Here is a 230,686-nt window from a genome sequence, read left to right on the forward strand (position 1 = left end):
GAAAAGCCCCAAGTTGCCACGAAAACAAGGGGACTTGTTGCTTTTTTGCTTTCAGCGCAAACATCCCAGGGAGTGAAAAACCCCAAGTTGCCACGAAAACAGGGGGACTTGTTGCTTTTGAGGAATTCGGAAAATAATAGGCTGCAAGAAGTCATGACTGTTACGTCGTTGACTCAAAAGGGAGGAACCATCATGATGAAGTCATGATTTGGAATGGTTCCGACCGATAGGGCAGGCTTGCGGAGCAATCGTGCCAATACATAATATACGAGGAAAAAAATGGAAGAAAAAAAGCACAAGAGAAGAGTTCATTACTCCGGGAAATACCCGAAAAAATTTGAAGAAAAATATAAGGAACATAACCCTGAAAAATATGCGGAAACAATACAACACGTAATAAGTAAGGGCTCAACACCTGCCGGAATGCATATATCGATCATGGTGCAGGAGATACTTGATTTTTTGCAGATAAAACCGGGGCAGCAGGGGCTTGACTGCACACTTGGATATGGCGGTCACACAGGCAAGATGCTGGAAAAACTGGATGGAAAAGGCACAATATACGGCCTTGATGTTGACCCGATAGAATCTGAAAAAACCGTTGAGAGATTAAGAAAAGCCGGTTATGGTGAAGATATTTTCAAATTCAGATTGATAAATTTTGCAAATATAGATAAGGTATGTGAAGAAGCCGGTAAGTTTGACTTCGTATTGGCTGACCTTGGCGTATCATCCATGCAGATAGATAATCCGGAGAGAGGTTTTTCCTATAAAATAGACGGGCCTTTAGACCTAAGGCTCGATCCTGCACACGGACAGAGTGCTGCGGAGAGGCTTAAAAGCATAACTGAGGAAGAATTCATTGGGATGATGGTTGAGAATTCCGATGAACCCTATGCAGAGGAGATAGCCTCCAAGGTATTTTCACTTATGGCCAAGGGAAAAACTATGGATACGACTACAGCTCTGCGCGAGGCTATACAGGAAGCGCTGTGGAAGGTTCCGAAGGAAGAAAAAGAACAGGCTGTAAAGAAGTCCTGCGCCAGAGTTTTTCAGGCACTGCGCATAGATGTTAACAGCGAGTTTGAAGTGCTCTATTCATTTTTGGAGAAGCTTCCGGGAATCCTTAAGCCGGGAGGAAGAGCAGCGATACTGACTTTTCATTCAGGTGAGGACAGACTTGTTAAGAAGTCCTTCAAGGAACTTGCAAAGGAAGGAGTTTACCTGGAAGTATCCAGGGATGTAATAAGACCATCCGCTGAAGAATGCAGGATCAATCCAAGGAGTAAGTCAACCAAAATGAGATGGGCTATAAAAGCCTGAACTCTGAGCAACAGATGAAGATATTACTAAAAACGTGTACTGAAATTGGAGACAAAAGATGACAGATTACAAATTACTTGCAAAGCAGCTTAAAGCACTTGCACAGGATGAGCCCAAATACATGCCTGTTTTATCGAATGCGTCAGCACTGATAAATGAAAACCTTGAAGACCTTAACTGGGCAGGTTTTTATCTGATGGACGAAGGATCACTTCTTCTTGGACCCTTTCAGGGAAAGGTTGCCTGCATAAGGATTGCCCTTGGAAAAGGCGTTTGCGGAACTGCAGCCAAGGAAGATAAGACTTATCTTGTACCCAATGTCCATGAATTTTCAGGACATATCGCCTGTGACAGCGCATCAAACTCTGAGATCGTTGTTCCAATCCATAAGGACGGAAAAGTTATCGGAGTACTAGATATAGACAGCCCAAGTCTTAACAGATTTACAGAAGAAGATAAAGCAGGACTTGAGAACTTTGTTAAGGTACTTGAAGAAGTTACAAGATTTTAGAACCTTTTCCATCAAGATACTCTTGCGATACCATCGCCCTAAATTCAGCAGACAATTTTGATTTAGACATAAAAAATCCCCCTTAAGTAGATTTGGTTATTTACCTTGTCTACTTAAGGGGGATCATATCACATTGACAAATCCTTCTTTTTAATATAATATCTCAAATAAATTTAACTATAATTACTTTAAGTAAAATACCGTATATCAAAACACGACAGTAATTGTAAAACTAAATCACAAGGGGAGAGGATGTTAATGGATATAAGCGGAAAAGAACTAAAGCATGGCATAATTCAGGGAGGAATGGGCGTTGGAGTATCGCTCTCAAATCTTGCCGGAAGCGTAGCAAAAGAGGGGTGCATGGGAGTTATCAGCTCAGTAAATATTGGCTTTAATGAGCCTGATTTTTTGACTGATCCATTCGAAGCAAACATAAGGGCATTAAAGGAACATATTAAGAGGGCAAAAGAGATTTCAGAGGGAAACGGGCTTATCGGTGTAAATATCATGGTCGCAGTAAGTCACTATGAGGAAACAGTTAAGGCGGCTATTGCAGCAGGCGCTGATGCTATTATTTCAGGCGCAGGCCTTCCTCTTAATCTTGCGGAGCTTGTAAAGGGATCAAAAACCCTCTTTGCGCCTATTGTTTCCAGTGGCAGAGCTGCTATGCTTCTTTGCAGGACATTTATCAAAAAAGCAGGAATACTCCCTGACTTTATCGTAATAGAAGGACATCAGGCCGGAGGACATCTTGGTTTTTCTGCAGATGACCTTGAGGGGGATACCTGCCAGCCTAATCTTCAGATATTACAAGACGTTAAGGAAGTGATAAGACCCTTTGAGGAACAGTTTAAAAAGAAAATCCGCATCTTTTTAGGCGGTGGCATTTTCTCTAAACAAGACATAGAACTGGCTGTAGAAGCAGGAGCAGACGGAGTTCAGATAGGTACAAGATTTATTGCTACCAACGAATGTGATGCAGATGATGTATTTAAGCAGGTGATCGTGGAAGCAAAAGAGAAGGACATACGCATCATAAAAAGTCCTGTGGGAATGCCCGCAAGAGCGATATACACGCCACTGCTCCAAAGACTCGAAGCGGGAGAAAAATTTTTTGCAAAGACCTGTAACAGCTGCTTAAAGGCATGCCCCAAAGGAGATAAGATTCCGTATTGCATAAGCAGGGCTCTCATTTCAGCGGTTAAGGGAAATAAAGAAGAGGGACTGTTTTTCTGTGGCGAAAACGCATCAAGAATAGACAGAATAGTTCCTGTCAAGGAGCTGATAGAAGAGCTCGTATTATAGAATTTTTCTGACAGTTTCTCCAAAAGCATGTTTACTATTCATGCTCTATGAAGTAATCTTATGAAGAATAATATGAAATCATAGAGGGAATATGTCATGAAAAAAGTTAACAAATCAGTAGTTTTTGCAATCTTTTTTATTTTAGTATTTGCTGCAGCAGTTTTTCTTATAGCATCAATGCTCTACCTGTCAAACCAGCTTAGGAAATTTAAAGTAGACACCTTCGTTTTGTGTAACGAGGCGGACATCTGCGTTGCAGAAAGCAGCGAAGGGCGCTACAGGGTAGACCCTGATAATCTTATGGCTATAAATGCGCTTTTATCCTCGACAACAGGATCGTTTACTGTAAAAGATCCCAAAGAAGAGGACAGGATAGATCTTTCGTTTACACATGACAAAGAAGAATGGCACATGACGATAATAAAAGCTGAAGGCAACAAGCTTGGAATACAGCTCGACGGCGCAAGAAACTACAAATTTTATCTAAAGGAAAACAAAAAGTTCGCAGAACTTAAAAAGGCTGTATCAAAAGATGGATACAACACGTCTAACAAACCCTTCTGACTCCGGAGATATGATGGCAATTTGAGCAATATTCAATGAAAAGATGGCAAAATAATTGCAGACATTTCCCGGGAAATATGTGAGCATAATTAGGTGCTTAATGAAGGTAGTGTAAAGCAAGTTATGAAAACATTAGACCGTCCTAAGGAATCCACCGCAAGCGGTACCCCCTTAGGACCACGGAGGGAATGTTATGGCAAAAAATCCTATAATTCCGGCAGATTTTCCGGACCCGGACGTAATAAGAGTCGGGGATACATATTATATGGCGAGCACCACCATGTTTCTTATGCCCGGTGGTGACATTCTTAAATCAAAAGATCTGGTGCACTGGGAGATAGCATCTCATGTCTTTGACAGTCTTGGAGATGATGATCAGTACACATTAAAAAACGGCAAGCATGCCTACGCAAGAGGCATGTGGGCGCCTACATTCAGATATCACGAAGGTACATTCTACCTTTCTTTTTCCTGCAATGAGAGGAAAAAATCTCTTCTGTTTACGGCAGATAAAATAGAAGGCCCATGGAAAATGCAGGAGATGGGGGATTTCTTTTATGACTCATCTCTGTTTTTTGATGATGATGGAAGAGTATATATCGTTCACGGAAATACAATTGTAAAGATAACAGAGCTCGATACTAAGACCTGGGGAGCAAAAGAAGGCGGCCTTTCAAGGATCCTTATTCAGGATGAACCCGGTCAGCCCCTTGGCTTTGAGGGATCGCACCTGTATAAATATCAGAGCAGATATTACCTTTTTACCTGCCACATGCCCAAAGAAACTCAGGGCAGAAAGACAGAGTGCTGCTTTATTTCAGATACTTTAGAAGGCGAATTCAAAGGGAAAACCGTATTAAACGATGCAATGGGATACAGACCTGCACTTCAGGTTGCGCAGGGCGGAATGGTTGATGATCCTGAGGGTAATCTTTATATGTTCATGTTTCAGGACAGAGGGGCAATAGGCAGAGCGCCTGTGATCTTCCCTATGACCTTTGATGATGAAGGCTATCCCATGCCGAAAACTGATGACGGCAAGGTTCCAATTTTGTTTGGAGGAACAGGCAATGCAATCGGCATCGTAAAAGGTAATGAAGCAGAAGACGAATATGTCTGCGGACGCGATAAGTTTTTTGGAGATGAAGATTTTAGTCAGGCTTCGGTAAAAGAGCTGCTTGATAAAAAGCTCTGGTGGCAGATATCCCACAACCCTGACTGGGACAATATCAGCATTGAAGACGGCAATAAACTTAGGATAACTGTGGGAAAAACTGCCGATAATCTCCTGCAGGCCAGAAATACACTTACACAGAGGTGCCCGGGGGATATCTGCACAGGCGAAATAACACTTGATGCATCAGGACTTAAAAATGGCGACTTTGCAGGAATATGTGCTTATAGCGCTCACTATGGCGGGATATGCCTTGGAAGAGAAGATGACAAGATATTTATTGCCAAAATAGAAGCCGATGCAGAGACTGAAAGCGTTATGGGAGATAAGGACTTTTTTGAAAGAAAACCTGTTATCACCAAAATCTGTGACCTTGGGGAGACCGACTATAAGAGCGCGGATGGAAAAGAAATCTTCAGACTCCGCGTGACAACAGATTTTAGAAATGATCCCGACAAGTGCTCATATGAATACAGAAACGGCGATAGCTGGGTGAAGGTCAGCGGCGAGCACCTTATGTATTTTAAACTTGATCTTTTCATAGGATGCAGATTCGGATTGTTTGCGTATGGCACAAAAAATACAGGCGGCTACGCGGATTTCTCAGATTTTAAGATAGTAGTGAAGTAACAAATGATTTACCGGAGGAAACATGCAAAATACCAGTACTGAGCATCCGGACAGGATCCCGGATATAGATTACAGATATGATTCATTTGACAATGGCAAGGTCCTTCATGACAAAAAGAAGGGACACCTCCCTGCTATGGGATGGAACAGCTGGAATGCTTTTGGAAGCGGCAATACAGAGCTTCTTACCAAGGCTATGGCAGATAAGATCATAGAGCTTGGACTTGATAAGCTTGGATATAAATACCTTGTTCTGGACGATGGCTGTTATAAGGAAGAAAGAGTTGGTGGCAGGTTATTAAACGAAGAAGGAAAGTTCCCCTCAGGCTTCAAGGCACTTGCCGATTACATTCATGATAGAGGTCTTAAATTTGGTATGTACAATGACATCGGTACAAACCTCTGCGCAGGAGCCTATGTGGGAACCTGCGGACATGAGAAGGAGGATGCGGCTTCTTATGCAGATTGGGATGTCGATTTTCTGAAGGTGGATAACTGCTATTATCTCTGGGATAACGCTACATTTTCGGATGCGGCAAATGCAAAGTATGTTTTTGCTCCGGCTATCGGCCAGGTGAAGATATGCTTTGAAGGAGATAAAGAAACAACTGCGGATAAAAGCAAACAAGATATAACTTTCGCTGATGAACAGATTTTTACTCCCGGAGTAAATATGACAACGGAGGGTGATGGCTTTAAAACTAAGACAATAGAAGATAAGGTGTTCTTTACAGATATAGGAACCTTTGACGGAACCGGTCCTGCAAGGACTCCCTACGGATGTCAGAGCGGCGAGGTGAGCATTAGATTTAATGCTAAGGAAAGCGGCAACTACAGATTTACAATAGAGAATATCAAGGGAAAAGAAGAGGGGCTTGGAAGCTGGCTTCAGATCGCTGCTAATAATACAGATAAGGGCGGCGAAACGATCTACCTTTTTGACGGACTTCTTGAAGGATCTGAAGATGGTGCAATATCAGAGGATGAGTTTGTATTATTCCTTGAAGAAGGCAGTTATACAATAAGGCTCATGAACCACAGAAGACAGGAAAATACACTGTTTTCATATGCTAAGCTGCTTGAAGGTCTTAAAGAAGCCAAAAAGGATCACGACATAATCTTTTCTCTGTGTGAATGGGGCAAAACACAGCCACAGAACTGGGGTAAAAAGGTCGGTGACTCATGGAGGATACTCAATGATATTACTTTCTCCGTGGGAGCTGATGGAGATCCCGGAAATGCAGCATGGATCAATGATTATACATGCTCTGTCACAAGCCAGTACAACAAAGCGGTTATAATGGATAGCTTTGCAGGACTTGATAAGGGCTGGAACGACCCTGATATGATGGTTGTAGGCATGAATGGCCTTAGCCTGACACAGCAGAGAACCCACATGACTATGTGGTGCATGATGAATTCACCTCTTATGCTGGGGCTCGACCTTAGAAGAGTAAGTAAGGGCGATGACCTCTATGAGATAATTGCAAATAAAAAGGCTATAGATCTTAACCAGGACAGCCTTGGAATTCAGGCAAAGAGAGTTTTTTGCAGCCTCCTCGATAAGGATTTTGATACAGAATATGTGACAAGTAATGACAGAGTTGACATCCTTGCAAAGCCCTTGTCAGACGGAAGTATCGCGCTTAGCTTCATAAACTTAAGCGCAGATAAGATGGATGAGGAATACAGCGTATCAGTAAAAAAGGTCGCTTCTTTGTTTGAAGGAAGAGCTGAGCTTACAGCAATTAAAAATGCATCAGCATACAGACTGGAAAATATCTGGACTGGGGAGGAAAGCCGGGTATCCGGAGATGAAGTTGGAATTTCAGAACTTGAGCCTTACGATCAGGTTACACTTAAGATTTCCCCGCTGTAAAAAGTCACGTTATAATATAGACATGATCTGCACAATGATCATAATGATATAAGCAAAAATGGATAAGTTAAGAATTTTTTCAAAGACAGAAATGACTAAAAAAGAGGCCTCGAAAGAGGCCTACGAATATGTAAAAAACAGCTTGATGGAAGAGGATGAACAAAATTATATAAGGGCATCCGTCCTAAAAGATCTGTTTGACTGCGGAGCCTGCGTAATGAATGTTGCGCAGGTTTTTCTTAAAGGGATTATTTTGCCCAAAACAGATAGAGAATTTGGAATGAATGAAGAGCTGACACTGGCAGACCTTCTTGAAATAGAAGACAGGATATTTCATAGAGAAAAGCGGATTGTTCCTGAAAATGCAAAGGAAAACAGTGAGGCTGCATGCAGGATAGCTGCAGATGAATATAAGGGGAATCTCATAGTAGATGTGCGTGATGAAGAGAGCTTTTTGCAGGGGCATCTGCAAGGGGCCATAAACATCCCTCTTGAAAAAATAAGGATAAATCCGCATATCATAGGAAATGATAAATATGAACCTGTTTTATTTGTATGTGCAAGAGGCATAAAGAGCAGTATTGCTGCAGAATATGCCATCAGCGCCGGATATATGAATGTTTTCTATGGATCAATCTGATGTGCTAAAATATTAGAATGTGGAAAAAGATTTTTATCTGATAAATACTAATAATATCGATAAACAAGGGGAATCAGACCATGAATATATGCTTACTGAATGACTCATTTCCGCCGATAATCGACGGCGTTGCAAATGTAGTAATGAATTATGCCAGAATAATGACAGAGGATATCGGAGCGAAAGTAATAGTGGGAACGCCCAGATATCCGGGTGCAGATTACGATAATTATCCCTACAAGGTGGTTGCTTATCCAAGCCTTGATACTACTGAGCTTGTTGCGGGTTATCGCACAGGCAATCCCCTTTCTATAAGGGGAATCGGACAGATGGCTGCTTTTAAGCCTGACATTATCCATACCCATTGTCCTGCATCTTCAACCGTCATGGCAAGGATACTTGAAAATCAGGTTGACTGCCCCATCGTTTTTACCTATCACACCAAGTTCGATGTTGATATAGCAAGAGCTGTCGGTGAAGGCTTCCTGAAAAAAGAAACCATCAAAGCTATGGTGAAAAACATCTCAGCCTGCGATGAAGTATGGGTGGTTTCGGAAGGTGCGGGAGAAAACCTTAAGTCCCTTGGATTTGAAGGAAATTACAGAGTGGTTTCAAACGGGGTAGACTTCCCCAAGGGAAAAGCTTCGCCGGAAACGGTAAAGGAAGTTACCAGCCGTTTTGACCTTCCGGAGAATCTCCCGACCTATCTTTTCGTAGGAAGGATCATGAAATATAAAGGACTTCCGCTTATCATCGACGCGTTGAATATCCTTTCACAAAAAGGAATAGACTACAGAATGATATTTGTCGGCGGAGGAGCTGACAGGGAAGAGCTTGAAAATAAGGTAAAAGAGTACAAAATAGCGCTCGACAGCGTAAATGAAAAAGGGGAAATAGAGCATACAGAAGCAGCAAACGGCAAAAGCGGGAAGATCATTTTTGCAGGTCCCGAGCATTCAAGAGAAAGGCTAAGAGCTTATAATACGAGGGCGGATCTGTTCCTTTTCCCGTCAGTGTATGACACTAATGGAATCGTTGTAAGAGAGGCAGCAGCCTGCGGACTTGGAAGCGTTCTTATAAAAGGCTCCTGTGCTGCGGAAGGGATAACCGATGGAAGAAACGGCTATCTGATAGATGAGACAGCAGAGGCAATGGCAGAGCTTCTTGAAGAGACTGCGGATAAAAAGGACGAAATGCACCGCGTGGGAAACTGCGCTATGGATGAAATCTATATCTCATGGGAAGATAGTGTAAGAGATGCCTATAACAGATATGGAGAACTAAAGGCCATGTTTGACGACGGGGCTTTGCAGAGAAGAAGAAAACACAGCTCCGACTATGTTCTTGAAACAGCCTCGATAATCATCAAGGGAACGAACCATGTATTTGACCTGCCAAGGAATTTCTATGACGGCATGAAAGAAAACTTTGATGAATTCAAAGAAAACTGGGATGAGCTGAAAACCAACATAAATGATTTCACAGATGATATCAAAGGAAATATCACAGATTTTACAGATGATATCAAAGAAAATATCACTGACCTGACAGATGATATCAAGGAGCAGATTTTCCATGGAGATAAAAAAGCAGGGAAGTAACGATTGGTACAAAAAAATGAGCTTTTACCAGATATGGGTAAGAAGCTTTGCAGATGGAAATGGCGATGGAATAGGCGATCTGTATGGCGTGTATGACAAGCTGGAGTACGTAAGGGACCTGGGAGTTGACGGTATATGGTTTTCACCGCTCTACCCTTCACCCAATGCTGATTACGGATATGATATCTCTGACTACATGGATATTCATCCCGATTACGGCACGCTTGATCAGTTTAAGAAGGTTCTTGATAAAGCCCATGACCTTGGACTTAAGATAGTAATGGACCTTGTTGTAAACCATACCTCGGATGAGCACCGCTGGTTTATTGAGAGTAAAAAAAGCAGGGACAACCCATACAGCGATTACTATATCTGGAGAGATAAGCCAAATAACTGGGACAGTATTTTCGAAGGGAAAGCCTGGGAATATTGTGAGGAAAGGGATCAGTACTATCTTCACATTTTTGCAAAAAAGCAGCCAGACCTAAACATGGATAACCCCAAGGTCAGGGAAGAGGTTAAAAAGATTATGCGCTTCTGGCTAGATATGGGAGTTGATGGATTTAGGGAGGATGTCATCAATTTTATCTCCAAAAAAGAAGGACTTCCTGACGGACTACCCTTTATTCCTGCGGTAAATGGCTTGCCTTATTACAAGGACGGACCACATATTCATGAATATATGGCTGAGTTCAGACAGGTATGCAGTGAGTACGATTGCTTCCAGATAGGTGAGGGACCGATGACCACTTTGAATTCGGCCATGAAGTATCTGACAGGTGATACCAAATCGCTGGATATGATGATTTCCTTCGACCATATGATGGCGGACTGTATCTACACAGAATATGTGCACAGGCCTTTTTCACTTGTAAAGTTAAAAAAGGCATTTTCGAAGTGGCAGTACGGACTTGCAGGAAAAGCGTGGAATCTGCTTTATCTGGAAAACCACGATCATCCAAGAATTATCAGCAGGTATGGGAATGAGCATTACTGGAGAGAGAGCGGAACCATGCTCGCCGCAAGCTACCTGTTCCAGAGGGGTACACCCTTTATCTATCAGGGGCAGGAAATCGGCATGATGAACATAAAGCTCTCAAGGATAGAGGACTACATCGATGTTTCCAGTAAGAATAACTACAATACCTATCATTTAAAGGACTCTGTTGAAAAGAGGCTAAAGAGGATCCACATCTCAAGCAGAGACTCTTCCCGCACACCCATGCAGTGGAGCAGCGGAAAGTATGCAGGTTTTTCTACGCATGAGCCGTGGTTTTTCATAAATTCAAATTATGTCACGGTTAATGCAGAGTCTGAGATGGAGGATGAGAACAGCATTTTGAATTTTTATAAGAAGTGCCTTAGGCTGAGAAAACAGTCAAAAGCACTTCTGTATGGAGAGTACAAGGAATATTTTCCAAGCGATCCCAATCTCTATGTATACGAAAGAAAGTATGAAGATGTGCGATATCTTATTATATGCTCATTTACAAAATTCCCTTTGAAGGTCAGATTTCCCAAGGAATATGAGAACCTGAAAGGGCAGCTTGTTTTGTGCAATTATGTGAATAGCGATAGTAAGGGCGAAGGATATAAGGATTCTTTGGATGAAGGCCTTAGGGATAAGATGCACAGTACAGTTAGCAAAATAGCAGCTGAGCATGGATTTTTCAGACCTTATGAAGCAAGAGTCTACAGATTCAGAGATAAAAGGTAGTGTAAAGCAAGTTATGAAAACATTAGACCGTCCTAAGGAATCCACCGCAAGCGGTACCCCCTTAGGACCATAAATAAAGGAACAGATATGAAAATATGGATTACAAGGCACGGTCAGACAGACCTTAATGCCCAAAAACTAATGCAGGGAAGAACAGATATGCCCCTAAACGAAGTCGGCATTGCCCAGGCAAAGGCAGCCAGGGAAAAGATCGGAGACGTGAAATTCGATGCGGTATACGCAAGCCCTTTGGACAGAGCGATAACAACAGCATCCATTATAGCAGGTGTCGACAAGAGTCAGATAATAACCGATGAGAGAATTATCGAAACCGATTTTGGAAAATACGAAAAAAGACCTTATGGAAAAATGGGATTATCGATGTCCCTTTATTGGGCGCTCCCCGAGGTCTTTAAGGCTCCAAAAACTGTTGAGACCACCGACATGATGATTGAAAGAAGCCACAGCTTTTTAAGGGAACTTGAACAAAAGGATTATGAGAATGTACTTGTAGCTTGCCACGGCGGAATAATCCGTGTGATAAGAGGCTATCTTGAGGATGCAAAAAAAGGTTATATCTGGAGACCCAGACCTGAAAACTGCGAGATAAGAGTATATGAGTCTGTAAATGGTGCTCACAGACTTATAAAAGACATTCTTTAACAGGAATCTGATTAAAATCCGTTAATGTTTTTTTCACAAAAATATAGTAGAATATTGCCGTTATGGATTTATTTGATTATGCAAGACAAAACAGCATGAAGAGAGAGTCACCGCTTGCTGCCAGAATGAGACCTACGACACTTGATGAGGTTGTGGGACAACAGCACATTATTGGCAAGGACAAGCTTCTTTATCGTGCAATAAAAGCAGACAAGATAAGTTCTATCATCCTCTACGGACCACCCGGAACGGGAAAGACAACACTTGCCAAGGTTATCGCTAACACGACCAAGGCCGAGTTCATGCAGCTGAATGCTACCGTTGCAGGTAAAAAGGATATGGAAGAGGTCGTTGCAAAAGCTAAAGAGAACCTTGGAGGCTTTGGCAGAAAGACTATCCTTTTTATTGACGAGATACATAGGTTTAATAAGGGGCAGCAGGACTATCTTCTTCCGTTTGTCGAGGATGGTACTGTTATCCTTATAGGAGCAACCACAGAGAACCCTTACTTTGAGGTAAATGGAGCGCTTATTTCCAGATCTGTGATCTTTGAGTTAAAACCTCTTGAACCGGAAGATATCAAGGTTTTACTTAGACGAGCAGTTACGGATACAGAGAAGGGAATGGGCGGATATGATGCCGTTCTTGAGCCGGACGCAGAGGAATTCTTATCAGAGATCGCAGACGGCGATGCAAGACATGCGTTAAATGCCATAGAGCTGGGCATCCTTACAACTGACAGGAGCAGCGACGGCAAGATACATATAACTGCCGAAGTTGCAAGGGAATGTATCCAGAAGAGAGTTGCAAGATATGACAAAGATGGTGACAACCATTACGATACCATTTCTGCTTTTATTAAGAGCATGAGAGGCTCGGACCCTGATGCTGCCGTTTACTACCTTGCAAGAATGTTAAATGCGGGAGAGGATCCCAAGTTTATTGCAAGAAGAATAGTGATCTGCGCGTCAGAGGATGTGGGCAATGCTGATCCCATGGCGCTTCAGGTTGCGGTAGCAGCTTTTCTTGCAACAGAGAGGATCGGAATGCCCGAATGTCAGATAAATCTTTCACAGGCAGCAAGTTATGTTGCAACTGCACCTAAGAGTAACGCAGCTGTTAATGCGATTTTTGAGGCTACGGAAACAGTGAAAAAAACAGGAAATCTGCCGATTCCCACTCACCTTCAGGATGCACATTACAAGTCAGCATCCAAGCTCGGCCACGGGATCGGATATAAATATGCACACGATTATCCAAATAACTATGTTAAGCAGCAGTATTTGCCCTACGAGTTAAACGGCAAGGAATTTTACAGACCTTCCGGAAACGGATATGAGGTTAAGATCAAGGAACACATGAAGTTTTTGAAAGATAATGCCCAAGGAGACAGTAATTGAAAAATCCCCTTATTAAGATAAAGAAAGCAATAGATGGTTTTGCAGGGAAAGTCGGAAAGGTACCTGCAAAGAAATTAAAGATAATTGCAGTATCAGCAATAGCTGTAGCAATCGTAGCTATAGGATTTATGGCGCTATACACAAGCGGGGTCATATTTAAAAGCGATGACAACAGCGGCATAGAAGTTCAGGAAATAACTTACGAAGTACAAGAGAATGAAGCTGAAAAGAGTTATTTAAGTAAGGACCTCTTGCAGGCTATAACTGATTCCGGAGAAAGAGTTAAAAATGCAATCGATGCCAGACCTGCGACAGTGGAGGTTCCGGAGGAAGAGCTTTCATCTTATGTAAAGATCGACAACTGCCTTATAGCAGACGGAGGAAAGGTAGAAGTATCTGCCAGTGCCCAGGCGCTTCCCAAGTCTGATGATAAGTACTATTATCTCTTCGATATTGCAACCTACGAGGATGAGCTTCCGGAGGGTGCTGAGCCTATTGACAAGACCTATAAGGATACAGCATTTACTTTGGATGGCCTTTTAAACAAAGGACAGGCAGACTCAAGGCTCTACAGGAAATTCCTGGTAGCTGTAAAAAGCGGAGATACATACAAAACCGTAAGTCACCCTTCTTATGTAACAAATCCTGAATATATCGCTTCATATAATTATTCGGGAATGAGTCACAACTCAAAAAAAGGACTTTTGGTAGATCCATCAAGACTTTCAGAGCTTGACGATCTTGGAGTAAACTATGCTACCTACAACATACCGCTCAACAATTTCCTTACGACCAGTTCGGCAGGATCTGTTGGATATACTTATAATGGTGTGACCTATTATTTTAATGCGGCCATACTTCAGCAGTATGATTATCTTTTTACAACGCTTAATGCCAAGGGAATCGATGTTGCTGCTATTTTATTAAATAACGTATCACCATCCAATTTTCCCGAGATAACACATCCAAGTGCCAGAGGAGGCTCAACAGCACCTTATTATATGTACAACGCAACGGATGAGAGTGGAGTTAATGCACTTGCTGCGGTGGCAACCTTTTTATCATCGAGGTATTCAGGTTCTGGACACGGCAATGTTTCGATGTGGATAATAGGCAATGAGGTCAATGCCAAGAAGGAATGGAACTATATGGCTACCTCGGACATCAGCGCTTATACCGCTGCTTACACAAGAGCATTCAGAGTTTTCTATAATGCTATAAAGAGTGTGAATGCAGGTGCTGGTGTTTATATTTCCCTGGATCAGCAGTGGAACAGGAACAGAAGTAACAATCCCGATTTTGATGCAAGAGACATGCTTGATATTTTTGCGGCATCTCTAAGGGAGTATGGAGATATAGACTGGGGAGTTGCACACCACCCCTATTCATATCCTAATGAAAACACCCCTTTTTGGAATTCTTCAAGCCTTGTTACCAATTCCGCAGATACTTCTATAATTACCATGAATAACATAGAAGTTTTGACTAATTACATGCAGCAGGAATCGATGCTTTCTCCTTCTGGAAATGTCAGATCGATCATATTAAGTGAGATGGGATATTCGTCCACCTCTGGCGAAGCTCTGCAGGCAGCAGCTTTTGCCTATGCTTACACTAAGATAGCAAGTAACAGCTGTATAGATGCCATGATGCTCTCAAGACAGACGGATGCAGCTGATGAAATTGCCCAGTTCGGTCTTGCGCTTGGACTGTGTACAACATCCGGGGCTCACAAGTATATCTATGATGTGTATAAATACATAGATACTCCACGCAGGAACGAAGTTATAGCCTTTGCCAAGCCAATAGTCGGGAAGGACTTTTGACCATAGAAATTACTAATTTATCAAGCAAAACAGGAGGGTTATGAAAAGATGACAAACGCAGAAAAAGCATTGAAGCTTCACGAAGAGTGGAACGGAAAACTGGAGATCACATCGAAAGCCAAAGTTAGATCAAGAGAAGACCTTGCGCTGGCTTATACTCCCGGAGTAGCAGAGCCCTGCAAACTGATTGCAGAGGATAAGGAACTTGCTTATAAATACACTACCAAAGCTAACACAATAGCTGTAGTATCAGACGGAAGTGCAGTGCTTGGACTTGGTAATATCGGTCCGCATGCTGCAATGCCTGTTATGGAAGGGAAAGCAGTTTTGTTCAAGGAATTTGCAGGGGTAAACGCAGTTCCAATATGTCTTGACACACAGGATACCGAAGAGATCATTAAGACTGTAAAGTATCTTGCACCTACATACGGCGGCATCAATCTGGAGGATATATCGGCACCCAGATGTTTTGAAATAGAGGAAAGACTTAAGGCAGAACTCGATATACCTGTTTTCCATGATGACCAGCACGGAACAGCCATCGTTGTTCTTGCAGGTGTTATAAATGGATTAAAGGTAGTCGGCAAAAAGAAGGAAGACTGCAAGGTAGTAGTTAACGGAGCAGGAAGTGCCGGAATTGCAATAACAAAGCTCATGCTCAGATATGGCTTTAAGGACGTTACAATGTGTGACAGAAACGGCATTATCTGCAGCAGTTACGAGAACCTCAACTGGATGCAGAAAAAGATGCTCGATGAGACAAACCTTTCTGATAAGAGCGGAAGCCTTGCAGATGCTCTTGTAGGAGCAGATATATTCGTAGGTGTTTCGGCGCCCGGAATTGTTTCGGAAGATATGGTCAGGAGCATGAACAAGGATGCAATCCTTTTTGCTATGGCCAATCCCACACCTGAGATCATGCCTGACCTTGCCAAAAAAGCAGGAGCCAGAGTCATTGGAACCGGAAGATCGGATTTCCCCAATCAGGTTAATAACGTCCTGGTATTCCCCGGTATCTTCAGGGGAGCACTTGAGGCGAGAGTATCACAGATAACAGAGGATATGAAGCTTGCAGCGGCAAATGCACTCGCTGATCTTATCAGCGATGATGAGCTTTCAGAGGAGAATATCCTTCCTGAGGCATTTGATCCCAGATGTGCAGATGCAGTATCTTCAGCAGTTAAGAAGTTCGCAAAGTAAAAGCATTTTTTTGAGAGGCAATTAATGAGTTCACAGTATCTGACTTTATATAAAATGATAGTTTTGTATATGCTTAAGCGTTCATCAGACAGGCTTAGTAAAGCGCAGATATACGATTTTATTCTTGATAATGAATATACTAACTTTCTGACTCTCCAAGAGGTCTTCGGAGAACTTGCGGAATCTGAGCTTATTACGGAAACAAGCGAGGGTAACCGCACCTATCTTATGATGACACCTGCCGGCGAGGAGGCGCTTGGATTTTTCGGAAACAGGATCAATCCGGCAATAAAGGAACAGATAGATCTGTACTTCAAGGAAAACGGCATGAAGATGATAGATGATACATCCATAAATGCCTATTATAAAAAGACAGCAGAAAACGAATATACAGCCTATCTGTCTGCAAGAGAGGGTGGAAGTTCAATAATCGATATCTCCATTCCTCTTTTCACCGAGCCTATGGCTGAATCCGTATGCGACAACTGGAGAAAAAAGAACCAGGACATCTACCAGTACATTATGAAGGAACTTATGTAAGTAAGACCTGCGCATTTAATACCGTCGTCATGGCGCCTTGAAGCGGGTGCATGGCCTCCCGGTATGCGGGGGAACTTCGTTAAATAAAAAACCTTTGCTAACCTTAATAAATATTAAGGTTATGCAAAGGTTTTTTTTATATGCGTATAGTAATCTCTCTTTTGGACTTTTAGTTGAAAGGGGTAATTACTGATGAAGATAAAGGAACTGCTTGGAAAAAAGAAGACAAGAATAATAGCGATAGCTGTGACGGTAGTTGTTATCACTGCTTCTGTCTCGACATTTGGCGTGGTAAGAGCAAATAAGAAGGATGCCAATGAAATGGTGCCGGTTACTGAAACCTGTGAGGTTACAAGACAGGACCTTAAGAAGACGATCAGCCTAAATGGCACTATCGCCGCTCTTGATAAACAAAGTGTTGCCAGTGAACTTACCGGTGTAAAGATCAATTCGCTCAAGGTCAGAGTTGGTGACAGGGTTAAAAAAGGCGATGTGATCGCAGAGCTTGATACGACTAACACGCAGAAATATCTTGATAAAGCAAAGGATGCTCTTAATATAGCAAAACAGAAGGACTCTCTTGAACTTGCAGCAGCTCAGAGAAATTATGATGCGGCAGTAGAAACTGCAAGGATCCAGATCGAGAGAGCAGAAAAGGAAGCCGAAAAAGCTGACAAAGCCTTCAACGACGCAGTCACAGCATCAGATACGGCAAATGCAGAAAACAGCAGCGCTGCAAGTGATGTAAATGATAAAGTAAGTTCTGAAAACAGCGCAAAGGATGACCTTGGAAGCGCCGTGTCTGATGCTTCAAAAAGCGAAAAGAAATTATCCAAAGCGCAGTCTGCTTATGACGATGCCAATAAGAATGTATCAGACCTTGAAGGAACAATATCGAAATTAAAAACTGATTACGAAGCATATACAAAGGGCGATTTCACTACAGCTTCCGGAAGATTTAACAGAGCAAGTGATGAACTAAGTTCAGCAAAGAATGCCCTTAAAACCGCAGAGGATAAAAAGACAGCGCTTGATGGTAATACCGAGGCAACAGACGAGGAACTGTCAAAAGCGCAGGATGATCTTGATAAGGCAAAAGAGGCTCTTGCAACAGCTCAGGGCGCTTATGACGAAGCAAAAGGATCATACGACAGCGCAAAACAAAAGCTTGATGATATATCAGCTCAGATATCATCTGCAGAGAGTGAATACAAAACCGCAGTAGATGAAAGAGATAAAAAAGAGAAAAAAGTAAACAAAGCCCAAAAAGAAAATGATAAAGATAAAAAAGAAATAGAAAGTAAGCAAAAGGCTCTTGATGATGCCCAGGAAAAGCTATCCGAAGCAAAATCAAAACAGGCAGAGGCAGAGAGCGAAGCAAAGAGTGCCAAGGAAGAAATAAAGGGTGCAAAAGACAGCGCAGAAAAGGCACAGGAGGCCAAGGAAGATCAGCAGAGAGAAAATGATAAAACTGTTGCCGATTCCAAAGACAGCTACTCAGAAGCTAAGTTAACAGAGGGCACAAACACCTTGGAAGCACAGCAGGAAGTCGATAAATATGAGCAGGAACTTGAAAAAGCAACTGTTGTTGCTCCCTGCGACGGACTGGTAACTTCTGTTGGTGTCAAGGAAGGCGGAATCTACGATAACGGAAACGAGATAGCTCTTATACAGAATGACAGCGGCTATAAAGTAACCGCAACTGTAGACCAGTACGACATCTGCGATATAAAGGAAGGGATGAAGGTTAAGATAAAAACTGATTCTGTAGATGAGGAGATGGATGGAACGCTTACCTTTGTTTCACCGATCCCGCAGGGAACTTCAGCTCAAAGCGATAGTGAGCAGAGCGCAACAGGAACTTCCGCAGACTATCCGATAGAGGTATCTATAGAAGGCGGAATGGAAGACAGACTAAGGATCGGAATGACAGCTAAGATAACAATACTCGAGGAAGAATCCGATAACTGCCTTACTGTACCTGACAACTGCGTACAGACAGCAGAAGACGGAAGTCTTTTCGTTGAGAAGGCAGTACCTGATGAAAATGGCAATCTCATGCCTTCAGGAGAACATATTACTGTGACCTACGGTGTAAAAACCGACTATTACGTAGAAGTTAAGGGCGAAGGCTTAGATGAAGGAATGAGCGTAGTTGTACCGCCTGCAGACGATTTTTCTTTCACGGATGAGGGAAATACAGATAATTCTGGCAGCATAGAGGAGTGGTGATGAGTAAAATAATAATTCCGGAAACAATGATCGAAGCAAAAGGAATAGTAAAACGATTCAACGTAGGTTGTGAAAATGAGCTTGAGATACTGCATGGTATTGACCTTAATGTGAAAAAAGGTGAATTCGTTTCTATAGTCGGCACTTCAGGCTCAGGTAAATCTACCCTTATGAATATAATAGGACTCCTCGATAAGCCTACAGAAGGCTCATATCTTCTGGACGGAGTCGACGTGTGCAAAGCCGGGGATAAAGAACTGTCGCATATAAGAAATAAAAAGATAGGCTTTGTTTTTCAGACCTATAACCTGATAGCAAGGACAAGTGCCTTAAAAAATGTGGAGCTTCCAATGCTCTATGCCAAAGTAAGTGCAAAAGAGAGAAAAGAGAGAGCTCTGGAACTACTTGAACTTGTTGAAATGAAAGAAAGAGTCGGGCATACACCTGATGAATTATCCGGAGGACAAAAGCAGAGAGTAGCGATTGCAAGAGCTCTTGTTAATCACCCTTCCATAATACTTGCAGATGAACCGACCGGAGCACTTGACTCTTCTACCGGCAGAAAAATAATGGACCTTTTTCATAAGCTCCATGAGGAACAGGGAATCACTATTGTTTTCATAACGCACTCTCCGGAACTTGCTAAGGAGACAGAGAGGATACTTACGCTAAAAGACGGCTCTTTCATAGATGAGAGGATGGGAATAAAATATGCTTCTTGAAAATGTAATGCTGGCACTTACCGGTCTTCTGGCAAATAAGATGAGAACTTTTCTTACAATGCTCGGAATAATAATCGGTATCGCATCTGTTATAGGAATAATGACTGTTGGAGATGCCATGAACAAATCGGTAATGGGCTCCATGGGAGATATGGGAGTTAATAATATCACGGTCTTCGTCACTCAGAAAATGGATGATGATTACAATTTTGAGAGTGAAGAATATGTCCGTGATATGAAGGATAAGGACTATTTTTCCGAGGAGATGATACAGGATATCTCCGGTCATTTTGCAGGCAGAATAGAAGGTGTGGCTCTTAAAAAATCCGCAGGAGAAGTCAAGATTGAGGACGGAAAAAAATATGCCAATATAAATCTTGAAGGTGATAATAGTGTTGCTTTTTCACAGGCAGGACTAAAGATCATCGCAGGCAGAGGAATAACGAAAAGCGAACAGCATGATGCGCGAAAAGTAATCGTAGTTTCAGACAGATATGTAGACAATATGCTGGGAGGGGATACGCAAGGCGCTCTTGGAAAAAATGTTGAAGCCGTAATAGGTAATAAGTACTACGAATATACAATAGTAGGGGTATATGAATACTCTGAGAGCAGCGGCCAGAGCCAGGGTGCAGGAAAATCCAGAAAGGATGTGCGGACAAATGCATATATTCCTTTAAGGACAGCGCTGATACAGCTTCGAGAAAAAAATCAGTATGACGAGATGGAGGTCATAGCCAAAAGCGGAGAGGACCAGGGGATTCTTTCAAATGAAATACAAAATTATCTTAATCAGAAATACTATAAGGATAATGATGCCTATGAGTCTTATGCCTATAGCATGAAGGAAGAGATAAAGTCCATGGAATCTATGCTGAACACACAGACCTATGCATTTGCGGCAATAGGTGCCATATCACTTCTTGTTGGCGGAATCGGAGTAATGAATATCATGATAGTATCCATAACCGAGAGAACAAGAGAGATAGGTACAAGAAAAGCTCTTGGAGCGACAAACGGATGCATAAGACTCCAGTTCATTACTGAGGCTGTAGTAGTATGTCTTATAGGTGGTATTCTCGGAGTAATAGTTGGTGAAGTTTTTGGAATGATTGCTTCCAAAATGATGGGATATAGCGGAACAGCATCACCTGGCGGTATAATATTCTGTGTAATGTTTTCGATGGCATTTGGAGTATTTTTTGGATACTACCCTGCAAACAAAGCTGCAAAGCTCAACCCTATAGAGGCGCTTAGATATGAATGATGGAAAATACAAGGTACTCATAGCTGAAGATGATGTAGATATAATAGCACTGCTTAGACTTTATCTTGAAAATGCAAGCTATGAAGTTGTTTCTGTAGAGAATGGAAACGAGGCACTCACTGCAATTGATAGGGAGCTTCCCGACCTTTTTGTATGCGATATCATGATGCCCGGAATGAACGGATTTGAAGTTATAAAAGCTGTGCGCGATAGCGGCAATAATATTCCTATCATGGTTTTATCTGCCAAAAATCAGGACAGCGACAGGATTCTTGGTCTTGATATCGGCGCAGATGATTACATGGTAAAACCCTTTAATCCACTTGAAATAGTGGCAAAGGCAAATTCTCTGATGCGTAGGTTTTACAAGCTTGGAAGCAGTGAGTTTTCACAGAATACTGTTTATACAATTGGAGAGCTTACTCTTGACGTGGAAAAAGCAAGGCTTATGAAGAATGGCGAAGAGGTCCTTCTTACTCCGACTGAATTCAAGATACTCCTGCTCCTTATGAAAAATCCGGGCCGCGTATTTACCAAGGTTCAAATTTATGAGCATGTTAACGGAGAATATTATGAAAACGATGATAATTCTCTTATGGTACACATGAGTAAGCTCAGGGATAAGATTGAAGAGGACAGCAAGAACCCCAGATATATAAAAACAGTCAGAGGCCTTGGCTATAAAATGGAGCGGAATGTCTAAATGAAAAAAGTATTTTCTTCCATGAAACGGGAAAAAGGCACATTATATTCGCTGGTTACCAGGTATTACATATTTTTTGCGGCAGCAGTCCTTTTGCTTTCTTTTATTATAGTAAACCTTACAGGCAGAGTCATCACGCAGATGGAGCTTGCTCCGGGAGTCAGTAGATTTATAAGTAATGACAGCCTTATACGGGCTGAAAAATATGACAAACTCAATATCAGAAAGTATCTTGGTGAAAAAAGCTATTTTGAAGTTCTTGATGAGAATGCGAATATTATTTATACAAGTGACGATTCAAAAAATAATGTCTATACTTTGGAGGAACTGGAGTTTATACCGCAGGAGTCGGGAGACACTTATTATTACCTGGAAAATGTCTTCGATGATAAGGGCAATATAACAGGATATCTTCTTAACAAGTATTCCCTTATAAAACAGGAGGACGGAGATTATTACGGACTTACAGGAACTGTGTCACTAGATGCGGACAGGAATGTTGTTTTTGCTGATTACGGAATAGGATTTGATCGCATTTCGAAAAAAGAATTTGACATCATCTATGGCAATGAAGAAGAAACATATCTTCAGAAATATGAATATACCACCAATTCCGGAAAACATAGGACTATGCTGCTCCATCAGAATTTCAATAATTCATCCTTAAACAGTGAGTACAGAAGGGTATATATGACGGCAATCCTGTCATTCCTTCTTATCTTTGCTATTTTTGTGATCCTGTTTGTTTTTCATACTTCACTTGCTGTGCGAAAGCCTATTACTATGCTGCAGGATGCTATGAAGGAGCTCGGAAGCGGCAACAAAGACATAGCGATTACCTACTCAGGTCCCAAGGAATTTGTAAGGATCGTCGACTCCTTCAATGACATGACAGGCAAGCTCTATGAAGCAGAACAGGAAAAAGGCAAGTTGGAAAAAGAAAGACAGAAGATGCTTGCAGACATATCACATGACTTAAAGACCCCTATAACTGTGATACAGGGCTATTCCAGAGCGGTAGCCGATGGAATGGTCCCGGATAATGAAAAAGAAAAGTATCTAAATACCATAAGCTGCAAGGCTGACAATCTGGCGGAACTGATTGATACATTTTCCGAATACTCAAAACTTGAGCATCCCGAATTCAAGCTGTATAAAAAAGATTGTGATATATGCGAATATCTAAGAGAATATCTTGCCGATAAGTACAGTGAACTCGACATAGCCGGGTACAGCATGGAGATAGATATTCCAGAAGAAAAGATAGTAAAGTGCATCGACACCTCCCAGCTAAAGAGGGTGTTTGAAAACATAATATCCAACTCTGTAAAATCCAATCCCGCAGGAACCCTTATATATGCAGGAATGAAGCGGGATGGGGATAAAGTCATAATAAGACTTGGGGATGATGGCAACGGAATCCCGGGGGCCATCAAGGATGACATCTTCAAGCCCTTCGTCGTAGGCGATGAAGCCCGCACAAGCGGAAGAGGCACAGGCCTTGGCCTGTCTATCGCCAAACTTATAGTTGAAGCTCACGGCGGCACAATCCGCCTCCTTGAAAAAGACGAAACAACTTACAGCACCGTGTTTGAAATAGTTCTGTAAATAGTAACTATAAATTGAAAAACAGTCATTGACAATTAGTATGACTGCTTGGTATTATATCATTTGTGACTAACACAGGTCACGGATTGCTGGCATAGCACAGTCGGTAGTGCGTCGCATTGGTAGTGCGGAGGTCACGGGTCCGATTCCCGTTGCCAGCTCGAAAATTAAAACTTGTTGGATCGCAGTATCCGCAAGGAGTTGCTCCCGATAAGGCTTTCGGATAAGCTTATCGGGAGCTTGTTATTTGTAAAATAAGTGCCCTAGAAGTGCCCAAAACAGTCTTTGAGTACAAAAATAAGTTTGTTAAAAATATTGAGCAGGAGATGACCTCTCCTGCTCAAATAAGGTTATTGTGCTTTTTGTGATGTAAAGATCAGATTTTCTAGCTTGTCAGCATAACTTAGCTTCTTTTCAAAATAACTGCTTGCATAGGTATCAAGAGTGATAGTTGCTGAGCTATGCCCTAGAATTTCTTGAACGGTTTTTATATCAGTACCATTTGCAATAGCTATAGAAGCATAGCTGTGCCTTCCAGCGCTATGGAGTGACAGATAGCGTAGCTTTTCTGAATGCGATTTCACAAATCGCGTAAATGTCTTTGAAAGCGAATCTGTGGATAGGGGTATGCCATATTCGTCAGAAAACAAGAATCTGCTATCATTGAATTCATTGCCGTGCTTAAGTTTGTTTTGGTTATAAATGCGTATCATTTTTTTTATTTCGGCACATAGAGATTCACTTAATGGAATATCTCTTATACCGCTTTCGGTTTTGGGTTCTTTTAGTATGTCATTTGATCCAGCAATGCTAATTTTAGATTGGGTTATATGCCATACTCTGTTATACAGATCCACATCTTCAATTCGTATTGCAGCCATCTCAGATCTACGTGCACCTGTACCTACAGAAAGATAAATTAGAAAATGGGTTATTTCATCTGCGAAGGTATCAGCTAAGTACAACAAAATCTGCACTTCGTCAGGATTGTATGATTGAATCCTTTTATGTCTGACTTTGGGAGTTTCTACTTCAGAAACAGGATTTGCACCTCTTTGTATATACCGACATTTGATTGCTCTATCCATGACTGAATGGAGAACGGACATGTAGTTTTTTATTGTTTTTGGAGATAAACCATCATCAGTAAGATAGTTTACATATTTCTGTATTTTTGTCGTGCTAAGTTTTGATAATTCAATGTGCCCTAAATGCCGTAGGATACCATGTGGATCAGCATTAGCTATTTGTACATAACTCTGAACAGTTGATTTTGACAAATCATGCGTATAGACATCAATGTATTCGTTAAAGAAAGACCTTAGGGTTCTGCAATCATAGCTGATTGCATTATCCTTATTGTGCTCAAGTTCCACTGCATTTACAAACTCCTTTACTTTTGCTAATGGAGTATGAGGTTGAAATGTTTTAGACTTCCTCTTTCGCTTACCTGAAATATCATCTACCTCATATATTACTTTATACCTTTTTTTTGATGGATTATCCTGATCCAGAATAGTAATGTGTGCCATACATAATTGACCTCCTATAGTGTTGCTTTATGTTACGTAATAATAATATATAGACGAACAATGCATAAAAACGAATATTAGTCTAAAATTAAAAGTTCCATGTCACGAGCAATTTCATCGATGGTGGGATGGTTTTTTCTTCTATAAACTTCATAATCATCCCATGAAAAGTTAATCTCAGGTAACAGGTTTTTTAGTTCCTCCGTGATTATCTTGTACATTTGTTCGTAAAATTGAGGAACCAGTTTGAAAGCATAGGGTAATTTAAAGATTACTCGATCAGTGTGGCATTGAATAATAATACCTGACATGTTATGCAACTCATGAAGCCTATGTCTTATCCTGTAAAAGAATTTCACCTGTGGATATGACTGTAGTATTCCATGTTCGGATAACTGCATTACCGACACCATAATTCATTCTTCCCTTTTCTTTACCCTCAGCAATTCTATAAATAAGTGAAGAAAATTCATGGCTTTTGGACATGCCAGCCTCATCTATTCCAATAGGGATACCAAAATTATTAGTCAGGAATTCTTGAATGGCATTCTCGGTGGCATTCCAGGTTGTGAATAAGCTTCTTGTTTCTGAAGTTGATGAAATCGTATTACCAAATAATGATAAGGCTAATTCAAGAGCAGTGCTTTTGCCTGAGGAAGATTCCCCAGAGATATGTATAAAGAGGTTATTTATGCCAATGCTTGCTCCTATATACCCAATAAGTAGTGAAGATGCGCCTAATGCAAGTGCTGTAGACATTTCAACTGACGAAAGAACATCATCGTTCAGCATCGATTTGTAGTCAGCCCAAGAACCTGATGAAGACAGATTTAGATCACCGTTATATCTGTATTTCAGTCGCATGATTCTCTTTTTTGTCGAGTCATAGTAAAAACAATTTCTGCCAAGGTAGCACCATCTGTTGTTTAACATTTTTATACCAGCAAACTCAGTAACCTTTGTTGTTGGAATTTTCCGCATTTCGTTATTTAGGTGTAGAATCACATTCGAGGCGTTTGATGTATTAACGTCAACACCAAACTTTGATAAAGCGACAACTTTATTTTTGTCTGATATTATTTCGGCAGCAACGGTAATTTTTTCTATATTGCCTTGGTGATTGAGGAAGGTCAGTACATATGTCTTAGAGTGAGACTCGATATCATTAAAGGCATCTGTGATTTCTATTCTGTTGCATATAAAATGCTTTGTGATTATTTGTTGATCATCGATTGACTCGTCTTTTAGTAAGTATACTCCATCGTCAAGAACAGCGATGTATGGGTAGTGGTATCCTTTGAGTTTATTATCTTTGATAATCGATAACAGCTTTTCCTGATTATAAGTTGTATTTTTATTTAGCATTTCTCCTCCACTTGTTTTTGATAAGAAGGGGTGAAGCAAATGCACAAATAGATCGAGCAGATGTCAAAAATATCGATCATAAAAATAAGTAAATCTGCGAGATATATTTGTGCAGAGGCTACCACCCTTTCTTATCAAAAAGATTAGTTTGTTTTTCCGTTTTGCCGTTTTTTTCTTAAGGTGTATAAATTTAATTTGAAAATTCACTGCGATAGATGTTAAGCATATACGATAAAAAAACGGTAAAACGAATGGTTGTAAAATGATTAGCCAGCAAATAAGGTAATGCTGGCTAAAAATTTTAGTATATTAAGGATTCCATGTAGCAGCAACAAAACAGTTTTTAAATATGCTGAAAGGTATCTTGTAGCGAAAGACTCCGTTGTAATCCTGGAAATTGTCATCTAGGTAGTCCTCTCTAGTCTTGTTAAACTGTTCTTTAGCAAGCATAATTCTAAATTTTTGGAGAATTAGCGACTTTTCGATAATTGCTTTGTGGGCGGCAAAATCATTTATTGAAAAGTAGCGTTCGATAGCTTTGTCAGGTACTATAATGTCAAATTGATCGGACCATGTATCCGAGTCAACGTATCTAAACGTTGCTACAAAAGAGCTGTCATCCTCGAAATCATTTTTGAATGAGTCATCGATTTTGCTAAGACCAATTATTTCTAGGACTAACAAATCTGATTCAGCAAGAAATGGTTGGGTGTTACACTCTGTAAAGCAGGTATTTTTCTTGATTTCCTTCAAAATTCTTTTTTTCAATTTTTTATGCATTTTAAAAAACCTCCGTTATTTCTCTTGGCCTTTTGCTTCATCATATAGATGGTAAAGTAAAATTGTCTTCTCCTTTCATTAAAACAGTCTGGGCATAAAAAAGGCCGATGCAATTGCCCAAACTGGCATCCGTTTTTGGATGCTGAATGGGTTCTGCATCGACCTACCATGGAACCTATATCAGGTTTGTGTCCAGCTTACAAGGATGGTTGATTAAGAACCAAAAGAGAGAAAATATCATATAAAAATAGACGCAATAACACCCGGGTAGCAATCCGTTTTTGAAGCAGAATATAATAATAAAATATCAGGGAAACTGTAAAATGTGTTAGGTTTTTCTCTCAGTCTTCATGCTCTGAAGCTAAAAAGATCATACTATTTTTGAGGGTGTACAACAATTGGCGGATTTACCAAAGTGCAGTTTTGCTTTGCTGCAGACTGATTTTTGAAAAAATAAAATTTCTTGATCTTTACAAATGTATTTGCGGCAGGTCATCCTGCCGCAAATAAGAAAGGTGAATACATAGACTATATTACGCCAACAAGATATCACAATTCAGTTATTGTGCATTATTACATATTGAATAGCTGCTTTGTTGCTTTATGCCAAGGAATGGATTCGATTTTTGTTAGACTTGTCTGATTTTGGATTTTGTTTTGCTCATGATGAAACAGTTGAGTCATGGTGAGAGTGTTGGAGAAACAGCGTTCTGTTATTACTTAGTAGTCTGATGAGTACTCCACTGATAGTGAAGATTGCAATCCATTGTGAGGTTGACAATCCTAAAGCCCATATTCCACGAATTATATCATCTCTTAAAAATTCATCAAAGAATCTTAATATTGAATATAATAGCAGATAGATGATCATTAGATTAAACTTTTTCAAATGATCAAGTTTTATCAGAATGAAGAATATAATAAGCTCTGCAAATGCTTCCAGAAGCTGAACAGGAAATCTTTTAATATTTGGCATAGCGGCCATTGCAATTCCTGCATGCCATGCTATTCCGTAGCAGCAACCACCTAGAAAACATCCGATACGACCAAATGCATGGAATATTGCAAACGACGGAGCCAAGAATGATAATAATGCTTTAGAATCAATAGCCAGTAGTCTTGCACACAAAATAGCGGAGAGTATTGCACCAAACAATCCTCCATAAAATACGAAACCACTTGTGATGATAATTTTTAAGGTTTTTGAGATTGAAAAATCAGTAATAACCTCAGGCAATTGTGTGAAAAAAAATAATGTTTTACTACCAATAAAAGCTCCTATTGTTATGAATAGTAAGACGACCAGTAGAATTCTCTCATTATAACAATTTTTCTTCATACGAAAAAAGCTTATCACAAGAGCTGTGCATAAACCTAAATCAGACATCAAACTGTATGAAGGTATATCTACTATAAAATGAATGTACGGTAACACGAGTTTTCACCAATGAAGATTTAGTATGTACTATTGCAAATGCCACATGTTAAGCAACCAGCGCATTTTGAGAACATACCACATGTGACGCAATCAGCACAACTTTGAAAGAATAACAGACCAACAAAAAGGGCTGTAATTAGTCCTCCTAATGTGAAAAAAACTCTAACTTCGCCGCGATTACTTTTTAACTTGTTAAGGCAAGAATTGTTTACTGTTCCACACCAAATTCTTAGAAGCTGAATAAGATTGTCCATGATACCTCCTTAAAAAGTGCCATTTCAAGAGTTTTAGATACAATGAATTCAGATATATGAGTAGATATCTACTCATATAATAATACCATATAAATGTATATCTATTATTAAATTTTCAGTAATTTATCATAAATATATGCGAGGAGAATAAAATGATAGATATAGATTATGGTTTTGTGCGAATTAGACTAAAAGAAGTGATGCAAAAACAAAATGTAAGTATCAACAAGCTTGCATTTCGTTCTGAAATGCAACGAACACAATTAAAGGCTTATATAGCTGGTGATATACAGAGAATTGATTTGAATGTTATAGCTCGCTTATGCCATGCGCTAGAGTGTGATATATGTGATCTTTTAGAATATATGCCGCCATCTAAGTAGATTTCATGGCTGTAGGATTTGAATTGCTCCTACAGCCATGATAATTTTTATCGTTTTTTATGTCTTTTTAGTTTTTCAGCTTCCCTTTTAATTTCTCTTCCCTTTGTGCTTTTTGAGTTTTTTACTATTTCAAAAATACTTACAACGCCACTAAAACCTATCATAAACATCATTACTTCTTCCATTAGAATCCTCCGTAATCATATAAAAGTGATTATTTAACAGAACATTTTTTACCTTACAAATATATACATGGCTTATTTGTCTGGTCTTGTTAAACGTGATTTTATATCCATTAAAAGCTTATACAAATGCCTGCTATAGTTATTGGAACTCTTTCCGCAGTAAATAGAAGCAGTTTGACCTGCATCTACGGATATTAGAAGATACTCTGAATCTTCAATAAGCAGACTATCAATCTCATCGTAATCAATGATGTATTGAAGACTATTGTTTTCCCAGAAATACATTTTTGCATCAGTAAATAATATTCCTATTTCCGGATTATCAGTAGAAATATCGTTATGAGCTATTAATAACATCTCCTGAATCGAACATTTTTTTTCAATGATATTTCTTACATTAAAGGCTAATTTTTCTCCTATCTTCCATGTACAACCATAACTATCAAAGGCGTATTCGTATGGATTTTCAAATTCATCTTTAGCTATCCATACCGTGTTTCCATTCCGAATATACCGTATAAAAGTATTATTTGAAGTATTCAGGTACTGATAGGCGTTTTTGATTATTAATCCTCGTATGCTGCCATCATCAGTATCTATGCGTTCAGATTCTTCCTTTAGAGCTATTTTCTTTTCAAGTATTAAATTTGCCTTTTTAATTATGTCAGCCCAGTTTATATTATTTTTATGCATGCCTACATGAAAAATGCAGGAATGCTTTTTTATGAAATTCTGTAATTCATCAATAGAAAGATCGGCTATTGCTTGTATTCTTTCATCATCAAATGTTGTTCCTACTTCAGAATTACAATAAATGATAAGCCGTTGGGAGAAGCCTAACCCATCAATAGCTGCTAGAACTTTTTTCTCTCGTTCGGTTAGTCTTTCTTCAGGCTGTACTCTTGTAAAATCTTCCATATTCTAATCTCCTTATTCAAAAGCATATTCAAATGCAAATATACAGACTATGCCTACAACCATGCCAGCTAACATATAATTCATTTCTGTGATTCCATCCTTTCTTGTGGGTATATCAGAACTAACCCTTCATCTGAGTTTATTAAGTATAGCTTTTCTATCCACTGTGTATGTTCTGTTTCTGTACCAACTATATAGTCAGCGTATTCATATAGTTCTGGACTAATCTTATAATGATCCCATATTTCGACAATTCCAGCTTCATAGCTTTCTTCATCTGGAAAAAACAAGACGTATCCGCCAAAGTCATTACGGTTACGTCCACCACGTTTATCATGCCTGTTATAATTGGAATCGAGAATAGTTGCCTGTTCTAGTATTTCATATCCGACATTTTTATTGATTCCACTATTTGCCATCTCTTTCAGTAGAAGCTTTGCTTCAAATGCGTGCATTATTCTATAGTACATTTGACCCCTTTCTTTTCTTATTGGTTCTTCCCGTTTTGCTAATAGGAATAGTTTTCGATTCTGTTTTCCTTTTATTAACTGAAGTACGCTTAGTTACAATGATACCGATGCGTTTGAACTCACTATCTAATGGGAATTTTTCGAGTTGCCAGCAGTTATCAGAGTATCTTAGACCAAGGAACAGAATATGACAGCCATCTGGAAGCATAGGGCTATCTGAACTTATTATTTGGTATGCATCTAAATTGTTTGCCATAATTAGTTCTAAGACTTTTAGTTTTGATCTGTTCACTATGAGATTTGTAATATGACTATTTCCCCATGCAATGATGACCTTCACATTGTTATTTATACTTTTGAGAGCTCTGCTGATATAATTCAAGTTCTCCTCATCAATTGTTGGTAAATCGCTAGAAAGAGGTTTTTGTGTTATGACTTTTGAAAACAGATTAAGAACATGAGCTTTTGAAATATTTAGTTCAGGCATTTTATTGATGAGATGCATTGTTGTAGTATCCAACACATATGGATTATCTACGCTGATCGTAGGATATAGTTGGATTATAATTGCTTCAGAACCATCGTTTACATGGCTTTCTCTAATGACTTCGTAGGTGTTGTTTGCTGTACCTATCACAGTTGTTTTGAATATAATTTCAGTGCTTTTTACATCCATAATTCCTCCAATTAAAAAAGAAGATAGAGCAGAAGCTGCTATCTTCGGTTACCTGTTAAAGCATAAATCATAATTCCGTTTTAAATTACAATTATTATCTTTTTATACTTGATGATATTTTGTACTATTGATTTTCAGATGATGATACTAAAAACTAAATCATTAGATTTGAAGTGCCCAAAAGTGCCCGAAGCCAAACGTAAAATCGGCAGGTCTAGCTGCCGTGTTTTACATTCTGCATTTTGAGGGGATTTTGTAAATACTTAAAAAACTGGATATACGGCTGTTGGAGCTGCCGTATATTGAAGTGATAGTTAATGTTATTTCGTTCATGATTCAGTTCCGATTCCCGTTGCCAGCTCGATAAAAAAGAGTCCCTCAAAGCTTAGGCTTTGGGGGATTTTTTTACACAACAAAATGGTATAATATAGTTATGCCTAAAAAAGATCATTGTTAAGAAGTATAAGGAGACTATATATGTGCGATGTTAAGAAATATAGTGATATATATAAAGAAATAGCAAAATTAAATCCGAAAGATACTTTGCAACTTGTTTTAGAGAGTGAGACTGAAGAGGAAAAAGACTTTTATGAGATGGTTGGAGATTTTTTGCTTCAAAAAAAGCAAAAAGAAGTAATCGAAGGAAGTGATTAACAGATTTGATTTTTCATCCTGGCTTATAGGAAAAATTGAATTTAATAGACATAATAGACTGAAGGATGTTCTTAATCTTGATGGTGTGGATTCTGGTATGGGCGGAATAGATATGGTAAGAGATTTTCTTATCAATGACAATTCATCACTTAGGAAATAATAGGTACATTTAAAACGTATCTAAAGCAACCATTGACCCTTTTATTAAGCCGAAAGTGGTCTTTTATATAAAATTGGGCGTGTGATTATTGCATGCTCTAATTTTATTTGTGTCTATTGGAGAATTATGAGGGAGACATTATGGTATAATTATTATAAATAGAAATATGAAAGAGTTAGAACATGGAAATAAAAATAAATGAAATAATTATTCCAGATGACATTGATTCGTTACCAGACTTTGATTGCTTTGACTCAGATGAGTGCAATGAATTAGTAAAAGGACTATGCGGTTATGTCTTATCTGAGTCTTCAAAAGAGATAAATAAGTATAGATATGGTGAAGTGGCCATTTCCTATAATACTGATAATGGAACACAAGCTACAATAAATGGTACATACCATCATATAGAACTTAATGAATTGTTGAATCCTTCGGCTAGATATTTTAACGACATCATAAGAAATTCTTCGTTCAACAGTGTGATTATTGTACATAATCATCCTAATAACCAGATTTTTTCATTTCAGGATGTAAGACTTTTTTATGGAAATGATTCGATTAGTGCCATTTTGGCCGTTGGGAACACTTCAGATATCTTCATCCTTGTAAATAATAATGTGGATGTGATGTCAAGGCGCAGGCTATACGCTCATATGGTTCGTATGAGGGCGGAAATTATTAAGAATAATTCAGGGATAAAAAGCTATCAGGTTGAGGATGCATTAAACCAGGAGGTTATGAGACTTCTTAGTAATCCAAAAGAATTATCTGATGAATATGGATTTAAACTGATTCATAAAAATAGAAAGAGGTGATTTTATGTCATCAGAAAAGGAAAGATGGGAAATACTAGATAAATTGGATATGGGATATAGTTTGGATGAAGATAATTCAGGACAAGTGATAGAAGATATTATTGTTGATGACAAGACTTTCCTTGAAGCATCAAATGGTCTTTATAGTAGATCAGAATATATGCAGGCGAAAACAGATGTTGAATTGTCATATGCACTTATGCAGGATCCACCTGAAGGGTTGGTAGAAAAACTGCTTAAGGCAAAAAGGAATGTTGAGGATTATATTAATTCCAAGCGAATTTTTATTCCAGCTAAGTAATGAAGGCGAATTAAAAGTGGTCTTTAAAGTGGTCTTTTTTATAAAAGAGAGCACCGAAAACCTCCTTTCCATACGGGTTTTTGTAACTGGCTATTATCCGATTTCCGTTGCCAGCTCGAATATAAAAGAACCCTCAAAGCTAGTAAATAACATGGCTTTGAGGGTTCTTTTTTAAGGCATTGCAATTTGACAGGAACGCATAGTTTCAAGTGCTGCAAGATGCTTCTTGGGAGTGACACCTGCACAGCAGGCAGGGTCTACAGATATCTTAACTTCCGGCATATAAGCCTTTAATATAAGCGCATTCGATACAACACATATGTCCGTGCAAAGACCGATAAGCTCTATTTCTATTTCTTCTTTATCGGCAATTTCCTTTATTTTTGATGCAAGCTCTGTTGAGCCAAAGGTGGGTTTATCAATTATAACTGCGTCCTTCAAAAGAGAAGCTATGCTGCTTTCAATCTCCCAGCCTTTGGTTCCGATGATGCAGTGTTCAACAGGAAGATTTGCACCTTCCTGAGTCTGCATATATTCGGGCTGATGGGTATCTCTTGTGACAAAAATGTCTTTTGTATTGTAGCTTTTGATCTTTTCTACAACACTAGGAACTATTGCAACTGCTTCCTTTGTCCCTAGAGAACCATCAATAAAATCATTCTGCATATCAATTACTACCAACAACTTTCTCATTTTCATCCTCCTGCGTTGCTTTATTTTATTTTTCCTTCTTGTAATAGTTTTAAGAAAATGTCTGCGATCTTTGGATCGAACTGTTTTCCTTTATTGATTTCGATTTCTTCTCTGATCTTTTCCGGAGACAACTTTTTTCGGTATACTCTGTTGGAATTCATAGCGTCAAATGAATCAGCAACGCATATCATTCTTGCTATGAGAGGAATATCTTCGCCGGATCTTCCTTCGGGATATCCGCGGCCGTCATAACGCTCATGGTGATATAGAGCACCCTCGCCAACATTTTCGAGGCTCTTAAAATTGCTGAGAATTTCGCCACCGCGAACAGTGTGCGACTTTATGATCTCAAACTCTTCATCGGTTAATTTGTCAGGCTTTTTAAGAATACTATCCGGCACGCCTATCTTTCCGCAGTCATGAAGCTGTGCGATATGATATATTCGGTCAAGCTCTTCACCGGAAAATCCCATCTCTTTGGCGATAGCCCGTGTATACTCCGCAACTCTTGCGGAATGACCGTTAGTGTAGGGATCCTTTGCATCAATAAAGCCGGTAAATGTCTCTATTGATTGCTGGATTATCTCGTTATCCCTCTGATGCCTCAGATTGTATTTCCTTATCTGAAAAGCGCTGATCACGTAACTGGCAAGCGATACCAGCCAGAAGAGCAGGCTGACGGTAGCTATCCAAAAAAAGATATCACTTTGTATAAGTCTGTGATACTTATAGTTAAGATCTATAGTCCATCCGTCTATCTCTTCACCTATAGGCGCATATAATATCATGCCCGGAACTGTACCTTCATAGGGCTTAATCGGAACCTCCATGGCATTTTCATCGGAGCTGGGAATATATACAAGATAATCTCCGGGATTCATACGAATTAAAGTCTCCCCATCAAAGGTGACCGTATCAAAAGAATACTCATCGGAATTAAAGACTCTAAGATCAGGTACCACGGCAACGTACTCATTTTCGTTGACATTCTGATGCAATTCGACTTTTCCGTTCCAACCTTGAGTTATGAATAATTCCTTATCAAAGGTCAGCTTAAATGAAAAATCGGAAACCTCGTCATCTGTGTTGTTTCTCACAGTAAAATCATAGGTGTATGCCTGATAATTGTGCTCAGTAAGACCTTCATTATTAAAATCGAATACTTTTGTCCATGTACTTTCTCTGGGAATAGCAGTGATCGTACAGCCTTTTGCTTTGGCAGATTCCTCCGAAAAAAGACGCTGCCCGGTGAATGTGTCCTTGTGAAGGGTATTGTTGTAATTAAATACCCTCAAAGCACTGATGGCATAAATAACTGAAATGAATATTATCGAAATAAGGAATACTACAGGGGCTTTGTTTTTTTTCATAAGGCCGTTCTCCTTATCATTTAGAGCGTTACAATTTGTGCCTTATTCCTATTTTACCATTTAATGGTGGAACGTGTGATATTTGATGACTCTTTTAATGATTTATTATCTCTATTAATGATATTATAACAATGGTGCCCAAAATATCTGTTGGCATCTACATAATATGAATCGAAAGTGAAAACGCGCTAAGCTTGATCTGTATTACCACAATGTTTTTGGTATAATAGACACAGAAAAGTGATCACTTAATTTTGTAGAAAAATACGTGTTTTTTAGTAATTGCAAGAAGGCAATCATCAAATGGGGAAAACAGCTATGAACTACAAATATCTATATGTCGGCTCCTATTCAGAAAAGGGGGAGCCGGGAATATATCTTTTTGATTTTGATCCTGAAAATGGAAAAGCAGATCTTAAAAGCACCTTTAGTGAGTGTGATAATCCATCATTTTTATTAATTGAAGAAGAAGCTGTTTATGCGGTAAATGAACTGGAAGAAAAAAGCCGCATAACAGCATTTAAGAGAGATACCTTAAGCGGAGAACTTGCCAAAACAGGGGAGCTTGAAACTGATGGAACCTATGCCTGCCACATTGGGAGAGTAAAAGGTACAAGATTTTTATCAGTGGCCAATTACGGTGATGGCAGATTTGAAGCAGGGAGTCTTGTCACAATAGATGCTTCCGGAGACGGGAGTGACATGAAGATCTGCTCAAATATTCGCTTATCCGGTGAGGGCTTTTTGAATTCAACCAGGCAGGAGTGCTCGCATATCCATTCTACTAAGAATGACCCGCAGACAGGCATGCTTTATGTCGCAGATCTTGGCTTTGATAAAGTTTATGCCTATGAAGTAGATGAAAAAGGGCAGGCTATTTTATCCGGAAGTGCCATGCAGATCGATCTTCCAAAAGGTGAGGGCCCCCGGCATTTTGTTTTCAGTGATGATGCAAGATACGTATATATAGTTGCTGAGATGGGCAGCAGGGTATATATATATGCCAAAAATGAAGCGGATAGTACCTGGGAATTAAAGCAGCAGATAAGCACCATATCGGATGACTACCGCAAGATGATGGGAGAGACAGGAAATAAAGAGGTTGTGGAGAACACGGCTTCTGAGATTGCCTTTTCCCATGATGGAAGGTATCTGTATGTTGCAAACAGGGGAGAAAATACCATAGTTTGCTTTGAGGTTAATAAAGCAAGTGGAGAACTTGAATTCATTAAGCGCTTTGACTGCGGAGGAGACTTCCCGAGGCATTTTTGCATAACGCCTGATGATAAATATATGGTAGTAGCAGATCAAAACAGCGGAAACATTGCTGTATTTAAGAGAAATACAAAGACCGGAGCATTGGAAGATAAAACATGTGACTACGAAATAATAGGCGCATCTTTTGTAGGTATTATATAAAAAACTTTTTATTTGGGGGACATTATGAACGCACATATCGAGGATATGGAAAAAGAATCAAAAAAATCTTTTATCCTGCGGGCAGGAGCCTTTGAGCAGGAAGGCAGCAGCATTGATGAGTATGCTGTAATAATAGAAGGGCTTCGTGCTCATTATGACAACTATGAGCTCTACTTTATGCTGGGGTTGTATTACAGATACAGAAATGCCAATTTATCCTATCTGTGCTTTGAGAATGCGCTTCATTACTGCGATGAAGAAGAGGATGAAAATTTAATAAAAAACGCGATGGAAGGGCTTGCGGACAGGGCAAAGGTTCGCAATACTTCCATAGTTATCGTATCCTACAATGATTTTGAACTTATGCGTGAGTGCATTCGGGCGGTAAGAAGATATCAGCTCGAAGAGATAACGGAGATAATTGTTGTGGACAATGCTTCTTCTGATGAGGATCTGCTTGATTATTTAAGGCAGCAGGCTGATGCCGACGAGCATTTTATACTTATCGAAAATGAGAAAAATGTAGGCTTTCCTGCCGGCTGCAATATTGGTCTTGCTGCGGCAAGCCCGGAAAATGATGTGTTTTTCCTAAATAATGATGCTGTGCTGATGCCCAATTCCCTTTTCTGGCTCAAAATGGGGCTCTATTCAGATAAGAGAAACGGTGTTGCAGGAGCTGTTTCAAACAGTGCTTCAGCGCAGGAGGTATCTGAAAAGTCAATCGAACCCTACATTGCCAAGGCACCTATGACAAGCACCAGAATGCTCGGCGCAGAAGACAAGGAAAACGATGATCCTCGCTGGTGGAGATCCATATCTTTGGACAGCGCCCTTGAAATATCCAAAAGCTACGCAAAGGATCACAATGTTCCTATGTGGAATCCTGTGGAAGTCAGGTGCAGACTGACCGGTTTTGCTCTGCTAATAAAACGCGAGGTCATAGGGGAGCTGCTTATTTGTTCTGAAGATAAAAAGGAAAAGAGAATGCTCTTTGATGAGCGCTTTACACCGGGATATTTTGAAGATGATGACCTTGGTATGAGAATGGGATTTCTCGGGTATAGGCAGGTGCTTTGCCACAATAGCTTTATTTTCCACTACGGCGGAAGCGGTTTTTCTTCGAATGCAGAAGAAATCGAGGACAGAAGATCGATATTTTCGCAAAAGTGGGGATTTGATATCTGGAATTACACATTGCCGGAAGAGGATAAGATAAATGCTCTTCTTGTTGCGGAAAAAGAGCGAAAGATCAAGAAGCTTGAAGATCCTGAAGCCCAAAAGCTTTTGAAAAATGATTCCGCAGAACTCAAAATCTATAACAGGGATTTCAGGATTCTGGATCTGAGTGCAGGACTTGGTGCTACGCTTTCTTTCATAAAATATATGGCTCCCGATTGCTATACAGCCGGGATAACACCTGCTGATGCGTTTGCTGCTCTTTCCTGTTTCATGGCTGATGACATCATATCAGGAAACCCTGAACTGGTTACTTTTCCATGGCCCATGAACAGCTTTGACTATATACTCGCGGGAGACGTCATAACTCAGGCATCGGACCCTGAGAAGCTCATAAGGAAACTGGAGAGTTATTTAAGGGAAGATGGCCGAATAATCTAAGCGAAAAAACGAAATAATTTTTCGCAAAAGTAGTCTTGAATTTGTATGTAATTTCGTTAAATATTTTGAAAAATATCAATTTTTCTAAAAATATTTTTCATTTATTGTCGAAAGGGTGGAAGAAGACGGACGAAAAAAAGTAAATATACGTCATTTTATGCTAATAAAATGAGTGCAAGAGCGAATTTCGTTAATATGTCCAAAAATCGCGCACAAATTTATTTAATTTTATTATAAAATTTAAGAAAAAAATAAGTGACGAAAAATCGTTTATACGTTATACTTTAACATGCTACGAAATAACGCAATAACATAGACTGGCAGAAAAGGAGGTAACGTGTAATGACTAAGGCTGAGATTTTAAAAAGGGAAATTTTGGCGCAGTATAAGAGTGTTAGACAGTTCGCGATAGATATGTCGATTCCATATAGTACACTTGTAACAGCATTGGATAGAGGAATAGAGGGTATGGCTTACGGCACGGTTATTCGTATGTGCGACAAGCTTAACCTTAATCCTGTTGATTTTTCAACTTTGGAAAAGGGAACCGATCTTGGAAATAAGATCGTTGAAAATCGCGTTATGCAGCAGTACATCAAGCTTAACAAGGTTGGACGTAAGAAAGTGCTCGATTATATGAGTGATATGACTGCACTTGAGAAATACCAGGCATAATAAAAAGACTACTGTTTCCCGGAGAAGACAATTCTCCGGGAATTTTTTATATCATTATGATAGAATAAAAGGTAGTGTAAAGCAAGTTATGAAAACATTAGACCGTCCTAAGGAATCCACCGCAAGCGGTACCCCCTTAGGACCAGATATGAGGGAATATGCATGAAATGGAGTGGACTTTTTAAGCAATGATTTTTTTAAAAGGCATTATTTACTTGATCCTGGGTATTATATCTTTCTTTTCTATATTATCAGATCATGATAAATCTTCTGAAACTGATCAATATGAAGAGATTATAAATGACTACTTAGGAATAGATGATGGATCATCAACAGATGACTATACAGAAGCTGATGCCGGTTCATCTGAATATGGCTACACAGAAGCTGATTCCGGATCATCTGATTATGAATACACAGATTATGATGATGATTTCGATGACAAATATTATTTTTACAATGCTCACCATGGAAGTGCTGATACCCCGGACGGAACAACTGTTGTCGTAACAATTTTTGCTGACGATAAGGACTATGCATGGGATCCGGACTCAGACCTCGACAATGCTACTAAGTCAGATGTCAATCAGTATCTTATAGTTGCAGCAGATTACCTTGAAAGCGTTGTTGCAAACTATGGAAAAACCGCCAACTTTATAACGGATTTTGAAACATATCCTGATCTTAAATACACTGCTTCCTTTGATCAGCAGATGACAAAAACTGATGATGTAGACTATCCTGCATGGGAATATATTGATGATAATATTGATATGGAAGCAATAAAGACTAAATATAATGCCGATAATGTTATCTTTTTCATGGTGTTTAATACTGATGAAAAAAATTCGGCAGTTACCTGTACCAGAAACTGGTATGAGGGTATGGAATATCCCTATGAGATTGTTTATCTATACAATTTTGATTATGATTGTATAAACGGACCTGCGGTATATGCTCATGAGATGCTTCATGCATTCGGCGCACCGGATCTGTATACGGAAGATGAATTCTACAGAATCGATTCAACGGTTATTAGTTATGTGGACAGATATCTTCCTAATGAAATAATGTATACATGTACTGATCTTGATTCTTATGAATATACCTATGACCGTGTGACCAATGAGGTCACTGATCTAACGGCATACTACGTAGGCCTTACCGATCATAGCGAAGTATATGACGAATTTTGCCTTTCCGGAAATGAGCACTTCGACGAGTAATGATTTTTCAATGAAAAAATAAAGCGGTATGAGCCGCGCGAGGGGGATTTGATTATGAAATATGCGATCACAACATTTGCACTGATCATAACTCTTGTAGGAGGGTTTATTTTCGGTGCTTATTATATGTATAACAAATACAATCCCAGCGCTGAAACAGTGAGCGCTCCTGAAACGGCAAGTACTGAGCAGACAGAAGAACTTGATAATTCCGGATATTATGATGAGAACGGAAACTGGATTTTTAAATACAGTGAAGATGAGAGCGGATATAAAGGAAATGGCAACACAATTTCCTCAGGTGGCAAGGCAGTTGAAAACATCGATTTCCGCATCACAGGAACGAATTTTGTATATGAGGACGATGGCGCATATTCAGGATTCCATGCGGTTGTGACTGTTGAAAATATAGGCGGAAGCAATCTGTATCTTGGAAGAGATTCTGTTTTTGATATAGAGGACAGAAATCTTGAAATTGTAGATTCATATAATTATGTCCGCGCAGTTCCTGATGTTATCGCACCCGGCGAAAAAGGCTACTTCTATGTTCCCTATGGTCAGATCAAAACAAATGAAGACAGCGTGACTATAGAAGAAGGCGATTTGTCAGGAGACACACTTGATCCGATGGACGAAAATACTTTGGAGGGCAATTTTAACTCTGAGGAAGAAAATAAAGCAATTGATATAGAAGAACTTGAAGATGCTCTTAGCGGTGAGGAAGAAACCTCTGCTTCAATAAAAAATGTAAAAGTTGTGGATTTTCCCACTCTTTTAGCACAGGCAAATGAAGCTGACACGGATTCTTCTGAGAACAGCGAAAACAAAGAAGACGAAAATAAAGAAAATGAGAGCGCTCAGGATTCATCTTCAGAAGCATCCACAGAAGTATCTTCTGAAGGAGGCTCATCTGAAAACGGCGCATCGGATGCAGAAAGTACGGATGCAGAAAGTACGGATGCTGAAAAGGAAGATGCAGAGGCCTTGGGCGCAGAAAAAACTGATGCTGATGATACAGAATCCGAGACAGAAGAAGCTGCTGAAGCAGAAGATCCCGCAGCTACAGCGGGGGAAAGTGCCAGTGCTTCCGAAGAAGAAAAGACAGAATATAAGGGACTTTCTCTTTATAAGGTTCATGAGTACTTTATACTTCCCAATCTTGATGTGCAAAAATGTTCTAATGAACCTCACTCGGATTTTAGTATTACCAATATAATATATGGTAGTAATGATGCCGGATATTTCACACTTACCGGTGATGTATCCAATACAACAGAGGCAAATATAGATTACGTTCCTGTTACGGTTGTGGCGCTTGACAGAAGGGGAAATGCCATAGCTGTGGGCAAGGATTCCATAAATGATTTTTATTCGGGGGCAACTAAGAATTTTGGTGTAAGCTACATCCTGACAAGAGAAGAACGTTCTAATATTGTTCAGTGCGTGGTTTATGCAAGGGAAGCAGTAAATAATTAATGATGATAACAGGTTTTTTGGAGGGCTTTGCGAAGACAGTAGGTAGAGTGATCTCTGATGTAGGAGGAACAGTCAGTTATCTGAATGTTGGTATAGTCGTTGCAATTATTTATGTTGCGCTTTATGTGTCTTATGTTTTTGTATGTCTTATTATCGGCAGGGACAGAAGATACAGGAAGGGACATGCCACATCCGTATTTCTTCTTCTGATATATGTTACAACGCTTCTTTACCTAGTATTTATGAGTAGAGAAGTCGATCAATATGAAGGTGTAAATCTGATCCTGTTTTCCACCTGGGGAAGAACCTATGTAACCAGGGCTCTGTTTATTGAAAATATAATAATGTTTATTCCTATGGGAATGCTTCTTCCAAGCGCTTTTAAAAAGGTGAGAGCTTTTTCAAGGTGCATTCTTATATGTTTTCTTCTAAGTTTTTTCATTGAAACAACGCAGTTTGTTTTTGGAATAGGTATCTTTGAACTGGATGACATCCTGACAAATACAACAGGAGGAATTGTAGGATGGCTGCTATGGCGGTCTTTCTACGGCTTTGCGCATTTCTTTTCCAAGGATACGGAGAATATGAGGCTTAAGTGATTTGTTACAAAAACTTGACGAAAACGTAAAAATGGGTTAATATTTTTCTCCGTGGGGAGCAGTTTAGCTCCCTTATTTCTTAATGTGCCGGTTGTAATTGTTTTTTTGGAGATTACCGAGTTCAATATGAGTAAAATGATAAAGAAAATACTGCACGGAACAATAAATCCATTACTTATAACTATTTTTTCGCTTTCAGCGCTTGTACTCACAGTAGTATTATGCGTTTACGTGTATTCAGATACTATGCTGGGAAGAGATATGTCTGAAGGTGCGGGAATAGAGTCGATTGCAATACAGGCAGAAGCAGCTACCGATTCTTTGGTCGTTAAGACGAGTACTGAGGAGAATCTTTCTGCGGCAGATGACGCCGAAGCTATTTCACTTGAATATAATGATGAGAATAAAGCAGAGTCTGATTATACAGTAAATGTGTTTGACGGTAATGAAACCTATTATGCTAACACACTTGTTAATGTCAGGAGCGGTGCAGGCACCGGATATGATAAACTGGGGACTATAGGAAGAGGAACTGATATCACTGTTACCGGCCTTACGGATAATGGCTGGTATCAGGTTCTCTACGATGGCGTAGCAGGATATATAAGTGCTGAATATCTTCAGACAAGTGCCCCCGGAACAGCTTATATTTTTGCAGGCGATTCCAGAACAGTTCAGATGAATATGGCTGTTGGAACAAATGGCAATAAATGGATCGCACAGGTAGGAGAAGGCTACAAGTACTTTGCAGGAACCGCGGTTCCTCAGATTGATGCGGGCATCGGTGAAGGAACTGTTGTTATCATCAATTTCGGTGTAAACGATCTGTACAATGTTGATAAGTATGTAAGCCTTGTTAATTCCAAGATAGATTCCTGGATCTCTGCCGGAGCTACTGTTTATTATGCAGCAGTTGTTCCTGTAAGCAATTACCCGACAATAACCAATGCCGATATCGAAAGCTTCAATGCCAAATTAAAGAGCGGCCTTGACAGCAGGGTTGGATGGCTTGACGGATATACTTATCTTACTACCTGCGGATTCAACACAAACGATGGTCTGCATTATGATGCAGCAACTTACAAAAACTTATATTCATTCTATATGAGTAATCTTACAGTATAGGATTGTATATAGTATAATAATGATGTATAGGGCAAAATTTACTTTTGACCTGTACATCATTTTTCAATTATGTGAAAAAAAGAGGGTTCGTGATGGTCTCCATAAAAGATGTCGCCAAAGAAGCCGGCGTAGCAATATCAACTGTATCAAAGGTCTTAAATAATTATCCTAACGTAAGTGAAGAAACAAAAGAAAAAGTTATGGAGGCTGTAAACAGGCTTAATTTTGTACCCAATCAGGTTGCAGCTGCACTTTCTTCCAAGAAATCAGGCAGGATTGCCCTTCTTATAAAGCTCAATATGAAGACGCAGGCAATCGACGAGATCGACATGCAGTATATTTCGGGCGCTATAAGCATGGCAAGGGAAAAACAGCTGGATGTAATTACTGTCTTTTATTCCATGATAGAGAAGATGAGCCTTGATGAGATGAGGAGGTATTTTGCATCTCAGAGCATCAGCGGGATCATCATCTTTGGAATGAACAATGAAGATAAGGTACTGCTTAAGCTGATAGAGAGCCAGACCTTCAAGATAGTAGTTGTCGATTCTCCGCTTGTAAATGAGAGCACTTCATGTGTAGGTATCAATCACTATCAGGCGCAGATCGATGTTGCGGAAAAGACAATAAAAGAAAACATGTGCAGAAGCATTCTATACATAGCAGGGATGAAGAACAGTTATGTAACTGAAGAAAAGATAAGAGCCATGAAGGATCTTGCTGCAAAAAGAAAGCTAAAGCTCTTTATAAGAAACGGTGATTTCTCGGAGCTGAAGGCAAGGCAGTTAACCTTCAGATATGCTAAAAACAAGGACATAGTTGTATGTGCCTCTGATCTTATGGCTATCGGAGCCATGAAGGCACTGATCGAAATGGATATATTCAGACCGGTTTGCGGATTTGATGGCATCATCCTTATGGGATATGTCGGAAAACAGATGAATACGGTAAAGCAGGACTTCGCCAATGTATCAGCTGAGGCAGTTCGTGAACTTAACAGACTTCTTAATGGATCTAAGGGCAGAAACGTGCGCCTTCCCCACAAACTTGTAAGAATGAAATATGAAGATATCATCTGCTGAATTGAGGCAGATGATATCATTGTAAAAAAATCATAAAAAATTAATATTTCAACTATTGCAGAAAACGTTTTCCTATGATAGAGTATATGTAAATTGAGAGAAAACGTTTTCTGCCAAAAAAAGGCAGATTTGATTGAAGGGAGAAAATTATGAGTCAGCATACTAACCTGCAGAGAGATGTTCTTGTTACCAATATGGAAGAACAGCTTGAGACAATTGCACAGGAGAAATTTGGCAAGAGCTTAAAGGATTGCTCAAATCAGGAAGCATACGTTGTACTTCTTGAGGTTACAAGCCGCCTTATGAAGGTAGCAGAGATTGAGGGTGGCGAGAAGAAGATTTACTACATCTCAATGGAATTCCTCATCGGTAAGCTTTTATCAAACAACCTTATCAACTTAAGAGTATATGATAAGGTAAGCGAAATCCTTGAGAAGAACGGCAAGAGTCTTGCAGAGATAGAGGAGTGCGAGCCCGAGCCTTCACTTGGTAACGGTGGTCTTGGCAGACTTGCAGCTTGTTTCCTTGATTCTATCGCAACTCTTGGCCTCTCCGGAGAGGGTATCGGACTTAACTATCATTTCGGTCTTTTCCGTCAGGTATTTAAGGATAACCTTCAGACAGCAGAGAAGGATTCCTGGATCGAGAAGGAGTCATGGCTTGAGAAGACAGACACTACTTTCGAAGTAAACTTTGGTGACAAGAAAGTGGTTTCAAGACTTTACAATATGAGTGTTGTAGGTTATGACACCGGTGTTAATAAGCTCAGACTTTTCGATGTTGAGACAGTTGATGAGAGCCTTGTTAAGAAGGGAATCAGCTTCGATAAGGAAGAAATCGAGAAGAACCTTACACTTTTCCTTTATCCCGATGATTCTGATGAAGCAGGTAACCTCCTTAGAATCTATCAGGAGTATTTCCTTGTAAGCAATGCAGCTCAGCTTATTTTAAGAGAGCAGAAGGAGCATCAGTATGATCTCCATGAGCTCAACAAGCATGCTGTAATACAGATAAATGATACACATCCTACAATGATCATTCCCGAGCTTATCAGAATTCTTGTTGAGGATAAGGCATTTTCTATGGATGATGCTATCGACGTAGTATCTAAGACATGCGCTTATACAAACCATACAATCCTTGCAGAAGCGCTTGAGACATGGCCTCTTAAGTACCTTGAGAAGGTTGTTCCTCAGCTTGTTCCTTACATCAAGGAGCTTGATAAGAGAATCCGCGCAAAGGTTAAGAATCCTGCAGTTCAGATCATAGACAAGGATAAGAGAGTGCACATGGCATTTATCGACATCCACTATGGCTTCTCTGTAAACGGTGTTGCTGCTATCCACACAGACATCCTCAAGAATTCAGAGCTTAATGATTTTTACAAGCTCTATCCTGAGAAGTTCAACAATAAGACAAACGGTGTAACATTCCGCAGATGGCTTCTTTCATGTAATCACCCGCTTGCTGATTTCATCTCAGAGAAGATTGGCGACGGATTTAAGAAGGATGCTAATAAGCTTGAAGATCTTCTTAAGTTTAAGGATGATCAGGAAGTTCTTGATAAGATTGCAGACATCAAGTTCAAGAAGAAGGAAGAGCTTGCTGCTTATCTTAAGAAAAAAGAAAATGTTGAGGTTGATCCTAACTCAATCTTTGATATTCAGGTCAAGAGACTTCATGAGTACAAGCGTCAGCAGATGAATGCTCTTTATATCATTCATAAGTACCTTGAGATCAAGGGCGGCAAGAAGCCTGTAAGACCGATCACATTTATTTTCGGAGCAAAAGCAGCTCCTGCATACGTGATCGCACAGGATATAATTCACCTTATTCTCTGCCTCCAGCAGATCGTTAATAACGATCCCGATGTAGCTCCTTACATGAAGGTTGTTATGGTAGAGAACTACAACGTAAGCTATGCTGAGCGTCTTATCCCTGCATGTGATGTATCCGAGCAGATCTCACTTGCGTCAAAAGAGGCATCAGGTACAAGTAACATGAAGTTTATGCTCAACGGAGCTGTAACTCTTGGTACAGATGACGGCGCAAATGTAGAGATCCATAACCTTGTAGGTGATGACAATATCTTTATCTTCGGTATCAGCGCTGATGAGGTAATTGAGCACTACAAGAAGGCTGACTATGTATCAAAGGATTACTACAAGAAGAGCAAGGTTATAAAAGAGGCAGTAGACTTTATCACTTCCAAGCAGTGCCTTGCAGTAGGTCACAAGGAAAACTTAAAGCGCCTTCAGGATGAGCTCCTTAATAAGGACTGGTTCATGACTCTTATAGACCTTGAGGACTACATCAGAGAGAAAGATCTTGCTTTCGCAGAGTACGAGAACCGTGATAAGTGGAAGAAGATGATGCTTACCAACATTGCAAAGGCCGGCTTCTTCTCATCTGACAGAACTATCGAAGAGTACAACAGAGATATCTGGAAATTATAATAAGTATTTTGGCTGAATTCAGCCTGTATGCATGGATTCAATGCATGGATTCCGCAGATTTTAAGGATCTGCGGAATCTTTTTACGTTAAATAATATAAAAGGGCTTTGAAAAAATGAGAGATCATCTTTTCAAAGCCCTGTATTATTATGATGATATTGCCTTATGATTTGAAGAACTGCATTTCCTCATTAAGCTGTTCTGCAATATCCTTTAGACCATTTGCAGAAGCTGCCAGAGTTGTAACTGTAGCGGAAAGTTCCTGCATGGAAGCTCCGGTTTCTTCTGATGAAGCAGCGTTTTCTTCTGAAATAGCTGAAAGTGCGCTCATTGTGTCAACAACTGCATTCTTTGATGTATCGCAAGTGTCAGCGCCTTCTGAAATGAGTTGAACACCGCCTACTGTACTACCGATATCTTCAAGCATTCCATTAACAGCATCAAGTGTTTCGCCCAGAGCAATCTGCTGTTCGTTGTTTCCTTGTCTTACGTCTTCAGCAGCAGCAACAGCTGCATCTGACTGTTCAAGAAGCATCGCCATTTCTGTCCTGATCTCATCGGCCATCTGCTTGGAATCTTCAGCAAGTTTGCCGATTTCTTCTGCAACTACCGAGAAACCTCTTCCTGCTTCGCCAGCTCTTGCGGCCTCTATAGAAGCATTTAGTGACAAAAGGTTAGTCTGAGTTGCTATAGAGGTGATTCCTTCTACTTTTTCACTGATTGAATTAACTGCGTCCTTAGTAGCCTTTATGGTCTGTGAAATATCATCAATTTTGGCTGTCATCTCATTGGAGGATTCCTGCAACGAGTGAAGCGAATTGCTGGAAACCTGTGATGCTTCCTTCATCTTCTGAGCAATACCGGATAGATCATCAGTGGAAGTCTGAACGCCGGCTACAGCATCACCAATCCTGCCAACATTCTCAGATGCAGATTGAATTTCGTCTGCCTGCTGCGTAGCTCCTGATGCAATTTCCTGAACGGCATTAGATACATCCTCTGCTGTCTGGGAAATCTGAGATGCCATATCTGATAGCTCACTGGAAGATCTTCCTACATTAGAAGCAGACTCTTTTATGTTGTTAACGATATGATCGAGCTTTTCAATAACTGAATTGGTGGCTTTGGAAATAGTTCCAAATTCATCTCTCCTCTTGTCATACTTATCGACTTTAACAAAACGTCCGTCGGAAAGAGCCTCAAGAGATTCATTAACTGCTTTGATCGGGTCTGTAAAGCTTTTAGCCATCATAAAGGATATAACAACAGCAATGATCAGCAATATGGCACCGACAACAATTACGATAATAGCGGATTGTCTTGCAGCACTCATGATAACACTGGCTTCTTTTCCTGTAACAACTATAAAACCTGAGTTTGGCTCTTTTACATAAGCCATATAATTGGTGCCAAAAGCTGACTTTGATTTATAAAAGCCCTGATCTTGTCCTGATGTATAGAACTCTGAAGAAGATACATCAACTTCATCATGCTTGCCGTCGCCGATTTCATATTCTGCATGTGCGGCAACCATGCCGTCTCTGTCGACAACAAATGCTGTCTTCGCATCAGCCGCAAGAGTCTCATGGAGGTTATCGAGATCATAATTTCTGTGAGCAATACCGATAACTTTATCACCATTTTTGATAGGTGCAGAGAAAGTTATCATTCTTTTTCCAGTTGTTTTGCTGACAGTAACATTTGAAATGTAGACATTGCCGGCCATAGCCTCTTTAAAGTACTCACGGTCAGATACATCTATGCATTCACCGGTGCCTCTTGCAATCTGCATACCCTGGTCATTGGTGATCGCGGTATTCTGTCCATCGTTCATAACCTGATCGTATTCATAAAGAGTAGCTGTAACAGCATCAAGCGGAATTCCTGCTTGACCAACAACAAACTGCACAACAGTAGGATTGCTTGCTATGCTCTTTACCATATTCTGATTAACTTCTATGGTTTTTTCAAAATTACTGTGCACATACCAGGCCTGCCACTCAAGTGATTCCTGAGCATCAGCCAAAGCTTTATTGGTAGATGTTACATAGCTAACAACTATTGCGACAACAAGAGGGATGACTATAACTGCCATCATAATTGCTATCAGCTTGGTTTTTACACTGTCAAAAAAGCCCATCTTATTATTGTTCATGTTAAATCCTCCAAATATAAGGCAAACACTATAATTAATGCATCTAATATAGATTATAGCCTACAAATGTTGGGAAAATGGTGGATTTAACGTTTATTTAATATAAATTTAATGTTTAATCGTATTTTTATAGATATTTAAGGAGTTGCATCAGATGGATATAGTAAAATTATAAGAAGAGTATTGTCCTTACAGAGTATGGACAAGAAGACCTATAGGTCAGTAGTGGAGAAACTAAAGAGAGCTGGTGCTAAAACTCAGACCTATATTTATAAAAAGAAATGATCATTAAGATTTTCTTTAGTGCAAATAAAACTTTATTGGTTGTAACCTGGCTAAAGAATATATAATGACCGGCAATTGTGTTGAGGGAGTAATGAGAATATGGCAAAGTATGATTTTGATTCATACACATTGTATGAGATAAAAAAGCGTAATGTTTACTCTGTCAGGATCAGAGTTGTGCTTAAAAACGCTATAGACGGAGAGGCGCTGAAAACTTCTGCTGTTAAGGCTTATAAAAGGTTCCCATACTACAGCAGGACGGTATCTTTAAATGAGGATGAAGCATACATTCTTGAGCCCTGTGATAAGCCCTTGGTTGTAAGTATGGGCAACAAAGTGATCAAACTTGGAACTGATGAGACAAATGGGCTTCTTTTTGCCATCACTTATGATAATAATAATATTTATTTTAATTTCGCTCACAACTTCTGCGGCGGTTGTGGAGCAATGCTGTGGATAAAAGCAACACTGTGGCAGTATTTAACGGATCTTGGGTATGATGTTGACAAGACGGGGATACTGACAATTGACACACCGATAACACTTAAGGAGCAGGCTGAACCAGACGTAGAACATATGCCTGTTGGTAATCCGGTTGGTAATTTTGACTTTCCAAAGGATTCATTTACTCCTTTAAACGACTATTTTGAAAGTATGAGGGATCCAAATGGCATTGATGGCTATTATCCCATAAAAATACCAAAGAAAAACCTTATGAAATATGCCCGTGATAATGATGGAAGTCCTAATTCTATTTTGTCAGCTCTCTTGTTCAAGATGCATATAAAAGTTCGCCCTGACGAGAATAGATTTATCGGTGGGATAGCCAATAACTATCGGGAGGATGTGGGGTGCCCGGAAACTTACAGAGATATGGTCAGACAGATGTATGTACAATATGATAAAAGGATGAAGGACTGGCCTGTTGAAAAGCTCTCTACCATCACAAGAAGCAGGATGTATGTTCAGATGCAGCCTGAGCTTAGCTGGGAAAAAATCAGAGAGGTTGAAGCATTTCGCAGGCAGATCGATAAACAAAATGGTATCGATAATAAAGTCACCTACGCGGTAGATAACAGTCCAACAACCCATGGCATACCGTCAGCTTTTCATATAAGCTACGTGGGTAAGATTGCATGGGGCGGTCTGGCACCTTTTCTTGATGGCGTTTACTCTCTGACAATGGGGCATCTTATGGTAGAAGTGAATGCTACAGAAGAAGATTTTTGCTTCAGTTTTCAAACTGTTCGACGTGATGGGATGTACATAAAGGAGTTCCTCGAGGCACTTGAAGAAGAAGGAATTGCATATTCTGCAGGAAGTCTTGAAGAGAAAAAACTGCCTGAAATAATATTGCCGCCCTTTAATGATTAGAATATGCGAAGAGAGGATTGATAAATTCACTAAAACCCATAAGGATTGAAAAAAACGAGGAGGATAAGAGAATATGACGACCAATCAAGATAAAAAGGCAAGCCTGTTGATAATGATTCATGTGGTTTTAATGGCATTGATGGTGGTAGGCACTACCGGCGCCATGATACATTTTATTGTCGACAGTATTAACACTGATGTCACAGGTTTTTCAAATCAGGCCAATGCTTTTATGATGCTGGTGATCCTTGCTATGTTGATCGTCGGCATTTTATACCTGGTAAAGGGATATACGAAGCGGGCGGCGGTTTACTATAAACTGTTTTTGATCCTTAATGTTGCGGTATGTATACTGACTATCTTTATTGATCTATGTTTCTATCGAGTAACTATATGGATGATCACTATCAGCGTCCTTAATGTCTGTAAGATTATCCTTCTTCTCCTTATGGCTTTTGGACAAGATCTTGGAGAGAAAAGAACCTGGCAGATATTCTACATGCTTTTGGCAGCGGATGGGTTAAAGCTGATATTAGCAATCATAAATATGGTAGGTATCGGGTTTGATTTCAGCTTTCTGGGATATGTTACCGCTTTGATTTCTGATGGAACGATCGGACTAGCCATCAGGGGTAAGTATGAGAACAAAAAAATGCGCGGAAGGACATGATTTGTGTTGTAGCGAAAATTGGGGCGTATCCATTTTTTGCTTTTGCTGTTTTGTTTGGCAGATTCGATGTAATCATATTGTAAACTGTTCCTATTTATTATGCTATAATTTTATTAGTTGTTCCTCATTTTAATGAGGAAATAATAATAATGTGACAATTAACAATAAAAGGAGGATGTGTCATGGCACGTAAGGTAGTTTTAGCAGGTGCATGCAGAACAGCAATCGGTGTTATGGGAGGAGCATTAAAGGATATTTCAGCTCCCGATCTAGGAACAATTGTTATTAAGGAAGCTTTAAAGCGTTCAGGTGTTAAGCCTGAGCAGGTTGATGAAGTATATATGGGCTGCGTAATTCAGGCAGGAACAGGTCAGAACGTAGCACGTCAGGCAGCAGTTAATGCAGGAATCCCTGTAGAAGTTCCTGCTACAACAATTAACGTACTTTGCGGTTCAGGTCTTCACTGCGTAAACCTTGCTGCAAAGCTTATCTCCATGGGCGATGCTGATATCATCGTAGCAGGCGGTACTGAGAATATGTCTCGTGCTCCTTATGCTCTTCAGAACGCAAGATTTGGTTATCGTATGAACAATGGTGAGCTCATTGATACTATGATCAAAGATGCTCTTACCGATGCATTCGGCGGATTCCACATGGGTATCACTGCTGAAAATATCTGTGAGCAGTGGGGACTTACAAGAGATGAGCTTGATGAGTTTGCTGCTAACAGTCAGCAGAAGTGTGAGAGAGCTCAGGCTGAGGGCAAATTTGATGAGGAAATAGTTCCTGTTGAAGTTAAGGTTAAGAAGGACACAGTTCTTTTTGCAAAGGATGAAGGCCCCAGAGCCGGAGTAACAAAGGAGAGTATCTCCAAGCTCCGCCCTGCATTTAAGAAGGACGGTATGGTAACAGCTGCCAACTCTTCAGGTATTAACGATGGCGCTGCGGCTATCGTTGTTATGAGTGAAGAGAAGGCTAAAGAGCTCGGAATCAAGCCTATGGCTACATGGATCGCCGGTGAGCTTGCAGGTGTTGAGCCCCGTATCATGGGTATTGGTCCTGTTGCTGCTACCAAGAAGACAATGGCTAAGGCCGGATATCAGATTTCTGATTTTGACCTCATTGAAGCTAACGAAGCTTTCGCAGCTCAGTCAGTAGCAGTAGGAAAAGAACTTGGATTCGATTTAAATAAGCTCAACGTAAATGGTGGAGCTATCGCCCTTGGACATCCTGTAGGATGCTCAGGATGCCGTATCCTTGTAACGCTTCTTTACGAGATGCAAAGACGCGATGCCAAGAAGGGCCTTGCAACACTGTGCGTAGGCGGCGGTATGGGTGCAGCCTGCATAGTTGAAAGACAGTAATTATTTAAAATAGTAGAATTTGTCCTCCCTGTGGAAAACATGGGGAGGACATTTGCTCAAAACACAATTTTGAGGAGATTTTTTATGAAGGTTAACTTAAAAAACGGCTTTGGTCCTTTGGATTTTGATGAGAATGGAAAAATGTTTTCTATTTTTCCTGAAAATATGCCCTATGTAAATGAGGAAGAACTTCCTGAAGACATGGATTACTGCGTCTATGTGGATGCTGAGCTTGTCGAAGCTGTATGTAACGCAGGTCTTGATTTTGAGGAGTTTTTGCGCGCAGATTACGAGGGCAGAAAAGAGATGCTTGAGGAAGCCGGAGTAGATCCTTCTCAATATGATCTTGAATTTGACAGTCAGCTTCGTGAAAAGCTTGAGGAAGAAGGTCTTCTTGAAGAGTATTATCTTGACCCTGATGATTTTGATGAGGACTATGAAGATGATGAAGATTACGAAGACGACGAAGACTATTATGATGAAGATGACGAGGATGGCGAGGACGACGAAGACGAGGATGATGAAGACGAATATGGCGATGACGAAGATGATGATGACGATTATAACGAGCCTGAAGGAGACGAATTCTTTGGAGATTTGTGATGGAAATATCGCATTTTTCAATTTTTTGAAAGAAAAATTAAAAAAAGCTTGCACAATCTGTTAGCCTATGCTAATATTTCGTTGTTAGCAAAGACTAACACAAATGACATACATAGTCATAAGAAATCTCCTACCTGAAAAAGCCGCGTCTTGCCAACGCGGCTTTTCTATATGCATGTATTAAAAAAATGAAAATGGGAAATTATTCTTCGTAGGTTTTCATAATGCTTCTGACTGCTGTTTCAAGTTCAGGCATTAGTTCATCAAGAGGCATTGGCTGATTGTATACGATAGAGCTGTAGCCTGCGGAGCTGACCATTTCTACTATGAGGAACATCATTACCTCATGGTTTTTGTATTTTACATCTGAATGGTCAAACATGCTCTCGATTATTGATAAGAAGTTCTCATCGTCTTCGTCGCTGTAATTTGTTACGGCCTCTTTAAAGAGAGCCCAGCTAAGATCCTTATATATCAAAGCTATGAGCTTGGGATCTCTGCTTAGCTCAGAGAGGATATGTTTTACCATAAACACAACCTTGTCTTCAACGCTGGAAACATGTTCATGCATCAGGGCAGCGTATGCTTTTCCGAAAAGCTGGCTGGATTTCCTGGCTATCAGTCTGTTCCTTATATCATATTTGTCCTTGAAATATAAATAGAATGTTCCCTTGGCAACACCGGCCTTTTTAACTATGTCCGAAATGGAAGTCTGGTTGATCCCCTGGGAAGTAAACAATTCGAAGGAGGTGTTTAACAGAGAGTCTCTTTTTAGTTTTTTGTTGATATCCAATTTGCCCATAATATTTCCTCACTTTGGCAATTACATATTTATATTATTTTGGAAAAAATATCCTGAATGCAAGTATTTATCTCATTATTTCTATGTCCTGATATTTTTTCAAAAAAAAAGATTGACCATCGGTCACTTTTGGAGTATAACATAAAGTGTAAAAAATGACTAGTGGTCATTTTAAAAAATATTAAGTGAGGAAAGTGTTATGAAAACTTTATCGAGGGCAATAGTAAAACTTAGATTCATTATACTGATTGCCAGCCTTGCGCTGATGGTTCCGTGCTTTGCGGGATTTGCAGAGACAAAAGTTAATTATGATATTCTTTCGTACCTGCCCGGTGAGATTGAAACAATGAAGGGACAGGACATCCTCATGGATCAGTTCGGAACAGGTGCTTATTCACTGTTCGTTGTAGAGGGAATGGCTGATAAGGATATCGCGAAGCTTAAGGCTGACATATCAGAAGTTGAACATGTAAAAAAAGTCATCTGGTATGACACGTTTATGGATTACACAATCCCGAAGGAGATGCTTCCGGATGAAGTAGTCGAAGCTTTGGGAAAAGGCGACACACAGCTGATGTTTATCATTTTTGATGATACGACATCCGGTGACGGAACAATGGAAGCGATCACCAATATCCGTAAGATTGCAGATGAGAAATGCTTCCTTTCAGGTATGGCTGCAATAGTTCTTGATACCAAGAACCTTACAGAAAAAGAAACACCTATATATGTAGGAATGGCAGTACTGCTTGCAGTAATTGTTCTTTCACTTTCAATGGATTCCTACCTTATTCCTTTCTTCTTCCTTGCAAGTATAGGAATAGCGATAATGTTTAATATGGGAACCAATATTTTCCTTGGCGAGATATCGTTCCTTACAAAATCTTTAAGTGCGGTACTTCAGCTCGGAGTAACGCTGGATTACTCGATCTTCCTCTGGCACAGCTATCAGGAACAGCTTGAAAAGAGCGGAAGAGATGATAAAAAAGAGGCAATGGCAGAAGCGATTTCAGCTACTTTCCAATCGGTTCTCGGAAGTTCTATAACAACAATTGCCGGCTTCGTTGCTCTTTGCTTCATGAGCTTTAGAATAGGTCTTGATCTTGGAATAGTAATGGCAAAAGGTGTTATCTTCGGCGTAGTAAGCTGTGTAACCGTATTGCCTTCAATGATCCTTATCTGTGACAATGTGATTGAAAAAACAAAGCATAAACCGCTTATGCCTGAGTTTGTAAAGATTCCAAGATGGATATCAAAGCATGCTGTTGTATTTGGAATGGTCTTCCTGTGCCTGCTTCCAATTGCTATATGGGGTTACAATCACACAGCAGTTTATTATGACCTCTCAGAGACGCTTCCGGATCACCTCCCCAGCAGACAGGCGATGAAAGAACTTGAGAAAAACTTTGAGACAAATACAACCTACATGATCCTTACAGATGCAGACATGGAAAAAGCAACAATGCAGGCTATGGTAAAGGATCTGAAAGATGTAAAGGGAATAGATGCAGTCCTCGGTCTTGAATCACTTATCGGACCGTCACTTCCAAGTGAACTTATTCCCGAGGATCTTAAGAATGAACTTTCAAGTGACCAGTATCAGATGATGATGCTGACGAGTGAGTATAAGACAGCATCTGATGAAGTTAATGCTCAGATTGATGAAGTAAATTCAATAGTAAAGAGTTATGATGAAAATGCAATGGTTGTTGGTGAAGCGCCTTGTACAAAGGATCTTATAACTATAACCGATAAGGATTTTAAGACAGTAAGTGTTGTTTCCATAGGATGCGTATTCCTTATAATTGCTTTTGTAATGAAGTCAATATCACTTCCTTTTATATTAGTTGCAGTTATTGAGTTTGCTATTTTCATCAACATGGGTATCCCCGGATACACAGGAACTGTAATACCGTTTATTTCATCTGTAGTAATAGGAACTATACAGCTTGGTGCGACAGTTGACTATGCTATCCTTATGACAACACGTTATTGCCTTGAGAGGAAAAACGGTGAAAGCAAAAAACAGGCAACAAGGATTGCCCTTTCAACAAGTATGAAGTCTGTAATCGTAAGTGCGCTCAGCTTCTTTGCTGCGACCTTCGGTGTAGGACTTGTATCAAGTGTTGATATGATCGGTTCACTTTGCTTTTTGATGGCCAGAGGAGCAATTATAAGTATGATAGTTGTTATTCTGGTGCTTCCTTCGATGTACATGATTTTTGATGGCCTTATTATCCGCACAACCTGGGGAATGAGACAGTGCATAGAGATGGACAAGGAAAGAAAAAAGCAGAAGGTTGTAATGGCAAAAGCCATTTAATGCTAATGAGAAGCTAAACTTATTTAGATATAGAAAAGGGGAATGATTGTATGTATAAGAAGAATTTATTAAAAGCTACATCCGTATTCACTGCATTTGCGCTTGCATGCACATCCATGACAGGTTGTGGTCTGTGGGGCAATAAGGAAGAAACAACAGATACAGAAAAAACTCAAGAAGAGACAAAAGAAGATGAAACAGCAGAGGAACTTGTAGATACAATGACCAAAGCTGCTTACACAGGCTCAAAACAGGAATCAGACAGTGGAAAAGAAGAAACTGTTTATGTAATGACAGATGCCAAGGGCGATGTAAATGATGTTGTTGTTAGTAACTGGCTTAAAAATTCAGATGGTAGCGACACTATCACAGATACAACAAGCCTTAAGGATATCGTAAATGTTAAGGGTGATGAGTCATATACAGATAACGGTGACGGAACAGTAACATGGAATGCAGAAGGCTCTGATATTTACTATCAGGGAACTCCTACAAATGAACTTCCGATCGGAGTAAAGGTTACCTATACACTTGATGGTAAAGAGATGACACCTGAGGAGATCGCCGGAAAGAGCGGTAATGTTTCTATTCGCTTCGATTATACCAATACTCTTAAAGAGACAGTAAAGATCGACGGAGAGGACACAGAAGTAGATGTTCCTTTTACAATGATTTCAGGAACAATGCTTGATAACACAAAGTTTTCAAATGTTAAGGTTTCCAAAGGTAAGATTATTTCAGACGCTAACAACTATGTGATCGTAGGTGTTGCAATGCCCGGACTTAAGAAATCTCTTAAGATTGATGATGAAAAGCTTGAGGAAAACGACATAGATCCGGACGAAGTTGATATTCCCGATTATGTGGAAATAACTGCAAATGTGGAAAATTTCGAGCTTCCCATGACTGTTTCAATGGCAAGTGCAAACGTAGTATCAGACCTTGGTCTTGATAAGATCTACAATTCAGACAAGGTTGATACATTAAATGATGATATGGATGAGCTCTCAGATGCTTCAACTCAGCTTGTTGACGGCTCAGGAAAACTCTCAGACGGTACAGGAAAGCTTAAGGATGGCACCAAGGAATTAACAGACGGCGTATCAGATCTTAAGGATGGTACAGGAAAGCTTCGTGACGGAGCAGGCGAGCTTGCAAACGGCAGTGGTCAGCTCTCAGACGGTGCAAGTACTCTTAGCAATGGTATTGTTACTTATACAGATGGTGTTGCTCAGCTTGCATCAGGCACAACAACTCTTGATGATGGCGTAGGCAAGCTATCAAGCGGATCAAAGACTCTTACAACAGGAATCAAATCCGCAAAGGATGGTGCTAAAAAACTATCAGATGGCGCAGATCAGTTAAATGACGGTATTGGTACACTTTCAAACGGCATATCAACAAATCTGTCAGCTGCTACACTTGCAAAGAACACATTCGGCACAGCTTATGGAGATATAATCAAAGCAGTTGAAGCTATGCAGAGTGGAACAACAGTAACAAAAAATAGCAGTGGCGCAGACCAGGATGCTGAAATGGCAGCGCTTATAGCAGAAGTTTCACAAAAGCTTACTGAACTTAGTTCACAGATTCCTACAGAAGGTGAAGATGAGAGTGAAGAAAAAGATAGTAAGAAGAAAGCAGAAGCTGAGGAAGAGCCTGAAGTAGAAGAAAATAATGAGGAACAGATCCCGGAGAACGCAGAGGATCCTGCAAACGGAAGTGAAGAAGCAAATGATCCTTCTTCAGAACCTGGCAGCGATCAGAATGCTGATAATTCAGGTGAGCAGAGCTCTGACCAGAACACAGATAATTCAGGTGAGCAGAGTTCTGACCAGAACACAGATGAAACACCTGTAGAAAATACAGATGAGAGTTCTTCAGATAATGCTGATAGCAGCAGTGATTCTTCTGAGGAAAGCACAGAGCAGGCAGACAGCTCTTCTGAGGAGAGCACAGATGCTGCAGCTGATACATCTGCAGAAGATGGCTCAAATGAAGAAGCAGTTACAGATGCTCCCGCAGAAGGAGATGCAGCAACACTTGGTTCATCAGCCGAGAGCGTAAGCGGAGTTGATGAGTATGCACAAGATGCAGGATGGCAGGCAATTTACGGCCTTACAAACTATGACAAGACCTATTGGGATGGCGTATATGCCAAGGCTTCCAAGGTTCTGACCATGCAGACTGATATAGAAAATGCGCTGTCTAAGGATCAGAATGCAACCAATGCAGTATGCTATACGATTGTAGCAGATTGCTTTATGGCAAAAAGAAGTTTTGCACAGAAGGAACAGTATGTTTTCGCAAATTATGCTGATGCTGGTGATCCAGCACCCGATGGAAATCTGAATATTGCTCTTGCAGCAAAATATTATGGAAGAGCTCTTGAAAATGCATCAAAAGCTATATATTCAACAAACCCTGTCAGCGCACAGATGGCCGGCGAAGCATATTCAGCAGCTACACAGATTTACATGACATATCTTACTCTTGGAAGTGCAGAGAAGATATTTGATACGATCTATAACGGAACAGGCCAGGGCGGACTTAAGGATATTGCACAAGGAGCAGGTCAGATTGCAAAAGGAGCAGACGATCTTGAAACAGGTCTTGGAAAGCTCTATAAGGGCGGCAAACAGCTCAATTCAGGCATCGGCACTTTGGCAGATGGCACTTCAAAGCTTAAGGATGGAGCAAACGTTCTTGATAGCAACAGCGGAGCACTTAAAGATGGCGCAAGCAAGCTTGCAGATGGTGCACATGAGCTTTCAGAAGGCGCTACAAAGCTTAGCGACGGTACTGTTGAGCTCGATGATGGTGCAGGAAAACTCTACGATGGAACAAATGAACTTTCAGATGGTGTTACAGAGCTTGATGATGGAGCAAGAAAACTTGCAGACGGTATGATCGAGTTCGATGAAGATGGTATCCAGAAGCTTACATCTACTGTCGATGATGACCTCCTTTCAGTAACAGACAGACTTAAGGCTGTTGATGAAGCATCTCAGAGCTTCAAGACATTCTCAGGTGCTAACGACGATGAGCCCAGCTCAGTTCAGTTCATCATTCGCACAGAAGGCATTTCAACTGATGAGGATTAATACCTTGCACTAAGTAGGGAAAAATAATTAAATTAGAAAACCGGGTTTCGAAAAATCGAAATCCGGTTTTTTATTGTGCGTCTTGCGACGCACATTTGTATCACGCATTTTATGCTTATATTATTTTTCTGCGTAAGCATCAATTGCAAGCTTTAAGGCACCGAGGATACCCTGATCGTCATTGAGACTTGCAGGAACGATATAATCCTCGAGATGATCCATCTCTTCTGTTACAACATAGCCGTTCAAGGCTTCCTTAAACTTCTCTCTGATAAGAGGGAAGAGCTGCTCCTGGTGCATAACACCGCCGCCAAGAATGATCTTCTGAGGGCTTAAGGTAAGCACATAAGAAGCAAGAGCTGTTCCGATATATGTTGCCTCGATTTCCCATACTTCCTTGTTATCTACAAGAAGATCAGCTGTTTTGCCCCAACGTGCTGCAAGTGAAGGACCGCTTGTCAGACCTTCAAGGCAGTTGTCGTGGAAAGGACAGATGCTCTTGCCGGGATCGTTCTTAAGAAGGGGCATTCTGATATGTCCAAGTTCCGGATGAAGCATTCCGTGAAGGAGCTTGCCGTTAGACATAACACCGCCGCCAACGCCTGTTCCGATTGTAAGATAAATTGCATCTGTAAGACCCTTGGCACATCCATAAGTGATCTCTCCAAGAAGTGAGCCGTTAACATCAGTATCGAAACCGATAGGAACATTAAGAGCTTCCTTGGCAGCTTTTACTATGTTATAGCCTGACCAACCCTTCTTGGGTGTTGATGTGATGCTGCCGTAGTCTTTGGAATCTTTTCTTAAATCGATAGGACCAAAGCATGCAATACCGAGTGCCTGTACATTTTTGCTTTTGAAATAATCAAAAATCTGAGGCATTGTTTCCTCAGGTGTAAGAGTGGGAAACTTTACCTGTTCAAAGATTTTTCCGTTTTCGTCACCGATCGCGCAGACCATTTTGGTTCCGCCGGCTTCTAGTGAGCCATAAATCATAACTACCTCCCAAAAATAAATAAAGAATTTAGAAACTTACTACCATTTTTACCATGTATAATATATCATAAATTTATAACTTCTTGAACGCAAAAAAATGGAAAAAACGTTCAGGAATTCTATTATGAAAAAATGAAAAAGGAGAAAAGTGACTATGATGATTGAAATGATTGGATACATAGGTTCGGCATTGGTGCTGGTTTCATTTCTCATGGCATCTGTATTCAAGCTCAGAATTGTCAATACTATAGGAAGTACGATATTTACTGTTTATGCATTTATCATCCATTCCTATCCGACTGCGATCATGAATATATGCCTTGTGCTTATTAACCTGTATTATCTTATCAAAATGTCCAATACTGAAAAAAACTATGATTTTGTAGAGGTTGACAGCAAGGACAAACTCTTACGATATGTTATTGATACATATACTGATGATATTAAGAAATGCTTTCCGAACATATCTACAGAATTTAGCGATGCAGATCGGGGATATGTTGTATGTCAAAACGGCAAACCTGTTGGAATTATGCTTGGCAAATTAAACGGAAACGATCTTGATATAGAGCTTGACTATTCAATTCCTGAATACAGAGATTTTTCAATAGGGACCTTCCTTATGTCAAAGCTTGCAGCTGCAGGCATTGATAAATTGATTTTTACCGGTTCCGATGAACATCACAAAGAGTATCTTAACAAGATGGGATTTGTGAAAAAGGATGACTATTACGAGAAGGTTCTTTAATGATCCTTAGGATTTTTATATAAGACGACATAAATGATAAACGAGGATTTTGCATTTGTATTTGCAGAATCCTCGTTTTCGACTTGCGGTGCAAGTACTAATTTAGATCATAAGTGATGATTGTTCTAGCAGAATAGTTGCGGTAAACGTACTGCCCATTCCTTCTTCACTCTCAGCTGTAATATCGCCTTTCATGAGGCAGGCGAGGCGTTTTGCTACAGCAAGACCTAGTCCTGTACCTGTTCCGTATTTGCTGGGGTTGCGCTTTTCCTGGGCAAATGGCCGAAACAGGCTTGGCATAAATGAAGTGCTCATGCCGCAGCCTTCATCTTCTACGATGAATGTGATCTTATAGGAGTGATTTTTCTTTATGGACTGAACGGTTATGCTTATCTGTGAATCTCGTTCGCTGAATTTCACAGCGTTAGTCGTGAGATTTATGAGCATCTGCTGCGTTCTGCCAAGGTCACATATGATTTGCGGGTTTCCGCGATATGCACGATCTATGTTGACTGTAATATTTTTTTCCGAGGCAAGAGCTTTGGTTATGGTTTCAACCCCGTCAACTACCTCATCAAGAGACGTATCCATGGGAGAAAGATTTAAGTTGCCTCCGTCTATCTTGTCGATATCGAGAAGATCTGACATCAGACGAGCCAGATAATTACTGGAGGTGTAGATTTTTCTCATTTCTGATCTGAGCATTTCGGGGTTATCCTGGTTCATGCCAAGATAAGAAAGAGAAGCGATAGCATTCATGGGATTTTTGATTTCATTACTCATTCGGGACAAAAATTCGCTCATTCTGCGGTTTGCCATCTTCTCGTTTTCAAGAAGCCTGTCATTTAGACGGATTAGACGTTCGATTTTTTCCATTCTTTTGGCTTCATCAGTCACGTCCATAAAGGAGCCGACAAAACCTATTATTTCCCCTTTGTCATATATAGGGGTCTTGGAAGCTACGATCTCGCGCACTTCACCTTTTACAATACACTGACCGTGGACGTTATGAGTGCTTTCACCCTGCAAAACACGAAGCTCATCCTCCATGAAAGGAACAGGGTCGGGATGCCAGTTCATTTCTTCGTCGGTTTTTCCAAGAACTGCATTCACTGAGTCAAAACCATAAAAATCCAGAAATGCCTGATTTACACCGACAAAACGCCTTTCGGTATCTTTCCAGAAAAGGCAGTCCTGCGTGGTGTTTACAATCTTGTCAAATAAAAGGTCGAGACGCCCCTCAAGAGAAAAGCTTTTTAGCTTGTTTTCTTTTTTGGCTTGTACTACTTCGTTTTCATCTGTGTTGTTTGCCATTGTCCGATCCTCTCAATAAGAAAATTGAATAAATGAGGGTTAACTACGTGTGAATATTATCATTATAGCATAGATTTATGTTTGTCGAGCCATTTAATTTAATTAGGAAGAAAAGTATTATCGTTTTCAAATTCCGCTTTTATCAGATCGTACTCATCCCGGTTAAGGGAGAATAAAGAAGCACATAGTTGGTCAAGTTCTTCATACATTTTGGCAATGGCTTCTTTGTCGTCTGTGCTTTTTTTATTCTTATCTGCTATGGCAATAATATCATCGACTATGCTTATTATTTTATTTTGCATCTCTTCATCAGCATAAGGTATCGGAAGGCTCTCAAGATGAGATCTTAATACCTTTACTGAGCGGAACTTTTTTCGGTAATAAAATTCTGTGGCTCTGCAGTTTAATATGGCAAGGATATATTTTGTGCTGAGTCCCTCAATCTGAGGTATCAGTATGTTACAACTGTTTAGCGACAGAGTCTGCTTGTCATCGTAAGAAAATACAAGTCTGTTCCCGATAAATCTGTAAAGGAGCTTTTCCTTTGCTCTGTAGTATTCGGTGGGAGCACATTGCTGGCATTTGTTTCTGTCGAAAGCTATGTAGCATTTTGGGACGCTAAATGCATATTTGTAAATATCTGCGCCCTTAAGTATCACCTCGTTGAGGGGACTTTTCCTTTTTTTCAGCATGTCTTTGTTGGAGCCTGTGACTATTCCCAATGCAAAAATACCGTTACCAAGAAGCGTCTTTTTTTCGGGGACCATATCCATTTTGCTAAGAAGCTTATATTCTTCATCAGGCATCAGGAAATCGAAGATTTCGGCATTTATCTTCCTTTTTTCTCTGATGGTATAGGTGCGACCATCCTCAAAAACCTTAGGACTCTTTAGGACAAATTCATCTATGTCATTTCCATCCGAACCTGACCTTTTTTTTAGCTGCAGGATAATGGATGGGCATTGTACATGGTCAAACACTTCACCGAGGTATTCAAGGTGAGAGAGGGTGGTGTTTTTCAAAACATAATTTCTTATGGCTGTATGTGACCTGACATTTAGTATTGACTCTGGCAGCACATAAGATAACAGACCGTCTTCAGTAAGGCTTTCCACAGCCTTTTCAGTAAAGACGTCAAAGGATTCTATATTATTTGCCCCTCCGGACTCAAAGTTTTGAGACAAAAATAACTGCTGTGAATCTGAAAAACGTCCTCCCCATGGCGGATTTCCGAGAATGATATCATATTTTCTGCTTATATTTTCACACAGAAAATCCTGAATTTTTATATGCTCCTTGAAAAATTCGTAGTCGGGGCTGCCATATTTCATTGCGAGATTTATTCTGGTAATGTAAACGCTGATCTCGTCTATGTCTATTCCATATATATTTTCACGTGGGATCCCGGGAGGAAGCTGCAACAAGAAGTTTCCTGTTCCACAGCATGGATCCAGTATTGTTTTTTCAAGACCGCATGATAGAAGGGATGCCTCGAATAAATGACCAAGCAGCCGTTTGATGACTTTATTAGGAGTATAGTAAGCGCCTGTTCTTTTTCTTTGATCAACCATTTTTAGCGAGATATATAACAGCCCTAAAATATCCTCTCCCGGCTCGTAGATAAAGCGAATGGATGGAAGCGGGTATTTGCCAAAAAGGTCACTGAATAAGCTCTTATCGCCCAAAATATCGTCAATAAAAGGCGAGTATTCATCTATATCCAGATCGCCCTTTAAATATCTTATCAAGGCAGGCTCATCAGATTTGGGATTTTCATTATCAGGCCCTAGAAGTAAAGTGATCGCGGAGCTGGCAAGCAGAGCTCTGAGCAAAGTCTCCTCAGCATTATTAAACTGATCACTGCAGTTTTCATTTTCGATATTTTTTAGTATTTCCGAATAAGCTGACAGCAATTCTTCTGCCGCTTTTATATTGACTGATTTATCTGAAACATACGAACGGTACAGGAAATTACCGGATGCAAAACTCTTGTTGCGTCTGCTTTTTAAAAGCGTGCTGTCTTTTTGCAGACTTTTCTTTAAGTTTTCTACATATTCATCTGAGAAATTGTAGGCAGCTCCTCTTTTTCCCTGAGGAATCAGCTTTTTTAGTTTTACCCAGTTCCTGCCTGTAGCGGTAGATATGGATAGTTCCTTACATAATTCTGTCAGAGTATACATATAACTCCTTCCATGAGAATACTTAAAGGTAAATCAATATTTATTGTATCACAATTAAGATATGGTATATTTGTAAATTTCTGTTACTATAGTCTACATAGATATTTTTTAGAAGAGAACTATAAAAGAGGGGCTTTTTAAAACTATTATGAAAAAAGATGTGAGCAAAAAATCCGGAACAATGATTCCTTTGCTGGTTGTATTGTCGCTTGCGCTTGTCATATATCTTGCGGTGGCGCTGTATTTTACCGGACACTTTCTGTTTAATACTTATGTAAATGAGATAGATGCGTTCAATATGACTGCCTCGGAAATAGAAAAAGAAGTTTCGTCTGGTCTTGATGATTACAGACTGAGCATTTCTGCAAGAGGCGGGATAACAGAAGAAATAACTGCTAAAGAGATAGGACTGAGGCTTTTGTCGGGAGACCAGTTCGTAGTTGCACTAAGAGAACAAAATCCTTTTCTGTGGCCTTCTTATCTTTTTAAAGACACATATATTACTACAGAAACTATAGTTTCGTATCCCGAGGATGTGGTCAAAAAAAGAGTAGAAGAGATGCCGGTTTTTGATAAGGATATGATAAAGGAACCGGTAGATGCCTACATCTCCGATGAAGTTGGGGAGAATGGATTTTATATCGTACCGGAAGACCCCGGAACTGCCCCAAAAGAAGAGAAAGTACTTTCTTCAATATGTGATGCTCTTGATGTACTGGATACAGATCTCATTCTTCCGGATGAGTGCTATGAGGAGGCTGAAATAAAAGAGGGCGATCCTCAGCTTATAGAGTTATGCAATAATCTCAACAAGTTCTGCACCGCAAGGATAACTTATGAGTTTGGCGATGACACCATTGTTGTTGACGGCACACAAATTAAGAACATGTGCAATATATCAGGCACGGAGGTTAACCTTGATCAGACGCTTGTAAGGGAATTCGTCAATTCCATTGCAAGAAAATATGATTCTTTTGGTAAAAACAGGACTTTGACCACGCATAGTGGTGAAACAATTGAGATAACAGGCGGAGATTACGGATGGTGGATGGATAGAAGCACAGAGACAAAAGAACTGTGTGATGCCATCATAAACGGTGATAAAGTGACGAGAACGCCGGTATACTTCGGAAAAGCAGCAGTGTACGGAGATAACGACTGGGGTGAGAATTACGTTGAGATAAATCTCACAGAGCAGCATCTGTGGGTATATGTGGACGGAATGGTTGCAGAGGAATCTGATTTTGTTTCAGGATGCGTAAATAAAAGAACTCCCACACCAACAGGAACCTACGGGATAACCTATAAGGAAAGAGATGCAACCCTTGTTGGAGAAAATTATTCATCACCTGTTAAATACTGGATGCCTTTTAATGGCAATGTGGGAATGCATGATGCAAGCTGGCGTTCGGAGTTTGGCGGTGAGCTCTACATTACAAGCGGTTCGCATGGATGTATAAATCTTCCTGTAGATAAGGCGGCTTCAATTTTTGATATTATTTCAAAGGGCGAGGCGGTACTTGTATACGGCGGAGAAACAGTTCCAAGAATTCCCGAACAGGTGCCTGGAGAAAATATAGATGAGACTCCTGAGGGAGGTCTTGAAGGCACGCAGCAGATAGTTCCGCAGGATGATGGCCTGGTTGCTCCTGAGGCAATTGAGACTTTGCCGGGGAGTGCCGAAGAGGTTCCTTTAGAAGAAGGACAGGAGGCTGCTGCGCAGAACGGGAGTGAAACAAATCCCGAGATAAATCCGGAAACAGGAACGGGTGAATAAATAGTAAAAAAGAGGAAATCACATAAAAGTGATTTCCTCTTTTTCTTTTTACGGTTTACATTTAGTCACCGTTTACTATGCTTTCGAGTTCTTCCTGTGCCTGACTTATCTGTTCTGCGGCATTTTCAGCGCCTTCCTGTATTGCCTGCTGAGCTGTTTCTGCGGCTGAACTTTCAGGTGCCGGAGTTTCTTCAGCAGGTGTCTCGGCAGGAGTTTCTGCTGCAGGAGCGCTTTGGATGACAACACCGTTTGCAGCCATCTGTGCCTGTTCCTGCGCGATTATTTCAGCTATATTTGGCTGAGCCATGAAGTCTGCTGTGTGGTGACAGGTAGCAGTAGGAGTCATCACAGTATTACCGTTTTCATCAACAGAAGTAGTGTAGTTTGACTCTGTAGGAGCTACTCCGGATTGTGCCTGCAAAGCTGCCGGTTCTACAGGAGTGAGCTCAAATATTCCGGTTGTCTTAAACGGACATTGATCGGTTGCAGGAAGGTTATCGCACTGACAAAGTGTTCCTGCATAATGTACATCACAACTGTCTGTAGGAATAGTACCTTCTGCAAAGTATTCGGTCATGAGGGCACCGTCACATAGACCGGATATTCCCTGTTTTCCTGATCTCGAGCATACAGTTCCTGTTACTACTGAATCGGGCTTGGTGAACTGCGTAGCGGGAAGATCTTCATGTATCTTCTCCATTACCGCACGCCAGAGAGTCTTTGCAAGTCTTTGCTCTGCGGTAGAAGACAGGTCTACGTTGTTGTCATATCCTGCCCAGGTTGTTGCAGTATAGTATGTTGAATATCCTGCAAACCATACATCGTTTTCATCGGAAGTAGTACCGGTTTTTCCGGCAATTGCTGTGCCACCGAAGTTAACAGCTGTACCTGTTCCGCTTGTTACAACGTCCTGCATGGCGCTTGTGAGAAGGTAAGCTGTTGAATCCTTAAGGATTCTTGTTGACTCGGCAGAAGTATTGTCCAGGATTGTATTTCCATCATGGTCAACAACCTTTGTATAAAGCTTGGGCTTTATGTATACACCGCCGTTTGCGATTGCGGCATAAGCGGCATTTAGCTCTACGTTCTTTACACCGTGGGTAAGACCACCGAGAGCTGTTGGAAGCTGGATATCTGAATAAACTTTGCCGTTAATTTCTTCGCTCTCAACTATTGTTGTAAATCCGAAATTCTTCAGATAGTCAAAAGCAAGCTGAGGAGTGATGAGCGTCATTGTCTTTACGGCGATGATGTTCATTGAATCCTTAATAGCTGTTCTGATCGTTGTCAGTCCTCTGTAGGATTCGCCGTACCAGTTGTTGACAGGTCTTCCGTCCGGATAGTTGAAAGGAGCATCATTAAATACTGTTGCAAGTGTGAGTCCTGCGCTGTCAAGGGCGGGTGCATAGGTTGAAAGCACCTTGAAGGTTGATCCGGGCTGTCTCACAGTATCTGTAGCTCTGTTGAGCGTTCTGGATGCCTTCTTTTCACCTCTGCCTCCGACCATTGCAACGATGTAGCCTGTTGAGTGGTCTTCGACTGTTAGAGAAACCTGAGGCTGAGGAGTTAAGTTTATAGACTCACCCTCTACAGTATCTCCTTCGGACATAACTGCGGCTTTGTACTCATCGATAGCTGCCTGAGCTTCTTCTTCAGAAGAAAAGAGAAGATTGAAGCTGCTTTTTTGCTCCTGAAAATATGACTTCATCATTTCTGAGCTGTAGTTTGTTTTGTTTCCTTCTGAATCTACAGTAGTAAGAGCATATTCGAGAAGGTACTTGGTTCCTTCAGGATAGTTTGCTTCGTCAGAGAATACTTCATCGCATTTTCTCTGGATCTCAGGATCCTGAGTGGAATAAATCTTAAGTCCACCGCTGTACAGAAGTGTGTAAGCCTGTGTCTCGTTGTATCCTGCCTCGATCAGATCGTCGATCAGCTGATTTGTGAGAGCATCTACAAAGTAGGAGTTGATGCTGTCATCTGTTGTCTCTTCATCGACTACCTGGATTCTTGCATATACGTCGTCGGCCATAGCTTCATCATATTCTACCTGAGTGATATAGCCGTGCTTAAGCATGTGATCAAGAACTTTGTCACGTCTTACGACGTTGTTCTCAGGATGTGTGATCGGGTTATATCTGCTGGGGTTCTGAGTGATTCCGGCTATAACCGCACATTCTGAAAGTGTAAGGTTTGATACTGACTTATTAAAATATCTAAGTGAAGCAGCCTGTACACCAAGGGTATTACTTCCAAGGTTGATTGTGTTCATGTAGTTGAGCAGAATCTCGTCCTTGCTCATGGTTTTTTCAAGCTGTATTGCAAGATATTGTTCCTGGATCTTTCTCTTTACCTTGGCAATATCGGAACTTTCACTTGTCCAGCCTGTAAAAACATTGTTCTTAAGGAGCTGCTGGGTAATAGTACTGGCACCCTGAGACAACTCTCTGCTGGTGATACCGACAACAGCTGCACGGATGATACCCTGAATATCAATACCGTTGTGCTCGTAGAAACGCTCATCCTCTATTGCAACGAATGCATGGGCGAGGTTTTCCGGGATCATATCCCAGGTTACGGGTATACGGTTTGAATCGGTAGATACCAGTTTGGCTGTCTGATTTCCTTCGGTGTCGTAGACGAAGGTTGAATAACCGGTAGGTGTAACACTTATGTTTCCGATATCAGGAGCGGTATCTATAATCCCCCTGAAAACACCAATTCCTGCAGAGGTCAGGATAACGCAAAGACCGATAATAGCTACAAGAATCAGCTCGAAAGATATAAGGGATATTTTCTTCCCCCATTTTTTGGTACCTGAGAGGATCTCCTGTTGCTGATCTCTGATACCTTTTCTTCCAAAATTCATATATTCCTCCATTAATAATTTTCATAGATTCTTGCGGGCGATTTCCACTTTTGCCCGCAAGAAGTGATATATTTTTCTAATGAAAATTTGTATAATATTATAGCAAATAGTCAGATTAAAGAATAGGGTTAACTATGGAAAATAAAGGAAGTTATAGAGTGATCCTCACTGAAGGCTCAGGTGAAGTGGTCGAAAAAAAGTCCAGATTTATCGCAAATGTGTTTTCGGTAAAGGATGTGGAAGAAGCAGAAACAAGGATAGCAGCGATGCAGAAAAAGTACTGGGATGCAAGGCATAACTGCTATGCTTTTGTTATAGGCTCTGATTTTGGAATAAGCAGATGCAGCGATAACGGAGAGCCGTCAGGAACGGCCGGAAAGCCAATTTTTGAAGTTATAAAAGGCTCAGGTGTTACGAATGTTTTGATCGTTGTCACCAGATATTTTGGCGGAACACTCCTTGGTACAGGTGGTCTTGTAAGAGCATATACACAGGCTGCGCAGGCAGGACTTTCTGCCTCTGTAATAGGAGAGATGGTATATGGCGCTAAACTGCATCTTAACGCTGATTACAATCTTGTCGGAAACATACAGTATTATCTTAGAAATGAAGGTATACCTATTGAAAATGAGGTATATACCGACAGAGTTGAGTATGATATAACGGTAAAGATGGAAGACGTTGACAGAATAACAAAAGGGCTCACCGAAAAAACTGACGGTAAGCTCATAATAGAACAAAAAGAGGAGGGATACTATCCATTTTAGTATCCCTCCTTTTGAGTTGTTTTTATTTTTTATTTTTATCGATAAACTGCATCTTGTTATCGCCGGATGCATTATTCTGGTTAATAGCAACACCAAGCGTTTCTGATTTTTTCTTCATCTTCATACATGCAGGACATACCGTTCCGAAATTAAGCGGAGATCCGCATATCTGGCAATAATTTCCCATGATTACCTTCTGAATGGTGGGGTCATCCTTGTACTGGATACGTCCCTGTTTTATCCATTCATTGACTTTGGACAAAGAGATGCCGAAATGCTCTGCAACCTCATAATCCTTTACATCATTAGCACGAATGTAATCTCTTACATCAGCAAATAACTGAAGCTCTTTACACATAGGGCACAAATCGGCCTTGGGATCAGGATTGTACAGAATTTTCCTTCCGCAGTTTTTGCAAACACGGTCATGCTTGTGCTTGTTATTTAATTCATCCGGAACGCCAATAAATTTATTATCCATGTATTTATTGTATCACATGATGGAAGATTATTTACCAGCTTTTTGTTTTGCAGCAAAACCTGCTCTCTTTCTGAGTGTAGGATCAAGGATCTTCTTACGGATACGAAGAGAAGTGGGAGTAACCTCCAAAAGCTCGTCAGTATCAATGAAGTCGATGCTCTGCTCAAGTGACATGATCTTCGGGGGAACAAGTCTTAATGCTTCGTCGGAAGAAGATGTTCTTGTGTTTGTAAGGTGCTTTGTTTTACATACATTTACTTCGATATCTTCGCTCTTTCCGCTTGAACCGATGACCATTCCTGAGTAAACCTTGTCGCCGGGGCTGATGAAGAGCTGTCCACGCTCCTGAGCATTGAAAAGGCCGTATGTTACAGCTTCACCTGACTCAAATGCTATAAGTGATCCCTGCTTACGATAAGAGATATCTCCTTTGTAAGGAGCATAGCCATCAAAGATTGTGTTCATGATACCGTTACCCTTGGTATCTGTCATGAACTCACCTCTGTATCCGATAAGTCCTCTTGAAGGAATGAGGAACTCAAGTCTTGTATAGCCACCGTTGGCAATACCCATGTTGATCATCTCGCCCTTTCTTTCACCGAGCTTCTGGATGACACTACCTGAGAATTCTTCGGGAACATCGATATAACATTTTTCCATAGGCTCGAGCTTCTTGCCGTTTTCATCTTCTTTGTAGATAACTTCGGCCTTACTTACTGCGAATTCATAACCTTCGCGACGCATTGTCTCGATAAGAACGGAAAGATGAAGTTCTCCACGTCCTGAAACCTTGAAGGTCTCTGTGGTTTCTGTATCTTCAACTCTGAGAGATACGTCCGTGTTGAGCTCTTTATAAAGTCTGTCTCTTAAGTGACGTGATGTAACAAATTTACCTTCCTGGCCTGCAAGAGGTGAATCGTTAACAATAAAGTTCATAGAGATAGTGGGTTCTGAGATCTTCTGGAAAGGTATAGCAACAGGTGCGTCAACTGCGCAGAGTGTGTCACCGATCTTAAGATCATCGATACCTGAAATAGCAACGATAGAACCGATGCCTGCTTCCTGTACCTCGGTTTTTCCAAGTCCTTCAAACTCATAGAGCTTACTTACTTTTGTCTTAAAGCTTCTGTCGGGCTCGTGGTGGTTTACGATCATTACTTCCTGGTTAACTTTAAGTGTTCCGTTGTCGATCTTACCAACACCGATACGTCCTACATATTCGTTGTAGTCAATTGTACTGATGAGCATCTGTGTACCTGCATCAGGATCACCTACAGGAGCGGGTATGTAGTTGATGATTGTGTCAAGAAGAGGCTTTAAGTCGCTTCCGGGCTCATCAAGTGAAAGTGATGATGTACCTGCCTTTGCTGATGCAAATACGAAAGGACAGTCAAGCTGCTTGTCATCGGCACCAAGGTCGAGAAGAAGCTCAAGAACTTCGTCGATAACTTCCTCGGGACGTGCCTCGGGTCTGTCAATCTTGTTGATGCAGACGATTACGGGAAGCTTAAGCTCCATTGCCTTACCAAGAACGAACTTGGTCTGGGGCATTGCGCCTTCAAATGCGTCAACTACAAGGATAACACCGTTAACCATCTTAAGAACACGCTCAACCTCTCCTCCGAAGTCAGCGTGACCGGGAGTATCGATGATGTTGATCTTGATATCTTTATATGTGATGGCAGTATTCTTGGACATGATGGTGATTCCGCGCTCACGCTCGATATCGCCTGAGTCCATGACTCTATCTACGACATCCTGATTGTCGCGGAAAACACCGCTCTGTCTTAAAAGACCATCTACAAGTGTAGTTTTACCGTGGTCAACGTGAGCGATAATAGCAACGTTTCTGACATCGTTTCTTGTCTGTTTCATGGTATTCCTCCGTAAAATTAGTGAAAAGTTAAAATGATTTCCTTACATATAATAAGGAAAGAAAAATGCAAATTAAATTTGAAACTTTGATAGTATAGCATGACGCTTTTACAGTTTCAATATGTAATGTTCATAATAAAACTTCTTAATTAATTGCTTTCTATGTGCATAAAAAGTGTGACAACTTTATGTTCCTTATTCAATTTTCAGCATATTTTTGGTATAATAGACTAAAACAAAATAGTAAAAATATTATCTATATGAAGATGGATAAGAAAAAATATATTTTTGAGGAGGAACTTAACATGACGATTATAGATAAGATTTTTGGAGAACAGGACGGTATTCATACCACTACCTCCGAGGACGAACTTCAGCTTGAGCAGACCGGAACAAAAGAAAAGAAGCCAAAAGCAGAGATATCCGAGGAAAATACTGTCAGATTTACAGAACATGACAGATTTTGGGAGGGTATGAAATAATAAAAGAAAGTAAAGATTAATTTCGCTACATAAGTTATTACGGGTTTACTGTGTGATTTTAATTAGTTTAATTCGCCGTGTTGACGTGTTAAAGTGCTGGTGCTATGATTTTATGAGGCCGACTCACCATGTGATGGGTCGGCTTCATTTTTTAGATTATGAAGATTTCTTGAATCAGAGATTTAAGATGCTATTCTTTTGAAATATGAAAAAAGGAGAAGAAAACATGGCTGTATTCAAAGGGGCCGGAGTTGCTATCGCAACACCGTTTTATGAGGATGGGAGTGTCAACTTCGATGAGTTTAAGAGACTTATTGATTTCCAGATAGATAATGGAACAGATGCTATTATAGTCTGTGGCACAACCGGAGAAAGTGCCACAATGACAGAAGAAGAGCATATGGAGGTCACCAGATTCTGTATTGACTATGTTAACAAGAGAGTACCTGTTATTGCCGGTGCCGGTTCCAATTGCACCAAAACAGCTGTTGATCTGTCTGTAGATGCTGCAAGAGCAGGAGCAGACGCTATTCTTTCAGTTACTCCATACTATAATAAAGCTACTCAGGGTGGACTTTTTTGCCACTTTTCAGAAATAGCAAAAGCTGTAGATATTCCTGTGATCCTTTACAATGTTCCCAGCAGAACAGGCACCAACATTTTGCCGGAGACTGCAGCAAAACTCTGCAAAGAGGTTGATAATGTCGTAGGAATCAAAGATGCTACAGGTAATCTTGCCCAGACATCCAAGATGATGCAGCTTTGCGAAGGCAAAATGGATCTGTACTCAGGTGAGGACGGACTTGTAGTTCCGATCATGGCACTTGGTGGACTTGGCGTTATATCCGTTCTTTCAAACATTGCGCCCAGACAGACACATGATATGTGTGCTAAAGCTCTTGCCGGAGATTTTGGCGGCGCAAGAGAGATACAGCTTAAGGCTCTGCCTCTTATCGATGCTCTCTTTTCTGAGGTTAATCCTATCCCGGTTAAGTCAGCACTTGAAATGATCGGATTCAAGGCAGGCCCGCTTCGTTTGCCTCTTACAACAATGACTGATGAGCACAAGGCAGTTCTTGAAAAAGAGATGAGAAATTTTGGCCTTATAGATTAATTTTGGGGAGTGTATCGGTATGACAAGAGTGATCATGCATGGATGCAATGGCAGAATGGGACATGCTATTGCAGGACTTATTGAAGAAGATCAGGATATAGAAATAGTTGCAGGTGTAGATGCTTTCGGCGAGAGCAACTATTCATTTCCTGTTTTTAAGAGTATGGAAGAGTGTGACGTTTTGGCAGATGCGGTAATTGATTTTTCAAATGCATCAGCTGTGGACGGACTTCTTGCTGCATGTGAAAAGAAGAATCTTCCTGTTGTATTATGTACAACAGGTCTTTCCGAAGAACAGCTTGATAATGTTAAGAGAACATCTGAAAAGATTGCTATTTTGAAATCAGCAAATATGTCTGTCGGAGTAAATATGCTCATGAAGGTGCTTTCAGAGATATCACCCGTTCTTGCTGCTGCAGGATTCGATATTGATATTGTTGAGAAGCATCACAACCAGAAGCTTGACGCACCAAGCGGAACAGCTATCGCGCTTGCAGACAGCATTAATGCATCACTTCCTGAAAAATACGATTATGTATATGACAGAAGCACCAGAAGAGAAAAGAGACCCAAAAACGAAATCGGCATTTCGGCAGTTCGTGGCGGCACGATAGTTGGTGACCATGATGTTATTTTTGCAGGCATGGACGAAGTTGTTACTATTTCACACAGAGCATATTCCAGAAGCGTATTTGCCAAGGGAGCTATTGAAGCAGCTAAATTCCTTGCAGGTAAGAGTGCGGGAATGTATGACATGAGCGATGTGATAAAGTGATTTTTTCGGAGAGTATATGAAATTTCGCCCTTGTATAGATATTCATAACGGAAAAGTAAAGCAGATAGTAGGTGGCAGCCTTAAGGATAGCGGAGACTATGCTAAAGAGAACTTCGTATCCGAGCAGGATGCTGCCTTTTTTGCGCATTTATATGATGAAAAAGGCCTGACCGGCGGACATATAATTTTGCTAAATGCCGCAGGAAGCCCATATTATGAGGCAACTTTAAACCAGGCATTGTCTGCTCTTGGAATAGCGCCCGGAAAGCTTCAGGTGGGAGGCGGCATAAATGCAGAAAATGCAGAAATGTTTCTTGATGCCGGAGCTTCGCATGTGATAGTTACAAGCTATGTATTTTCAAATGGCAGAGTTAATTATGATAACCTCAAAAGGCTTGTCAGTGTTACCGGAAAAGAGAAACTTGTCCTTGACTTAAGCTGCAGAAAAAAGGATGGAAAATACTTCATAGTAACCGACAGATGGCAGAACATGACAGATGTTGAGGTAAATGAAGCGACTCTGGATGAACTATCAGGTTACTGTTCGGAAATGCTGATCCATGCAGTTGACGTAGAGGGAAAGCAGTCCGGGATAGAGAGCGAACTTGCAAAGGAACTTGGAAACTGGGGAAAAATGCCCATGACTTACGCGGGCGGAGTTCACAGTATTGAAGACATCCATGCACTAAAAAAGTTAAGCATTGGAAAGCTCGATGTAACTGTTGGAAGTGCTCTGGATATTTTTGGCGGAAGTCTTTCATTTGATGATGTAATAGAAGCATGTAAAGGGTAATGATTATTACTTAATGAGATATCTTTATAAAGATTCTGATGCATAAAAAGGGAGTTGCCAAAACGGGCAGCTCCCTGAATTTATGTATATCTGTTGTGGCAAGGATATTACTGATCCTTGTCTTTTAATTTGCTGAAAACAAGCGCGTAACCATCATCGCCATAGTTGAGAGATCTGTTTACTCTACTGATGGTTGCAGTTGAAGCACCTGTCTTTTCTGCAATTTCCAGATATGTCTTATGCTCTCTAAGCATAGCAGCAACTTCGAATCTCTGTGATAACGAGATGAGCTCGTTGACTGTACACAAATCTTCGAAGAAACTATAGCATTCTTCTTTATCATCCAAAGCCAGAATTGCATCAAATAAATGATCAACTGCTTCAGTTCTGATTTTTTTATTCATAAAAACGCCTCCATACCAATAAGCAGTTACTCGAATTTACAATATTTCGTCAATTCTATCTACTGCCTGCATATTTTAACACATTAAACAAGTAAAGTAAAGCAGTATGGTCCAAGGTCTGATAAATTGTGATTTTTTTCGCGAATATTTCAATAATTCCTTTACTTTTTATGATGCTTATGCTATCCTAATTATGTTGTTTTAATACAACAAATCGTCAATAGATAAATAATTGACGATAGAACTATTTTTCATTTTTAGTGGAGGTAAGATATGAACAAGGGTACAGTTAAGTGGTTCAACAACCAGAAGGGTTACGGCTTCATTTCTGATGAGGCAGGCAATGATGTATTCGTACATTATTCTGGACTCAACATGGAGGGCTTCAAGTCTCTTGACGAGGGCGCTGCAGTTGATTACGACGTAATCCAGGGTGAAAAAGGACCTCAGGCCGTTAACGTAAACAAGCTTTAATTTACGGTCAACATTTAATCAAGAATACAATGTGCCTTATTCTTATATAGATGTATATTTAGAATCAGCAGATGTACAAATGATTAATCATAAAACCCATCCGGTAATCGGATGGGTTTTATTGAGCTTATGGATTAAATAATACTGATTTAAATAGTTCTTTGTTTTCCTTAGAAAAACAAAAGTCATATATGGCAGCGGAAATCAGTTATCAGATGAGTTTCCGGCAGCTCTTTCTTTTGCAGTTTCTGCAGATGTTTTCTCAGTAGTCATAGTGCACTGTCCCTGGAAAACAGCATTTTCATCAATTACAAGACTTTTTGCAGTAAGGTCACCGATTAGTTTGCCGGTGTCGCTTATCTCAACTTTGCCGTTGCCACAGCTGACGTTACCGTTTATCTCTCCTGCGAGGAAGAGGTTTGTTGCGGTTACAGCGCCATTTATCTTGGCATCCTGACCAAGAATGAGAGAACCGTTTACAGTTACATTGCCGTTAACTGTTCCGTCAACCCTTGTGCTTTCTTTGGTTGTGAGCGGACCGTCAACGATTGCACCGGGTGCGATAAATGTGCTTATCTGATCTGATGCTGTATCAACTGTTTCATTTGGTTTCCCCGAGTTAAAAAGTGCCATTTTTCGTTTCTCCTTTATCCATTTATTTCTATTAAAGTTTCCGGATCTATAAACTCGCCATTATAAGTTATCTGATAACCAAGAGTTGTATTGGAGTCTCCAACTACGAAAAGAGTAGTACCTCTGCTGACTACGTCGCCTTCGTGTACGAGACAGTCTCCTGAATTTCTGTAAATTGAAACATAGCCGTTTCCGTGGTCTATGGAAATGCTGTTTCCATATTTTACATCTGCAGTAACGGAAGTAACGGTTCCTGCTCCGGAGGAAACGATTGTTGATCCTTCGGCTGTTTTAAATATAAGGATTGGATTGCCCGTAAGTTCAGCGGCTGCTTCACCTTCGCCGTCTTCATTATCTTCACCATCTTCACCCTCAGCATTTTCGCCATCTGTATTTTCATCAGGAAGAGTGATCTCTGCTGAATTAGGATCATCAAGTGTGTTGGTCATAGAAGCGGTTCCATCAAGGATAGGAAGCTGTGATGGCTGGCTTTGCTCTTCAGCCTCAGCTGCTGTCTGCTCTTCAACTTCAACCTTCTGATTGAGTGCCTGGCTTAGCTGTGATACTTCACTTTGCAGCTCTGAATTGGTCGCAGCAAGATTGGCATTGGTCTCCTCCAGATCGTGTATCTGTGCAACCTGCATGGCAGATGTGTTTTTTAGGTTTTTGATATTGATGGATGTACCAACTATGAAACATATGATGGCAACAAGGATCGCAAATAATGAAAAAGCAAGTACCTGCGTGGCAACATGGCCGAGGTGGAGACTTCCGCTGCTTGCGTCAGAATCGCCGGAGATGATCATGATAGTATAGTGTCTTTTATGTCTGTGCTTTTTGGGCTTGTTATTTTCAGTCATAAAAAAAACCCCCTTTATTTCTATGATATAATAGCACATCACTGTATATTATGGCAATTATGTGTGATCTGGCTCAATGTTTGGCTCATAATATCCACACTTTGATTTACAATACAGTGAAAAGATAATATAATAAGTAGGATTATGACATTAATTGTCGGATTATCAGTATTTAAAAAATTGGAAGTGAGGTTACAATATGGCTTTATTAAAACAGTGGCGTGATATGGCTTATTCAGAGAAGGCTGATAAGGCACAGCTGCAGAAACTTTGGACAGATTATTTTCAGAAGGAGCGTGATATCTACGCAATCCTTCTTAAGAACCCTGATGAGACAGTAAAGGGTACAGTCAAGGAATTGGCTGATAAATATGGCGTTGATATCATGACTATGACAGGATTCCTTGATGGTATCAATGATTCACTTAAAGAGCAGAACCCTATCGATGATATGGAAGAAGATACAGAGGTTCAGCTCGGATTTGATAAGGAACTGCTTTACAAGAACATGGTAGCTGCAGGTGCAGATTGGCTCTATGGTCTTGAAGAGTGGAATGAGATCTTTTCTGAGGAGAAGCAGAAGGAGCTTTACAAAGAGCAGAAGGCTTCTCAGACAGTAAGAAAAGAAAACAAGATCTATCCCAACGATCCCTGTCCGTGCGGAAGCGGAAAGAAATATAAGAAGTGCCACGGTAAGGGCAAATTCTAAAATGACTGTACCCGGTAGGTACGGTAGAAAGAGGAAAAAATGAACAAAGAAGAATTTCAGGAAGTTTACAGACATTCATTGGCACACATCCTGGCAAAAGCCGTAATCGAGCTTTACGGAAAAGAAACCCAGTATGCAATTGGTCCGCAGGTAGCTGACGGTTGCTATTATGATTTCGTTTTGCCAAAGGCTGTGACAGAAGATGATTTCAAGACCATCGAAGATAAGATGAGAGAGATCATCAAGAGAAGAGAGGACTGGACAAGAAAGGAAGTTTCTAAAGCGGAAGCTCTGGAGATATTTAAGGATCAGAAGTTTAAGACTGAGCTTATAAATGATCTTCCGGAAGGTGAGACTATCACTACATACAATACAGGTGATGACTTCATCGACCTCTGCAGAGGACCTCATGTGGATAACTCTCAGGAACTTATGAATGTATCATATAAGATCAAAGCTGTTTCAGGTGCTTACTGGAGAGGCGATGAGAAGAGAGATTCCATGACTAGAATCTATCTGTATGCATTCCCTTCAAAGGATGAGCTTAAGGCGCACCTTAAGATGATCCAGGAGGCTCTTGAGCGCGATCACAAGAAGATTGGAGCACAGCTCGATCTTTTCATGTTCGACGAGACAGCACCCGGTATGCCTTATTGGCTTCCCAGAGGCTGGAGAATGTATCAGACTCTGCTTAAATTCTCAAGAGACATTCAGGATAGACATGGCTACACAGAAATAGCAGCTCCGCTTATCGACAACAAAAAGCTTTGGCTTATCAGCGGACACTGGGCTCATTATATCAACAACATGTTTATTGTTCCCGGTGTTGCAGGTAATGTTCATGCCGATACAGAGATTGCTGATGTATATGAGAGCATGGAAGAGGATGCAGCAAAAGCTCCTGTAAAGATTGAGAGAGGTTCTGTGATCTATAATCGTGAGCAGATCGACACAATGGGAGCTAAGCCCATGAACTGTCCCAATGCCATGATGACTTATAAGAGAACTGTTCATTCATACAAAGAACTTCCTATCCGCTACAGTGAATATGATGTTCTTCACAGAAAAGAAAAATCCGGACAGATGAACGGACTTTTCAGAGTACAGGAATTCCGTCAGGATGATGACCATACATTTGTAATGGAGTCACAGATTGAATCAGAGATCGAGGATATCATCTCAATTGCAGATGAGATCTATTCTACATTTGGTGTAACCTACAGAGCAGAGCTTTCAACACGCCCTGATGATTTCATGGGTGACATCGAAGTATGGAACAGAGCAGAGGCTTCACTTAAGAAGATTCTTGATGATAAATACGGTGAAGGCGGCTACGAGATCAACGAGGGTGATGGCGCTTTCTATGGTCCTAAGATCGATCTTCAGATCAAGGATGCTCTTGGAAGAGAGTGGCAGTGCGGAACTATCCAGCTTGACTTCCAGCTTCCTCATAACTTCGGACTTACATATCAGGCACAGGACGGAAGCCTTGAAATGCCTGTTGTAATACACAGAGCTATTTACGGTTCACTTGAGAGATTTATCGGTATCATCATTGAGAACTACAAGGGTGCATTCCCGTTCTGGCTCAGCCCTTATCAGGTAGGTATTGTTCCTATCCGTGTTGAGCACAATGAGTATGCTAAGAAGATCGCTGACCTTCTTATGGACAACGGTATCAGAGCAGAAGCTGATTATTCCGACAACAACATGAAGGAAAAGATCAAGAAGTTCAAGAACTACAAAGATCCTTATATCATCGTACTTGGTGATAAGGAAGCAACTGAGAACACAGTATCTATCAACCTTCGCGGTTCAAACAAACAGCTTCAGAATGTACCGCTCGATAAATTTATTGAGATGTGCAAGACTATGAATGAAAAGCATCTCCTTGATCTTATCGATACTGTAGAATAATACTTTATAGTGAATGAGAGATTAATGGATACCATTAACGATTTAACAGGTTATAAAAAGAAGATATTATCGGCAGCAGGTATATTTGCATACTTCGTATCTGCAGCGATGCTTGTATATTCGGTATTTCTTTCTATAAGTACTGATATATGGTACGACGAACTCTTTAGTATGGAGTTCGCCTGCCGTGATATTTCGGAAATGATCCAATTAACAGCGGCGGATGTTCACCCGCCGCTGTATTACATTGTCATACATTTTTTCGTTTTTATATTTGAAAAAATAAATATTGATGCTGTAGTAGCTGCTAAGCTGGCAAGCGTAGTGCCATTTATTATTTTGTATATATACGCCATTACTTCAGTAAGGAAAAGATTCGGTACTTTTACAGGTGGGATTTTCTCACTGGCAGTTATAGGCATGCCAAATATTTCAGAATACCTGGTTGAAATCAGAATGTATAGCATTGCTATATTCTTTATTACAGCGCTTTGCATCCATTCTCTGCCGTTTCTTGAAGAGGATAAGGATAAGCAGATAAGAGGGCTTAAGTGGGGAAAAGCAGCGCCTCTGTTTATATACGGACTTCTTGCATGCTATACCCAGTATTATGCTGCTGTAGCTGTTTTTGCAGTGTATTTGTTCCTTGTTGTATGGTCGGTCAGAAAAAACATAATGCAGCTTGGTATTTTGCTTATAAGCGGAAATCTGACGGTTATATGCTACTATCCCTGGATAGGAAAAGTGTTATCACAGGTAGGAACGGTATCAGAGAATTACTGGATTCAGGAGCTGACTATAAGAAGCCTTGGCGGTGTTGTGAAGTATCTGATGAAGCCATCTTTTTTTAATGATAAGCTGTCGATTGTTCTTGCAGTTTTGATGACACTCCTTGTTTTGGCTGTAGTGATCCTGAATATAAGGAATGCAAAGGTATGGCTGATGTTCATGCCCATAACAGGTATTGTAGCATTCGGTTTTGCTGCATCTATGCTTATCAGACCGATTTTTATATACAGATATATGCTTCCCGGAATGGGCGCATTCTGGCTGGGCATTATAATCGGATGCAGAAATATTCTGGATAATGACATAAAAAGATCCGGTATTTTATGGCGCATTATGAGGGCAATCCCTTATGCTGCAGCGCTTTTTATGATCGTATTTAGTATCAGAGATTACTGGGCTTTCAGGGGAAATGAGTTGTACAGAAAAGTAAACATGGTAGAGACGAAAAAGCTTTTTGCTGAGATTTCAGATAAGGAAGATGCTCCGGTAATTATCTGCAATTTTGATCATGTCTGTGGTCTTATGGCCTATTATCTTGATGAGAAAGAGAGCAGAGACGATATGCCGGTTCTTTTATACGGAATGGAGCCTGAAAAGCTGATCATGGATATGCTTCCTGAGACAGGTCATATTGAAAATGCTCAAGACATAAAGAATATTTTATCATCAGGGAAAAAAGTTCTCTTTATGGGAAGCTTTAATTCCAGAGAAGACCTCCTGAAAGAATGGGAGAACGAAGCCGGAATTAAGAGTGAAAACAAAGGCAGTTATCTGCTTGAAAGATACTGGTTTGATGTATTTGAACTCTCGCTTTGAATAAACAGGCGACATATATAGATTGAACATATAAGGAGAAGTTTGTGAAAAAGGGACTATTTAGCGGAAAGAAAATAATTGCTATATTTATGACGGCAGGCATAGCTGCAGGTTTCTTGGAGAGCGCGGAGGTAAGCTATAGAATAAAAGCCGAGGCAAAAGTTGAGGATCTGAGCGAAGCTTCGGGATGCAGCTTTATTGTGCCCGCAGGCTTTGTTATGACAGCTGACGAGGGCGTTTTTGTCAATGAACACTATCCGCTTGAATCCGCTAATATTACTTATAAAGTCAGCTATCTTCCAAAGGAAAAGGTTCTCACCAACAAAGAAAAGGCTGATGGAGTTTCAGCTACCGAAAGCGATGAAGAACTACTTTATGATAATCTTACAAAAGATATCTATGAGGAAATACAAAAGGAAAACTATGTAAATCTCTATGGTGAGGATGTGGATTTTGGAGTAGATTCGTTTAATGAAAACACTATCGATGGATATCCCGGATATATGATCGAAACGCATCTAACTCCCACAGGTTCTCAGACAGTTTACCAGAAGATTTTCATCATCCTGTCCAGATACAAGGCTTTCAGCATAATTTATTCCCGGGCAGATGATGATGATTTTGAAGAAAGCTTTGCAGAGAGCATAGATAGTATTCACGTAAGATAAAGGCAATCCTCCTGCTTATGAGGAATGGTATAAAAAAGCTGGAAAAATGAGATAAATCATTTTTTCCAGCTATTCTTATCTTATCGTTTTGACCAGGTATCCGGTGAGAAGAGTATGAGCATTGGCAACAGCTCAAGTCTTCCTGCAAGCATGTCAAACATCAGGACAAATTTGGATAATACAGAGAAATGTGCAAAGTTTCCTGTGGGTCCTACCATGCCAAGACCGGGCCCTATGTTATTAAGAGTAGCAGCTACAGAAGTAAAATTCGTCTCATAATCAAATCCGTCTGCTGAAACAATCAAAGTAGAAACTATGAATATGATAACGTACATACTAAGGTAGGCAGATACGGACTTTACAACTGTGGTTTCAACAGGCTGTCCGTCCATATATACTCTTTTTACAGATTTGGGATGAACAATGTAAATAAGTTCATTCTTGATGGCCTTCAGTAATATAAGCACTCTGGATAGCTTAAAACCGCCTCCTGTTGAACCTGCACAGGCTCCGAATAACATAAGCAGAGCAAGGAGTGTTCTTGCAAATTGCGGCCATGTGTTAAAGTCGAGTGTGGCAAAGCCGGTTGTAGTCATGACTGAAACAACTGAGAACAGAGAGTGGTGGAACGATTCAAATGGTGTAGCGGTGATATTGGCTCTGTAAATGAGTATTGCGATTATGGTGGCAGATCCAAACATAAGGGCAAGGTAGAGCTTTACTTCATCATTTTTTAAGGCTTCCTTTGGACGCATGGTTATCAGGTAATAATATACACTGAAGTTTATTCCGCAGAGAATCATAAATACGGTTATTACTATCTGCGAAGGAGTATTGAATGCTCCGATACCTGCGTTTGTTATTCCGAAGCCACCGGTACCAACCGTAGCAAATGTTGTAACAAGTGCTTCATACAGGTTAAGCCCTGTGAAAAGCAGTAAGATCACCTGCGTAAGAGTTATGCCAAAATATATAAGGTATAGAATTTTGGCTGTTTCTCTGACCTTCGGAACGAATTTGCCAACTGAAGGTCCGGGTGACTCGGCTCTCATAAGATGCATGCTGTATCCACCGGACATAGGCATGATTGCAAGAATAAAGACTAAAACACCCATGCCGCCAATCCAGTGCGTGAAGCATCTCCAGAACTGAACACTCATATACATTTCAACATTGGACAAAATGGTGGAACCTGTTGTTGTGAGTCCGGAAATGGTTTCAAATAAAGCATCCACATAGCTTTTAGTAACTCCTGTCAAAGTAAAGGGAAGAGCACCGATCATACTGATTATGATCCAGGTAAGAGCGGTGACAACAAAGCCTTCCCTCGCATATAGTGCCACATTTGCCGGCTTAAAGGAAACACCTATGGCGCCGGCTACGAGACAGGAAACGGAAATAGCCATAAATACAATAATGCAAAGAGTCTCATGATATATGAGAGCTGTCACAAGTGGCAGCAACATAAGAAGTCCCGTTATCTGCACTACTCTAAAGAGCAGAAAACGAATCATTCCGTAATTCATAAAAATATATCTCCCAACTTTATTATTTATGCAAGGATGTCGGAAATATCCTGAAGTCCCATACAGCTTGTAATGATGATCACAGTATCTCCGGCTTGAATTGTGCTCTGGCCGGTAGGAGAGATGATTTCTCCATGTCTGTTGATAAGTGATACGATAACACCTTTTTTCAGGTTCATTTCTGCAAGAGGAACTCCGATAACTTTTGAGTTTTCGGTGACAAGAAATTCAAGAGCCTCTACCTTGCCGTCGTTCATCTTGTAGAGAGCTTCGATACTGTTGTTCCCCAGGGAATTGCTCATTCCGCGCACGTACTTAAGTATCCTCTGAGCTGTGATATGTTTAGGATAAACAATACTTCCAATCTGCAAAGTATCGATGATATCACCATAATTTACGCGGTGAACCTTGGTTATGAGCTTTGCTTTTGGATTGACGCTCTTTACATACATAGAGAGCATTATATTTTCTTCATCAACGTTGGTGGTTGCAACGAAGGATTCTGTTCCCATAAGTCCTTCTTCCATCAGTGTATCCTTGTCTGTTCCGTCTGCATTGATTATAAGTGCTGAAGGCAGAAGCTCCGACAAAGCTTTGCAACGCTCAATATCTCTGTCAAAAAGTTTAACATCTATTCCAAATGTAATAAGCTGCTGTGCAAGATAATAACCGGTTGAACCACCGCCTACGATTATGGCAGAGCGCACTCTTGTGGTGGGTAGACCGATCTTCCTGAAAAAGTCAGCAATGTTTCTTGATGCTCCAACAATAGTAAGTTCATCTCCGGGACAAATAATAAAGTCACCGCGGGGAATAAAGACTTCGTCATTTCTTTCTACAACTGCGATAAGGACCTTACTTTTTATCTCAGACTGCAGATCCTTCAGGGATTTGCTTGCAATCCTGCTGTCCTCAGCAACAGTCATGTGCACTATCTCAGCACGACCTCTTGCGAAGGTTTCAATCTTAGTTGCAGCAGGGAATTTTAATAGTCTTGCTGCTTCGTTAGCGCATAATTCCTCAGGATTAACAATAAGTGATAATCCGAGTTCTTCCTTTATGAAATCAACTTCTTTTTTGTAGATGGGATTTTTAACACGCGCAATGGTGTTACAATGACCGGCCTTTCTTGCGATAAGGCAACAAAGAAGGTTAAATTCATCATTTCCTGTTACAGCGATCATAAGATCGGCATACTCTATGCCTGCATCCTTCATTACAGAATAGCTGGCACCATTTCCTACTATGCCCATAACGTCAAAATTATTAACCAGAGTCTGTATGACGTCACGTCTCTGCTCAATAACAGTAACATCGTGACCTTCTCCGCTAAGCTGTTCTGTAAGCGCCACACCGACGTTACCGCAGCCAACGATAATAATCTGCATTTTTATGCCTCCAATTTTTTAAACATACTGAGTATATTCTACCACAACTAAGCATATTAAGTATTAATATTTGAAACTTTCCGCATCTGGGCAGTTTCTGTTAATATATAGAAAGTGCGCATAGATTAGGGATTTTTTATAAATTAATCGTTAAAAACCCAGCATTTATCCTTTTTTTAGATTAATTTATATGCCATTCATTGTTTTTTCAACGGATGATACTTATACTTTTTGTTAGTGAGGGGATGAATGTTATAAGGAGATTACTTTAATATGAGAGATTTTCTTTATCGTTTTTTTCAGGGACGATATGGAGCCTATGGAACTGACAAGCTGACCAAGTTTATGCTTGCGATAGCTGTCATTCTGTTAGTGCTATCTTTCGCAACTCCCCTGGGATTTCTATATTATTTGGCCTTTGTGCTGCTGTTTTATTGTTACTTCAGGATGTTTTCTAAGAATATACCGGCAAGGTATAAGGAAAATGAGGCATTTGTCAAAGTCATTGATCGTATGGTCAACTTTTTTAGAGGTATTGGCTGCAACTTTTCTCAGCGAAAAAAATACCATATTTATAAATGCCCCAATTGCAAGCAGAAAATACGTATACCAAGGGGAAAGGGGAAAATCGTAGTGAAATGTCCAAAGTGCCAAAATGAATTTATCAGGCACTCGTAAACTTGTGATTTTCACTAGTGTACTACCGGATACCTGAGGGTTTGCGTATATCGAGGAAAGAATGCTTAAGTATTTAGTAGTGTATGCAAGTGAATCCGGAAATACCAAGAAAATTGCCGATGAGATATTTTATGCCCTTCCGTCTGATTCCAAAGAGGAGATAAATGTACGCAGCTGGAACGGCAGGCATGATGCAGAAACTTATTTTATCGGCTTTTGGGCTAACCGCGGAACCTGCTCCCTTGAGATAATAGATCTGATATCTTCACTTCATAAAAAGAACGTGGCATTTTTTGGAACGTGCGGACTTGGAAACGACGCAGAGTACTACAAGCTATTGGAAAAAAGCGCCGTTTTGTGGCTCGCCGATGACAACTTTTTTATCGGGTCATACTTTTGCCAGGGATCTATGCCTGCACTTATCAGAGAAAAGTATGAGACTTACAGGGACAGGCTGCCGGATTCGGATTTTAACAGAATGATGACAATAATAGATGAGGGACAAAAACATCCTGACAAGCAGGATCTTCTAAAGGCAAATGTGTTCACAGATACCGCGATCCACAAAATTCAGAATAACGACGAGTATTCACGACTTAAAAATATAATTTAAGAGGCAAAGCTTAAAAATGAAAGCTTTGCCTCTTTTTCAGTTCATTATGAAGCATCTCAAAATATAGATCAAAAGCAGATGCAATGGGTAAAAGGCGTAGAAGAAGTATTTTGTTTTTGAGGTGATAAAGCCGCGCTTTCCGCTGTAAAGAAGCATAAGAATAAATGCGGGTAGCGAAAATAATTCGCCATACATGGTTAATAAGGAAAAATATCCTGCACATGATGCAAGTAAGGGCATATTTCTGAAAAGGTACAAAACGGTTATAAGAAGTATGCCGTTATAATCATAGTCGCTTGATATGTATTCGCATAACAGCCCTCCTGCAACTGGCGGTATCAGATACAGAACTAAGTGCAGGGGATTTTTTAGTGCATATATGAGTGGGAAGTATGTGTACTTAGGAAAAAGCTCCGGGTTAATATTGCTTCCTTCAAAAAACAGATTTCGCTCAACATAATTCATAACAGCAATGACTATGAGTCCTACAAGAAGTGTGAAATAAACGTTGCATGCAGAAAAAATCTTTTCAGTGTTACCTGCAAGAAGTTTAAATATATCGGGATTAGCTACATCTTCCCGCACTCTTAGTGCTGCGTCGAAAAAAATTTCGGAGATAAGTCCAAATAGAGCCATGTTAAACACATATTTTTTGATGTTTTTGGTGTGAAGGAGTCCCTGGACCAGCAAAAAGCAATAAAGCGGAAAGGCAATTCTTCCTATATGGCGTATATTCTGGTAGAGAACTACGCTGCTTTCCCTGCTAAGACCAAAAGGGTATATTTCCCCAAGTACCATGAAATATAAGAGCCCGGCACCTATGTGATCAATAAACATGGTGATAAGAGCAATAAGTTTCAGGAAGCTTGAATTTATGAATGAATAATTTTTTTCTGAAATGATTTTTTTTATGTTAGACATAGGGTTATTATACCGCGCAAATGTGATATAATCCATTCTGATGATTCAGGAAAACGTTTTTTTAGGAGGAAAAAGTATGCCGGCATGGTTAAAAGATGCAGTATTTTACGAGATTTATCCACAATCTTTTAAGGACACAAACAGTGATGGAATTGGTGATCTTGAGGGAATAATTGAAAAACTTGATTATGTAAAGAGCCTGGGATGTAATGCACTCTGGCTCAATCCTGTATATGATTCACCATTTAAGGATGCAGGGTATGACGTACGCGACTACAAGAAGGTTGCTCCAAGATACGGAACAAATGAGGATCTTGTGAGACTTTTTGAGGAGGCTCATAAGAAGGGAATAAAGGTACTTCTTGATCTTGTTCCCGGTCATACATCAGAGGAGCATGAGTGGTTCAAAAAGAGCTGCGAAGCAGACAGAAACGAGTTTTCAGACAGATATATCTGGACAAACGGAGCATTCTGCGGAATAGGTGGACATCCTTATATCGGCGGCGAAGCGGAAAGAGATGGCTGCTATATGCTTAACTTTTTTAAATGTCAGCCGGCTCTTAATTATGGTGTTCTTAATAAGACTGAGGAATGGCAGACTCCCTGCGATTCTGAGGCGGCTATAGACACGCGTGAAGCTATGAAGGATGTTATGAGATTCTGGCTTGATAAGGGATGTGACGGCTTCAGAGTTGATATGGCGGATTCTCTTGTAAAAGAGGATGATGATAAAAAGAGCGCAACAGGAAGGATCTGGACCAATATCAGAGAGATGCTTGATAAGGATTATCCGGAGGCAGCCCTTGTTTCAGAGTGGTGCAATCCCGAATGTGCACTAAAGTACGGATTCCATGCTGATTTTTATCTTGATCATCACGGAAACGGATACAATGTTCTTTTCAGGGACAATGAGACAGAAGGACCTGATAACAGCTACTTTAATAAGAACTGTGACGAGGATCCCATGAGATTTTTGGATGATTATCTTGGCCGCTACAATAACTCCAAAGAGTATGGTTACATAAGTTTTATTACCTGTAACCATGATACGCCAAGATGCACCAAGACAATGACACCTGATGAGCTTAAGATAGCATATTCATTTATCTTTACAATGCCCGGCGTTCCGTTTTTATATTACGGGGATGAGATCGGGATGAAATACCTTGACTATGTAAGGACCAAGGAGGGCGGCTTCCAGAGAACCGGTTCAAGAAGCCCTATGCAGTGGGATAAGAGCCTTGATAACTTTGGATTCTCGGATGCACCTTTTGATAAGCTTTACATACCGGTAGATAAGGATGAGAATGCTCCATCGGTTAAGACCTGTGAGGAGGATGAAAACTCTCTTATCCACACTGTAAGGGATATTATTGCACTTCGTCATAAATACGAGGATCTTCAGGCAGATGCCGAGTTTAAGGTAGTATATGCCAAAAAAGGCGAAAGAATCTTTGTTTATAAAAGAGGAGATCTTCTTATAGCTGTAAATCCGGGACTTAAGGAAGTATCTGCAGAAATTCCTGCACAGGATTTGAAGACTAATCTTATTTTTAAGCTTGGAAGTGCCGATATATCTAGCGGAAATATTTGCCTTGGAGCACAGTCTTTTGCTATCTGGCAATAATATTGTGGTAAAATATTTCTAAATAAAACTTATGAGGGGAAACTGATGTTATGTCACAAAATATGGTACTGATGATCATGGCGGCAGCGGTGGAGAGCAAATTCATATTGAATATTGTTTTTGATGCATGCATTGCGGTAGCACTGCTTTTGTTTTTCCTGATAGTTGTCAGGGCAGTAATGTTTAACGGCGAATGGAAGGGCTATTCCAAGTTCGGTAAGATTCTGACTATCGTTTTTCTCGTTTTTATTTTACTGGTAATGGTTGCTTTGTTTTTCATAATGATGAGAACAGGAAATGAATGATATTACTAAGATAACAATAGATGTTTCCAAGGTTAGTGAGGCAGATGTAAGGCTCTCATACAGCTTGATAACGAAAACACTTATTAAGGAAAAATTGTATATAACTACTATGGAGAGCTGTACTTCCGGACAGATCGCATCACTTATAACAGACACGGAAGGATCGTCTGCAATAATCAAGGGAGCAGCCATAACTTACAGTAATGAAGCCAAGATAAAAGAAGGTGTTTCCTCAGATATTATAGAAAAATATGGCGTTTATTCTATCGAAACGGCAGGTGCCATGGCTGAAACCATATTACAAAAATATGGAGCAGACATAGGGATAGGTGTAACCGGAACATTTGGAAATACAGATCCCGCAAACAGCGACAGCATTCCCGGAAAGGTATACTGCGCAGTTGCGAGTAATACCGGAAAAAACAGTATTAAGCTTTTGGATATAACATTAAAAGGCGGCGGCAGCAGGTATCAGTATAAGCTTGCAGTAGCCGATGCTATTTCGAAGTATATAGTTTGAATTATTAATTCAAACCCGCAGAATCATCTGTTCTGCGGGTTTTCCTAATGTTTATAGATCAGGGAGCAATATTATCATGCAGCCTTTTCATCTTTTTTAGTGTTCTTGTTTACATGCTGAGCATAGAGGGTTTTGCCTGCTATTGCTGCAAGTACAAGTGAAAGTGCTACAAGAAGTACAGCGATTGTAGCCTGGATAAGTGCCCAGATGTCTGCTGCACCTGAAGTATAAGCAGTAAGCTTAGCTGTGATAGTCTGAACAAGTGAGCAGATAGTTACAGCAAGCATAAATACCATAGGGATGTAGAACATCTTGTTGTTTTTGCCTACGCTGCCAAGCCATGTGCATACAGCAAGGAGTCCTACTGCAGCAAGAAGCTGGTTAGCGGCGCCAAAGAGAGGCCATATCTTAGTGTATCCGGTCATACCAAGGCTTACACCCAGTACAACGGTTATAGCTGTTGCTACGTAAGGATTGGCAAGTACTTTCTTATAACCTGTCAGATCTTTTGCTGTCTGACCCTGCTCGATAAAGAATTCCTGGAACATATATCTTGCAAGACGAGTAGCTGTATCAAGTGATGTCAGGCAGAAGACTGAAACTGCAAGGATAAGCATCTGATACATTATGTTCTGAGCTCCGGGAGCAAATGATGCGATCATAGCTGAGAGACCGCCTGCAAATACCTGAGTGGGACTTGCGTATGTTCCGTCTGCTGCAGATGCCCATACAAAACCGATAGCACAGAGTGAGATAACAGCGACCATACATTCGATGAGCATTGAACCGTAAGCAACAGGCTTTGCATTTTTCTCGTTATCAAGCTGCTTGGATGATGTGCCTGATGATACGAGTGAGTGGAAACCGGAAATAGCACCGCAAGCTATTGTTACGAACAATGCAGGGAAAGCTGTTCCTGTTGTAAATACACCTGTTCCCTTAAGTGATGCATCACCCATTGCAGGGATACTGAACTGGCCATGACCTGTAAATACTGCACCGAGGACAGCAACAATACCTGCTGCGATCATGAAGTACAGAAGAAATGAGCTAAGATAATCTCTTGGCTGAAGCAGGATCCATACAGGTGTAACGGATGCTACAAGGATATATGCTCCAACTACCCACATCCATGTGTTGTATGAAAGTGAAATAGGATGGAAGTTAAGACCAATGGCTACAATAGCGATGATGCCGATGCATCCTGCTACGGAAGCTACACCAATATTTGCGTTCTTTCTATATACAAAGAAACCGAACAACATGGCAAGTCCAATGAACAGAATAGAAATCATAGCTGTAGACTCATTTGCTGCAAGAGCAGCACCTTCTACTGCTGCTCCGGCTGATGTTGTTGAGCCAAACGTGCTGGCAACGATTGAGCTGAAAGCTGCTACTACAAGTAGAAGTGTGAGATAACCAAATGTAAGGAAAAGCTTCTTTGCGGTTTTTCCCATGGAGTCATCAATGATTTCGCCGATGGACTGCCCCTTGTGACGAAGTGATGCGAAAAGTGCGCCAAAATCATGGACACCTCCAAAGAAAATACCTCCGATAAGAACCCAAAGTAAAACCGGAACCCAACCAAAAACAGCTGCCTGAATAGGACCGTTTATAGGACCTGCACCTGCGATCGATGAAAAGTGGTGCCCCATAACTACGGGTGTTTTTGCGGGAACATAATCCATTCCGTCCTCAAGCTCGTGAGCCGGAGTCTTGCGACTTGGATCAATCCCCCATTGTTTTGCAAGCCATCCGCCGTAAAATACATATCCGGCAACCAGTATCAATGTACTTGCAATAAGTAATACTGCTGCATTCATAACTTTCTCCTCCTTGTCATGCTGACATTTTTTTGTTTATAAAAGCATCTTCGAACATTTTTCGAAGCTCTTTCCCGGTTCTGCTTGTGTAAACAGAGTTAGTATCAAGGCCGGCAACAAGTACCCGTGCTTCGCTGTGACCTCTGAAATTAAAGAGGTAGCCTTTATCGAAACTAAATTTCCTGATAGCTTTTTGCGTCTCTTTATCCGGTGTTTTATCGGAAATGATCACAAAGGTGAGATAGCTGCACATGTGATCTTTTTCGGGATATTTTTGATTTTTCCTGACAAGATGGGGCTCTATTTTTTCTTCTGTAAGAGCCAATATTTTATCGAGGCTATCTTTAGTTACCTCATGCTCCTTTATGAAGAATACGTGCTCATAAGCTCTTATTGCCCAAAGCTGTGCTTCTTTTTTCAGTACGTATCTTTCACCAAATGAACTGAAATATGCGTAGGCAGGAAAAGTCTCATCGCCAAGCTTGTAATTTTTTGTGATATCAAAATTGGATCTGTATCTAAGAAGCAGTTCATCAAGATATGTCTCTGAGGTCATCCCGTGCCTCCTTTCTTGTTCGGAAATAATTTAGGGTTTACTTTATCACTTTGACGCGTTATTGCAAAGATGACAAAATTAATCAAAATTTTAGAATTAGATTAATTTTGTAATGGTTTTTCCTGAAAAACGTTAAAAAATTAATGCGATTGACCCGTCAAGGCGCTTATGTGCGTGTGCAAGTGCGGGGGCAAGGTCATGCAGCATGTGAGATGCGTGAATGATTAAATGTATGGGTGCAATTGGATTGGAGATAAAGTAAAATATAACGAAAGGCTTCTGTTTTTATAAAGAAAAACAGGAATTTATAGGTATTTTTATTCTTTTAAGGAGAAGGCAATGGGAGAGTTTAAGACAATGAAAAATGAGGGAGGACCTACACTTGGGTATACGACGGTTCCACTCATTGAAAAGGACGGGTTATTTTTTAAGGATATGGAAAGAAGCGGGGAACTTCTTCCGTATGAAGACTGGAGATTATCACCCGAAGAAAGGGCAGAAGATCTTGCAAAGCGCCTCACAACAGAGGAGATTGCAGGACTCATGATGTATTCTTCGCATCAGGTAGTCCCGGCAGATTCACCGGGGCCATTTGGAGGAACTTATGATGGAAAGAGCTTTGCAGACAGCGGAGCTGAGCCATCTGACCTGACCGATCAGCAAAGGAAGTTCCTTACAAAAGACCACGTAAGATATGTTCTTGCCGTGACATTAAGAGATGGTGAAACAGCTGCAAAATGGAACAATAAGATGCAGGCATTATGCGAGGACATGCCTCACTGCATACCGGTCAACACAAGTACAGATCCCAGGCACGGCGCAGGCGCTTCTTTTGTTGAATTTAAATCGGAGGCGCAGGGAACGAGCAAATGGCCTTTAGGACTTGGACTTGCTGCTACTTTTTCACCGGATCTGGTAAAGGAATTTGCCAGGGTAGCTGCCAGGGAGTACAGAGCTCTTGGCATAACAACAGAACTTGGACCTCAGATAGACCTTGGATGCGAGCCCAGATGGTTAAGAGTTCCGGATACTTTTGGACCTTGTACAAAACTGGTTACCGATTATGCCAAAGCTTACTGCGAAGGGCTTCAGACAGATCCTGAGAGCGCTTCAGGCGATGGATGGGGACAAAGAAGCGTTGCGGCGATGGTAAAACACTGGCCTGGCGGAGGAAGCTGCGAGTCCGGAAGAGATGCGCATTACGGATTTGGTAAGTTTTCTGTTTACCCCGGAAATAATGCCAAGGAACACTTAAAGCCTTTTATTGATGGTGCATTTAAGCTGGATGGAGGAACAAAGAAGGCTTCAGCTGTAATGCCTTATTACACAATAAGTTACGGACTTGATCCTTCGGGAAATCAGGTCGGAAACAGCTACAGTAAATATGTGATAAAGGATCTTCTTCGCGACAAATACTCCTTTGATGGAGTTATATGCACAGACTGGGGGATCACGGGTGACCCCGATCCCGAACTTGATTCATTTGGCTCAAGATGCTACGGGGTTGAGGATCTGTCTGTTGCGGAGAGACATCTTAGAATAATCGAAAACGGAGTTGATCAGTTTGGCGGTAACAATGATATCGAACCAATTCTTGAGGCATATCGCATGGGCTGCGAGAAAAAAGGCCAGGAAGCCATGAGAAAACGATTCGAGGAGAGCGCAAAGAGACTTCTGCTTAACAGCTTTAGATGCGGACTTTTTGAAAATCCTTATCTTGATCCTGATGAGAGCAGAAGAATCCTTGGCTGCAAAGAATTCGTGGATGAGGGATTTGAAGCTCAGCTAAAGAGCATAGTCATGATCAAAAACAAGGGCGTTCTTCCTGCAAGCGGCAAAAAGAAAGTGTACATACCGGGCAGGCACATAGATGCGCATAAGGGCTTTATACGAAACATGATACCTGCTATGGATATTCCTGGTGCTGATGTAAGCGTGGTAGAAAAGTTTTACGAGCCTGTTGATAAACCGGAAGATGCCGATTTTGCAATCTGCTTCATAGAAAGTCCGATGAGCGACGGATACACGAAGGAAACGGGCTACAGACCGATCACTCTTAAATACAGACCATATACTGCAACAGCATCAAGAAAAGAAAGCATAGGACAGGGAGATTTCAGGGAAAAGGATAACCCGAACAGATCTTACCTTGGAAAAACAAATACTCCTGCAAATGAGAGCGACCTCGATGCTGTAATAAATACAAAAGAGAAGATGGGTGATAAGCCCGTGATCGTAGTCATCAGAATGAACAATCCCTGCGTAGTATCTGAGTTTGAAAAATATGCGGATGCTATACTGGTTGATTTTGGAGTTGAAACAAGGGCTATACTTACTGTTATAAGCGGAGGAGCTAATCCTTCGGGACTTCTTCCTGTGCAGCTTCCTAAGGATATGGAAACAGTGGAAAAGCACTGCGAAGATGTGCCTCTTGATTATGAACCCTATACCGATTCCGAAGGGAATGTTTATGACTTTGGATTCGGCCTAGACCATAGCGGAATTATCCGGGATGAGAGATGGCAGAAGTACGTAAAAAATAATAGACTTATGGAGAACAAAGACTTATGAATGAGACAAAATTAAAACAACTTTTGGATGAGATGTCACTTGAAGAAAAGATCATGCAGCTGGTACAGCTTCCCGGATGGGCATACGAGGAAGGTGCTGCAGTTACAGGTCTTGCAGATGATGCCAAAAATGAAAATATGAAAAGGCTAGCCGGGAGTACCCTTGGAATTTACGGTGCTGACAAGGTAAAGAAAATCCAGGATGAATATATGAAAAATCATCCACATCATATTCCGCTTCTTTTCATGCTTGATGTAATACATGGACATAAGACAGTTTTTCCTTGCCCGCTTGGGCAGGGTGCAACTTTTGATACAGAGGTTGTAAGAAAAGGTGCTTCTATTCAGGCAAAAGAGGCAGCTGCTGACGGTGTTCAGGTTACATTTTCACCTATGGGCGATCTTGTAAGAGATGCAAGATGGGGACGCGTTGTGGAATCAACCGGTGAGGATCCGTACTTAAATGGACTGATGGTTTCAGCTATGGTCAAGGGATATCAGGGAGAAGATGTTTCTGATCCGGATCATCTGGCATCATGTGTAAAGCATTTTGCTGCTTATGGCGGAGCAGTTGCAGGACGCGACTACAACAATGTGGAAGTTTCTGAGCACACATTAAGAGAGCAGTACCTTCCTGCTTATGCAGAGGGCATCAAGGCCGGAGCTAAGCTTGTGATGACAAGCTTTAATACATTAAACGGAATTCCATCATCCGGAAATACATATCTTATGAGAGATATCCTCAGAAAAGAGATGCAATTTGACGGAGTTCTGATATCTGACTGGGGTGCGATCGCCGAAATGGAGAGTTGGGGATTTGCAGAGGATCTGAAAGACGCTGCAGACCTGGCAATGAAGGCCGGAGTAGACATAGATATGTGTACAGAAGCTTACAGCGGAAACCTTGGGAAGCTGATCGAGGAGGGCAAATTATCAGTTGATGGCCTTAACGAAGCTGTTTTACGAGTTCTCAAACTAAAAAATGATCTGGGACTTTTTGAAGATCCATACCATGGCGCATCGGATGAGAAATTTAAAAAAGTTGTTCTTAGCAATGAGAGCAGAGAAATTGCAAGAGATGCAGTAAGAAAATCTCTTGTCCTTCTTGAGAATAAGAAAAATGCTCTGCCTCTTAGCGGAAAGAGAATCGCCTTTATAGGACCTTATGCAAACGAAAAGAATCTGCACAGTACCTGGGCAATCTCATGTGATCCCGAGGATGCGGTTACAATAGTTGATGCTGCAAAGGAATGCTACGGTGATTCAGATGTTGTGTTCAGGACAGCTCAGGGCTGCAACATGCTTAAAAACGGCACAGACCTCGGAATGGGTGTATACGAAGTCAAAAAGGAGAAGAAAGAGAACGAGAAACTTCTGGATGAGGCTATCGACCTTGCAGAATGGGCTGATGAGATTGTATTGTGCCTTGGCGAACATATAGGACAGTCAGGTGAATCAACGAGCCGTGCTATGATAGACCTTCCCAAGCCTCAGATGAAACTTTTCAAAGAGATGGCTGACATGGGAAAGAAGATAATAACCCTTGTATTCTGCGGAAGACCTCTTGACCTTAAGAAGATTCCCGAAAAATCGGATGCGCTCCTTATATGCTTCAGACCCGGAACAGAGGGCGGACACGGTATTATGGATGTCCTGTCCGGAAAATATTCACCTCAGGGCAAGCTTCCTATGAGTTTCCCCTGGTGCGTTGGCCAGGAGCCTTTAAACTACAATGCTTACAATACCGGTAGACCTAAACCGCAGCAAAGACCTACGATCTTTACGACCAGATACCTTGATTGCCCTAATGAAGCAAGATATCCTTTCGGCTACGGACTTACATATTCTGATTTTGAAGTATCAAAGGTTGAGCTTGATAAGAAGGTACTTGGAAAAGATGATAAGATAACAGCTTCCGTAACTGTTAAGAACACCGGGGATAGCGCTGCAACAGAGACTATTCAGCTGTATATAAGAGATATGGCTGGCAGCAGGGTACGTCCTGTAAAAGAACTTAGGGGCTTTAAAAAGGTTTCGCTAAGCGCCGGAGAAACTGAGAAAGTATCCTTTGATATTACAGAAGATATGCTTCGCTTCTATACGATCAATAACTGCTGGGACAGCGAAGATGGCAAATTTACAGTTTACATCGGAACTGACTCCGCTACATTAAATGGCACAGAATTCGAACTTAAAAAACAGTAAATTAAACCAATAAAAGATTTCCATATGAAAATAAGCCGGCAAGGGATGTCGGCTTATTTTTATATCTTCATTTATTCTACTTCCAGTTTAAATACGACGGGAGCTTTAGTTGTTGTTTTGTAATTTATTGTGAGCTCTTCTTTGTTGTGATCAAATGACAGGTCGCTTCCGTTTTCAAGTGCGACTATCCTGTTTATTTTTCCGTTGTAGAAGCCCTGCTTTTTGGCAAAATTTTTAACGTGATATTTTCCGTCCTCAGATGAAGTCATTGCGATGATATAGAGCTTTCCGTCGCCTGCGGTAAATCTGAAATCGGATGAAGTAAACTGCTTTACGTTGCCATCCTGGAAACCGCCCTCTGCAACGGCTGTAGGGCCTTCTCCGAAGATTCTGTATGTATGTGCGTTTATCACGGCTTCACGGTTTTTATCCATCCAATCACCGATATCGTTTAGGATTTTCGTCTCTTCATCTGAAAATGTACCATCAGCCTTGGGACCGATGTTTAAGAGCATTGTTCCGTTCTTGGATACAATGTCCACGAGGTCGCAGAGAATATCCTTGGATTCCTTGAATTTATTCTGCTTGGTGTAGCACCATGAGTTAAAGCACATCGATGTATCGCTCTGCCATTTATAGGGCTTTTGAGAAGCAAGCTGACCGCGTTCTATGTCGGGAACGGCAAGGCCAAAGGGAATAGCATCGTGCTTGTAGTTTATAACAACTTCTTTTCCCCATTCGTTTGCGCGGTTATAGTAGAATGCCATCATTTTTCTAAGATAGGGCTTAAGCTCAACTCTCTGGATCCACCAGTCAAAATAGAGCATGTTCGGCTGATATTTATCGATGAGCTCGCAGGTTCTTACGAGCCAGTCCTGCATGAATTCTTCTGTGGGAGAGCAGTCGCCGTCACAAGCGTCAAAATCTGAAGGTGCCTTTTCTGAAGGCCAGTACATATCACCTCGTTTAAACTCACCTTTTATATCGCTGTCAAAATCTCTTCCTCCGCCCAGGAAAAAGAAGTGCTCGATTCTATGAGATGAAGTTCCGAAAACAAGCTTATGATCCTCGCAGCTTTTTTTCATAAGTCCCAGATAGTCCTTGCAAGGCCCCATGTCGACTGCATTGTAGGATGAAAGCTCGGAATCATACATCTGAAAACCGTCGTGATGCTCTGCAACAGGAATAACGTACTGTGCTCCTGCTTTTTCAAAAACAGAAACCCATCTGTCTGCATCGAATTTATCTGCCTTGAACATAGGAATAAAGTCTTTGTATCCAAATTCTGTATGTTTTCCGTATGTTTCTATGTGGTGCTTGTATGCGTCGGAGTCTTTGATGTACATATTTCTGGAGTACCATTCGTTGTCATTTTCCGGAACAGTGAATACGCCGTAGTGAATGAAAATACCGAACTTCATTCCATCGTACCAGGTGGGCACATGGTAATTTGACAGTGACTCCCATGTGTCGGTATAAGGACCTTGATTTATTACCTTGTCAATTTCAGCAAGTTTTTCTTCCATGTTGTAATTTTTCAATGTTTCCATAAGATAATATCCCCTTTAAATAGTGATAAAAGCATTTTTTGTAACCATAAGTGAAACATAACTAATTATATGAATTTTCATCTTTAAAAATACAGTGATTTTCGTACACAAAAACAGGAAATAATTGATGCAAAAATGTAATTGCATTTTTGGTGAAGATAGGGTAAATTAAATGTGTTATATGACTGGCGGATATGTGGGTAACCACAAGGGAGTATAACTGGTAATTTGAATTGTCGACCGCCTGGGCAGCCGCTGTTGTGGTATGCTCAGGCGGTTTTTCTATATCTAATAATTATTGGAGGAAACATGATCAATCTTGAACAGGAACTTAAATCAAACGAATATCCGGGACGCGGAATCGTTATCGGCAGAAGTGCTGATGGAAAGTATGCTGTAACTGCTTACTTTATCATGGGAAGAAGTGAAAACAGCAGAAACAGAATTTTTGTAACGGAGGGTGAGGGAATAAGAACCGAAGCTTTTGATCCCGCAAAGCTCGAAGATCCCAGCCTTATAATCTATGCTCCTGTCAGAGTAAGAGGTGACTACACTATCGTAACCAACGGAGACCAGACAGACACAGTTTATGATCTCATGGAAGCAGGACAGTCTTTTGAAGAGGCACTTAGAACAAGAGAATTTGAGCCTGATGCACCTAACTATACACCTCGTATTTCAGGCCTTATGCACATTGATAATGGTAACTATGACATATCGATGTCTATTCTTAAGAGTGATAAGGGTGATGCATCAAGATGCCTTAGATTTACATATACTTATGACAAACCGGCTGCAGGAAAAGGATACTTTATCCACACATATATGGGCGACGGCAATCCGCTTCCCAGCTACGAAGGCGAGCCTACAGAGGTTGAGATAAACGGTGATATCGACAGCTTTACAGACAACATCTGGAATGCGCTTAATGAGAACAACAAGGTTTCTCTTTTTACACGTTTTATAAACATCGAAACAGGCGAAACACAGACAAGAATTGTCAATAAGAATAAGTGATAAGGAGATTTTCATAGATGAAAGAACTGGAACTTAAATACGGATGTAACCCTAATCAGAAGCCTTCAAGAGTATATATGGAGGATGGTCAGGATCTTCCAATCGAGGTATTGAACGGAAGACCCGGATATATTAACCTTTTGGATGCCCTTAACGGATGGCAGCTTGTATCAGAGCTGAAAAAAGCAACAGGACTTCCTGCAGCAACTTCATTTAAGCACGTTTCACCCGCAGGTGCCGCAATCGGACTTCCTCTTAGCAAGATCGAGAAAAAGATTTACTGGGTTGATGACCTTGGTGAGCTTTCACCCATGGCAAGTGCTTATGCAAGAGCAAGAGGTGCTGACAGAATGTCATCCTTCGGAGATTTCATTTCACTCTCTGATGTCTGCGATGTTGATACAGCAAAACTCATAAAAAGAGAAGTTTCAGATGGAATCATTGCTCCCGGATATGAAGATGAAGCACTTGAGATATTAAAGGCAAAGAAGAACGGCAATTATGCAGTTATCAAGGTTGATCCTTCATATAAGTGTGCTCCTATCGAGAAAAAGCAGGTATTTGGAGTTACCTTTGAGCAGGGACACAATGATATTGAGATAAATGATGAGATGCTTTCAGATATTGTTACAAACAACAAGGATTTACCGGATTCAGCAAAGAAAGATCTTCTCATTTCGCTCATCACACTTAAATACACACAGTCAAATTCAGTATGTTACGTAAAGGGCGGACAGGCAATCGGTATCGGCGCCGGACAGCAGTCCCGTATCCACTGCACAAGACTTGCAGGAAGCAAGGCTGATAACTGGTTCTTAAGACAGGCACCCCAGGTACTTGAGCTTCCTTTCCTTGACAACATCAGAAGAGCTGACAGAGATAACACAATAGATCTATATATCGGCGCTGATTATATGGATGTTCTTGCAGATGGTAAATGGCAGAACCTCTTTAAGGAAAAGCCTGAAGTATTTACAGAGGAAGACAAAAAGGCATGGCTTTCAAAGAACACAGATGTGGCTCTTGGCTCTGATGCATTCTTCCCCTTCGGAGACAATATCGAGAGAGCAGCAAGAAGCGGCGTAAAATATGTTGCTCAGCCAGGCGGATCTGTCAGAGATGACAATGTTATAAGTGCTGCAAATGACCACAATATGGTCATGGCATTTACACATATGAGATTCTTCCATCATTAATTGTGTACTATAAAAATACCTCCAAAGATAATATAATCTTCTTTGGAGGTTATTTTTTATGTTCAAATTTGTTTACGGACCGTCAGGATCGGGTAAAAGTCATTATATCCAGGAAGAGATCATAAAAAGGAGTATCGATAATCCGAATAAGAATTATCTTATTATAGTTCCGGATCAGTTTACGATGCAGACTCAGATGGATATTGTGAAAATGCATCCGAGACATGGCATTATGAATATAGATGTACTTAGCTTTTCCAGACTTTCTCACCGCATCTTTGAGGAGATATCGGTTGAGACAGGAAGTGTCCTTGATGATATGGGTAAGAGTCTTGTACTTAGACACGTTGCGGAAGATATCAAGGATAAGCTGCCAATCATAGGCTCCAATATGCACAAAATGGGATATGTTGACGAGGTTAAGTCTACAATATCCGAGTTTATGCAGTATTGTATTGAGCCCGATGACCTGGACAAGCTAAAGGAGATTTCAAAAGGCAGGGGAGCTCTTTGTGCCAAACTCTCAGATCTGCAGCTTCTTTACAGCGAATTCAAATCCTACATAAAAGACAATTATATAGCTCAGGAGGAACTTCTTAACATTCTCTGCAGGATTCTTCCGGATTCTAAACTGATAGCCGGCAGCACTATAGCTTTCGATGGATTTACCGGTTTCACTCCCGTGCAGTATCAGGTTATAAAGCAGCTTCTTAAGCTATCTGAGGAGGTTGTCTTTTCATGCACGCTGGGAGATGATGAGAATCTCTACGAATACAGAAAAGAGTCTGAGCAGGATCTGTTTCTTCTGAGTAAAAAGACAGTCCATGACCTGTTAAGGCTTGAATATGATAACGAGAAAGAGGTAAATGCATCCAATATGCCTGATTTCGACAGGTGGGCGTATTACAGAAAAGAAAACAATTCCGATATAAGGATCATATCCTCTGAAAAAAGCAGACATTCTGGTAATCCTGAGCTTGCATTTCTTGAGCAGAATCTATTTAGATATTCCAATAAAAGCTATGACGGCGACTGCCGAAGCATAGCGATATTGGAGGCAGACACTGTTCAGGAAGAGGTGCTCATGGCATTTTCCAAGGTGCGCGAACTTATAAGGCAGGATCCGACGCTTCACTATAGGGATTTTGCTATAGTCTGCGGAAGTCTCGACAGATATGAGCCTATAATTTCCAGGCAGGCGGACAAGACAGGTCTTCCTGTTTACATCGACCAAACAGGGGCGATTAAGCTCAATCCTTTGATCGAACTGATAAGAAGCGCCCTGAAAGTAGTATATGAGCGTTATACCTATGAGTCTGTTTTTCACTATTTAAGAAGCGGTTTATCCGATTTTTCAAGAGAAGAAGCGGATAAGCTTGAAAACTATGTCCGCTCCCTTGGTATCAGAGGGAAAAAGAACTGGGAACAGCCATTTTCTCAATATCCCAAGTATATCAAGAGAAAGCTTGAGCTTAAAGATGACAGGCAGTCACAGGAAGAAGCGGCTGAGTATCTCGAAGAAATAAACGAGATGAGACTAAGACTTGTAAACAGTCTGGCTCCTTTGTTTGAATGTGAAGGAAAAACGGTAAGAGATATTTCGGTTTCGCTTTATGCTTTTCTTGAAGAGAACAGAGTCGAGGAAAAGCTTGCCGTTATGGAGCAGGAGTTTAGAGATGAAAATGATGAGATAAGAGCAAAAGAATACGGGATCATCTTTTCAAAGGTTATAAATCTGCTTGATCAGGTTACAGGACTCCTTGGGAATGAACCGATCGAACTTAAGGAATACAGCGATATTCTTGATGTGGGATTTTCTGACATTGAGATAGGCACGATTCCGCAGAGCGTGGATAAAATCGTGGTGGGAGATATAGAAAGAACCAGACTTAAGGAGGTTAAGATATTGCTGCTCCTTGGAGTTACAGATGATCTTATCCCCAAGAACGCGACAGGAGGCGGAATAATATCCGATATAGAAAGGCAGTTCCTTATAGATTCGGGGACGGACTTAGAGCTTGCGCCGTCACCAAGGCAGCAGATGTATACTCAGAGATTGTACCTGTACATGAACCTGACTAAGCCTTCCGACAAGCTTTTTATGTCATTTGCGCATCTTGACAGTGAGGGTAAGAGCATCAGACCGGCTTATCTTATAGGTAAGATCAGAACACTTTTCCCTTCGGTTGTTGTAGAAAAGGCAGATCCGTCAAAGCTTATCCAGACTACGGAAAACGGAATTGATTATATAGCTTCCAATATACAAAACTATGCTCTTGGCTATATGCAAAAGGAAGAAGAGCAGGAATTTTGCGCGCTTTTCCATGTTATAAATGAGGCGGGAGGAAAGAGCAGGCAGCGCCTTGCAAGGATGCTTGAAGCAGCGGGCATGAACTATCATCATAAGCCGCTTACGGATGCGGTTGCGTCCATGCTTTACGGAAATACTCTTGTAAACAGTGTCAGCAGACTGGAGAAGTTCGCGGAGTGCTCGTATGCACATTTCCTAAGGTATGGTCTTGGGATAAGCGAGAGAGAAGAGTTTTCTTTTAGCAGATCGGATCTCGGTAATGTGTTCCATGGCGTACTTAAGGATTTTTCTGAGAATCTGAAAAAGGAGAATCTCGACTGGTTTTCTTTTTCACCGGAGCAGGGCGAACGGATATTGAATTATACTCTTGATGATTATGCAAAAGAATACAGCGGCAATATACTTGGAAGCTCTATGCGCAATGAATATGCGCTTGAGAGGATAAGAAGGATCCTTCTTAGGAGTGTTGACACGCTTCAGTACCAGTTGTCAAAGGGCTCATTTGTTCCAAAGAGCATGGAGACTGCCTTTGACTCTGTCGGTAATATAGATGCGATAAATATTGACCTTACAGAGGATGAGAAGAGCAGTATCAGGAAGAAAATGAGACTTACCGGAAGTATCGACAGAATTGATACCTATGATGATGGCAGCCATGTGTACGTTAAAATTATTGATTTTAAGTCCGGAAGTAAGAATTTTGATTTGTGTGCGCTTTACTATGGCTTGCAGCTCCAGCTTGTAATGTACATGAATGTTGCAAGAGGTATGGAGGAAGCGGTAAATCCCGGAAAAGAGGTTATTCCCGCAGCGATTTTGTATTATCACATAGATGACCCTGTACTTAAAGGAAGCGATGTTGATAAAGAAAAAGAAGACGTTGATATCAATAAACTTATCCGCAAGGAGCTAAATAATAAAGGTATTGTTCGTGAGGATAAGGAAGTTGTCCGGATGATCGACAAGGATATAGTTGATAAATCTGATGTCATTCCGGTTGCCCTTTCCTCAAAGACCGGTGAATTTTCCAAGCAGGGAAACAGTACGATGACTGGAGAGGATTTTGACTTTGTATCCGAGTATGTTACAAGGCTTATAAGAAAAGAAGGCAGACAGATAGTTTCAGGGGATATCAATGTTAATCCCTGCACACTTGGAGACAGGGATGCTTGCAAATACTGCAAATTCAGATCTATTTGCGGATATGATGAAAACATTCCGGGCTTTTCCAAGACAGAACTAAAAAAACTTGATGACAGTCAAATAATAGAAGAGATAAAAAGAGAGTGTATTTAAATGGGAGTGGGATTTACTAAGGAACAACAGTCTGTAATTGATGAGAGAGGATCTAATGTCCTCGTTTCTGCAGCGGCAGGATCCGGAAAGACAACGGTTCTTGTAGAGAGGATAATACAGAAGATAACAGAAGATAACGGAACAAGCATTGACAGATTGCTGGTCGTTACTTTTACTAAAGCTGCAGCCGCTTCTATGAAGGAAAAGGTATTAAATGCTATTCAGAAAAAGCTTTTGGAAGAACCTGAAAATGAGCACCTTCAGAAGCAGGAGACTCTCGTTCACAGTGCGCAGATAACAACAATTGACTCATTTTGCCAGTACATTATAAGAAACAACTTCAATGAGATCGGACTTGATCCCGCATACAGAGTTTTGGATGAAGGAGAGAAGAAACTCATTATGCAGGATGTTTTGGAGGAACTTCTTGAAGAAAAGTATGCTCAAAAGGATGAGGCATTTATCGAGTGCATGAATTATTTTGCAACAGGAAGTGATGACAGTGCGGTCGAAGGCTTTATACTGCAGCTCTATGACTATTCAATGAGTATGCCCTGGCCGGAGAGGTGGCTTAAGGAGCGAAGCAGAGACTACAGAGTAGATGAGGATAATTTTGAGCAGCAGGAATTCGTCAGAAAAAGTAAGGAGAGCATAGCACATTCTCTTATTGAATGCAGGGACAAGATGGCACTTGCGGTATCAGTATGTGACGAAGGAGATGGCCCTCATATGTATGGCAAGCAACTGGAAAATGAACTTGACGTTTTTCAGGGAATTATCGATAAACTCGGGATTGAATCAGAATCAGGATTTGTTGCGGACAGTGTATCCTTTGATGAATTAAGATCGATGATCTTAAATATTGATTTCAAGAGATTGTCTGTAAAAAAAGATGACTCTGTAAATACTGATAAGAGAGAATACGTAAAAGCACTCCGAACTGAAGTAAGAGATAAAAATATCAAACAGATCAAAGACAAGTTTTTTTCAGAGGATAAGAAGACAATAATAAAACATATGGATATGGCGGCAGGTCCTGTGGAGGAACTGTGTAACCTGGCACTTCTTTTTAAAGAAAAATTCGATGCGAAAAAAAGAGAAAAGGGTGTAATTGACTTTGGTGATATGGAGCATATGGCTCTTGATATCCTTGTAAAACAGGATCCTGAGACCGGAGAAATACTTCCGACAGCTGCGGCACAGACTTATCGGGAATATTACGACGAAGTAATGATAGATGAGTATCAGGACAGTAACCATGTTCAGGAATTTTTGCTCAAAGCTGTTTCGGGAGAAGAGATCGGCAATTACAACAGGTTCATGGTTGGTGATGTCAAGCAGAGCATTTACAAGTTCAGGCTTGCAAGACCCGAGATCTTCATGGAGAAGATGCAAAGATATAAGTGGGATGAGGGCGAGAAAGAGAGAAAGATTGCCCTTCACAATAACTTTAGAAGCAGGAACCGTGTTCTTGACAGCGTAAATTATATCTTTGAACAGATAATGGGCAAGGATCTTGGCGGTGTATCTTATGATGAAGATGCTTTTTTGAGAACCGGAGCTTCTTATCCGGAGGCTCCTGCTGATATGGCAGATGCATTTGATACAGAGTTTTTATTTGCAGATACAGGAGATGAGAAGTCCAAGGATGCAAGGGTTACCGAGGCAAGACTCATTGCAGCAAGAATCAATGAACTTAGAAAGACCGGCATTGTAACAGATAATAATGAGTTCAGACCGGTAAAATACAGCGACATAGTCATCCTTCTGCGTGCGCAGAGTGGATGGGATAGTGTTTTCAAGAAGGAATTGGAGGATCGCGGGATTCCTGTATATGTCGAGTCGAGAACAGGTTATTTCTCGGCTGTTGAAGTTGTTACGATCCTTAATCTTCTTAGAATTCTGGACAATCCTCTGTGGGATGTGCCGATGGTAAGTGTCATGCATTCGGCTATAGGTGGATTTTCAGATGAAGAGCTTGCGATAATCAAGGCCTGTGACAAGAAGGTAGAGAAGCGGATCTATGACGGAGGGTCTTTCTACGAGATACTCTTTAGAAGCAGGCTTGCAGAAGATCATCCGGATCTATCGCAGAAAGTGTCTGATTTTATAGACATGATCGATGACTTTAGAGATAAAGCGGTTTATTTACCTGTAAATGAGCTCATTAGATATATTCTGGATTCAACGGGATACAAAGAGTATTGTGCTGCCCTTCCCGGAGGCGAAAAGAGACTTGCAAACATAGATATGCTCATCGAAAAGGCAGCTGATTTCGAGAAAACAAGTTATCGCGGAGTATTTCACTTTGTCCGTTATATAGAAGAGCTTGCAAAATACGAGGTCGACTACGGTGAAGCAAATACTCTTGATGAAAATGCAGATGTTGTAAGGATAATGAGTATACATAAAAGTAAAGGTCTTGAGTTTCCGGTTGTTTTCCTTGCGGGAATGGCAAAGAATTTCAATTTTATGGACACAAGCAAGCCACTGTGTCTCGATATGGATCTTGGCATAGGAACATACGGCTTTGATGTTAAAAACAGGGTTAAGTATGTAACACTCAGAAAAAGCACAATGGAAGACTGCATGAAAAATGACATAATCGCCGAAGAAATGAGAATTCTGTATGTTGCTATGACAAGAGCTAAAGAAAAGCTGATAATGACAGGACAGGTTTCTTTCTCAGAGGGTGAAAAAAGAAAAGCTTCCGATTTCAGACTGATACTTCAGAATCTAAGTAAATTAAGTGGGAGAAAAGAAGTTAAAGGGATACAGTCATATCTTCTTCCGTTTTACAGGAGAAAAAGGGCAACATCTTATCAGGATCTAGTGCTTTTAGGACTTGCCCGTCATCCTGCTTTTGCTAAGCTCTGCAATGAGGTGTGCCCGGGCGAAGCGCAGATATCTCTTGATGACATGGATACAGAAGATGCCGGTTATTCACCTAAGAAAGTCCCATTTATTTTGAGAGTTGTAAGCGATGATGAACTGGTAGCCGGGGAACTTAAGAAGGAAATATCTCATGAAATAAGACTAAGCAAACTGACTTCTCCTGCAGCAGAGGACATTGGCTGCGATACAGAGTTCTTTAATGAGAGGTTTAACTTTAAATATGCATTTGAGAATTACAATAAGCTCTTTGTAAAAACCACCGTTACCGAGCTTAAGAAAGAAAAGCTTCATGAGGCATCTGAAGGAACAAGAGAACTTATTGAGGAAGATAAGAAGATAGTGCCGGCTTTTATTGGAAATAAGGAGGAGCTTAAAGGCGCTGCCAGAGGAACTGTCTATCATAAGATTATGGAGCTTTTGTATGAAGATGGGAGTGAGAGCCCGGAGAAAAAGATTCAAAATATCAGTGGCTGGCTTGAAAGCCTTGTTACAAATAAGCGAATAGAAGCGGGGGACATTGACTGCATCAATCCGGCAGATATCATCAGGTTTTATAATTCCTCTGCGGGGCAGAGAATGAAGGATGCCTTCTACAAGAAGAGGCTCTACAGGGAATCGCCATTTATGATGGGACTTGAAGCTTCAAGAATCGACAAAGAACTCCCGGAGGGCGAGCTTGTGCTCATTCAGGGAATCATCGATGTTTGGTTTGAGGAAGACGATGGACTGGTACTTCTTGACTACAAGACAGATAAAGTAAAGGAAGGGTATGAGCTTGTAAAGAGATATGCCCTTCAGCTTGATTACTATCAGGAGGCTCTTGAGAAAATAACCGGTAAGAAGGTAAAAGAAAGGATTATTTACTCATTTACCCTTGGAGAAGTGATAAATTTGTAAGAAGTATCTTGACTTTTTTATAGAAAAGGCTTTAAATGATTCTTGCAGTTAAATATTTGCTAGGGGAGCTTTGCTGAGATGGACTCGTTCCGACCCTCATTACTTGAACCGGGTAATACCGGCGTAAGGAAGCATTTCTGATATGTTTTATGTAATTATATCAGATTACTTTATGAGCGATGAGATAAACCTCCCTTGGCTATCAAGGGAGGATTTTTTTATGGAAATTTTTTTACAGAGGGCAGAAGACACTTATGAGATAACAGGTGCAGGCTATGGGTTATTTATCGCACTTCTTATCGTATCTCTTCTGGTTGCATGCATGTTCACAGGGCAGGACAGCAAAAAACATTTTTCAGTTAAACAGCTTGTATTTGCAGCTATGGGAATAACCCTTGCGGTTGTAACATCTATGATAAAATTTTTGGAACTTCCAATGGGCGGATCTATAACTTTGTTCTCTATGTTCTTTGTCACATTTGTTGGTTATCTGTACGGACCAAGGGCAGGTCTTACATCTGCAATAGCTTATGGATTTCTGCAGCTTATATTAGGACCTTATATCATCAGTATTCCTCAGCTTATCTGTGATTATATTCTTGCATTCGGAGCACTTGGACTTTCAGGATTCTTTGCAAATGCAAAACACGGAATGATCAAGGGCTATATTGCAGGATGCCTTGGAAGACTCTTCTTTGCAACTCTTTCAGGTGTTATCTTCTTTGGTCAGTATGCAGCAGATTACGGAATGAGCCCGTTTGCATATTCACTTTCATATAATGGAATCTATATTGGAGCAGAGATGATCTTTACAATTGTGATTATTAGTGTTCCTGCAGTACACAAGGCACTTAATAAGGTTAAGGTTATGGCTAATGAAAATGAGATCAGGGAAAGACTTTCCCTTGTCTGATCATATGTAAGAAAGTCATATATTCCTGCTTTTTTCTCAGGAAAGCGGAAGCTATGATATCAAAAAGGCGTGGTGCATTTGATATATGTACCACGCCTTTACTAGTGCGCCAGAAGGCGCATGTCTTTCTTTTGTAGGTAGTATTCTTAAACGCTTTTTTATAATATCTGCAAGAGTTAAAGAATCTGAATGCCGTATTTTTCAGCTTCATTTGCTTCTTCTTCTGACCAGAGAGAACACTGAACTTCACCAATGTGTGCTTTTCTTAAGAAGAAAAGGCAAAGTCTTGACTGACCTATACCACCGCCAATCGTGTAAGGAAGTTTCTTTTCCAGTATTGCTTTTTGGAAAGGCAGCTCTGCTCTGTCAGTACATCCTGCCTTCTCAAGCTGACTCTTTAATGAATCCTCATCAACTCTTATACCCATGGATGAAAGCTCGAGAGCGATATCAAGAACAGGATAGTATACAAGAATATCACCGTTCAAAGCCCAATCATCATAGTCCGGAGCTCTTCCGTCATGTCTTTCACCTGAAGCAAGGACGTCTCCGATCTGCATGATAAACACTGCACCCTTTTCCTTAGTGATAAGATATTCCCTCTCTTTGGCAGTCTTGCCGGGATACATATCCTCAAGCTCCTGAGAAGTAATGAAAAATATATCATGAGGAAGTATTTCTTCTATATAGTCATACTGGATCGACATATACTTTTCTGTTTTGCGAAGCACCTTGTATATTGTACGAACTGTATCCTTCAAAAAATCTATATTACGATCTTCTTTGCTGATTGCCTTTTCCCAGTCCCACTGATCAACAAAAACAGAATGAATATTGTCCGGAACCTCATCTCTTCTGATGGCATTCATATCTGTATAGAGACCTTCGCCAATCTTGAAACCGTATTTCTTGAGTGCATAGCGTTTCCACTTGGCAAGAGAATGAACGATTTCTGCCTCGCGTTCGTTTTCATTTTTTATATCAAAAGCAACAGGACGTTCAACACCATTAAGATTATCATTAAGTCCTGATTCGGGCGCTACAAATAAAGGCGCGGTAACTCTGAGCAGATTCAGACTTTCAGACAATGTATTCTGAAAAAAGTCCTTAACAGTCTTAATTCCAACCTGAGTGTCGTGGAGATTAAGTGCGGATTTATAATCCTTTGGGATGATAAGATTTTCCATAATGTCTCCTCCTCGTATATTATGTATTGGCACGATTGCTCCGCAATCCTGCCCTATCGGTCGGAACCATTCCAAATCATGACTTCGTCATGATGGTTCCTCCCTTTGGCTTTGGATTCAGAGATGGTTTTCTGACTCTTTTGCCGAAATAATTATTCTCTTTTTTTTGTTTTTACGCTCTTTTTTTTCAATAATATCTCCTATTAAACCGCTTTTTGCCCGTTAGCGCAAGCATTAATAAATTCTTAAGAAAATCATAAGAAAAACACCATTTTAATTTTTAACGTTTGGTCTATAATGACTCCTTAGATAGGAGATAAGAATTATGGTAAATACAGTAAAGAAAGTTATTAAGCTCAGTCCTAATCAGGTAAAAGACTTCGTGAATGCTGCAACTAAGTGTGATTTTGATGTAGATGTTGCATACAATCATTTATCTGTTGATGCAAAATCTATTCTTGGCGTGTTTGGTCTTGATTTTGCACGCCCGCTTACTGTTAGCTATATCGGATATAACCAGGAATTTGAGAACTATCTTGATCAGCATGCACTTGCTTGCTAATCAGGTTAGAAACTAAAAATGAAAAATTGAATTAAAGTGTTGAAACTCCCCATGAGATAGGATTTAATTATCTTCATGGGGAGTTTTCATATATGAAGATAATTAAAATTTCAGTCAGAAATCTGGTGGAATTTCTATTAAGATCAGGTGACATAGATAACAGAATACATCATGCCCCCGACACAGCGATGCTGGAGGGCGGCAAGATACATCGGATGATCCAAAAGAGCATGGGACCTGAATATCAGGCGGAAGTGCCTCTGTCTTATACATACACCACGGACAATTACATACTGGTAGTCGACGGGAGAGCAGACGGAATAGTCGATAACAAAGATGGCACTGCGCTCATCGATGAAATAAAAGGAACTTACAGGGATATCAATAAGCTAAAGGAACCCGATAATGTCCATCTTGCGCAGGCAAAATGTTATGCTGCAATATATGCGGGGGACAATGATCTGGATGCAGTAACAGTCAGGATCACTTACTGCAACATAGACAGCAAGGAGCAGCGATACTTTGACAGTGATTTTACAAAGGATGAAATATCGGATTATTTCCGAATGTTGCTTGATTCCTATGACAAATGGGCTAAGTATATTACTTTCTGGGAGGATGAGAGGAATTCTTCTATCAAGAAAGTTGAGTTCCCTTTTCCTTACAGGGACGGGCAAAAAGAACTGGCGGCAGGAGTTTACAGAACAATTTATCATGGGAAAAAGCTGTTTCTTGAAGCACCAACAGGCACCGGAAAGACTTTAAGTACAGTATTTCCCGCAGTTAAAGCTATCGGTGAAAGCAAGGCGGACAGGATCTTTTATCTTACAGCCAAGACAATAACGAGGACTGTGGCGGAAGAAGCTTTTGATATACTGAGAAATACGCAAAAACTTAAGTTTAAGACAGTCACTCTTACAGCCAAGGAAAAGGTCTGCTTTGAAGACAAATGCGATTGCAATCCTTCTGCCTGCAAATGTGCCAAAGGCCATTTTGACAGGATAAATGACTGTATTTACGACTTTCTTACTCATGAGGATAATTTTGACAGGGAAAAAATAACAGAATATGCCATTAAATACAACGTATGTCCTTTTGAAATGGCGCTGGATATGAGTTTATGGGCAGATGGCATTATATGTGATTACAACTATGCGTTTGATCCATTTGTGTATCTCAAACGCTTTTTTGCGGAGGGAAAACGCGGGGATAATATCTTTTTGATAGATGAAGCGCATAACCTTTTGGATAGAGGAAGAGAAATGTACAGTTCATCTCTTTATCTGGAAGAGCTTTATCTGTTCAGAAAAGAGATAGAGCTGTCACATAAGAAAATAGCATCACTTGTTGCACTGTGCGAGACAGAACTTGAAAAGCTCATTCCGAGTGATGGAAAGTATTGCCTACTTTATGATATTTCTCCACTTATGAATAGGATAATGAGACTGTATTCTGTTTTGTCATCCTGGCTTGAGGATCATGCTGAAGGGAAAAAACGTGATGAGATACTCGAATTTTACTTTAAAATATCTGCTTTTACGACTATTTACGAACTAATTGACGATAAATATGTCATATACGCTGATAATACCGAAGATGAAGGCGGGAAAATTAAGCTTTTATGTGTGGATCCTTCTGAGAATCTAGCATATTGTATGTCGAGAGCCAGATCTACAATACTTTTTTCTGCGACTATGCTTCCTGTACAGTATTACAAGAGACTTCTTGGCGGGGATGCAACAGATTACGAGCTGTATGCACATTCTGTTTTTGACCCTGAAAAGTGCGCACATCTGATAGCGAGTGACGTTACAAGCAAGTACACCAGGAGAACCGAGGAAGAATACAGAAAAATAGCAGGATACATTTCAGATATAGTCAAGGCAAAATCGGGTAATTATATGATATTTTTCCCGTCCAGGATATTTATGGATGATGTTGGAATGATATACGAAAAGGAATTCTATGATGAGGAAAACGAGGAAATCCTTGTGCAGCAGGAAGTTATGACTGAAAGTGACAGAGAGGAATTCCTTGGAAGATTTACACCGGGAAATGACATTGATTTTACCGGGATAATAAATATGGAAATAGAGGTGGAAAAATCAAAGAGTGTACTGGGATTCTGCGTTATGGGCGGAATATTCAGCGAAGGGATCGATCTGAAAAAGGACAGCCTTATAGGCGCGATCATCGTTGGAACAGGCATTCCTATGGTCTGCAACGAAAATGATATTATCAAGAATTATTTTGATGAGAATGGAGAGGATGGATTTGATTATGCCTACAGGTATCCCGGAATAAATAAGGTTCTTCAGGCAGCCGGGAGGGTGATACGAACAGAAAATGACAAAGGCATTGTTGCACTTCTTGATGAGAGGTTTATGCAGAAATCATATTATGATCTGTTCCCAAGAGAGTGGAAGAATATAAAGCTTGTATCGACCAATACGGTCAAAAGTGATGTTAAGGCAGTGTGGGAGAGACTTTGAGATTAAATATATTTGGTGAAAATCATATAAATATGGCATACGTACAAAGTAAATTGTATAATGGTTTACATAAGTATGTGGATAAATTATATTATGTTAACCAAAACAATCTTGAAATTGTCTTAATTGTTGACAAAATTTAATGGTTTTACAAACAAAAGCACGGTTGTTCTAATGGAAATGACATAAATGTCAATGTGGATAACTCTGTGGAAATTGGGGATTATCCGGAAACGACTTTTTCGAGAAGCCCATAAAACATGGTGTGAGATAGGTTTACGATATTGAGTAATTTGAATACGAAAATCAGATAATGATACTTGATCGGTCAATAAAAATATGTAAACCATTAGTAGCATATGACACAAGTGTCACCACCCCGAATCGTTGACAAAGAAAAGGTATTTGAATATTATTTATTGGTATTTAATAAAATCGACTAACTTTATTTATCTTTATAATAGAAAGAGGATTTTATCTTATGAAAAAAGAACTTGCTAAAACTTATGATCCGAAGGGTATAGAGGACAGACTCTATAAGAAGTGGGAAGATAACAAGTATTTCCACGCTGAAGTGGACAAAACAAAGAAACCGTTTACTATCGTGATCCCGCCGCCGAACATTACCGGTAAGCTTCATATGGGTCACGCTTTCGATCAGACTCTTCAGGATATTCTCATCAGATGGAAGAGAATGCAGGGATATAATGCTCTTTGGCAGCCCGGAACTGACCATGCAAGTATCGCAACCGAGGTTAAGATAACTGATGAGCTTAAGAAGCAGGGAATAGATAAGCACGAGCTTGGTAGAGAAAAATTCCTTGAAAAAGCATGGGAGTGGAGAGAGGAATACGGCGGAACGATCGTATCCCAGCTCAAAAAGCTCGGTTCTTCATGTGACTGGGACAGAGAAAGATTCACCATGGATGAAGGCTGTAACAAGGCTGTTACAGAAGTTTTCGTCAAGATGCACGAAAAAGGATATATATATAAAGGAAACAGAATTGTTAACTGGTGTCCTGTTTGTAATACCTCTATTTCAGATGCTGAGGTTGAATACGAAGAGCAGGCCGGACATTTATGGCACATCAAGTATCCCGTTATCAATGAGGACGGCACAGTAAGTAAGACTGACTTTATCGAATTTGCTACAACACGTCCCGAGACAATGCTTGGCGATACTGCAGTTGCTGTAAATCCTGATGATGACAGATATAAGAGCTTTAAGGGTAAGAAGGTACTTCTTCCTATAGTTAACAGAGAGATTCCTATTGTCGAGGACAGCTATGTTGACATGGAATTTGGTACAGGTGTAGTTAAGATCACACCAGCACATGACCCTAATGACTTCGAGGTAGGTAAGAGACATGGCCTTGAAGAGATCAATATTCTCAATGATGATGCAACTATTAATAAGAATGGTGGCAAATTCGAGGGAATGGACAGATATGAGTGCAGGGATGCTATCGTAAAAGAACTTGACGAGATGGGCCTCCTTGTTAAGATCGAAGATTATACTCACAATGTTGGTACTCATGACAGATGTGGTACTACAGTTGAGCCTATGATAAAGAAGCAGTGGTTCGTCAAGATGGACGAGCTTATTAAGCCTGCGGTAAAAGCTGTAAAAGAAGGCGAGATCAAACTCATTCCTCAGAGAATGGAGAAGACATATTTCAACTGGACAGATAATATCAGAGACTGGTGTATTTCAAGACAGCTCTGGTGGGGCCACAGAATTCCCGCATATTACTGTGATGACTGCGGCGAAACTGTTGTAAGCAGAGAAGAGCCCACAGTATGTCCTAAGTGCGGCTGCACTCACTTCAAGCAGGAAACAGATACACTTGATACATGGTTTTCATCAGCGCTTTGGCCCTTCGAAACACTTGGATGGCCTGAGCAGACAGAAGACCTTAAGTATTTCTTCCCTACAGATGTACTTGTAACAGGTTATGACATAATATTCTTCTGGGTTATCAGAATGATATTCTCAAGTTACGAACAGATGGGAACATATCCTTTCAAGACCGTTCTGTTCCACGGACTCATCAGGGATTCACAGGGTCGAAAGATGAGTAAGTCACTTGGTAATGGTATCGATCCTCTTGAAGTAATAGATAAGTACGGTGCAGATGCGCTCAGACTTACAATTGTTACAGGCAATGCACCCGGCAACGATATGAGATTCTATTACGAGCGAGTTGAAAATAGCCGTAACTTTGCAAATAAGGTATGGAATGCTTCAAGATTTATAATGATGAATATGAGTGAAGATCAGGAGAGCGCAATACATCAGGATGCGCCTGCAGGTCTTGAACCCGTAGATCATTGGATTTTATCCAAGCTCAACAACACTATCCGTGAAGTAACTGAGAACATGGAGAAGTTCGAGCTCGGTATTGCAGTACAGAAGGTTTATGACTTTATCTGGGAAGAGTTCTGCGACTGGTATATTGAGATGGTTAAACCCCGTCTTTACAACTCAGATGATAAGACTTCACACGAGGCAGCGCTTTGGACACTTCAGACAGTACTTATTAACAGCCTCAAGCTGCTTCATCCTTATATGCCTTATGTAACCGAAGAAATATTCTGTACTCTTCAATCAGAAGAAGAATCAATAATGATCTCTTCATGGCCTGTTTATAAGGAAGAGTGGAACTTTGCAGAAGATGAAAAGGCAATAGAGACCATCAAGGAAGCTGTCAGAGGAATCAGAAACGTAAGAACACAGATGAATGTAGCTCCTTCCAAAAAGGCTAAGGTCTTCGTTGTATCTGAAAAAGATGAGATACTTGATATCTTTACAACAGGTAAGCTCTTCTTTGAGACACTTGGTGGCGCTTCCGAATCTGTTTGTCAGAAGGATAAAGCAGGAATTCCGGATGATGCTGTATCAGTAGTACTTGCTGAAGCTACAATCTATATTCCTTTTGCAGAGCTTGTTGATATCTCTGCTGAGATTGAGAGACTTGAGAAGGAACAGAAGCGTCTCGAGGGCGAACTTAAGAGATCCAAGAACATGCTCGAAAATGAGAAATTCCTTGCAAAGGCTCCGGCTGAGAAGATCGAGGAAGAAAAAGAAAAGCAGAGAAAGTACGAGCAGACCTTTGAACAGGTTAAGGAGAGATTGGCACAGCTTAAAGGCTAATCCATAAAAAACTATGAGTGAAGAATTGATTAATCACATAGATGATATGCTTGAAAGAGTGGATGCCGGAGAAAGACTTGGCTTCTATGAATGTGAACATTTCGTAGAGGGCATTCCGGCATTTACCGAAAAGCATTCGGTAGAACAGACCAGGGAGTTTCTTGAATATTTGGGAAGCCCTGACAGAAAAATGCAAATCATACATGTTGCAGGCACAAACGGAAAGGGATCTGTATGTAATTACTTATCCGAGATCTTAAGGCAGGCTAATTTTTCTGTCGGAATGTTTACATCACCGCATCTTATAAAGATAACCGAACGTTTTTGTATAAACGGCAAACATATAGAGGACAATATATTTGCAGAGATTTTTACCGATCTCTTAAGACAGATAAAAAACTATAAGCCGGAAAAATATTTCCCGACTTATTTTGAATTTCTGTTCTTTATGGCAATGCTTTTATATGAAAAATATCCTGTCGATTATCTTATTCTTGAAACAGGACTTGGCGGACGACTTGATGCTACAAACAGTATCCATAGTCCGATACTTGATGTTATTACCGAAATTGGTATGGACCATATGCAGTATCTTGGCAATACCATATCTGAAATTGCCGCTGAAAAGGCAGGTATAATAAGAGAAAATGTTCCTGTTGTGCTTTACAACAGACGTGATGCCAGTACTGAGGTCATTTCCAAAAGGGCTATGCAGCTTGGCAGCAGGATATATGTGGTAGAGCCTGAATTTGCTACCGATATTCAGTTTTTGCCCGATGATAATGGTAACATTTGCATTGATTTTTCATACAAATCTAAGTATGATAATTATTGCGGTCTGCGTGTTCAGACTGTTGCAAAATTTCAAACAGAAAATGCCAGTATTGCGATAATGTGCTCAAGAGCACTGATCGATATGGGAATCGAAATTACTGAAGATGACATCAGATTTGGCCTTAAAAAGGCTAAGTGGGGCGGAAGAATGGAACTCATCCTGCCCGGCATGTATGTAGATGGTGCTCACAATGTTGATGGCATGGAGGCATTTCTTGAGAGTGTGCAGAATGTTCCGTGTAAAGGTCACAGACATCTTTTATTCGGAGCTGTTGCAGATAAACAGTATCATCTGATGATCAGAATGATACTTGAAAGTGGTCTGTTTGACAGAGTAAGCGTATCGGTGCTTGATACCGGCAGAACCGTGTCGGAATCTCAGCTCAGAGGAGCTATTAGGTCTGAGACAGAGCATATGACAAAGAAACCGGATATCCAGTTTTCTTATTATGGCAGTGTAAGAGATGCACTCATGGATATTATTACAGAGAGGAAAGCAGGCGATGTTGTTTTCGCCGCAGGATCCTTATATCTGGTTGGACAGGTTAGAGAGTCACTGGGGATCATGCCCGGTTGATATATGAGGGAGCCTTGAAATGATAAATTTTGAAAATGAACTTAAGAAGTTCAGACCCAGTCTGGAAATCGAAGATGCTGAGGAAATAATATACAATCAGGATCTTGATGATATGGCTGATGTTCTTGTTGGACTTATCAAAGATGCGAAAGTCGAAGATGCAGGACATCAGAATCGTGTTCGTTCATAAAATATACAGAGGGGAAAGAACTTCATATTATGAAATGCTATCAGTGCGGAGCAGAGTTAACAGAGCGTGATTATTGTCCTAATTGCGGTGCTGGAGTGAAAGTATATAAGCGTATAATTGCTCTTTCCAACAAATATTATAACGAGGGATTGGAACGGGCAGGTGTGCGCAATCTCTCTGGTGCAACAGAATCACTGCATCAGAGTCTTAAACTAAATAAGAGTAATATTCAGGCCAGAAACCTTTTAGGACTGGTCTATTATGAATGTGGTGAAGTTGTTGCAGCCCTTAGTGAATGGGTTATCAGTAAGAATTTAAAGCCTGACGATAATGCAGCAGACGAGTACATGGAGCTTGTAAGAAATGATCCTGCCCGCCTTGAGATGTTCAATCAGACAATAAAAAAATATAATATTGCTCTTAATCATTGCCATCAGGACAGATTGGACATGGCAGTTATTCAGCTGAAAAAAGTTCTTTCCATGAATCCGGGATTTATCAGAGCTCATCTTCTGCTTGCTCTTTTGTATTTAAATGACGGTAACTATTCTAAAGCTAAAACAGAAGCAGAAAAGAGCCTTAAGCTTGACAGCGGTAATGTTATGGCTGCCAGATACCTCAAAGAAGCTGAGTCCATGATGCTTCCGCAGGATGTGAAGAGCCATGACGATTCGACCAAGAAGGTAACCGGAAATGTAGTGCGCTACCAGAGCGGAAACGAAACCATAATACAGCCCATTAAGACCAATGTATTTACCAAAAGCGGATCTGTATGGGGAATTGTCCTTGGTATCATACTTGGAATAGCAGCTGCAAATTATTTGATCCTTCCTGCCCGTATTCAGGAAGTAAATTCAACATTCAAAGAACAGATTGGTACAATAAGTGAGGAATCTGATGCAAAATCTGCAAAGATGGGAGAATATGAACAGCAGATATCTTCACTCAATTCAGAAATAGAGAACCTGAACGAAAAACTCAGCACTTATGAGGGCGCTGATTCAACAGGTTCAGCTTCAGAAAAACTTATGAAGGCAGTGGCTATCTATCTGGAGAGCCCTGACAATATTGATGAAATAGAGGCTCAGCTTGAAGATGTAAATATCGAGACCGCCGAGGATGCTTCTGTTTCCGGATTTATGGATCTATATAATGATTTTATGACACTTGTCGGAAGCGAATTATCCTCCAGAAGCTATGCCAAGGGATATGAGGCATACAGAGAAGGTGATTATGAGACTGCAATTGCAGCACTTACAAAGGCATTCCAGTATGATGAAACCAATGTTGATGCTTTGTATAATCTGGGTAACTCCTATTATGAAAGCGGTGATACGGATAATGCCAAGAAAACGTATGACAAAGTTATGAATGATTTTGCCGATACTTCCAGTGCTACATCTGCTGAAAACAAATTGGCTGAGATAAACAATGCTACAAATTAGTACAAATATGATTAATTTTTCGGATTTATCTTTTATATTTAGATTTTTACCGATATTCCTGCTGGTATATTATGTTGTGCCGGCGGGATATCGTGCATATATTACTATTATCGGAAGTCTCTTGTTCTATGCAGTAGGAGACTTTAAAAGTCTTGGGCTTTTTTGCGCCCTCATTGTTATTAATTATTTATTTTCCATCAAGGTCAAAGAACATAAAAAAATACTACTGATAGTTCTGCTTGATGTCTCGGTGCTTATGTTTTATAAGATTATGGTTCAGATGGGTAAATTTCCATCTCTTCCGCTTGGCATAAGCTTTTTTATGTTCAAAATGATCTCTTATCAGGCTGATATGTACAAAGGAAAGATGAAGGAAATGCCCAGATTTTCTGAGGTGCTTCTTTATTTCTCATTGTTCCCGCAGGTCATATCAGGACCAATCATGAGATATCAGGATATGAAGAAAAACAGGATAATGACCGGCATGGAAGATAGATTTCTTATCTTCAGGGACAGACTTCCTATCTATCTTGGAAAAATAGAGGAAGGTCTTGCTATTTTTGTGATGGGTCTTGCGATGAAGGTTCTTATTGCAGACAGACTATCAATGATGTGGAATGATATCGGAACCATAGGTTATGAGAGCATCTCGACTCCTCTTGCATGGGCAGGTGTTCTTTGCTTTTCGCTTGAGCTGTATTTTGACTTTTGGGGATATTCTCTTATGGCATCAGCTGTTTGTGTAATGATGGGATACCCTTTTATAATCAACTTTGACCAGCCTTATGCTTCAAAGAGCGTAAGTGAATTTTACCGCAGATGGCATATGACTCTCGGTTCATGGTTTAAGGATTACGTTTACATTCCGCTTGGAGGAAGCAGAAATGGCGATTTAAGGTGCGCCCTTAATTTGCTTGTAGTCTGGCTCCTTACCGGAATCTGGCACGGAATATCACTTAATTTCTTTTTATGGAGTGGTAGCCTGCTTCTGATGATTTATTTTGAAAAATTCTTGTGGTCGAAAAATGATAAGCTTATGGCTATAGTCGGCAGGATCCATGTGCTCCTGTTTTTGCCGGTTACATGGGTTATTTTTGCTCTTACAAGTTCAAATGACTTATGTGCATATCTTCTTAGGCTTTTTCCTGTTAAAGGTCCGGGAATAGCCGTTAATCCGGGAGATTTTGGCAAGATAGCGGGTAATTACAGATATATTCTTGCTGCAGGAGTGATACTGCTTATTCCGCAGATTTTTAAATATATCTATGATCACAGAAGAAATTGGTTTGTAAGATTATTTTTGATGATACTATTTTGGATATGTGCTGTAGTAGTATCAGGCAAAGCAGGAAATCCTTTCTTATATTTTGGTTTTTGAGGAAATATAAATGAAAACAGTTTTTCGGCATATCCTTACCTTGGGATTTATACTGGGAATCATTTTCTTTAGTGTGGATTCTTACATGGGTAGGATGAGTGCATATGGAAAATATGAATATGATGCTTCTGAAATGCCTCTGCTTTCGTTGTCCCTTAGGGCAATAGATTCAGGTGAAACACCTTATCTTATTGCGCTTGCAAAGGATAAGATGTTTGGAAAAGGTAATAATGATAAGCCCTCTTCTGAAGAAGAAAAGGCAAGTGACGTTGCCGATGCTGAAAATACAGGTGATACAGAACAGACGGCAGATAATTCCGAGGCAGAGAATAATGAGCAACAAGGTCAGGCTGCAGAAGAGGCAAATGCCGGCGCAACTGATCAGACGATTGAAGAAACGGATAACGATGGCGCTGACGAGGGCAATGTTGCAGCCACAGAAGTACCTGCAGAAGAAGCGGAAGTTCCTGTAGAGGAGCAGCCTGCAGAGGAAGTACCTGAGGAAGAAGTTTACGTGATGACAAGTGTAGACGATGACTATTTTTGTGATGCTCTTTTTATCGGAGACTCAAGAACGGTAGGCTTGTCAGAGTATTGCCAGGAACTGATAGACAGATCTACTTTCTATGCAAAGGTATCCATGACGATCTATGGATTTGATAAAATAGAGTTCGTTGAGGTGCCCGTATTACCGCAGGATCCGGCTGCCGAGAGTGCTGAAGGAACAGAGAGCGGGGAAAATATTGAAGATGCAGGTAGTCAGGCTGATACGAATGTATTGCCCGCGGAAGAAGCCCCTGCTGATAATAGTGTAACTCCGGAAGATGTCCCTACTGAGACCGTTACTATCGAGGAAGCTCTCTCAAGAAAACAGTTTGGCAAGATATATGTGATGCTTGGAATCAACGAGCTTGGAAGCGGAACAACAGAAACTTTCTGTGCAAAATATGCAGAGGTTCTTGCAAAAATAAGGGAAAAGCAGCCTGATGCAATAATCTATATTCAGGGAATAATGCATGTTACAAGTCAGAAAAGCTCAAAGGATAAAGTCTTTAAAAATGAGACCATAAATGAAAGAAATGAAGGGCTTAAAGCACTGGCTGACGGTGAGCATATTTTCTATATCGATATGAATGAGGCTACAGACGATGAGAATGGTGCTTTGAACAGCGAATTATCTTTTGACAGTGTACATTTGAAAGCAAAATCCTATGCTTTATGGTATGATTATTTGAAAAACCATGCTTATGTAAAAATGAAAGTAAGCGAGGTTCCGAATGAATAAGAGGCAGTTATGGGAAGACAAATGGTTTTTAAAATGGAGCGCCCCGGCCTGTTAAAGGAAGGCGACAAGGTTACGGTAACGGAAGGTGAACTTCCGAGTAATGTGTATTATACGATCGATCCGTCTCTTGCGATGTCGGCCAATTTTCCTTTTAGAGAGAGGATGGCTGAAAGGGAAGGCGTTGTATTAAAAGTTGAGGAGAACGAGCGCGGATACTATGTAACCGCTGAGTTTGGTTAAAAAAGTTTACGGAGGATGAAAAGATGAAAAAAATTTCTACAGACAAAGCACCTGCAGCAATAGGACCTTATTCACAGGCAATACTTGCAGGTAAATTTCTTTATGCTTCAGGTCAGATACCGATCAATCCCGCTACAGGAAATATTGAAGGTGAAGGAGTTTCAGCTCAGGCAGATCTTGTATGCAGAAATATCGGAGAGATCTTAATGGCAGCAGGAACAGATTATGAGCATGTTGTAAAGACAAGCTGCTTCCTTGCTGATATGTCTGATTTTGGCGATTTTAATTCAGTATACGAAAAATATTTCACAGGAAAGCCGGCAAGAAGCTGCGTTGCTGTAAAACAGCTTCCTAAAAACGTATTATGTGAGGTTGAAGTAATAGCATATCTTGGTGAGGATTGATTTAGATGACTGATCATGGGAAAAGAGTCGCTGCCATGCTCATGACTATGGGGGTCATATGTGCTTGCGGATGTGGTAGCAATTACAGACATGGTAACGTCGACTCTGCACTTACTCATATAGAAAACTTTGAATATGCAGAAGCAGAGGAAAGTCTGAACAATGCGGAAAAACAGGGTGAAGATGAAAGACTTTTGTGCAGAGCAAGGGGAATACTCTACAGAACATTGGGACAGTATGATCTTGCGATAGACGAATTCTTAAAATCACTTGCTGCAACAGACGGAATTCCTAATGATATGGATTACGATACTAATTTTTATCTGGCTGATGCGTATATCAAGCTTGGAAGATATCCGGAAGCTATAGAAGTATATGATGCTATTCTGGATATAAGAAAAAAAGATAAAGATGCGTTTTACATGCGTGGTATAGCAAGACTTAAAAATGAAGATCATGATGGCGCCTATTCTGATTTTTCCAAGGCTATGTCCCTTTCCCAAAGAGATTATGATCTTAGGATCATGATCTACAAGGCTCTTTCGGAAGCGGGATATGAGGATGAGGGCAAAGCCATACTGGAAGCATGTCTTAGTGATGGCGACCAGAATATGACCAATTATGAAAAGGGCCAGATATCTTATTATCTTGGAAATAATGCAGATGCACAGAGCTATCTGGAACTTGCCAGAAACGAACGCGATTCTCAAAAAGCACCTGTTGTCCTGCTGCTTGGTCAGACAGGCGAGAGACAGGGCGACTATAACTATGCGGTGAGCGTATATAAAACATTTCTTGCAGAGGATCCTAACCACCCTGATATCTACAATCAGCTCGGTCTTTGCCAGATCAGGATGGGGGATTATGATGGCGCAGTTTCTTCTTTTGAGGAGGGACTTGCCCTGAATGATACAGCATATTATCAGGCGCTTCTTCTGAATGAGATTACTGCATACGAGTATGCGGGCAATTTTACGCAGGCGAAAGCACTTATGGAAAAATACAGGAAGGCGTATCCGGATGACAAGGATGCGGAGAGGGAGGAGATATTTCTCTCTACAAGGTAAGTTAAATTGGGGAACAAGCATTACAGAAATTTGGACAGCAGCTACTATGTGAGAAGGAAACCTGCTAAAAGAAAGAAGAGGTTTATTCCTATTCTTGTGGGCGCAGGGGTGCTTAGTATAATCATAGCTGCAGTATTGATTTTTATTTTTACCGGAAAAGGGAATAAAGAGGAGGATGCGGCCGATCTTGCTTCAATAGAGGAGAGTATACCTCAGGAAGAGATTGAGCCACAGATTGAGGAAGAACCCGAAGCAGAGGTAGAGCAGGAAGAAGTAAAAGAACTATCACCCGAGGTTGCAAGCTTTGCAGAAGGGTATGAAGTGACAACATCTCCTTCAGTATCGGAGATATACAGCGAAGATGTCATTAGTGAAAATGCAGTTTTGATCGATGTGGATAAGGGCGAGATAATTGCTAAAAAAGCAGCTGATGCAACTATTTCACCTGCTTCAATGACAAAAATCCTTACTGTACTTGTTGCTGCTGAACATGTGACGGATCTTGATGATACGTTTACAATTACCAGGGACATAACAGATTATTCATTTTCAAATGACTGCAGTATTGTGGGATTTGATGTTGATGAGACTGTGACAGTAAGAGACCTGATGTATGGAACGATTCTTCCATCAGGAGCAGATGCCGGACTTGCACTTGCACAATATGTTGCAGGCTCTCATGAAGCTTTTGTAGACATGATGAACCAAAAACTCGAGGAACTGGGGCTCTCTGACAGTGCTCACTTTACTAATTGCGTTGGCTTATATGATGAAGATCATTACTGTACATTAACCGATATGGCGATGATACTTAAGGCTGCAGTTGAGAATGATCTCGCTAGAGAAATACTTTCTGCACATACATATACGACTTCTGCCACAGAGCAGCACCCGGAAGGCATAACGATTTCAAACTGGTTCCTTAGAAGAATTGAGGACAAAGAGACAAACGGTGAAGTGGTATGTGCAAAGACCGGATTTGTCAACCAGTCAGGCTGTTGTGCAGCGAGCTATTCGGTTTCGAACAGCGGTGGACATTATATATGTGTATCTGCCAACGCCTGGAGTTCATGGAGATGCATCTATGATCAGGTGGAAATATACAAACAATATTTGAGCTAAAAAGAAAAGGGAGCCGTGAAAGATGATGATTTCTCATTTTTCACAGCTCCCTTAAATATTTGAAATTACAGTATCAATCACCTATATCATCAAGGGTGCCGTCTTCTGCTGCAAAACTTATATCCTGCATATTAACAGTGCGCCTTCTTAAGCGGGCTTTCTCTGATTCCTGATTGATGAAATCCTTTATTTCCCTTCCGTGCTTTATGTTTTTCATGACAATGGTTTTGTCTGTAACATCTGAGGTAAAGCAGGTGATTGTTGAAAGTCCGAATATTCTCTGGATCAGGGATCTTGATAATTCAACGTCGCTTATTTTGTACATGAAACAGTCGTTTTCATGTATGCTTAAGAAGCCGGAGATGATTATCAGTTCATTATCATAGAGCTCATATTTTTTAAAAGGCCACGGAATTCCGAATAATGTGAGTCTTGAAACCTCCGTGTATTGAAGTGCACCTTTAGAATTTTGTGCTGCTGCGTTTTGCTCGGGATTTGAAATCTTAGACATATCTGTACCTTCCTTATAATGCTAAAAAACAGTTGATGTTAATAATTCACAAATACTATAATTAGTATAGCATAAGAGTTTTGTTTGGGGAGGGTTCTTTTAATCATGCCGGATAATCGCCAGGGGGCCTATGAAACCATAGGAAAAATCTTTGATACATTTGCAGTTACGTCAAAGAGCCGCTATGTTTACGTTTATGATATTGAACGCAACATGGCAAGGTGGTCTGAGAATGCTGTAAACTATTTTGGCTTGACAGGGGAGTATATCTACAAGGCAGATCAGGTGTGGGAAGCGCATGTTCACCCCGAGGATAGGGCGACGTACAGAGAACACCTTGCAACTGCTTTTTCAGGAAATCGAGTTAATCCCAGTTTTGAATACAGAGCCAGAAATAAGAGCGGAGAATATGTTGCCTGCTCATGCAAAGGAGTTGTTATAAAGGACTACTCCGGCAAGGCAGCCTTTTATGCATGCTCACTTATAAATAAAGGTATCGTCGACAACACAGATCCCATAACAGGATTGTCAAACCACTATGAGATGTACAATTACATGCACAGCCTTGAAAGAGAAAAGCTGGGCTATGTGCTCTTACTTGTAAATGTCATAGATTTTGGAGATATCAACAGACTCTACGGTTATATGTTTGGAAACAGAATGCTTAAACAGATGGGCGAATGGCTCGTTAAGGAAGTTGCTGAAAAAGGTCATGTTTACAGAGGGGACGGAACGATTTTAGGTGTCTGCAGCGTGAATATGACTATTGATGATATCAAGAGTCTGTATCAGAGAATGAGAGTCTATGTTAAAAACAGCATGAAGGTTGGAAATTCCAGTGTTTCCGCAGATCTTGGCGGAGGTGTGATCGCATGTGATGAGGCAGGGATTGACGTTCATGCAATTTATACAAGTGCCAAGTATGCCCTTGATTATTCCAAGACGAAAAAGCATGGCAATCTGATCATTTTTCATAACAATGAACTTGAATACAATAAGAAGACAATTGATCTTGTAGAGGCAGTAAGGGAAAGCGTTCTAAACAGATGCAACGGCTTTTATCTGAATTATCAGCCAATCATCTCCAAGACAAACGGGTCTCTTAGGGGAGCAGAAGTTCTGCTTCGCTGGAATAAGGAGCCTTACGGAGACGTTTCCCCAAGTGAATTTGTACCATGGCTTGAGCAGGACAGATCCTTTTATACTCTCGGGACCTGGATACTCGACAGGGCTATGAAGGACGGACTCGAGATACTAAAGGACCATCCCGACTTTTTCATAAGTCTGAATCTGGCTTATGTACAGCTTGAAAAAAGTGAATTTCGAACAACAATAGTTGAGCTTCTTCGCGGAAACAGATATCCGGGAACAGCTATGTGTATAGAGCTCTCCAACGTGACAAGGGATATAAACTTTGATTATCTTAAAAGTCAGGTAATCTTTTTAAAGTCCTGCGGAATAAGGATTGCTCTTGATGTGAGCGATTTTGCAACGCTTGATCTTGCAACCTCTCTTCCTATAAATATTATCAAGATCGGAACTGAGATCACAGAGAATGTCAGCAAGAGCCCACTGTCCAATTATATGGCCAAGGCAATAACCGGTTTTGCTGAGGATATGAGCATTGGGGTATGTGCTACGGGCATAGGAGATGCAGAAACAGAGCAGAAGCTTAAGGATTATCATATAGATTCGGTTCAGGGATATTATTATTCCAGACCGGTTAGTTTAGAAGATTTTAAGAAGCTGGATATGTACAAGCAAATATAATATGATGTTATAATATTATGGGTGGTTATACGAAAGGCGGCTTTTTAATGGCTCATATGTTTACCTACATAAAACCGGAATCTATGATATCTGCTTTCAATGAACAAAAAGAAACTGTGCTTAAGGAGCGCAGTATTTGTGTTGCAAGATTGGGAGATCTGGCGGTAAACATGTCCTATGTAAATGATGATGCCTTCACTTTAAGTCTTGAAGATCTAAAATACGGCACCCAGTATTCAGGGCGCGTTATAAATGTTGATGTTTCAGATGAAAAAGATGCTGCAGAGATGGTCGAGGGCTTTTTTCACAGAATGCAGATGATACATGATCAGGAAGTCCTTGAGATGAGAGAGCATATCTGGAAATGGTATGGTCTTAAGTGGCTTGAGAAAGAGGGGATCACTCTTGATGAGTATCTTGACAATATCATGTCCAATGAAGAATTAAAGGACAAGATACATTGGAAGAGCTTTGAAGAGTATATAGCAAGTGATTATCTTAATGTGGCCGACACAATGAATCTCATTAGTGAGTTTGCTTTGACGGAAGAAGAAAATAACATATACAGCAAATTTATAGCAAGTGACATAATTGAGCTAAGGCAAAGTCGTTCCTTTGAAGCACTAAAGAATCAGTTTGATCATGAGGATGAAGTTTTTGAAAATAAGAAATCCTTTACATTTGGTGTTGAGGTAGTTGCCGATAGCAGGGAGGAAGCACGGAAAAAGTTACAGTCAATTCTGACCGATGAAGAAGACGGGGATTTTTACATAATAGGTTAAAAACTGTTTTGCAAATGCCGATATACCATATGGAGTATTGGTGCTTTTGCGAAAGCTTTTAGATTGAGGTGGAATTATGAAAAAAAGCCTGTTTTCTTTTGCCTTTTATTTTTCACTGTTTATTATTGCCTTGTTATTAAAAGGTCCTGCGCCGGTCTATGCTACCGAGCTTCAAAATATAGATGACGAGCAGCAATTGGATGTAACGGTTGGTTCTGATGAAAACGGCAATGTCACCGTTACTTTTGGAAAATATCTGTTTGTAAGAAAATATAACGGATGGTACATTCCGGCCACATATATCTATAACGGAAGCGATCTGGATACTTTTCTTGACTCTGCTGTAGCGGGAACGAGGAGAACCAGCGTAAGATGCGATGGCTTTCTGTTTGTTAAAATGTCAGGTGGCTGGTACAGACATGAACTTCACTTTAATGACGGACGGTCGCTTGCCGAAGCATTTAATAAGGCAGCAGGTATTACCAGCACCTATAATCCCAATGGAGAACTGAGTTCTGATGACAATACAAATAATACGAATGTAAATCGCTGATGTCTTGATATTATTTTTTTTATTTGGTATCATGCCATAGTGTTAAAAAAAGGATGCAATGTGCATCCTTTTTTGTTCTTGAAAAAAAAACAGAAGGAGTAGTATGGCTGTAAAAGAAAATAAAATGGGAGTTCTTCCCGTAAAAAGATTAATAATTTCAATGTCACTTCCGATGATGCTCTCTATGCTTGTGCAGGCTCTGTACAATGTCGTGGACAGTATTTTTGTTGCGCAGATAGATGAGGCAGCTCTGACTGCAGTAACACTTGCATTTCCTTTGCAAAACCTGATGATAGCACTTGGCTCGGGAACCGGAGTAGGTATGAATGCACTGCTTTCAAGATCCCTTGGAGAAAAGAAATTTGAAAGATCAGATGCTGCTGCAAATACAACAATTTTGCTTACCTTTATGAATTTTGTCGTATTTTTCCTTATCGGTGTTTTCGGTGTAGAGCCCTTTATCAGAACGCAGACAAGCGATCCGCAGATCATAGCTTATGCGGTGATGTACTTAAGGATCATCTGTTGCATGTCTATCGGTCTGTTTTGTCAGATGAGTTTTGAGAGAATGCTGCAGTCTACAGGAAGAACTGTGTTTAGCATGGCTTCACAGATGACCGGTGCGATAATCAATATAATAATGGATCCCATCCTGATATTCGGACTTTTCGGATTACCTGCAATGGGCGTAGCGGGTGCTGCACTTGCAACAGTCATGGGCCAGATAGTTGGTGCATGCATAGGACTTTATTTTAACGTAAAGAAAAATAAAGATATAAATATCAAGCCTTCACTTATCTTTAATCCCAAGGCTGATATTGTAAAAGAAATATATTATGTAGGTATTCCCTCTATCCTAATGATGTCCATAGGATCGATCATGACATACGCCATGAACCTCATACTTACCACATTTTCAACAACTGCAACAGCGGTATTTGGAGTATACTTCAAGCTTCAGAGCTTCTTCTTTATGCCTGTGTTCGGACTTAATAACGGACTTATCCCCGTGCTGGCATATAATCTTGGCGCACGCAAAAAGCAAAGAATTGAAGAAGCGCTCAGATTTGCAATGCAGCTTGCAGTTACCATCATGGTAGCAGGCACGATCACCTTCCTTGTGATACCACAGGTACTGTTAAAGCTCTTTAATGCATCACCTGATATGACTGCGATCGGTGTTCCTGCCCTTCGCATAATATGTTTGAGCTTCCCTGTAGCCGGAGTTTGCATAGCACTTGGCTCTGTATTCCAGGCTTTTTCAGAGAGTATATATTCACTTATCGTATCTGTCGGACGTCAGCTTGTAGTTCTTATTCCGGTAGCATGGCTTTTGTCCCGCACCGGTAATTTAAACATGGTTTGGTGGGCATTCCCGATAGCAGAAATTGCATCATTTATCCTTTCCATATACTTCTTCAAAAAAGTCTATGGAAAAAAAGTAAAAACAATAATAGAAGCAGATGATTGATCACTTAATTAACTTTTAATAACCTTAATGATTTAAAATCTTGATATAATCTGCATTTTTTAGTAGAATTTGGGTGTAGTGCGTAGTAAACGATAAAAATTTATCATACTATAGTAAACACTAATTCTAAGGAGGTACTTATGATTTACTCAACAGAGGTAAAAAATATGTGTCCCGTAACACAAGGGGTACATCATGGTGCTGCTCCCATTCCTGAAGAGGCTAAGTGGGTTCAGTCCAAAGAGATTAAGGACATTTCCGGTTATACACATGGTATTGGCTGGTGTGCTCCTCAGCAGGGTTGCTGTAAGCTTTCCCTTAACGTTAAGGAAGGTGTTATCCAGGAAGCACTTGTAGAGACTATCGGATGTTCCGGTATGACTCATTCAGCAGCTATGGCAGCTGAAATTCTTCCCGGTCTTACAGTTCTTGAAGCACTCAATACTGACCTTGTATGTGATGCTATCAATACTGCTATGAGAGAGCTTTTCCTTCAGATTGTATACGGCAGAACACAGTCTGCATTCTCAGAGGATGGACTTCAGATCGGTGCCGGCCTTGAGGATCTTGGTAAGGGATCACGTTCAATGGTTGGTACAACCTATGGAACACTCAGCAAGGGACCTCGTTACCTTGAACTTACAGATGGTTATATCACAGATCTTGCTCTTGATGAGAATGATGAGATTATCGGATATAAATATGTTAACTTTGGTAAGATGATGGACTTCATCAAGGCTGGAGACGACGCTGCTACAGCACTTGATAAGGCTAAGGGTCAGTATGGCCGTGTTGCAGATGCAGTTCGTTTCATTGATCCCAGAAAAGAATAATTTAAGGTAAGGAGGAAAAATATAATGGCTTTATTTGAATCATATGAAAGAAGAGAGCCCCAGATCCTGGCTTGCCTTAAGGAGTATGGAATCTCTTCTATCGAAGAATGTAAAGATATCACAATGGCAGCAGGCATTGATGTATACAGCCTCATCGAAGGCATTCAGCCTATCTGCTTTGAAAACGCTAAGTGGGCTTACACAGTAGGTGCTGCTATCGCAATCAAGAAGAACTGCCGCAAGGCTGCTGATGCTGCTGCAGCAATCGGTATCGGCCTTCAGGCTTTCTGCATCCCCGGTTCTGTTGCTGACCGTCGTAAGGTTGGTCTTGGACATGGTAACCTTGGTAAGATGCTTCTTGAAGAGGATACAGAGTGCTTCGCATTCCTTGCAGGTCACGAGTCATTCGCTGCTGCTGAGGGTGCTATCGGTATCGCTGAGAAGGCTAACAAAGTTCGTACAAAGCCTCTTCGCGTTATCCTTAACGGTCTTGGAAAAGATGCTGCACAGATCATTTCCCGTATCAACGGCTTTACATATGTAGAGACAAAGTACAACTACTTCACAGGTGAGGTAGAGGAAGTATTCAGAAAGTGCTATTCAAAGGATGCAAATTCACCTCGTGCAAAGGTTAACTGCTACGGCGCTAACGATGTACAGGAAGGTGTTGCTATCATGTGGAAGGAGAACGTTGACGTATCTATCACAGGTAACTCAACCAATCCTACAAGATTCCAGCATCCTGTTGCAGGTACTTACAAGAAGGAGCGTACTGAGGCTGGTAAGAAGTACTTCTCAGTTGCTTCAGGTGGTGGTACAGGTCGTACACTTCACCCTGATAACATGGCAGCAGGTCCTGCTTCCTACGGTATGACAGATACTATGGGACGTATGCACTCAGATGCTCAGTTTGCAGGTTCTTCATCAGTTCCCGCTCACGTTGAGATGATGGGTCTTATCGGTGCAGGTAACAACCCGATGGTTGGTATGACTGTTTCAACAGCTGTATCTATCGAAGAAGCTGCTAAGGCTGGTAAGTTCTAATATCGGTCAATTAATAAGTTGATAATAAAACGGCGCAAGACATAAGTTTTGCGTCGTTTTTTATATCATAAAAATTGCTTTCCTATGATACAAAAACACTTCGTGAATATGCGCGAAAAGCGCATATTTATGATAATGCTTCTTTTTACAGAAATAGAAAAAACGCTTAAGGTTCTCGACTGGGAAAAAATAGAGAATCTTCTTAAAGAAAACTGATCATCGGCATTCTGATTTTTTCTTCCTTAATTTTTGTTAAGAAAGCAGTATTATGCGCTATTCAAACCGGAATTATGCTATAATTTTATCAGGTATGTTTTAAGTTTATAGCGGGAGGTTTTTATGAGGATTTCAAAAAAGATTTTTGCGGGAATAATTGCTGCTGCGTTGGCATTTACTGTAGTGCCTGCAATGCCGGCAAAGGCGGAGGTAAAGTATTCCGGAACATATACTAAATTAATCGAGATTGAGAAGCAGGAGATACCTGACTCAGCGAATTCTGCTGCATCAAATTCAGCAGCTACTACACCGGCAGGTCAGACCGGAACCACTCCAACACAGGTTAATTCAGAAACAGAGACTGAACTTGCCATTCAGCAGGAAACAGTTTCCGTCATGCCGAAGATGTCATTTGTTATTGCGGCAGAATTGGATGGAAAAATAATTAAAACAACCAGCAATAAAAGCAAGTTTAAGTATAAGTCATCAAACAAAAAAATCGCAAAGGTTACTAAAAAAGGAATAGTAACCACCTTGAAGAAAGGTAAGTGCGATATCACAGTTACGTCAAAAAAAGATGGGACACAGTATGTTCTTCACTTAAATGTTGCAAAGAAAGTAAAAGTAACAAAGCTTAAGCTTTCAGCAAAGAGCAAGGTCTTTGAAGAGAAAAAGAAAAACAAATTTACTCTTACAGCTACGGTCAAGCCTTCAAAATATGCTGATGTACCGCTTAGATGGTATAGCACAGACAAAGCCGTTGCTACAGTAGATGAGAGAGGTAATGTTGTAACAAAAGGCTATGGTTCATGTTCGATCGTATGCGTTGCCGGATCAAACAATAAGAGGGCAACATGCAGTGTAAAGGTTGTTAGCCCTTATAAAGAGCCTGAGACAGGCGGTAATGATACCGGAAAGGTTGTTGATCTGTCTCAGTTCAACACAGTTAATGACTGGAAGGAATTAAAAGATAACTGTGATGCTGTCATTATTCGTGTTGGCGGACGTTATTACGGAGGCGGTGCAGTATTCGAGGATTCCAAGTGGAGAAACCATGTATATAACTGCCAGCAGTATGGAATTCCTTACTCATTTTACTTCTACACAAATGCTGTAAGTGCAACTGAAGGTGCTGAAGAGGCTAACTTTATAGCTGCACGTGTTTCGGGACATGACAGAGCGCTTCCGGTATTTATGGATTCGGAGATTTCTCCAAGCAAAACCGGACGAGCTGACAACATATCAAATGCTGAGAGAACATCCGCACTTAAGTCAGCCTGCCAGACACTTCAGTCAAAGGGAATCACACCCGGCATATATGGTTCAACCAACTGGCTTGAATACAAGATGAACATGTCAGATCTTCCCTATGCAACATGGGTAGCGCAGTATGGACCTTCCTGCACATATAGTGGTGATAAACTTCTTTGGCAGTTTACATCAAGGGGACAGGGATATGGAGTAAACGCAGGTGTTGACGTATCCTACTGGTATAAATAATATAATAGTAACAGTTCAGATTATTAAGATGCCTCAAGCGGCTGTGCTGCTTGAGGCATTATACGGGGAGAAGAATTAATGAGTAATGATCTTTTGGGGAGCATGTATAACGATTTTTTTGGACCGGGCTCAGGCGGAGACGGTAAGCCTCCCGTGTTTGAAAAAAGCGGTGTAAAAGAAAGAAAAGAAACTAAAGAAACTAAAGAAACTAAAGAAAATGAATCCGGAAATGCCTCTGTAGGTGAGGATGACAAATTAAAACAGGCAAATGAGGCATTAAATGAAGCTAAGGCCCTCTTTGGAAATGCGCCTGAACCGGCAAAAGAGCCTGAAGAAAAAGAACCTGAAACAGATCCTATGGATGATTTAAATGAGCTTATAGGTCTTTCTACCATCAAGGATGACGTAAAGGAGCTTACCGATTTTGCCAAGGTTCAAAAGCTTAGAAAAGACAGTGGAATGAAGTCGGTTCCTGTTTCACTTCATCTTGTTTTTACAGGTAATCCCGGTACGGGTAAGACAACAGTTGCAAGAATTATTGCAAGAATATACAAGCAGATCGGAGTGCTTTCCAAGGGGCAGCTTATCGAAGTTGACCGTTCGGGACTGGTTGCAGGATATGTCGGCCAGACAGCGCTTAAGACTCAGGATAAGATAAACAAGGCTCTGGGCGGCGTACTCTTTATAGACGAAGCATATTCGCTTTCACAGGATAATGATAACTTTGGACAGGAAGCGATAGATACCATTCTTAAAGCAATGGAAGACCACAGAGACGATCTGGTTGTCATCGTAGCCGGATATACAGATCCAATGGAGAAATTTATCGGAAGTAACCCGGGACTTAAGAGCCGATTCAATAAGTATATTGAATTTCCGGATTATACAGTAGATGAACTGGAATCCATCTTCGACATGAACTGTAAAAAATACGAATATACTGTCGAAGAGGATGCCAGGAAACATATAAGAGAGCTCATCGCGGCAAGACGCAATGAACGCTTGGAAAATTTTGCAAATGCCCGCGAAGTAAGAAATATCTTCGAGGAAATTGTAACAAATCAGGCAAGAAGAATCGCCGGAATAGAGAATCCTTCAGAAGAGGATATAAAGTTAATTAAAAGCGAAGACCTTCTTTCCTAAGAACTTACCTACAGCTGTAATTGTGGGACCAAGGAGAAAGACCATAAGGATCGTAGCGATCTCAAGTCTGCCGCCCAAAAGAAGTCCTATTATTACAGCTGTTCCATCAAATGAAATTCTGATGTATTTGAACGGAACATTTTTAAATATATTTTCGCTGATGATGATCGGAATTGCGTCATAGGGAGCAACACCCATGTCGGCATTCATATAGAATGATGCTGCAATTACAAACAATATGAGTGCGGCTGCGAAAATGATCCCTCTGTAAGGCCATTTTGTGAAATAGTATTCAGGTATGGTCTTACTCCAGACATATCCAAAGAAATCTGCGATATATCCAATAAATACCATGTTTGCGATAGTCCCCGGACCGATAAGGTTCAGGGCTTTTATTATTACCGGAATAAACAGTACAAAATTAAGAAAGAGCTGCCAGGTTCCAAATAGAATTCCGAGTCTCTTTGATATAGTTACATTCATAAAGGTGCAGGGATCTGTTCCAAGATCAACCTTTATAAGGAATGATAAGAAGAATCCCATAAAGAATACGCCAACACACATGATGATAAATTTCAGCTTGAACTGAGGGTCGTTGGTGTAATGCTCAATATAATCTTTAAGTTTTGCTTTGATACTGCTGTTTTTGTTTTGTGACATTTTTTCTATCCTTTATTGCTTTAGTTATTTGTGTTTTTTCCGTAGACCTCGATCTGGGTAAGGGCAGGGAACGGGCTAGGGTCATCAGCCTTTATCAGATCACCCAGTTTAAGGTAGGTTATCGCATTTTTCTTTATCTTGAAAATATGAGGGTCATCCACATGTTTATCCATGGAAACAGTCTCGCTGCTTCCGTCAGAGAACTTGAAGGTTCCCTTTACCCACCAGTTATCATGAGGGAAATCTGCCCTTGTATATAATCTTATTTCATCAATATCAACTTCTCTTCCGAAATCGATAGTGATCTCGGCATCATCCTGTCTGTTGATGCCCCAGGATTCATAGGGCCATTCACCGTGGCTTCTTGTGGCAACAACACCGTCGATTGCATTTCTTGCAGCAAATACGGCTTCACCTCTTGTTTCCACGTTGGCATAAGCGTGAGGATAAACAGATGATTCTTCATGCTGATCGAAGGGATTCTTCGCAAGATTCCTGTATGATGAAATCTCATAGTCTGTAGCTTCCCTTATAGAAACATAATGCCTGTTTCCAACAAAAGCTATAGGATTATAGCTTGTTTTCTTTTCATAAAACGGTACGACATAAGTGATAGTGCTATCCTTAACAAGAACCAGTGCTTCGCCGACGCAGGGATCAACATTTACCACATAATAGGCATCCTTTGTGAGCTCTGAAAAAACGATGGAGTCACCCTTCCTGTATTCTCCATCCCAGGCGAGTCTGACATATTTTTCACCTTGGGCAGAGGCTTTTTCAGATTTGGACCAATCATCAACAACTGCGATTTTCATACAAACCTCCTCATTAAATCTATGATAATGTTATTTGTTTTTTGCAAACTATCCATTATTTTGAAGTATTTTAGATAGAATGTAAAGTATTACTGAACGGTATCTAAAAAAACAATTAAACAATCGAATGTGATGACTATGCTTTGGCTGATTATAGTATTATAACTATGTATTAATATTTCGGGAGATGAAAAAAACATGAATATTTATTTGTGCAAAGGGGATGAAACCTTAAGTCAGGCACTGGAAAAAATAAACCAGACTGATGCAGAGGGAAGAAAATTTGAGTTGGATGAAGAAAAAGACAGATGTTATATAGGCGATGAGGTATTTGCGACGGCGCCGGTACTAATTATGAGACAGAACCGATATTACGCACTAAGAGAAGTGTGATACAGGAAAATGTGAGGGGCTATGAATAGAAATGAGGAGATTGATGGACTGACCGGTCTGTCAAATATGTATGCATTCAGGAAAAATGCACAGGAAATAATTGATGATGAAGACATTAAGGAAAGAGGTCTCGCCATCATTTATTTTGATGTGGAAAATTTCAAGATTTACAATGCAAAATATGGATTCGAGGCCGGGGACAGATTCCTTCAGAACTTATCAAAGAACCTGAGCAAAATCTTTAACGATCTTCTTGTGGCAAGATTTTCAGATGATCATTTTGTTGTGCTCACTTACAGAAATGCCATAGAAGCAAGGATAGAGGACCTTCACAGAAGAGTTATCAACTATAATCCTGAGGCAGAGACAGGGCTTCGTGCAGGTATATATTATGTAGAGGTTAACGATAACGATATCAGTATCGCCTGCGACAAGGCAAGAATGGCATGTAACTCGATCAAGAAAAATTATGAGAGCATATACAGATTCTACGATAAGGAAATCGGTGATGAGATAAATCTAAGACAGTATATCATCCATCATATCGGGGATGCTGTATTAAAGGGATATATTCAGGTATACTATCAGCCTATTGTCAGAGTAATAAGCGGAAGAGTCTGCGGATTTGAGGCTCTTGCCAGATGGATCGATCCCGATCATGGATTTCTTATGCCGGGGGATTTTATTCCGATCCTGGAAGATGCACATCTTATCTACAAACTCGATGCTTATGTTATAAGGCGTGTTTGTGAAGATATCAAAGACTTTATGGGAAAGGGCAAAAAGCCTCTGCCTGTTTCCATTAATTTATCACGCATAGATTTTCATCAGCGCGATATGTACAGGATAGTTAATGATGCTGTAGTTGGAAATCACATACCAAGAAACCTTATTCATATAGAGATTACAGAAAGTGCTCTGGATGAAAGCTTTGACGTCCTTAAGGGAACTGTTGAGAAATTCAGACGAGGCGGATATCAGGTATGGATGGATGATTTCGGAAGTGGTTATTCATCGCTAAATCTCCTTAAGGATTTTGAATTTGATGTACTTAAGTTTGACATGAAGTTCCTTCAGGACTTTAGATCAAAACCAAAGGAAACAGCCATTTGGGAAAATGTAATAAATATGGCTGAGGAAATAGGAATACAGACTCTTGCTGAAGGTGTGGAAACACTGGAGACATGGGACTTTTTAAAACGCGTTGGATGCGAAAAGGCACAGGGGTACTTCTTTGGAAGACCTATGCCCAAAGAAGAGCTGCTTGATTATCTTGAAGAAGAAAGCGAAGAGATATCCACAGTCAGGCGTATCGAAGCAGAGATGAATGAGTCCCTTATGACAATAGATGCTCCTTATTTTGAGACAATTGATATTTCCGAAGATGAAACAGAAGAGACAATTGATGATGGCGCTGCTTATGAGGAAGGTGTGTTCATGGCAGAGTCTCCTATGTATACACAGCTTGCAGCAAAAGGATTTGCAGCACTGCTTGAGTATTCGTCCTATACGCAGTTCCAGAAATACTCGTTCTTCATAGTTGCGGATCTTACCAATGATAAGCTCCTCAATCTTCACCTTAGTAAATCAAGGAAAATACTTGATAAGGCATATCATTCGGATGAATCTTATCAGCAAATGATAGATGAGATCGTGGCAAACACTGTTATTGAAGAGGAACAGAGTAATGTTGCGGATTTCTTTAGTAAGGACAGACTGATTCTTGCATACAGAAGCGGCATAACAGGAGATGATCTGGAATTCCACAGAATTGTTAACAAGAAGATTGCGCCCAGATGGACTCACACCATATATCAGATAGTGGAAGAGGATGGCAAACTGATCGCCAATTTCCTTTCCTTTGATATCGATGAATACAGAAGATCCCAAGACCTTATAAGACAGATGGCGGAACGCGATGCACTTACCGGTCTTTACAACAGACATACTGCAGTACCGCTTATAAGGAACAGGATTTACAGGCACAAGAATGGCAAGGCTGCGCTCATAATGATGGACGTTGACGGCTTTAGGGATATCAATGACAGATACGGACACCTGGGCGGTGATGAGCTGCTTAGAAGATTGGCGGCAAGACTCGACGAATCATTTGGCTCTGACGGAATCTTATGTCATATAAGTCAGGATGAGTTCCTTATTTTTATAGAGACTGTAGAACTAAAGAGTCTGGAAAACAGGATAAATATGTTCTGTGGCCACACATTTAAGGTGAGATATCAAAATGACATTATTTCGTTTACTGTTTCATGCGGATATGTAGTTCACCCTGATGGCGGCAGAGGCTATCATGATCTGTATCGTAAGGCTGATACGGCACTCTACGAAGCCAAAAGCCGTGGTGAGGGACTTGCGATCAGATATAGCGAAACTAAAGATAAAGACTGAGGAAAAATGATGCAAAAGAGTCATTTTAAGGAAGCAGTTAAACAGCATATTGTAATGTTTATACTACTTTTCATATGTACTGTTTTGACTATCAAAAACAACGGACATATTGACAATAGTGTGGAACTTACAACCGGAGAATATGTGGCAGCGTATGTCTTTAAGTTTTCGCCGGTTATTGTTCTTGCTGCGCTTGAAGGTGTTGTTCCATCTATAATATGCTGCTTCTTTTTATTCTTTGCAAAGACAATGGTATATCAGGAGCTCGCATATACAGCTGCGATCTACTTTTTAGGCGGCGCATTAACTCATTATTTTAGTATGACCGGAATGTTTGGAAAGAAAAGAAAAGCATTCCTTATGATGGTTTTCTATATGTTCTTTTTTGGAAGTATCTGGGGCGGAGTGATCGGGATACTTGCAGGTCGTGGATTGGCGGAGTTTGCACCGTCCAGGTCTGTTTTCTATTTCTTAAATGAACTTCCCGAAGCGTTTATTGCAGTTGCAATTATATATATACTGCTCGGACAGGCACCAAACAGAGTCAGATCTCTTTTTATGAGCGGAGTCTTTTACAGGACTGACGTAGATGAGCTTACAAGGAAAATGGCTGATAACAGATTATCGAAGCTTAGCCGTTCACTTTCAATAATTATTTCTATCCAGGCCATCGCCCTTGGAATCGCCGCTGCAGTATATGCAAATACGCTTATTCCGACCATGTCCGGCAATAATATTAAAAGCGCTGATCCGGTAAGTAATGAAGTTCAGGAGTTAGAGTTAAGGCCCTGGGAAGAGGTTACGAATATTGTTGCCCTGGAGCAACAATTAAGCAGGATAGAACTTGCAAACGGTCATAATAAAACAAAGTTTGAGTTTGGACCTAATGTTCTTGTGTTTGACACCAAGCTTATCATGTTGATAATCATAGTTGTCATTCCGTTTAGCGTTCTTACCAATCAGCTTGCTCAGATAAGAATTGTAAGGCCGATCCAACGTCTTTCGGACAGTATTCAGTCCTTCTATGACATGGGTGCAAAAGGACTTGATGAAAACCATGAGAGACTAAAAAAACTGGATATCAGAACGAATGATGAAATTGAAAATATGTACAGAACCTTCGTCAGGACTTCTGAAACAATGATCAGTTATATCAGGATGATCCAGGCACAGAGAACACTGGCTGATGAACTTAAGGCTCAGCAGATGGCAAACGAGGCCAAGAACAATTTCCTATCAAGCATGTCTCATGAAATAAGAACGCCCATAAATGCAATGCTTGGATTTAACGAGATGATCATGAGAGAAAGCAAGGAGCCTGACATAATAAAGTACGCTGCAAATGTCAACTCATCAGGTAAGCTCCTGCTTGGTCTTGTAAATGATGTTCTTGATTTTTCAAGGATCGAGGCAGGTAAGACAGAAATCATACCTGTCGAGTATGACGTGAGTTCAATGATAAACGATATGATCAACACAGCTCACGTAAGGATGAAGGGAAAACAGATAGAACTAAAAACCGATATTTCCACTACTCTGCCCGTTGTGCTCTTTGGAGATGAGCTGAGGATAAAGCAGTGTGTAATGAACATTATGACCAACGCCATCAAATATACAAACGAGGGTAGCGTAACTCTTATTATCGATCATAAGAAAATAGATGATGAATATATTTCCCTTCGTATAAGGGTAAAAGATACAGGCATTGGAATACGAAAAGAGGATATGGAAAAGCTCTTCTCGCCTTTTGAAAGGATAGAAGAGGGAAGGAACCGTACCATTGAGGGAACGGGACTTGGAATGAATATTGTAAAACGCCTTCTTGAGCTTATGGATTCAAAACTTCTTGTGAGTAGTGAGTACGGAAAGGGAAGCGAGTTTTCATTTAGCATTAAGCAGAAGGTTATCAACTGGAATGAGATAGGCGATTTTGCTTCGACTTATGAAGAGACCCTCCTTGGACAGGATACCTATCACGAGAGCTTCCATGCCCCTGATGCAAGGATACTTGTTGTGGATGATACTCTTGCCAACCTCACAGTCATACAGGGACTTCTTAAACAGACGCAGGTTCAGGTGGATGTTGCAGAGAGCGGCTTTGAGGCACTAAATCTTGTGTGCGAAAACAAATATAATATTATTTTCCTCGACCACAGGATGCCCAAGATGGATGGTATCGAGACGTACAGGGCTATGCGCGAGCTGGATGACAATCTAAATAAGGACGTGCCTGTATTTGCACTGACGGCGAATGTAATAGCCGGTGCGAGAGAAATGTATATAGGAGAGGGATTTGCAGGATATCTTCCCAAACCTGTGGATTCTCAGAGGCTCGAAGATGTCATACTTAAAAATCTTCCGGAGGATCTTATCATCAGACCGGAGGATGAAGATTTTACTCCCGTAATTGCATCTAAGGAAATAGCTGCAGAGGATCTTGATGCCATAGCGATCATGACAGGAATAGATGGGATCAATTATGAAGAGGGTTCCAAAAACTGTGGCGGACCTCAGGCACTAAAGGATGTTGCTACAGATTTTGCTTATGCTATTCCCGAAAGATACCAGAATATAGAGGATGCCTGGAGAGCATATGATTATGAGAACTATACGACTTACGTTCATGGACTTAAGAGCTCTGCAAGAGTAATAGGTGCTACCGAACTGTCATCACTTGCAGCATTCCTTGAGCAGTGCGGAAATGAAAAAAATCAACACGAGATAGACAGACGTACTCCGGAACTTCTTAATTTATATAAAGAATATGAAGTGTATTTAAAGCCTCTTCTTGAGGAGAAAGAAGCTGCCCTAGAAGAGGATGAGTCAAAGCCTTTGATCGAACCTGAGGAACTAAAAGGTGCATTGAAGAGCCTTAGGGAATTCGTCGAAGGGTCGTATTTTGACAGCGCAGATGACGTGGTTTCCATGATGGATGACTACAGGATGCCGGATGATTTTAAGGACAAATACAGAGAAATAAAAAGATTACTATCAGCAGTTGACAGAGACGGGTTGTTGCGGATATTGTAATTCTATGTGAAAAGGAAGGAACTGCATATGGATAGAAGAGTCTTACTGATAGGCCCTACAAAAAGCTTCATGGTCAGTGCTATAGCCAAGGGACTTGAAAAGGAAAACTATGAAGTAGTTCAGAGCGAATTTGCTGAAAATATGGTAAGAGCTGTTGAAAATAAGCCGCAGCTTTATGTTTTGTACCTTGGAGATGTGGCGGATGATGGCGTGGCCACGCTTAAGTATCTTGATAATGCAATCGATACTGAGCGCTTTTACCTATATGAAGTTGGAAACAGGGAAGAGCTTGAATATGCCTCGGCTTTTTTGTCGGGGATAAAGGTCACGGAAACATATTTAAGACCGCTCGATGTTCAGCAGCTTGTAGACGACCTTGATACTGCTGTTACAAACGGCAATATAGATGAAGAACAGAAAAAGAAGATCCTTATTGTTGACGATGATGGTACAATGCTAAGGATGATAAAAACATGGCTATCAATAAAATATAGGGTGTATATGGCAAGCTCAGGAAAGATCGCGCTTAACTTTTTACAGAATAATGCTGTTGATCTGGTACTTCTTGATTACATGATGCCTCAGATGGATGGACCGGAGGTTCTGAAAAACATCAGAGCAGATGAGACTTTAAAAGATCTGCCTGTTATGTTCCTTACATCAAAAGGAGATAAGGAAAGCGTGGTTACCGCGGCTTCTCTTAAACCTGAAAAATACCTTTTAAAGACGATGCCAAAGGCTAAGCTGATTGGTGCCATAGATTCATTTTTCTACGGCGATATATAAATATAAATGTACTGGGAGGATATGAAAAAATGATACAGAAACTCGCACGCGCGATCGAGAGAACCAATGCGCCTATTGTTGTAGGTCTTGACCCCAAGGTGGACTTTATTCCTAAGAGGATCCTTGATAAAAACATCAAAGAATATGGTGAGACTGCTGAAGCTGTAGCAGAGAGCTTCTTTGAGTTTAATAAGGAAATAGTCGATCATATAAAGGATCTTGTTCCTGCTGTAAAGCCGCAGATTGCAATGTATGAGCAGCTTGGAATTCCCGGACTTATCGCCTACAAAAAGACAGTTGATTATTGCAGGGAAAACGGACTTCTTGTTATCGCTGATGTAAAGAGAGGAGATATCGGTTCAACATCTGAATCCTATGCTCTGGGACATCTTGGCGGAACAAAAGTTGGGAATACTCTTATCAAGGGCTTTGATGCTGATTTTGCAACAGTCAATCCGTATCTTGGATCAGACGGTGTTAAGCCTTTCATAAATGTTTGCAACGAATATGATAAGGGAATATTTGTACTTGTAAAAACTTCCAACCCTTCAAGCGGAGAGCTTCAGGATAAGATTACAGATGGGAAGCCGTTATACGAACTTGTAGGACGTCTTGTGGAAGAGTGGGGCGCTGATTCAATGGACGGCGCTTACAGTAACGTCGGCGCTGTTGTAGGTGCTACATACCCTGAGATGGGCAAAATACTTAGAGAGATCATGCCACATGCATTCATCCTTGTTCCCGGTTACGGAGCACAGGGCGGAAAAGGCAAAGACCTCGTTCACTTCTTTAATAAGGATGGACTTGGTGCGATCGTTAATTCATCAAGAGGTATAATAGCTGCATGGAAGAATGAGAAGTTTGCCGATCCTTCAAAGGAACTTGTTGGAGAAGCAGCAAGGGCAGCAGTTATCGATATGAGAGAGGATATAAAGAGCGCATTAAACTAAAAACTGAGCTCTGAAATGATAAAGAATACAACAAGGAGATTTACTTAAAATGGAAAGATATAAGGAAGAGTTTATTGATTTTATGGTAGACAGCAGCGTTCTTAAGTTTGGCGAGTTCACACTTAAGAGCGGAAGAAAGTCTCCCTTTTTCATGAATGCAGGTGCTTATGTCACCGGCACGCAGCTTAAAAAGCTCGGAGAATATTATGCAAGAGCAATTCATGATACCTTTGGCCTTGAATTCGATATACTGTTTGGACCTGCTTATAAGGGTATTCCGCTTGCTGTAATAACATCCATAGCAATAAGCGAATTATACGGAAGAGAAGTCAGATACTGCTCAAACAGAAAAGAGATAAAGGATCACGGTGATAAGGGAATCCTTCTTGGTTCAAAGCTTAGAGACGGCGACAGAGTAATGATCATTGAGGATGTAACAACATCCGGTAAATCAATTGAGGAGACTGTTCCGATCGTAAGAGCTCAGGCTGATGTGGATATCGTCGGACTTATGGTTTCACTTAACAGACAGGAAAAAGGACAGGATTCTGACGGAAGTGCTCTTGATGAAATAAGGGACCGCTACGGATTTGAAGCAAAATCCATCGTCACAATGCAGGAAGTTGTAGAGCATCTGTACAACAGACCGATTGACGGCGAAGTTATCCTGACTAAGGATATCAAGGCAGCGATCAAAGATTATTATAAGGAGTACGGTGCTGCCGGTATTAGCATCGGCTGATAGTCATGGAGGAGAGAAAAAAGAATCGCAAACTTAATATAAAGATATTAAAGCGCAAGAGAGACAGATATGTCTTTACAGATAAGAAACATCCGGACAAAGGAATCATGTCCTTTGTCTTTGGGGTGTTATCTGTTTGTACGATCTGCTATTCGATTTTTTTATCCTACAAAAACGGAGGAGAGGCAAAAGGCAGCTACGGTGCTGCAGTGCTGCTTTGCCTTATTTATTCTCTGGTTGGACTAGTGCTCGGGATCATCTCGCGAATGGAGAAAGATATCTTCAAGCTTTTCCCGACAGCAGGAATAGTCCTTAATTCAATAGCGCTCTTGTGCATAGGTGTTTTGTTGTATCTGGCTTTTGTGTGAGGTGCGCATATGGATCGAAGCAGGAAAGATGAAGAACTAAGTAGAAGTATTCAGGTTGTAATACTTGTTTGCTATTCTTTGTATGTGGCAGGACTTGTTGTCGGTTCAATAATAAAAGGCTGGGAACTATGGTCGATACCGATATGGATAATCGGCATAGTTGTATGCTGGAGCATATATATAAGACAAAAGCTCGATGAAGAGTTTACTATTTTTTTCTATGCGGGATTTATCTCGCTATCTAATTTCTATTACGGAACTCATGTAGAAGCATTCTACAATTCTACACTAATTATCGTGCTCGCACTTCTTTTGTTTTCACTTACCAAATCAAAAGATGTGCTGCGCATAATTGCGGTCTCTTATCTGATGATCCTTGTTTACCACGCTATAATGCTTGCACTGCACAGGGAAGATATTCACTCATTTTCTTTGTCTGTAACATTTATGCATATATTGATAGTAATAGTTGCACACAATGTGGCAGGATATCTGTGCGAGATGCTAATGGCATCAAAAAGAAATACAGAAGAACTTGAAAGATCGCTCGAATTGTCCAAGGAAAAATCTGAAGACTTTATGGCGAACGTATCTCATGAACTCAGAACTCCTATAAATGTTGTAACAGGGCTTTCTTCTGTCCTTTTGAAGGATGAAAAAAATGACAAGAAGAGAGCGGATATGTCTGCTATCCAGAGCGCAGGACGAAGGTTATTTAGCAGGATAGAAGACATCCTTGATTATACAGAGGTTGATACAGGCAGCCTTAGGATATCTGTGGATGAATACAGGATATCTTCGGTGGTGAATGACATTGTCACCGACTACAGAGTAAACATGAAGCCCAATCTTCCGGAGCTTATTGTGGATATGGACGTAAATATTCCCGCAAGGATCATGGGAGATGCCTCAAAAGTAAAGAGAATAATCCGCCACCTGATCGACAATGCAGGCAAATTCACAGATGAAAACGGCTGCGTTTACCTAAAGATATTCACAAGAAAAAAGGACTATGGCGTAAATCTGTGCATAGAAATAACTGATACGGGTATCGGTATGACTCCGGAGGAACTTGAAAAAGTGGTAAACGGCATTTTTCAGTCTGACTCCGGAAGAAGCAGACGAGCAGACGGTATCGGTCTTGGTCTGTACATTGTTTATGGATTTGTTACAGCCATGGGCGGATTTGTGCACATTGAGAGCGAAAAGAAAAAGGGCACAAAAGTCATAGTCAGCATTCCTCAAAAAGTCATCGATGAAAAGCCAAGTGTAACACTTGAGAGCCCTGAAAAGATGGAGATAGTCTGCTATCTTAACGACAATAAATATTCAAGCCCTGCCATTCGTGAATATTACAATGTGATGATCATGAACTGCATTAAGGGACTGGGACTACCGCTTCATAAGGTTACAGATTTTGATGAACTTAAAAAATTATGCGAAGATTCACAGATAACGCATATGTTTATTTCGCAGGATGAATTTCTGGAAGAAAGAGATTTCTACGAGTCCGTAAAATCTGACATATCTGTGATAGTAGCGGTTAATAACAACTACAGGATTCCGAAGAATTCAAAGATAACCTTCGTCAAGAAACCTGTCTTTTCACATTCACTTGTAAATGCAGTGAACAGGCAGATGTCTGTATGGGAATTTGATCCCGAAACCAGTGGCAAAAAGCTATCATTTAAGGGCGTTAAAACTCTTGTTGTTGATGATGAAGAGATGAATCTGATAGTGGCAAATGGCTTGTTATCCGGATACGGAATGGACGTTACGGTTGTTCACAGCGGAATGGAAGCAATCCATATCTGCGAGAAGCAGAGATTTGATGTGATCTTTATGGATCACATGATGCCCGGACTTGACGGCGTTGAAACTATGCAGATCATAAGGAAAAACGCAGGCTCTGAGGATAAGACGGCAATCCTTGCATTTACAGCAAATGCGGTAAGCGGTGTGAGGGAGATGTTTATCCAGGAGGGCTTTGATGAATTTTTGTCTAAACCTATAGAAACCTCTGAACTCGAAAGAGTACTCAAAAAGCTCCTTCCTTCTACTATGTGGGAGTATGTGGACAATACGGATGAAAATGACGAACAGATGCAGAATTTTGAGGACGAAGATGAGTACAGATTTTCGCTGCTTAATGCAAAAGAAGGGCAGCGTATCTGCAGAGGAAGCAAAGCTTTTTATGAAGAGATGCTCATGGAGTTTGCAAATAATAGCCAGGAGATAGTAGATGAGCTGCAGAAACTCTATGAAGATAAGAACTGGAAGGATTACAGGATAAAATTAAACGGTCTTAAGCTGTCTGCGAGAATAATAGGTGCAGATGACTTGTCGCGAGAGGCCAGAGAAATAGAAAGAGCTGCGGAGAGCAGCTGGGAAGCATATATTGTCGCAAACCATGATGTGCTGATCCGAAGAATCGGTGCCATTAAAAGCGAGATAGTCAGTGTCTGTGGAGGTGAGGCATCATGATAATAAACAAGATCTTTTCAAGGGCAGATGATCACTCGAAGACCTTGCAGGAGAGAATTTTTTCGTTCTTTCCATTCATTGGTCTGTTGACCTTGTTTGTGGTTATATTCATAGGTCTTATCGTAGGAGACGGTCTGATAAATACCATAGTACTTGCAGGATGCTTTATTATATTTTTACTGATAGTGGTATTTACGGTAAGAAAAAAGAAAGTCCAGACAGGTGCTACTTTGATAGGCGTGGTAATGGTACTGGTGCTTTTGCCTATAGCATTTATTTTTGGAGGAGGTCTTAACGGAGGGTCACCCTGCTGGTTTATTTTTGGCTTTGCCTATGTGGGAATGACGGTTGAAGGCAGAAGAAAATATGCTCTTATGGGAATTGGAGGGATCACCACTGCAATCTCATACTATATTGCCTACAAATATCCGGAGCTTGTTTCACAGCACTCAGCTGCAGCAGCATATTTTGATTCATTTTCAAGTGTGGTCCTTGTCAGCGGCTTTTTGCTGATATTGATCCTGTTTGAGAACAGGGTTTATCAATCTGAAAATGAACTCATTGATAAGCAGAGAAAAGAGATAGAAGAACTAAGTAATGCCAGAAACACTTTTTTCTCTAATATGAGCCATGAGATAAGAACACCTATCGATTCAATAATAGGCTTTAATGAACTGATACTAAGAGAGGATATATCCGGAGATGTTCTGGAGAATTCCCAGAATATAAAAAATGCAAGTAAACTGCTCCTTTCTCTTGTAAACGATATTCTTGATCTGTCAAAACTTGAATCGGGAAGAATGGAGATCGTTCCCTCAGACTATGATACGATCGGAATGATCTCTGAGTCTGTAAATATGGTTTGGGATTCAGCCATGAAAAAAGGACTCTCGTTTTTTATAGATATAAGCCCTGATATTCCATGCAGGTTGTTTGGCGACAGCATGAGAATAGAGCAGGTACTTATCAATATTTTAAATAATGCTGTTAAATACACCCAGGAAGGAAGCATCAAACTGACTGTTCAGGCAAAACACCTTGGAGACAGGCGGATAATGATGACCTTTTCTGTGGAAGATACCGGAATAGGTATTAAGAGAGATAACATAGCTCATCTTTTTGATGAATTTAAGAGAGTAAACGAGGATGAAAACGTAAGAGTAGGTGGCACGGGCCTTGGACTTACTATAGCCAAACAGCTGACAGACCAGATGGACGGAGAGATACTTGTTAACAGTATTTATACCAAGGGATCCACCTTCATAGTGAAGATTCCGCAGGAAATAATGGTGGACAGACCTGTAGGAGAGATTACTCTTGAAAAGATAAGGACACGAGAAGAAAAGCAGTTTTACAGGCAGAGCTTTGAAGCTCCTTCTGCAAAGATACTGATAGTTGACGATAATCAGATGAACCGCGTGGTCACAGCCAAGCTCCTAAGGGATACCAAGATGAAGATGGACCTTGTGAGCAGCGGAAGTGACTGCCTTGAAAAGTGCTCAAAAGTCAAATATGATTGCATTTTCATGGATCAGGAAATGCCCGAGATGGATGGAATAGAGTGCCTTAGGCAACTAAGATCCCAGGTTGGAGGACTATGCAGAGAGACACCGGTTGTTGTTATGACGGCTCACTCGGATACGGAGGCTCAGGCTAAGTTCAGAATGGCAGGTTTTGACGGATATCTTCTTAAACCGATAAACGGTGAGATGCTGGAAAATACACTGCTAAGAGTACTGCCTGCTGAAATAGTTCACAGAACAAGCCCTACTTATATCGACCCCGATGAGCAAAGACTTCAGAGAAATATCAAGCAGCCAATACTTATCACTACGGAGAGTGTATGCGATCTTCCTGCGGATCTTTTGGAGAAACTAAGAATACCTACCATATCTTTTTATATAAAAAATAAGAATGGCGTTTTCCTTGATGGAACTGAGGTTGAAACCGAGGGCGTCCTTAAATATATGGAAGAAGGCGGAGACAGAGACCTGTTTGCAGAGCAGCCAACAACTGATGACTACGAGGAATTCTTTGCTTCTCACTTGTCAGAGGCAAACAGTATTATCCATATATCAATGTCTTCCAAGGCAGCAAGCGCATACAAGAATGCTGTACTTGGAGCTTCGGCATTCGATAATGTAACTGTAGTTGATTCTGAAAACCTCTCAAGCGGAATGGGACTTGTCGTTATGGAAGCGGCAAGACTTGCTGAGAGCGGCAAAAGTGTTGAAGAATGCGTAAGAAAACTGAACCTGTATAAAAAGAAGATACATGCGAGCTTCCTTATAGATAATACAAGTTATCTTGAAAAGATAGGAAGGATCAATCCCAGGATGAGCGGATTGGCAAAGATATTTATGATGAGGCCTTCGATAATATTCAGGGATGGCATAGGCAGACTCGACAGGATGATGATAGGACCGGTCGAGAAAAGCAGAAGAAGATATGTCTCAAATCAGATAGAGAAGAATCCGGGTATCGACAAGAGCGTTCTTTTTATCACGCATACCGGGCTTCTGCAGGGAGAAATAGACGATATAAGGAGATGGATCGGCAATTATATGCTCTTTGACAAGGTATATGTCCAGAAAGAGTCTGCCGCAATGGCTGCGATCCATGGAACAAGGGCATTTGGACTTATTTATACAGTACAATGACTACTTTTTCGTTTTTCTGAAGGAAAACAGGAATCTGTAAGATTTAGTCTTGCGAGCATAACTAAAAAGCGATATTCTTGATTAGTGTGCCGCTGATTTTTGTAAAAAAGGTAAAAATCAGCCGCACACTAATTGTGCGTTAATATGGTTGAAATGGTACCATATGTTGTGGTATAAAGGAGGCAGAATGACACAAGTTGGAATTGTAATGGGATCTGATTCGGATATGCCTGTTATGCGTAAGGCAGCAGAGATACTCGATGAATTCGGCATTAGCTATGAGATGAACATTATTTCGGCACACAGAGAACCGGAAGAGTTTTTTGAATATGCCAAAGGCGCTGAGGCAAAGGGATACAAGGTGATCATCGCCGGAGCAGGAATGGCAGCTCATCTTCCCGGTATGTGCGCAGCTATTTTCCCGATGCCTGTTATAGGAATTCCTATGCATACGACATCACTTGGGGGAAGAGATTCACTTTACAGCATTGTTCAGATGCCTACCGGAATACCGGTTGCAACTGTTGCAATAAACGGAGGCGCTAACGCAGGTCTGCTTGCAGTTAAGATCCTTGCTACATCAGATGATGCGCTTCTTGGGAAATTAAAGGATTACTCTGAAAAACTTAAAAGTGCAGTAGTTGAAAAGGATGCACATCTTCAGGAAGTTGGATACAAGAATTATTAATGGAGGAAAACATGGCAGAGCTTAACTACAAAAATGCAGGGGTAGATATCGAGGCAGGTTATAAGTCTGTTGAGATGATCAAGGGTTATGTAAAGGAAACAATGAGACCGGAAGTTCTCGGAGGACTTGGCGGATTTTCAGGGGCTTTTTCACTTAAAGCCATTAAGGACATGGAAGATCCGGTTCTTCTGTCCGGAACAGACGGAGTAGGTACCAAGATTAAATTGGCATTTTTGCTGGATAAGCATGACACGATCGGCATCGACTGCGTTGCAATGTGCGTAAATGATGTTATCTGTGCAGGCGGTGAGCCTTTGTTTTTCCTCGACTATATAGCTTGCGGAAAGAATTATCCCGAGAAGATCGCAATGATCGTTAAGGGTGTTGCTGAGGGCTGCAAACAGTCTGAATGTGCGCTTGTTGGCGGTGAGACAGCTGAGCATCCCGATCTTATGCCGGAAGAAGAATACGACCTTGCCGGATTTGCAGTAGGTGTGGTTGATAAGAAGGATATGATCGACGGAAGTACCATTAAACCTGGCGATACACTTATTGCTGTTAAGAGCAGCGGTGTTCACAGCAACGGATTTTCACTTGTCCGCAAGGTTTTTGATATGACAAAGGAAAGCCTTGAGACATATTATGACGAACTTGGAACAACACTTGGAGAGGCGCTTCTTGCTCCTACAAGAATATATGTGAAGATGATCAAAGAGATCAGAAAGAGCGGAGTTGATCTGAAGGGCTGCAGCCATATTACAGGTGGCGGCTTCTATGAAAACATTCCGAGAATGCTTCCTGACGGAACAAAGGCTGTTGTAAACAAGAACAGCTATGAACTTCCTGCTCTCTTTAAACTTATGCAGAAGAAGGGCAATCTTGATGAGCACATGATGTACAACACATTTAACATGGGTGTTGGAATGGTGCTTGCTGTTTCTCCCGAAGACGCAGATAAAACACTTGAAGCTATCAAAGCTTCCGGTGAAGAGGGATTCGTTATAGGATCTGTTGAAGCAGGTGAAAAGGGAGTAGAGATATGCTGAATATAGCCGTTTTGGTTTCAGGAGGCGGAACAAACCTCCAGGCTATCATAGATGCTGTTGAGAGTGGCAAGATCGCAGATACAAAAATAGGCATGGTTTTTTCAAACAACAGAAATGCCTATGCTCTCGAACGTGCAAAAAAACACGGAATAAGGACTGAGGTTCTGGTTCCGAAGGAATTTGAGAACAGAGATGCATTCAATGATGCTTTTTACAAGCTCCTTACTGATGCAAATCCGGACCTTATAGTTCTCGCGGGATGTCTGGTAGTTATTCCGGAGAAGATAGTAAGGGCTTTTGCAGGAAGGATAATAAATATTCATCCTTCCCTTATCCCTTCTTTTTGCGGAACGGGTTATTACGGATTGAAGGTGCATGAGAAGGCTCTTGAAAGAGGAGTAAAGGTTTCAGGCGCAACAGTTCACTTTGTGGATGAAGGCACTGATACCGGTCCTATTATTCTTCAGAAACCGGTAATGATAAGGAATGATGATACGCCCAGCTCACTTCAGAAGAGAATAATGGAGCAGGCGGAATGGGTTATTCTTCCCAAGGCAATTGATCTTATTGCAAGAGGCAAGGTGTCTGTAGAGGGCAGCAGAGTAATCATTGATGACTATGATCCTGATGTGATATTTAACTGATGGAGCTTAATTGGAATTATTAAACGGTATTTACAGAGGAGAGAAGGTATGAACGTACTTATTGTCGGAGGGGGCGGAAGAGAACATGCTATTGCAGAGGCGGTTTCAAGGAGCGCAAAGCTTGATAAATTGTATTGCGCACCTGGAAATGCAGGTATAGCTGAGCTTGCAGAGTGTGTTCCGATCACACCTATGGAATTTGACAAGCTTGTAAAGTTTGCCAAGGACAATCAGATCGATCTGACCATCGTAGGAATGGATGATCCGCTTGTTGGAGGTATTGTTGATGCTTTTGAGGCTGAGGGACTAAGAGCTTTTGGACCCAGAAAAAATGCAGCAATTCTTGAGGGAAGTAAGGCTTTTTCAAAAGACCTTATGAAGAAATACGGCATCCCCACAGCTGCCTATGAGACCTTTGACAATCCGGAAGATGCACTTTCATATCTTGAAAATGCAAAATATCCTATCGTTCTTAAGGCAGACGGACTTGCACTCGGCAAGGGCGTTCTTATCTGCCAGACTAAAGACGAGGCCATTGAGGGCGTTAAGAGTATCATGCAGGATAAGAAATTCGGCGATGCCGGAAAGCGCATGGTAGTTGAAGAGTTCATGACCGGACGTGAGGTTTCTGTTCTGTCATTTGTTGATGGCAAAACGATCAAACTTATGAGCTCCGCACAGGATCACAAGCGTGCAGGAGACGGTGATACAGGTCTTAACACGGGAGGAATGGGTAACTTTTCACCAAGCCCATTCTATACTGAAGAAGTAGACAAGTTCTGCAGAGAGCACATCTATCAGAAGACAGTTGATGCGATGAGAGCTGAGGGACGAGAGTTCAAGGGTGTTATCTTCTTTGGACTTATGCTTACACAGGATGGTCCCAAGGTTCTTGAATACAATGCAAGATTTGGAGATCCTGAGGCACAGGTGGTTCTTCCCAGATTAAAGACAGATATGATCGATGTTTGCGAAGCTGTTATCGACGGCAGACTTGATGAGATCAATCTCGAATTCGAGGACAAAGCTGCAGTTTGCGTAGTCCTTGCTTCAGACGGATACCCTCTTTCATATGAGAAGGGCAAAGAGATAAAGGGTCTTGAGAACTTCAGAGGAAAAGATGGTTATTATTGCTTCCATGCAGGAACAAAATTTGCAGAAGATGGTAAAATAGTAACTAATGGTGGAAGAGTCCTTGGAATCACAGCCAAGGGTAACACCTTAAAAGAGGCAAGAGAAAAGGCCTATGAAGCTACCGAATGGGTAACTTTTGATAATAAATATATGCGTCATGATATTGGAAAAGCAATTGATGAAGCATAATAAAGGAGGAAGGTATGAATAATAAGAAAATGTGGAAGGTTTTGCATGTAGCAGCCTCTGCTTTATGTGCTTCTGTAATTATACTTGGCCAGCCTATTATGGCCTTGGCAGCAACAGGAACAGTAACATCAGCTAATGTAAAGGTAAGATCCGAGGCCAGCACTTCATCAGAGCAGGTATCCAGCCTTGATTCAGGTGATACCGTGGATATTATCGATGAGGCTACAGATTCACAGGGCTATGTTTGGTACAGGATCTATGTAAATGGTACTGAGTACGGCTATGTAAGAAGTGACCTTGTTAAAAAGTCAGGAAGCACAACTTCTTCAACTGCTTCATCAACTCCCAAAGAGTCTTTACCTCAGACACAGGTTACAGCAGTTGAGAACCAGCCTGCTACAGTTACTGTTGCAAGTGCAAATGTGCGTGCAGGTGCAGGAACAGGCTATGACACAGTTGGTACTGTAGCTAACGGAGATACAGTTACAGTAACAGGTGAGGCAAACGGTACAGATTCTAAGAAATGGTATCAGATTTCTTTTGGTTCAAACGGAAGAACCGGTTTTGTAAGAGCCGATCTTCTTCAGATGGGTGCGGCTGCACCGGCTGAGACAACAGAGACAACAGAGACTACAGAGACAGCAGAAGCTACAGATGCTCAAGAAGGAGAATCTGTAGAAGGTGAAGTAGTTGAAGGTGAGGCAGTAGAGGGAGAAGTTACCGAGGAAGCTCCTGTAGAGGAAACAGCAGAACCTCAGGTTGATCCTTCAGTTGTAGGTAACGGTGAGTATTCTCTTGCATATAAGGCAGACGAGACAGGTACTGATACCTGGTATTTATATGATAACGTAAACGGTACACAGGTTAAGCTCAGCGACCTCCTTGCTTATGCTGCAGAAGGACAGAAGACAAGCGGTCTTCAGGATCAAATCGGCAAATTAAAGCTTGCTCTTATCATCATGGCAGTTATTATTGCAGCTCTTGTATTTGCAGTACTTATCCTCATCTACAAGCTTCGTGATTACATGTACTATGAGGATGAAGAAGAGGAAGAAATCCCTGCAAAGAGTAAGGGTTATGATGATATCCCTTCACAGAAGAGCCATACAAGAAACGAGCAGCGTGTAACTCCTCAGAAGAGTCAGGGCAGAACAGTAGCAGACAGCAGAGAGATTTCAGAAACGGTAAAGCCGAAGAGAGACAGAAAAGCTCCTATGGGAACAGCAGAATCACTTATGCCTGAGAGAAAGGCTACAAGAAGTGAGAGCTCTGAAAGAAGATCATCTTACAGCCAGAGAGCTGAAGAGCCTGTAAGAGCTCAGTCATCCCGCAAGTCAAGAAACTTCCTTCTTGAGGATGATGATTTCGAGTTTGAATTCCTTGATCTCGACGACGAGGATAAATAAAAAGTTTATGTAAGGGTTAAGCCAAAGAGCTTAGCCCTTTTTCATTATAATGGAGCTGCCCGGGATTGCCGTAACTCCCCTTGACATAGATTGTGCCTCTGTTATACTGTTTATAACACAGAAGGGGGACGTTATGGTAATTGAAATTGATTTTAACAGTGACGAAGCGATATATGTTCAGCTGTGCAATCAAATAATATTAGGTATAGCCACTTCCCAGTTCAGGGAAGGTGAGCAGCTTCCCAGTGTGAGACAGCTCGCTGATACCATAGGTATCAATATGCATACTGTGAATAAAGCGTATTCCATTCTTCAACAGGAAGGCTTTGTTAAGATTGACAGACGAAGAGGAGCTATCATCGCTATTGATCTAAATAAGCTCGAAGCTCTTAAGGAAGCCCACGACATGCTAAGCGTTGTTCTTGCCAGGGCAATGTGCAAGGGTGTTTCTAAGGATGAAATCCATGAGCTTGTTGATAAGATTTATGGAAAATACGAATCATAAAAGGAGGATGATACTTTGAAAAAAAAGTATACGGACAAAGCTGAAGAAGTATTAAAAAATGCTAAGAAAACAGCCAGAACCCTCAAATTGAATTATGTTGGAACAGAGCACCTTTTGATGGGACTTATCCGTACGGAGGGCTGCGTAGCATCTAGAATATTGATAGATAACGGCATTAATGAGGACAAAATGATGGATATCATCAGAGACCTCATAGTAACCGGAGGCAATCTTACTGTTCTTGATAAAGAAGGCTTTTCACCAAGAGCTGAGAATGTTCTTGAGGAAGCTCAGAAACAGGCAGAACGGTTCCATGCCGACAAAGTAGGGACCGAGCATATTCTTCTGGCTCTTATAAAAGAGGGCGAGAATGTTGCGGTCAGACTGATTGGAACCATGAATGTGTCCATTCAGAAGATTTATGCAGAGACACTTGCTGCTATGGGCGAAGATGCCAACCTTGTAAAAGAGGACCTCGGAAGAAAGAACAACAAGAAAAAGGCTTCAACACTTGAACAGTACAGCCGGGATCTTACTGCTCTTGCAGCAGACAATAAGCTTGACCCAATTATCGGAAGAGAAAATGAAATACAGAGAGTTATCCAGATTTTAAGCAGGAGAACCAAGAACAATCCCTGCCTTATAGGTGAGCCGGGTGTTGGTAAAACAGCAGTTGTAGAAGGACTTGCTCAGAGGATCGTATCAGGCAACGTACCCTTTACTGTTCAGAACAAGAGACTTCTTACACTTGATCTGTCCGGCATGATAGCGGGCTCCAAGTACAGAGGTGAGTTTGAGGAAAGAATAAAGAGAGTAATAAGGGAAGTTATAGATGACGGCAACATCATCCTTTTTGTTGATGAGATGCACACACTTATAGGTGCCGGTGGAGCAGAGGGTGCAATCGATGCTTCCAATATCTTAAAGCCATCCCTTGCCCGCGGAGAAATTCAGATGATCGGTGCTACAACCATCACCGAATACCGCAAATACGTTGAGAAAGATGCAGCTCTTGAGAGGCGCTTCCAGCCTGTAAATGTTGAGGAACCTGACAGAGATGAAACCCTTGCTATATTAAACGGTATTGTTTCCAAATATGAGGAACATCACAACGTTAAGATCACTCCCGAAGCACTTCAGGCAGCTGTTGATTTGAGCAGCAGATACATAAATGACAGAAATCTTCCCGATAAGGCAATTGACCTTATTGATGAGGCAGCTTCAGCTGTACGTCTTAAGTTTGCAGGCGGCTCAAGCGACCTTCGTGATATGGAGCAGGAAATCCACAAGATAGATGAGCAGGTGGAAGAACTTCTTGCAAAAGAGGACTTCTCCGGAGCCGGAAAGCTTCATAAGGAGCAGGAGGCACTTATTAAGAAATACAACAGGAAGAAGGCTGCAGAGGAAAGAAAAGAGAAAAATGCAGACTTTATTGTATCAGAGAATGACATTGCAGAAGTAGTTGCAATGTGGACCAGGATCCCTGTTAAGAAGATAGCTGAGAAGGAGTCTGAGAGACTTCTTAAGCTTGAGAGCATTCTCCATAAGAGAGTAATTGGTCAGGAAGATGCTGTTACTGCTGTATCCAAGGCTATAAGAAGAGGAAGAGTAGGACTTCAGGATCCAAACAGACCTATCGGTTCATTCCTGTTCCTTGGACCTACAGGTGTAGGTAAAACTGAGCTTTCCAAAGCCCTTGCGGAAGCAATGTTTGGAGATGAAAATGCACTTATAAGAGTTGATATGTCTGAGTATATGGAAGGTCACTCCGTATCCAAGATGATCGGATCACCTCCGGGATATGTAGGATATGACGAGGGCGGACAGCTCAGCGAAAAAGTTAGACAACATCCATATTCTGTTGTACTTTTTGATGAGATAGAAAAGGCACACCCTGACATCTTTAATGTACTTTTGCAGGTACTTGATGATGGACATATCACAGATGCAAAGGGCAGAAAAGTCAGCTTTAAGAATACGATCCTTATCATGACTTCAAACGTTGGTGCACAGAGGATAATCGAGCCCAAGAGACTGGGATTTGATACTGCTTCCGATGCCGCAAAAGACTATGAGCATATGAAGAGCGGCGTTATGGAGGAAGTAAAGAGACTCTTTAAGCCTGAGTTTATAAACAGAATTGATGAGATCATGGTATTCCATCCTCTCAATGAGAAGGAAATGATGGAGATAGTAACTCTTCTTAGTAAGAACCTTAGCAAGAGATGCAAAGAGCAGCTTGGAATCGATCTTGTAATGAGTACACCTGTTAAGCAGTTCCTTGTTAAGAAATATGCTGATGCCAAGATGGGTGCAAGACCTCTTAAGAGAGCGATCCAGTCTGTTATCGAGGATGCAATGGCTGAGGAACTCCTTAAAGGAAATATCAAGAGGGATTCCAAGGTAACAATAGGTCTTAAGGATGAGAAGATTACTTTTACGCAGAAGGATGCGAAAACCTCTGCAAAAAAAGGTGCCGCTACAGGAAAAAAGGCTGCAACAGTGAAAAAAACCACAACGGCCAGAAAAACATCCAAGAAGGTTAAAAAGTAATATTTTTTTAATAATAATTACACAAATAATGACTTATAATATTTTTAGAAACAATCTTAATACACTTAATTTCATAGGAGGTATGAAATGGCTGTCGTAGAGCAGTTACTCAGAGCGGAAGCAGACGGAACGATCAGTTTTGGTAATTATGAATTATCAGAGAAGAAAAAGCTTGATAACTTCGAATATGAAGGAAATGTACTTAAGGTCAAGACTTATAAGGATATTACCAAACTGGAGCAGAACGAAATGTTCCTCTATGAATCCGTACCCGGAACAGCGGTTTCTCATTTCAAAGAATCAGAGAAAGGATTATCATTTGAGGTAGAGGCACCGGGCGATGCTCAGATTACTGTAGGTCTTGAAGAAAATGCCGAATATCACGTACTTGTGGATGGCAAGAATATCGGACCTATGAAGACCGGAGTAGGCGGAAAATTAAATCTTAGTGTTTCACTTGGAAACGCACCGGTAAAAGTAGAAATTCATAAATAAATAGAATAATAAAAGAGGGGCTTTCCCGGATTTTGGATGTCTGGAAAAGCCCCTTTTTACATGGTATGAAGGAGTTTTATGGCGACGAAGATAAAATCCGTTTTTTATTGTCAGAGCTGTGGCTATGAATCGGCAAAATGGATGGGGCAGTGTCCGGGATGCAGAGAGTGGAACAGTTTTGTGGAGGAAACAGTAAAACCATCTGTTACGGGGAAGAGATCAAAAAAGACATCTATAGGTATTGCAGGCAGTACATCTGATAATAAGCCCTGCAAATTATCGGAAATATCCCTAGGTGAAGAAGACAGATACGATACGCATATAGGAGAATTGAACAGAGTACTGGGAGGCGGTCTTGTACGCGGTTCTCTTATTCTTGTGGGCGGAGATCCGGGTATAGGAAAGTCCACGCTCCTTTTGCAGGTAGCAAGACTGTTATCGAAAGACAAGAGAAAGGTTCTGTATATATCCGGAGAGGAATCTCTTCAGCAGATAAAGCTAAGAGCCAACAGAATTGGCGAGTTTTCCGATGATATGAATCTTTTGTGTGAAACCGATCTGGAGACGATCGAGGAAATAATAAAAAGACATGAGCCCGATGTTGTCATTATCGATTCAATTCAGACTATGTTTAATGAAAATGTCAGCTCTGCCCCGGGAAGCGTGTCCCAGGTAAGAGAATCAACGGGCGTTCTTATGCGTATAGGAAAACAGCTTGGAATATCTGTCTTTATAGTCGGTCATGTGACCAAGGACGGAACCGTTGCAGGTCCCAGAGTGCTTGAACATATGGTGGATACTGTGCTCTATTTTGAGGGAGACAGGCATGCTTCATACAGAATACTAAGGGCTGTAAAGAACAGATTTGGTTCAACCAATGAAATAGGCGTTTTTGAGATGAGGCAGGAAGGACTCTGTGAAGTGGATAATCCTTCGGAATTCATGCTTGAAGGCAAACCGGAAAATGCCAGCGGATCTGTTGTTACCTGCTCTGTAGAAGGCACAAGACCCATACTTATCGAAATTCAGGCCCTTGTCAGCAGAACGAATTTTAACTTCCCAAGAAGACAGGCAAACGGCACGGATTACAACAGGGTCAATCTCCTTATGGCAGTTCTTGAAAAGCGCGTTGGACTTGAACTGTCATCTTATGATGCCTATATCAATCTGGCAGGGGGAATGAAACTTATAGAACCGGCACTTGACCTTGCTATGTGCCTTGCAATCGTATCAAGCTTTTTGAACAAACCTGTTCCGGACGATTATCTTGCATTTGGCGAAGTGGGACTCTCCGGCGAAGTAAGATCTGTAAATATGGCAGATGTCAGGATATCTGAGGCGGCAAGGCTTGGCTATAAGACCTGCATTGTTCCCAAGGCAGTTGAGAGCAAGGTTAAAAGCAGTTTCCCTGATATGAAGGTCATAGGCGTATCGTCAGTTCAGGAAGCGGTCAATTTTATAAGGTGAACTGTGTCTGCCTGATATGGGAGAAAAAGTTTCCTTCAAGATCCAATGTAATAAGTTCTTGACAACTACACTTTGCTGCTTTAAAGTATTGAATAACAGTTAGGATTGTATACAAGTATTAAATAAAAACAATAATACAAGATACATTTTAACTTAATAGTAGTGATAAATATCATGAAGGAGGAGAATTTATGAAGAAGTTCAAAGACTTATTAAGTGTAACTCTTGTATCAGCAATGCTTGCAGGAACCATCGCAGGATGCGGCAACGCCACTGAAGCAACAAGTACAGAGGAAAGCGCACAGGCAGACGGAGCTGTATTCAAGATCGGTGCAATCGGACCTCTTACCGGAGGAGCAGCTGCATACGGTAACGCAGTATGTAATGCAGCAGAGCTTGCAGTTGATGAGATCAATGCAGCAGGTGGTATTAATGGTTACCAGGTTGCTTACAGCAAGGAAGATGATGAGCTTAATGCTGAGAAATCAGTAAATGCATATAATACTCTTAAGGACTGGGGCATGCAGCTCCTTGTAGGATCAACTACAAGTGCATGTTCGATCGCAGTTTCAGAGTATACCAAGCAAGACAATATGTTCCAGCTTACACCTTCAGGTTCAGCTGAGGATTGTGTAAAATACGACAATGTATTCCGTGTATGCTTCTCAGATCCTAACCAGGGTATTGCATCTGCTCAGTACATCGATGAGCACTCACTCGCAACTAAGGTTGGTATCATATACGATAGTTCAGATGTTTACTCAAACGGAATATATCAGAAGTTTGTTGCTGAATCAGAAGGAAAAAACTACGAAGTAGTTTCAGCTGAGGCATTTACTCAGGACAACAACACAGATTTCTCAGTTCAGCTTCAGAAGGCTAAGGATGCAGGCGCTGACCTCGTATTCCTTCCTATTTACTACAAGGATGCTTCACTTATCCTTACACAGGCTAACACAATGGGTTATGCTCCTACATTCTTCGGTGTAGACGGTATGGATGGTATCCTTACAGTTGAAAACTTCGACACATCTCTTGCAGAAGGACTTATGCTTCTTACTCCTTTCGCAGCAGATGCAACTGATGATCTTACAGTAAACTTCGTAACAAATTATCAGGAAAAATACGGAGAGGTTCCCAATCAGTTTGCAGCAGATGCTTATGATGCAGTATATATCATCAAGCAGGCGCTTGAAGCAAAGGGTGCTACACCTGATATGAGCGTAAGCGATATCTGTGAGGCAGTTAAGAGTGCTATGACAGAGATCGAAGCTACAGGCCTTACATCATCCAAAATGACATGGGATGCGTCAGGCGAACCTAACAAGGAGCCCAAGGCTGTTGTGATCAAAGATGGAGCTTATGTCTCTGCTGATTGATAATAAGATCGATAATATTTGGTAATAAGCGGCGAGGAATGCTGTGATAAGTGTTCCTCGCATTTTTCTTATTTTGATGTAAAATATTATTTAGTTGTAAATTAAAAGGCATTACGAATAAAATGCCGGTGTTTGGAGGAATAAAGATGAGTTTTTTAACCTATCTGATTAATGGTCTTAGTCTGGGGAGTATATATGCAATAATCGCTCTTGGCTATACCATGGTTTACGGAATTGCCAAGATGCTGAATTTCGCTCATGGCGATTTTATCATGGTTGGATGTTACGTGATATTTACAGTAAGCGGTGCTCTTAGCGGCAACTCAGTTGTGGGAATCATTGTTGCGATCGTGCTATGTACTTTGCTTGGAATAACAACGGAATTTATTGCGTACAGACCTCTTAGAGGGGCAGCCTCACCGCTTGCCGTTCTTATTACCGCGATAGGTGTCAGTTACCTCCTTGAAAATGTAGCACTTCTGATTTTTGGCGCAGATATTAAATCATTTACATCGGTTATATCCTGGGAAGGCCTTTCTCTTGCTGGCGGACAGCTCAAGATCCAGGGTGTTACTATCGTGACCATAATAATAAGTCTTGTTATTCTTTTGGTCCTTCAGCTATTTATTAATAAGACGAAACAGGGACAGGCTATGCTTGCAGTTGCAGAAGATAAAGGCGCTGCAACTCTCATGGGCATAAATGTTAATAAGACCATCATGCTGACCTTTGCGATTGGCTCTGCGCTTGCAGCTATTGCGGGTGCGCTTCTCTGCTCAGCCTATCCTTCCCTTTCACCATATACGGGAGCTATGCCCGGTATCAAAGCTTTCGTAGCAGCAGTTTTGGGCGGTATCGGTTCTATTCCCGGAGCAATGATCGGAGGACTTTTACTTGGTATAGTGGAAATTCTCAGTAAAACCTATATTTCATCACAGCTTTCAGATGCAATTGTATTTGGAATACTTGTAATCGTTCTTCTTGTTAAACCTACAGGAATACTTGGAAAAGTCATTCAGGAAAAGGTTTGATAAAAGATTACGTATGAAAAGAGGATATTCAGGATGAAATCAAAAAAAATCAGAGATAATTATATAACTTATGCGGTAGTTATACTTGCATATATTATTTTTCAGATACTTGCATCTACGGGGCATTTGTCGAGTCATATGAAGGGACTTTTGGTGCCGATGACCTATTATGCGGTAATAGCCGTTGCGCTTAACCTTTGTGTTGGTATTTTGGGAGAGCTAAGCATCGGACACTGTGGATTTATGTGTATCGGTGCCTTCACAAGTGCTTTCTTTTCAAAGGTTACTGAGGAGTCGATCCCTCAGGCACCGAGATTTATACTTGCATTTATAATAGGCATCGCTTTTGCCGCGCTGTTCGGATTCCTTATAGGTATTCCGGTACTTAGATTAAAGGGCGACTATCTTGCGATCGTAACTCTTGCATTTGGCGAGATCATCAAGAACATAATCAATGCATTTTATATTGGAGTTGATTCAAACGGTATTCATTTTTCCATGAAAAATTCAATGGAGCTTGGAATGGATCCCGAAGGAGAGGTTATTGTAAACGGTGCGATGGGAATAACCGGAACACCGCATGATGCTAATTTTACAATTGGAATAATTGTGCTTTTGCTTACACTTATCGTTGTTCAGAATCTTGTTAACTCAAGAGACGGACGCGCAATCATGGCTATTCGTGATAACTACATTGCGGCCGAAGCAACAGGTATAAATGTGACACGATATAAGATGATGGCATTTACCATTTCAGCTGCCATAGCAGGTGCTGCAGGCGTTCTGTTTTCACACAACATCACTACGCTTACTGCATCATCGCAGTATTTTGGCTACAACGCATCTATTATGATCCTTGTATACGTAGTTTTGGGCGGAATAGGCAATATCAGAGGCTCTGTCATAGCAGCATGTATCCTCTATATGCTTCCGGAGCTCCTCAGAGGACTAAATACATATCGTATGCTCATTTACTCAATTGTCCTTATCGTGATGATGATCGTGAACTGGTCACCCAAGGTAATTGATTATCGCAAGAAACTTGTAGCAGGATTTAAGAAAGGATGAAGCCATGGCACTACTTGATGTAAACAATTTAAGCGTATCATTCGGCGGACTCCGTGCTGTCGATGATTTTAGTATCACAATAGAAAAAGGTGAGCTCTACGGACTCATAGGACCTAACGGAGCAGGAAAAACCACAGTTTTTAATCTTCTTACAGGTGTATATAAACCAAACGAAGGCGTCATAAAGCTTGACGGCGAGGATATCACCAGAAAGAGTACCATAGAGATAAATCACAGCGGAATAGCCCGTACTTTTCAGAATATAAGACTCTTTAAACAGATGTCTGTTATAGACAACGTTAAGGTTGGATTGTCAGAGACATTTAAATACAGCGCTCTTGAAGGAATACTCCACATAGGAAAATATAAGAGTGTAGAAAAGAAGATGGACGATGAAGCAATGAAGCTTCTTAAAGTTTTTGACCTTGATAAAGAGAGGGACGTTCTTGCAAGTAATCTTCCTTACGGAAAACAGAGAAAGCTGGAAATAGCCAGAGCTATGGCTACTTCACCAAAGCTCCTTCTTCTTGATGAGCCGGCTGCCGGAATGAATCCAAATGAGACAGCAGAGCTTATGGAAACTATAGCCCTTGTTCGCAGGGAATTTGATATGACAATTCTTCTTATAGAACATGACATGAAGCTTGTTTCGGGGATATGCGAGAAGCTTACGGTACTTAATTTCGGGCGAGTCTTAAAGCAGGGTGAAACCAAGCAGGTATTGGCTGATAAGGAAGTTATTGCAGCTTACCTTGGACAGGATTAATAGATTGCGGCAATGCAGCAGATACTCGCTGCAGGATTAAAAATATGTAAGGAGACCTGATATGGCACTACTTGATGTGCAGAATCTGACCGTTAATTACGGCGTTATAAATGCATTAAAGGGAATATCATTCCATGTTGATAAGGGAGAAATAGTTGCTCTTATAGGGGCAAACGGAGCAGGCAAGACTACTACGCTACACACACTTTCCGGATTGCTTACACCTGAGAGCGGAACTGTTAAATATAATGATACGGATATAACAAAGCTTCCCGGACACAAGATCGTATCTCTGGGAATGGCTCATGTACCGGAGGGACGAAGAGTATTTGCCGACATGACCGTTCTTCAGAATCTTAAGATGGGTGCGTATACAAGAAATGACCAGCAGGAATTTAACGACACACTTGAACTTGTATACAAGAGATTCCCCAGACTACAGGAGAGAAAAAATCAAAGATCCGGAACATTATCGGGAGGCGAGCAGCAGATGCTTGCAATGGGAAGAGCACTTATGTCGCATCCTGATATTATTTTGATGGATGAACCTTCAATGGGGCTTTCGCCTATTTTTGTAAACGAAATCTTTAGCATAATAGAGGACGTTAATAAGGATGGAGTGACGGTACTTTTGGTTGAGCAGAATGCAAAGAAAGCCCTTACTATCGCAAACAGGGCATACGTACTTGAGACAGGAAGCATAGTAAAAGAAGGAACCGGCGCAGAACTCTTAAATGATGAGTCCATCCGCAAAGCTTATCTGGGAGAATAATTAACAGGGGGATACTGATAATGAAAAATATAGTTATTACAATTGCAAGACAGTACGGAAGTGGCGGAAGAACTGTTGGCAAGATGCTCGCAGACGAGCTTAATATCCACTACTATGACAAGGAACTGTCAAGAGTTGCATCCGAAATAAGCGGAATCAATGAGAGTCTGTTTGTGGATTCTGATGAGAAGGTAAAAAAGAGCTGGAAGAATAAATTGTCTCTTATATCAACAATATATGACGGCAATGTTAAAAAGCCGGGTGATGCTGATTATACCTCTGAAGAAAATATTTTCAGTTATCAGGCTAAAGCCATAAAGATGCTTGCGGAAAAAGGTGAGCCCTGCGTCATTGTCGGACGCTGCGCCGACTTTGTATTAAAGGATTATGAAAATGCCTTAAGAGTATTTGTCCATGCAGATCACGACTTCCTTATGCAGGAAGCAGGCAAGGTACAGAGTCTTAAAGGCAAAGAGCTTGAAAAGTTTATAGCCCAGATTGATAAAGGAAGAGCTGATTATTATGAATATCACACAGGTCACAACTGGACAGATGCCCTAAACTATGATCTGTGCCTTGATAGCGGAAAGCTGGGCTTTGAAAAGTGCGTAGAAGCAATAAAAGCCTATGCAAAAGTAAGATTCGGCGAAGACTGTTTTGATTAAAATTTTCTTATTTAACTCCCTGAACGTGATGAGAAATCATTCATCCGTTTGGGGAGTGTTTTTGTATTATGGGAAATTGCTTTTCTATGATATTTGTTTTTGAAAAATTAATATAAGTTTCATAAGTACAATAGACCATTGGAAACTCACAGATGATAAAATGTTTACATAGCATGGGATACTAAGTGCATGCGAAAACTGCCCTTACGGTTTTTGGAAAGAGGGGGAATGGCTATGAAAGAAAATTTAGGAATAAAAAGGCAGGTTCTTATTGTAGAGGATGAGAGAATTAATATGCTCATTCTTGGTAAAATACTCGGAGATGAATATGAGAAATTGCATGCCGAAGACGGTGAGCAGGCTATGAAGCTTATCAGAGAGAATGCCGATACATTATCACTTGTTCTTCTTGACCTTATATTGCCTCGTATGGACGGCTATAAGATATTGGATATCATGCAGAGTGACAATGCCCTTAAACAGATACCTGTAATAGTCTGTACATCCGAGATTAACTCAGAAGCAAGATGTCTTCAGATGGGAGCTGTGGATTTTATCGCCAAACCATATATACATCCGGAGGTTATCAGGGCAAGGGTAAAGAGAACTATTGAACTTAGTGAGGGTATAGACCTTATAAGAGCAACTGAGAACGATTCTCTTACAGGGCTATACAACTACGAGTATTTCTTGAAGTATTCAGCTCTAAGAGATCAGTATTACTCTGATGAAGATATGGATGCTATTGTTATAAACATAAATAAGCTGCACAGCATTAATGAATTTCACGGAAGAGAGATGGGCAACAGAGTAATACTTTGTACTGCCAGGTGTATCAGAGGGATTGCAGAGTTCTATCACGGCATAGCGGGAAGAGGAAGTGGTGACGAGTTTCTTATGTATATTCCGCATGAACGAAGACCGCGTGCCATTTTGAAGATCATTGAGGATAACATTACGGAAATTGTTGCTGACACAAAGATCACCATAAGAATGGGAGTATATCCCAAGGTGGATAAGACTATAAAAGCAGAAGACAGATTCGACAGAGCAAGGCATGCATGCAACAGTGTAAGAGGCAATTTTAATGTCAGACTGGCCATATATGACAAGGAAATGAATGAGAAGGAGATATATCAGGACAGCCTGGTAAACAGCATGGAAAAGGCAATGGAAAGCGGAAGGTTTGTAGTCTTTTATCAGCCCAAATATGCTATTCAGGGTGACAGGAATGTACTCTACAGTGCCGAAGCGCTGATAAGATGGGATCATCCTGATTATGGACTACTTAGCCCTGCAGCATTTATCCCTCTTTTTGAGAAGCAGGGTCTTATACATAAGCTCGATCATTATGTGTGGAATGAAGTGGCAAGGCAGGTTGGCGAGTGGATGATAAGATATGATTTCAAACTTCCTGTATCTGTCAATGTATCAAGGGTCGACATGGTGGCGCCTGATCTTGATGATGAGATATACTCGCTTGTTGAAAAGAACTGGATCACTCCGGATCTTCTTCACCTTGAGATAACTGAATCTGCTTATACGAGTAATGCAGATCAGATGGTAGAAACCGTGCAGGAACTCAGGGACAGAGGCTTTGAAATAGAGATTGATGACTTTGGAACAGGATACTCTGCACTCAACATGATATCCTCCATGCCTATAGATGTGATCAAGCTTGATATGTCCTTTATCAAACGCATTCATCTAAGCGATAAGGAGATGCATCTTGTGAAACTTATGCTTGATATGGCATCATTTGTTAATGCCAGAGTTGTTGCAGAAGGTGTTGAAAACAGAGAACAGTATGAGCTTTTAAAAAATGCCGGTTGCGATATGATACAGGGATATTATTTCTCAAGACCATGCCCGGCTTGTGAATTTGAAAAACTGATAGAAAAAGAGATTTCCTGCAGACATGCTGCAATAGCTTGAATTTATACAGGCAAAAAATGAATCCGGGATTTTTTTGTAAGAACCTTTTATATATGGTAGTATTATGTATATAATGGAAACTATAAGGAAGTTGATAGTTCCCAACAACTAAGAAAGAGGGGAATATGGACAACAAAATTTTGCTTATAAGCAGTGGCTCGACTTTCATGGTGGATGCTTTATCCAAGAACCTGACAGATGGCGGGATAAACATTGTGCAATGTGAACCCAGGATCAACGATCTTGAGAAGTACAAATCAGGTCCTGACATTTTCCTTTTTTATCTCGGAACCTATGTGGAAGATATAAAGGATGTTCTGGTCTATCTAAAGGATATGTGCATAGAAAAAGAAAAAATTCTTTGCATGATAGGAGATGCGTCCGAATATGACGTTGTCCTTAAGCGGATTCCGGCTGACATTATTGCCGAAAGATTTCCCAGACCACTTGATATAAAGAAGGTTGTCGACAGGATGAGGGAACTTCTTGCCATGAATGATGAGATGAGCAGGAGGAAAAACATACTGCTTGTTGATGACGATCCCACATTCCTTAAGCTTGTTAAAACCTGGCTTGAAGAGGAGTACAGGGTAACAATAGTAAATTCCGGAATGCAGGCTATTACATATCTTGCAAACAACAGACCGGATCTGATCCTTCTTGACTATGAGATGCCGGTAACGACCGGACCGCAGGTTCTTGAGATGATACGAAGCGAATCCGGAACGCAGGATGTGCCTGTTATTTTCCTTACGGGAAAGGGTGATAAGGAGTCCGTCATGAAGGTGGTCTCTCTAAAGCCCAACGGATATCTTTTGAAGAGTATGAAAAAAGAAGAACTGCTTAAATCGATAAGTGATTTTTTCTTAGCAAATAAAAAAATATAAATACAAGGAAAGGTAGACAGATGAACGAAACAAAAGTAAAAATACTGGAAGCTGTTCTCACAGAGTTTAAGAAGAAAGGCGCCAAGTTTACAATGGATGATGTGGCATCCGATCTTCATATGAGCAAGAAAACTATCTATAAGGAATTCAATGATAAGGAAGAGATATTCGACGCACTTGTAGATTACTGCTTTGATTCTATTAAAGAAAAGGAAGCTGAGATATTAAACGACAACTCATTATCAACAGTTGAAAAGATAGAGAAAATAATGATCTGCATGCCTGATAAATACAGGGATGTTGATTTTAGAAAAGTATTTGTAATGAAGGACAAATACCCTCAGATATATCAGAAGGTACAAAATCGTATAGAGAATGACTGGGAAGACACCATCGACCTTATTGAAAGAGGAATGAAGGAGGGCGTTGTAAGACCTGTATCCATTCCGGTCATTAAGGCAATGACAGAAGCTTCTATCGAGAAGTTCCTTGGAGAGACAGGAAGCGATGGGTCACCGTCCTATGGGGATTCTCTGCAGGTTATGGTAGACATTCTTATGAGAGGAATTTGCGCTTAAATACATACCGGGTATAGCTGCGTGATTGGGAGGAAACAATGATAGTCAGAAACAAAAACATATTTTTATTACAGACAAGAAGTTGCAGTTATTTTATGCAGGTTTTGCCTACAGGTCATATTGAACATATTCATTATGGGGAGTCACTTCTTTCAAAAGGTCAGTATAAGGAATTGCTCCGCGGCCCTAAGGAAGATACATCAATTCTAGCCAGAATGGCTGAGGCTGTGGGCATAAAACACAGACATGAGGGCGGCAATATGATTGCTTATTCTAAGGAGAGCGGTCCTTTATGTCTTGAAGTGATGCCTCTTGAAATGTCATCTTTTGGTAAGGGTGATATCAGAGAACCTTATATCGAGATCACTCATGCTGATGGCTCTGAAACCTGTGATTTTCTTTTTAAAGAAGCAGTGATAACAGATGAACTTTCATGTCCCGAAACTTTGCCGGGATCCTATAATGATGACAGCGTTGGCTTTGATATTGATGGAAAAGTTACAGTTCCTCTTGAAAACGGAGAGGCCAAGGATAAGGATCTTGCGGTTGATAAGGCACAGCAGCTTGTTATAACAATGGTTGATAAGGCATATGATCTTCGCCTTGAGATGATATACAAAGTATTTCCTGAGTGCGACACCATAACAAGAAGTGCTGTTATATATAACGACAGTGAAGATAAGGTGGTTGTTGAGAGGCTTCTCAGTAACCAGATAGATTTCCAGACAACAGGAATGCAGATGACTTCATTCCACGGCAGATGGGCTGATGAAATGGGAATGACAAAGAGTCTGTGCAATGCCGGTAAAGTGGTATGCGAAGAGCTTGCTGCCGGAGAGTCCGGAAGCAGAAGTAATCCCTTTACAATGCTCAGTATGCCTGATGCTACAGAGGATTATGGCGAAGTATTTGGATTTAACCTGGTCTACAGTGGCAATCATTATTCATCACTTTCTTCAAACGGAACCTACCTTAGCAGATTTGTAAGTGGTATACAGCCTACAGGTTTTGCCTGGACTCTGGAAAAAGGCGAAAAATTTGAAGCACCTGAAGCTGTAATGACATATTCACACAATGGCTTTAACGGTATGAGCAGAAGCATGCATGCTTTTGTCAGAAAGCATATCGTAAGAGGTGAGTGGAGAGATAAAGAGCGCCCGATCCTTATAAACAATTGGGAAGCAACATATTTTGATTTTGATGAAGCTAAGATCCTTCGCCTTGCAAAGGAATCTGCAAAGCTTGGAATAGAGCTGTTCGTACTTGACGATGGATGGTTTGGAAAAAGAAATGATGACAGAGCAGGACTTGGTGACTGGTTTGTTAATACCAAGAAGCTTCCCGGAGGCCTTAAAGGTCTTGCGTCCAAAATCAATGATCTGGGAATGAGCTTTGGACTTTGGGTTGAGCCGGAAATGGTAAATGAGGACTCAGATCTGTACAGAAAGCATCCTGAGTGGGCGGTCTGCGTACCGGGTCATCATCATTCACTTGGAAGAAATCAGATGATCCTTGATCTTACAAGGAAGGATGTCCAGGACTATATAATTCAGACAATGTCTGATGTATTTTCATCTGCAAATATCTCATACATAAAGTGGGATATGAACAGAATCTTTTCAGACAGATTTTCGCTTGAGCTTCCCGCTGAGCGAATGAAGGAGTTTACACACAGATATTATATAGGTCTTTACAGGATCATGGGCGAGCTTACAAAGAAGTTCCCTAAGATATTGTTCGAAGGCTGCTCTTCAGGAGGAAACAGGTTCGACCTTGGTATTTTGAGCTATTTCCCTCAGATATGGGCAAGTGATGATACTGATGCAGTATGCAGGATGGATATCCAGAGAGGTTACAGTTATGGTTATCCGGTAAATACCATCGGAGCGCATGTATCCGCAGTTCCCAATCATCAGACACTTAACAGAGTGCCTCTTGAAACAAGATTTTCGGTTGCGGCATTCGGATGCTTTGGATATGAGCTTAATATCACTGAACTTAGCGATGAGCAGAAAAAACAGATTGCAGATCAGGTAGAATTTTATAAAGCATGGAGACGTGTGTTCCAGTTTGGTGTACACTATAGACTTAGCCCATACAGATTCATGTGTGTTGATCCCAGCAAGTCTTTGGCAGTGGCTCTTGTATATCAGAAGGAGTCCAGACCAAATAATGACTATCTGTGTCTTAGAACCAAAGGCCTTGACCCTGACCGCGTATATACAGTCACAAACAGACAGCTTAAGATCAATATAAAAGAATTTGGCAGCCTGATAAATACCATTGCTCCCATTCATGTAAAACAGAACGGCATCGTACACGGAATGCTCGCAAGATTTTACAAGATGAAGAGCGAGAAGGAAGAAGTTACGACCTCCGGTAGTATACTTAACGGCTGCGGTGTAAGGCTTGGCCCTGATTATGGCGGAACCGGATACGGAGAGGATACCAGAATGTTCAGGACAAATGACACCAGACTATACGTAATGGCAGAGGTTAAGCTTGACGAATAATAAAAGTAATAGCATCATAAAATATTTGTATTTTGCAGTATCGGTAGCGCTGTTTTTAATGCTTGCATCCAGATCATCATTTCTGTACACCTTCAACAACTGGGATGATGCAAACAGCTATTTTACAATGGGGAAAGCGCTCTTTAACGGCAAAATGCTATATAGAGATGTCTTTGATCAAAAGGGGATGTATCTGTATTTTCTATATGGATTAGCATACCTTTGTTCCCATACAACCTTTCTGGGAGTATATCTTTTGGAGGTTGTGCTTGGCTTTATAGATGTCTTGTTTTTCTACAAAACAATAAGACTATTTGCCGGGGATAAGTTCTCGACAGTAGTTGCCCCTTTAACCTACGCAGTGATCGTCTCATCAAGGAGCTTTTGGTGGGGCGGCGCAGCAGAGGAAATATATCTGCCCTTTATGGTGATAGGGCTGTATCTGTTTGCAAGATATTTTGAAAGTGATTATTCCAAAAAGGTGATGCCGCTTAGAACAGTATTTGCAGGTGGTATTCTTGCCGGAATAGTTGCAAATACCAAATTTACAGGCCTTGGTTTTTACTTTGCATGGATGATGCTTGTGTTTTTTGCTTATCTGGTGCACAAGGATCTTGCAGGCGGAATAAAGGCATGCCTTGTATTTTTGCTTGGAATGTTTATTCCGTTTATACCATGGATCATTTACTTTGGGGTAAATAACGGTTTGTACGAATGGTATTGGGGATATGTATATGTGAACGTCTTCGTGTATCCTACTACAGGTGCCGGGGAAACTACTACGATTTTCAGTAAATGCTATGATCTTGCAAAGCTGTTATACATCCTCATTCAGGACAATATAGGTTATTTCTCTTTTGCAATTGCAGGCTTTATCTATACTCTGCTTAAGGGAAAAAGGAAGATATTTACAAGGATCAGCTATGTCATCCTGTTTGGATTTTTGTACCTTGGTATATTTGTAGGTGGCAGAAATCTTCCCTATTATTCCATTCCGTTATCTATGTTTGCGGTTTTTGGAATGGCCTTTCTTGCACAGATTCTGGAAAAGATATTAAAGGACGTAAGACCGGGATTTTATGCCTGGGCGATAACACTTATCCTTTCCATGATCTTTATAAGATTTTCTTCAATGAATGTTCCTTTTATGGAGGAGAGTAGAGATTTGTTCCTGTACAGATTCAGGGATGAGGTAAATACTACCGAAAATCCTACGCTTTTAAACGTGGGATGTCTGGATGCAGGACTTTATACACTATGTGATATCGTGCCTAATTGCAGGTGGTTTCAGACACAGACTCTGGATATAGAAGATGATGCCAACAATCCTTATAAGGAGCAGGCAAGATATATCCGTGAAGGCCTTGTGGATTATGTACTTGTAAGAGACCATATTCCTGATAATATCGATGATCATTATGAGCTGATCGATCAGGAGAAATACGGATGGGGAGACTACATGTTTGAGTACTATCTGTATAGGAAAGTATTTTAACTTAAAGTACCGAAACTATGGTAAAATAATATATGACTTCGTTTTTTATTCTATGCAAAAATTTCTTTTTCGGAGGGAACGTTTATGGTTACTAACAAAGTAATCGTCGTAGGAGGAAAGGAGTCCTTCTTCATCAGGGTTTTAGTGAAAAAAATACAGGATTCAGGACTTGAGGCTTCATTCGTTCCTGCAGATATTGACGAAATCAACAATTCCTGGGATGCAACCACGCTCCTGACTTATTACATGGAGACAGGTGAAGCATTGGACGAAGATATAAAGATGTATTTGCTTGATAAGCTTCGCGATGGTGATAATCATATGATCCTTATCGGTGACCCTGCAGATACCAAACATGTTACTGATATGATCCCTCTTGGTCTGATATACAGAGTTTTCCCTAGACCACTTGACAATGATGCATATATTTCAGCAGTCTTGGAATTTTTTGACAAGAAGGCACTTGGAGAATTCAAGAAGAGCATTCTTATAGTTGACGACGACCCTTCCTATGTGGGACTTGTCAGAGGATGGCTTAAGGACACATATAAAGTTGCTATGGCAGCTTCCGGACTTCAGGCTATTAAATGGCTTGGAAAAAATAAAGTCGATCTCATCCTTCTTGACTATGAGATGCCTGTGACTAACGGTCCGCAGGTCTTGGAAATGCTAAGAAATGATGAAGAGACCAAAGATATTCCGGTTATGTTCCTCACAGGAAAAAGTGATAAGACAAGCGTTATGGATGTTGTCGGACTTAAGCCTGAAGGCTATCTTTTAAAAACGATAACGAGAGAACATCTTGTTGCAAAAGTAGATGAATTCTTTCTTATGCGTTCTTGATTCTTTAACCTTACTAGGGAGATTAGACAGTGTTCGCAGGTAAGAGCATTATAAGGCAGATCGCAGTCGGATTTGCCTTACTCGTTTTTTTTACAGGCTGCTCATTTACAAGTTATGCGGATGAAGAAAACCATGTTAACATAATAGGAAAGGGCGATGGTTTCTCCGCAGTTTTATATGATAATACAAATGGCCTTCCGACGTCTGAAGCAAATGCTATAGCTGAAACGGAAGATGGCTTTATTTGGATTGGCGGATATAGTGGCCTTGTAAGATATGACGGCAATACTTTTCTCAGACTTGATTCCACTTCAGGAATCGCCAGCGTAGTAAGTCTCTGCGTTGATTCAAAACAAAGATTATGGATAGGAACTAACGACAGCGGTGTAGTCATAATGTCCAAGGGTAAGATTGAAAAAATCACCAAGGCAGACGGTCTTACATCTTCTTCAGTTCGCTCAATTATAGAAGATCCCGATGGATATATGTACCTGGGGACAACAAATGGTATTACCATTGTTTCTCCGGATAATGAAGTATTACATGTTACAGATGATAATTTAAGTAAAGAGCCGATAAGAAAACTCGTTGTAGCAGAGAACGGTAATGTTTACGGAATTACAAAGAGCGGAGCTGTATTTGTATTAAACAACGGCAAACTGATCGGATATTATACTGCAAAAGATGTTGGCATAGAGGATATCTATTCCATAAGTCCTGATGCTTCTAACCCGGGCTACCTCTATTTTGGAACAAAAAAATCTGAAATATATTACGGAAGCTTTGATGGCAAAAACTTTTCTATAAAAACCATGTATTCCACAGCTCCCCTTGAATATGTAAATGTAATAAAAGAAATAGGAACAGAGCAGTGGGTATGTGCGGATAACGGACTTGGAATATTGAAGGACGGAAGATTCTATAATCTTTCAAATCTTCCAATCGATAATTCAGTGGAAGACATAATGACAGATTATCAGGGAAATCTGTGGGTTGCTTCATCAAAACGCGGAGTAATGAAAATTGTTCCGAATCAGTTTGCGGATATCACACATCAATATGGACTCCCGGAAACTGTAGTCAATACTACCTGCGTTCATAAAAGCATGCTCTTTATCGGAAGTAAAAATGAAGGACTTACCGTTATCGGAAATGGCAGAGTGATGGATTCATTCCCCATAAGACATTTTATATATGCAAATGGTGCACCTGTTCCATCAAGAGATCTCATCAGCTTTTTAAAGACAACGACGGTTAAATCTATTGTGGAAGACAGCAAAGAGAGGCTTTGGTTTTCTACCTACGGCAACGATGCTCTTATATGCTATAAAAACGGAACTGCTATATGCTACAGACCTACGGACGGACTACCCAGCGACAGAATAAAGGTCGTATATGAAAGAAAAGACGGAAAGATAATGGTAGTCTGTACAGGTGGTCTGGCCATTCTGGACGGACGCAAGGTTGAGAGAGTATACAACGAAGCGGATGGTATAGAGAATACTGAACTTCTTACAGGAATAGAAGCCGAAAACGGCGATATGTTGGTTGGAAGTGACGGCGGAGGAATCTTTGTAATAAACGATGAGGGTGTAAGGCACCTTGGGATAGAAGACGGACTTGCCTCCGAAGTTATAATGCGTATCAAAAAGGATACGGAAAAGGATATATACTGGATTGTTACAAGTAATTCTCTTGCATATATGGATGCAGATTACAATATAACAACCATCAAACAATTTCCGTACTCAAATAACTTTGATATATATGAGGATGACTCCGACAACATGTGGATCCTTAGCAGTAACGGAATCTATGTTGCGGGAAAACAAGAGCTCCTTGATAACAAAACGATAGATCCTCTATTTTATGATGCTTCGAGCGGACTTCCATGCATAACAACGGGGAATTCGAACAGCGCTCTGACAGAGAACGGCGATCTGTATATATCCGGGTCTACAGGAGTATGCAGGGTCAACATAAATAAACCTTTTGAAGAAGTAAGTAAACTCAAGGTTACAGTTCCATATATAGAGTGCGATGGCAAACTGATATATGCTGACGCGGACGGCGTTTTTAATTTAGAGCCAAATGTCAGAAAGATCACCATTAGCGGATATATATTTACTTATTCACTCATGAATCCGCAGGTAACCTATTATCTGGAAGGGTTCGATAAAAAGAAAAATGTAGTAAAAAGAAGTGAATTCACGTCTGTTGACTATACTAATGTTCCCGGCGGCACCTACGAATTCAAGATGCAGATAAAAGAGCCGAGAAGTGAAGCCGTTAAGGATTTTTCATTTACGATCATTAAAAAGAAGGCTTTTTATGAGTATGTGATTGTAAGAGCGGGACTAAGTATTCTTGGTATGGTCATTGCAGGATTCCTGGTATGGAGGATCATGCATATCACGATCATCAGCAGACAATATGAACAGATCAGAGCAGCCAAAGAAGATGCTGAGCGCGCAAACAGCGCAAAATCAAGGTTCCTTGCCAATATGTCCCATGAGATCAGAACTCCCATAAATACAATTATGGGAATGGATGAGATGATATTGAGGGAAGATACGGAGAATGTGCCGAAGGAATATGCGGATATGGTTACCGGATATGCGCATAAGATAAAGCTTGCGTCGGAAACACTCCTTGGTCTTGTAAATGACCTCCTTGATCTGTCTAAGATCGAGGCTGGCAAAATGGAACTCATAGAAAATGAGTATGACACGCAGGATCTTTTCCAGTCTCTGGCTATGATGATAAGAGTAAGGAGCAATGAAAAAGATCTCGTATTTAAGACAAAAATAGATGAGCAGCTTCCCAAAAAGCTTTACGGAGACAGTGTAAAACTTAAAGAGGTTCTTTTGAATCTCCTTACAAATGCTGTCAAATATACTAAAGAGGGCGGCTTTACCCTTATTGTTTCTGTTATTGAAAAAAGCGAGGACAAGTGCGTTATTTACTACGGCGTTGAAGATACGGGAATAGGCGTTAAACCTGAAGATATAAACAAACTTTTCACAGCTTTTCAGAGAGTTGATGAGGGCAAAAATACCGCGATCAAGGGTACCGGACTTGGACTTGATATATCAAGGCAGTTCGTGGAACTTATGGGCGGATCGCTCTCATGTGAAAGTATATACGGAGAAGGATCGACATTCTCATTTAAGATTAAGCAGAAGATAGCAGACCCTGAGCCTATCGGAGAATTCATAGAGAAGGTGGAAAATAAAGAGAAGAGACAATACATTCCGGGATTTGTTGCTCCTTGTGCAAGGATCATGGTAGTTGATGATAACGAAATGAACCTTCAGGTGGTTAAGGGACTTCTTAAAGCAACTAAGGCAAATCTTACACTTGCCCTAAGCGGAAGAGAATGCCTAGAGGAGCTTTCAAAAAATGAGTATCATCTGATACTGCTTGATCATATGATGCCTGAGATGGATGGTATTGAGACTCTTGAAAAGATAAGGATCACGCATCCTGATATTCCTGTCATAGCTTTGACTGCTAACGTGATGAATGGAGGAAGTGATTATTATATTAAGGCAGGCTTCCAGGATTATCTGTCAAAGCCTGTAGAAGGCGGTGCGCTCGAACAGATGATAAAGAGATATCTGCCATCTGATCTTATAAGTGAGAGCGAAGAGGCCGCAGAGGTGCAGGAAGAGGTACTTCCTGAGTATTTGTCATGGCTTTATGAAATCGATGGGATATCTGTTGCAGACGGAATTATGTACTGCGGAAATGCTGAGTTTTTTGAAAAGTTCATCACATCGTTCTATGAGAGCATTGATGAAAAAGCAGATGAAATAAGTAATGCTTTTGAAAAAGAGGACTACGATAATTACACAATTAAGGTACATGCATTAAAGAGTACTGCAAGAATAATAGGGGCAGCAGAGCTCTCACACCTTGCAGAAGAGCTTGAGATGGCCGGAAAGAGCGGCAATATATCCTTTATAAAAGCTAACACCGATAAGCTCATTACAATGTTCAAAGGCTATAAGCTCATTCTTGAAAAGCTTTCGGAAAAAGAGGATCAGGAAGCGGAAGATAACAGCAAGCCGGAGATATCAGGGGCGGATCTTTCTGAGGCATTTGCTGCTTTGAAGGAATTTATTCCTCAGATGGACTATGATGCAATGGAGATGGTGCTTGAAGACCTTGATAATTACAAGCTTTCTGAGGAAAGCAGTAAGATCATAGCTGAACTTAAAAAGCTTATGAAAAAACTTGACTGGGAAAAAATGGAAGAGTTAATATCGAACTATAATGTAGTTTGATTTATCGAGGTTTGCGTTGTGGAGGATGAAAAAAGTTTAATAAGAAAATACAAAGGCGTGGCGCTCTTACTGTCGCTGCTTTTTCCCATGGCTGGATTTCTTGCGCTTTGCAAAGCTATGTCAATAACACCATTTGGGGATAATACTTTTTTGTATGAAGACATGAAGCAGCAGTATCTTGATTTTTACATGTATTACAAAGCTGTATTTAAGGGTGCTGATGGCTTCTTCTACTCGGATAACTGCGGACTCGGAAGTGATATGCTCGGAATTTGGGCATATTATCTGTCGAGTCCGCTTCTTGTGTTTTTGAATTTTGTTCCCGGTCATGTAATGCCTCAAGCCATAACATTTTTTATTATGGTAAAAATGATGCTTCTCGGATTTACCTCTACATTGTTTCTGTTAACAAGGCTAAACTCTGACGGCAGTGCTAATAAGATAAATATCCTTGCAGCTCCTTTTTTTGGTATGGCATTTTCATTAAGCGGCTGGGTGGTTGCCAACATAAGTAATGTGATGTGGCTTGATGCTGTGATCATGATGCCGGTAGTGCTTATATTTTACGAGCGCATGCTAAAAAAGCAAAGGCCTTGGCTACCCTTATATGTGTTATCAGTAGCAGTGATGATCGTATGCAACTATTATATTTCAGCTATGATAATGCTTCTTTTGGGGGCATTTACAATACTTCTTTTGTTGTTTAAAAAGATAAATCTAAAGGACTTTGCACGATTTATGTATTTAAGCCTTGTTGCAGTCGCAATTGATTTATGGCTTCTTGTTCCGGTCGGACAGTCACTTCTTGGAAGCAATAAGATAAGGAGCAAGGATATAGCAGAAGCTTTTTATTCATACCTGCCTACCTCTGAGGCTGTAGGCAAATACATCTCGCCATTATCTGTTGCATCAAAGCTCTTTTCATTAAGCTATGATGCAGGAGAAATCATGACAGGACTTCCCAACATATATTCCGGAATCTTGTTCCTTGTTTTGGCTGTGCTTTTTTTCACAAGCAGAAGAATAGATAAAAAAGAAAAGCTGTTGTATTTATCTTTTATTGCTGTTATCACATCTATGTTTTGCATAGCGCCTTTTAATAAGGTAATGCATGGTTTTACAGAAGCATACGGATATCTGTACAGGTATTCCTTCGTCTTTTCTTTTGTTGTAATATATCTGGCATTTCGCCTGTTTGTAAATCTTGATGCAGTCAAAGCAAAAGAAGTGCCCGGTGTCATTTTTGGACTTATTGTCATCCTGATATTATGCAAGCTTAACGGTGCCGAATTTATAGGGAAAAAGGCTCTTGTTTACAATATTTTTGTAGCTGTTTTTTCAGGGATAATGATATTTGCCGCATTATATTTTGCCGGAAAAAAGAAGGCAATATATGTGGCAGGACTTGTACTTATGCTCACATTTGGAATGACCGATATGATGGCCAACTTTGTAAAGGTGTACAGGGTATTTTTACCGGTAGCGGAAAAAAGCAGTGATTATAAGGCAAAGGATGAAATGCTCGAAGAGACGATTGATAGTATATCCGATAAATCAGGCTACAGAGTGGAGTCTGTTATAAAGAGAAGCCCCAATGACAGTCTGCACTACAGCTACAAGAGCATAACGACCTACAACAGTATTACGAAAGTAGAGGACAGGGTTCTCTTGTACAGAATGGGCTTTAATGACAATGGTATTTATACCGAATACGATGGGGAAAATACCAGGACTGCCGATGCTCTTTTGGGAATAAAGTATGTGCTTGTGCCGGAGGATACAGAGCCTCTTAAGGGGCAGGAGAAATATTCTAAAAATATAATTGAGAATGGCTACGTGCTTCCTGCAGATACAATATGCGAGAAAAACGTAGACGAGATATATGAATATCTGGAGAAGGAAGTGGATGAAAAAGCATCTCCATTTGATGTTCAGGAGGCAATCTGGAAAAAAGTAACCGGTAGCAATAAGGACTGCTTTTGCGATGCTGATATAAAGTGTGAGCAAAACGGAGACGAATGGGAGATTGATATAACACCCAAAGAAGATGGGGATGTATTTTTCTACATGAACAGGGACAAAGTTCAGGAAAGATCATTTGAGCTTACCAAAGATGGAGAATTTATCGGAAACTACGGCAATGCTTCATGCCAGAAGGTTAAATTTCTGGGCTATCACGAAAAAGGAGAAACCATAGAGCTGGTCATAAGATGTGCCGATGGCAATGATGATCTGCCCTCTCTTCCGACAGCAGTTACGGAGAGAATTTTCTGAAAATATGATTTTTGTTGTTGACAAATGGTTTTTCAAAGTGTAAACTTCATTTTCATAAAGACAAAGGCGTCTTGAAGCAAAGCTTCAAGGCGCCTTTTCTACATATCATGGATCCTTATGATATAAAACGTCAGATACGAACTCCGCGGTTAAAAGTATTTGATAAAAAACAAAATAGCTGGCTTTTAGTTGAGCGATGCAAAGGGGCATCATGTAAAAAATGATCATCCTTTGCATCGCTCATTTTTTTGGAGGAGAAAGTATGAGTGAAGAGATTTTAACTGCTATAGACAGTAGTGTTTTCGGAGTTTGGTTTTTGATAGGTGCAGCTTTAGTGTTCTGGATGCAGGCCGGCTTTGCGATGTGCGAGGCAGGTTTCACAAGAGCTAAAAATACCGGAAATATCATAATGAAAAACCTTATGGATTTCTGTATCGGAACTGTTGTATTTATCCTTATTGGATTTGGTCTTTTCCTTGGAGAAGATCTGATGGGCATCATCGGAAAGCCCGGTTTTGATATCTTTACGGATTATGCAAATTTTGACTGGTCCAATTTCGTTTTTAACTTAGTATTCTGTGCTACCACAGCAACAATTGTTTCAGGTTCCATGGCTGAGAGAACAAAATTTATATCATATTGTGTGTACTCGGCAGTTATCTCAGCAATCATATATCCTATTGAAGCTCACTGGACCTGGGGCGGTGGATTCCTTTCTCAGATGGGATTTCATGATTTTGCAGGTTCTAACTGCATTCACATGGTTGGTGGTATTTCAGCACTTATAGGTGCAGCAATTCTTGGACCCCGCATTGGCAAATTTGAGAGAGATGAAAACGGAAAGGTAATAAAGGTAAATGCATTTCCCGGACACAATCTGGTAGCTGCTGCACTTGGTGTATTTATTCTCTGGCTTGGCTGGTACGGATTTAACGGCGCAGCTTGTACATCAGTAGAACAGCTTGGTTCAGTTTTTGTAACAACAACAATAGCACCTGCACTTGCAACAGTTACCTGCATGATCTTTACATGGCTTAAATATGGTAAGCCCGATGTTTCAATGTGTCTTAACGCTTCACTTGCAGGACTTGTAGCTATCACAGCTCCCTGTGATGTAACAGATGCTTTTGGTTCAATAGTTATTGGTATTGTAGCCGGTCTTCTTGTATGCTTTGGTGTATGGTTTCTTGATTACAAACTTCATATCGATGATCCCGTAGGTGCAGTAGCAGTTCACTGCTTAAATGGTATCTGGGGAACAATCGCGGTTGGTCTTTTTGCTACAAATTCAGCACCGGGTTATGCGATTGCAGATGCAGCAGGAAACGAGATGGTCGGACTTTTCTACGGCGGTGGATTTAAGCTTCTTGGAATCCAGATGGTAGGAATGCTTTCCACAGCTCTTTGGACAACAGTGACGATCACAGTAACATTCCTTGCTATCAAAGCAGTACTTGGACTTAGGGTAACAGAAGAAGAGGAAGTAACAGGACTTGATTCCACAGAACATGGTCTTGCTTCAGCATATTCGGGATTTGCCATCATGGATGTTTCAAATACTCTGAACATGACAGTGAACGAAAATACGGATCTTGGCGTAAGCGATTATGACGAAGCATCTGAGTTCCAGAAGAGAGCATCTGTTCCGGTTGTAACAGCTCCTGTTGATACAGGATCAGGAATCCATAAGGTTGTTATCGTAACTAAGCTTTCAAGATATGACAAGCTCCGTAAGGCAATGAATGATCTGGGGGTAACAGGTATGACTGTGACACAGGTTATGGGATGCGGTGTTCAGAAAGGCTCCGGACAGAAGTACCGCGGAGTTGAGATGGACGTAACACTTTTGCCCAAGATAAAGCTTGAAGTCGTAGTAAGCAAGATCCCGGTTGAGGATGTTATTGAGGCTGCTAAGAGGACGCTTTATACAGGCAAGATCGGAGATGGAAAGATTTTCGTATACAGCATCGATAACGTTGTCAAGATCCGCACCGGTGAAGAAGGTGTCCTTGCTCTTGCGGATGCTGAATGATGCTAAACGCAATGAAGTTTTTGGATGTAGACGGATAAAAATCCGTATATCACAAATATATATGTTTCAGGAGGAAGCAGTATGTGCGCAATTCTCACATATGTAAAGGAAGAAGTAAGCAAAGAATTTTTTGAGAGTATGCTTTTGAAAACAGCATCAAGAGGACCGGATAAATCGAGGACTCTTAAGGTAAAAGGCGGATGGCTTGGTTTTAACAGGTTAGCGATAATGGGGCTTGACTGCAAGGGAATGCAGCCCTTTACGAGAAAAGGAAATGCAGTCATCTGTAATGGCGAGCTGTACGGATTTAATGAGCTAAAGAAGTATCTTACTTCACTTGGTTATTCGTTTGATAGTGACAGCGACTGCGAAATAATCCTTCCCTTATATGAGAGAGTTGGCACAAAACTGTTTTCACTTCTGGATGCGGAATTTGCAATGGTCATATATGACGCAGAAAAAGATGAGTTCATTGCAGCCAGAGATCCAATAGGAATAAGACCTCTTTATTATGGCTATGACGAGAGTGGATGCATTGTATTTGCATCTGAGCCCAAAAACATTATGGGAGTTTGCGATAAGATAATGCCTTTTCCTCCGGGACATTACTATGAGGGCGGAAAATTCATCTGCTACAGAGATGTCACAGAGGTTAAAAAAGAATCTGATGACAGCCTTGAAACCGTGCTGTCAAAGATACATGACAAGCTTCTTTTGGGAATAAAAAAGAGACTTATTGCAGATGCACCTGTCGGATTTTTGTTATCGGGAGGACTTGATTCATCACTTGTCTGCGGAGTAGCGGCAAGTCTTCAGGATAAGCCCATCGAGACCTTTGCTATAGGCATGGACATTGATGCGATCGATCTTAAATACGCAAGGGAAGTTGCGGAGTATATACACAGCAATCACCACGAAGTCATTATCACCAGACAGGATGTTATAGATGCTGTTGAGCCGGTTATAAAAGCACTTGGAACCTATGACATTACAACAATAAGAGCATCGATAGGAATGTATCTTTTGTGTAAATGGATCCACGAAAATACAGACATCAAGGTTGTGTTAACCGGAGAAATATCAGATGAACTCTTTGGATACAAATACACTGATTTTGCTCCGAGCGCCGAGGATTTTCAAGAGGAGGCTAAAAAGAGAATCAGAGAGATCCACATGTATGACGTTTTAAGAGCAGACAGATGCATAAGTGTAAATTCACTTGAGGCAAGAGTTCCTTTCGGAGATCTTGATTTTGCATCCTACGTAATGAGCATTGATCCCAAAAAGAAATTAAATACCTACGGAATAGGAAAATATCTTCTGAGAAAAGCATTTGAAAAAGACGAATTTATACCACATTCAATCCTTATGAGAGAAAAAGCTGCATTTTCAGATGCGGTAGGACATTCACTTCGCGATGACCTTATTGAATATGCGGAAAGCAAATACAGCGATTCCGATTATAAAAATGGCATAAAGAAGTATGATCATGCAACACCTTTTACCAAGGAATCGCTTTTATATAGAGATATTTTTGAAAAGTATTATGAAGGGCAGTCAGAGATGGTTACAGATTTCTGGATGCCAAACAAAAACTGGGAGGGCTGTAATGTCAATGACCCTTCAGCAAGAGTTTTGTCAAACTACGGTGCTAGCGGAAAGTAAGGCACTACAAATATAAACCACCACAGGAGGAATTGTTATGATCGAAGCAAGCAAACTTACAGAAGAATTTGGATGTCTTGTTTTTAATGACAAGGTCATGAGAGAAAGATTACCCAAGGATATTTATAAGGCGGTACATAAAACAATTGAAAGGGGAACTCACTTAGAGCTTGATGTTGCAAACTGCGTAGCTGCAACCATGAAGGAATGGGCTGTTGAAAACGGAGCGACACACTTTACTCATTGGTTCCAGCCGATGACAGGTCTTACCGCAGAAAAGCACGACAGCTTTATCTCACCCACAGATAACGGAGGTGTGATAATGGAGTTTTCAGGAAAGGAACTAGTAAAGGGCGAACCCGATGCTTCAAGTTTTCCTTCAGGCGGACTTCGTGCAACATTTGAGGCAAGAGGATATACCGCATGGGATCCTTCATCTCCTGCTTTCATCAAGGACGGCTCACTTTATATTCCGACTGCTTTCTGTTCGTATGGCGGAGAGGCTCTGGACAAAAAGACACCACTTTTAAGGTCAATGGAGGCTCTTTCAAAGGAAGCAGTTAAGATGCTCCACCTCCTGGGAGAGAGCGATGTAAAGCGAGTTAACACCACGATCGGATCTGAGCAGGAGTATTTCCTTATAGATAAAGATTACTACAAAAAGAGAAAGGACCTGCTGTTTACAGGACGCACACTCATTGGTGCACCACCGACAAAGGGGCAGGAGATGGAGGACCATTATTTTGGAGTAATTAAGCCCAAGGTTTCCGCATATATGCATGATCTTGACGAGGAACTCTGGAAGCTTGGAATACCCGCTAAAACAAAGCACAACGAAGTTGCACCTTCACAGCATGAGCTGGCACCCGTATTTGAAACAGCAAATGTAGCTGTAGATCACAACCAACTGACAATGGAGGTCATGAAGAAGGTTGCTGATAAGCATAACTATGCATGTCTTCTTCATGAGAAGCCATTTGAGGGTATCAACGGTTCAGGAAAACACAACAACTGGTCTATCTGCACAGATACAGGTATCAATCTGCTTGATCCCGGCAAAACACCCGGAGAGAATATACCTTTCCTTGTTTTCCTCATGGCAGTTATCGCAGCAGTTGATGACTATGCGCCTATTTTAAGGCTTTCTGTTGCTTCTGCAGGAAACGATCACAGACTTGGCGGAAATGAGGCACCGCCGGCTATCATCTCAATTTTCGTAGGAGATGAACTTGCAGGCCTTTTAAAGAGTGTTGAACAGGGAGAGACCTACCAGAGTCTTGGCAAAGTCCAGATGGTTATGGGAGCAACCGTACTTCCTCACTTTACAAAGGATAACACCGACAGAAACAGAACATCACCTTTTGCATTTACAGGTAATAAGTTTGAGTTCCGTATGCCCGGCTCTGCCGTATCAGTTGCTAATGCAAATATAGTGCTTAATACCGCTGTTGCAGAAGAAATAGCAAGACTGTATGAGAAGCTTGAAAAAGCAGGGGCAGCAGGTTCTAAGGACGCTATCTTCGAAGTACTAAGAGAAGAATTAGAAGCTCATAAGAGAATTCTCTTTAACGGAAACGGATACACAGATGAATGGGTTAAGGAAGCAGAAAAGAGAGGTCTTCCCAATCTTAAGTCACTTCCGGATGCAATGCCTTACTGGATTTCAGATAGCTCTGTTGAGCTGTTTACAAAGCATGGAATCTTTACAAAAGAGGAACTTGAGTCAAGATACGAGATCCTTCTTGAGAATTATTCCAAGTCAATCCATATCGAGTCACTCACAATGCAGGAAATGGTCAGAAAAGACCTTACAGAAGGAATCATTTCTTACGAGAAGGATCTTTCTAAGGAAATAATTCAGAAGAAGAGCGTTCTTGAAGGCGCAGAGTGCTTCCTTGAGAGCGGAATCCTGCGAGAACTTGAGGAAAATTCAGGCAAGATGTGCAAGGCACTTCTCAAGCTTTCAGAGGATACAAAGACTGCCGAAGAAAAGACAGATGCACTTGAAGTTGCAAACTACTATCAGAAGACTGTTCTTGCTGATATGGATGAAGTAAGAAAGTATGCTGATGCAGCCGAGGCAATCATACCGGATAAGTATCTTAGCTATCCCACATATGGCCAGATGCTGTTTTCACTTAGATAAGACATATAAAATGAGCAGGAAATAAAGGTAGGACGACGATGGAAACATGGATGAACGAAAGAGATGCATGCGGAATAGGCGCTGTTATCAACATTGATGGAAAAAGAGACAACAAAGTACTTGATGATGCTCTCTCAATTGTAGAAAAACTCGAGCACAGAGCAGGAAAAGATGCTACCGGCAAGGTTGGAGACGGCGTTGGAATCCTTGTTCAGATATCACATGACTTTTTTAAGAAGCAGGCAAAGAAGATTGGAATATCCCTCGGAAAAGAAGGCGACTACGGAATAGGTATGTTCTTTTTACCACAGGATTCCATGAAGCGCATGTTTGCAATGCGAATGCTTGAAGTGATCGCCGAGAAGGAAAACTTAAAGGTCCTTGGATGGAGAGATGTGGAAACTCATCCTGAGATACTTGGAGAAGTTGCTGTAAAATGCATGCCGCATATCAGTCAGTGCTTCATAGAAAGACCTGAAAGCGTAAAGAAGGGAATAGAGTTTGACAGAAAACTCTACTGCTTAAGACGCGAGTACGAAAAGTCTTCTGAAGATACTTATATCTGCTCTTTTTCATCCAGAACCATCGTCTATAAAGGAATGTTTCTGGTGGGCCAGCTGCGCAATTTTTATGAGGACCTTCTGTCTACTGAATATAAAAGTGCGATAGCTCTCGTCCACAGCAGATTTTCAACCAATACAACACCTTCCTGGCAGAGAGCACATCCTTACAGGATGATAGCTCACAACGGTGAGATCAATACCATAAGGGGTAACAGCGACAGAATGCTGGCTAGAGAAGAGACCATGTCCTCTGACGTTTTCGGAGATGACCTTGGCAAAGTATATCCTGTGATAGCTTCATCCGGCTCAGACTCAGCAATGCTGGATAATACCCTTGAATTTTTGTATATGAACGGAATGGATCTGCCTCTTGCTATGATGCTGACTATTCCTGAGCCGTGGAAACATAATGATTTCATGGATAAGGAGAGAAAAGATTTCTATCACTACTATGCAACCATGATGGAACCCTGGGACGGACCGGCAGCAGTTCTTTTTACAGATGGTGAGCTGTTTGGGGCTACGCTTGACAGAAACGGACTGCGTCCTTCCAGATACTATGTAACCAAGGACGGAAGGCTTATTCTGTCATCAGAGGTAGGCGTCCTTGATATTCCGGAGGAGAATATCCTTAAGAAGTCAAGGCTGTCACCCGGACATATGCTGCTCGTTGATACAGTTCAGGGACGGATCATTTCCGATAAAGAGTGCAAGGAAAAATATTCAGGATCAAAGCCTTACGGAGAGTGGATAGACAGGTATCTTCTTCATCTTGAGAATTTAAATATTCCAAATAAAAAGATCCCGACGCATACTCAAGCGATGAGGGATAAGCTATACAAGGTGTTTGGATACTCCTATGAGGACGTAAAGGATCAGATAATGCCTATGGCGACAAACGGGATAGAACCCACAGTTTCAATGGGAACGGATATTCCGCTTGCTATGCTCTCTGAAAATCACCAGCCACTTTTTTGCTACTTTAAGCAGCTTTTTGCACAGGTAACCAATCCGCCTATTGATTCGCTAAGAGAGAAGGTTGTAACAGATACCACCGTTTACATCGGATCCGACGGCAACCTCCTTATGGAAAAAAGCGATAACTGCAGAGTGCTGGAAGTAAATAACCCGATTCTTACAGGCGTTGATCTGATGAAGATAGCAGCGCTTGATGAACCGGGCTTTAAGGTCAGAAAAATATCTCTTTTGTACTACAAGAATACACCTGTAGAAAGAGCGATGGAACAGCTGGACGTAGCTGTTGACAGAGCTGTAGCAGATGGAGTAAATATCATCATTTTATCCGACAGAGGAGTGGATGAAAATCACATGCCGATACCTTCTCTTCTTGCGGTGTCTTCTGTTGAGCAGCATCTTGTAAGAACAAAGAAGCGCACAGCAGTATCTCTTATATTAGAGAGTGGTGAGCCAAGGGACGTACATCAGATAGCAACACTTCTGGGATTTGGAGCAAGAGCGATCCATCCCTATCTTGCACATGAATGTATAGCAGAACTTATAGATATAGGAATTCTTGATAAAGACTATCACACCGCGATTGCGGATTATAATAAAGCACTACTTTCGGGCGTAGTTAAGATTGCTGCAAAAATGGGTATCTCTACCTTGCAGTCATATCAGTCAGCCAGAATTTTTGAGGCTATAGGATTATCCAGGGAACTCGTAGACAAATACTTTACAGGAACAATCAGCAGAGTAGGAGGGATCGGAATTAGCGAGATCGGGGAAGATGTTGAGATCCGCCATAACAGAGCCTTTGATCCCCTTGGACTTCCAACAGACTCAACTCTTGATTCTATTGGCTTCCACAGCCTTAGAAGCGGCGAAGACAAAGAAAGCCACATGTACAGTCCAAAGACAATAGTTACTCTTCAGAGAGCCGTAAGAGAAGGCGACTACAACAGATTTAAAGAGTACACGGATATGGTTGATGCGGAGGATAAACCGCACACATTAAGAGGACTTTTATCATTTGAAAAAGTTCAGGATCCGGTTCCGCTTGAGGAAGTAGAGAGTGAAGAGGAGATCGTAAAACGTTTCCAGACAGGCGCGATGTCTTATGGCTCATTATCAAAAGAAGCTCATGAGACACTTGCAATTGCCATGAACAGACTCGGCGGAAAATCCAATACCGGTGAAGGCGGTGAGGACGAGAGAAGATTCGGAACTGAAAAAAACAGTGCGGTAAAGCAGGTAGCCTCCGGAAGATTCGGGGTCAGCTCGAGCTATTTAAAGAGTGCAAAAGAAATACAGATAAAGATGGCGCAGGGAGCAAAGCCCGGTGAGGGCGGACATCTTCCCGGGAAAAAGGTATACCCGTGGGTTGCCAAAACCAGATTTTCCACACCCGGAGTTGCACTTATATCCCCGCCTCCGCACCACGATATATATTCAATTGAGGACCTGGCTCAGCTTATTTATGATCTGAAAAATGCTAATGATAAGGCAAGAATATCAGTAAAACTCGTATCAGAAGCAGGTGTTGGAACGATAGCATCAGGTGTTGCAAAAGCAGGAGCACAGGTGATCCTGGTATCAGGCTACGACGGAGGAACAGGAGCTGCACCATCATCATCTGTTCATCACGCCGGACTTCCGTGGGAGCTGGGCGTAAGCGAAGCACATCAGTCTCTTATCGATAATGGGTTAAGAAGCAGGGTGGTTCTTGAAACAGACGGAAAACTGATGACAGGAAGAGATGTTGCGATCGCAGCACTTCTTGGTGCAGAAGAGTTCGGATTTGCCACAGCGCCCCTTGTTTGTATGGGATGCATGATGATGAGAGTCTGCTCAAAAGATACATGCCCTGTGGGAATAGCAACTCAGAACGAGGAACTAAGAAAAAGATTTGCAGGAAAACCTGAGCATGTTATGAACTTCATGATCTTTATAGCAAGACAGCTTCGTGAGATCATGAGCAGTCTGGGATTCAGGACTGTAGAAGAGATGGTTGGAAGATGCGACTGCCTAAAGATGAGAAGCTATGACGGCAGTGCAAATGTAATGACTATGAGAAGGAATTGTGCAGACCTTAGAAGAATTCTGGACAAGGGATATATCAGGGAAAAGAAAAATCATTTTGATCCAAAAGATGTCTTTGATTTTGGACTTGAAAAAACTCTTGATCACAAGAAGCTGATACCTGCTTATGAAAAGCATAAAGAAGAGCTTAAGAAGGGGCAGAGTATTGAGATAAGGGCTGATATATCAAGTACAGACAGAAGCTTTGGAACACTCCTTGGAAGCAGGATCACAGAAGATTTTGGAAATAAGCTCTCTGATGATTCTATTGTAGTAAATACCTATGGAGGCGGCGGACAGTCATTTGGAGCATTCCTTCCCAAAGGAATTACACTTAAGCTCTATGGCGATGCAAACGATGGTTTTGGAAAGGGATTATCCGGAGGAAAAGTAATAGTTCGTCCTTCTAAGGAAGCTACCTACAAGGCTCACGATAATATTATAATCGGTAACGTTGCTCTCTACGGCGCTACTGCAGGTAAAGCTTATGTATGCGGAATAGCAGGTGAGAGATTCTGCGTTAGAAATTCCGGAGCAGTTGCAGTTGCTGAAGGATGCGGAGACCACGGGCTTGAATATATGACAGGCGGAAGAGCAGTCATACTTGGCATGACCGGCAAAAACTTTGCAGCAGGCATGAGCGGCGGAATAGCATACGTACTGGATAAAGAGCATACCTTGTACCTTAGGATGAATAAGGACATGGCTTCACTTTACGAGCTGACAGAGAAATATGATATAGCTGAGCTTAAGTTTATTCTTGAGGATTACTTTAAAGAGACCGGTTCAGAATTTGCCGGGGAGATACTGGATAATTTCCCTATGTATATTCCTCATTTTAAGAAGATAGTGCCTAATGATTATCAGAAGATGCTCACTGCGATCGGGAAATACGAGGAGCAGGGTATAGATCACGATCATGCCGTTCTGGAAGCATTTAAGGAACTGACTTAAGTAATAGCAGAGGAGATTTTTAGAATGGGAAAAGAAACAGGTTTTCTTGAGTATGGCAGGAAAAATAATATAGATGTTCTTCCAAAGGATAGAATTAAAAACTTCGATGAATTCCATAAAATGCTTGATGCAGGAACCAGAAAACAGCAGGCAGCAAGATGCATGAACTGTGGAGTTCCGTTTTGCCAGTCTGCTATGAAATTAAGCGGTATGGTTACGGGATGTCCACTTCACAATCTCATCCCGGAGTGGAATGATGAAATATACAAAGGGCATGACAGACACGCTTTTTCAAGACTATATAAGACCAGTAATTTTCCTGAATTTACCGGGAGAGTTTGTCCTGCTCTGTGCGAAAAAGCATGTATGTGCGGACAAAACGGCGATGCCGTTACTGTTCATGACAATGAGCTCTACCTTATCGAAACGGCTTTTGCGAACGGATATATAAAACCAAATATTCCGGCTATAAGAAGCGGCAAAAGAGTGGCTGTAGTAGGAAGCGGACCTTCCGGACTTGCAGTTGCGGATGAGCTAAATCACAGAGGACACCTGGTTGAAGTATATGAGAGAGAGGATGAAATAGGCGGCCTTTTGATGTATGGAATCCCCAATATGAAGCTTGATAAAAAGGTTATAAAACGAAGAAGAAGGCTCATGGAGGATGAGGGTGTTATATTTCACACAGGCGTAGATGTTGGAAAAGACAAGGAGGCAGCAGAACTTCTTGGCAGATTCGATGCTGTGGTATTATGCTGCGGAGCAAAAAAAGAAAGACCTCTTCCTGTTGCAGATCCCGGAAAAATAAAGGGTGTGTATAACGCGGTTGACTTTTTAAAGAGCACTACAAAAGCCCTCATGAAAGCAGATGGCAGAGATGCCGCAGACCTTGTAAAGCAGGGCGGATATATCGATGCCAAAGGAAAAAATGTAGTTATAGTAGGCGGCGGAGATACAGGTAATGACTGCATCGGAACTGTGATAAGACATGGAGCAAAATCTGTCACAGCTCTTGAGATGATGCCAAAGCCTCCGGTAGAGAGAGCAGCAAATAACCCGTGGCCTGAGTGGCCCAAGGTCCTAAAGACAGATTACGGCCATGAAGAAGCAATCTATGTTTATGGCGAAGACCCGAGGATATTTGAGACTACAGTTAAAAGTGTTACGACGGATAAAAAGGGAAATATTAAGCAGATAGAAACCGTAAAGGTTACTTTTAAGGACGGAAAGCTTGTAAACGTACCTGGCTCAGAAAAGACGATAAAATGCGATATGCTCCTTATCGCAGCGGGATTTGTAGGATGCGAAGAATATACCGCAGATGCATTTCTTGTTAAGAGGAGCGAAAGGGGAACTGTTGTAACAGCTGATGATGGCTATAACATTAAGGGCACCAAAATATTCAGTGCCGGTGATATGCACCGCGGACAGTCACTTGTTGTATGGGCAATAGCAGAAGGCCGCGCCTGTGCAAGAGAAGTTGACGAGTATATGATGGGGTATAGCAATTTGGGTAAGTGAAAATAAAAATATTGTCTTGACAAGGAAAGGGATATAGCGGTAGACTCTATCCATGTAAAAGACAAAGGCGTCTTGGAGATACGGTCTCCGAGACGCCTTTTTTCGATTAATCAAAAAATAATTCTCCGCAAAACATACTGATTATTTTTGGGATATCCATCTGGGCGAAAGGGAAAATGTATATGTATGAATCAGACAAACTCCATGAAGAATGTGGAGTTTTTGGTATTTATGAAAGAGCCGGCAAACAGGTTGCAAGGGATATTTACTTTGGACTGACAGCACTTCAGCACAGAGGTCAGGAATCGGCCGGAATGTCGGTTTCAGATACAGAAGGAGAGATGGGAAATATCTGCACTCATAAGGGAATGGGACTTGTGAATGAAGTTTTTTCCGGTGATGAGCTCTCACATATAACCGGCAATATCGGTGTAGGACATGTGCGTTATTCCACAACAGGCGGAAGCACTGCTGTAAATGCCCAGCCGATAGCAATGAATTATATCAAGGGAAGTCTTGCACTTGTCCACAACGGCAACATAGTAAATGCAGATGAATTAAAGACACAGCAGATGTATAGAGGACAGGCTCACTACACAACTTCTGACTCAGAAGTGCTTGCCTATGAGATTGTAAGTGAGAGAGTGAAGTCTTCATCAATAGAAGAGGCTGTAAAAAATGCTGCATCAAAACTTAAGGGCGGATATGCATGCATAATAATGAGTCCCAGAAAACTTGTAGGAATAAGGGATCCTTTTGGAATAAAACCGCTAGTTTTGGGAAAAAGAGATGATGCTTATATCCTTGCATCTGAAAGCTCTGCAATCCTGGCAGTTGGAGGTGAACTCATAAGGGACATTAAGCCCGGAGAAATAATAACAATAACAGGAGACGGAATTATAAGTGATGAGTCACTTTGCGGAAAAGCCCATGCGCACTGCATTTTTGAGTATATCTATTTTGCAAGAAATGACTCTGTGATAGATGGGATAGAGGTTCATGAAGCGAGATTCAAGGCAGGAGAAGCTCTTGCAAGACAATCCAAAACGGATGCAGATATAGTAGTTGGCGTTCCGGATTCGGGGCTTGTTGCTGCGGAAGGCTATGCTGCACAGTCAGGGATTCCCTTTGCCCTTGCTTTTCATAAAAACAGTTATATCGGAAGAAGCTTCATCAAGCCTACGGATGAGGAAAGAAAAAATGCGGTCAATATGAAGCTTAGCATCTTAAAGAGCGTGGTAAAAGGAAAGAGAATAATCCTTATTGACGACTCGATCGTGCGGGGAACCACTATGCGCAAGATCATAGAGATGCTCAGAAAAGCAGGAGCTAAAGAGGTTCATGTAAGAATAAGCTCACCGCCGTTTTTGTATCCCTGCTTTTACGGAACCGATGTGCCAAGCAGTAAGCAGCTGATCGCATCTGAGCATTCCAGCGATGAAATCTGCAGGAATATCGGAGCTGATTCACTTATATATCTAAAGATTGAAGATTTTAAAACAATGGTTGGGAACCTTCCTGTGTGCTCAGCATGTTTTGATAACAATTACCCGGTCAAGTAAATAGAAAGAGGTACGGTAAATGGCGACAATAAACAAAAATTATTTGAAACTTCCCGGAAGCTATCTTTTTTCAACCATTGGAAAAAAGGTAAAAGAGTATAGCGAGGGTCACCCTGATGCAAAGATAATCCGCCTTGGCATTGGCGATGTTACACTTCCACTTGCTCCTTGCGTTATTGAAGCTCTTCATGGTGCGGTTGATGAGATGGGAAGAGAGGAAACATTCAAGGGATATGCACCTGACCTTGGATATGAGTTTTTAAGATCCGCGATCGCTGAGAGAGATTTCAAAAAGAGAGGCTGCGATATATCTGCTGATGAGATATTTGTATCTGACGGAGCAAAGGGCGATTGCAGTAACATTCAGGAAATATTCGGACTTGATAATACGATAGCAGTCTGTGACCCGGTTTACCCTGTGTATGTTGATTCAAATGTAATGGCAGGAAGAACCGGAGAGTATGATCCAAAAACCGAGAGATTTAAGGGTGTTATCTATATGCCATGTACGGCTGAGAATAACTTTTTACCTGAGCTTCCCGCAGAGGTACCTGATCTTATCTACCTGTGTTTTCCGAATAATCCAACAGGAGCGGTCATGAAAAAGGATGAGCTGCAGAAGTGGGTAGACTATGCAAATAAGCATGACAGCATAATACTCTATGATGCAGCTTATGAATCTTATATTTCTGAGGATGACGTTCCGCACAGCATCTATGAGTGCGAAGGAGCAAAGGACTGTGCAATCGAGATGAGGTCTTTTTCAAAGACAGCGGGATTTACCGGTGTAAGACTTGGATACACGGTTATTCCAAAAGACCTTGAAGCTGGCGGTGAAAAGCTTTGGCCTTTGTGGGCAAGACGTCACGGAACAAAATATAACGGAGCTCCGTACATCGTTCAGAGGGCGGGTGCTGCTGTTTACACTGATGAGGGAAGAAAACAGGTTGAAGAGCAGATTGCTTACTACATGGGCAATGCGCGTATTATTCTGGATGGCTTAAAAGCAGCAGGCTATGATGTGTTCGGCGGTGTAAATGCGCCTTATATCTGGCTTAAAGCACCTTATAATCTTACAAGCTGGGAGTTTTTTGATCACCTGCTTGAAAAGGCTAATGTAGTCGGCACACCGGGATCAGGCTTTGGCCCAAGCGGAGAGCATTATTTCAGACTGACTGCATTTGGAAACAGAGAGAACACAATTGAAGCAATAGAGAGAATCAAGAAATTATAAAAATATGGAGAAGAAGATGGCAAAGTATATTTTTGTAACCGGGGGAGTTGTATCAGGTCTTGGAAAGGGAATAACAGCGGCTTCGCTTGGAAGACTGCTTAAGGCAAGAGGATATAAGGTGGCTGCGCAAAAGCTTGATCCTTATATAAATGTTGATCCCGGAACCATGAGTCCCTATCAGCACGGAGAAGTATATGTCACTGAGGATGGAGCTGAGACTGACCTTGACCTTGGTCATTACGAGAGATTTATCGATGAAAATCTTACAAAGTTCTCGAATCTTACATCCGGAAAAGTGTACTGGAATGTCCTTAATAAGGAGAGAAGAGGAGAATACCTTGGATCAACAGTTCAGGTTATCCCTCACATCACCAATGAGATAAAGGGATTTATCTACAGGGCAGGAAAAGAGACTGATGCAGATATCGTAATAACCGAAATCGGCGGAACAATCGGTGACATCGAATCACAGCCCTTCCTTGAGGCAGTAAGACAGGTATCACTTGAAGTCGGAAAGGAAAACAGCCTCTTTATCCATGTGACACTTGTTCCGTATCTTCACGGAAGCGGAGAATATAAGTCAAAGCCCACACAGCATTCCGTCAAAGAGCTTCAGGGAATGGGAATTAAGCCAGATATCATCGTTCTTAGATGTAATGAACACCTTGATGGAGATATCTTTAAGAAAATATCAATGTTCTGCAATGTTAAGGAAGACTGCGTTGTTGAAAACAGAAATTTGGAGAGCCTCTATGAAGCACCGCTTATGCTTGAAGAAGGCGGTCTTTCCGGAGTTGTATGCAGAGAGCTGGGACTTGAGGCAGGAGAACCTGACCTTGCCGAGTGGACAAAGCTTGTAGAAAGTATCAAGCACCGCGAAAAGAATGTAACAATAGGACTTGTAGGAAAATATGTAAAGCTTCATGATGCATATTTGTCTGTTGCAGAAGCTCTTGCACACGCAGGCTTTTATCACAATGCTCATGTCGATATCAAGTGGATCGATTCTGAGGATCTGGTAGAAAGTAATTATAAGGAAAAGCTTAACGGACTGGACGGAATAATCGTTCCCGGAGGATTTGGAGACAGAGGCATTGAAGGAATGATCCTTGCGGCCAGATATGCAAGGCAAGAAAAGATCCCGTATTTTGGAATATGCCTTGGAATGCAGATTGCTGTTATCGAGTTTGCAAGGAATGTCGCCGGAATCACAGATGCATGCTCAGGAGAGTTCCATGATGCATCAGATCACAAGGTAATAGATTTTATGCCGGGACAGTCAGAGGATGTTGATAAGGGAGGCACGCTTCGTCTTGGAGCATATCCCTGCCACATCGTACCGGGAACACTTATGGAAAAATGCTACAAGGAAAGTGATATCAGCGAAAGACACCGCCACAGATATGAGTTCAACAATGAGTACAGGCAGACACTTACTGATGCCGGTCTTGTTATTTCAGGTATGTCTCCCGATGAGAGACTTGTTGAAACAGTCGAAGTAAAAGATCATCCTTTTTACATCGGTGTTCAGTACCATCCTGAATTTAAATCAAGACCTAACAGACCGCATCCCATTTTTAGAGAGTTTATTGGAGCTTCACTGAACCTGGGGGACGGGGTTTGTGGACCACTTTTTTGAAAACAAAACACCGTGCCTGATTGATAGAAGTTGCTTGCAATTCCATTGTATAAAATGTATAATACACTAAATTGGAAATGCGAGGTAATGAGAAATGAGCAATTTTTTAGATTTAGCAAAGACCAGAAGAAGTGTAAGAACATTTGACGGAAATATGCCGGATAAGCAGATACTTGATGAACTTAAGGAATATGCGGAAAATGCAGGTAACCCATTCGGGGCAAAGATCAGGTTTGTGTTCCTTGATGCAGATGAAAACAAGCTTTCAAGCCCGGTGCTTTCAGGCGAAAAATGCTATGTGAGTGCTGTAACAAAAAAGCAGGATCGCGTAGATGAGGCATATGGATACAGCTTTGAAAAATTACTGATGAAGGCACATGAACTTGGCCTTGGCACTGTAATAATCGGTGGTACAATGCCCAGAGAAAAGTTTGAGAGCGCTTCAAATCTTACAGAAGGTGAGTTTATGCCCTGTGTAAGTCCTTTGGGAGTTTCCGCTAAGAAAATGTCCGTCAAGGAGTCACTTATGCGAAAGGGCGTAAAGGCAGATACTAGAATGAAGTTTGAGGATCTGTTTTTTGTTGGCGATTTTGATAATTCCTTAGATGAACAAAGCGCAAAAGACAAAGATCTGTACAATGCACTTGAAGCTGTACGACTTGCACCATCAGCAGTTAACAAGCAGCCCTGGAGAATAGTTATAGATGGCAATAAGGTGCATTTTTATGAAAAGCACGACAAAGGATTTCTGACACCTGATTATGACCTTCAAAAAATAGATATCGGAATTGCCATGTTCCACTTTGAAGCTCAGATGAATTCAGAAGGTAAGAATCTTGAATTGTTTACAGATGCACCTGCTATAGCAGCTCCCAATCAGGTGGATTATATTGCTACGTATGTAATTGAATGACCCTGGGGGGAACCTGGGGGACGGGGTTTGTGGACCACTTTTAAGAGAGTTTATTTGTCAGATACATAGGGCGGTAAAAGTCTGAAATATTCGATTTTTACTGCCCTTTTTTATTGGAGAGGAAATTTCTCCGAAATTCCTATTCAATAAAAACGCTCGCGACTCTTTGTTATGATATAATTTTTTAGAAAAATGGTTACGACCAAGAGGGCACTTTTAGATAATAAAACGTGCCAAAACATTTTGTATTACTATCATTGGAGTTCCTTTTGGCAAACAGTTCTTTAAGATTGCCAGGCTTTCTTTATTCCCGTTTGGAGCTAGAATTATACATGTTTGATAAAAGATCGATGGTTATTTGATCAAATAAAAGTTGGGGTGAAAAAATGAAAAACATAAGTATTGATGAGAAATGGACATTCAGGAATGGTTTTGTAGATTCGCTTGGGGCTTTGGAAGAAGATCCCGGAACAGAAGTAAATCTTCCTCATGACGGAATGATCGGAACACAGGTGAAACCTGATGCACCGGCAAAATCTGACAGCGGATATTTTGTCGGAGGTCTTACAAATTACACTAAATATGTAATGATTCCCAAGGAATGGGAAAAAGAGTGCGTTGGCCTTAAATTCGATGGCATCATGATGAATGCTACTATAGACGTTAATGGTTGCAAGGTAGGAAGCCAGCACTATGGCTATGCGCCTTTTTATGTTGACCTCACAAACTATGTTACCTTTGGAGTAGAAAACAGAATTACAATAAACTGCAATACCAGTATGCATGTGAATTCACGCTGGTATACAGGCAGCGGCTTATACAGAGGAGCAATGCTCTGTCATGGTCCAAAAGTGCATGTTGTAAATGACGGCATTTTTGTGCGCACTAAGGAAGTGGCCGGCGGATATGCATTTCTAGAGACCGAAGTGGAAGTAGAAAACAGCACTCTTGAGAACAGGCTTGCTGAAATAGAGCTTGCTATTTTCAAAGACGGAGAAGAAAAGCCGGATAGTGTTACAAAGAAGAAAATATATATTGGCTCTGGCAAATCAGAAGTTGCAAGGATTGCAATGAATGTGAAAGAGCCTCTTTTGTGGGACGCAGAGAATCCTAATCTTTACAAGGTTAAGGCTACTGTGAAAAATCTTGGAGTTTATCGCACACATTTTATTGCAGAAGAAAATGCAGATATAGATGAGGCAGAGACTTTATTTGGAATAAGAACAATTACAGCAGATGTTGTACGCGGTCTAAGGATAAATACAAAAACAGTGAAGTTAAAGGGAGGCTGCCTGCACCACGATAACGGACTTTTGGGCGCTGTTTCTCTCTATGAAGCAGAGAAAAGGAAAGTAAGAAAGCTTAAAGAAGAAGGCTTTAATGCTATAAGAACAGCTCATAATCCGCCGTCATCAGCTTTAATAGAAGCTTGTGACAGACTTGGAATGTATGTTTTTGATGAAGCTTTTGATGCATGGGGAATTGCAAAGCGCTCAGGAGATTACAGTCAGTTTTTTGAAAGTGACTGGGAGAAGGATCTTACTTCATTCATCAAAAGAGACAGAAATCACCCCTGCGTAGTTATCTGGTCTACAGGAAATGAAATTCCGGAAAGGGGAGGCCTTGATAACGGCTATCGCCTCGCAACACAGCTTGCGGAAAAGATCAGGGAGCTTGACGGAACAAGACCTGTAAGTAACGGTATCTGCTCTCTTTGGGCCGGGCTTGATGATGATCTTATGAAGAATCACAGTCAGAATCAGAATACATCCGAGGGTCTTATCGATACAACCTGGGAAAAGGCAACAGAACCTTTTACAAACGGTCTTGATGTAGTCGGCTACAACTATATGGAAGAAATATATGAGAGAGACCATGAGATGTTCCCTGAAAGAGTTATCCTTGGCTCTGAGAATTTTCCCAAGGAGATAGGTTTCAGATGGCCAATGGTGGAAAGACTTCCCTATGTCATAGGAGATTTTACATGGACTGCATGGGATTATCTAGGCGAAGCCGGTATCGGAAAAGCAGTTTACGTGGATGCGGACGACGATGTCGTAAAAACAAACGGCTGGGCACTTATGCCACCTTCCGGATCCCCGTACCCTTGGAGATGCGCTAATGATGCTGACTTTGACATTACAGGAAATATGATGCCTCAGGGTGCATACAGAAGTGTGGTATGGGGAAGCAAAAAGACACATATTTTCTCAATGCATCCGGAAACCTTTGGTAAGACAGAAGTTATGACAATGTGGGGATTCCCTGCACTTTTTGAAAGCTGGAACTACTCAGGATGGGAAGATAAAAATATTAGACTTGTTGTTTTCTCTAATGCAGAGGAGGTGGAGCTATTTGTAAATGGTGAATCAGCAGGAAGAAAACCTGTTTCTAAAGAGCGCCCTATGCCGAACTCTGTATTTTTCGATACAGTTTATAAGTCCGGAAAAGTAGAAGCTGTTAGCTATAGCGAGGGAAAAGAGATAAGCAGGGCAGTCCTTCTTACAACAGGAGAGCCGGCAAATATAAGACTTGTTCCTGAAAAGAAAGAGATGGCATCTTCCGGTCACGACCTTATATATGTTGGAATTAAGATCACAGATAAGGATGGAAACGTAGTCCCTGATGCAGAAATTGAGCTTAATGCTGAAGTTACGGGTAGCGCAGTGCTTGCGGGATTTGGCTCCGCTAATCCCATAACAGAGGACAATTACACGGATTGTGAGACTATTAGCTTTAAGGGCCGCGCTATGGCAATCCTCAGATCAGGCTATGAAAAGGGAACAGTCTCAATTAAGGTCACAGCCAAGGAAATTGGCAGTGCAGAGGAGTCTTTTGAAGTCATATAAAAATTATTGATGAATTAAATCTTATAATCTTAGAGCATGAAGCATCTGTAATAAGGAGTAAAGCGAGAGAGGAAGGCGGCTATGAAGTCTACATTCAAATGTAGCTATGAAAAAGCATATTATTTCTTGCGGACCTTTTCCTCATTTGCATTAAAAACAAACATCGTCAAATAAAAAAATAATTTAACATCCTCCCACAACCCCCCAGGGGGCTTGTGGGACTATCTTTGCAATGATATTCTTTCCATTGTGCGAGTTAATATGAGCACAATGGAGGGAAAAAATTATGAAGAAAAAACTTTTAGCAGCACTTCTTGCTGCAACCATGACTTTATCAATGGTTGCTTGTGGTTCGGGTGCAAAAACTCAGGAAACAGAAACAGAGATAACAGAAACAGAGACAACAGAAACAGAGACAACAGACGAAACACAGACTGCAACATCTGATGATCAGACAAGTGACGAAGATCAATCTGTAACTACAGGTGAAAAAATACTTCACACTGCAGCATCTTTTGCTTATCCAAGCCTTGATGTACATAAAGAGTACTATGGATGGTATACATCAATTTATGGTGTTTCAGAGGCATTATTTAAGCTCGATGAAAATATGAGCGCAGTTCCTTGCCTCGCTAAGGATGCAGTTGCTGATGGCAGCACATGGACAATTACTCTTAATGATGGTGTTCAGTTCTCAAATGGAAATTCGCTGACTGCTGATATGGTAATCAGGAATCTTCAGCGTCTTGCAACCGAGAACAGCAGATTTGCATATCTTGGTGATTTTGAAATGAGTGCTACAGATGACAAGACAATCGTTATCGATACAAAGGAAGTATATCCTACTCTTAAGAACGATCTTGCAAGTCCTGAGTGCGGAATGATAGATCTTGATTCAACAACAGATTTTGACAATGCGCCTGTATGCACAGGCCCGTTTGTTGTAAAAGAGTTTATACCTGAGGGTGATGTAACAGTTGCAAAGAACGAAAACTACTGGGGCGGTGATGTCAAGCTTGACGGCGCTGTATTCTACTACATGCAGGAGGATGATCCTAAGCTCCTTGCTATGCAAAGCGGAGAGATTGACTGCTACAACAGTGTTTCATCTGCAGCTCTTGAGGTCTACAATCAGAGTCCTGACCTGTACGATGTAGTTTCAATCCCCGGTGCACGTCTCCAGTACTACATTCTCAATGAGAATACTCTTGATGATTCTGTGAGAGAAGCGATCAACCTCACTGTTGATAAAGATAAGATCGCAGAGTATCTTTCAGGTACAGTATCCGCAGCAGTTGGACCATTCTCACCGTCAGCTGCTTATGGCAAGGTAAGTGTTCCCGCAGTAGATACAGACAAAGCGAAAGAACTTCTTGAGGCTGATGGTTACACACTTGGAGATGATGGTATATACGAAAAGGATGGCCAGAAGCTTAGTATCAGCATTGCATATTATGCTGCCAGATCTCTTGATACTCTTGCAATCCTGATCCAGGAACAGCTTAAGGCTATTGGTGTTGATTCAACACTTAGAGTTGAGGAAGATCCTGATGCTACCTATATTGCCAACGCTGACTTTGACCTGGCTCTTTACTGCATGATAGCTGATAAGTCAGGTGATCCTCTTTACTTCATTGATTCAACTCTTGCAGACGGAGCTTACTACAATGTAGGTGGATTTAAGAGTGATGAGTGCCAGAGCATGATCGAGGAATTAAGAACAGAGACAGATACTGCAAAAAGAGCAGATCTTGCAAATAAGATCGTTCAGATCGCTATAGATGATAATGCTTTTGGATATGTTGGACTTTTCAATAACACAACAGTTCTTCGTAAAGGCGTCAGCGGATTTGCTGAGTATGTTCCTTTCGATTTTTATGGATTAGACGCAGAGACAGACATTAATGGCTAAACAGATTATTAAAAGGATACTGGGACTTGTATTGATACTTTTTGTGCTGAGTTTTCTTGTGTTTGGCATAATGTATCTGGCACCCGGTGATCCTGCAGAAAAAAGGCTCACATCCCAAGGGGTGGTGGTTACAAAAGAAATACTGCAAGCGGAGCGGGAGAGGCTTGGCCTCCTCCGCCCCTTTATCGTTAGGTATGCAGACTGGCTAAAGAATGTGCTTGTAGGAGATTTTGGTGTTTCCTTTAAGGACGATCTCCCTGTAGGACCAAAACTGATAAAAGGTCTTGAGAATACAAGCGGGCTGGCTCTGTGCAGCCTGTTTTTGGCGCTTCTTATCTCTTTTCCTATGGGGATATTGTCAGCGGTCAAAAAGGGGCAACCTGTAGATCATGTGGTCAGGCTTTTTTCGTTTATAGGTAATTCTCTTCCGAATTTCCTGATATCAGTACTGTTGATGTATCTGTTTTGTATTCAGATCAAGATATTTCCGGTAATTGCTGACGGAAGCATCAAGGGACTCATGCTCCCGGCACTTTCACTGGCAATACCCATGGCGGGCAGGTTTACAAGACAGATAAGGAGCGAAATTATAGAGCAGCTTGGGGAAGAGTATGTTATGGGAATGAAGTCCAGAAAGGTCAAGGGTAGATATATTCTCATCAACAATGTTCTCAGAAACAGTCTTGGACATATACTTACGATAATTGGCCTTCAGATCGGAACACTGATGGGAGGCAGCGTTGTTATCGAGAACATATTCAGGTGGCCGGGCATTGGCAAACTTGTGATGGATTCCATTACAGCCAGAGACTACCCTGTGATAATGGGCTTCGTACTCATTATGGGAACAATCTATGTAGTTATAAATCTGATAGTAGATATCAGCTACAGATTTTTGGATCCGAGGTCTTTTTAAATGAACCATAAACGGAAAAAGATAAACAGAATAAAAGTAACAATTTCTGCCGTAGTTGCACTTCTTTTGGTGCTTATTGCTCTTATGGCAAGTGTTATTGCACCAAATGATCCTTATGTAACAAATGCATCAGCCATAAGGTCAGCTCCCTCGGCAGAATTTTTGTTTGGAACAGATAACCTTGGAAGATGTGTGTTTTCCAGGGTTTTATATGGAGCAAGGACAACTATAGCGGCTACATTCATATTGGTAGCGGTTTCTTTTCTTCTTGGAAGTTTTGTTGGAATCCTTAGTGGTTATTATGGAGGGGTCCTCGATGAAATAACTATGAGAATAGCCGATATTATGCTTGCTTTTCCACAAATGGTAGTAGCCATTGCAGTTGCGGGTATTCTTGGAGGAGGACTTTCAAGTGCCATGATCGCGCTTGGGATAACTATGTGGACCGGTTTTGCCAGACTTGCAAGAAGCCATACTTTTGCAATAAAAAACTGCCCCTATGTGCAGGCAGCAAGACTTGCAGGAAAAAGTGGACCTGCAATAATGATGTCCCATATTCTTCCAAATATAATTGCACCTCTTATCACTAACGCCCTTACGCAGATAGGGACAACAATGATAGGCATTTCCGGCCTGTCTTTTCTTGGGCTTGGAGTTGTGCCGCCTACTGCTGAATGGGGATCAATGATCAATGAGTCCAGGGCATATATACAGATAGCACCTTGGGCTGTGATGTATCCGGCAATTGCTACCATTGTCACCATAATTGTATTTAACTATCTTGGAGACTGTGTCATGGAATACAGGGATGAGGACTAAAATATGGATACAATACTCAGGATAAACAATCTGTTTGCCGGCTACGGAAAAGAGTGTGTTTTAAATGATATTTCTTTTGAAGTGGAAGCAGGTAAAAAAGTCTGCATAGTCGGAGAGAGCGGAAGCGGTAAGTCGACACTTCTTAAGTCTATTCACGGCTTCGCAGGAGTGTCGGTAACAGGCGGAAGCATAGAGATTGAAAGAAACATTTTACTTGGCATAGTGCCTCAAAATCCCGGTGGATCATTTAATCCTATAAGAACTTACAAGGCGCAGATAGGAGAAGCATTAAAAAGTAATAATATCGATTTTAAAATAGAAGAAGTGGAAAAAACTCTGCAAACTCTGGGACTTAGCGATGCAAAAAGAGCGCTCAGAGCAAGGCCCTATGAACTGTCGGGAGGTATGAACCAGCGTATGGCTATAGCCACAACTATGCTTTTGGAACCGGGGATCTTATTATGCGATGAAGTTACAAGCGCCCTGGATGTTAAGACTGCAGGGATTGTGGTGGAGCAGCTTCTTGAAATCAACAGACTAAGAAAAACAACTATTTTGATGGTAACTCACCATTTGGGAATTGCATCAAAAATGGCGGATTACATTGGAATCATGAAAAGCGGAAAAATGCTTGAGTACGGCCCTGCAAAAGAGATTTTGGATAATCCGCAAAATGAGTACACAAAGAACCTCTTAAAGGCTCTGCCAAGGCTAAAGGTGAACTGATATGCCAGATTCAGATATAGTTTTAACAGGAAAAAATATAAATAAATATTATGTCGATAAAGGCAAAAAAATGCAGGCTCTGAAGGATGTGAGTTTCTACCTGAAAGAGGGAGAAATCCTTGGAATCGTTGGAGAGAGCGGAAGCGGAAAGAGTACGCTCCTTCGCCATATCAGTTGCCTCGAAAAGCCTGATGGCGGAACTTTTTTCTATAAGGGAGTTGAGTATACGGGGAAGTCTGCATCTTTTGCCGGAGCTTTTTTGCAGATGATATTTCAGGATGCACAGATGTCTTTTGATCCTAGAATGAAGATGAAAAAAGCCGTCGTGGAGGCACAAAAAAACTGCAGCCACGATAAGTTGTCAGGAATTCTTAAGGCGGTTGGACTTGATGAGAGTCTTTTGGAGAAAAAGGCGGGCAATATGTCCGGCGGACAGTGCCAGCGAATGTCTATTGCAAGGGCACTGTGCTCGGATGCCAGAATTCTTTTGTGCGATGAGATCACAAGCGCACTTGATGTTACGACACAGGCTCAGGTAGTAGCTCTTTTGCAACAACTACGAGAAAAAGAAGGGCTGGCTATGATATTTGTCTCCCATGACATTGCGCTAGTTAGCATGTTGTGCGACAGGATAATGGTCATGAAGAACGGAGAGTGCGTGGAAGAGGGACAGACCGGCAAAGTCCTGGGAAATCCGCAGCATGAGTATACGAGAGAACTGCTTGATAATCTTATCGAGTTGAAAATGTAGTAGATAGAGGAATTAGTAGTAATATGACTAAACTTAAGCAGATTCCTTTTGAAGAGGAAGCGGCAGATATAAAGGATAAAGTAGTGACCTATTGGTCTAAGCGTGCTGAGAGCTTTACAGAGCACAAGCGCGAGGAAATCCACAGTATAAAGAAAAAACTGTGGCAGGCAGAGTTTTTAAGGCACTTTTCGGCAAATGACAAGCTGTCAGTGCTGGATGTTGGCTGCGGAGCCGGCTTTTTTGAGATGGTGTTGTCGGATTTTGATTTTGATGTTACAGGTGTGGATCTTACCCCTGAGATGATAGAAAAAGGGAATGAGCTTCTTTTACAAAATGGATCAAATGCGCATCTGGAGGTTATGGATGCGGAAAAGCTGGATTTTTCCGATAATTCTTTTGATCTGGTGATAAGCAGAAACCTGGTCTGGACACTTCCGCATCCGGTGGAAGCATATATGGAGTGGCACAGGGTGCTTAAGCCCGGAGGTATGCTGCTTGTGTACGATGCAGAGTATGCTAAGGGATTTCATCACTATGACCAGATGCAGAACCTTGCCCATAAAAAAGTATCAGACTCCATGGTAAAGGAATGTCACGACATTTATCACATGTTGACTATCAGCACTTTGGACAGACCGGAGTGGGATAAGGCTGCTCTTGAAAAAATAGGTTATGAAAATGTAATTACTGATCTGGGAGTCGGAGACCGGCTTTACAAAGAAAAAGATCAGTTCTATATGCCTGAGAGGATGTTTTTGGTAAAGGCAAGTAAAGCTGAAATCTGAAACGCAATAAAAAACAGTATTTACTATAAATAGAAATGGAGTTTGAGATGAGAAGAGGAATTGATACTACAGATATGATGGTATATGGACACGAAGCCTGGATAGTCACAGACAAGAGCGTCTATGAGAAGGGAGAAGAAGTCTGCGGGATAATGAGATGGGGACACCATATGAGACCGGACGGATTCTTTAGGCTTGATGAGATAAGAGCCTTTGCCACAGACGAAAAAGGAAACAGGATAGCAATAACTCCTATAAAGGGCCCTGGCGATGAACAGGGAGACTACTATGAGCTTAGATTTACTCCTGCTTCTGAAGGTGTTTATACCCTTATGTGCATCTATGACAACAATTATGTAAGAGATGAAAAAGATGTGTATTATGAGGGCGACAGACGTACATATCCTGATATTCTGGATGCAAAGAACTACCCACAGATATATGTGACTTGCATAAGTGTTGGAGAAAAGAAGCTAACTCCTGAATTTATACATGAATCCAGAGTGAGCTTTGTCCCCGAATCCTGGGAAGCTGACAGTGATGTTCTTCATTTAAAACTTATCCATGACAAGTTTCCTCTTAAAGGATCCACAGTAGTTGTTGTGTTCTATGATGGAAAAGAGTATTTTGAGAGAATCCTGAATACTGATGAGGACGGAAAGATATTCTTTTCAGTGGAGAAAAAAGGAGTGTATATGGCTGTTACAAGGACTCCCCTGGCAGAAGGGATTCCCGGGATCTATGACAGCAAAGAAATTGCGTCAACATTTACATACGTCAAGAGATGAAAAATATGACTGGCGGAATAATTGCGTAAGTATATTTGAATTTATCCAGTATATATACAAAAACAGGATGCGCTTAACATGCATCCTGTTTTTGTATTATCCCATAGGTCACCATAGGACCGTCTTTTATTATATTAAGTGAGGAACACTGATGGATCAGAACTCCGTCGGTGCTTGCGATGGCAGTATGCAAGGTTCTTCCAAAGTAGTCTTTTATCTCACCGAATTTTTCGCCCTTTGTGAATTTGTCTCCCACTTTTTTCTCCGGGTACCAACAACCGGTGAAAGGGGCATCGTCACTAAATTCCCTAAGTTCAGTTTTGGGATAGGTCTTAAATTGTCCTTCAATAAGACCAAGGAACTTCAAAATGTTTAATACATCATCTTTGTCGGCCTGAACCTCATCCCTTGGGAGAAGGCTAAGCTGACCTCGCTCTATGAGTACACTTGGTATTCCGGCCATTGAGGCAGTATTGTAGGCTCCTTCTGTGGTACAGGTGCTTTTTACGCAGTAGGAGACGTTGACACAGTCGACCATTTTTTTTGCTATATCGCTGACAGGAGAGGCCCCCACGTAGTATGCGTAAGGGATAAGAGTCTCGTATCCATCTCCGCTATGCAGGTCGATGTAAGCATCCACGTTTTTAATAAAAACATCAAACAGGATATTAGCCAGGCGGTCAGCAGTTGAACCGTCCTTATTCCCGGGAAAAACACGGTTGAGATTCTTGCCATCCTCATAAACAAGGGACATAGTTCTGTTTTCAAAACCGGATCTGTTGGCAAGAGGAATAATGATGACATTTCCTGAAAGACCACGTGGTGATATTTCCTCTGAAAGTTCGATGGCAGCCTGTATTCCCACGTATTCAGCATTGTGTATACCCGCTGTGACAAGAACGGTTTTGCCGGGCTTTTCTCCGCAGATGATGATGTGGGGAATGTGTATCTCAGTTCCATCGACATGTATATGATCTTTTATTGTTTTGCCGTAGCTAAGCTTGTGTCCGGCAATATTTAGTTCTTTCATAGTCTAAAACCTCGCTTCAGAAGCAAGGTTATCATGATAACAATCAAGCTTTCAAGCCCCCTGGGGGGTTATGTGGTCAATATTCGCTACGTTATGCCGGGATCGGACCGCAAAAAAGCGTTTTGGAGATTGGACCCGGTACAGGGCAGGCTACAGAACCGATCCTTCAGACAGGATGCGACTATCATGCCATAGAGCTTGGGGAGCATCTCTATGCAAAGATGAGGGAAAAATATGACCGGTTCCAGAATTTCCAAATCGTGAATGATGATTTTATTACGCATGATTTTTACGGCAAGCGTGAGATGAGCACGGATGAATACGTTTCTTTCTGCGGCACCCATTGTGATCATATCGTGATACCGGAACCTTATAAGACAGCTTTTTTATTGCGCTCAAATGCGGAAATATAGCTTATAGTAGGTGTTTTTTCTGTAAAATTCCCTCTTTTTTTATGATTTCTTAATGTTATAGGGAATAGATGCTATTTATAATCGGTTATAGATTACTGTTTTTCTTCAGAAAAGCATAACTCTTAGGTGCGTGTTTTGAAAGAGAACTGCGTGGTTGAAAAAAGATATGAGGAAGGGTGATTGAATGAAGAAAAAAATAATTGCGATTTTAATAGTGTGCACAATGCTTGCCGGATGTGCAAGTAATATCGGTACTGATCAGAATCAGGAATCGGAAGAACAAGTACAAATACAGGAAGCAAAAGAAAAAGATGCCAAAACATCAGATGATGCTTCATCCTCTGAAGAAGAGCAGGCTGAAACTGCACAGCAAAAAGAGTCGGAAGATGACGTTTTTTCAGAAGGGAATATTTATCATGGTTTTTTGCTGGGCGAAATAACTCAAAGTAAACTACTTAACTCTGATATGTATAGATTTAGGCATGAAAAAAGCGGGGCTGATCTTCTTTATATAAAAAATGAGGATCCTGAATGCTCATTTACAATAGCTTATAAGACTCCGTATGTCGATGAAACAGACACAAATCATGTTTTTGAGCATGCTATAATAGCATCTTCTGAAAAATATCCGGCAAAAGATATATTTTTTGATCTGTCAAATAAATCCTATTCGACTTTTGTTAATGCATTTACTTATCCGCAAACTACATTATACCCGGTAGCGAGCCTTGATCAGCATCAGCTTCTTAAAATGGCGGATGTCTATATGAGCTGCATGGTAGCACCGGATATTTTGAAGGATGAAAACTTTTTCAAGAGAGAAGCAATAAGATTTGAGCTTAATAGTCCGGAGGAAGAAATAGGTATCAATGGTACAGTTTATGCTGAAGATTATGGTTTTTTGACAGATAATGATGAAAACTGGATGGCAAACCTTTTGGATGAGCTTTACCCCGGTGAGTATGCTTCCAACTATTTAGGAAGAGCAGAGTACCACTACGAGGATCTGACGTATGAGAATACACTGGCGACTTATGACAGATGCTATCATTTTGATAATAGTTTAATTATGTTGTACGGCGACCTGGATATAGATATGTTTTTGGAATTTCTTGATAGGGAATATCTGTCCAAGTATGAAGTAAACGGAACAAATCTTAGCAAATATGATGATCCCCTGACAGCGGAGGGGTATATTGAAAGGGTGATGCCTATCTGCGCATTTGAGGGAGATACGGTAGAAAATAACGGAGTTATAACTTATGCCATTGACCTTCAGGGGACAGATCAGGAGACTCTTTTAAAATGGAATCTTCTTTGTGATGTTTTGAACAGGCAATCATCAGTATTAGGGCAAAAGCTTATAGAGGATGGAATACAGAACCCTGTGGAAGTAAGCTGCATGACAGAATCCCCCAAGCCATTTCTTCTTTTTAAAATGGAATATGCAAACGAAGATCAGATGCAAACATTAAAGGATATTGCAGAATATACGCTGAGTGATGTGGCTAAAAATGGTGTGTCACAGGAACTATTGGAAGCTGTATTGTCATCGGAAGAGATTGGAACAGTATTTATCAGAAATGATCGCAACGTGGGAGTTGATTTATCAGCAACAATTGCGCAGTATTGGGCAGTGGAAAAAAAGTCAGACTTATACGAGGCTTACGAGAGAGTATTTGACGAAATAAGTAATGATTCTTCGCAAACCATTTTTAAAGATCTTGCGGCTTCTGAACTTAATCCAAGAAGAAGCGTTCTTATAGCGCATATACCTGAGCCTGGAACAGGTGAAGAGTACGAAGAAAAGCTTACAAATTATCTGACAGACATGAAAAACAATATGTCTGATGAAGAGATAAATCAGATTATCAAGGATACGGAAGATTTTAATAAGTGGAATGAAGAAGAAATACCAAATACGGATTTTTTGATTGATCCGGCTTCTCTTGAAGATGCAAAGGTAATTCCCCTCGAAAAAGAGAAGATAGAAGATATAACTATGATCAGCGGCGACGTGGATACAGAAGGAGCGGGTGTATATAAGCTTTACTTTGATCTAAGCGGTATGACTAGGGATGAGATAATGGATCTTGTCGCATATACCAATATTTTGTGCGAAGTAAATACATCTAAATATGACAAGAATGATATGGATATATTGGGAAGCCGTTATCTTCAGGGATTTTTCACAAGTCTAACATATTCGGGAAAAACGGAGGATGATCCCGGAAGGCCAATTATGACAGTAATTTGGGAGAGTCTGACTGAGGATTTCGAGCAGAGCCTTGATATGGTTTTAAATCTATTGACCGAGACTGATTTAAACGATACGGATGACATTTCCTATGTTATCAGAAGAGATGCAGAACTATATGATTTAGGCAGAGGTGATGGCAATAATCTTGCATCAAGTTATGCCATGGCTGCATCCGGAGCACTTAATTCGGGTGACTTCGGATTAAACATGGATGTGAGCGGACAGGATTTGTATTATTATATGCTGGATGCGGTCAGCGGAATTGATAGTGATGAAAAATATATAAAAGAGCTTACAGAGAAATTTGACAATGCCAGAAAGAAAGCTTATACAAAAACGAATCTTATATTTGGAATAGCAGCTTCTGCAGATGATTGCGAAAAGATTAAAGAAATAGCTGCCGAAAAGCTTTCTCTTTTGGATACAAAAACAAATACAGATGTACTCTACGAGCTTCCTGTTTTTGCAAAAAGTACCGGGATATATATTGAGTCATCTCAGAATTATTCATATCTTATCGCTGCTTACAGAGATAAAGAGAATTTTAAAGGATCGTATATTCCATTTATTTATGCAGCTAATGATAAGTATGTTATTCCAACCATAAGATTCCAGTTAGGTGCATATAGTGCCGGAACCTACTCTGCCGAAACCAGTGGTGTTGCTGTGGCTTACGCATATTCGGATCCTAACGTTAAAAAGTCAATTGATGTTATGAAAAATATCTCCGATTACATAAATGATGCGCAGTTAACTGAGGATGAATTAAAGGGTTATATTCTGATCGCCTATGGACATGCCACAGGAAATAGTGGCATTTGGAATGACGTAATACGAGCAATAAACCGAAATGTAATGGGAGGCGATGAAGAGAAAATAGTTGAAACGACCAATGATATAAAGAATGCTTCACTTTCCATGAAGGATGAAGCTGGTGCATGCTTAGAAGAGGTTCTGTCAGACGCTGCAATTGTTACTGCGGGAAACGAATCAAAGATATATGCTGACAAAGATGTGTTTGATGAGATATTGAATTTTAAAGAGCAATGATCATTTTGATAATAAAAAATATCAATTGAATGGCTATAATAATCATAAATAAAGGGCGTACGGCATAGTTATTGTTATTGATGTAAAGACTTGAGTCGAAAAAATAAAAAATCCAAAAAAATCATTAACAGCTATTAATTATTAACACACATTATCCGATATGTTATTATGAAAAGGTAACATATCGGATTATGTGGCATTTTGAGGAGGTTTTCATGAAAAGAGAAGAAATGCTTCCTAGTGAGAGTGAATGGCTGATAATGGAGACACTTTGGGATGCTGGAAGAGACCTTACTTCTGTAGAGATATGTGAGAGACTTCCCGGACAGGACAAAATGTCGCAGCGAATGGTGAGAGTTCTTATCAACAGGCTGTGCAAGAAGAATCTTATTTCATATACAGTAGATGAAAAAGATAGCAGAGTTTATCATTATCTTCCCATAAAGACAAAGGAAGAATGCAGACGTGAAAAGAGCATAGATTTTGCCAATAATTATTTTGGAGGAAATAAACTAGGTGCGGCTTTTGCTTTTCTGGAGGCAGAGTCACTTACTGAAGATCAGATAAAGGAACTTGAAAACATTATAAAGAATGCAAAGAAGAATAAGTAGCTCACGGATGAGCAGAGGTATGTTATGCAAGGACTGCAGCAATTCTTTACAAATTTATCACAGTTTTTTGAATTTTTGGTCGTTTATTATTCGATCATTTTAGGTTTCTGTGCGCTTATATCAGTACTGGTTTTGGGGATCATTATGTTCCTTAGAAAGACTGTCTTAGCAGATAGAGTATTTGCGAAGGCTGCTTCTTGGGGACTATTGATCCTTTGTTTATTTTGCGGAAAACTTAAGCTTATTTTCGAAACCAAAGCCGGGTGGTATACATTGGGCAGATGGAATCTGCTATGTGCACACAGGATCGTTTCAATTATCTATATAGTTGGAATATTCATATTTGCGACATATTTTATATACAGAAGAAGGCGACTAAATAAATTTGTGAAGGGGCTGGATAAAGCCACGACCTGCGGCTTTGATAATGAAATTAGAAAATATCCGGGTACTATTTCCCCTTTCTGCATAGGTTGTATCCATCCTATAATAGTTATTCCGGAAAAGCTTGACGTGCAGAATGCTCTTATAGTTATAAAGCATGAAGAAACTCACATTAAACTGGGACAGCTTTGGATAATTGCCGGATATGATATGGTGCGGTGTCTTTTGTGGCCTAATGTTTTTCTTCATATTGCTGCAAAGTACATAAAAAGGGATCTTGAAGATGTTTGTGATGCTGTGACTATGCAAATGAATGGGATTGATCCTTTTGATTATGGTGAATCACTTCTGGCAAATGCCAGGGAAATCATGTTGTCCCGAAAAAACATGAAGTGCGAAGAAGGGTTCCTTTTTGCATGGGATGATAATTATAAGGCGTTAAATAAAAGGATTCACAGGATACTTGAGAGGAATGGCTATAACAGAAAAGTGGTTTTAGCCGGTGGTGTCCTTTTCATAATGGCACTTATAGCTTCAATCCTTGGAATAAAATGCTTTTCGTACAAGCGTAATAACCCGTTGGATATAAGTGGCATTTACAGCATGACAAAGATGGATACGGTTGTGCAAGATACAGAAGAAAAGGTAGTTACAGGGTACGATGGGGATTACATATATATTGATGGAGAAGCTTTAAAGGAAGCATATCCTGATGCTGAGATAGAAGAACAGCCTCTATTTGTATTTGTCGGGGGATATTATAAAATACCCGGAGTTGGCGGTGGAGGAGGCTGGGGAGAATTTTCGGCATCTGACGTTAAGGACGGAGTGTTCAGAATAGAGAACCATGATGATATAGACGTATGGAACTGGATGATAATGTGGTTATGAAAAATTATTATGCGTAGCGAAGCAAGGATGCTAGTCGCACTTAGCGAACTTGTGAGCTTGGTAAGACTGTATGCGGAACGAAGTGGAGAAGGCGATAACTATGTATGGATATGAACTACAGATCAGAGGAAATACAGAGTATTACTCAAAGCGTTTATATGACCTTAATGGTAACCATGTAGGGACTATCTCTATGTCCAGGCCAAGGAAAACGAGTAACAGCTCTAAAAAGAAGAGACCTGTTATGTATAGCTTCAAGCAGGTTTCAGCACAGGTATTAAGTGCCAAGACTTCCGCAAAAGCTGCTCAGGTTTCAATCGGGATCAGGATGAAAATCGGGAACCTTCAGAAGAAGCTGAAAACCGGAGAATACGATGATGAAGAGATTCTGAGGGCAATCCTGCATGCGGAAATGGTTCAACGTGCCTGTGAGAAGAAAAAGAAGAACCTGAAAATGGAAGAAACTGCTGAGCAGAACATGGACGAAGAATTGCCTTCTGAGCAGGAAAATCCTTTAGAAAAAGTTCAGTCGGATGAGGAAATAAGGGAACTTGAACAGGAAGAGTTCGAAGCTCTTATGGAAAAGCTGGAAATGTCTGCTGAGGAGATGTATGAAGAGGCTGAGGAAACGGCTCAGCTAGATCAGGAGCTAGATGAGATGGCTGAGGCACTTTCAGGAGCCATGGAGCCACAGGATCTTGAACAGCTAAAGGCTAAACACAGATCTGATGAAGCAAGGGATATCATGAAGGCTGACTTAAAATATCTAAAGGCAATGTTTCAAAGACTTCAGGCAGAAAAAGAAAACCTGGGAAAATCTTCAGTTTCATCAGGTTTTGATAATGGTGTATCACTATCACTTGGCGGAGATGAGATGCCCGTGATGGTACAGGACTCTGGAATGACAGAAGTAGGTGGCATGGTTGATGCAGAAATATAGCTTTTTTATAACTAGATGATTAACAGATGTTAATAAAGGAGGTATTTGTTATGAGTACAGGATTAGTAGGAAACATTCAGAGTACTGATTATTCAGTCATGAACACAGAAAACTATAGTTCTGAAAACGGAAAGAAAACTGACAGTGTTCAGGAAGTAGCAAGCGAGAATAAAGAATCTGCGGCAGTTTACGAGAAGACGACTGAAAAGGATGCAGGGTTATATAGCATAAATAAGAAGTCACCTGCAGACAGAGCAGCAATAGTTCAGCAGATGAAACAGGCTGAAGAGGATCAGAGAAACAAGCTTCTGGAAATTGTCAGGAAAACATTGGAAGGTCAGGTTTCAGCTTTTGGAAAGGCAACAGATGACAGCTTTTGGAAAAGACTATCCGGTGGCAATTTCAAGGTAGATGCACAGGCTAAAGCTCAGGCACAAAAGGATATTTCTGAAGATGGATATTATGGTGTAAAGCAGACTTCTCAGAGACTTTTTGACTTTGCATCAGCTCTTGCAGGCGATGATGTAGAGAAAATGAAAAAGATGCAGAAGGCTATGGAAAAGGGATTCAATCTGGCTACAGGTGCATGGGGGAGAGAACTTCCATCCATATGCAATGAAACATTGAAGGCAGCAAACAAGCTTTTTGATGATTATTATAAGTCGAAGGAAGAGGAGACTGCAGCTACTACAGCAAATGCTACTGAGCAATAATCTATGGGAGGATCTGCATATGGGATAAGAAGGAGTAATGTCCACTCATGACATAAAACTGACCATTCATAACATTGACCTATAGAGAGTGCCGGCATAATGTTATGATTAAAATATAGTTGGAATACAAAAAGCTTACATGAAAAATCATGCTAAGCTTTTTGTTATGTTTATAGAGATAACTTAGTAGTTAGCGGCGTTATGATTGTTAGTTTTGAATGATATGGATGTAATTGCCAACAAAACAGAAAGTGGGTTCACATCTTATGGGAAAAATGTGTTTTGCAATCTGTGATGATGAAAAAGAAATAAGAGAACTACTACATGGATGGCTTTCCGGAAGTGTGTATAACGCAGAAATAAAGGAGTATTCATCAGCTGAAGGCCTCATAAAGGACATAGATTCAGGATCCAAAATAGATGTGCTTTTTCTTGATATAGCTATGGGTGGTACTGATGGAATTGAGGCAGCCAAAGCTCTGGGGGAAAGAATAGAAGAAAGTGGTCGAAGTATCAGGGCTTCAAGACCACTTATCATATTTGTCACAGGTATTCCAGACAGAATGGGAGATGCTTTTGGTGTAAGGGCATATGGTTATCTTCTTAAACCAATATCTAAGGCCGCATTTGAGTCTGAACTTCGAAGAGCAGTGGAAGAACTGAAAAAAATGGATGCCCAGATGATATGTGAAGCTACATATGAAGAGGATGCAGGGGAACAGTACACAACAATCCAGACAGGTGGAATAACAATACAGATAGCCATCAAGGATATTTTATATGTAGAAAGTAATGGCCGGAAAACTACTGTACATCTCAAAGGCAAAAACTATGAAGTGTATAAAAGAATGTCAGAATTTGAAGATGAACTAGGAAAAGAGTTCTTCAGAATACATAGAGGATATCTTGTGAATTTGAACCATATCAGAGGGTACACAAGGACAGAAGCCATTATGGACAGCGGAGATTCTATTATTATTTCCAAATATAAATATGCAGATTTTGTTAAAGCATATATGGATCATATTTTGTGACGAGGTACTTGGTGTATATGTCAGAAGTGAAAATTAGGATAATAGAAGAATTTTATGGAGTATCAATAATACTGATACGAGGCATATTTTTGTATTATTTCATTCGCCTGTTTATAAAAAAAGAGGTTTTGAACAGGGTAAAAAGGATTGTGTTATCAGCAGTAATTACGATAGAAGCATTATGTCTGTATTCTCTTCCCTTCCCTGTAAAAGGGCTATTTACCATAATAAGTGTTCTGACAATCATTGCCATATTCTATTTTTATGACAAAAAGGCAATGCCACATATGCTTTTTGTGTTTTTTCTCTGGCAGAACATATATTATGTCTGGCATTTGATCAATACAGCAGCTTCTAATTCAGTAACAGACAAAGTCATAGGAAGTATAGACTATTCGCTGGAGGGAGCGATAGAAGAACTGTGGCTCAGGATGTTTTTGCTGATGATGGCTCAAGTATTATTTATGACTGTTATGGTGGAGGTAGAATTTTTATTAATAAAAAGGATTTGTCCAGAACAGTATGATATGACCTGGACGGAAGCAGTCTATCTTTCAATCTACTCTGCGGTATCTTATTTTATCTCATACATGATCGTAGATGTCATGGTCGTTCCGCTACAAAAGGAAGTATTTGTTTTGCTGGACGAAAAGAGAAGCCTAAGATACACCCTGCCAATTCTTGCAGTGCTTATATTTATAGGTGAATTATCAGCCATAGCAACCTGGCAGCGGTATAGGCGATTAAAGGAAGAAGATCTTTTGCTTCAGGAACAGGTGCAGGAGCAGGAGTTTCTGAGAAAAAAGATAGAAATTACTGAAAAGCATCATGATCAGATCAGGACTCTGCGTCATGATATGGCAGGGAAACTGATGATTTTAAAGAGTTTTATCGAGAATAACCGCTATCAGGATGCAAGTGATTTTTTAAGTGAAATGGATATAGAGCTGAATGCCAGTGGGGTGAAATATTCTACAGGTAATCCGGTCACTGATGTTGTAATAAATGAAGCTGCAACTCAGGCAGAAAAGCAGGGATGTACCTTTGAGTGTGAGTTCTCTTACCCTGAGGATAAGAGTATCAGTGCTATGAATATGGCTATTGTACTCAATAACCTTTTAGATAATGCATTGGAAGCGGTGGCATTGGTATCGGAAAAAGAACGATTTATTAAGCTATACGGGACTTCAAAAGATAACTTTTATCTGATAAAAGCAGAAAATTCCTATGATGGAACTGTTATACGGGACAAAGATAGCTCGATAGTTAGCAGGAAAAAGGAAAAAACAGATACCGGGCAGCATGGTATTGGGCTAAAAAGTGTAAATAACATTGCAGAAAAATATCTTGGCGGAGTCAAAGTTGAGACTGAAAATAATATTTTTATCGTTACGGTAATGCTGCAGTCAAAAGAAAAATGACTATTCATTACATTAAACTGTCCGTTCGTTACAATCCTATTTAATTGCCTCATTTCATGGACGATACTTGAAATAGCAAAGGAAAAACTACATAGATTAAAGCTACGGAAAGCGCTTTGGTTCGAGGGATCTAATATGAACTAAGGCGCTTTTTGTGTCTCGGAAGTATCTGGAGGAAATATATATGCGAATTGATCAGAGTGAAATAAACAGTGCAGCTTCAAGGTATTATGATAAACAGTACGGCCAAACTGGAAAAGGCAGCAATATGGGCTTTGTCGGTCTTGTTGATAAAACAACTGAGACGGAAACGACAACCTATGAAGTTAGTGGAACAATCAAAACATCAGATGGCAGAAGTATTGATGTTGATATGAACACCTCTATGGAAAGATGCAAAGTGTCAGAAGTTTTTGTTCCGATGGCATCCCCTTTAGATGCACTGTTTGATCCTCTTATAATAAATACCGGAGCTGACACAGCGGGCCTTAGTGATAGGAAGTTCCAATTTGATCTGGATGCAGATGGAAAAGAGGACGAGATTTCTACGCTTGGTGAAGGAAGCGGATTTCTGGCACTGGATAAAAATGGAGATGGCAAGATTAACGATGGAAATGAGCTTTTTGGAGTGAAAAGTGGTGATGGTTTCAAGGATCTTGCAGAATATGACATAGACGGAAATGGTTGGATCGATGAAAATGATGAGGTTTTTGATCAGCTCAAAGTGTGGTACAAGACTGAAAACGGCGATGAGTTAAAGAGTCTTAAGGATGCTGGTGTTGGAGCGATTTTCCTTGGAGCAGAAGAAACAGAATTCAGAATGGATGGTGCAGATCAGGTTCTTGACGGAAAGATCCGGAAAACAGGCATGTTCCTAAAAGAGAACGGGGGAGCAGGGACTATTCAGCATGTGGATATGGCTATAAAAGGACGCGAGGCTGAGCTATTATCGGATGAAGAAAAGCTAGACCAGTTGATGGAACAGATAAGAAATCAGAGTACTCAGAATCGACAGAGAAACAATAATAATACTAACGCGCAGAGGAGAGCACAAAGAGCTGCCAGACAAAAGAAGCAGCTTGAGGAATACTACAAGAAAAGGGATTATCAGAAACAATTGACTGAGGAAGCTATTGAGCGTCGGGAAATGCTGTGATGAAGAGACTTTTGGATATATGAGTGGTAATATTTATTGGGAGACTTTAAAAGACAAAAGTCATAAAGAATAAAGATGGGGAATTATTAAATGAAAAAGTTATTGTCTGCAATAACTATATTGAGTCTTAGTATAGGATTACTTGGTTGCGGAAAGAATCTCTCGCTATCAGCAAATACACTGGATTGGATGCCAGGTGGAAAAACAGATGATCTGTGATTCATAGGCTAGTATTACAGTAATATGGAAGACCTTCAGGATTTGTTTTCTAAATGCCTTTTTTCGTACAACAATAAGGGTACAAAGAACTTTATATTTTTTTAATATTTTAAGGGTACATTAAGGCAGTAGATAAGACGATAAAAAATATATAAGAAATGGATAAGTGTCTTACTATGCTTTTTTAGATATATATGAATGAAATGGATGTCGTCTTTTTTTACAAGGAGGTAGATCAGTATGACAGGAATTAATGGCATTTCTGCATATCAGCAGATAAATCAGAGTGTCTATAACGAGAAATCGGGAGTGTCTAAGACTCCTGATACAGGTAGGGCAGATCAGGCTGGTTCAGCAAAAAATTCTCAGCAGGCTAAAGTAGAAACAAAAGCGTGGAGTCCGATAGATACCACGAGTTCACTTGTGCCCAGAAAAACTGAATATGGGATGACTATTGGAGATGTGCAGCTTTCCGATAAGGCAAAGGACTACTATAATTCGCTGAAATCAAAATATCATAATATGGAGTTCATTGCTGTCAGCAAGGATATGAAAGCACAGGTCCAGCAGAACGCTGCCTCCTATGGCAATGCCAATAAAATGGTAGTCCTTATAGATGAAGAGAAGCTTGAGCGGATGGCAACGGATGAATCATATCGCAAAAAATATGAGGGAATCATTGCCATGGCACAGACAAAGATGTCAGAGGCTAAGATGGGGCTTGCCAGCAGCGGCGCAAGTGTTAAGAATTTTGGGATGAGTGTTGATTCTAATGGTAAGGAGAGTTTCTTTGCCACTGTAAATAAATCTTCAGATCTTCAGAAAAAGCGTACTGAAAAGAAAGCAGCAGAGAAGAAGGCTCAGAAACTTCAGGAGAAGAAGAAAGCGGAAAAGAAGGCGCAGGAGGAACGTATTCAAAAAGCCAGGGATAAAAAAGCTGAAAAGGAAGATACTGATAAAGATGATTCCAGGATTAAAGATGATGAGGAATATGTAACATTCGAAGCAGATTCCATGGATGAACTTCTCTCTAAGGTGCAGACATACTCATACAATAATGCATCCGGAAAAGTTATGACTCAGGCTGAGCAGATGGTAGGAACAAAGATAGATTTCAGAGGCTGATGTTTTATGCACACAGCCGCACAGTGGAAATTGCTGCTATGCAGCGTGCGGCTGGCGCAAGAGGAATCGTATAAATACGATTCCTACATGTTATGAGGTACGGCATGAATATATCATTTATTGCGAATAATCTATATAGCTCACAGTACATGAAGAATGCCCAGGGGAATCTCTATGCTCAGAAGACTGACGGAGCCATGAAGAATACAATCATGGGAAAGATGCCGGTAAATCCTTTTGTATCAAGCTTTGACAGAAGAACAGACAATGAGGTTAATGATCGAAAAGGATTATCACAGCAGATGCGGCAGATGATACGCTCACTGAAGCAGGATTCTCAGCAAGATCAGAATAATAAAAAAATAAATGATTTTCTTACATCATCCGGTTCCCCGGATGCAGCAGAGGAAGAGACAGCGCCTAAGCCGACCTATAATTATAAAGAGGTTGCATCCAAAATACAGAGTGCCAAGACATCAAACAGTGCCGGGCAGGCAGTGCTTGCAGCAAAAAGAGCTGTGACGCAGATAAAGAGAAAGATTTCTGCGGGGGATGGTGATCCTGAGGAACTACAGTTTGCTTTAACCCATGCAAAGCGCATGGAAATGGTGGCAAGAAAAAAGAAACATCATCTGGAACTGGAAGAGATGGTGGCCCGTGCGCAGAAACAGGATGAGCGCCTTGACGAACAGGAAGATGCTGTCCGGGGTATTCAGAGTGCCATAACGCAGGCAGAGGAAGAAAAGATCACTGAGAAGGAAGATGAAATCTTCGATGAACGTGAGACAATGCTTGAAGAGGCACTGGCTCAGATAGAAGAAAGTGGAGCTGCTGTTTCGGATGAAATGATGGCAGACCTGAACAAGATGATCTCTGAATTTGGCGAAGAAGAATTGGAAGAGTTGGAAGAAACCATGGAGATGCTTGAAGATATGGAAGTCGTAGATCCGCATATGAGCAAAGAGGATTTCGAGGATCTTAAGAGAAAGCACCGGGCTTCGGAAAACAAGGCTATAGTAAAAGCAAATATGGAATATCTTAAAGATATGATCAAGCATGAGCTTGGAAAAGCCGGAAGTATTCCCGGTATGGGAGGTGGGCAGTCAGCTTCTGCAGCGGTTGGAAGCCCGGCAGTGCAGGGGGTAACCGTATCAATGCCTGCAATGGCAGCTCCGGTTTTAGATGGAGTTTCGATTGATGTTTCAATCTGAAACGGTGCGGTCTGCTGGAGGCATTTAATGAGATTGCTTATCTCGAAAAATTAAGAAAAATGCAGAAGCAGCTAACTGAGAAAGCTATAAAGGAAAAATGCTCATTCACATAAAATTACAGAGGAAAGGCAACAGCTTCGACATATAGCTTCTGTAATACTTTTATAAAAGTATCAAGACTTTGACGCTTGTCTGCTTTATGAGTGCACAATACGCAAGAGAAAGTATCATCACAATCATAAGGAATCCATGCGAACTGGTCGCTGTGGTCATTAAGAAAACCGGGAGCAAGGCAGATTCCCTTACCGGAAGCAACATTAGTAAGTGTGGTGTCATGATCCGGACTGTTAAAATACGCAATCTGTCCTGACGAAATAAGCTTTTGCTGAACAGAGCGAAGGAGTGTTGGTGAGCCGCCACCTACCATAAGAGTGCGGCTGTATATATCTTCATCAGTAATAAGATTTTTAGATGCAAGAGGATCATTCTTATCACAAATTAAATAGATATGACTTTTAAACAGCTGGTGGACAGTAGTGCCTGCCAGCTGTTTTGTCTGCTCTTCAAGGGCAAATACAACATCGGATTCATTTTTGAGAAAGCTATCCATACTGTTTCCGTAATGGAAACGTGGCGTGATCTGAGTGCCTGGAGCTTCCTTTTCAAATTCCCTGATTGCTTCCGGGAGGAAGTAAATAGCCTGCCGTACTGACATGCTTATAGTGATGTTTTCTTTGTATTTCGCACTGAAGTTTTGACCTTGTTCAATGGCTCTTTTCAGTTCCTCGCGCATATTGGAAAGGTAGGTTACAAATTGTTGACCGGCCGGAGTAAGGGTAGCACCTTTCCCGTTTCTTACAAAGATTTCAAAACCAACTTCCTCTTCAAGCAGTTTTATCTGATATGAAAATGTAGGCTGGCTTACAAACATGTTCTCGGCGCCTCTGGAAAAGCTCTCTGTGCGGGCCAGTTCTATACAATAATCGATTTGCTTTGTTGTCATAGCTTACCTCTGATATTTAAAAATTAAATCAACTATTAAAGCTTTCTATTGGATATTGTAGAACTGACATGAGATAATGTAAACAACAAAGGACAAAAACAATTTGGAATGCTTGATAGTGACATTGCTGTATATTTTGGTGTCGAAACAGGTGCATTAAACAGGGCTAGGAAGCGTAATGTAAAGCGTTTCCCGGAAAGCTTTTGTTTTCAGCTTACGGATGAAGAGGTATCGAGATGCCAATCTGTCATCTCGATGCAGACCGAGGGCAAAAAAGGTGGTAGAACATATAACCCTTATGTGTATTCTGAACAGGGCGTGGCAATGCTTACTTCGGTACTACACACAGATGTTGCAATACAGGCTAGCATAGGAATAATTGAGGCATTTGTTGAAATGTCACATTATATAAGACAGAATCAACAGTTGCTGCCTTATGAAGATCTTAAGAGCCTGGAATTAAGACAACATCAATTGTCTGATAGGATGGAAAGCATTGAAAAGAACATGGTGACCAAATCAGAACTATCAGATCTTATGAAGCTCTTTGAGAGTGGAATTACTGATGATGAAATTCTTATTCTCAATGGCGAACCGTTTAAAGCGGATTTGGCGTATCAAAAGATTTATAAGAAAGCCAAAGGACAGGTTAAACCTTCTAAAGAAAAGGTCTTGGCGCTGGCCGTGGGGCTTCGTCTCAATATGGATGCGACTGTGGATCTCCTCAAGCTGGCAGGCTACGCTTTATCGCCTATATCCCAGACAGATGCTGTGGTAGAATATTTCATAGAACATGAGTACTACAATGTATTAAAAATAGATATTGTACTGTTTGATTACGGCTTAGATCCGCTTTCAAATGGATGATCACAAGGTCGCCTTCAGGTTGACCTTTTTTCTATGGCCAATTGGTATCATCTAATCATCAAATAACGAACGTGGCAACGGCAGAAAGGCAAGGAGGTAATAGCGATGGCAGTAAAAGGCGCAGTGCTTGGAGACATCCTTGGTTCTCAGTACGAATTTGACAGGCCACTGGATCTTGATTGGAAGAATGTGTTGCTTATTAGCGGCCTTCCAATGGGATTCACTGATGATACAGTTATGATGCTGGCTATTAAGAAGGCTTTTGTAGAAGGGCTAGACCTGACTGATACTATGGTCAGGATAGGCAGAAGGTATCCTAATTGCGGCTATGGTGGCAGGTTCTATAGCTGGATCAATGATGAAGATCATAGACCATACAATAGCTGGGGCAATGGCTCCGCTATGAGAGTTGCTTTTGTAGGCGAGCATTATGAAGATTATGATGAGATGCAGCGTATGGCTGAGACTACAGCAGTTGTGTCTCATGATCATCCTGAAGGAATCAAGGGAGCAGTAGTTACCGCTAGTTGTATCTGGATGGCGAGGCACGGCAAGACCAGGCAGGAGATCTATGATTACGTATTGGAGCAGTATCCGGTTAACAAGTATGAGTATAGTATCGGATATAGCCTTGATGAGATACGTCCTAGATATGTTTGGAATGAGAGTTGTCAGGGGTCTGTGCCGGCGGCTATGCGGTGTTTTTATGAAAGTTCAGACTATGAGTCTTTCATTCGGAATATCTATAGCCTGCAGTGCGACAGTGATACCTTTGGAGCTATCGCGGGTGGCGTGGCAGAGGAGTTCTATGGTGGATTTGGGGATGTGGATGCTGAGAGGATTTTGAAGGAATATCTTGATCATGATTTGATGGAGATTTTGTTAGCGTAGGTAGTTTTTCTGATATAATAAACTGATTGAGGTAAATCATTTAAAACTATAATAAATCTTTTTGATACGTAGATAGTGATTGTAATGGAATATATCCTAATAGCTCTTTTTGTTGGCATTGTACTGGCAGTAATATTTGTAGTGTTTATCAATAATAGAAAAAAAGAGGAGTTAAGTTCTGAAGAAGATAAAATGAGTTTGGCAGTGTCGGAAAAGTATTAAGATGTTTGTATAAATCAGTACGCAACTTACGATGATTGTTAAATTATAATATCTGGACAAATAAGGAATTTAAATGTCAAAAAAGAAACGTAACAAAAAAACTAAAAAACTAAGTCCATTTTGGATACTGACAATAATATGCGGCGTAACATCTATAATACTGTTTGCCCTCGCCTTTACAGACAACAGACTATTTAATACAAACGTCATACACTTTGGGATTTCAGTGCATTTTAGAGAACCTCAGCCTTTTCACTGCTATCTGTTTGACGCTTTCTATTTTCTTTTTTCGTGGGGAGCACTTATTTTCGTCATAAGAAATTTACATGAACTCTTGCAGCCAGTTGGAGCACTCTTAATATATATGATTCCAGTTGGAGCCCATGTCCTTATAAACACATACGGTCCATGGTATGCAGATAGTGCAACAGATGCAATTGTCATGTATGTGATTTTTGCCATATTGGTTGTCCCCGGAGTCGCAATTGTTGCCATACAGGACTTCATAAAAAGAAAGCGTATACGAAAAAAGCATTAGCCAAATACACTTTTTTCTTTACCGTAAGTCTTTGGAAAAAGGATAATTCCGGCTATTATGTGGAAGAGTTTGCTGAGATATTAAAATCAATTTTCTGTCTTCGCATTACTCATGGCGGATGGCCTGGTCATGTGATCAAGGATATACAGAATTGCTGTGCCGGTGCGAAATTTCTTCCTGACATGAAGATACAGTTTGATTCACAGGGTGGAGCAAATATGTTGACTTCGCAGGCAGACATCAATGCGTGGATCGAGCGTGTAAAAAAGGCGATATTATCCGGAGGGAAAGCATATGAGATACAGAACACATCCGAAAACAGGTGATAAAGTCAGTGAAATAGGTTTCGGCACAGCCTACTTTTACGAAGTGGGAATGAAAGAAGGAACCCGTATCCTGCGCCGGGCTTTTGAGAGAGGGATTAATTATTTTGATCTTGCCACAAGTGATATAGCGACTTTTGCTATCCTCCGTGAAGCATTGCATGATGTCCGAAAGGATATATTGCTGCAGGTACATTTTGGCGCAGATTATTCTCGTGATGCTTATGGCTGGACGCTTGATCTTGAAAAAGTAAAACGCTCCGTTGATGTACAGCTTCGCAAGCTTCAGACAGATTATATTGACTATGGCTTTATTCATTGTCAGGATGAGCTTTCCGATTGGGATATATATAAGAACAATGGAGTTTTGGGTTACCTTATGGAACTGAAAAAGTCAGGGGTCGTGCGGCATATCGGGCTTTCGTCCCATACTCCGGAGGTTATTCAAAAAATACTGGACGATGCAGATGTAGATATGCTGATGTTTTCCATCAATCCTGCATACGATTACCATGAAGGTGCCTATGCAATCGGAAGCGTTGATGAGCGCAGCGGGATTTACCGTCGCTGTGAAGCAGAGAATATTGGCATTACGGTGATGAAACCTTTTTCCGGCGGACAGTTGCTTAACGCACATAGTTCTCCGTTTGGAGTTGCCTTAACACCGTATCAGTGCATGAAGTACGCACTCGACAAGCCCGGTGTGTTATGTGTGCTGCCGGGAATCCGGAGTGTTTCGGAACTGGATATGCTGCTTGATTATGAAAATCAGAGTGAGAAAGCACTGGACTATTCCGTAATAGGAGATTTTGCACCACAGGATGCGAGCGGGAAATGCGTTTACTGTAATCATTGCAAGCCCTGTCCTGTGGGACTGGATATAGGTCTGATCAATAAGTATTACGATCTTGCAAAGGCTGGCGATGTCCTTGCTGTGGAGCATTATAAAACCTTAGAAAAGAATGCTGCTGATTGTATTGGGTGTGGTCACTGCGACAGTCGTTGCCCGTTTAAGGTAGAGCAGAGTGATCGGATGAAGGAAATCAGAGCGTATATGGAGAGCATATAAATCTGCTTTGCTGTGGCTTTTTAGAGCAGAACTACGGTGACAGCAATGTATGATAATGCTCGAAAGAAAATAGCGAAAGTGCTTGTGGAGGGGAGGAGTCTTATCATTTCAGGTGGTAATGTAAGCTTTGACATTTCAAAAGGCGAAAGCATCAATAATATAAGAAAAAAAGGAGACAATGAGATGAGAGTTGCACTCAGTGAAGCAGGCATCAAACTCTACGGAGGTGTATCCGGTAATGCAGATGAAGCAGTAAAAGCATTGATTGAAGAAAAACTTGATTATAACCCTGATGTAAAGTGTGATCATCATGGTGAAGGCCATAATTGTAGTGATCATCACGATGAAGATCATCACTGTGGAGGCCATTGTGCTCATTGATCTGTTTTTAACATTTGCAAAGATTGGGGTATTTACATTCGGTGGTGGGTATGCAATGATCTCACTTATCGAAAATGCCTGCGTGGATAATAAAAAATGGATAACTCATGATGAAATGATGAACATTACTGTGATAGCAGAATCCACGCCCGGTCCCATCGCAATCAACTGTGCAACTTATGTCGGATATAAAAAGGGAAAACTTTCCGGAGCGATTATAGCTACTCTTGGGATGATACTTCCGTCTTTTGCTATTATATATGCTGTCTCAAGATTTCTGAATGGTTTTCTTGAAATAACTTGGGTCTCAAATGCATTTCGCGGAATAAAAATCGCTGTTGGGATTCTTATTGTTGATGCTGCTATAAAAATGCTGAAGAAAATGAAGCAAAAACCTATGCAGATAAGCATATTTATATGTTCTATGCTTACGATGTTCCTTATAAACGTATTTGCTGTTAATATATCATCTATGATACTTATGCTTGCAGCTGCATTTATCGGTATCATTGCTTTTGTCATAAAAAATAATATGGAAAAGAGGCGGGAAGAGAAATGATATATATTGATCTGTTAATCGGATTTCTTGAGGTCGGCCTTTTTTCTTTCGGTGGAGCTTATGCGGCAATACCTTTGATCAGGGATGTTGTCATGGCTCACGGTTGGTTGGATGATGAAATGCTCGCATACATGATTGCTATCAGCGAAAGTACTCCCGGACCGATTATGGTAAATATGGCCACATATATCGGAAGTGAAAAGGGAGGATTACTTGGTGCGATAATTGCTACCACAGCGGTTGTATTACCTGCTTTTTTTATCATTTTGCTTATAATGGCAGCAATGAAGAAATATCTTCAAAACCGCTTAGTCAAGGCTGCTTTATCTGGGTTACAGCCATGTATTATAGGAATCATCTTGGCAACAGGTATATTTATGATTATAAAAAACTGCGGTTTTGTTTTCAGTGGCAGGCCTGATTTTCTTACGGCAGGACTTACTGGTGTTATCGCATTGATATATTTTGGTTCGAGAAAAATCATAAAAAAAGGATTAAGCCCCATCACGCTTATTTGCTTTTCGGCATTTGTGGGAGCAATGGCTTACATGCTATAGATGGAACATTAATGATGAATAGAATACCCAGGGTAGAGAAACAAATAGAAATGTGGTAATATACAAAAGGTTATGACCAAAAGTGTCATAAATATTGAAAAACACAGTAAAATCAATACTTTTAGAAGGAGATATATAGAAAATGAAACTAGGAATCGTTGTTCAGGTGCAGAAATATATAAGTTGATATATGTGCTATAAAACCTTATATAAGTTCATAAGTAGTGGTTTTATTATAAGTCCGATTTTCATATATCTGTTATAAGATTTTTTATAAACGGATAGATAAAGGGCGTAAACTGGGCGTAAAATGAAACTACTAAAGAGCGAGGTGCAACAATTATTCAGGTCTGTCGAGTGATTTTCCGACAGACTTTTTATTTTGTCTTCTTGGTGGAGTTGTTAAGGAACGCTCAAGTGACCAGCCGTGGGAAATCCGATATTCATAAAGCTTTCGGTCTATATTCCAATGATTACACATTGAAGTGATGCTGTAATATTTCTTACCAAGGTGGTCATAGCATTTCAAACCTCCGTTAGACTTGACAGGCTTTGTCAGAGCCTCCTCCTGTGTCATTTTATAAACATTTATCCTTCTTGTATACGTTTCTGGCCTTATATTCCAGAATCTGCACATTAGTTTGATGCTGGTGAATATATTACCCATGTGGTCAATACAGGGGTTGTTATGAATGATTTTCATGAAAAATACCTTTTATAAAGTTTATTTATGCTTAGGCATGTAAAAGTATTTTATCGAAGAATGATGTAGGTGCCAAGAAAAGGTGAACTTTTATGAGGAAAAACGTAATATATTTGTTCAAGATGATAGAGAAGTCTTTCAATAAGTGGTTTTTGCTCTCAGAAGTGATAAAAAATATTTGTACAAAAAATCCCAGAATTCACCTGGGATTTTTTTGTTGGATAAAAAAGATAATCTATATAAAAAAATTCTGGAATATGATTTGTGAGATAGGTGAGTGTTATCTCGTTTAGTTTATTGATTTATCAGCCAATATTGAAATAAATGCTACATTAAACAGTTAAATATTTTTTAGTTAATGAAAAAACTTTTATTGTCGATTTTTATGAGGTTTTAGATTTTTATATATTAATAGAGATACTTTATATTTATATGTTTTATCAGGAAAGCAGAGCATTGGAGAATAAGAGCAAGTGTTTAATCCAAAACTATCTGTTAATTGGAATATTCATTCT

185 protein-coding genes, 1 tRNA gene, 1 pseudogene and 2 riboswitches are annotated in these 230,686 nt (G+C 40.7%); of the genes and pseudogenes, 153 read left to right on the plus strand and 34 right to left on the minus strand.

Features of this window, described 5'->3' with window-relative positions:
* The 21 genes from T543_RS16090 to T543_RS11515 form a co-directional block, all read left to right on the plus strand.
* Positions 1-207: hypothetical protein (locus T543_RS16090; protein WP_035768632.1), on the plus strand; the 207-nt coding region annotated here is incomplete at its 5' end.
* 72 nt (positions 208-279) lie between these two features.
* The gene (gene rsmH / locus T543_RS11420; protein WP_035768634.1) at positions 280-1,323 is read left to right on the plus strand and encodes a 16S rRNA (cytosine(1402)-N(4))-methyltransferase RsmH; all 1,044 of its coding nucleotides are present in this window, start codon (positions 280-282) and stop codon (positions 1,321-1,323) included.
* Between the two features lie 58 nt (positions 1,324-1,381).
* Positions 1,382-1,834 carry a GAF domain-containing protein gene (locus tag T543_RS11425; RefSeq protein WP_035768636.1) on the plus strand — a complete coding sequence of 151 codons (453 nt, stop codon included), beginning with the start codon at positions 1,382-1,384 and terminating at the stop codon, positions 1,832-1,834.
* Between the two features lie 258 nt (positions 1,835-2,092).
* Positions 2,093-3,142 (plus strand): NAD(P)H-dependent flavin oxidoreductase, encoded by a 1,050-nt coding sequence (locus T543_RS11430; RefSeq protein WP_035768638.1) that lies wholly within the window; start codon positions 2,093-2,095, stop codon positions 3,140-3,142.
* Between the two features lie 96 nt (positions 3,143-3,238).
* Positions 3,239-3,706, plus strand: coding sequence for a hypothetical protein (locus T543_RS11435; protein WP_035768640.1), 468 nt, complete (start codon positions 3,239-3,241; stop codon positions 3,704-3,706).
* 193 nt (positions 3,707-3,899) lie between these two features.
* A complete protein-coding gene (locus tag T543_RS11440; RefSeq protein WP_035768643.1) occupies positions 3,900-5,510 on the plus strand; it encodes a glycoside hydrolase family 43 protein in 1,611 nt (536 codons plus the stop codon).
* A 22-nt stretch (positions 5,511-5,532) separates the two neighbouring features.
* Positions 5,533-7,389 (plus strand): alpha-galactosidase, encoded by a 1,857-nt coding sequence (locus T543_RS11445; RefSeq protein WP_035768646.1) that lies wholly within the window; start codon positions 5,533-5,535, stop codon positions 7,387-7,389.
* Between the two features lie 58 nt (positions 7,390-7,447).
* A complete protein-coding gene (locus T543_RS15365; RefSeq protein ID WP_051638737.1) occupies positions 7,448-8,029 on the plus strand; it encodes a rhodanese-like domain-containing protein in 582 nt (193 codons plus the stop codon).
* A gap of 80 nt (positions 8,030-8,109) precedes the next feature.
* Positions 8,110-9,630, plus strand: a complete 1,521-nt coding sequence (locus tag T543_RS11455) for a glycosyltransferase (RefSeq protein WP_051638738.1) — start codon at positions 8,110-8,112, stop codon at positions 9,628-9,630.
* The gene (locus T543_RS11460) at positions 9,605-11,347 is read left to right on the plus strand and encodes an alpha-glucosidase (protein ID WP_051638739.1); all 1,743 of its coding nucleotides are present in this window, start codon (positions 9,605-9,607) and stop codon (positions 11,345-11,347) included. The genes T543_RS11455 and T543_RS11460 overlap by 26 nt, the downstream gene beginning before the upstream one ends.
* An 87-nt stretch (positions 11,348-11,434) precedes the next feature.
* On the plus strand, positions 11,435-12,010 hold the full coding sequence (locus tag T543_RS11465; protein WP_035768648.1) for a histidine phosphatase family protein: 576 nt from the start codon (positions 11,435-11,437) through the stop codon (positions 12,008-12,010).
* 62 nt (positions 12,011-12,072) lie between these two features.
* Positions 12,073-13,410, plus strand: a complete 1,338-nt coding sequence (locus T543_RS11470; protein WP_035768649.1) for a replication-associated recombination protein A — start codon at positions 12,073-12,075, stop codon at positions 13,408-13,410.
* The gene (locus T543_RS11475) at positions 13,407-15,236 is read left to right on the plus strand and encodes a DUF5722 domain-containing protein (protein ID WP_035768651.1); all 1,830 of its coding nucleotides are present in this window, start codon (positions 13,407-13,409) and stop codon (positions 15,234-15,236) included. The genes T543_RS11470 and T543_RS11475 overlap by 4 nt, the downstream gene beginning before the upstream one ends.
* A gap of 48 nt (positions 15,237-15,284) precedes the next feature.
* Positions 15,285-16,436, plus strand: a complete 1,152-nt coding sequence (locus T543_RS11480) for an NAD(P)-dependent malic enzyme (RefSeq protein WP_035768653.1) — start codon at positions 15,285-15,287, stop codon at positions 16,434-16,436.
* A 24-nt stretch (positions 16,437-16,460) separates the two neighbouring features.
* Entirely contained in the window at positions 16,461-16,976 is a 516-nt protein-coding gene (locus tag T543_RS11485) for a DUF4364 family protein (protein ID WP_035768655.1), read from the plus strand.
* A gap of 192 nt (positions 16,977-17,168) precedes the next feature.
* Complete coding sequence (locus T543_RS11490; RefSeq protein ID WP_035768657.1) at positions 17,169-19,208, plus strand: HlyD family efflux transporter periplasmic adaptor subunit; 2,040 nt, start codon at positions 17,169-17,171, stop codon at positions 19,206-19,208.
* Positions 19,208-19,930: an ABC transporter ATP-binding protein gene (locus T543_RS11495; RefSeq protein ID WP_304412759.1), complete on the plus strand. Its 723-nt coding sequence runs from the start codon at positions 19,208-19,210 to the stop codon at positions 19,928-19,930. The genes T543_RS11490 and T543_RS11495 overlap by 1 nt, the downstream gene beginning before the upstream one ends.
* Positions 19,920-21,197 carry an ABC transporter permease gene (locus T543_RS11500; RefSeq protein ID WP_035768659.1) on the plus strand — a complete coding sequence of 426 codons (1,278 nt, stop codon included), beginning with the start codon at positions 19,920-19,922 and terminating at the stop codon, positions 21,195-21,197. Before T543_RS11495 ends, T543_RS11500 begins: the two co-directional genes overlap by 11 nt.
* Positions 21,190-21,900 carry a response regulator transcription factor gene (locus T543_RS11505; RefSeq protein WP_035768661.1) on the plus strand — a complete coding sequence of 237 codons (711 nt, stop codon included), beginning with the start codon at positions 21,190-21,192 and terminating at the stop codon, positions 21,898-21,900. Before T543_RS11500 ends, T543_RS11505 begins: the two co-directional genes overlap by 8 nt.
* Positions 21,901-23,508 carry a HAMP domain-containing sensor histidine kinase gene (locus T543_RS11510; RefSeq protein WP_051638740.1) on the plus strand — a complete coding sequence of 536 codons (1,608 nt, stop codon included), beginning with the start codon at positions 21,901-21,903 and terminating at the stop codon, positions 23,506-23,508. It begins immediately after the preceding gene.
* Between the two features lie 88 nt (positions 23,509-23,596).
* Positions 23,597-23,669 (plus strand) — tRNA-Thr (locus T543_RS11515).
* A 189-nt stretch (positions 23,670-23,858) separates the two neighbouring features.
* Here T543_RS11515 and T543_RS11520 read toward each other — a convergent pair.
* The 4 genes from T543_RS11520 to T543_RS11540 all read right to left on the minus strand — a co-directional run bounded on the left by T543_RS11520 (position 23,859) and on the right by T543_RS11540 (position 28,620).
* Positions 23,859-25,040 carry a tyrosine-type recombinase/integrase gene (locus tag T543_RS11520; RefSeq protein ID WP_035768663.1) on the minus strand — a complete coding sequence of 394 codons (1,182 nt, stop codon included), beginning with the start codon at positions 25,038-25,040 and terminating at the stop codon, positions 23,859-23,861.
* Between the two features lie 330 nt (positions 25,041-25,370).
* Positions 25,371-26,405, minus strand: a complete 1,035-nt coding sequence (locus T543_RS11530) for a DUF927 domain-containing protein (RefSeq protein WP_035768667.1) — start codon at positions 26,403-26,405, stop codon at positions 25,371-25,373.
* A gap of 309 nt (positions 26,406-26,714) precedes the next feature.
* Entirely contained in the window at positions 26,715-27,185 is a 471-nt protein-coding gene (locus T543_RS11535) for a hypothetical protein (protein ID WP_035768673.1), read from the minus strand.
* Between the two features lie 661 nt (positions 27,186-27,846).
* Positions 27,847-28,620, minus strand: coding sequence for a prolipoprotein diacylglyceryl transferase (locus tag T543_RS11540; RefSeq protein ID WP_081830056.1), 774 nt, complete (start codon positions 28,618-28,620; stop codon positions 27,847-27,849).
* Between the two features lie 409 nt (positions 28,621-29,029).
* Here T543_RS11540 and T543_RS11545 point away from each other — a divergent pair, with 409 nt between their 5' ends.
* Positions 29,030-29,260, plus strand: a complete 231-nt coding sequence (locus tag T543_RS11545) for a helix-turn-helix domain-containing protein (RefSeq protein WP_051638741.1) — start codon at positions 29,030-29,032, stop codon at positions 29,258-29,260.
* Between the two features lie 47 nt (positions 29,261-29,307).
* Here T543_RS11545 and T543_RS15910 read toward each other — a convergent pair whose 3' ends face one another.
* The 4 genes from T543_RS15910 to T543_RS11560 form a co-directional block, all read right to left on the minus strand.
* Complete coding sequence (locus T543_RS15910) at positions 29,308-29,445, minus strand: hypothetical protein (protein ID WP_155843258.1); 138 nt, start codon at positions 29,443-29,445, stop codon at positions 29,308-29,310.
* 72 nt (positions 29,446-29,517) lie between these two features.
* Positions 29,518-30,363, minus strand: coding sequence for a hypothetical protein (locus T543_RS11550; protein WP_035768684.1), 846 nt, complete (start codon positions 30,361-30,363; stop codon positions 29,518-29,520).
* A gap of 80 nt (positions 30,364-30,443) precedes the next feature.
* Positions 30,444-30,833 (minus strand): hypothetical protein, encoded by a 390-nt coding sequence (locus tag T543_RS11555; RefSeq protein WP_035768686.1) that lies wholly within the window; start codon positions 30,831-30,833, stop codon positions 30,444-30,446.
* Entirely contained in the window at positions 30,823-31,509 is a 687-nt protein-coding gene (locus T543_RS11560) for a DUF1643 domain-containing protein (RefSeq protein WP_035768688.1), read from the minus strand. Before T543_RS11560 ends, T543_RS11555 begins: the two co-directional genes overlap by 11 nt.
* Before the next feature lie 477 nt (positions 31,510-31,986).
* Here T543_RS11560 and T543_RS16065 point away from each other — a divergent pair, with 477 nt between their 5' ends.
* From T543_RS16065 to T543_RS11570, 4 genes are all read left to right on the plus strand, one after another.
* Positions 31,987-32,163: a hypothetical protein gene (locus T543_RS16065; RefSeq protein WP_197023963.1), complete on the plus strand. Its 177-nt coding sequence runs from the start codon at positions 31,987-31,989 to the stop codon at positions 32,161-32,163.
* Positions 32,156-32,323 carry a hypothetical protein gene (locus tag T543_RS15915; RefSeq protein WP_155843259.1) on the plus strand — a complete coding sequence of 56 codons (168 nt, stop codon included), beginning with the start codon at positions 32,156-32,158 and terminating at the stop codon, positions 32,321-32,323. The genes T543_RS16065 and T543_RS15915 overlap by 8 nt, the downstream gene beginning before the upstream one ends.
* A 182-nt stretch (positions 32,324-32,505) precedes the next feature.
* Complete coding sequence (locus tag T543_RS11565; protein WP_026665094.1) at positions 32,506-33,141, plus strand: hypothetical protein; 636 nt, start codon at positions 32,506-32,508, stop codon at positions 33,139-33,141.
* 4 nt (positions 33,142-33,145) lie between these two features.
* Complete coding sequence (locus T543_RS11570) at positions 33,146-33,442, plus strand: hypothetical protein (protein WP_022760917.1); 297 nt, start codon at positions 33,146-33,148, stop codon at positions 33,440-33,442.
* A 171-nt stretch (positions 33,443-33,613) separates the two neighbouring features.
* Here T543_RS11570 and T543_RS11575 read toward each other — a convergent pair whose 3' ends face one another.
* Both T543_RS11575 and T543_RS15370 read right to left on the minus strand, forming a co-directional pair.
* The gene (locus T543_RS11575) at positions 33,614-34,135 is read right to left on the minus strand and encodes a cysteine hydrolase family protein (protein WP_035768690.1); all 522 of its coding nucleotides are present in this window, start codon (positions 34,133-34,135) and stop codon (positions 33,614-33,616) included.
* A 20-nt stretch (positions 34,136-34,155) separates the two neighbouring features.
* The gene (locus tag T543_RS15370; RefSeq protein WP_051638742.1) at positions 34,156-35,505 is read right to left on the minus strand and encodes an HD domain-containing phosphohydrolase; all 1,350 of its coding nucleotides are present in this window, start codon (positions 35,503-35,505) and stop codon (positions 34,156-34,158) included.
* Positions 35,506-35,808: 303 nt separating this feature from the next.
* On the opposite strand from T543_RS15370, the gene T543_RS11585 reads away from it, so the two are divergent.
* The 9 genes from T543_RS11585 (at position 35,809) to T543_RS11625 (ending at position 47,180) form a co-directional block, all read left to right on the plus strand.
* Entirely contained in the window at positions 35,809-36,924 is a 1,116-nt protein-coding gene (locus T543_RS11585) for a lactonase family protein (RefSeq protein ID WP_035768691.1), read from the plus strand.
* A gap of 24 nt (positions 36,925-36,948) precedes the next feature.
* Positions 36,949-38,541, plus strand: coding sequence for a glycosyltransferase (locus T543_RS11590; RefSeq protein ID WP_035768692.1), 1,593 nt, complete (start codon positions 36,949-36,951; stop codon positions 38,539-38,541).
* Positions 38,542-38,883: 342 nt separating this feature from the next.
* Positions 38,884-39,216 carry a hypothetical protein gene (locus T543_RS11595; RefSeq protein ID WP_035768693.1) on the plus strand — a complete coding sequence of 111 codons (333 nt, stop codon included), beginning with the start codon at positions 38,884-38,886 and terminating at the stop codon, positions 39,214-39,216.
* 188 nt (positions 39,217-39,404) lie between these two features.
* The gene (locus tag T543_RS11600) at positions 39,405-40,442 is read left to right on the plus strand and encodes a hypothetical protein (RefSeq protein WP_035768694.1); all 1,038 of its coding nucleotides are present in this window, start codon (positions 39,405-39,407) and stop codon (positions 40,440-40,442) included.
* A gap of 54 nt (positions 40,443-40,496) precedes the next feature.
* Positions 40,497-41,918: an FxLYD domain-containing protein gene (locus T543_RS11605; RefSeq protein ID WP_035768695.1), complete on the plus strand. Its 1,422-nt coding sequence runs from the start codon at positions 40,497-40,499 to the stop codon at positions 41,916-41,918.
* Positions 41,918-42,517 carry a VanZ family protein gene (locus T543_RS15375; RefSeq protein WP_051638743.1) on the plus strand — a complete coding sequence of 200 codons (600 nt, stop codon included), beginning with the start codon at positions 41,918-41,920 and terminating at the stop codon, positions 42,515-42,517. The genes T543_RS11605 and T543_RS15375 overlap by 1 nt, the downstream gene beginning before the upstream one ends.
* Positions 42,518-42,643: 126 nt before the next feature.
* On the plus strand, positions 42,644-43,642 hold the full coding sequence (locus T543_RS15380; protein ID WP_051638744.1) for an SH3 domain-containing protein: 999 nt from the start codon (positions 42,644-42,646) through the stop codon (positions 43,640-43,642).
* Positions 43,643-43,734: 92 nt separating this feature from the next.
* Complete coding sequence (locus T543_RS11620) at positions 43,735-44,724, plus strand: LacI family DNA-binding transcriptional regulator (RefSeq protein WP_035768696.1); 990 nt, start codon at positions 43,735-43,737, stop codon at positions 44,722-44,724.
* A 149-nt stretch (positions 44,725-44,873) separates the two neighbouring features.
* The gene (locus tag T543_RS11625) at positions 44,874-47,180 is read left to right on the plus strand and encodes a glycogen/starch/alpha-glucan phosphorylase (RefSeq protein ID WP_197023964.1); all 2,307 of its coding nucleotides are present in this window, start codon (positions 44,874-44,876) and stop codon (positions 47,178-47,180) included.
* A gap of 162 nt (positions 47,181-47,342) precedes the next feature.
* On the opposite strand, the gene T543_RS11630 is transcribed toward T543_RS11625, so the two are convergent.
* Positions 47,343-49,334, minus strand: a complete 1,992-nt coding sequence (locus tag T543_RS11630) for a methyl-accepting chemotaxis protein (RefSeq protein ID WP_035768697.1) — start codon at positions 49,332-49,334, stop codon at positions 47,343-47,345.
* Positions 49,335-49,718: 384 nt separating this feature from the next.
* Between T543_RS11630 and T543_RS11635 the strand changes: the two genes are divergently transcribed.
* The 4 genes from T543_RS11635 (at position 49,719) to T543_RS15385 (ending at position 53,630) form a co-directional block, all read left to right on the plus strand.
* Positions 49,719-50,993, plus strand: coding sequence for a hypothetical protein (locus tag T543_RS11635; RefSeq protein WP_035768699.1), 1,275 nt, complete (start codon positions 49,719-49,721; stop codon positions 50,991-50,993).
* Between the two features lie 73 nt (positions 50,994-51,066).
* Positions 51,067-51,663, plus strand: coding sequence for a hypothetical protein (locus tag T543_RS11640; RefSeq protein ID WP_035768700.1), 597 nt, complete (start codon positions 51,067-51,069; stop codon positions 51,661-51,663).
* Between the two features lie 182 nt (positions 51,664-51,845).
* Entirely contained in the window at positions 51,846-53,027 is a 1,182-nt protein-coding gene (locus T543_RS11645) for an acetyl-CoA C-acetyltransferase (protein WP_035768702.1), read from the plus strand.
* An 84-nt stretch (positions 53,028-53,111) separates the two neighbouring features.
* On the plus strand, positions 53,112-53,630 hold the full coding sequence (locus tag T543_RS15385) for a hypothetical protein (RefSeq protein WP_051638745.1): 519 nt from the start codon (positions 53,112-53,114) through the stop codon (positions 53,628-53,630).
* A 202-nt stretch (positions 53,631-53,832) separates the two neighbouring features.
* Here the strand turns inward: T543_RS15385 and T543_RS11655 are convergent, their stop codons facing one another.
* Positions 53,833-54,432: a TetR/AcrR family transcriptional regulator gene (locus T543_RS11655; RefSeq protein WP_035768703.1), complete on the minus strand. Its 600-nt coding sequence runs from the start codon at positions 54,430-54,432 to the stop codon at positions 53,833-53,835.
* A gap of 199 nt (positions 54,433-54,631) precedes the next feature.
* On the opposite strand from T543_RS11655, the gene T543_RS11660 reads away from it, so the two are divergent.
* Both T543_RS11660 and T543_RS11665 read left to right on the plus strand, forming a co-directional pair.
* Positions 54,632-56,755 carry an efflux RND transporter permease subunit gene (locus tag T543_RS11660; RefSeq protein ID WP_035768710.1) on the plus strand — a complete coding sequence of 708 codons (2,124 nt, stop codon included), beginning with the start codon at positions 54,632-54,634 and terminating at the stop codon, positions 56,753-56,755.
* Positions 56,756-56,805: 50 nt separating this feature from the next.
* A complete protein-coding gene (locus T543_RS11665) occupies positions 56,806-59,859 on the plus strand; it encodes a hypothetical protein (RefSeq protein WP_035768711.1) in 3,054 nt (1,017 codons plus the stop codon).
* Positions 59,860-59,979: 120 nt separating this feature from the next.
* Here the strand turns inward: T543_RS11665 and T543_RS11670 are convergent, their stop codons facing one another.
* The gene (locus tag T543_RS11670) at positions 59,980-60,855 is read right to left on the minus strand and encodes an ROK family protein (protein WP_035768712.1); all 876 of its coding nucleotides are present in this window, start codon (positions 60,853-60,855) and stop codon (positions 59,980-59,982) included.
* A 154-nt stretch (positions 60,856-61,009) separates the two neighbouring features.
* On the opposite strand from T543_RS11670, the gene T543_RS11675 reads away from it, so the two are divergent.
* Positions 61,010-61,603 (plus strand): YgjV family protein, encoded by a 594-nt coding sequence (locus tag T543_RS11675; RefSeq protein ID WP_035768713.1) that lies wholly within the window; start codon positions 61,010-61,012, stop codon positions 61,601-61,603.
* 102 nt (positions 61,604-61,705) lie between these two features.
* Here T543_RS11675 and T543_RS11680 read toward each other — a convergent pair whose 3' ends face one another.
* Positions 61,706-62,917, minus strand: coding sequence for a PAS domain-containing sensor histidine kinase (locus tag T543_RS11680; RefSeq protein ID WP_035768715.1), 1,212 nt, complete (start codon positions 62,915-62,917; stop codon positions 61,706-61,708).
* A 98-nt stretch (positions 62,918-63,015) separates the two neighbouring features.
* Positions 63,016-65,097, minus strand: coding sequence for a TaqI-like C-terminal specificity domain-containing protein (locus T543_RS11685; RefSeq protein WP_051638746.1), 2,082 nt, complete (start codon positions 65,095-65,097; stop codon positions 63,016-63,018).
* A gap of 148 nt (positions 65,098-65,245) precedes the next feature.
* On the opposite strand from T543_RS11685, the gene T543_RS11690 reads away from it, so the two are divergent.
* Positions 65,246-66,874 (plus strand): L,D-transpeptidase family protein, encoded by a 1,629-nt coding sequence (locus T543_RS11690; protein WP_051638747.1) that lies wholly within the window; start codon positions 65,246-65,248, stop codon positions 66,872-66,874.
* A gap of 61 nt (positions 66,875-66,935) precedes the next feature.
* On the opposite strand, the gene T543_RS11695 is transcribed toward T543_RS11690, so the two are convergent.
* Positions 66,936-69,743, minus strand: a complete 2,808-nt coding sequence (locus T543_RS11695) for a transglycosylase domain-containing protein (protein ID WP_081830057.1) — start codon at positions 69,741-69,743, stop codon at positions 66,936-66,938.
* Positions 69,744-69,877: 134 nt separating this feature from the next.
* Here T543_RS11695 and T543_RS11700 point away from each other — a divergent pair, with 134 nt between their 5' ends.
* Positions 69,878-70,510, plus strand: a complete 633-nt coding sequence (locus T543_RS11700) for a YigZ family protein (protein ID WP_035768718.1) — start codon at positions 69,878-69,880, stop codon at positions 70,508-70,510.
* A 22-nt stretch (positions 70,511-70,532) separates the two neighbouring features.
* Here T543_RS11700 and T543_RS11705 read toward each other — a convergent pair whose 3' ends face one another.
* Positions 70,533-70,991, minus strand: coding sequence for a MerR family transcriptional regulator (locus tag T543_RS11705; protein ID WP_051638748.1), 459 nt, complete (start codon positions 70,989-70,991; stop codon positions 70,533-70,535).
* A gap of 27 nt (positions 70,992-71,018) precedes the next feature.
* Positions 71,019-72,866 (minus strand): translational GTPase TypA, encoded by a 1,848-nt coding sequence (gene typA, locus T543_RS11710; protein WP_035768720.1) that lies wholly within the window; start codon positions 72,864-72,866, stop codon positions 71,019-71,021.
* A gap of 305 nt (positions 72,867-73,171) precedes the next feature.
* On the opposite strand from typA, the gene T543_RS15920 reads away from it, so the two are divergent.
* From T543_RS15920 to hisA, 4 genes are all read left to right on the plus strand, one after another.
* A complete protein-coding gene (locus T543_RS15920; RefSeq protein WP_155843261.1) occupies positions 73,172-73,348 on the plus strand; it encodes a hypothetical protein in 177 nt (58 codons plus the stop codon).
* A gap of 226 nt (positions 73,349-73,574) precedes the next feature.
* Positions 73,575-74,462, plus strand: coding sequence for a 4-hydroxy-tetrahydrodipicolinate synthase (gene dapA, locus T543_RS11715; RefSeq protein ID WP_035768722.1), 888 nt, complete (start codon positions 73,575-73,577; stop codon positions 74,460-74,462).
* Between the two features lie 19 nt (positions 74,463-74,481).
* Complete coding sequence (gene dapB / locus T543_RS11720) at positions 74,482-75,237, plus strand: 4-hydroxy-tetrahydrodipicolinate reductase (RefSeq protein WP_035768723.1); 756 nt, start codon at positions 74,482-74,484, stop codon at positions 75,235-75,237.
* A gap of 16 nt (positions 75,238-75,253) precedes the next feature.
* Positions 75,254-76,030: a phosphoribosylformimino-5-aminoimidazole carboxamide ribotide isomerase gene (gene hisA, locus T543_RS11725; RefSeq protein WP_035768725.1), complete on the plus strand. Its 777-nt coding sequence runs from the start codon at positions 75,254-75,256 to the stop codon at positions 76,028-76,030.
* A gap of 107 nt (positions 76,031-76,137) precedes the next feature.
* Here the strand turns inward: hisA and T543_RS11730 are convergent, their stop codons facing one another.
* Positions 76,138-76,434: a YerC/YecD family TrpR-related protein gene (locus T543_RS11730; protein WP_035768727.1), complete on the minus strand. Its 297-nt coding sequence runs from the start codon at positions 76,432-76,434 to the stop codon at positions 76,138-76,140.
* Between the two features lie 273 nt (positions 76,435-76,707).
* Here T543_RS11730 and T543_RS11735 point away from each other — a divergent pair, with 273 nt between their 5' ends.
* Positions 76,708-76,908: a cold-shock protein gene (locus tag T543_RS11735; RefSeq protein ID WP_022761586.1), complete on the plus strand. Its 201-nt coding sequence runs from the start codon at positions 76,708-76,710 to the stop codon at positions 76,906-76,908.
* Positions 76,909-77,112: 204 nt separating this feature from the next.
* On the opposite strand, the gene T543_RS11740 is transcribed toward T543_RS11735, so the two are convergent.
* Positions 77,113-77,541 (minus strand): bactofilin family protein, encoded by a 429-nt coding sequence (locus tag T543_RS11740; protein WP_051638749.1) that lies wholly within the window; start codon positions 77,539-77,541, stop codon positions 77,113-77,115.
* Positions 77,542-77,555: 14 nt separating this feature from the next.
* A complete protein-coding gene (locus T543_RS11745; protein ID WP_035768729.1) occupies positions 77,556-78,401 on the minus strand; it encodes a M23 family metallopeptidase in 846 nt (281 codons plus the stop codon).
* Between the two features lie 199 nt (positions 78,402-78,600).
* Between T543_RS11745 and T543_RS11750 the strand changes: the two genes are divergently transcribed.
* The 4 genes from T543_RS11750 to T543_RS11765 are packed head-to-tail and all read left to right on the plus strand — an operon-like array spanning position 78,601 to position 83,300.
* Positions 78,601-79,110, plus strand: a complete 510-nt coding sequence (locus tag T543_RS11750; RefSeq protein WP_035768733.1) for an SEC-C metal-binding domain-containing protein — start codon at positions 78,601-78,603, stop codon at positions 79,108-79,110.
* A 39-nt stretch (positions 79,111-79,149) separates the two neighbouring features.
* Positions 79,150-81,027 (plus strand): threonine--tRNA ligase, encoded by a 1,878-nt coding sequence (locus T543_RS11755; RefSeq protein WP_035768735.1) that lies wholly within the window; start codon positions 79,150-79,152, stop codon positions 81,025-81,027.
* A gap of 24 nt (positions 81,028-81,051) precedes the next feature.
* Positions 81,052-82,632, plus strand: coding sequence for a glycosyltransferase family 39 protein (locus T543_RS11760; protein WP_035768737.1), 1,581 nt, complete (start codon positions 81,052-81,054; stop codon positions 82,630-82,632).
* Positions 82,633-82,676: 44 nt separating this feature from the next.
* Complete coding sequence (locus T543_RS11765) at positions 82,677-83,300, plus strand: hypothetical protein (RefSeq protein WP_035768738.1); 624 nt, start codon at positions 82,677-82,679, stop codon at positions 83,298-83,300.
* Positions 83,301-83,380: 80 nt separating this feature from the next.
* Here T543_RS11765 and T543_RS11770 read toward each other — a convergent pair whose 3' ends face one another.
* Both T543_RS11770 and trkA read right to left on the minus strand, forming a co-directional pair.
* Positions 83,381-84,826 carry a TrkH family potassium uptake protein gene (locus tag T543_RS11770; RefSeq protein ID WP_035768740.1) on the minus strand — a complete coding sequence of 482 codons (1,446 nt, stop codon included), beginning with the start codon at positions 84,824-84,826 and terminating at the stop codon, positions 83,381-83,383.
* 26 nt (positions 84,827-84,852) lie between these two features.
* Positions 84,853-86,214 (minus strand): Trk system potassium transporter TrkA, encoded by a 1,362-nt coding sequence (trkA, locus tag T543_RS11775; protein ID WP_035768742.1) that lies wholly within the window; start codon positions 86,212-86,214, stop codon positions 84,853-84,855.
* A 739-nt stretch (positions 86,215-86,953) separates the two neighbouring features.
* Between trkA and T543_RS11785 the strand changes: the two genes are divergently transcribed.
* Entirely contained in the window at positions 86,954-87,505 is a 552-nt protein-coding gene (locus T543_RS11785; RefSeq protein ID WP_035768744.1) for a flavodoxin family protein, read from the plus strand.
* A gap of 36 nt (positions 87,506-87,541) precedes the next feature.
* On the opposite strand, the gene T543_RS11790 is transcribed toward T543_RS11785, so the two are convergent.
* A complete protein-coding gene (locus T543_RS11790) occupies positions 87,542-88,426 on the minus strand; it encodes a TraX family protein (RefSeq protein WP_197023965.1) in 885 nt (294 codons plus the stop codon).
* A gap of 76 nt (positions 88,427-88,502) precedes the next feature.
* Between T543_RS11790 and T543_RS11795 the strand changes: the two genes are divergently transcribed.
* The 3 genes from T543_RS11795 to T543_RS11805 are packed head-to-tail and all read left to right on the plus strand — an operon-like array spanning position 88,503 to position 90,878.
* Positions 88,503-90,053, plus strand: a complete 1,551-nt coding sequence (locus tag T543_RS11795) for an alpha-amylase family glycosyl hydrolase (protein WP_035768748.1) — start codon at positions 88,503-88,505, stop codon at positions 90,051-90,053.
* A 50-nt stretch (positions 90,054-90,103) separates the two neighbouring features.
* On the plus strand, positions 90,104-90,358 hold the full coding sequence (locus T543_RS11800; RefSeq protein WP_035768749.1) for a hypothetical protein: 255 nt from the start codon (positions 90,104-90,106) through the stop codon (positions 90,356-90,358).
* Positions 90,351-90,878, plus strand: a complete 528-nt coding sequence (locus T543_RS11805; protein ID WP_035768751.1) for a CinA family protein — start codon at positions 90,351-90,353, stop codon at positions 90,876-90,878. Before T543_RS11800 ends, T543_RS11805 begins: the two co-directional genes overlap by 8 nt.
* 74 nt (positions 90,879-90,952) lie before the next feature.
* Here the strand turns inward: T543_RS11805 and T543_RS11810 are convergent, their stop codons facing one another.
* Positions 90,953-92,701, minus strand: a complete 1,749-nt coding sequence (locus T543_RS11810) for a carbon starvation CstA family protein (RefSeq protein ID WP_035768752.1) — start codon at positions 92,699-92,701, stop codon at positions 90,953-90,955.
* A 16-nt stretch (positions 92,702-92,717) separates the two neighbouring features.
* Positions 92,718-93,257 carry a DUF8052 family protein gene (locus T543_RS11815; protein ID WP_035768754.1) on the minus strand — a complete coding sequence of 180 codons (540 nt, stop codon included), beginning with the start codon at positions 93,255-93,257 and terminating at the stop codon, positions 92,718-92,720.
* 339 nt (positions 93,258-93,596) lie between these two features.
* Here T543_RS11815 and T543_RS11820 point away from each other — a divergent pair, with 339 nt between their 5' ends.
* Complete coding sequence (locus T543_RS11820) at positions 93,597-95,828, plus strand: glycoside hydrolase family 3 protein (RefSeq protein ID WP_035768756.1); 2,232 nt, start codon at positions 93,597-93,599, stop codon at positions 95,826-95,828.
* Positions 95,825-98,032 (plus strand): beta-glucosidase BglX, encoded by a 2,208-nt coding sequence (gene bglX / locus T543_RS11825; protein WP_035768758.1) that lies wholly within the window; start codon positions 95,825-95,827, stop codon positions 98,030-98,032. Before T543_RS11820 ends, bglX begins: the two co-directional genes overlap by 4 nt.
* A 71-nt stretch (positions 98,033-98,103) precedes the next feature.
* Here the strand turns inward: bglX and T543_RS11830 are convergent, their stop codons facing one another.
* Complete coding sequence (locus T543_RS11830; protein ID WP_155843263.1) at positions 98,104-99,582, minus strand: alpha-L-fucosidase; 1,479 nt, start codon at positions 99,580-99,582, stop codon at positions 98,104-98,106.
* Positions 99,583-99,753: 171 nt separating this feature from the next.
* A riboswitch (ZMP/ZTP riboswitch) is annotated at positions 99,754-99,839 on the plus strand.
* A gap of 52 nt (positions 99,840-99,891) precedes the next feature.
* On the opposite strand from T543_RS11830, the gene T543_RS11835 reads away from it, so the two are divergent.
* The 5 genes from T543_RS11835 (at position 99,892) to T543_RS11855 (ending at position 110,107) form a co-directional block, all read left to right on the plus strand.
* The gene (locus T543_RS11835) at positions 99,892-100,599 is read left to right on the plus strand and encodes an IMP cyclohydrolase (protein ID WP_035768760.1); all 708 of its coding nucleotides are present in this window, start codon (positions 99,892-99,894) and stop codon (positions 100,597-100,599) included.
* 17 nt (positions 100,600-100,616) lie between these two features.
* Positions 100,617-101,795: a phosphoribosylaminoimidazolecarboxamide formyltransferase gene (locus tag T543_RS11840; RefSeq protein WP_035768762.1), complete on the plus strand. Its 1,179-nt coding sequence runs from the start codon at positions 100,617-100,619 to the stop codon at positions 101,793-101,795.
* A 58-nt stretch (positions 101,796-101,853) separates the two neighbouring features.
* The gene (locus tag T543_RS11845; protein ID WP_035768764.1) at positions 101,854-105,402 is read left to right on the plus strand and encodes a PD-(D/E)XK nuclease family protein; all 3,549 of its coding nucleotides are present in this window, start codon (positions 101,854-101,856) and stop codon (positions 105,400-105,402) included.
* On the plus strand, positions 105,403-109,194 hold the full coding sequence (addA, locus tag T543_RS11850; RefSeq protein WP_035768766.1) for a helicase-exonuclease AddAB subunit AddA: 3,792 nt from the start codon (positions 105,403-105,405) through the stop codon (positions 109,192-109,194).
* Positions 109,195-109,245: 51 nt separating this feature from the next.
* Positions 109,246-109,341, plus strand: a riboswitch (TPP riboswitch).
* A gap of 73 nt (positions 109,342-109,414) precedes the next feature.
* A complete protein-coding gene (locus T543_RS11855) occupies positions 109,415-110,107 on the plus strand; it encodes an energy-coupled thiamine transporter ThiT (protein WP_035769482.1) in 693 nt (230 codons plus the stop codon).
* A gap of 176 nt (positions 110,108-110,283) precedes the next feature.
* Here the strand turns inward: T543_RS11855 and asnA are convergent, their stop codons facing one another.
* Complete coding sequence (gene asnA, locus T543_RS11860; protein ID WP_035768769.1) at positions 110,284-111,294, minus strand: aspartate--ammonia ligase; 1,011 nt, start codon at positions 111,292-111,294, stop codon at positions 110,284-110,286.
* Between the two features lie 325 nt (positions 111,295-111,619).
* Between asnA and T543_RS11865 the strand changes: the two genes are divergently transcribed.
* From T543_RS11865 to T543_RS11920, 12 genes are all read left to right on the plus strand, one after another.
* Positions 111,620-111,856: an HPr family phosphocarrier protein gene (locus tag T543_RS11865; protein WP_035768771.1), complete on the plus strand. Its 237-nt coding sequence runs from the start codon at positions 111,620-111,622 to the stop codon at positions 111,854-111,856.
* 92 nt (positions 111,857-111,948) lie between these two features.
* A complete protein-coding gene (locus T543_RS11870) occupies positions 111,949-114,348 on the plus strand; it encodes an ATP-dependent DNA helicase (protein ID WP_035768773.1) in 2,400 nt (799 codons plus the stop codon).
* A 481-nt stretch (positions 114,349-114,829) separates the two neighbouring features.
* On the plus strand, positions 114,830-117,502 hold the full coding sequence (locus T543_RS11875) for a valine--tRNA ligase (protein WP_035768775.1): 2,673 nt from the start codon (positions 114,830-114,832) through the stop codon (positions 117,500-117,502).
* Positions 117,503-117,527: 25 nt separating this feature from the next.
* The gene (locus tag T543_RS11880; RefSeq protein WP_197023966.1) at positions 117,528-118,913 is read left to right on the plus strand and encodes a bifunctional folylpolyglutamate synthase/dihydrofolate synthase; all 1,386 of its coding nucleotides are present in this window, start codon (positions 117,528-117,530) and stop codon (positions 118,911-118,913) included.
* Between the two features lie 19 nt (positions 118,914-118,932).
* Positions 118,933-119,103 carry a hypothetical protein gene (locus tag T543_RS16070; protein WP_035768777.1) on the plus strand — a complete coding sequence of 57 codons (171 nt, stop codon included), beginning with the start codon at positions 118,933-118,935 and terminating at the stop codon, positions 119,101-119,103.
* 29 nt (positions 119,104-119,132) lie between these two features.
* Complete coding sequence (locus T543_RS11890; protein WP_035768778.1) at positions 119,133-120,548, plus strand: tetratricopeptide repeat protein; 1,416 nt, start codon at positions 119,133-119,135, stop codon at positions 120,546-120,548.
* Between the two features lie 7 nt (positions 120,549-120,555).
* Positions 120,556-121,926 (plus strand): MBOAT family O-acyltransferase, encoded by a 1,371-nt coding sequence (locus T543_RS11895; RefSeq protein ID WP_081830088.1) that lies wholly within the window; start codon positions 120,556-120,558, stop codon positions 121,924-121,926.
* A 10-nt stretch (positions 121,927-121,936) separates the two neighbouring features.
* Positions 121,937-123,211 carry a GDSL-type esterase/lipase family protein gene (locus T543_RS15390; protein ID WP_051638753.1) on the plus strand — a complete coding sequence of 425 codons (1,275 nt, stop codon included), beginning with the start codon at positions 121,937-121,939 and terminating at the stop codon, positions 123,209-123,211.
* A gap of 9 nt (positions 123,212-123,220) precedes the next feature.
* Positions 123,221-123,451 (plus strand): hypothetical protein, encoded by a 231-nt coding sequence (locus T543_RS11905; RefSeq protein ID WP_035768782.1) that lies wholly within the window; start codon positions 123,221-123,223, stop codon positions 123,449-123,451.
* 23 nt (positions 123,452-123,474) lie between these two features.
* On the plus strand, positions 123,475-123,855 hold the full coding sequence (locus T543_RS11910) for a RidA family protein (protein WP_035768785.1): 381 nt from the start codon (positions 123,475-123,477) through the stop codon (positions 123,853-123,855).
* A gap of 5 nt (positions 123,856-123,860) precedes the next feature.
* A complete protein-coding gene (locus tag T543_RS11915) occupies positions 123,861-124,922 on the plus strand; it encodes a tetratricopeptide repeat protein (protein ID WP_035768789.1) in 1,062 nt (353 codons plus the stop codon).
* Between the two features lie 6 nt (positions 124,923-124,928).
* The gene (locus T543_RS11920; protein WP_051638754.1) at positions 124,929-126,044 is read left to right on the plus strand and encodes a D-alanyl-D-alanine carboxypeptidase family protein; all 1,116 of its coding nucleotides are present in this window, start codon (positions 124,929-124,931) and stop codon (positions 126,042-126,044) included.
* A 73-nt stretch (positions 126,045-126,117) separates the two neighbouring features.
* Here the strand turns inward: T543_RS11920 and T543_RS11925 are convergent, their stop codons facing one another.
* Entirely contained in the window at positions 126,118-126,555 is a 438-nt protein-coding gene (locus T543_RS11925) for a PH domain-containing protein (protein WP_035768791.1), read from the minus strand.
* Positions 126,556-126,660: 105 nt separating this feature from the next.
* Here T543_RS11925 and T543_RS11930 point away from each other — a divergent pair, with 105 nt between their 5' ends.
* The 8 genes from T543_RS11930 (at position 126,661) to T543_RS11965 (ending at position 135,867) form a co-directional block, all read left to right on the plus strand.
* Positions 126,661-128,325, plus strand: coding sequence for a sensor domain-containing phosphodiesterase (locus T543_RS11930; RefSeq protein WP_035768793.1), 1,665 nt, complete (start codon positions 126,661-126,663; stop codon positions 128,323-128,325).
* Between the two features lie 47 nt (positions 128,326-128,372).
* Positions 128,373-129,107, plus strand: a complete 735-nt coding sequence (locus T543_RS11935) for a hypothetical protein (RefSeq protein ID WP_035768801.1) — start codon at positions 128,373-128,375, stop codon at positions 129,105-129,107.
* Between the two features lie 76 nt (positions 129,108-129,183).
* Complete coding sequence (locus T543_RS11940) at positions 129,184-129,660, plus strand: hypothetical protein (protein ID WP_035768803.1); 477 nt, start codon at positions 129,184-129,186, stop codon at positions 129,658-129,660.
* A gap of 103 nt (positions 129,661-129,763) precedes the next feature.
* Positions 129,764-131,131, plus strand: a complete 1,368-nt coding sequence (locus T543_RS11945; RefSeq protein WP_035768805.1) for an MATE family efflux transporter — start codon at positions 129,764-129,766, stop codon at positions 131,129-131,131.
* A gap of 140 nt (positions 131,132-131,271) precedes the next feature.
* The gene (locus T543_RS11950; protein ID WP_035768806.1) at positions 131,272-131,964 is read left to right on the plus strand and encodes an iron-sulfur cluster assembly scaffold protein; all 693 of its coding nucleotides are present in this window, start codon (positions 131,272-131,274) and stop codon (positions 131,962-131,964) included.
* A 24-nt stretch (positions 131,965-131,988) separates the two neighbouring features.
* A complete protein-coding gene (locus tag T543_RS11955; RefSeq protein WP_022763477.1) occupies positions 131,989-133,008 on the plus strand; it encodes a GGGtGRT protein in 1,020 nt (339 codons plus the stop codon).
* Positions 133,009-133,347: 339 nt separating this feature from the next.
* Positions 133,348-134,724, plus strand: coding sequence for a GH25 family lysozyme (locus tag T543_RS11960; protein WP_035768808.1), 1,377 nt, complete (start codon positions 133,348-133,350; stop codon positions 134,722-134,724).
* Between the two features lie 78 nt (positions 134,725-134,802).
* Positions 134,803-135,867 (plus strand): AAA family ATPase, encoded by a 1,065-nt coding sequence (locus T543_RS11965; protein ID WP_081830059.1) that lies wholly within the window; start codon positions 134,803-134,805, stop codon positions 135,865-135,867.
* Here the strand turns inward: T543_RS11965 and T543_RS11970 are convergent.
* The gene (locus T543_RS11970) at positions 135,838-136,527 is read right to left on the minus strand and encodes a YczE/YyaS/YitT family protein (protein WP_051638755.1); all 690 of its coding nucleotides are present in this window, start codon (positions 136,525-136,527) and stop codon (positions 135,838-135,840) included. The genes T543_RS11965 and T543_RS11970 overlap by 30 nt on opposite strands.
* Positions 136,528-136,547: 20 nt before the next feature.
* Positions 136,548-137,342, minus strand: a complete 795-nt coding sequence (locus T543_RS11975; protein ID WP_035768815.1) for a carbohydrate-binding protein — start codon at positions 137,340-137,342, stop codon at positions 136,548-136,550.
* 198 nt (positions 137,343-137,540) lie between these two features.
* Between T543_RS11975 and T543_RS11980 the strand changes: the two genes are divergently transcribed.
* The 50 genes and pseudogenes from T543_RS11980 to T543_RS12220 all read left to right on the plus strand — a co-directional run bounded on the left by T543_RS11980 (position 137,541) and on the right by T543_RS12220 (position 208,600).
* Positions 137,541-137,735: a hypothetical protein gene (locus tag T543_RS11980; RefSeq protein ID WP_035768817.1), complete on the plus strand. Its 195-nt coding sequence runs from the start codon at positions 137,541-137,543 to the stop codon at positions 137,733-137,735.
* 21 nt (positions 137,736-137,756) lie between these two features.
* On the plus strand, positions 137,757-140,141 hold the full coding sequence (locus tag T543_RS15395; protein WP_051638756.1) for an EAL domain-containing protein: 2,385 nt from the start codon (positions 137,757-137,759) through the stop codon (positions 140,139-140,141).
* A 6-nt stretch (positions 140,142-140,147) separates the two neighbouring features.
* Positions 140,148-143,171: an ATP-binding protein gene (locus tag T543_RS11990; protein ID WP_081830060.1), complete on the plus strand. Its 3,024-nt coding sequence runs from the start codon at positions 140,148-140,150 to the stop codon at positions 143,169-143,171.
* A gap of 27 nt (positions 143,172-143,198) precedes the next feature.
* Entirely contained in the window at positions 143,199-143,957 is a 759-nt protein-coding gene (locus T543_RS11995) for a response regulator (RefSeq protein WP_035768819.1), read from the plus strand.
* 29 nt (positions 143,958-143,986) lie between these two features.
* Positions 143,987-144,907, plus strand: a complete 921-nt coding sequence (gene pyrF, locus T543_RS12000) for an orotidine-5'-phosphate decarboxylase (RefSeq protein ID WP_035768822.1) — start codon at positions 143,987-143,989, stop codon at positions 144,905-144,907.
* Between the two features lie 49 nt (positions 144,908-144,956).
* A complete protein-coding gene (gene pyrE / locus T543_RS12005; protein WP_035768824.1) occupies positions 144,957-145,649 on the plus strand; it encodes an orotate phosphoribosyltransferase in 693 nt (230 codons plus the stop codon).
* A 5-nt stretch (positions 145,650-145,654) separates the two neighbouring features.
* Positions 145,655-146,017 (plus strand): DUF6142 family protein, encoded by a 363-nt coding sequence (locus T543_RS12010; RefSeq protein WP_051638758.1) that lies wholly within the window; start codon positions 145,655-145,657, stop codon positions 146,015-146,017.
* 9 nt (positions 146,018-146,026) lie between these two features.
* A complete protein-coding gene (locus T543_RS12015; RefSeq protein ID WP_035768826.1) occupies positions 146,027-148,501 on the plus strand; it encodes a hybrid sensor histidine kinase/response regulator in 2,475 nt (824 codons plus the stop codon).
* Positions 148,498-151,161: a DegV family protein gene (locus T543_RS12020; protein ID WP_051638759.1), complete on the plus strand. Its 2,664-nt coding sequence runs from the start codon at positions 148,498-148,500 to the stop codon at positions 151,159-151,161. The genes T543_RS12015 and T543_RS12020 overlap by 4 nt, the downstream gene beginning before the upstream one ends.
* A 187-nt stretch (positions 151,162-151,348) precedes the next feature.
* Positions 151,349-151,849 carry a 5-(carboxyamino)imidazole ribonucleotide mutase gene (purE, locus tag T543_RS12025; protein ID WP_035768829.1) on the plus strand — a complete coding sequence of 167 codons (501 nt, stop codon included), beginning with the start codon at positions 151,349-151,351 and terminating at the stop codon, positions 151,847-151,849.
* A gap of 11 nt (positions 151,850-151,860) precedes the next feature.
* On the plus strand, positions 151,861-152,895 hold the full coding sequence (gene purM / locus T543_RS12030; RefSeq protein ID WP_035768832.1) for a phosphoribosylformylglycinamidine cyclo-ligase: 1,035 nt from the start codon (positions 151,861-151,863) through the stop codon (positions 152,893-152,895).
* Entirely contained in the window at positions 152,889-153,539 is a 651-nt protein-coding gene (purN, locus tag T543_RS12035) for a phosphoribosylglycinamide formyltransferase (protein WP_035768834.1), read from the plus strand. The genes purM and purN overlap by 7 nt, the downstream gene beginning before the upstream one ends.
* Positions 153,540-153,587: 48 nt before the next feature.
* Positions 153,588-154,862 carry a phosphoribosylamine--glycine ligase gene (purD, locus tag T543_RS12040; protein ID WP_035768835.1) on the plus strand — a complete coding sequence of 425 codons (1,275 nt, stop codon included), beginning with the start codon at positions 153,588-153,590 and terminating at the stop codon, positions 154,860-154,862.
* A 14-nt stretch (positions 154,863-154,876) separates the two neighbouring features.
* A complete protein-coding gene (locus T543_RS12045; RefSeq protein WP_035768837.1) occupies positions 154,877-156,268 on the plus strand; it encodes an SH3 domain-containing protein in 1,392 nt (463 codons plus the stop codon).
* A 133-nt stretch (positions 156,269-156,401) separates the two neighbouring features.
* Complete coding sequence (locus T543_RS12050; protein WP_035768838.1) at positions 156,402-156,773, plus strand: GntR family transcriptional regulator; 372 nt, start codon at positions 156,402-156,404, stop codon at positions 156,771-156,773.
* A 15-nt stretch (positions 156,774-156,788) separates the two neighbouring features.
* The gene (locus T543_RS12055) at positions 156,789-159,326 is read left to right on the plus strand and encodes an ATP-dependent Clp protease ATP-binding subunit (protein WP_081830061.1); all 2,538 of its coding nucleotides are present in this window, start codon (positions 156,789-156,791) and stop codon (positions 159,324-159,326) included.
* Between the two features lie 87 nt (positions 159,327-159,413).
* Positions 159,414-159,821: a hypothetical protein gene (locus T543_RS12060; protein ID WP_035768839.1), complete on the plus strand. Its 408-nt coding sequence runs from the start codon at positions 159,414-159,416 to the stop codon at positions 159,819-159,821.
* A gap of 78 nt (positions 159,822-159,899) precedes the next feature.
* Positions 159,900-161,288, plus strand: a complete 1,389-nt coding sequence (gene radA, locus T543_RS12065) for a DNA repair protein RadA (protein WP_035768840.1) — start codon at positions 159,900-159,902, stop codon at positions 161,286-161,288.
* 191 nt (positions 161,289-161,479) lie between these two features.
* Positions 161,480-162,667, plus strand: coding sequence for an ABC transporter substrate-binding protein (locus tag T543_RS12070; RefSeq protein WP_035768841.1), 1,188 nt, complete (start codon positions 161,480-161,482; stop codon positions 162,665-162,667).
* A gap of 146 nt (positions 162,668-162,813) precedes the next feature.
* Positions 162,814-163,698: a branched-chain amino acid ABC transporter permease gene (locus tag T543_RS12075; protein ID WP_035768843.1), complete on the plus strand. Its 885-nt coding sequence runs from the start codon at positions 162,814-162,816 to the stop codon at positions 163,696-163,698.
* 33 nt (positions 163,699-163,731) lie between these two features.
* Positions 163,732-164,766 (plus strand): branched-chain amino acid ABC transporter permease, encoded by a 1,035-nt coding sequence (locus T543_RS12080; RefSeq protein WP_035768845.1) that lies wholly within the window; start codon positions 163,732-163,734, stop codon positions 164,764-164,766.
* 4 nt (positions 164,767-164,770) lie between these two features.
* Positions 164,771-165,532, plus strand: a complete 762-nt coding sequence (locus T543_RS12085) for an ABC transporter ATP-binding protein (protein WP_035768847.1) — start codon at positions 164,771-164,773, stop codon at positions 165,530-165,532.
* Between the two features lie 61 nt (positions 165,533-165,593).
* Positions 165,594-166,304 (plus strand): ABC transporter ATP-binding protein, encoded by a 711-nt coding sequence (locus tag T543_RS12090; protein ID WP_035768848.1) that lies wholly within the window; start codon positions 165,594-165,596, stop codon positions 166,302-166,304.
* Between the two features lie 20 nt (positions 166,305-166,324).
* Entirely contained in the window at positions 166,325-166,969 is a 645-nt protein-coding gene (locus T543_RS12095) for a cytidylate kinase-like family protein (RefSeq protein ID WP_035768849.1), read from the plus strand.
* A gap of 234 nt (positions 166,970-167,203) precedes the next feature.
* Positions 167,204-168,904 (plus strand): two-component system response regulator, encoded by a 1,701-nt coding sequence (locus tag T543_RS12100; RefSeq protein ID WP_035768851.1) that lies wholly within the window; start codon positions 167,204-167,206, stop codon positions 168,902-168,904.
* Positions 168,905-169,029: 125 nt separating this feature from the next.
* On the plus strand, positions 169,030-169,791 hold the full coding sequence (locus T543_RS12105) for a response regulator (protein WP_035768854.1): 762 nt from the start codon (positions 169,030-169,032) through the stop codon (positions 169,789-169,791).
* 20 nt (positions 169,792-169,811) lie between these two features.
* On the plus strand, positions 169,812-170,369 hold the full coding sequence (locus T543_RS12110; RefSeq protein WP_035768856.1) for a TetR/AcrR family transcriptional regulator: 558 nt from the start codon (positions 169,812-169,814) through the stop codon (positions 170,367-170,369).
* A 38-nt stretch (positions 170,370-170,407) separates the two neighbouring features.
* The gene (locus T543_RS12115; RefSeq protein WP_035768858.1) at positions 170,408-172,882 is read left to right on the plus strand and encodes an alpha-galactosidase; all 2,475 of its coding nucleotides are present in this window, start codon (positions 170,408-170,410) and stop codon (positions 172,880-172,882) included.
* Positions 172,872-174,377 carry a hypothetical protein gene (locus T543_RS12120; RefSeq protein WP_035768861.1) on the plus strand — a complete coding sequence of 502 codons (1,506 nt, stop codon included), beginning with the start codon at positions 172,872-172,874 and terminating at the stop codon, positions 174,375-174,377. The genes T543_RS12115 and T543_RS12120 overlap by 11 nt, the downstream gene beginning before the upstream one ends.
* Positions 174,378-174,461: 84 nt before the next feature.
* A complete protein-coding gene (locus tag T543_RS12125) occupies positions 174,462-175,220 on the plus strand; it encodes a response regulator (protein WP_035768863.1) in 759 nt (252 codons plus the stop codon).
* 29 nt (positions 175,221-175,249) lie between these two features.
* Positions 175,250-179,509, plus strand: a complete 4,260-nt coding sequence (locus T543_RS12130) for a hybrid sensor histidine kinase/response regulator (RefSeq protein ID WP_051638760.1) — start codon at positions 175,250-175,252, stop codon at positions 179,507-179,509.
* Between the two features lie 18 nt (positions 179,510-179,527).
* Positions 179,528-181,783: a YfhO family protein gene (locus T543_RS12135; RefSeq protein ID WP_035768865.1), complete on the plus strand. Its 2,256-nt coding sequence runs from the start codon at positions 179,528-179,530 to the stop codon at positions 181,781-181,783.
* 262 nt (positions 181,784-182,045) lie between these two features.
* A complete protein-coding gene (locus T543_RS12140; RefSeq protein ID WP_035768866.1) occupies positions 182,046-183,815 on the plus strand; it encodes an ammonium transporter in 1,770 nt (589 codons plus the stop codon).
* 81 nt (positions 183,816-183,896) lie between these two features.
* The gene (gene asnB, locus T543_RS12145) at positions 183,897-185,480 is read left to right on the plus strand and encodes an asparagine synthase B (protein WP_035768868.1); all 1,584 of its coding nucleotides are present in this window, start codon (positions 183,897-183,899) and stop codon (positions 185,478-185,480) included.
* Positions 185,481-185,517: 37 nt separating this feature from the next.
* The gene (locus T543_RS12150; protein ID WP_035768869.1) at positions 185,518-187,626 is read left to right on the plus strand and encodes a glutamine synthetase III family protein; all 2,109 of its coding nucleotides are present in this window, start codon (positions 185,518-185,520) and stop codon (positions 187,624-187,626) included.
* Positions 187,627-187,676: 50 nt separating this feature from the next.
* The gene (gene gltB / locus T543_RS12155; RefSeq protein WP_242839513.1) at positions 187,677-192,185 is read left to right on the plus strand and encodes a glutamate synthase large subunit; all 4,509 of its coding nucleotides are present in this window, start codon (positions 187,677-187,679) and stop codon (positions 192,183-192,185) included.
* A 24-nt stretch (positions 192,186-192,209) separates the two neighbouring features.
* Positions 192,210-193,706 carry a glutamate synthase subunit beta gene (locus tag T543_RS12160; RefSeq protein WP_035768872.1) on the plus strand — a complete coding sequence of 499 codons (1,497 nt, stop codon included), beginning with the start codon at positions 192,210-192,212 and terminating at the stop codon, positions 193,704-193,706.
* A 182-nt stretch (positions 193,707-193,888) separates the two neighbouring features.
* Complete coding sequence (purF, locus tag T543_RS12165; RefSeq protein ID WP_330369997.1) at positions 193,889-195,268, plus strand: amidophosphoribosyltransferase; 1,380 nt, start codon at positions 193,889-193,891, stop codon at positions 195,266-195,268.
* Positions 195,269-195,287: 19 nt separating this feature from the next.
* Entirely contained in the window at positions 195,288-196,502 is a 1,215-nt protein-coding gene (locus T543_RS12170; RefSeq protein ID WP_035768876.1) for an LL-diaminopimelate aminotransferase, read from the plus strand.
* Between the two features lie 16 nt (positions 196,503-196,518).
* Positions 196,519-198,141, plus strand: a complete 1,623-nt coding sequence (locus tag T543_RS12175) for a CTP synthase (RefSeq protein WP_035768877.1) — start codon at positions 196,519-196,521, stop codon at positions 198,139-198,141.
* A 94-nt stretch (positions 198,142-198,235) separates the two neighbouring features.
* Complete coding sequence (locus T543_RS12180; protein ID WP_035768878.1) at positions 198,236-199,054, plus strand: nitroreductase family protein; 819 nt, start codon at positions 198,236-198,238, stop codon at positions 199,052-199,054.
* A gap of 244 nt (positions 199,055-199,298) precedes the next feature.
* Positions 199,299-199,394 (plus strand): annotated as a pseudogene (locus T543_RS16590) (YccF domain-containing protein); the annotation flags it as partial.
* Between the two features lie 46 nt (positions 199,395-199,440).
* A complete protein-coding gene (locus tag T543_RS12185; protein WP_035768880.1) occupies positions 199,441-201,903 on the plus strand; it encodes a glycoside hydrolase family 2 TIM barrel-domain containing protein in 2,463 nt (820 codons plus the stop codon).
* A 286-nt stretch (positions 201,904-202,189) separates the two neighbouring features.
* A complete protein-coding gene (locus T543_RS12190; RefSeq protein WP_035768882.1) occupies positions 202,190-203,815 on the plus strand; it encodes an ABC transporter substrate-binding protein in 1,626 nt (541 codons plus the stop codon).
* Positions 203,808-204,731 carry an ABC transporter permease gene (locus T543_RS12195; RefSeq protein WP_035768884.1) on the plus strand — a complete coding sequence of 308 codons (924 nt, stop codon included), beginning with the start codon at positions 203,808-203,810 and terminating at the stop codon, positions 204,729-204,731. The genes T543_RS12190 and T543_RS12195 overlap by 8 nt, the downstream gene beginning before the upstream one ends.
* Complete coding sequence (locus tag T543_RS12200) at positions 204,732-205,550, plus strand: ABC transporter permease (protein ID WP_035768886.1); 819 nt, start codon at positions 204,732-204,734, stop codon at positions 205,548-205,550.
* Positions 205,551-205,553: 3 nt separating this feature from the next.
* A complete protein-coding gene (locus T543_RS12205; protein ID WP_051638761.1) occupies positions 205,554-206,276 on the plus strand; it encodes an ATP-binding cassette domain-containing protein in 723 nt (240 codons plus the stop codon).
* A gap of 1 nt (position 206,277) precedes the next feature.
* Positions 206,278-207,027: an ABC transporter ATP-binding protein gene (locus tag T543_RS12210; RefSeq protein WP_035768889.1), complete on the plus strand. Its 750-nt coding sequence runs from the start codon at positions 206,278-206,280 to the stop codon at positions 207,025-207,027.
* Between the two features lie 23 nt (positions 207,028-207,050).
* The gene (locus T543_RS12215; protein WP_035768891.1) at positions 207,051-207,812 is read left to right on the plus strand and encodes a class I SAM-dependent methyltransferase; all 762 of its coding nucleotides are present in this window, start codon (positions 207,051-207,053) and stop codon (positions 207,810-207,812) included.
* Positions 207,813-207,859: 47 nt separating this feature from the next.
* Entirely contained in the window at positions 207,860-208,600 is a 741-nt protein-coding gene (locus T543_RS12220) for a DUF4198 domain-containing protein (RefSeq protein ID WP_035768893.1), read from the plus strand.
* A gap of 73 nt (positions 208,601-208,673) precedes the next feature.
* Here T543_RS12220 and T543_RS12225 read toward each other — a convergent pair whose 3' ends face one another.
* A complete protein-coding gene (locus T543_RS12225; RefSeq protein ID WP_035768895.1) occupies positions 208,674-209,630 on the minus strand; it encodes a succinylglutamate desuccinylase/aspartoacylase family protein in 957 nt (318 codons plus the stop codon).
* A gap of 101 nt (positions 209,631-209,731) precedes the next feature.
* Here T543_RS12225 and T543_RS12230 point away from each other — a divergent pair, with 101 nt between their 5' ends.
* The 11 genes from T543_RS12230 to T543_RS12280 all read left to right on the plus strand — a co-directional run bounded on the left by T543_RS12230 (position 209,732) and on the right by T543_RS12280 (position 223,058).
* Positions 209,732-210,043, plus strand: a complete 312-nt coding sequence (locus T543_RS12230; RefSeq protein WP_081830064.1) for an rRNA adenine N-6-methyltransferase family protein — start codon at positions 209,732-209,734, stop codon at positions 210,041-210,043.
* Between the two features lie 184 nt (positions 210,044-210,227).
* Positions 210,228-213,353, plus strand: coding sequence for an insulinase family protein (locus T543_RS12235; protein ID WP_035768899.1), 3,126 nt, complete (start codon positions 210,228-210,230; stop codon positions 213,351-213,353).
* Between the two features lie 215 nt (positions 213,354-213,568).
* On the plus strand, positions 213,569-213,964 hold the full coding sequence (locus T543_RS12240; RefSeq protein ID WP_035768901.1) for a BlaI/MecI/CopY family transcriptional regulator: 396 nt from the start codon (positions 213,569-213,571) through the stop codon (positions 213,962-213,964).
* Positions 213,965-213,988: 24 nt separating this feature from the next.
* Positions 213,989-215,239: a M56 family metallopeptidase gene (locus T543_RS12245; protein WP_081830065.1), complete on the plus strand. Its 1,251-nt coding sequence runs from the start codon at positions 213,989-213,991 to the stop codon at positions 215,237-215,239.
* A 100-nt stretch (positions 215,240-215,339) separates the two neighbouring features.
* Positions 215,340-216,179, plus strand: coding sequence for a hypothetical protein (locus tag T543_RS12250; RefSeq protein ID WP_035768912.1), 840 nt, complete (start codon positions 215,340-215,342; stop codon positions 216,177-216,179).
* A 50-nt stretch (positions 216,180-216,229) separates the two neighbouring features.
* A complete protein-coding gene (locus T543_RS12255; protein ID WP_035768914.1) occupies positions 216,230-216,892 on the plus strand; it encodes a hypothetical protein in 663 nt (220 codons plus the stop codon).
* A gap of 266 nt (positions 216,893-217,158) precedes the next feature.
* Positions 217,159-217,926 carry a LytR/AlgR family response regulator transcription factor gene (locus T543_RS12260; protein WP_051638762.1) on the plus strand — a complete coding sequence of 256 codons (768 nt, stop codon included), beginning with the start codon at positions 217,159-217,161 and terminating at the stop codon, positions 217,924-217,926.
* Positions 217,927-217,943: 17 nt separating this feature from the next.
* Entirely contained in the window at positions 217,944-219,347 is a 1,404-nt protein-coding gene (locus tag T543_RS15400; protein ID WP_051638763.1) for a sensor histidine kinase, read from the plus strand.
* 184 nt (positions 219,348-219,531) lie between these two features.
* Positions 219,532-220,503, plus strand: a complete 972-nt coding sequence (locus T543_RS12270) for a hypothetical protein (RefSeq protein ID WP_051638764.1) — start codon at positions 219,532-219,534, stop codon at positions 220,501-220,503.
* 459 nt (positions 220,504-220,962) lie between these two features.
* Positions 220,963-221,847: a DUF6033 family protein gene (locus tag T543_RS12275; RefSeq protein WP_044931934.1), complete on the plus strand. Its 885-nt coding sequence runs from the start codon at positions 220,963-220,965 to the stop codon at positions 221,845-221,847.
* A gap of 104 nt (positions 221,848-221,951) precedes the next feature.
* Positions 221,952-223,058, plus strand: coding sequence for a hypothetical protein (locus T543_RS12280; RefSeq protein WP_035768916.1), 1,107 nt, complete (start codon positions 221,952-221,954; stop codon positions 223,056-223,058).
* Positions 223,059-223,173: 115 nt separating this feature from the next.
* On the opposite strand, the gene T543_RS12285 is transcribed toward T543_RS12280, so the two are convergent.
* Positions 223,174-224,061, minus strand: coding sequence for a LysR family transcriptional regulator (locus T543_RS12285; protein WP_035768918.1), 888 nt, complete (start codon positions 224,059-224,061; stop codon positions 223,174-223,176).
* Positions 224,062-224,169: 108 nt separating this feature from the next.
* On the opposite strand from T543_RS12285, the gene T543_RS15405 reads away from it, so the two are divergent.
* The 8 genes from T543_RS15405 (at position 224,170) to T543_RS12330 (ending at position 229,468) form a co-directional block, all read left to right on the plus strand.
* The gene (locus T543_RS15405; RefSeq protein ID WP_051638765.1) at positions 224,170-224,928 is read left to right on the plus strand and encodes an ORF6N domain-containing protein; all 759 of its coding nucleotides are present in this window, start codon (positions 224,170-224,172) and stop codon (positions 224,926-224,928) included.
* A 105-nt stretch (positions 224,929-225,033) separates the two neighbouring features.
* Positions 225,034-225,819 (plus strand): ADP-ribosylglycohydrolase family protein, encoded by a 786-nt coding sequence (locus tag T543_RS12300; RefSeq protein WP_035768920.1) that lies wholly within the window; start codon positions 225,034-225,036, stop codon positions 225,817-225,819.
* Between the two features lie 295 nt (positions 225,820-226,114).
* A complete protein-coding gene (locus T543_RS12305) occupies positions 226,115-226,579 on the plus strand; it encodes a hypothetical protein (RefSeq protein ID WP_035768922.1) in 465 nt (154 codons plus the stop codon).
* Positions 226,580-226,710: 131 nt separating this feature from the next.
* Positions 226,711-226,905, plus strand: coding sequence for a hypothetical protein (locus T543_RS15410; RefSeq protein WP_197023968.1), 195 nt, complete (start codon positions 226,711-226,713; stop codon positions 226,903-226,905).
* The gene (locus tag T543_RS12315) at positions 226,874-227,971 is read left to right on the plus strand and encodes an aldo/keto reductase (protein WP_035768924.1); all 1,098 of its coding nucleotides are present in this window, start codon (positions 226,874-226,876) and stop codon (positions 227,969-227,971) included. Before T543_RS15410 ends, T543_RS12315 begins: the two co-directional genes overlap by 32 nt.
* A gap of 36 nt (positions 227,972-228,007) precedes the next feature.
* Positions 228,008-228,352, plus strand: coding sequence for a DUF134 domain-containing protein (locus T543_RS15690; protein WP_081830066.1), 345 nt, complete (start codon positions 228,008-228,010; stop codon positions 228,350-228,352).
* Positions 228,342-228,911, plus strand: coding sequence for a chromate transporter (locus tag T543_RS12325; RefSeq protein WP_242839514.1), 570 nt, complete (start codon positions 228,342-228,344; stop codon positions 228,909-228,911). The genes T543_RS15690 and T543_RS12325 overlap by 11 nt, the downstream gene beginning before the upstream one ends.
* A complete protein-coding gene (locus T543_RS12330; protein ID WP_035768928.1) occupies positions 228,908-229,468 on the plus strand; it encodes a chromate transporter in 561 nt (186 codons plus the stop codon). Before T543_RS12325 ends, T543_RS12330 begins: the two co-directional genes overlap by 4 nt.
* 340 nt (positions 229,469-229,808) lie before the next feature.
* Here T543_RS12330 and T543_RS12335 read toward each other — a convergent pair whose 3' ends face one another.
* Positions 229,809-230,045, minus strand: coding sequence for a hypothetical protein (locus T543_RS12335; protein WP_155843267.1), 237 nt, complete (start codon positions 230,043-230,045; stop codon positions 229,809-229,811).
* Positions 230,046-230,686: the final 641 nt, after the last annotated feature.

The organism is Butyrivibrio sp. NC2002, assembly GCF_000702265.1.
Lineage (GTDB): Bacteria > Bacillota > Clostridia > Lachnospirales > Lachnospiraceae > Butyrivibrio.

What these genes read in the sequence shown, in the direction of transcription:
- T543_RS11565 (WP_026665094.1), top strand. Translation starts at nt 32,506, where the DNA reads ATGGAAATAAAAATAAATGAAATAATTATTCCAGATGACATTGATTCG.
- T543_RS11460 (WP_051638739.1), top strand. Translation starts at nt 9,605, where the DNA reads ATGGAGATAAAAAAGCAGGGAAGTAACGATTGGTACAAAAAAATGAGC.
- T543_RS11940 (WP_035768803.1), top strand. Translation starts at nt 129,184, where the DNA reads ATGAAAAAAAGCCTGTTTTCTTTTGCCTTTTATTTTTCACTGTTTATT.
- gltB (WP_242839513.1), top strand. Translation starts at nt 187,677, where the DNA reads ATGAACGAAAGAGATGCATGCGGAATAGGCGCTGTTATCAACATTGAT.
- T543_RS11575 (WP_035768690.1), bottom strand. Translation starts at nt 34,135, where the DNA reads ATGAGAAAGTTGTTGGTAGTAATTGATATGCAGAATGATTTTATTGAT.
- T543_RS12180 (WP_035768878.1), top strand. Translation starts at nt 198,236, where the DNA reads ATGAGCAATTTTTTAGATTTAGCAAAGACCAGAAGAAGTGTAAGAACA.
- T543_RS11955 (WP_022763477.1), top strand. Translation starts at nt 131,989, where the DNA reads ATGGCTTTATTTGAATCATATGAAAGAAGAGAGCCCCAGATCCTGGCT.
- T543_RS11675 (WP_035768713.1), top strand. Translation starts at nt 61,010, where the DNA reads ATGATGATTGAAATGATTGGATACATAGGTTCGGCATTGGTGCTGGTT.
- T543_RS12240 (WP_035768901.1), top strand. Translation starts at nt 213,569, where the DNA reads ATGAAAAGAGAAGAAATGCTTCCTAGTGAGAGTGAATGGCTGATAATG.
- T543_RS12075 (WP_035768843.1), top strand. Translation starts at nt 162,814, where the DNA reads ATGAGTTTTTTAACCTATCTGATTAATGGTCTTAGTCTGGGGAGTATA.
- T543_RS11820 (WP_035768756.1), top strand. Translation starts at nt 93,597, where the DNA reads ATGGGAGAGTTTAAGACAATGAAAAATGAGGGAGGACCTACACTTGGG.
- T543_RS11640 (WP_035768700.1), top strand. Translation starts at nt 51,067, where the DNA reads ATGACGACCAATCAAGATAAAAAGGCAAGCCTGTTGATAATGATTCAT.
- T543_RS12085 (WP_035768847.1), top strand. Translation starts at nt 164,771, where the DNA reads ATGGCACTACTTGATGTAAACAATTTAAGCGTATCATTCGGCGGACTC.
- T543_RS11740 (WP_051638749.1), bottom strand. Translation starts at nt 77,541, where the DNA reads ATGGCACTTTTTAACTCGGGGAAACCAAATGAAACAGTTGATACAGCA.
- T543_RS11960 (WP_035768808.1), top strand. Translation starts at nt 133,348, where the DNA reads ATGAGGATTTCAAAAAAGATTTTTGCGGGAATAATTGCTGCTGCGTTG.
- T543_RS12115 (WP_035768858.1), top strand. Translation starts at nt 170,408, where the DNA reads ATGATAGTCAGAAACAAAAACATATTTTTATTACAGACAAGAAGTTGC.
- T543_RS11500 (WP_035768659.1), top strand. Translation starts at nt 19,920, where the DNA reads ATGCTTCTTGAAAATGTAATGCTGGCACTTACCGGTCTTCTGGCAAAT.
- T543_RS11870 (WP_035768773.1), top strand. Translation starts at nt 111,949, where the DNA reads ATGAAGATAATTAAAATTTCAGTCAGAAATCTGGTGGAATTTCTATTA.
- T543_RS11750 (WP_035768733.1), top strand. Translation starts at nt 78,601, where the DNA reads ATGGCTTTATTAAAACAGTGGCGTGATATGGCTTATTCAGAGAAGGCT.
- T543_RS12315 (WP_035768924.1), top strand. Translation starts at nt 226,874, where the DNA reads ATGAGATACAGAACACATCCGAAAACAGGTGATAAAGTCAGTGAAATA.
- T543_RS12225 (WP_035768895.1), bottom strand. Translation starts at nt 209,630, where the DNA reads ATGAAAGAACTAAATATTGCCGGACACAAGCTTAGCTACGGCAAAACA.
- T543_RS12190 (WP_035768882.1), top strand. Translation starts at nt 202,190, where the DNA reads ATGAAGAAAAAACTTTTAGCAGCACTTCTTGCTGCAACCATGACTTTA.
- T543_RS11785 (WP_035768744.1), top strand. Translation starts at nt 86,954, where the DNA reads ATGCTTAAGTATTTAGTAGTGTATGCAAGTGAATCCGGAAATACCAAG.
- T543_RS12140 (WP_035768866.1), top strand. Translation starts at nt 182,046, where the DNA reads ATGAGTGAAGAGATTTTAACTGCTATAGACAGTAGTGTTTTCGGAGTT.
- T543_RS11690 (WP_051638747.1), top strand. Translation starts at nt 65,246, where the DNA reads ATGAAAAAAGATGTGAGCAAAAAATCCGGAACAATGATTCCTTTGCTG.
- T543_RS11835 (WP_035768760.1), top strand. Translation starts at nt 99,892, where the DNA reads ATGATCAATCTTGAACAGGAACTTAAATCAAACGAATATCCGGGACGC.
- T543_RS11535 (WP_035768673.1), bottom strand. Translation starts at nt 27,185, where the DNA reads ATGCATAAAAAATTGAAAAAAAGAATTTTGAAGGAAATCAAGAAAAAT.
- T543_RS11445 (WP_035768646.1), top strand. Translation starts at nt 5,533, where the DNA reads ATGCAAAATACCAGTACTGAGCATCCGGACAGGATCCCGGATATAGAT.
- T543_RS15920 (WP_155843261.1), top strand. Translation starts at nt 73,172, where the DNA reads ATGACGATTATAGATAAGATTTTTGGAGAACAGGACGGTATTCATACC.
- T543_RS11495 (WP_304412759.1), top strand. Translation starts at nt 19,208, where the DNA reads ATGAGTAAAATAATAATTCCGGAAACAATGATCGAAGCAAAAGGAATA.
- T543_RS11585 (WP_035768691.1), top strand. Translation starts at nt 35,809, where the DNA reads ATGGGGAAAACAGCTATGAACTACAAATATCTATATGTCGGCTCCTAT.
- T543_RS11425 (WP_035768636.1), top strand. Translation starts at nt 1,382, where the DNA reads ATGACAGATTACAAATTACTTGCAAAGCAGCTTAAAGCACTTGCACAG.
- T543_RS12255 (WP_035768914.1), top strand. Translation starts at nt 216,230, where the DNA reads ATGAGTACAGGATTAGTAGGAAACATTCAGAGTACTGATTATTCAGTC.
- T543_RS11815 (WP_035768754.1), bottom strand. Translation starts at nt 93,257, where the DNA reads ATGACCTCAGAGACATATCTTGATGAACTGCTTCTTAGATACAGATCC.
- T543_RS11975 (WP_035768815.1), bottom strand. Translation starts at nt 137,342, where the DNA reads ATGAAAATCGCAGTTGTTGATGATTGGTCCAAATCTGAAAAAGCCTCT.
- T543_RS11950 (WP_035768806.1), top strand. Translation starts at nt 131,272, where the DNA reads ATGATTTACTCAACAGAGGTAAAAAATATGTGTCCCGTAACACAAGGG.
- T543_RS16070 (WP_035768777.1), top strand. Translation starts at nt 118,933, where the DNA reads ATGATAAATTTTGAAAATGAACTTAAGAAGTTCAGACCCAGTCTGGAA.
- T543_RS11990 (WP_081830060.1), top strand. Translation starts at nt 140,148, where the DNA reads ATGATGCAAAAGAGTCATTTTAAGGAAGCAGTTAAACAGCATATTGTA.
- purN (WP_035768834.1), top strand. Translation starts at nt 152,889, where the DNA reads ATGCTGAATATAGCCGTTTTGGTTTCAGGAGGCGGAACAAACCTCCAG.
- T543_RS15400 (WP_051638763.1), top strand. Translation starts at nt 217,944, where the DNA reads ATGTCAGAAGTGAAAATTAGGATAATAGAAGAATTTTATGGAGTATCA.
- T543_RS12285 (WP_035768918.1), bottom strand. Translation starts at nt 224,061, where the DNA reads ATGACAACAAAGCAAATCGATTATTGTATAGAACTGGCCCGCACAGAG.
- T543_RS12280 (WP_035768916.1), top strand. Translation starts at nt 221,952, where the DNA reads ATGAATATATCATTTATTGCGAATAATCTATATAGCTCACAGTACATG.
- T543_RS11875 (WP_035768775.1), top strand. Translation starts at nt 114,830, where the DNA reads ATGAAAAAAGAACTTGCTAAAACTTATGATCCGAAGGGTATAGAGGAC.
- T543_RS12095 (WP_035768849.1), top strand. Translation starts at nt 166,325, where the DNA reads ATGAAAAATATAGTTATTACAATTGCAAGACAGTACGGAAGTGGCGGA.
- T543_RS11485 (WP_035768655.1), top strand. Translation starts at nt 16,461, where the DNA reads ATGAGTTCACAGTATCTGACTTTATATAAAATGATAGTTTTGTATATG.
- T543_RS11760 (WP_035768737.1), top strand. Translation starts at nt 81,052, where the DNA reads ATGGATACCATTAACGATTTAACAGGTTATAAAAAGAAGATATTATCG.
- typA (WP_035768720.1), bottom strand. Translation starts at nt 72,866, where the DNA reads ATGAAACAGACAAGAAACGATGTCAGAAACGTTGCTATTATCGCTCAC.
- T543_RS11730 (WP_035768727.1), bottom strand. Translation starts at nt 76,434, where the DNA reads ATGAATAAAAAAATCAGAACTGAAGCAGTTGATCATTTATTTGATGCA.
- T543_RS12215 (WP_035768891.1), top strand. Translation starts at nt 207,051, where the DNA reads ATGACTAAACTTAAGCAGATTCCTTTTGAAGAGGAAGCGGCAGATATA.
- T543_RS15370 (WP_051638742.1), bottom strand. Translation starts at nt 35,505, where the DNA reads ATGAAAAAAAACAAAGCCCCTGTAGTATTCCTTATTTCGATAATATTC.
- T543_RS12200 (WP_035768886.1), top strand. Translation starts at nt 204,732, where the DNA reads ATGAACCATAAACGGAAAAAGATAAACAGAATAAAAGTAACAATTTCT.
- T543_RS15385 (WP_051638745.1), top strand. Translation starts at nt 53,112, where the DNA reads ATGAAGGTTAACTTAAAAAACGGCTTTGGTCCTTTGGATTTTGATGAG.
- T543_RS12335 (WP_155843267.1), bottom strand. Translation starts at nt 230,045, where the DNA reads ATGACACAGGAGGAGGCTCTGACAAAGCCTGTCAAGTCTAACGGAGGT.
- addA (WP_035768766.1), top strand. Translation starts at nt 105,403, where the DNA reads ATGGGAGTGGGATTTACTAAGGAACAACAGTCTGTAATTGATGAGAGA.
- T543_RS12260 (WP_051638762.1), top strand. Translation starts at nt 217,159, where the DNA reads ATGGGAAAAATGTGTTTTGCAATCTGTGATGATGAAAAAGAAATAAGA.
- T543_RS11830 (WP_155843263.1), bottom strand. Translation starts at nt 99,582, where the DNA reads ATGGAAACATTGAAAAATTACAACATGGAAGAAAAACTTGCTGAAATT.
- T543_RS11630 (WP_035768697.1), bottom strand. Translation starts at nt 49,334, where the DNA reads ATGAACAATAATAAGATGGGCTTTTTTGACAGTGTAAAAACCAAGCTG.
- T543_RS11945 (WP_035768805.1), top strand. Translation starts at nt 129,764, where the DNA reads ATGGCTGTAAAAGAAAATAAAATGGGAGTTCTTCCCGTAAAAAGATTA.
- T543_RS11930 (WP_035768793.1), top strand. Translation starts at nt 126,661, where the DNA reads ATGCCGGATAATCGCCAGGGGGCCTATGAAACCATAGGAAAAATCTTT.
- T543_RS11655 (WP_035768703.1), bottom strand. Translation starts at nt 54,432, where the DNA reads ATGGGCAAATTGGATATCAACAAAAAACTAAAAAGAGACTCTCTGTTA.
- T543_RS12160 (WP_035768872.1), top strand. Translation starts at nt 192,210, where the DNA reads ATGGGAAAAGAAACAGGTTTTCTTGAGTATGGCAGGAAAAATAATATA.
- T543_RS11685 (WP_051638746.1), bottom strand. Translation starts at nt 65,097, where the DNA reads ATGTATACTCTGACAGAATTATGTAAGGAACTATCCATATCTACCGCT.
- bglX (WP_035768758.1), top strand. Translation starts at nt 95,825, where the DNA reads ATGAATGAGACAAAATTAAAACAACTTTTGGATGAGATGTCACTTGAA.
- T543_RS12110 (WP_035768856.1), top strand. Translation starts at nt 169,812, where the DNA reads ATGAACGAAACAAAAGTAAAAATACTGGAAGCTGTTCTCACAGAGTTT.
- T543_RS11600 (WP_035768694.1), top strand. Translation starts at nt 39,405, where the DNA reads ATGATTTTTTTAAAAGGCATTATTTACTTGATCCTGGGTATTATATCT.
- T543_RS11840 (WP_035768762.1), top strand. Translation starts at nt 100,617, where the DNA reads ATGAAAGAACTGGAACTTAAATACGGATGTAACCCTAATCAGAAGCCT.
- T543_RS12330 (WP_035768928.1), top strand. Translation starts at nt 228,908, where the DNA reads ATGATATATATTGATCTGTTAATCGGATTTCTTGAGGTCGGCCTTTTT.
- T543_RS11625 (WP_197023964.1), top strand. Translation starts at nt 44,874, where the DNA reads ATGAGTCAGCATACTAACCTGCAGAGAGATGTTCTTGTTACCAATATG.
- T543_RS11910 (WP_035768785.1), top strand. Translation starts at nt 123,475, where the DNA reads ATGAAAAAAATTTCTACAGACAAAGCACCTGCAGCAATAGGACCTTAT.
- T543_RS11435 (WP_035768640.1), top strand. Translation starts at nt 3,239, where the DNA reads ATGAAAAAAGTTAACAAATCAGTAGTTTTTGCAATCTTTTTTATTTTA.
- T543_RS11595 (WP_035768693.1), top strand. Translation starts at nt 38,884, where the DNA reads ATGACTAAGGCTGAGATTTTAAAAAGGGAAATTTTGGCGCAGTATAAG.
- T543_RS11800 (WP_035768749.1), top strand. Translation starts at nt 90,104, where the DNA reads ATGTCACAAAATATGGTACTGATGATCATGGCGGCAGCGGTGGAGAGC.
- T543_RS12300 (WP_035768920.1), top strand. Translation starts at nt 225,034, where the DNA reads ATGGCAGTAAAAGGCGCAGTGCTTGGAGACATCCTTGGTTCTCAGTAC.
- T543_RS11645 (WP_035768702.1), top strand. Translation starts at nt 51,846, where the DNA reads ATGGCACGTAAGGTAGTTTTAGCAGGTGCATGCAGAACAGCAATCGGT.
- T543_RS11845 (WP_035768764.1), top strand. Translation starts at nt 101,854, where the DNA reads ATGTTCAAATTTGTTTACGGACCGTCAGGATCGGGTAAAAGTCATTAT.
- dapB (WP_035768723.1), top strand. Translation starts at nt 74,482, where the DNA reads ATGACAAGAGTGATCATGCATGGATGCAATGGCAGAATGGGACATGCT.
- T543_RS11440 (WP_035768643.1), top strand. Translation starts at nt 3,900, where the DNA reads ATGGCAAAAAATCCTATAATTCCGGCAGATTTTCCGGACCCGGACGTA.
- T543_RS11605 (WP_035768695.1), top strand. Translation starts at nt 40,497, where the DNA reads ATGAAATATGCGATCACAACATTTGCACTGATCATAACTCTTGTAGGA.
- T543_RS12245 (WP_081830065.1), top strand. Translation starts at nt 213,989, where the DNA reads ATGCAAGGACTGCAGCAATTCTTTACAAATTTATCACAGTTTTTTGAA.
- T543_RS11505 (WP_035768661.1), top strand. Translation starts at nt 21,190, where the DNA reads ATGAATGATGGAAAATACAAGGTACTCATAGCTGAAGATGATGTAGAT.
- T543_RS11735 (WP_022761586.1), top strand. Translation starts at nt 76,708, where the DNA reads ATGAACAAGGGTACAGTTAAGTGGTTCAACAACCAGAAGGGTTACGGC.
- T543_RS12150 (WP_035768869.1), top strand. Translation starts at nt 185,518, where the DNA reads ATGATCGAAGCAAGCAAACTTACAGAAGAATTTGGATGTCTTGTTTTT.
- T543_RS12305 (WP_035768922.1), top strand. Translation starts at nt 226,115, where the DNA reads ATGTCAAAAAAGAAACGTAACAAAAAAACTAAAAAACTAAGTCCATTT.
- T543_RS12125 (WP_035768863.1), top strand. Translation starts at nt 174,462, where the DNA reads ATGGTTACTAACAAAGTAATCGTCGTAGGAGGAAAGGAGTCCTTCTTC.
- T543_RS12070 (WP_035768841.1), top strand. Translation starts at nt 161,480, where the DNA reads ATGAAGAAGTTCAAAGACTTATTAAGTGTAACTCTTGTATCAGCAATG.
- T543_RS12210 (WP_035768889.1), top strand. Translation starts at nt 206,278, where the DNA reads ATGCCAGATTCAGATATAGTTTTAACAGGAAAAAATATAAATAAATAT.
- purD (WP_035768835.1), top strand. Translation starts at nt 153,588, where the DNA reads ATGAACGTACTTATTGTCGGAGGGGGCGGAAGAGAACATGCTATTGCA.
- T543_RS11570 (WP_022760917.1), top strand. Translation starts at nt 33,146, where the DNA reads ATGTCATCAGAAAAGGAAAGATGGGAAATACTAGATAAATTGGATATG.
- T543_RS12170 (WP_035768876.1), top strand. Translation starts at nt 195,288, where the DNA reads ATGGCGACAATAAACAAAAATTATTTGAAACTTCCCGGAAGCTATCTT.
- T543_RS12220 (WP_035768893.1), top strand. Translation starts at nt 207,860, where the DNA reads ATGAGAAGAGGAATTGATACTACAGATATGATGGTATATGGACACGAA.
- T543_RS12235 (WP_035768899.1), top strand. Translation starts at nt 210,228, where the DNA reads ATGAAGAAAAAAATAATTGCGATTTTAATAGTGTGCACAATGCTTGCC.
- T543_RS12205 (WP_051638761.1), top strand. Translation starts at nt 205,554, where the DNA reads ATGGATACAATACTCAGGATAAACAATCTGTTTGCCGGCTACGGAAAA.
- T543_RS11895 (WP_081830088.1), top strand. Translation starts at nt 120,556, where the DNA reads ATGATTAATTTTTCGGATTTATCTTTTATATTTAGATTTTTACCGATA.
- T543_RS15380 (WP_051638744.1), top strand. Translation starts at nt 42,644, where the DNA reads ATGAGTAAAATGATAAAGAAAATACTGCACGGAACAATAAATCCATTA.
- T543_RS15405 (WP_051638765.1), top strand. Translation starts at nt 224,170, where the DNA reads ATGCTTGATAGTGACATTGCTGTATATTTTGGTGTCGAAACAGGTGCA.
- T543_RS12105 (WP_035768854.1), top strand. Translation starts at nt 169,030, where the DNA reads ATGGACAACAAAATTTTGCTTATAAGCAGTGGCTCGACTTTCATGGTG.
- hisA (WP_035768725.1), top strand. Translation starts at nt 75,254, where the DNA reads ATGAAATTTCGCCCTTGTATAGATATTCATAACGGAAAAGTAAAGCAG.
- T543_RS11705 (WP_051638748.1), bottom strand. Translation starts at nt 70,991, where the DNA reads ATGGATAATAAATTTATTGGCGTTCCGGATGAATTAAATAACAAGCAC.
- T543_RS12195 (WP_035768884.1), top strand. Translation starts at nt 203,808, where the DNA reads ATGGCTAAACAGATTATTAAAAGGATACTGGGACTTGTATTGATACTT.
- T543_RS11915 (WP_035768789.1), top strand. Translation starts at nt 123,861, where the DNA reads ATGACTGATCATGGGAAAAGAGTCGCTGCCATGCTCATGACTATGGGG.
- T543_RS15910 (WP_155843258.1), bottom strand. Translation starts at nt 29,445, where the DNA reads ATGGAAGAAGTAATGATGTTTATGATAGGTTTTAGTGGCGTTGTAAGT.
- pyrF (WP_035768822.1), top strand. Translation starts at nt 143,987, where the DNA reads ATGATACAGAAACTCGCACGCGCGATCGAGAGAACCAATGCGCCTATT.
- T543_RS11805 (WP_035768751.1), top strand. Translation starts at nt 90,351, where the DNA reads ATGAATGATATTACTAAGATAACAATAGATGTTTCCAAGGTTAGTGAG.
- T543_RS11560 (WP_035768688.1), bottom strand. Translation starts at nt 31,509, where the DNA reads ATGGATGTAAAAAGCACTGAAATTATATTCAAAACAACTGTGATAGGT.
- purF (WP_330369997.1), top strand. Translation starts at nt 193,889, where the DNA reads ATGTATGAATCAGACAAACTCCATGAAGAATGTGGAGTTTTTGGTATT.
- T543_RS11865 (WP_035768771.1), top strand. Translation starts at nt 111,620, where the DNA reads ATGGTAAATACAGTAAAGAAAGTTATTAAGCTCAGTCCTAATCAGGTA.
- asnB (WP_035768868.1), top strand. Translation starts at nt 183,897, where the DNA reads ATGTGCGCAATTCTCACATATGTAAAGGAAGAAGTAAGCAAAGAATTT.
- T543_RS11635 (WP_035768699.1), top strand. Translation starts at nt 49,719, where the DNA reads ATGGCAAAGTATGATTTTGATTCATACACATTGTATGAGATAAAAAAG.
- T543_RS11970 (WP_051638755.1), bottom strand. Translation starts at nt 136,527, where the DNA reads ATGTCACAAAACAAAAACAGCAGTATCAAAGCAAAACTTAAAGATTAT.
- T543_RS15390 (WP_051638753.1), top strand. Translation starts at nt 121,937, where the DNA reads ATGAAAACAGTTTTTCGGCATATCCTTACCTTGGGATTTATACTGGGA.
- T543_RS11810 (WP_035768752.1), bottom strand. Translation starts at nt 92,701, where the DNA reads ATGAATGCAGCAGTATTACTTATTGCAAGTACATTGATACTGGTTGCC.
- T543_RS11745 (WP_035768729.1), bottom strand. Translation starts at nt 78,401, where the DNA reads ATGACTGAAAATAACAAGCCCAAAAAGCACAGACATAAAAGACACTAT.
- T543_RS11620 (WP_035768696.1), top strand. Translation starts at nt 43,735, where the DNA reads ATGGTCTCCATAAAAGATGTCGCCAAAGAAGCCGGCGTAGCAATATCA.
- T543_RS15375 (WP_051638743.1), top strand. Translation starts at nt 41,918, where the DNA reads ATGATGATAACAGGTTTTTTGGAGGGCTTTGCGAAGACAGTAGGTAGA.
- T543_RS11695 (WP_081830057.1), bottom strand. Translation starts at nt 69,743, where the DNA reads ATGAATTTTGGAAGAAAAGGTATCAGAGATCAGCAACAGGAGATCCTC.
- T543_RS12010 (WP_051638758.1), top strand. Translation starts at nt 145,655, where the DNA reads ATGGAGGAGAGAAAAAAGAATCGCAAACTTAATATAAAGATATTAAAG.
- T543_RS11430 (WP_035768638.1), top strand. Translation starts at nt 2,093, where the DNA reads ATGGATATAAGCGGAAAAGAACTAAAGCATGGCATAATTCAGGGAGGA.
- T543_RS15395 (WP_051638756.1), top strand. Translation starts at nt 137,757, where the DNA reads ATGAATAGAAATGAGGAGATTGATGGACTGACCGGTCTGTCAAATATG.
- T543_RS11855 (WP_035769482.1), top strand. Translation starts at nt 109,415, where the DNA reads ATGGAAATTTTTTTACAGAGGGCAGAAGACACTTATGAGATAACAGGT.
- T543_RS11680 (WP_035768715.1), bottom strand. Translation starts at nt 62,917, where the DNA reads ATGGCAAACAACACAGATGAAAACGAAGTAGTACAAGCCAAAAAAGAA.
- dapA (WP_035768722.1), top strand. Translation starts at nt 73,575, where the DNA reads ATGGCTGTATTCAAAGGGGCCGGAGTTGCTATCGCAACACCGTTTTAT.
- T543_RS12275 (WP_044931934.1), top strand. Translation starts at nt 220,963, where the DNA reads ATGACAGGAATTAATGGCATTTCTGCATATCAGCAGATAAATCAGAGT.
- T543_RS11770 (WP_035768740.1), bottom strand. Translation starts at nt 84,826, where the DNA reads ATGAATTACGGAATGATTCGTTTTCTGCTCTTTAGAGTAGTGCAGATA.
- T543_RS11470 (WP_035768649.1), top strand. Translation starts at nt 12,073, where the DNA reads ATGGATTTATTTGATTATGCAAGACAAAACAGCATGAAGAGAGAGTCA.
- rsmH (WP_035768634.1), top strand. Translation starts at nt 280, where the DNA reads ATGGAAGAAAAAAAGCACAAGAGAAGAGTTCATTACTCCGGGAAATAC.
- T543_RS11490 (WP_035768657.1), top strand. Translation starts at nt 17,169, where the DNA reads ATGAAGATAAAGGAACTGCTTGGAAAAAAGAAGACAAGAATAATAGCG.
- T543_RS11520 (WP_035768663.1), bottom strand. Translation starts at nt 25,040, where the DNA reads ATGGCACACATTACTATTCTGGATCAGGATAATCCATCAAAAAAAAGG.
- T543_RS11665 (WP_035768711.1), top strand. Translation starts at nt 56,806, where the DNA reads ATGTATAAGAAGAATTTATTAAAAGCTACATCCGTATTCACTGCATTT.
- T543_RS11795 (WP_035768748.1), top strand. Translation starts at nt 88,503, where the DNA reads ATGCCGGCATGGTTAAAAGATGCAGTATTTTACGAGATTTATCCACAA.
- T543_RS16065 (WP_197023963.1), top strand. Translation starts at nt 31,987, where the DNA reads ATGTGCGATGTTAAGAAATATAGTGATATATATAAAGAAATAGCAAAA.
- T543_RS11905 (WP_035768782.1), top strand. Translation starts at nt 123,221, where the DNA reads ATGGGAAGACAAATGGTTTTTAAAATGGAGCGCCCCGGCCTGTTAAAG.
- T543_RS12270 (WP_051638764.1), top strand. Translation starts at nt 219,532, where the DNA reads ATGCGAATTGATCAGAGTGAAATAAACAGTGCAGCTTCAAGGTATTAT.
- T543_RS11590 (WP_035768692.1), top strand. Translation starts at nt 36,949, where the DNA reads ATGAACGCACATATCGAGGATATGGAAAAAGAATCAAAAAAATCTTTT.
- T543_RS11465 (WP_035768648.1), top strand. Translation starts at nt 11,435, where the DNA reads ATGAAAATATGGATTACAAGGCACGGTCAGACAGACCTTAATGCCCAA.
- T543_RS12020 (WP_051638759.1), top strand. Translation starts at nt 148,498, where the DNA reads ATGATAATAAACAAGATCTTTTCAAGGGCAGATGATCACTCGAAGACC.
- T543_RS12015 (WP_035768826.1), top strand. Translation starts at nt 146,027, where the DNA reads ATGGATCGAAGCAGGAAAGATGAAGAACTAAGTAGAAGTATTCAGGTT.
- T543_RS12060 (WP_035768839.1), top strand. Translation starts at nt 159,414, where the DNA reads ATGGCTGTCGTAGAGCAGTTACTCAGAGCGGAAGCAGACGGAACGATC.
- T543_RS11510 (WP_051638740.1), top strand. Translation starts at nt 21,901, where the DNA reads ATGAAAAAAGTATTTTCTTCCATGAAACGGGAAAAAGGCACATTATAT.
- T543_RS11755 (WP_035768735.1), top strand. Translation starts at nt 79,150, where the DNA reads ATGAACAAAGAAGAATTTCAGGAAGTTTACAGACATTCATTGGCACAC.
- T543_RS12185 (WP_035768880.1), top strand. Translation starts at nt 199,441, where the DNA reads ATGAAAAACATAAGTATTGATGAGAAATGGACATTCAGGAATGGTTTT.
- T543_RS11995 (WP_035768819.1), top strand. Translation starts at nt 143,199, where the DNA reads ATGGATAGAAGAGTCTTACTGATAGGCCCTACAAAAAGCTTCATGGTC.
- T543_RS12250 (WP_035768912.1), top strand. Translation starts at nt 215,340, where the DNA reads ATGTATGGATATGAACTACAGATCAGAGGAAATACAGAGTATTACTCA.
- pyrE (WP_035768824.1), top strand. Translation starts at nt 144,957, where the DNA reads ATGGAAAGATATAAGGAAGAGTTTATTGATTTTATGGTAGACAGCAGC.
- T543_RS12080 (WP_035768845.1), top strand. Translation starts at nt 163,732, where the DNA reads ATGAAATCAAAAAAAATCAGAGATAATTATATAACTTATGCGGTAGTT.
- T543_RS11935 (WP_035768801.1), top strand. Translation starts at nt 128,373, where the DNA reads ATGGCTCATATGTTTACCTACATAAAACCGGAATCTATGATATCTGCT.
- T543_RS11790 (WP_197023965.1), bottom strand. Translation starts at nt 88,426, where the DNA reads ATGTCTAACATAAAAAAAATCATTTCAGAAAAAAATTATTCATTCATA.
- T543_RS11550 (WP_035768684.1), bottom strand. Translation starts at nt 30,363, where the DNA reads ATGGAAGATTTTACAAGAGTACAGCCTGAAGAAAGACTAACCGAACGA.
- trkA (WP_035768742.1), bottom strand. Translation starts at nt 86,214, where the DNA reads ATGCAGATTATTATCGTTGGCTGCGGTAACGTCGGTGTGGCGCTTACA.
- T543_RS15365 (WP_051638737.1), top strand. Translation starts at nt 7,448, where the DNA reads ATGGATAAGTTAAGAATTTTTTCAAAGACAGAAATGACTAAAAAAGAG.
- asnA (WP_035768769.1), bottom strand. Translation starts at nt 111,294, where the DNA reads ATGGAAAATCTTATCATCCCAAAGGATTATAAATCCGCACTTAATCTC.
- T543_RS11980 (WP_035768817.1), top strand. Translation starts at nt 137,541, where the DNA reads ATGAATATTTATTTGTGCAAAGGGGATGAAACCTTAAGTCAGGCACTG.
- T543_RS12090 (WP_035768848.1), top strand. Translation starts at nt 165,594, where the DNA reads ATGGCACTACTTGATGTGCAGAATCTGACCGTTAATTACGGCGTTATA.
- T543_RS11555 (WP_035768686.1), bottom strand. Translation starts at nt 30,833, where the DNA reads ATGTACTATAGAATAATGCACGCATTTGAAGCAAAGCTTCTACTGAAA.
- T543_RS11660 (WP_035768710.1), top strand. Translation starts at nt 54,632, where the DNA reads ATGAAAACTTTATCGAGGGCAATAGTAAAACTTAGATTCATTATACTG.
- T543_RS11530 (WP_035768667.1), bottom strand. Translation starts at nt 26,405, where the DNA reads ATGCTAAATAAAAATACAACTTATAATCAGGAAAAGCTGTTATCGATT.
- T543_RS12045 (WP_035768837.1), top strand. Translation starts at nt 154,877, where the DNA reads ATGAATAATAAGAAAATGTGGAAGGTTTTGCATGTAGCAGCCTCTGCT.
- T543_RS12050 (WP_035768838.1), top strand. Translation starts at nt 156,402, where the DNA reads ATGGTAATTGAAATTGATTTTAACAGTGACGAAGCGATATATGTTCAG.
- radA (WP_035768840.1), top strand. Translation starts at nt 159,900, where the DNA reads ATGGCGACGAAGATAAAATCCGTTTTTTATTGTCAGAGCTGTGGCTAT.
- T543_RS12175 (WP_035768877.1), top strand. Translation starts at nt 196,519, where the DNA reads ATGGCAAAGTATATTTTTGTAACCGGGGGAGTTGTATCAGGTCTTGGA.
- T543_RS11700 (WP_035768718.1), top strand. Translation starts at nt 69,878, where the DNA reads ATGGAAAATAAAGGAAGTTATAGAGTGATCCTCACTGAAGGCTCAGGT.
- T543_RS11545 (WP_051638741.1), top strand. Translation starts at nt 29,030, where the DNA reads ATGATAGATATAGATTATGGTTTTGTGCGAATTAGACTAAAAGAAGTG.
- T543_RS11670 (WP_035768712.1), bottom strand. Translation starts at nt 60,855, where the DNA reads ATGATTTATGGCTCACTAGAAGCCGGCGGAACCAAAATGGTCTGCGCG.
- purE (WP_035768829.1), top strand. Translation starts at nt 151,349, where the DNA reads ATGACACAAGTTGGAATTGTAATGGGATCTGATTCGGATATGCCTGTT.
- T543_RS12100 (WP_035768851.1), top strand. Translation starts at nt 167,204, where the DNA reads ATGAAAGAAAATTTAGGAATAAAAAGGCAGGTTCTTATTGTAGAGGAT.
- T543_RS11925 (WP_035768791.1), bottom strand. Translation starts at nt 126,555, where the DNA reads ATGTCTAAGATTTCAAATCCCGAGCAAAACGCAGCAGCACAAAATTCT.
- T543_RS11480 (WP_035768653.1), top strand. Translation starts at nt 15,285, where the DNA reads ATGACAAACGCAGAAAAAGCATTGAAGCTTCACGAAGAGTGGAACGGA.
- purM (WP_035768832.1), top strand. Translation starts at nt 151,861, where the DNA reads ATGGCAGAGCTTAACTACAAAAATGCAGGGGTAGATATCGAGGCAGGT.
- T543_RS11890 (WP_035768778.1), top strand. Translation starts at nt 119,133, where the DNA reads ATGAAATGCTATCAGTGCGGAGCAGAGTTAACAGAGCGTGATTATTGT.
- T543_RS11965 (WP_081830059.1), top strand. Translation starts at nt 134,803, where the DNA reads ATGAGTAATGATCTTTTGGGGAGCATGTATAACGATTTTTTTGGACCG.
- T543_RS11455 (WP_051638738.1), top strand. Translation starts at nt 8,110, where the DNA reads ATGAATATATGCTTACTGAATGACTCATTTCCGCCGATAATCGACGGC.